174 protein-coding genes, 2 pseudogenes and 1 riboswitch (2 of these 177 cut by a window edge) are annotated in these 227,256 nt (G+C 44.2%); of the genes and pseudogenes, 24 read left to right on the top strand and 152 right to left on the bottom strand.

Going from position 1 to position 227,256, the window contains the following annotated elements:
- The 21 genes from ligA to MHB54_RS16085 all read right to left on the bottom strand — a co-directional run.
- Positions 1 to 1,076 carry the 5' portion of an NAD-dependent DNA ligase LigA gene (gene ligA, locus MHB54_RS16180; RefSeq protein ID WP_023990576.1) on the bottom strand. Its footprint begins 940 nt before the window's first position, so 1,076 of the gene's 2,016 nt are visible here — the first part of the coding sequence; its start codon is at positions 1,074 to 1,076; the stop codon falls past the left edge of the window.
- Positions 1,077 to 1,165: 89 nt separating this feature from the next.
- Complete coding sequence (pcrA, locus tag MHB54_RS16175; protein WP_023990577.1) at positions 1,166 to 3,490, bottom strand: DNA helicase PcrA; 2,325 nt, start codon at positions 3,488 to 3,490, stop codon at positions 1,166 to 1,168.
- 41 nt (positions 3,491 to 3,531) lie between these two features.
- Complete coding sequence (locus MHB54_RS16170; RefSeq protein WP_049828463.1) at positions 3,532 to 4,242, bottom strand: heptaprenylglyceryl phosphate synthase; 711 nt, start codon at positions 4,240 to 4,242, stop codon at positions 3,532 to 3,534.
- Positions 4,243 to 4,368: 126 nt separating this feature from the next.
- A complete protein-coding gene (locus tag MHB54_RS16165) occupies positions 4,369 to 5,241 on the bottom strand; it encodes a phosphatidylinositol-specific phospholipase C/glycerophosphodiester phosphodiesterase family protein (RefSeq protein WP_023990579.1) in 873 nt (290 codons plus the stop codon).
- Positions 5,242 to 5,347: 106 nt separating this feature from the next.
- Positions 5,348 to 6,748, bottom strand: a complete 1,401-nt coding sequence (locus MHB54_RS16160) for an undecaprenyl-phosphate glucose phosphotransferase (protein ID WP_023990580.1) — start codon at positions 6,746 to 6,748, stop codon at positions 5,348 to 5,350.
- Positions 6,745 to 7,653, bottom strand: coding sequence for a glycosyltransferase family 2 protein (locus MHB54_RS16155; RefSeq protein ID WP_264454479.1), 909 nt, complete (start codon positions 7,651 to 7,653; stop codon positions 6,745 to 6,747). Before MHB54_RS16155 ends, MHB54_RS16160 begins: the two co-directional genes overlap by 4 nt.
- Positions 7,654 to 8,024: 371 nt before the next feature.
- Positions 8,025 to 8,102, bottom strand: a complete 78-nt coding sequence (locus MHB54_RS28735) for a putative holin-like toxin (protein ID WP_354005523.1) — start codon at positions 8,100 to 8,102, stop codon at positions 8,025 to 8,027.
- Between the two features lie 136 nt (positions 8,103 to 8,238).
- Positions 8,239 to 9,201 (bottom strand): glycosyltransferase family 2 protein, encoded by a 963-nt coding sequence (locus MHB54_RS16150; RefSeq protein ID WP_264454478.1) that lies wholly within the window; start codon positions 9,199 to 9,201, stop codon positions 8,239 to 8,241.
- 265 nt (positions 9,202 to 9,466) lie between these two features.
- A complete protein-coding gene (gene rfbD, locus MHB54_RS16145) occupies positions 9,467 to 10,336 on the bottom strand; it encodes a dTDP-4-dehydrorhamnose reductase (RefSeq protein ID WP_264454477.1) in 870 nt (289 codons plus the stop codon).
- A 1-nt stretch (position 10,337) separates the two neighbouring features.
- Positions 10,338 to 11,357, bottom strand: a complete 1,020-nt coding sequence (rfbB, locus tag MHB54_RS16140; protein ID WP_264454476.1) for a dTDP-glucose 4,6-dehydratase — start codon at positions 11,355 to 11,357, stop codon at positions 10,338 to 10,340.
- 95 nt (positions 11,358 to 11,452) lie between these two features.
- Positions 11,453 to 12,001, bottom strand: coding sequence for a dTDP-4-dehydrorhamnose 3,5-epimerase (gene rfbC, locus MHB54_RS16135; RefSeq protein ID WP_264454475.1), 549 nt, complete (start codon positions 11,999 to 12,001; stop codon positions 11,453 to 11,455).
- Positions 12,002 to 12,038: 37 nt separating this feature from the next.
- Positions 12,039 to 12,782 carry a sugar phosphate nucleotidyltransferase gene (locus tag MHB54_RS16130; protein WP_264454474.1) on the bottom strand — a complete coding sequence of 248 codons (744 nt, stop codon included), beginning with the start codon at positions 12,780 to 12,782 and terminating at the stop codon, positions 12,039 to 12,041.
- A 221-nt stretch (positions 12,783 to 13,003) separates the two neighbouring features.
- Positions 13,004 to 15,349, bottom strand: a complete 2,346-nt coding sequence (locus tag MHB54_RS16125) for a glycosyltransferase (RefSeq protein WP_264454473.1) — start codon at positions 15,347 to 15,349, stop codon at positions 13,004 to 13,006.
- Between the two features lie 18 nt (positions 15,350 to 15,367).
- The gene (locus MHB54_RS16120) at positions 15,368 to 16,756 is read right to left on the bottom strand and encodes a glycosyltransferase family 2 protein (protein ID WP_264454472.1); all 1,389 of its coding nucleotides are present in this window, start codon (positions 16,754 to 16,756) and stop codon (positions 15,368 to 15,370) included.
- A gap of 25 nt (positions 16,757 to 16,781) precedes the next feature.
- Positions 16,782 to 18,068 carry a UDP-glucose dehydrogenase family protein gene (locus MHB54_RS16115; RefSeq protein WP_264454471.1) on the bottom strand — a complete coding sequence of 429 codons (1,287 nt, stop codon included), beginning with the start codon at positions 18,066 to 18,068 and terminating at the stop codon, positions 16,782 to 16,784.
- A gap of 60 nt (positions 18,069 to 18,128) precedes the next feature.
- A complete protein-coding gene (locus tag MHB54_RS16110; RefSeq protein WP_264454470.1) occupies positions 18,129 to 18,968 on the bottom strand; it encodes a glycosyltransferase in 840 nt (279 codons plus the stop codon).
- Positions 18,969 to 18,977: 9 nt separating this feature from the next.
- On the bottom strand, positions 18,978 to 19,715 hold the full coding sequence (locus tag MHB54_RS16105) for an ABC transporter ATP-binding protein (protein WP_190298070.1): 738 nt from the start codon (positions 19,713 to 19,715) through the stop codon (positions 18,978 to 18,980).
- A 16-nt stretch (positions 19,716 to 19,731) separates the two neighbouring features.
- Positions 19,732 to 20,520, bottom strand: a complete 789-nt coding sequence (locus tag MHB54_RS16100; RefSeq protein WP_223821960.1) for an ABC transporter permease — start codon at positions 20,518 to 20,520, stop codon at positions 19,732 to 19,734.
- 28 nt (positions 20,521 to 20,548) lie between these two features.
- A complete protein-coding gene (locus MHB54_RS16095) occupies positions 20,549 to 22,861 on the bottom strand; it encodes a glycosyltransferase (protein ID WP_264454469.1) in 2,313 nt (770 codons plus the stop codon).
- 634 nt (positions 22,862 to 23,495) lie between these two features.
- Positions 23,496 to 24,524, bottom strand: coding sequence for an acyltransferase family protein (locus tag MHB54_RS16090; protein ID WP_264454468.1), 1,029 nt, complete (start codon positions 24,522 to 24,524; stop codon positions 23,496 to 23,498).
- Positions 24,525 to 24,998: 474 nt separating this feature from the next.
- Positions 24,999 to 26,924: a hypothetical protein gene (locus MHB54_RS16085; protein ID WP_264454467.1), complete on the bottom strand. Its 1,926-nt coding sequence runs from the start codon at positions 26,922 to 26,924 to the stop codon at positions 24,999 to 25,001.
- A 231-nt stretch (positions 26,925 to 27,155) separates the two neighbouring features.
- Between MHB54_RS16085 and MHB54_RS16080 the strand changes: the two genes are divergently transcribed.
- A complete protein-coding gene (locus tag MHB54_RS16080) occupies positions 27,156 to 29,612 on the top strand; it encodes an O-antigen ligase family protein (protein WP_053326210.1) in 2,457 nt (818 codons plus the stop codon).
- Positions 29,613 to 29,695: 83 nt separating this feature from the next.
- Here MHB54_RS16080 and galU read toward each other — a convergent pair whose 3' ends face one another.
- Entirely contained in the window at positions 29,696 to 30,577 is an 882-nt protein-coding gene (gene galU / locus MHB54_RS16075; protein ID WP_028542106.1) for a UTP--glucose-1-phosphate uridylyltransferase GalU, read from the bottom strand.
- A 188-nt stretch (positions 30,578 to 30,765) separates the two neighbouring features.
- On the opposite strand from galU, the gene MHB54_RS16070 reads away from it, so the two are divergent.
- The gene (locus MHB54_RS16070; protein WP_264454466.1) at positions 30,766 to 31,803 is read left to right on the top strand and encodes a glycosyltransferase family 2 protein; all 1,038 of its coding nucleotides are present in this window, start codon (positions 30,766 to 30,768) and stop codon (positions 31,801 to 31,803) included.
- A 14-nt stretch (positions 31,804 to 31,817) separates the two neighbouring features.
- On the top strand, positions 31,818 to 32,255 hold the full coding sequence (locus tag MHB54_RS16065) for a GtrA family protein (protein WP_223821961.1): 438 nt from the start codon (positions 31,818 to 31,820) through the stop codon (positions 32,253 to 32,255).
- A gap of 136 nt (positions 32,256 to 32,391) precedes the next feature.
- Here MHB54_RS16065 and MHB54_RS16060 read toward each other — a convergent pair whose 3' ends face one another.
- From MHB54_RS16060 to MHB54_RS16050, 3 genes are all read right to left on the bottom strand, one after another.
- Positions 32,392 to 34,902 carry a U32 family peptidase gene (locus tag MHB54_RS16060; protein ID WP_013312213.1) on the bottom strand — a complete coding sequence of 837 codons (2,511 nt, stop codon included), beginning with the start codon at positions 34,900 to 34,902 and terminating at the stop codon, positions 32,392 to 32,394.
- A gap of 768 nt (positions 34,903 to 35,670) precedes the next feature.
- A complete protein-coding gene (locus tag MHB54_RS16055) occupies positions 35,671 to 37,584 on the bottom strand; it encodes a stalk domain-containing protein (protein WP_023990599.1) in 1,914 nt (637 codons plus the stop codon).
- Positions 37,585 to 37,632: 48 nt separating this feature from the next.
- Positions 37,633 to 38,877, bottom strand: coding sequence for a S1C family serine protease (locus MHB54_RS16050; protein WP_264454465.1), 1,245 nt, complete (start codon positions 38,875 to 38,877; stop codon positions 37,633 to 37,635).
- Positions 38,878 to 39,236: 359 nt separating this feature from the next.
- Between MHB54_RS16050 and MHB54_RS16045 the strand changes: the two genes are divergently transcribed.
- Complete coding sequence (locus MHB54_RS16045; protein ID WP_076156371.1) at positions 39,237 to 40,862, top strand: nitrite/sulfite reductase; 1,626 nt, start codon at positions 39,237 to 39,239, stop codon at positions 40,860 to 40,862.
- A 112-nt stretch (positions 40,863 to 40,974) separates the two neighbouring features.
- Here MHB54_RS16045 and MHB54_RS16040 read toward each other — a convergent pair whose 3' ends face one another.
- From MHB54_RS16040 to uvrB, 3 genes are all read right to left on the bottom strand, one after another.
- Entirely contained in the window at positions 40,975 to 42,186 is a 1,212-nt protein-coding gene (locus MHB54_RS16040; protein WP_076156374.1) for a hypothetical protein, read from the bottom strand.
- A gap of 412 nt (positions 42,187 to 42,598) precedes the next feature.
- On the bottom strand, positions 42,599 to 45,460 hold the full coding sequence (gene uvrA, locus MHB54_RS16035; RefSeq protein ID WP_023990603.1) for an excinuclease ABC subunit UvrA: 2,862 nt from the start codon (positions 45,458 to 45,460) through the stop codon (positions 42,599 to 42,601).
- A gap of 172 nt (positions 45,461 to 45,632) precedes the next feature.
- Positions 45,633 to 47,624 (bottom strand): excinuclease ABC subunit UvrB, encoded by a 1,992-nt coding sequence (gene uvrB / locus MHB54_RS16030; RefSeq protein ID WP_264454464.1) that lies wholly within the window; start codon positions 47,622 to 47,624, stop codon positions 45,633 to 45,635.
- A 208-nt stretch (positions 47,625 to 47,832) separates the two neighbouring features.
- Here uvrB and MHB54_RS16025 point away from each other — a divergent pair, with 208 nt between their 5' ends.
- Complete coding sequence (locus MHB54_RS16025; protein ID WP_023990605.1) at positions 47,833 to 48,660, top strand: flagellar motor protein; 828 nt, start codon at positions 47,833 to 47,835, stop codon at positions 48,658 to 48,660.
- Positions 48,644 to 49,459, top strand: coding sequence for a flagellar motor protein MotB (locus MHB54_RS16020; RefSeq protein ID WP_264454463.1), 816 nt, complete (start codon positions 48,644 to 48,646; stop codon positions 49,457 to 49,459). The genes MHB54_RS16025 and MHB54_RS16020 overlap by 17 nt, the downstream gene beginning before the upstream one ends.
- A gap of 242 nt (positions 49,460 to 49,701) precedes the next feature.
- Here the strand turns inward: MHB54_RS16020 and MHB54_RS16015 are convergent, their stop codons facing one another.
- Positions 49,702 to 49,929, bottom strand: a complete 228-nt coding sequence (locus MHB54_RS16015; protein ID WP_023990607.1) for an aspartyl-phosphate phosphatase Spo0E family protein — start codon at positions 49,927 to 49,929, stop codon at positions 49,702 to 49,704.
- A 204-nt stretch (positions 49,930 to 50,133) separates the two neighbouring features.
- Complete coding sequence (locus tag MHB54_RS16010) at positions 50,134 to 51,543, bottom strand: DNA-binding protein (RefSeq protein WP_264454462.1); 1,410 nt, start codon at positions 51,541 to 51,543, stop codon at positions 50,134 to 50,136.
- A 254-nt stretch (positions 51,544 to 51,797) separates the two neighbouring features.
- Here MHB54_RS16010 and MHB54_RS16005 point away from each other — a divergent pair, with 254 nt between their 5' ends.
- The gene (locus MHB54_RS16005; RefSeq protein ID WP_028542116.1) at positions 51,798 to 52,178 is read left to right on the top strand and encodes a helix-turn-helix domain-containing protein; all 381 of its coding nucleotides are present in this window, start codon (positions 51,798 to 51,800) and stop codon (positions 52,176 to 52,178) included.
- An 88-nt stretch (positions 52,179 to 52,266) separates the two neighbouring features.
- Here the strand turns inward: MHB54_RS16005 and MHB54_RS16000 are convergent, their stop codons facing one another.
- From MHB54_RS16000 to ftsE, 9 genes are all read right to left on the bottom strand, one after another.
- Positions 52,267 to 53,664 carry a helix-turn-helix domain-containing protein gene (locus MHB54_RS16000; protein ID WP_264454461.1) on the bottom strand — a complete coding sequence of 466 codons (1,398 nt, stop codon included), beginning with the start codon at positions 53,662 to 53,664 and terminating at the stop codon, positions 52,267 to 52,269.
- A 192-nt stretch (positions 53,665 to 53,856) separates the two neighbouring features.
- Positions 53,857 to 57,912 (bottom strand): glycosyl hydrolase, encoded by a 4,056-nt coding sequence (locus MHB54_RS15995; RefSeq protein ID WP_264454460.1) that lies wholly within the window; start codon positions 57,910 to 57,912, stop codon positions 53,857 to 53,859.
- A gap of 302 nt (positions 57,913 to 58,214) precedes the next feature.
- A complete protein-coding gene (locus MHB54_RS15990; protein WP_023990615.1) occupies positions 58,215 to 58,598 on the bottom strand; it encodes a hypothetical protein in 384 nt (127 codons plus the stop codon).
- 273 nt (positions 58,599 to 58,871) lie between these two features.
- The gene (locus MHB54_RS15985; protein ID WP_023990616.1) at positions 58,872 to 59,429 is read right to left on the bottom strand and encodes a class I SAM-dependent methyltransferase; all 558 of its coding nucleotides are present in this window, start codon (positions 59,427 to 59,429) and stop codon (positions 58,872 to 58,874) included.
- A 177-nt stretch (positions 59,430 to 59,606) separates the two neighbouring features.
- Complete coding sequence (locus MHB54_RS15980; protein ID WP_264454459.1) at positions 59,607 to 60,923, bottom strand: PDZ domain-containing protein; 1,317 nt, start codon at positions 60,921 to 60,923, stop codon at positions 59,607 to 59,609.
- Positions 60,924 to 61,088: 165 nt separating this feature from the next.
- Entirely contained in the window at positions 61,089 to 62,555 is a 1,467-nt protein-coding gene (locus MHB54_RS15975; protein ID WP_023990618.1) for a S41 family peptidase, read from the bottom strand.
- A 206-nt stretch (positions 62,556 to 62,761) separates the two neighbouring features.
- On the bottom strand, positions 62,762 to 64,045 hold the full coding sequence (locus tag MHB54_RS15970; RefSeq protein ID WP_264454458.1) for a M23 family metallopeptidase: 1,284 nt from the start codon (positions 64,043 to 64,045) through the stop codon (positions 62,762 to 62,764).
- An 86-nt stretch (positions 64,046 to 64,131) separates the two neighbouring features.
- Complete coding sequence (gene ftsX, locus MHB54_RS15965; RefSeq protein ID WP_013312238.1) at positions 64,132 to 65,049, bottom strand: permease-like cell division protein FtsX; 918 nt, start codon at positions 65,047 to 65,049, stop codon at positions 64,132 to 64,134.
- On the bottom strand, positions 65,039 to 65,725 hold the full coding sequence (gene ftsE, locus MHB54_RS15960; protein ID WP_023990620.1) for a cell division ATP-binding protein FtsE: 687 nt from the start codon (positions 65,723 to 65,725) through the stop codon (positions 65,039 to 65,041). The genes ftsX and ftsE overlap by 11 nt, the downstream gene beginning before the upstream one ends.
- Positions 65,726 to 65,949: 224 nt before the next feature.
- Here ftsE and MHB54_RS15955 point away from each other — a divergent pair, with 224 nt between their 5' ends.
- Positions 65,950 to 67,368, top strand: a complete 1,419-nt coding sequence (locus MHB54_RS15955) for a VanW family protein (RefSeq protein ID WP_254348538.1) — start codon at positions 65,950 to 65,952, stop codon at positions 67,366 to 67,368.
- 71 nt (positions 67,369 to 67,439) lie between these two features.
- Here the strand turns inward: MHB54_RS15955 and MHB54_RS15950 are convergent, their stop codons facing one another.
- Complete coding sequence (locus MHB54_RS15950) at positions 67,440 to 68,603, bottom strand: S-layer homology domain-containing protein (RefSeq protein WP_028542121.1); 1,164 nt, start codon at positions 68,601 to 68,603, stop codon at positions 67,440 to 67,442.
- Between the two features lie 266 nt (positions 68,604 to 68,869).
- Here MHB54_RS15950 and MHB54_RS15945 point away from each other — a divergent pair, with 266 nt between their 5' ends.
- On the top strand, positions 68,870 to 69,658 hold the full coding sequence (locus tag MHB54_RS15945; protein ID WP_076264489.1) for an alpha/beta hydrolase: 789 nt from the start codon (positions 68,870 to 68,872) through the stop codon (positions 69,656 to 69,658).
- A gap of 74 nt (positions 69,659 to 69,732) precedes the next feature.
- Here MHB54_RS15945 and MHB54_RS15940 read toward each other — a convergent pair whose 3' ends face one another.
- The 13 genes from MHB54_RS15940 to argC all read right to left on the bottom strand — a co-directional run bounded on the left by MHB54_RS15940 (position 69,733) and on the right by argC (position 86,153).
- Positions 69,733 to 71,367 (bottom strand): glycosyltransferase family 39 protein, encoded by a 1,635-nt coding sequence (locus tag MHB54_RS15940; protein WP_068938870.1) that lies wholly within the window; start codon positions 71,365 to 71,367, stop codon positions 69,733 to 69,735.
- Positions 71,368 to 71,470: 103 nt separating this feature from the next.
- Complete coding sequence (locus MHB54_RS15935; RefSeq protein ID WP_264454457.1) at positions 71,471 to 73,072, bottom strand: ArnT family glycosyltransferase; 1,602 nt, start codon at positions 73,070 to 73,072, stop codon at positions 71,471 to 71,473.
- Positions 73,069 to 73,488: a GtrA family protein gene (locus MHB54_RS15930; protein ID WP_023990626.1), complete on the bottom strand. Its 420-nt coding sequence runs from the start codon at positions 73,486 to 73,488 to the stop codon at positions 73,069 to 73,071. Before MHB54_RS15930 ends, MHB54_RS15935 begins: the two co-directional genes overlap by 4 nt.
- Positions 73,451 to 74,458 (bottom strand): glycosyltransferase family 2 protein, encoded by a 1,008-nt coding sequence (locus tag MHB54_RS15925; protein WP_023990627.1) that lies wholly within the window; start codon positions 74,456 to 74,458, stop codon positions 73,451 to 73,453. The genes MHB54_RS15930 and MHB54_RS15925 overlap by 38 nt, the downstream gene beginning before the upstream one ends.
- Positions 74,459 to 74,481: 23 nt before the next feature.
- Complete coding sequence (locus MHB54_RS15920) at positions 74,482 to 76,941, bottom strand: glycosyltransferase family 2 protein (protein WP_053326222.1); 2,460 nt, start codon at positions 76,939 to 76,941, stop codon at positions 74,482 to 74,484.
- On the bottom strand, positions 76,934 to 77,185 hold the full coding sequence (locus tag MHB54_RS15915) for a hypothetical protein (RefSeq protein ID WP_023990629.1): 252 nt from the start codon (positions 77,183 to 77,185) through the stop codon (positions 76,934 to 76,936). The genes MHB54_RS15920 and MHB54_RS15915 overlap by 8 nt, the downstream gene beginning before the upstream one ends.
- A gap of 514 nt (positions 77,186 to 77,699) precedes the next feature.
- The gene (gene argH / locus MHB54_RS15910; RefSeq protein ID WP_053326223.1) at positions 77,700 to 79,112 is read right to left on the bottom strand and encodes an argininosuccinate lyase; all 1,413 of its coding nucleotides are present in this window, start codon (positions 79,110 to 79,112) and stop codon (positions 77,700 to 77,702) included.
- A gap of 86 nt (positions 79,113 to 79,198) precedes the next feature.
- On the bottom strand, positions 79,199 to 80,434 hold the full coding sequence (locus tag MHB54_RS15905) for an argininosuccinate synthase (protein ID WP_023990631.1): 1,236 nt from the start codon (positions 80,432 to 80,434) through the stop codon (positions 79,199 to 79,201).
- Positions 80,435 to 80,494: 60 nt separating this feature from the next.
- The gene (argF, locus tag MHB54_RS15900) at positions 80,495 to 81,451 is read right to left on the bottom strand and encodes an ornithine carbamoyltransferase (protein WP_264454456.1); all 957 of its coding nucleotides are present in this window, start codon (positions 81,449 to 81,451) and stop codon (positions 80,495 to 80,497) included.
- A 48-nt stretch (positions 81,452 to 81,499) separates the two neighbouring features.
- The gene (locus MHB54_RS15895) at positions 81,500 to 82,762 is read right to left on the bottom strand and encodes an acetylornithine transaminase (RefSeq protein WP_023990633.1); all 1,263 of its coding nucleotides are present in this window, start codon (positions 82,760 to 82,762) and stop codon (positions 81,500 to 81,502) included.
- 53 nt (positions 82,763 to 82,815) lie between these two features.
- Positions 82,816 to 83,655, bottom strand: coding sequence for an acetylglutamate kinase (gene argB, locus MHB54_RS15890; protein WP_264454455.1), 840 nt, complete (start codon positions 83,653 to 83,655; stop codon positions 82,816 to 82,818).
- 118 nt (positions 83,656 to 83,773) lie between these two features.
- Positions 83,774 to 85,000, bottom strand: a complete 1,227-nt coding sequence (gene argJ, locus MHB54_RS15885) for a bifunctional glutamate N-acetyltransferase/amino-acid acetyltransferase ArgJ (protein WP_264454454.1) — start codon at positions 84,998 to 85,000, stop codon at positions 83,774 to 83,776.
- Positions 85,001 to 85,103: 103 nt separating this feature from the next.
- Complete coding sequence (gene argC / locus MHB54_RS15880; protein ID WP_076264494.1) at positions 85,104 to 86,153, bottom strand: N-acetyl-gamma-glutamyl-phosphate reductase; 1,050 nt, start codon at positions 86,151 to 86,153, stop codon at positions 85,104 to 85,106.
- 390 nt (positions 86,154 to 86,543) lie between these two features.
- On the opposite strand from argC, the gene MHB54_RS15875 reads away from it, so the two are divergent.
- Positions 86,544 to 87,464, top strand: a complete 921-nt coding sequence (locus tag MHB54_RS15875) for an SMP-30/gluconolactonase/LRE family protein (protein ID WP_013312255.1) — start codon at positions 86,544 to 86,546, stop codon at positions 87,462 to 87,464.
- Between the two features lie 94 nt (positions 87,465 to 87,558).
- Here the strand turns inward: MHB54_RS15875 and MHB54_RS15870 are convergent, their stop codons facing one another.
- The 4 genes from MHB54_RS15870 to hpf form a co-directional block, all read right to left on the bottom strand.
- Positions 87,559 to 88,458 carry a YitT family protein gene (locus MHB54_RS15870; RefSeq protein WP_023990638.1) on the bottom strand — a complete coding sequence of 300 codons (900 nt, stop codon included), beginning with the start codon at positions 88,456 to 88,458 and terminating at the stop codon, positions 87,559 to 87,561.
- 96 nt (positions 88,459 to 88,554) lie between these two features.
- A protein-coding gene (prfB, locus tag MHB54_RS15865) for a peptide chain release factor 2 (protein ID WP_103744773.1) occupies positions 88,555 to 89,668 on the bottom strand; the annotation gives its coding sequence in 2 pieces (ribosomal slippage) (positions 88,555 to 89,595 and positions 89,597 to 89,668; 1,113 coding nt in all).
- 445 nt (positions 89,669 to 90,113) lie between these two features.
- Positions 90,114 to 92,564, bottom strand: coding sequence for a preprotein translocase subunit SecA (secA, locus tag MHB54_RS15860; RefSeq protein ID WP_023990640.1), 2,451 nt, complete (start codon positions 92,562 to 92,564; stop codon positions 90,114 to 90,116).
- Between the two features lie 412 nt (positions 92,565 to 92,976).
- On the bottom strand, positions 92,977 to 93,537 hold the full coding sequence (gene hpf / locus MHB54_RS15855; RefSeq protein WP_023990642.1) for a ribosome hibernation-promoting factor, HPF/YfiA family: 561 nt from the start codon (positions 93,535 to 93,537) through the stop codon (positions 92,977 to 92,979).
- Between the two features lie 434 nt (positions 93,538 to 93,971).
- Here hpf and MHB54_RS15850 point away from each other — a divergent pair, with 434 nt between their 5' ends.
- Entirely contained in the window at positions 93,972 to 105,047 is an 11,076-nt protein-coding gene (locus tag MHB54_RS15850) for a DUF7507 domain-containing protein (RefSeq protein ID WP_264454453.1), read from the top strand.
- A 159-nt stretch (positions 105,048 to 105,206) separates the two neighbouring features.
- Here MHB54_RS15850 and MHB54_RS15845 read toward each other — a convergent pair whose 3' ends face one another.
- The 4 genes and pseudogenes from MHB54_RS15845 to MHB54_RS15830 form a co-directional block, all read right to left on the bottom strand.
- Positions 105,207 to 105,404 (bottom strand): cold shock domain-containing protein, encoded by a 198-nt coding sequence (locus tag MHB54_RS15845; protein WP_013312263.1) that lies wholly within the window; start codon positions 105,402 to 105,404, stop codon positions 105,207 to 105,209.
- 260 nt (positions 105,405 to 105,664) lie between these two features.
- Positions 105,665 to 106,753 (bottom strand): hypothetical protein, encoded by a 1,089-nt coding sequence (locus MHB54_RS15840; RefSeq protein ID WP_023990644.1) that lies wholly within the window; start codon positions 106,751 to 106,753, stop codon positions 105,665 to 105,667.
- Positions 106,754 to 107,129: 376 nt separating this feature from the next.
- Positions 107,130 to 107,234, bottom strand: a complete 105-nt coding sequence (locus MHB54_RS15835; protein ID WP_235322470.1) for a hypothetical protein — start codon at positions 107,232 to 107,234, stop codon at positions 107,130 to 107,132.
- A 1,385-nt stretch (positions 107,235 to 108,619) separates the two neighbouring features.
- Positions 108,620 to 109,318 (bottom strand): annotated as a pseudogene (locus MHB54_RS15830) (class I SAM-dependent methyltransferase); the annotation flags it as partial.
- 168 nt (positions 109,319 to 109,486) lie between these two features.
- Here MHB54_RS15830 and MHB54_RS28730 point away from each other — a divergent pair.
- Positions 109,487 to 109,972, top strand: a pseudogene (locus tag MHB54_RS28730) (transposase); the annotation flags it as partial.
- Positions 109,973 to 110,281: 309 nt separating this feature from the next.
- Here MHB54_RS28730 and MHB54_RS15820 read toward each other — a convergent pair.
- From MHB54_RS15820 to MHB54_RS15755, 15 genes are all read right to left on the bottom strand, one after another.
- Positions 110,282 to 111,397, bottom strand: coding sequence for an FkbM family methyltransferase (locus MHB54_RS15820; protein ID WP_023990647.1), 1,116 nt, complete (start codon positions 111,395 to 111,397; stop codon positions 110,282 to 110,284).
- A gap of 287 nt (positions 111,398 to 111,684) precedes the next feature.
- A complete protein-coding gene (locus tag MHB54_RS28725) occupies positions 111,685 to 111,804 on the bottom strand; it encodes a transposase (protein ID WP_144390597.1) in 120 nt (39 codons plus the stop codon).
- Between the two features lie 104 nt (positions 111,805 to 111,908).
- Positions 111,909 to 112,442: a GNAT family N-acetyltransferase gene (locus MHB54_RS15815; protein WP_023990649.1), complete on the bottom strand. Its 534-nt coding sequence runs from the start codon at positions 112,440 to 112,442 to the stop codon at positions 111,909 to 111,911.
- Positions 112,435 to 113,523, bottom strand: coding sequence for an N-acetylneuraminate synthase family protein (locus tag MHB54_RS15810; RefSeq protein ID WP_023990650.1), 1,089 nt, complete (start codon positions 113,521 to 113,523; stop codon positions 112,435 to 112,437). Before MHB54_RS15810 ends, MHB54_RS15815 begins: the two co-directional genes overlap by 8 nt.
- Entirely contained in the window at positions 113,520 to 114,395 is an 876-nt protein-coding gene (locus MHB54_RS15805) for a sugar nucleotide-binding protein (RefSeq protein WP_023990651.1), read from the bottom strand. Before MHB54_RS15805 ends, MHB54_RS15810 begins: the two co-directional genes overlap by 4 nt.
- A gap of 1,386 nt (positions 114,396 to 115,781) precedes the next feature.
- A complete protein-coding gene (rfbH, locus tag MHB54_RS15800; RefSeq protein WP_023990652.1) occupies positions 115,782 to 117,125 on the bottom strand; it encodes a lipopolysaccharide biosynthesis protein RfbH in 1,344 nt (447 codons plus the stop codon).
- A 1-nt stretch (position 117,126) separates the two neighbouring features.
- A complete protein-coding gene (gene rfbG / locus MHB54_RS15795) occupies positions 117,127 to 118,212 on the bottom strand; it encodes a CDP-glucose 4,6-dehydratase (RefSeq protein ID WP_200888130.1) in 1,086 nt (361 codons plus the stop codon).
- A complete protein-coding gene (gene rfbF / locus MHB54_RS15790) occupies positions 118,194 to 118,973 on the bottom strand; it encodes a glucose-1-phosphate cytidylyltransferase (protein WP_023990654.1) in 780 nt (259 codons plus the stop codon). The genes rfbG and rfbF overlap by 19 nt, the downstream gene beginning before the upstream one ends.
- A gap of 70 nt (positions 118,974 to 119,043) precedes the next feature.
- Positions 119,044 to 119,925 carry an NAD-dependent epimerase/dehydratase family protein gene (locus MHB54_RS15785; protein ID WP_023990655.1) on the bottom strand — a complete coding sequence of 294 codons (882 nt, stop codon included), beginning with the start codon at positions 119,923 to 119,925 and terminating at the stop codon, positions 119,044 to 119,046.
- Entirely contained in the window at positions 119,922 to 121,733 is a 1,812-nt protein-coding gene (locus tag MHB54_RS15780) for a thiamine pyrophosphate-binding protein (RefSeq protein WP_034095108.1), read from the bottom strand. Before MHB54_RS15780 ends, MHB54_RS15785 begins: the two co-directional genes overlap by 4 nt.
- Positions 121,734 to 121,744: 11 nt before the next feature.
- Positions 121,745 to 122,737, bottom strand: a complete 993-nt coding sequence (pseB, locus tag MHB54_RS15775) for a UDP-N-acetylglucosamine 4,6-dehydratase (inverting) (protein WP_023990657.1) — start codon at positions 122,735 to 122,737, stop codon at positions 121,745 to 121,747.
- Positions 122,738 to 122,763: 26 nt separating this feature from the next.
- Positions 122,764 to 124,887 (bottom strand): glycosyltransferase, encoded by a 2,124-nt coding sequence (locus MHB54_RS15770; protein ID WP_080751660.1) that lies wholly within the window; start codon positions 124,885 to 124,887, stop codon positions 122,764 to 122,766.
- Between the two features lie 263 nt (positions 124,888 to 125,150).
- Positions 125,151 to 126,182 (bottom strand): glycosyltransferase family 2 protein, encoded by a 1,032-nt coding sequence (locus MHB54_RS15765; protein ID WP_023990659.1) that lies wholly within the window; start codon positions 126,180 to 126,182, stop codon positions 125,151 to 125,153.
- A gap of 21 nt (positions 126,183 to 126,203) precedes the next feature.
- Entirely contained in the window at positions 126,204 to 128,279 is a 2,076-nt protein-coding gene (locus MHB54_RS15760) for a methyltransferase domain-containing protein (RefSeq protein ID WP_023990660.1), read from the bottom strand.
- 341 nt (positions 128,280 to 128,620) lie between these two features.
- Positions 128,621 to 129,709, bottom strand: coding sequence for a glycosyltransferase family 2 protein (locus MHB54_RS15755; RefSeq protein WP_048481516.1), 1,089 nt, complete (start codon positions 129,707 to 129,709; stop codon positions 128,621 to 128,623).
- Between the two features lie 208 nt (positions 129,710 to 129,917).
- On the opposite strand from MHB54_RS15755, the gene MHB54_RS15750 reads away from it, so the two are divergent.
- On the top strand, positions 129,918 to 131,411 hold the full coding sequence (locus tag MHB54_RS15750; RefSeq protein ID WP_023990662.1) for a CDP-glycerol glycerophosphotransferase family protein: 1,494 nt from the start codon (positions 129,918 to 129,920) through the stop codon (positions 131,409 to 131,411).
- A 13-nt stretch (positions 131,412 to 131,424) separates the two neighbouring features.
- Positions 131,425 to 131,817 carry a glycerol-3-phosphate cytidylyltransferase gene (tagD, locus tag MHB54_RS15745; RefSeq protein ID WP_023990663.1) on the top strand — a complete coding sequence of 131 codons (393 nt, stop codon included), beginning with the start codon at positions 131,425 to 131,427 and terminating at the stop codon, positions 131,815 to 131,817.
- Between the two features lie 69 nt (positions 131,818 to 131,886).
- On the opposite strand, the gene MHB54_RS15740 is transcribed toward tagD, so the two are convergent.
- The 20 genes from MHB54_RS15740 to MHB54_RS15645 all read right to left on the bottom strand — a co-directional run bounded on the left by MHB54_RS15740 (position 131,887) and on the right by MHB54_RS15645 (position 152,357).
- Positions 131,887 to 133,839, bottom strand: a complete 1,953-nt coding sequence (locus tag MHB54_RS15740; RefSeq protein WP_023990664.1) for a glycosyltransferase — start codon at positions 133,837 to 133,839, stop codon at positions 131,887 to 131,889.
- A 20-nt stretch (positions 133,840 to 133,859) separates the two neighbouring features.
- A complete protein-coding gene (locus tag MHB54_RS15735) occupies positions 133,860 to 134,198 on the bottom strand; it encodes a hypothetical protein (RefSeq protein WP_023990665.1) in 339 nt (112 codons plus the stop codon).
- On the bottom strand, positions 134,198 to 134,584 hold the full coding sequence (fliS, locus tag MHB54_RS15730) for a flagellar export chaperone FliS (RefSeq protein WP_023990666.1): 387 nt from the start codon (positions 134,582 to 134,584) through the stop codon (positions 134,198 to 134,200). Before fliS ends, MHB54_RS15735 begins: the two co-directional genes overlap by 1 nt.
- 34 nt (positions 134,585 to 134,618) lie before the next feature.
- Entirely contained in the window at positions 134,619 to 136,097 is a 1,479-nt protein-coding gene (fliD, locus tag MHB54_RS15725) for a flagellar filament capping protein FliD (RefSeq protein WP_023990667.1), read from the bottom strand.
- Between the two features lie 18 nt (positions 136,098 to 136,115).
- Positions 136,116 to 136,478: a flagellar protein FlaG gene (locus MHB54_RS15720; RefSeq protein ID WP_023990668.1), complete on the bottom strand. Its 363-nt coding sequence runs from the start codon at positions 136,476 to 136,478 to the stop codon at positions 136,116 to 136,118.
- Between the two features lie 148 nt (positions 136,479 to 136,626).
- Complete coding sequence (locus MHB54_RS15715) at positions 136,627 to 137,397, bottom strand: flagellin N-terminal helical domain-containing protein (RefSeq protein WP_023990669.1); 771 nt, start codon at positions 137,395 to 137,397, stop codon at positions 136,627 to 136,629.
- Between the two features lie 187 nt (positions 137,398 to 137,584).
- Complete coding sequence (gene csrA, locus MHB54_RS15710; RefSeq protein ID WP_023990670.1) at positions 137,585 to 137,821, bottom strand: carbon storage regulator CsrA; 237 nt, start codon at positions 137,819 to 137,821, stop codon at positions 137,585 to 137,587.
- Positions 137,821 to 138,264 carry a flagellar assembly protein FliW gene (locus MHB54_RS15705; RefSeq protein WP_023990671.1) on the bottom strand — a complete coding sequence of 148 codons (444 nt, stop codon included), beginning with the start codon at positions 138,262 to 138,264 and terminating at the stop codon, positions 137,821 to 137,823. Before MHB54_RS15705 ends, csrA begins: the two co-directional genes overlap by 1 nt.
- 83 nt (positions 138,265 to 138,347) lie before the next feature.
- Positions 138,348 to 139,256 (bottom strand): flagellar hook-associated protein FlgL, encoded by a 909-nt coding sequence (gene flgL, locus MHB54_RS15700; RefSeq protein WP_023990672.1) that lies wholly within the window; start codon positions 139,254 to 139,256, stop codon positions 138,348 to 138,350.
- 23 nt (positions 139,257 to 139,279) lie between these two features.
- Complete coding sequence (flgK, locus tag MHB54_RS15695) at positions 139,280 to 140,860, bottom strand: flagellar hook-associated protein FlgK (protein ID WP_023990673.1); 1,581 nt, start codon at positions 140,858 to 140,860, stop codon at positions 139,280 to 139,282.
- A 15-nt stretch (positions 140,861 to 140,875) separates the two neighbouring features.
- Positions 140,876 to 141,376 carry a flagellar protein FlgN gene (locus tag MHB54_RS15690; RefSeq protein WP_023990674.1) on the bottom strand — a complete coding sequence of 167 codons (501 nt, stop codon included), beginning with the start codon at positions 141,374 to 141,376 and terminating at the stop codon, positions 140,876 to 140,878.
- Between the two features lie 10 nt (positions 141,377 to 141,386).
- On the bottom strand, positions 141,387 to 141,662 hold the full coding sequence (gene flgM, locus MHB54_RS15685) for a flagellar biosynthesis anti-sigma factor FlgM (RefSeq protein WP_013312286.1): 276 nt from the start codon (positions 141,660 to 141,662) through the stop codon (positions 141,387 to 141,389).
- A 196-nt stretch (positions 141,663 to 141,858) separates the two neighbouring features.
- Entirely contained in the window at positions 141,859 to 142,269 is a 411-nt protein-coding gene (locus tag MHB54_RS15680; protein ID WP_023990675.1) for a TIGR03826 family flagellar region protein, read from the bottom strand.
- A 745-nt stretch (positions 142,270 to 143,014) separates the two neighbouring features.
- Entirely contained in the window at positions 143,015 to 143,482 is a 468-nt protein-coding gene (locus tag MHB54_RS15675) for a LysM peptidoglycan-binding domain-containing protein (RefSeq protein ID WP_023990676.1), read from the bottom strand.
- 382 nt (positions 143,483 to 143,864) lie between these two features.
- The gene (locus MHB54_RS15670; protein ID WP_264454451.1) at positions 143,865 to 144,731 is read right to left on the bottom strand and encodes a ComF family protein; all 867 of its coding nucleotides are present in this window, start codon (positions 144,729 to 144,731) and stop codon (positions 143,865 to 143,867) included.
- Positions 144,732 to 144,779: 48 nt separating this feature from the next.
- Positions 144,780 to 146,894 (bottom strand): helicase-related protein, encoded by a 2,115-nt coding sequence (locus tag MHB54_RS15665; protein ID WP_023990679.1) that lies wholly within the window; start codon positions 146,892 to 146,894, stop codon positions 144,780 to 144,782.
- Positions 146,895 to 147,094: 200 nt separating this feature from the next.
- Entirely contained in the window at positions 147,095 to 147,535 is a 441-nt protein-coding gene (locus tag MHB54_RS15660; protein WP_023990680.1) for a hypothetical protein, read from the bottom strand.
- A gap of 169 nt (positions 147,536 to 147,704) precedes the next feature.
- Positions 147,705 to 148,427: a response regulator gene (locus tag MHB54_RS15655; RefSeq protein WP_007432713.1), complete on the bottom strand. Its 723-nt coding sequence runs from the start codon at positions 148,425 to 148,427 to the stop codon at positions 147,705 to 147,707.
- A gap of 4 nt (positions 148,428 to 148,431) precedes the next feature.
- Positions 148,432 to 149,592, bottom strand: coding sequence for a sensor histidine kinase (locus tag MHB54_RS15650; protein ID WP_013312293.1), 1,161 nt, complete (start codon positions 149,590 to 149,592; stop codon positions 148,432 to 148,434).
- Between the two features lie 47 nt (positions 149,593 to 149,639).
- Entirely contained in the window at positions 149,640 to 152,357 is a 2,718-nt protein-coding gene (locus MHB54_RS15645; RefSeq protein WP_264454450.1) for a stalk domain-containing protein, read from the bottom strand.
- A gap of 266 nt (positions 152,358 to 152,623) precedes the next feature.
- On the opposite strand from MHB54_RS15645, the gene MHB54_RS15640 reads away from it, so the two are divergent.
- The 3 genes from MHB54_RS15640 to MHB54_RS15630 are packed head-to-tail and all read left to right on the top strand — an operon-like array spanning position 152,624 to position 158,105.
- Positions 152,624 to 154,033, top strand: a complete 1,410-nt coding sequence (locus tag MHB54_RS15640) for an efflux RND transporter periplasmic adaptor subunit (RefSeq protein WP_254326128.1) — start codon at positions 152,624 to 152,626, stop codon at positions 154,031 to 154,033.
- Complete coding sequence (locus tag MHB54_RS15635) at positions 154,030 to 157,146, top strand: efflux RND transporter permease subunit (protein WP_023990683.1); 3,117 nt, start codon at positions 154,030 to 154,032, stop codon at positions 157,144 to 157,146. Before MHB54_RS15640 ends, MHB54_RS15635 begins: the two co-directional genes overlap by 4 nt.
- A 56-nt stretch (positions 157,147 to 157,202) precedes the next feature.
- Positions 157,203 to 158,105: a TetR/AcrR family transcriptional regulator gene (locus MHB54_RS15630; protein ID WP_023990684.1), complete on the top strand. Its 903-nt coding sequence runs from the start codon at positions 157,203 to 157,205 to the stop codon at positions 158,103 to 158,105.
- A gap of 129 nt (positions 158,106 to 158,234) precedes the next feature.
- Here MHB54_RS15630 and metK read toward each other — a convergent pair whose 3' ends face one another.
- The 53 genes from metK to MHB54_RS15365 form a co-directional block, all read right to left on the bottom strand.
- Positions 158,235 to 159,437: a methionine adenosyltransferase gene (gene metK, locus MHB54_RS15625; protein ID WP_023990685.1), complete on the bottom strand. Its 1,203-nt coding sequence runs from the start codon at positions 159,435 to 159,437 to the stop codon at positions 158,235 to 158,237.
- A gap of 332 nt (positions 159,438 to 159,769) precedes the next feature.
- The gene (locus tag MHB54_RS15620) at positions 159,770 to 160,060 is read right to left on the bottom strand and encodes an alpha/beta-type small acid-soluble spore protein (RefSeq protein WP_023990686.1); all 291 of its coding nucleotides are present in this window, start codon (positions 160,058 to 160,060) and stop codon (positions 159,770 to 159,772) included.
- A 141-nt stretch (positions 160,061 to 160,201) separates the two neighbouring features.
- A complete protein-coding gene (locus MHB54_RS15615) occupies positions 160,202 to 160,780 on the bottom strand; it encodes a hypothetical protein (RefSeq protein WP_264454449.1) in 579 nt (192 codons plus the stop codon).
- A 46-nt stretch (positions 160,781 to 160,826) separates the two neighbouring features.
- On the bottom strand, positions 160,827 to 162,362 hold the full coding sequence (locus MHB54_RS15610) for a stalk domain-containing protein (RefSeq protein WP_264454448.1): 1,536 nt from the start codon (positions 162,360 to 162,362) through the stop codon (positions 160,827 to 160,829).
- A gap of 99 nt (positions 162,363 to 162,461) precedes the next feature.
- Complete coding sequence (locus MHB54_RS15605; RefSeq protein WP_023990689.1) at positions 162,462 to 164,831, bottom strand: copper amine oxidase N-terminal domain-containing protein; 2,370 nt, start codon at positions 164,829 to 164,831, stop codon at positions 162,462 to 162,464.
- A 541-nt stretch (positions 164,832 to 165,372) separates the two neighbouring features.
- Positions 165,373 to 166,719, bottom strand: a complete 1,347-nt coding sequence (locus MHB54_RS15600) for an efflux RND transporter periplasmic adaptor subunit (protein ID WP_023990690.1) — start codon at positions 166,717 to 166,719, stop codon at positions 165,373 to 165,375.
- A gap of 19 nt (positions 166,720 to 166,738) precedes the next feature.
- Positions 166,739 to 169,876 (bottom strand): efflux RND transporter permease subunit, encoded by a 3,138-nt coding sequence (locus tag MHB54_RS15595; protein WP_023990691.1) that lies wholly within the window; start codon positions 169,874 to 169,876, stop codon positions 166,739 to 166,741.
- Positions 169,877 to 170,228: 352 nt separating this feature from the next.
- Positions 170,229 to 174,248, bottom strand: a complete 4,020-nt coding sequence (locus MHB54_RS15590; protein WP_023990692.1) for an S-layer homology domain-containing protein — start codon at positions 174,246 to 174,248, stop codon at positions 170,229 to 170,231.
- 190 nt (positions 174,249 to 174,438) lie between these two features.
- Positions 174,439 to 175,569: a glycosyltransferase family 4 protein gene (locus tag MHB54_RS15585; protein ID WP_013312307.1), complete on the bottom strand. Its 1,131-nt coding sequence runs from the start codon at positions 175,567 to 175,569 to the stop codon at positions 174,439 to 174,441.
- Between the two features lie 137 nt (positions 175,570 to 175,706).
- Positions 175,707 to 176,468, bottom strand: coding sequence for a WecB/TagA/CpsF family glycosyltransferase (locus tag MHB54_RS15580; RefSeq protein WP_023990693.1), 762 nt, complete (start codon positions 176,466 to 176,468; stop codon positions 175,707 to 175,709).
- An 8-nt stretch (positions 176,469 to 176,476) separates the two neighbouring features.
- Positions 176,477 to 177,613 (bottom strand): polysaccharide pyruvyl transferase CsaB, encoded by a 1,137-nt coding sequence (gene csaB / locus MHB54_RS15575; RefSeq protein WP_071558133.1) that lies wholly within the window; start codon positions 177,611 to 177,613, stop codon positions 176,477 to 176,479.
- The gene (locus MHB54_RS15570) at positions 177,589 to 179,604 is read right to left on the bottom strand and encodes a DUF5693 family protein (RefSeq protein WP_023990695.1); all 2,016 of its coding nucleotides are present in this window, start codon (positions 179,602 to 179,604) and stop codon (positions 177,589 to 177,591) included. Before MHB54_RS15570 ends, csaB begins: the two co-directional genes overlap by 25 nt.
- 259 nt (positions 179,605 to 179,863) lie before the next feature.
- Positions 179,864 to 181,582, bottom strand: a complete 1,719-nt coding sequence (locus MHB54_RS15565) for a phospho-sugar mutase (RefSeq protein WP_023990696.1) — start codon at positions 181,580 to 181,582, stop codon at positions 179,864 to 179,866.
- A gap of 98 nt (positions 181,583 to 181,680) precedes the next feature.
- Positions 181,681 to 182,127: a 3-hydroxyacyl-ACP dehydratase FabZ gene (gene fabZ, locus MHB54_RS15560; protein ID WP_013312312.1), complete on the bottom strand. Its 447-nt coding sequence runs from the start codon at positions 182,125 to 182,127 to the stop codon at positions 181,681 to 181,683.
- Positions 182,128 to 183,032: 905 nt separating this feature from the next.
- Positions 183,033 to 183,245 (bottom strand): DNA-directed RNA polymerase subunit beta, encoded by a 213-nt coding sequence (locus MHB54_RS15555; RefSeq protein ID WP_023990700.1) that lies wholly within the window; start codon positions 183,243 to 183,245, stop codon positions 183,033 to 183,035.
- Between the two features lie 10 nt (positions 183,246 to 183,255).
- Positions 183,256 to 184,083, bottom strand: coding sequence for a flagellar hook-basal body protein (locus MHB54_RS15550; RefSeq protein WP_023990701.1), 828 nt, complete (start codon positions 184,081 to 184,083; stop codon positions 183,256 to 183,258).
- Between the two features lie 13 nt (positions 184,084 to 184,096).
- Positions 184,097 to 184,981 carry a flagellar hook-basal body protein gene (locus MHB54_RS15545; RefSeq protein ID WP_023990702.1) on the bottom strand — a complete coding sequence of 295 codons (885 nt, stop codon included), beginning with the start codon at positions 184,979 to 184,981 and terminating at the stop codon, positions 184,097 to 184,099.
- Between the two features lie 121 nt (positions 184,982 to 185,102).
- Positions 185,103 to 186,101, bottom strand: coding sequence for a rod shape-determining protein (locus MHB54_RS15540; protein ID WP_023990703.1), 999 nt, complete (start codon positions 186,099 to 186,101; stop codon positions 185,103 to 185,105).
- A gap of 171 nt (positions 186,102 to 186,272) precedes the next feature.
- Positions 186,273 to 186,560: a sporulation transcriptional regulator SpoIIID gene (gene spoIIID, locus MHB54_RS15535; RefSeq protein ID WP_007432737.1), complete on the bottom strand. Its 288-nt coding sequence runs from the start codon at positions 186,558 to 186,560 to the stop codon at positions 186,273 to 186,275.
- Between the two features lie 201 nt (positions 186,561 to 186,761).
- Positions 186,762 to 187,502: a M23 family metallopeptidase gene (locus MHB54_RS15530; RefSeq protein ID WP_264454447.1), complete on the bottom strand. Its 741-nt coding sequence runs from the start codon at positions 187,500 to 187,502 to the stop codon at positions 186,762 to 186,764.
- Positions 187,503 to 187,572: 70 nt separating this feature from the next.
- On the bottom strand, positions 187,573 to 189,012 hold the full coding sequence (gene spoIID, locus MHB54_RS15525) for a stage II sporulation protein D (RefSeq protein WP_264454446.1): 1,440 nt from the start codon (positions 189,010 to 189,012) through the stop codon (positions 187,573 to 187,575).
- Between the two features lie 226 nt (positions 189,013 to 189,238).
- Positions 189,239 to 190,594, bottom strand: a complete 1,356-nt coding sequence (gene murA, locus MHB54_RS15520) for a UDP-N-acetylglucosamine 1-carboxyvinyltransferase (RefSeq protein WP_264454445.1) — start codon at positions 190,592 to 190,594, stop codon at positions 189,239 to 189,241.
- 323 nt (positions 190,595 to 190,917) lie between these two features.
- Positions 190,918 to 191,169: a DUF1146 family protein gene (locus MHB54_RS15515; RefSeq protein WP_013312321.1), complete on the bottom strand. Its 252-nt coding sequence runs from the start codon at positions 191,167 to 191,169 to the stop codon at positions 190,918 to 190,920.
- A 346-nt stretch (positions 191,170 to 191,515) separates the two neighbouring features.
- Positions 191,516 to 191,929, bottom strand: coding sequence for a F0F1 ATP synthase subunit epsilon (locus MHB54_RS15510; RefSeq protein ID WP_013312322.1), 414 nt, complete (start codon positions 191,927 to 191,929; stop codon positions 191,516 to 191,518).
- 69 nt (positions 191,930 to 191,998) lie between these two features.
- A complete protein-coding gene (gene atpD / locus MHB54_RS15505) occupies positions 191,999 to 193,399 on the bottom strand; it encodes a F0F1 ATP synthase subunit beta (protein WP_013312323.1) in 1,401 nt (466 codons plus the stop codon).
- A gap of 121 nt (positions 193,400 to 193,520) precedes the next feature.
- Positions 193,521 to 194,387 carry an ATP synthase F1 subunit gamma gene (atpG, locus tag MHB54_RS15500; protein WP_023990707.1) on the bottom strand — a complete coding sequence of 289 codons (867 nt, stop codon included), beginning with the start codon at positions 194,385 to 194,387 and terminating at the stop codon, positions 193,521 to 193,523.
- Positions 194,388 to 194,601: 214 nt separating this feature from the next.
- Positions 194,602 to 196,116 carry a F0F1 ATP synthase subunit alpha gene (gene atpA, locus MHB54_RS15495; protein ID WP_013312325.1) on the bottom strand — a complete coding sequence of 505 codons (1,515 nt, stop codon included), beginning with the start codon at positions 196,114 to 196,116 and terminating at the stop codon, positions 194,602 to 194,604.
- A gap of 19 nt (positions 196,117 to 196,135) precedes the next feature.
- Positions 196,136 to 196,681: a F0F1 ATP synthase subunit delta gene (locus MHB54_RS15490; RefSeq protein WP_013312326.1), complete on the bottom strand. Its 546-nt coding sequence runs from the start codon at positions 196,679 to 196,681 to the stop codon at positions 196,136 to 196,138.
- Positions 196,678 to 197,166 (bottom strand): F0F1 ATP synthase subunit B, encoded by a 489-nt coding sequence (gene atpF, locus MHB54_RS15485; RefSeq protein WP_023990709.1) that lies wholly within the window; start codon positions 197,164 to 197,166, stop codon positions 196,678 to 196,680. The genes MHB54_RS15490 and atpF overlap by 4 nt, the downstream gene beginning before the upstream one ends.
- Before the next feature lie 109 nt (positions 197,167 to 197,275).
- A complete protein-coding gene (atpE, locus tag MHB54_RS15480; protein WP_007432750.1) occupies positions 197,276 to 197,500 on the bottom strand; it encodes a F0F1 ATP synthase subunit C in 225 nt (74 codons plus the stop codon).
- Between the two features lie 104 nt (positions 197,501 to 197,604).
- On the bottom strand, positions 197,605 to 198,429 hold the full coding sequence (gene atpB, locus MHB54_RS15475) for a F0F1 ATP synthase subunit A (RefSeq protein ID WP_028542178.1): 825 nt from the start codon (positions 198,427 to 198,429) through the stop codon (positions 197,605 to 197,607).
- Between the two features lie 29 nt (positions 198,430 to 198,458).
- On the bottom strand, positions 198,459 to 198,839 hold the full coding sequence (locus tag MHB54_RS15470) for an ATP synthase subunit I (RefSeq protein ID WP_013312329.1): 381 nt from the start codon (positions 198,837 to 198,839) through the stop codon (positions 198,459 to 198,461).
- Positions 198,832 to 199,086, bottom strand: coding sequence for an AtpZ/AtpI family protein (locus MHB54_RS15465; RefSeq protein WP_023990711.1), 255 nt, complete (start codon positions 199,084 to 199,086; stop codon positions 198,832 to 198,834). The genes MHB54_RS15470 and MHB54_RS15465 overlap by 8 nt, the downstream gene beginning before the upstream one ends.
- A 171-nt stretch (positions 199,087 to 199,257) precedes the next feature.
- Complete coding sequence (wecB, locus tag MHB54_RS15460) at positions 199,258 to 200,427, bottom strand: non-hydrolyzing UDP-N-acetylglucosamine 2-epimerase (protein WP_023990712.1); 1,170 nt, start codon at positions 200,425 to 200,427, stop codon at positions 199,258 to 199,260.
- Between the two features lie 109 nt (positions 200,428 to 200,536).
- Positions 200,537 to 201,166 carry a uracil phosphoribosyltransferase gene (gene upp, locus MHB54_RS15455; protein WP_013312332.1) on the bottom strand — a complete coding sequence of 210 codons (630 nt, stop codon included), beginning with the start codon at positions 201,164 to 201,166 and terminating at the stop codon, positions 200,537 to 200,539.
- Positions 201,167 to 201,522: 356 nt separating this feature from the next.
- Complete coding sequence (locus MHB54_RS15450) at positions 201,523 to 202,788, bottom strand: ABC transporter substrate-binding protein (protein WP_340981700.1); 1,266 nt, start codon at positions 202,786 to 202,788, stop codon at positions 201,523 to 201,525.
- Between the two features lie 15 nt (positions 202,789 to 202,803).
- Positions 202,804 to 203,640 (bottom strand): carbohydrate ABC transporter permease, encoded by an 837-nt coding sequence (locus MHB54_RS15445; RefSeq protein WP_264454444.1) that lies wholly within the window; start codon positions 203,638 to 203,640, stop codon positions 202,804 to 202,806.
- The gene (locus tag MHB54_RS15440) at positions 203,640 to 204,548 is read right to left on the bottom strand and encodes a carbohydrate ABC transporter permease (protein ID WP_413630610.1); all 909 of its coding nucleotides are present in this window, start codon (positions 204,546 to 204,548) and stop codon (positions 203,640 to 203,642) included. The genes MHB54_RS15445 and MHB54_RS15440 overlap by 1 nt, the downstream gene beginning before the upstream one ends.
- Positions 204,549 to 204,695: 147 nt before the next feature.
- Positions 204,696 to 205,946, bottom strand: a complete 1,251-nt coding sequence (glyA, locus tag MHB54_RS15435) for a serine hydroxymethyltransferase (protein ID WP_013312336.1) — start codon at positions 205,944 to 205,946, stop codon at positions 204,696 to 204,698.
- 120 nt (positions 205,947 to 206,066) lie between these two features.
- Positions 206,067 to 206,654: a TIGR01440 family protein gene (locus MHB54_RS15430; protein ID WP_264454442.1), complete on the bottom strand. Its 588-nt coding sequence runs from the start codon at positions 206,652 to 206,654 to the stop codon at positions 206,067 to 206,069.
- Between the two features lie 220 nt (positions 206,655 to 206,874).
- Positions 206,875 to 206,956: riboswitch (ZMP/ZTP riboswitch) on the bottom strand.
- 78 nt (positions 206,957 to 207,034) lie between these two features.
- Positions 207,035 to 207,619, bottom strand: a complete 585-nt coding sequence (locus MHB54_RS15425; RefSeq protein ID WP_023990718.1) for a low molecular weight protein arginine phosphatase — start codon at positions 207,617 to 207,619, stop codon at positions 207,035 to 207,037.
- A gap of 104 nt (positions 207,620 to 207,723) precedes the next feature.
- On the bottom strand, positions 207,724 to 208,284 hold the full coding sequence (locus tag MHB54_RS15420; protein ID WP_023990719.1) for a manganese efflux pump MntP: 561 nt from the start codon (positions 208,282 to 208,284) through the stop codon (positions 207,724 to 207,726).
- A gap of 141 nt (positions 208,285 to 208,425) precedes the next feature.
- Positions 208,426 to 209,673: an L-threonylcarbamoyladenylate synthase gene (locus tag MHB54_RS15415; RefSeq protein WP_264454441.1), complete on the bottom strand. Its 1,248-nt coding sequence runs from the start codon at positions 209,671 to 209,673 to the stop codon at positions 208,426 to 208,428.
- Positions 209,674 to 209,826: 153 nt separating this feature from the next.
- Positions 209,827 to 210,519 carry a stage II sporulation protein R gene (spoIIR, locus tag MHB54_RS15410; RefSeq protein ID WP_264454440.1) on the bottom strand — a complete coding sequence of 231 codons (693 nt, stop codon included), beginning with the start codon at positions 210,517 to 210,519 and terminating at the stop codon, positions 209,827 to 209,829.
- Between the two features lie 258 nt (positions 210,520 to 210,777).
- The gene (locus MHB54_RS15405) at positions 210,778 to 211,971 is read right to left on the bottom strand and encodes an FtsW/RodA/SpoVE family cell cycle protein (protein ID WP_028542184.1); all 1,194 of its coding nucleotides are present in this window, start codon (positions 211,969 to 211,971) and stop codon (positions 210,778 to 210,780) included.
- 75 nt (positions 211,972 to 212,046) lie between these two features.
- Positions 212,047 to 212,946: a peptide chain release factor N(5)-glutamine methyltransferase gene (gene prmC / locus MHB54_RS15400; protein ID WP_053326272.1), complete on the bottom strand. Its 900-nt coding sequence runs from the start codon at positions 212,944 to 212,946 to the stop codon at positions 212,047 to 212,049.
- A 3-nt stretch (positions 212,947 to 212,949) separates the two neighbouring features.
- On the bottom strand, positions 212,950 to 214,017 hold the full coding sequence (gene prfA, locus MHB54_RS15395; protein ID WP_023990723.1) for a peptide chain release factor 1: 1,068 nt from the start codon (positions 214,015 to 214,017) through the stop codon (positions 212,950 to 212,952).
- Between the two features lie 271 nt (positions 214,018 to 214,288).
- A complete protein-coding gene (gene ychF / locus MHB54_RS15390) occupies positions 214,289 to 215,389 on the bottom strand; it encodes a redox-regulated ATPase YchF (RefSeq protein WP_023990724.1) in 1,101 nt (366 codons plus the stop codon).
- A gap of 133 nt (positions 215,390 to 215,522) precedes the next feature.
- Complete coding sequence (locus MHB54_RS15385; protein ID WP_028542186.1) at positions 215,523 to 216,014, bottom strand: GNAT family N-acetyltransferase; 492 nt, start codon at positions 216,012 to 216,014, stop codon at positions 215,523 to 215,525.
- On the bottom strand, positions 216,011 to 217,111 hold the full coding sequence (gene fni, locus MHB54_RS15380) for a type 2 isopentenyl-diphosphate Delta-isomerase (RefSeq protein WP_023990726.1): 1,101 nt from the start codon (positions 217,109 to 217,111) through the stop codon (positions 216,011 to 216,013). The genes MHB54_RS15385 and fni overlap by 4 nt, the downstream gene beginning before the upstream one ends.
- Positions 217,112 to 217,422: 311 nt before the next feature.
- Complete coding sequence (locus MHB54_RS15375) at positions 217,423 to 217,914, bottom strand: DMT family transporter (RefSeq protein WP_023990727.1); 492 nt, start codon at positions 217,912 to 217,914, stop codon at positions 217,423 to 217,425.
- A 59-nt stretch (positions 217,915 to 217,973) separates the two neighbouring features.
- Positions 217,974 to 218,678, bottom strand: a complete 705-nt coding sequence (locus MHB54_RS15370; protein WP_025721846.1) for a Crp/Fnr family transcriptional regulator — start codon at positions 218,676 to 218,678, stop codon at positions 217,974 to 217,976.
- 59 nt (positions 218,679 to 218,737) lie between these two features.
- Positions 218,738 to 219,163 carry a DMT family transporter gene (locus MHB54_RS15365; protein ID WP_023990729.1) on the bottom strand — a complete coding sequence of 142 codons (426 nt, stop codon included), beginning with the start codon at positions 219,161 to 219,163 and terminating at the stop codon, positions 218,738 to 218,740.
- A gap of 235 nt (positions 219,164 to 219,398) precedes the next feature.
- Between MHB54_RS15365 and MHB54_RS15360 the strand changes: the two genes are divergently transcribed.
- Complete coding sequence (locus MHB54_RS15360; protein WP_264454439.1) at positions 219,399 to 220,895, top strand: phospholipase D family protein; 1,497 nt, start codon at positions 219,399 to 219,401, stop codon at positions 220,893 to 220,895.
- 33 nt (positions 220,896 to 220,928) lie between these two features.
- On the opposite strand, the gene cls is transcribed toward MHB54_RS15360, so the two are convergent.
- Entirely contained in the window at positions 220,929 to 222,440 is a 1,512-nt protein-coding gene (cls, locus tag MHB54_RS15355) for a cardiolipin synthase (RefSeq protein WP_264454438.1), read from the bottom strand.
- Between the two features lie 204 nt (positions 222,441 to 222,644).
- Here cls and MHB54_RS15350 point away from each other — a divergent pair, with 204 nt between their 5' ends.
- From MHB54_RS15350 to MHB54_RS15335, 4 genes are read left to right on the top strand one after another with little or no spacing between them, the layout of a single operon-like run.
- Positions 222,645 to 223,238, top strand: coding sequence for a TetR/AcrR family transcriptional regulator (locus tag MHB54_RS15350; RefSeq protein ID WP_023990732.1), 594 nt, complete (start codon positions 222,645 to 222,647; stop codon positions 223,236 to 223,238).
- A 44-nt stretch (positions 223,239 to 223,282) separates the two neighbouring features.
- On the top strand, positions 223,283 to 223,624 hold the full coding sequence (locus tag MHB54_RS15345) for a DMT family transporter (protein ID WP_023990733.1): 342 nt from the start codon (positions 223,283 to 223,285) through the stop codon (positions 223,622 to 223,624).
- Entirely contained in the window at positions 223,624 to 223,938 is a 315-nt protein-coding gene (locus MHB54_RS15340) for a DMT family transporter (RefSeq protein WP_013312355.1), read from the top strand. Before MHB54_RS15345 ends, MHB54_RS15340 begins: the two co-directional genes overlap by 1 nt.
- Before the next feature lie 56 nt (positions 223,939 to 223,994).
- Positions 223,995 to 224,927, top strand: a complete 933-nt coding sequence (locus MHB54_RS15335; protein ID WP_264454437.1) for a 1-phosphofructokinase family hexose kinase — start codon at positions 223,995 to 223,997, stop codon at positions 224,925 to 224,927.
- A 105-nt stretch (positions 224,928 to 225,032) separates the two neighbouring features.
- Here MHB54_RS15335 and MHB54_RS15330 read toward each other — a convergent pair whose 3' ends face one another.
- Positions 225,033 to 225,467 (bottom strand): Lrp/AsnC family transcriptional regulator, encoded by a 435-nt coding sequence (locus tag MHB54_RS15330; RefSeq protein ID WP_069081118.1) that lies wholly within the window; start codon positions 225,465 to 225,467, stop codon positions 225,033 to 225,035.
- Positions 225,468 to 225,625: 158 nt separating this feature from the next.
- Between MHB54_RS15330 and MHB54_RS15325 the strand changes: the two genes are divergently transcribed.
- Both MHB54_RS15325 and MHB54_RS15320 read left to right on the top strand, forming a co-directional pair.
- Positions 225,626 to 226,087, top strand: coding sequence for a VOC family protein (locus MHB54_RS15325; RefSeq protein ID WP_023990736.1), 462 nt, complete (start codon positions 225,626 to 225,628; stop codon positions 226,085 to 226,087).
- Between the two features lie 168 nt (positions 226,088 to 226,255).
- Positions 226,256 to 226,720 (top strand): DUF3592 domain-containing protein, encoded by a 465-nt coding sequence (locus MHB54_RS15320; protein ID WP_023990737.1) that lies wholly within the window; start codon positions 226,256 to 226,258, stop codon positions 226,718 to 226,720.
- Between the two features lie 11 nt (positions 226,721 to 226,731).
- Here the strand turns inward: MHB54_RS15320 and MHB54_RS15315 are convergent, their stop codons facing one another.
- Positions 226,732 to 227,256 carry the 3' portion of a LysE/ArgO family amino acid transporter gene (locus MHB54_RS15315; RefSeq protein WP_023990738.1) on the bottom strand. The gene runs 90 nt beyond the window's last position, so 525 of the gene's 615 nt are visible here — the last part of the coding sequence; the start codon falls outside the window, past its right edge — the gene reads right to left on this strand; its stop codon occupies positions 226,732 to 226,734.

Below are 227,256 nucleotides of genomic sequence, written 5' to 3'. Positions count from 1 at the left end.
TTCAGTGTACAATTTTGTACAGTGACTCCCGCCAGCTCTACCGGCTCTACCCTTGCAAGTGGGGTGATTTTACCGGTTCGTCCTACATTCCACTCAACCGAGTTAAGCACCGTTGTCGTTTCCTCAGCTTCGAACTTATATGCCACCGCCCAGCGTGGGAATTTATCGGTATACCCGAGAGCCTCACGTGTGCGCATATCTGTAATTTTCAATACTGCCCCATCAATGAGGTAATCCAATCCGGCACGAGATTCTTCGATCTCAATCAGCTGCTCCATTACATCTTCAAAATTATCAAAGTATGTCAGGTAAGGGTTTACCTTAAAATGATTTTCACGCAGGAAAGTCATCATTTCCTGGTGGCTGTTAAACTGGATACGGTCTGCATATCCCACATTGTAGAAAAATGCATTCAATCGCCGTTCTGCTGTCACTTTGGGATTCAAGTTACGCAATGCGCCAGCTGCGGCGTTGCGTGCATTTTTAAGAGGGTCCACGGCAGTCTCATTATATTTGGACAGTACAGAGAGATTCATTATCCCTTCTCCCTGTACTTCAATTGTTCCATTTCGAAAAGGAATTGTAAGTGGCACGGATTTAATGGTCTTCACCTGTGCCAATATTCCCTCACCCACCACGCCATTACCGCGGGTAGAAGCCTGTACCAGCTGTCCATCAGTATATGTCAGGTTCAGCGTCAGGCCATCGAATTTAAGTTCTATAGCATAGCCTGGAGATGGCAAAGGTTTCTCCGGGTTCTTGGTATTGTAATCATTGACCAGTTTAACAACACGCGCGTTCCATGCACGCAGCTGTTCCATATTCTGAGCTTTATCAAGGCTCCATAATGGGGCAAGGTGGCGATGCGGTGTGAAACCTTTGAGTAACTCCCCACCCACACGCTGTGTCGGCGAATCCGGCAGCACAAGACCGCTCGTCTGTTCAAGCGCTACCAGCTCGTCATAAAGCACATCATATTCTTTGTCGCTGATCTTGGGTTCATCCAGTGTGTAGTAATGATAGTTATATGTGTTCAGTTCAGCAACAAGCTGCTCCATCCTGTGCATTGGGTTCATGCAGGCGTATCCCTCCGGGAACTTCATCAGGGCAGAGGCCTAAGCCAAGCTGCCACTCATGAGGTTCGAGATTTAATGATGTTTGAGATTTATTCTACTTTTGTAATTGGTGCAAAGCCAGCCAGCAGTCGTTTAACCCCTACTGGAGCCGGGAAAGCAATTTGAAGCTCCATATCATTACCCGTTCCTTTTACAGCGACAATGGTTCCAATCCCCCATTTGCCATGCTGTACCTTGTCTCCAGCAGCAAAAATGGAGGGGCCTCCTGCCGAAGCAGCCGGAGTTGCTTTCGCAGATGAAGATGTCGTTACTGTTACGCGGGGTGACGCGGAAGCGGACGAACCACTGCGGCTCATCGTATCAAACGAGCGTTCTCCACCAAAGTTGCTGCCACTACCTTTATTCAGTCCGCGCCCACCATAAGATCCGCCTACATTGCCTGAACGGCGGTAGCGGTCACGTTTAATGATCGTATCCTCTTTTAACTCATCTGGAATCTCTTCGAGAAAGCGGGAAGGCGGGTTAGCTGTGGTGCGGCCAAACAAAGTGCGCATCTGTGCGCATGTAAGGAACAGTTGCTCCTCTGCACGGGTAATCCCGACATACGCCAATCTGCGCTCCTCCTCCAGCTCTTCGTTATCCAGAAAAGCACGACTATGAGGGAATACTCCCTCCTCCATACCGACAATAAATACGATAGGAAACTCCAGTCCTTTGGCGCTATGCATGGTCATCAATACAACCGCATCACTTTGCTCTTCTTCATCGTCATTCATGGAATCAATATCGGCAATCAGAGCAAGGTCGGTCAGGAAGGAGACGAGTGACTTGTCTTCCGCTCCTTTTTCAAATTCCATGGTTACCGACAGGAACTCATCAATATTCTCCAAGCGCGAGCGTGACTCAAGTGTATTCTCGTTTTGCAGCTCCAATCGATATTGGGTGGTTTCCAACATTTTTTCTGTTAACTCGGTAACCGACAGGTAGTCTACCATCCGACTTAAACCTTCGATCATATCGTAAAACTCTACCAACGCATTGCGTGTACGTCCTGCAAAGCCCAAATCGTCTACAACTTGAAGGACACGGAAAATCGAAACTCCCCGTTCCGCTGCAGCTGCCTGCAATTTACCGACGGTTGTGTCTCCGATGCTTCGTTTTGGCACATTAATGATTCGGATCAAGCTGATGTCGTCGTCAGGATTGGAGAGTAGGCGAAGATACGCCAGCAAATCCTTAATTTCTTTACGATCATAGAACTTGATACCGCCCACGATCTGGTAAGGAATATCCGATTTAATCAAAATTTCCTCGACAACCCGAGACTGAGCATTCGTACGGTATAAAATGGCATGATGGCTATAGGTTTTGCCCGCATTAATATTCTTATGAATTTCTGAGGCGATAAAGTAGCCCTCATCATGCTCGGAGTCAGCACGGTAAACTTTAATCTTGGCTCCGCCTTCTTTGTCAGTCCATAGTTTCTTCGGCTTGCGGCCTGTATTTTGACCAATAACTTCGTTGGCAGCATTGAGAATATTTGAGGTGGACCGGTAGTTCTGCTCCAGCAAAATGGTGCGCGCTTCCGGGTAGTCCTCTTCAAAATTCAAAATGTTGCTAATATCCGCCCCCCGCCACCGATAGATGGATTGGTCACTGTCACCTACTACGCAAATCCGGTGATGCTTGTCGGCCAGCATTTTGCACAGCATGTACTGCGCACGGTTCGTATCCTGATATTCATCAACATGAATGTATTGAAATTTCTTCTGGTAGAAATCCAGTACCTCAGGTACTTCTTTAAATAGCTGAATCGTTGCCATGATCAAATCATCAAAATCAAGAGAGTTGTTGTTTTTGAGCCGTTGTTGGTACTTGGTATATACCTTCGCCACAATCCCCTCAAAATAGTCACCAATCTTGCGCTCATACATTTCGGGAGTGACCAGTTCATTTTTAGCCGTACTCATCATAGACTGAACCGCTTTGGGTTCAAACTTTTTGGTGTCTATATTCAGATCCTTCATGCAGCTCCGAATGACAGACAATTGATCCGTAGAATCCAAAATGCTGAAATTGGAGGTGAAGCCAATCCGCTCGATATCCCGACGTAAAATACGCACACACATCGAGTGGAAGGTGGATACCCAAACATCTCTTCCCTGTGGGCCAATCAGCTTGGATACGCGATCTTGCATTTCACGTGCAGCCTTGTTCGTAAAGGTAATCGCCAAAATGCCCCATGGAGCCGTCTTGCGGGTCGCGATGAGGTAAGCTATTCGGTGCGTGAGCACCCGTGTTTTACCACTGCCTGCGCCAGCCATAATCAGCAGCGGACCATCTACCGCCTCCACAGCCTGACGCTGAGGCGGATTAAGGCGAGCTACCGCCTCATGTATATCTATTGATTGCATGCGTGCATGCTCCTTTCCCTGAGCTTCCATAAATTCACGTTCTATACTTCCAATTTCACAGCTATCGTCTCCAGCGCCTTCGCCAAGTCACGATAAATGATGTTACCTACTACAATGGTGTCACAAACCGCAGCCGCTTGTAACGCGGTAGATTTATCCACGATTCCTCCCCCGTATAGGACACGAGAGCGCTCCGTACTGCGATGTATTTTTTGCACCAGCTCCATATCCCCAAAAGCACCGCTATATTCCACATATACAATCGGCAGATGCATGAGCTTGTCAGCAATCTGTGCATATGAGGCGGCAGATGAAGCACCCAGCGAAGCATCTGCTCCGGTAAGCTTAGCGACCGTGGAATCACCGTTCAAAACAATATATCCTTCCGCCACAAGCAAATCCCACGGGATCACATAACCAAGCTGTTCAATCGCACGTTGGTGCTGCCCTAGAATCCAATTACTGTCAGTGGTATTCAGTACCATGGGAATCATATATAGATCAAACCCTGGCACTACAGCCTCCAGATCGGACACCTCAAGCACACACGGCACCTCATAACGCCGAACCCGTGACAGCAAATCCACCGTATTTTCATAGGTTACACCCGATGAACCTCCTACCATAATGGCGTCCGTACCAGACATACACACGGCGTCAAGTGCCTCATCATCCAGTTCCTTGTCAGGATCAAGCTTAAACACATGCTTCCATGATTGAATTGAATCTGCCAACACACATTCCTCCAGCATCCATTGCTTTTGTCATGATCCAGTCGAGCCGAATTCCAATATCCAAAAGCGTTCTATGCTAAGTCTATGACAGTGCTTAAAAGGTGTCAATGTTCGTATCAAATGGGAACACCCCGTTCAGACAGCTCATGGTCGTAGCGCATACAACCAACTGCGTTTACTAAGTTCTTTTTCCGTTAAAATATCTGTATAGAAACCTCGCACACCCATCTGTTCATACTCAGCCGCATCCTTCAACTCATTAATGGTATTTACGTAGCACACTGCCCCTGCCTGACGCAAACTTTCCACTAAAGCACCACTCACCCGATTCTCTGGTAAAGTTACTGCCGTTATATCATTTTGCTGTACAAATCGAATGATCTGGTCATCTTTATCCTCTGTGGCGTAGAGCGTATAAATAACGGATGGATAGGGATAAATACTCCGCAACGTTTGCAGCATTTCTTCATTGTAAATTTGAGGAACAATACGGGACAAAAGCTCGGGGTTTTTCTCCTGTGCCTGACGGGTCAGTTGTGCAAACAACTGTTTGATTTGGGCAGGGTCCTGTTCTTTCGTATCGGTCACAATATAAGCATCCGGGTATGTTTCCAATAGATCCAATACATCCTTCCAATCTACTGGAGTATAGGAACCGTGTATGGGTGTGTTTTTAAATTGATGATAGCTCCAAGGTTTTCCGCCCTGTTCTGTAGCAACTGCGTGTTCCTGTTGCATTTGCTCTGTAAAGGATTCTGTCCATTCATGGCGCGCCACCAAATGTCCGTCCGAAGTAAACATCAGGTCGACCTCGAATACGCGGCTGCCTTTTTTATAATTTTCCACAAACGCTTCACGCGCATTAGTATAGGCCAAACCATCAACGGCTCCCATGGCATGCGAAATCACACGGTGCGTGGTAAAGCCAGTATGTTCTTCTGTAGATTGCCCTTTGTAACCCAGTAAAAATGTGCCGGTTAATATTAAAAGAATGACCGCAGCAATTAGTCGTTTCATAGGGTGTCACATCCTTTTCGTACAGGTCAATACCCCACATACGCATACTCAAAACAACTGCCAGACGCAAAAACACCCTCCGGCTAAACCGAAGGGTGACTCTGGATTAATACGCGTTCTTGAAACCATTGCGAATCGTACGGAAAATAATTTTAATATCGAATAAGAGTGACCAGTTCTCAATATAGAAAATGTCATGCTTAATCCGTTCCTCAATAGATGTATCTCCACGCAACCCGTTGCTCTGTGCCCAGCCTGTGATTCCAGGACGAACATGATGCTTCACCATGTATTTTGGAATTTCCTCACGGAACTGATCCACATAATAGGGTCGTTCTGGGCGTGGACCAACGACACTCATATCACCCAGCAGAACGTTGAAAAATTGCGGCAACTCGTCGAGACTCGTTTTACGAATAAAAGTACCAAAACGTGTGCGTCTTGGGTCATTAGCAGTCGTCCAGCCCGTATCTTCAGTTCCAGGGGGCAGCACCTTCATCGAACGAAATTTGTACATTCGGAAGGTACGACGGTTCAAGCCTACCCGCTCCTGCTTAAAAATGATTGGCCCTCTGGATGTAATCATCACACCAATCGCCACCCCTAGCATGATCGGAGAGGTCAGGAGAATCGCGAATAAAGAGAATAAAATATCGAACAGACGCTTAAACAATCGATTCCCCGCCACATCCAGTGGAATATCCCGTACATTGATCATCGGCATACCTGCAAAGTTGTCAAAGTACGGGCGAGCCGGCAAATAATCGAAAAAGTCGGGGATTATAAGCGTGCGCACTCCAGCTTTTTCACACATGTTGATAATCTTGGGGTACTTATCATGAGCATCCAGCGGCAGCGCCAGAATGACCTCGTCAATCATCAGACGCGACAGCGTAGCCTCCAATTGATCTAAGCCTCCAAGAATCGGGCGAAAATGCGCCTCTTCCTCTTCACTCCAATGCCGCTTATCATCCAGAAAACCCACTACCTCGTATCCCAGATCAGGATACTGTCCAAGGTTATGATAAAATCGTTGGCCTAGAGTACCCGCCCCGAGAATAAGCATGAATTGCTTGTTGTATCCTTTTTGACGGAGAGCTTTAAGAACTTGCTTCAAAAAAAATCGGTAAAACAAAATAAGCAGAACGTTTCCAATCATATAGATTGCCAAATAGGACCGCGAAATGTCGATTTGCTTCACGAAGAACATCACACTCAACAGCACGAACAGGCCAACAATATGAATCTGGGTGACGCGGAATACGTCGTCTGCAAACCGTTTTTTGCGTTTGGGCGAATAGAGCGAGAATAACATCCCCAACACTACAGCAATCAGGCCGTAGATTAAGCTCCAGCCTCCATATACTTGAATAGGAAGCGGTTCTTTATAGGTGATCCATTCACTTTCAAATTTGAAAAACCAAGCGATCAGAAAGGACAACTGAATGACCGCGAAATCCGCCACAATATATAATTGGGTTAAAAAACGCTGATTTCTGCGTATCATGCTTTCACCTCAGTACGAGATTGTTCCCCGCCGTCTGGCTTGACCGGTGCGGACAACTTATTTTTTAGAAAGGCCATTCCAAATTTCACGGTAATTCCCGCATATACAGCCATATTGGTGATCCAACTGTATTGCTGTTTATAATGCTTACGATGAAATACCCACATTGCTCTATGAAACTCATAAATAATTTTCAAAGGACGACGGCGAGCGCTGCCCCCTTTGATATGAATAATATATGTGCGCGGGTAGTAGTAAATGCCCCACCCCGCTTGCTTAATCCGGTAACACCAGTCAATATCCTCACCATACATAAAAAAGGTTTCGTCCAACCCCCCGACCTGGTCAATCGTCTCCCGGCGCACCAGCATAAAAGCACCTACCAGTACATCTACAGGATACTCATCGTCCGGGCTTAGATGCCCAAGCTGATATTGATTGTACTTCGGGTTATCCGGGTAACGCTTCGACCAGCCGAAAGCGTAGTAAAAAGAAGCTGACGGCGTTGGAAATCCTCGCTTACAAGCCTTGTCTAATGATCCATCCGGCAAGATGACCTTGCAACCCGATGCCCCCATCTCCGGATGCGTATCCATAAACTGAACCATTGTATCCAGCGTGTCCGGTTGCACCAACGTATCGGAGTTCAATAACAATACATAACGCCCGCTGGCTACTTCCATCCCCTGGTTGTTCGCCTTGGCAAAACCTGTATTATTCTTATTGGCTATCAACGTAATCTCCGGGTATGCAGCACGAATAGCCTCAACAGATCCGTCACTGGAGTGATTATCAATAACAATCACTTCATATCGGTACTGCGACTTTGACGCATACACCGATTGCAAACAATCCAGCGTCAATTGACACGTATTATAGTTGACGACCAGTATGCTTACATCCATATTTAAAACGCTCCTGACAAATTCAGTAATCTATTCTACTATCGCCTATTATAGCATACCGCGCAGACCACGGGGCGCAAAAAAGCACATAACTTGTAACCTTACATAGTTAGTAGAATTTCACAAAATTCGATTCCTGTCGCTCCAAAGTGCAAATATAGACAAACGAAACCATTTCGATCTATATATTGTTCATTGGGAGTCGTTTATTAGATTTTTGTAAAATCCTCGGTTGAGGTCTAAAATTCATCGTGGTAAGATATACATGGAAAAAGGGCTGGTGCCAGCCAGCCCCTGCGCAACCAACGCTCCAAGAGCGGACGGTTTTGGAACAATCAGGCCGAAAATAGACCCTTCCTTGCGGGGGCGGTCTATTTTCGTTTGTTAAACTCTAACAGTGTGACGATTAACGCCCCGAACGTCAGCATTAAACTGAGCGCCTCAAACACTGTCACAGGCTTCACCCCCCTCCTCGGGAGAGTTAGCCGACCGCCCTTGCCAGCTCTATCGGTTGCACGTTTCAATTATACTATATTTTTCCATAAAGGAACACGCATTCGATGATGTTTTGTTGAATTCAATATTTTATTGAGCTTTTGATTTATTTTGATGATGACGAAGGGTAATCTTCTTTCTAAGTTGCCTTCTTTTCCCCCTAAGCTCGGGCAGTTCTTTGAAAAAAGTCTTCCAAGCTACAAGTACTTTTGGCTCTCTGAAAAGAAAATACAGATTACTTGCTATCTCATATGAGAGGAGAGAAATAATATTTTTCATCCATTCAGAGAAAATATCATTTTTATACATCATTTTATAACGATTAATATATGAAAGTCTTCTCACAAACAACGATTGGGATGTACGACTCGTTTCCTTCCAACCACGTTCATGGTAGGCTACTGCTCTAGCATCATAGTAAGCTTCCCAGCCGAGCAAGGCTGCTCGCCATGCAACATCTACATCTTCTTTGTATGCAAAAAAGCTTCCATCAAAAAATTCACCATTTAGACCAATGTCATTAATCATTCGCCGTGAATACAAAGCTGCTGCGCCTGAAACACCAAATACCTTTCCTGACTCTGACCACTGAACTGAAGGCTCTCCTGCTCCTCGATCAAAAGCTCTTCTGGCTGAATTCATAACAATACCCGTGCTATCTATCATCTCCCGGTTCGCTTTACGCAGCAATTGACCTGTAGCACTGCCTATATGCTGATTATGCTCCATCACTGCAACCAGTCGCTCAATGTAATCAGGTTCTATAGTAACGTCTGGGTTAAGTACTAGCACATAGTCCGTATCGTTCAACGCTATTGCTTGATTATGACCAGGGGCAAAACCGACATTTTGGACATTAGAGACAAACTTGAATTTTGAACCAAACAAATGAGCTATTTCTTTAACTTGTTCCTCTGTCTGATCCTTGGATTGATTATCTATGATAACCACTGCTTGTAGGGGGTAGCTTTGCTTGCTGACAGCCTTTAAGCACTCTTGGATATCTTTTTCACTGTTATACGTTACAATATGAACACTTACGGATTTAATCATAGATTTCATGTTCCTCGTTTATGAGATTTTGGCGTATTTACTCCAAATGTTCTTATTCCTATCATAGAGCAAACCAGTATAATTTCAAAGAGCTGTTGCAGTCTATAGATTGTTATGTACACAAAAAGACGCAGCGACATGGGGAATGTTTCAATAAAATAAAAAAAGTCGAGCATAAACCCGACTTTTCCAGAAAATTATTGAGACCAAATATATTTGAAATCAAGCCCTATTTAAGCTTTTATGAACACAATAAAATATTTCTTTATGATTGACTGCTATATTCCTGTAAAAAATCCTGCAGTCCTTCACGCCAATCGCGCAAATCATTCAACCCATTTGTTCGGATCGCAACATGCTCCATAACGGAATTATGTGGGCGTGCTGCAGGTCTAGGAAATCGCTCCGTACTACACGGCTCCAAGGTGGCCGTGACTTTAACACCTAAAAGTTCTACCGCATCCTGAAAAATTGCTTGCGTAAACTCATACCAGGTGCAGGAACCGCTATTAGAAGCATGGTATACGCCATACTTCTCCGTTTGAATCAATTCTGCCAAAAAACGTGCTAAATCCACCGTATAGGTAGGTGAACCCTTCTGATCATTCACCACCTGAAGCTGCGGTTTCTCCTGTCCAAGCTTCAGCATCGTTTTAACAAAATTGTTCCCGTACAGTCCATATACCCATGAGGTACGAACAATAAAGTACCTGGAGGAAAGTGTCTGGGTTAACACTTCTCCCGCCCGTTTGGACTTTCCGTAGATACTCTGCGGATTGGTATTATCGTACTCATGATATGGCTGCTTTGCCGTTCCATCGAACACATAATCTGTGCTGATATAAACCAGCTTGGCTCCAACCTTTTCCGCAGCCAGCGCCATATTACGTGTACCTGCCGCGTTGACTTGATAAGCCCCGTCGACATCAGTCTCCGCTGCATCCACAGCCGTATACGCTGCACAATGGATTACGGCGTCAGGTTGATATTGTCCTACAATCTTCACAGACTGCTGCAAATCCGTGATATCCAATTGTTCCCGATCGCAACCAAGAACATCATGTCCTTGCTCTTGAAAAACCTTTACTACGTCTTTACCAAGTTGACCGGATGCTCCAGTAACCAATACCTTCATTCTACGCATCCCCCAAGCGGGAACCATACTGCTTTGCATAGTATTGTTGATATTCGCCAGATTGAATGCGAGTCCACCATTCTTCGTTGTCCAAATACCAGCGAATCGTTTCTTTAATGCCGGTTTCAAAAGAGTGCTTTGGCTTCCAGCCCAACTCATTCATGGTCTTCGTTGGATCAATGCCATAACGGCGGTCATGACCTGGACGATCCTGCACATACGAAATCAGAGATTCTGGCTTGCCCAGCTCCTCCAATACCTTTTTGACGATATGCACATTTGTCCGCTCGTTATTCCCCCCGATATTGTATACTTTACCCAGTTTACCCTGATGAATGACCAGATCAATGGCGCTGCAATGATCCTCTACATACAACCAATCGCGAATGTTCAAGCCATCCCCGTATACAGGTAGCTGTTGATCGCTCAGTGCACGAGAGATCATTAGCGGGATCAATTTTTCAGGAAACTGGTATGGACCATAGTTGTTAGAACAACGTGTAATATTCACTGGTAAACCGAAGGTTTCATGATATGCACGAACTAGCAGATCGCCGCCTGCCTTGGATGCAGAATAAGGACTATTAGGCTGCAACGGAGTTTCCTCCGTGAACAATCCTGTTTCACCCAGAGAACCGTACACCTCATCTGTTGATACCTGTACAAACTTGGTCACATTATATTTCTTAGCTGCGTCCAACAGCACCTGTGTACCGAGGACGTTCGTTTTCACAAACACTTCCGGTTCCAAAATACTCCGATCGACATGCGACTCTGCCGCAAAATTCACCACCACATCGATGCCCTGCTGCATTAGTTGGTCAATCGCTTGCGCGTCGGTAATATCTGCTTTCACGAAGGTATGATTGGGATGATTTTCGATGGATTTCAAATTTTCCAGGTTACCTGCGTACGTAAGCGCATCTATATTTACAATTTCGTAATCTGAATGCTGTTTTAACATATACAATACAAAGTTACTGCCTATAAATCCGGCCCCGCCGGTGACAAGAAGTTTCATACAGACCTCCTAGCTGAGCAATGTCTAAAGATATTAGACTCCTGGACTCATTTTCTTAACTCAAAAGCATACAAAGCATTAATTTGTATTAGATTCTAATCAAAATTGATTTCCGCATCTGTCAGAACAGGCTGCTGTCTATCCTTCTCTGACAGTATCGCCTTGGAGGTAGGCCAGTCAATACTCAGTGCAGGGTCATTCCATAGTATCCCTCTGTCGTGCAAAGGAGAATAATGTTCATCAACCTTATACAACACCTGAGTATTTGGAACAAGCGTACAAAAACCATGAGCAAACCCCTTAGGTACCAGTAACTGGCGATGATTATACTCACTTAGAATGACACTCATCCATTGCCCAAACGTAGGAGAACTTTTTCGAATGTCCAAAATCACATCATAGATAGCACCTGTGAGTACCCTGATAAGTTTCGTTTGTGCCTTCGGATTTAATTGGTAATGCAACCCACGTATAACTCCTGCATCAGCAGAAAGAGATTGGTTATCCTGAACAAACGTATGAGTAATCCCCTCATTTTGCATAACCTGTTGATTATAACTTTCCATAAAAAAACCGCGTTGATCACCATGAACAATCGGCTCTATTATACTTGCACCTGTTAATCTTAAAGGTATCATCTTCATGCTATACGTCCTTCCCTCAATGCTGTGAAACTTCGCTTTACAACTTTAACTTACCAAATTCCTCACCGAATATAATGTTTTGCGCGAGTTCATTTGCTCTGGCAAGCGAAGTATGAGTTCCTGCATCCGTCCACCAACCTTGAAGAATATCATAGGTCAATGTTCCGTTAGCAATATACGCATTATTTACGTCTGTAATCTCCAATTCTCCACGTGTCGAAGGTTTTAGGGTTTTCACAATATTAAAAACATTATGATCAAACATGTAAATGCCCGTAACTGCATAATCGCTTTTAGGCATCTGAGGTTTTTCTTCTATAGATAGAATACGTTGATTTTGAATTTCTGCCACACCAAATCGCTGGGGGTCATGGACCTTTTGCAATAATAATTTAGCACCAACATTCTGTTTGCGAAAATTTTGTATAAACGGAGAGATATCATCTTCAAATACATTGTCCCCTAAAATGACAACCATCTGATCCGTACCCACAAATTGTTTTGCCAAGTATAATGCTTGGGCAATACCACCGGCTTCGTCTTGCACCTTATATGTAAAGGTTACGCCCATATCGCGTCCGCTTCCAAGCAAATTTACAACATCCCCCATATGTTCTTTACCTGTTACAATAAGAATGTCCGTAATATCGGCTTTTTTCAGCTTATATATAGAATGGAAAATCATGGGATAATTACCGACAGGAAGCAAATGCTTATTGGTCACCTTGGTTAAAGGAAAAAGGCGAGAACCAGTCCCGCCCGCCAAAATTATACCTTTCATGGAAATCTCCTTTACATGTAGTTTATTCCAATATCTAAAAATTAAATCGTTAAGAATGCCGATTAACAGTCACCCAATGATATTGACAAGAACTCTTCAATCCAATAACTCAGTGCCATAGACCTTTAAGCTGTTTAAGCTTATAGAGTTAAAGTCATACCCTTTTATTAGTAATACAAACATGCTATCTGCATCATTATTTTACTAAAAACCCAATTACTTCATTTAAATTTCAATATAAAATTTCTTAACTTACTGAGCAGTAAGCCGATTCGAGAGTTGTCCATAAAATCTTGATATTTTACAATTAATTTCCACGATCTCATATTATAAATTTTTTGTAACTCCAATAAGGAAGCAGCTTCTGTAATCGAATTATTATTTACATTATTCAGATCATTTGACCTGATATCCAAATTGTATCTATTTCTTTCATTCCATATCCACTCAAGATCAGCCTCGCGTTGTAGAAATTCACAATACAACGTAAGATAATCATCAATTAAATTAGATAACGACTTTAAATTGTGAACTTCTTCATCCTCAAATTTGTTATTTAATAAGTTCACCAATTCCACTTCTAAAGTTCTAATCATATTATTTTTATCAAACTTAGCTATAATTTTTTCTCTAGCATTTTTGCTAATAGTGTTGTATTGATCATTATTTCTTAAAAGAGATTCAATAGCCTCAACATATTGATTTATCTCATTTTGACTGTACTCTTTACTAACCTCTATATCAATAAATTTTGTCCTTTCTTGTAAAAACGGAAGTAGTCTACCTACTTTGTCATCCACAAGTTCTTTTTGTCCGCCTACATCTGAACTAATAACAGGCACTCCCATAGCTAATGACTCGTATGCAGTTAATGCAAGTCCTTCTCTTATAGAACATATCAATGTCAGATCGCTGTCCCTATAAAAGGGTTTCATATCGTTTTGCCTTCCCAAAAGATAAACATTATCTCCAAGCTTTTCATTTTCGATTTTATGCCTAATTCCCTCTAATTGAGGACCATCACCAACAACAAAGAATGCGATATTAGGGATTTTCTTTATAACTTCTTTCGCTATAGCAATCATTAAAAATGGTCTTTTTTGCTCAGCTATTCTACACGGAAATAATACGACAGGGCGTTCAGAGCTAATTCCCAGTTCTTCTTTAATTGAAAATTTGCGATATTTCGCAGGGTTATACTCATCTATGTCTACACCTATATACAAAGTTTCTACATCGCTTTGTTTCCTATTAAATGTTTGTATCATCAGTTCCCTTAGATGATCATTACATACATAAGTCTTATCAATTATATCACTAACTACAGCAGAAGTTCTTGCATAACCACCAGCTCTCCATCCCATTTCTTCCATGTGTACATAATCTATAATTTTAAGCTGCGGAAACTCTTTTTTTAACCATGGGATTAGATAGTATCCATAGTAGCTATTTGAAACCATTACAATATCTATTTTTCTCGTTTTTATAAAATAATGGATAAACGCACTCCAATCCTTAACATCAAGAAATGTAGTTAAATCAAAAATATCATTTGTATGTTCTTCAAACCTTTGCCTCCAAGTTGAATCACCGGGATTTGTAGTAATTACCGACACTTCAAACTTGTCTTTATTCAAACGAGATACAATATCCAAATTAAAAAGGTCAGCTCCACCCATAACCAGATGAGGTAAGATCATGAGCATTTTTGTTTTATTATTTAAATCAATATTATTTCTAGACCATTCCCATTTTCGAGGTTTTTCAAAATTCACCCCTCTGAATCTTGGAAACTCAATAGCCTGAACATTGGTATCAACTTTTTTTCCTAATTTTTTTATAATACTCATGGCATGTTCATGCTTATCTGCATTTCTGCTAGTATTCGCTAAACCACCTGTATCGGTCTTTCGGTACCAGAAACCATACCAACCCATGTGTACTGGATATTTACCTTTTGAAAGTAACTTAAGCCAAAGAGCCCAGTCCTCGTAGTGTAGACTTTCTGAAACGTCATATCTCCCAACTTCAAGGAAATCTTTTTTTCTGATTCCTGCTGTGCATGTAAGCAGGTTTTCAGTTTTCATTTGCTGAGCATCAAAATTTTTCTTCCAGAGATATTCTTGGTTTCCAAATCCTAAGCTGTCACTATATGTCCAACTAGCTTGAGGGTTACAATAAAGAGACCAATATACACACTCAATGTAAGTAGGATCAAGTAAATCATCAGCATCAAGAGGTATAATTATTTCAGTAGAGGATAATTCGACAGCTTTATTGCGGGCTTCAGATGGACCACCATTCTCCTGATGATGTAATACAATTCTACTATCACTGTCAGCGAGTGCAGCAAGCTTCTCAACATCTACTTTACTGGTACTTCCATCATTCACAATAATCCATTCAAAATAAGGGAAAGTTTGATTGAATAGACTAGACGCTGTCTGATCTATATGTTGTGCGCTATTATAAAACGGTGTAATAACGCTGACTAGAGGAGCTTCAGTATAACCAATTTTTTTTTTACTATTTCCTATTCCAGGTTGCTGTGCATAGTTATAATTCAATTTTCAATAACTCCTTTATCACTTATCATTAATTTGTTTCTCTAGACTCTCTTTGGCCTCTATAAGCTGCTGATTCCACATTTTCAAATCGTCTATAATAATATTTAGGTTTTCTACTTCCTTTTTATAGTTTGCAAGTTGAACTTGAAGCCAGTCTTTCCCTTTTTCAAGTTCATTAATCCAATTTTTCATATCTCCTATAACATTAATTTGCGTAGAAATACTTTCTTTACTTTCACCAAGTTGCTCTTCTAACCATTTTTTTCCTTCGATCAACTCGTTATTATATTTTTTTAAATCGATAATGATATTTTCTTTTGAGTTAAGGTCAGATTCAAGTTTTGCAAGCTGATCTTCCAGCCACTTTTTACCTTCCTCTTGTTTTACTATCCATTCATCATATTCTGAAATCAAAGGGTAAATATGGTTATATAGATCCAAAGCTTCATTATATTTTTTTTCAAAAATTAAAGCATACAACTTCTCGTTTAACTTATCTTTAGGCTTAATTTCGTTTTCAAAGCATTGTTCAAAAAACCAGTACATATTACGAATAATATCTTTTTTTTGCGAATTAGATATTAACTGACTAAAAAAAATATTTTTAATATTAAAATCCAAATATTTAGCTAAAATGATGCTAAAAAGATGTTCCTTGTTAAACTTTCCGAAAAGCTCATATGCCAATAATTGGCTTTTGTTGATTCCGTAAAAATATTTCTCATCTAAAATATAACTAATTGATTTACTTTCTTTATTTCTAATTCTATAGTTATACACAATATCATTAAAGAAATATATCCCATTAGCACTTAACATAGCATGAATATTGAATACAAAATCTTGGGAAACAATTTTCTCAGGAAATTCAATATTATTGTTTTCTACAAATGATTTTTTATAAATTTTCGTCCATATTGAAGGAGCTATTTCTAACAACTGTTGATTTTCTTCTATAGATTTCGAATCAATTTCATCAGGAAATCCCATAGGCAACACATTATCCAAAATGATACTTCCGTCTTCTGATATAGTTCTATATGAAGCAAAAGCAAAATCAATATTTTTTTCAGATATTCTCTGATAAAGTAAATCACAAGCATTATCAGTATAATAGTCATCTGGGTCTAAAAACATTATATATTCTGCACTCGCATTCTTAATACCTACATTTCGTGGTTTTCCAGCAGCTCCACTACTGCTGCTCAAATGTATAGAGATGACATTAGAATTCTCACTTGCGAATTGATCGGCGATATTCTTGCTTTCATCAGTAGAATTATCATCAACCAAGATAACCTCTATGTTATTAAATCCAATCGTCTGCCTTTTAAGAGAATCCATTGCTTCAGGGAGATATTTTTCGACATTATATATTGGTACAATTACACTGATCTTGTAATCCATATAACCAAACACCTCCAAAAAATTTTCAGGATCTTCCTATTGAATTATAATTAACTCCTGTATCAATCATATCAGATATTCTATAACAATTTCGCCCATCATAAACATTTGGTGTTTTCATATTTTTTTTAAATTGACTAGGTGAAATTTTCTTTATCTGGTCCCATTCTGTAAAGATAAAGCAAATTTCCGAATCTTGGAGTGCGCTTTCAGGTGTTTGGGCATATGTAATCTTATCAGAATATATCTTTTTTACATTATCCATTCCCACCGGATCATAAACAGTAACAATTGCGCCGTCATTCAGTAAAATATCAATATTGTTTATAGATGGTGCCTCACGCAAATCGTCAGTACCTGGTTTAAATGTTAGTCCTAGTACAGTAACCCTAATTCCATTAAATGAGGAAAATTGTTTTTTAGCTTTCTGGATCAATCTTGTTTTTTGTAATTCATTTACTTCTATAGCTGCTCTGACTGTCTTTAACTCGTAACCACGGTCTTTTGATAACCAGTGTAATGACTTAGTATCCTTGGGAAAGCATGATCCGCCGTATCCTACTCCTGCATTCAAAAATTTCGCTCCTATTCTATCATCAAAACTCATACCTTTGGTAACATCCTCAATATCTGCACCTACCAGTTCACATAAGTTAGCTATGTCATTGATGAAAGATATTTTTAGAGCTAAGAAGTCATTAGAGGCATATTTAATCATTTCTGCACTAGTTCGACTTGTTATTACAAATGGTCTATTAAAAGGCTCATAAACCTGCTTCAGTAAGTTAGCTGCTTCTTTCGAATTAGCACCAATAATAATACGGCTAGCTTCCATTGTATCTCTAATTGCTGTCCCTTGAGATAAAAATTCTGGATTAGACAGTACTTCAACGTTAACATTATTGTGTATATTTTTTTTCATAAACTCTTCAATTTCATCACTTGTTCCTACAGGAACTGTTGATTTAAGCACTATTGTACAATCATGCTGAAGGTTTTTAATTATTTCTTTTGATACTTCATATACATAAGTCAAATTTGCAGAACCATCGATATTTTCTGGTGTCTCTACTGCTATAAATATAATCTCTGCCTCTTTATAAGCAGTCTTAAAATCAGAAGTAAATTGTATGTTATGGTTCTTTTTCAATAGACCCTCTAATCCATTTTCATAAAAAGGGGGAATTCCTAATTTTAATAGTTCAATTTTCGCTTGATTTTTATCTATACAAACTACCTCATGTCCTATTTCAGCCAAACATATACCAGTAACCAATCCAACATATCCGGTTCCCGCAATTGCTATTTTCACGCAATTTCCCCCCTCAACTTCAATGATAGCCAAATACTATCATTGAAGTATTTTCGTTTTTCACTTACGATAAATGAAACTTTTAGTCAATTTAATTATCGCATTTATATAACCAAAAAGATAAACTAAAAGGCAAAAAAGAAAGGGGCCTTTCGTTACTCCTTGCTTGAGATATTCTCTTCTAATTATACGGTCATATCTAAGATGTCTAGTTAATGAAGTATTCGCATAGAAATTCCCGCTACTAATCTTAGCATCTATCCTTTTATGATAATTGGCCAAGGGTTTCGGTATAACAACAATTTTATGTTTCAGAAAAAAACGCATATTAAATTCCCAATCACCGAGCAAAGGTATATCTTTACGATATCCCTCTATCCTGTCATACGCCTCTCTTTTGTAGACAAATGAATTAGTTGTAAACAGATTGCATCTGGCTATTTCCCAACCACGAATTCTTCGTAGTCTGTTATTGAAAACATATCTTTTTAGAAAACGAATTTTGTTCGCTTCTAATGTTTCCTCAATGATAGTGGTCTGAGTTACAGCGCCATCTACTCCCTTGTTTTCATTTAATAACGAAATGCATTCATCTAAAAAGGAAGGATCCCACGTGTCATCATCATCTAAAAGTGTGACATAATATCCGGTACTCTTTGAAACTCCAAGGTTAATTAATTCATCTATATGAAGATTACTGTTTATATGAAGAAGTATAATATCATTCGAACTTTTAGATTTGAAATCATGCATGATTGACTCAATTAATTCTTTATCTTCTCCTGAATTCACAAGCACTATTTCCCAGTCTGCATAAGTTTGCGACAGGATACTATTAATTGCCCTTTTAAGGAGAAGAGGTCTGTCTTTTGTTCGTACTACAATAGAAACCTTACCCACTATAATCACCTAGGATATATTTTTGTATGTTTCTACAACCTTGGATATTTCATCAACAAGAACAAGCTCTCCTTTATTCAACAATAGAGCTCTTTGACATAACTTCTCAACTTGTTTTATAGAGTGCGAGACAAATAGAACAGTGGTACCTTTATTTATTAGCGAAGAAATATATGCTTCGCATTTTTCCTGAAACTTAAAGTCACCAACAGACAAAACTTCATCTACAATTAATATATCTGGGTCCACAATTGTAGCTATAGAGAATGCAAGTCTGGCCAGCATACCTGAAGAATAATTTTTCAAAGGTACATCTATAAATTCATGAAGCTCCGAGAAATCAACAATTCTATCAAAGCATTCACTCATAAACTTGTTAGAGTGACCGAATACCGCCCCATTTAAAAATATATTTTCTCTCCCTGTTAAATCGAGGTTGAATCCTGCACTTAATTCTATTAAAGGTGCTATGGTTCCGTTAACAACAACTGTACCAGAAGTAGGTTTTAAAACTCCTGCAATGACCTTGAGTAATGTGCTTTTACCAGCACCATTTAATCCTACCAAACCAAAAACTTCACCTTTTTTTATTTCGAATGAAATATTTTTCAGTGCATTAAACTCCTGATAAAAAAGCTGCCCTTTAATTAACTTTAAAATGTGTTCCTTTAAGTTATCTACCTTTTCCTGACTCATATTGAAGGTCATAGATACATCTTTGACCTCAATTGCCATTTCGCTATCCATGTAATATCACATCCATTTATATATATAGAATAAAATCATCTTGCTTTCTTCGGAAAACTAAAAGCCCGATTATCAAGGTTACAACTCCTATTGATGCACAAATCAAATGCTGTTGTAGAGTAGGTGTAACACCGTACATAACTACATCCCTAAACATCTGAAGAGTGTAATAGAGTGGATTTAACTCAAATACTATTTTCAAATTATCAGGTATAATGCTCATTGGAAAAAATTGAGGCGTAAAATACATCCATGCGGTAAGAAGAACCTCGTATAAATATTTCAAATCTCTAAAGAAAACAGTGTATGCTGATAGAATAAAGCTCAGTCCAACACCAAATAAAAAGGTATAAAACAAAGGAATTGGAATTAGAAAAAGGTTAGGAGTCAATTTTACTCCTCCACTCACTATCGCAACTATAACTAAAGCTATCAAAGCAAATGCAGTATTAACTAATGATGAGAAACATTTAGAAAGCGGAAAAATATACTTTGGAATATAGACTTTTTTAATTAATGAAGCATTGCCAACTACAGAATCCATCGCCATAATAGTCCCACTTGAAAATAGATCCCAAATTATTCTTCCTGTTAGTACGTATATCGCAAAATGTGGTATATTACTTTTGAATAGCGAAGCAAATACCATCGTTAAAACAATCATCATCATCAATGGTTGAAGGACACTCCAAATTACACCTAATATTGAACGACGATATTTTATTTTAATATCGTTGATTACAAGTTGTTTTAATAAATATCGGTATTTATTAAAATTCAAAAAATATTTCTGCATAATTTGCATAATTACCCCCAACTAGGTCTTAACATATTCACCTATTAATATTGATTAATTTAGTTATAAATTGGAATAATGGATTGGACTTAAAACTATATAAATAACGTTTAAAGTAATACTTGTTCTTACTAAAATAGACAATATCTTTTACCAAAGATAAAGGGTTCTTTTTGAGCATCAACACTCCTTTGATATAACTTAGAAATTGAAACACTCTATTACTCGATATTGCGGTAATTTCGTATTCAATATACAAAGATACATAATCATTAATTAGTCTGGGAAAAGCTTTAAGGTGCTCAGACATCCCCCTGTTTTTTTCCTTACTACGTTGATATTTCCATGCTGTAAATTCTTCCTCAAAGTAACGGATCATGTTCGTTTTCGTGAAGCCTTGTTCAATTCTTTCACGACATTGTTTGCTCAATTTTTCTTTATCTTCTTTTTCCATACTAAGAATATTGAAAAGAGCAGCTACATATTCATCTACTTCTTCTTGCATAAAATGACGATTATCTAAGTCGGCCTCTTCATTTTGATAAAGTGGGATCACTCTCCCCACCTCACTATTAATTAGCTCCTTTTGCCCCCCAACATCTGAGGAAACTACAGGTACTCCCATAGCTAATGATTCATAGGCTGTTAAGCTTAGTCCTTCTTTAAGTGAACAAACTAATGTGACCTGACTATCCCGGTAATAAGGCCTCATATCGTCCTTCCGTCCAACGCAATATATTGTTTGTTGTAGTTTTTCTTTCTTTATTACGGCCAGTAGTTCATCCCATTGCGAGCCATCTCCTACAACAACAACAATAACGTTAGGCACCAGTGCTTTTAGCTTTTTCACTATTTCAACCATTAAAAATGGTCTCTTTTGCGGATGAAGTCTACATGGAAACAAAATTAAAGGCTGATCCTGGTTGACATTAAGAGATGCCCTTATTTGGCCTTCCTCTATATAATCTGGATTAAATTCTTCTTCGTCAACACCTATATAAACTGTTTCTGCTTCATGATCTTTTTTATCAAAGGATTCAATCATGACATGCCTCAGATGATCATTACATACGTAGGTTTTTTCTATAAAATCACCAAGAGCTCCTGAAGTCCTTGCATAGCCTCCTGCACGCCAATACCATTCTTCCATATGGACATAATCAATGATAGATATATCGGGAAACTCTTTTCTCAACCAAGGGATTAAATAGTACCCAAAGTAGCTGTTTGAAACAAACAAGATATCTATTTTTCTAGAGGTTATATAATAATGAATGAACGAACCCCAATATTCCATATCTAAAAAAGTTGTAAGATCAAATATATCAGTAACGTGTTTCTCAAACCGTTGTCTCCATGTTGAATCTCCCGGGTTGGTTGTAATTACAGACATTTCAAACTTTTGTTTATCTATTCTTGACACTATATCTAAATTAAACAGATCCGCCCCACCCATTACCATATGAGGAAGAAGCATTAGCACCTTTATTTTATCGCTTGTATTCACCGGTGCTCTATCCCAGTTCCATTTTTGAGGATTAGGAAATCCTTTTTTCATGTTATATCTAGGAAATTCAATTGCTTTAATATTAGTAATACCTTTGCCAATCTCCTTAATTAAATAAGAAGATTTTTTCCAATCATTTTTATTGGATTTCAAATACCCTAAAACACCATTATTAGTTCGCCGATACCAAAAGCCATACCATCCCATATGAACAGGGATTTTCTTCGCATTCAACAGCTTAAGCCATAAATGCCAGTCTTCATTAAAGTAAGTTTCACTTGTTGTATATAAACCGACTTCATATAAATCTTTTTTTCGTATGCCAGCAGTACAGGTTAATAGATTCTCAATTTTCATTAGTTTCGAATTGAAAGGCTTTCTCCAAAGATACTCTTCATTCTGAAAACCTATACTATCTGTATAACTCCAGCTTGCGTCTGGATTAGTGTGTAATGACCAATAGACACATTCTAAATAAGTAGGTTCAATTAGATCATCTGCATCAAGCGGTACAATGATCTCTGCTTGCGACTGATTAATCGCATAGTTTCTTGCAGCAGATGGTCCAACATTTTCGATATGAAAGATTCGAATACGTTTTTCTAGTTTCCCCAATTCTTGTAGCAGCAAAACAGCTTCTTTGTCAACACTCCCATCATCTACAACAATCCATTCAAAATAGGGAAAGGTTTGGTTCATTACACTATTGAAAGTTTGAGAAAAATACTCCTTTGAATTATAAAAAGGGGTAATAATGCTGATTAAAGGATTTTCATCGTCACTTGTATAATTAGCTAGCTTTGCTCTACCAGGGGTTTGCTTATAGTTAAAATTAGAACTCAAAATGGTTACCTCCTGCCGTTGGCAGTTGTTTATTAAGCTTATTTGCTCGAAAATAAAAGATCATACAGATAATTAAACGTATAATCTTATGTAATCCAATCCCCATTTTATCATCTTCCCAATAAAGCTAAGTTCCACATCATAAAACTGACGTATCTAAAGAAAAGAAGACTGTCCAATTCAGTATACGGGAAACATACAAAAACGTCGACCCGTGAGCGTGAAAGGGGGACTGTTTCCTGAATGTTAATTGTTGGTATCCTTTTGTTTTTGGCTAAGCGACCTTTCATCGCTTTGTATATATTAATTAGTTTGATTTTACCGAGGACAGTACTTAAGCTGCCAACGCCCTAAGAAAAAATGAAGATGAATAATTTATACTACGAACTAAGAGATGCTCGTTGCTACACCATCCCTTAAATCATAGCAGATATGATGATTTTGAATTTTTATAACAATCGGAAAATTAATTCAAAAGATTAACAATCACAAAAATAAAACATGAAACTAGTGTTTTAAATCTGGCTCTCTGATCACATTTCTTCTAAACAAATCCGCTATCTATTAACCATTCAGACGATTTCTAATTTAAGATGTGTCCGTTTCATCTGTAATAATGGTTAGTAAAGAACATCTAATACATTTTATGATTTTTTTTTAAGGCGCGCTTCTTCAACCAATTTGCAATTAAACACTCATACAGATATGTCATTAGCATTGCGCTACATATAATAAACAAGAATCGTGCAATAAAGTATTCTGAAATTAAGGGGATATTTTGTCCGTAAAAATTTAGTGTATATATTGAGATTATATGAAGAAAGTAAAGATTTAACGATACTTTAGAATAAAAAAATACAAAACGATTGAAAATTAAATTTTGTACCCATTGTTGGTTAAAAATCAAATACAAAGCGAAACTCACAAACAATCCATAACTTATATAATAAATAGTGGGAGGGTATTTGAAATCCTGAGTAGATTTAAATTTATACAATAACATGAAAATAAGAAAAATTGATAAAAATACACCAGAAATTACCGATATTTCTTTTTTATTCATTTTATTAAATCTAATTCCTACAGCAGCGATTAAACAATATCCAAATGGCGTGAGAATATAATTTTGCAGATTTCCACCTAAATTAACAGGTAGTAATCTATTCAAACTAACCAAGTAATGGTAGATCATATAGAGAAAAATCAACAATAATAAATATTTATTATTACTTTTGATTTTCTCACTTAATTGAAGGATGAGTGGACTAAAAAGGGAAACTACAAAGAAGACATACATAACCCAAACATATCCTATGCCCCCATTGAAGGCAAAAGATAACACAATTGTTTTTATATCAAAAAATAAATTTTTGTTCGAAAAGTTAGAAATCATATAAAATAGTGCAAAGAAAGCTGTTAAAAAGATCCACGTGCTAATAATTAATCTTTTAAACCTTTTTAGTATATATGAATTATAATTAACTGAATGTTCTTTCTGACTAATATTAAAAGAAACCCCCATTAGCAGTACCATAAGTACTACATCAAAATTTCTAATTCGAAATAATAATTCATTGGGTGAAGCATGAGCTATTATAATACTTACGATAGCTATAAATCTAAGAATATCCACAGTTCGATTTCTTTCATTAAAGATACTCAAAAGCTTACCTCCCTTTCACGATCAAAGAATAAATCTATGTTTGATTTGTTAAATAGATTATGAGGGCACTAGATATATATAATTTCATTATTCACATAGCCATGTGAATAATGAAATTAGGGATTTAGCAGTTGAATTAAGAATATAAGACCTTAGCTAGCTACCAATAAATAGATATAGAATACAAACTGTTACATACAAAAGAGACTGCTAGAAATCTTCACTAACAGTCTCTTTTGTATGTTTTAATCATCAGGTTACTGGAGCAGTCGCACTGCACGAGATTCACGTATCTGGGAATTAGGACTGACTTTATTTTTATTTCACCTTAATCACTTTGACAAAAACCCTTTTTCTTAAAAAGGTCCCAAAACAGTCATTTCCCCTTTGATTCAGGTCACTCTATAGTGGATCTGTACTATTTATTAAATCCTTATGAAATTAAATAAAGAGACATTCGATCACTATCTTTTACTATTCAATTTTGAACTTAAATTTCTCTTTTAAATCAGGATACCATTCCTGAAATTTTTGTTCCAAAGCTAATACATCGATTTCTTTTAAAGCCTCTTTTTTCTCATAAACATTGACTTTTATGCCTTCAGCAATAGTGAAAGTTTTTTTCAAAAGGAAAGATTTCCCTATACCTATATTTTGTAAAAAAGGCTTGGCGAGTTCCCCAATTACTCTTTGGTCATCAGGATTTAAGTGATATTGAATTGGATCGGCAACAACTATTATTTCTGCTTGTAAGAATCCTTTGGGTAATCCATCCCTTTTATCAACATGACTGACACCTATTAGTGAAGGGACAGGATTAAGATTATCAGGCATAGATAGTTTTCTTAAAATATCATCATTAAAAATAAAGGAACTTGATATCACATAAATAGGTTTTTCATTTCGAGACAGTTCATTTAAGTATGAAGAAATTAATCTTAGCTGCTCTAAGTCAGTTCTAACTCTTGGATATGTTTGGTTAGAAGTATATATTCCATTAAAATTCTTTAATAATGGGAGTGGCTGTCTAATGAAAGAATGCGAAAAATTACCTATTAATAACATTAATATTAAGCACGCTACAATAATCTTATACCAATTTTGACCAGACAATTTAGTCAAACTGAATACACCCAAGGCAAACAATACTGTCAAACTTGGCACTAGTATATAATAATGTTGTTGCCCCATAGACTGTACTCTTACGAATAAGTAAAAAGAGATAAGCATTTGTATGACTAAACCGAATACTAAAGGCCTTAAGTTTTTATTTCTTATCCAACCCTCTAGAATTCCAATAATTGATATCAACAATGTTAACCATCCAAAATTTTGTATCAACAATTCTATATTATGAGACAATCCTCCACTCTGATAGGCGGAATAAAGATCTTGATAGTTTGTATACAAGCTTCTTGTAAAAAATTCTCTAAAGCCTACTAGCAAAATAATTAAACAACCTAGGCCAATCAAAAATAAATCCCTTAAAGATACTATTACCTTTTTTCTTTCTTCTCCTTTAGAAAATATTAGTCTGTATAAGATAATTAAACCATAAGCTATAAAGAAACCTAGAATCCAATAAGCATACCACCTACGAATAAACGCTAGACCGATTAAAAAGAAGATCATTGTAAAATAGAATGAAATAGTTCTTACTTGATTTTTTTCCCTTAAATAAACGAGTCCTGTAATAAATATACAAGCAATTAAACCAGCAGAGTCTAAATAACCAGATAATACAGGCTGCATAATTGAAGTGACCAAAGCAATAGAGGATATTATTAAGATAACAATCTTTGATGAAATCTCTTTATTATAATCAGAAATAATTCTCAAAATCATGGCACTAATCAATGAAAAAAAAGGAATAACATATGCTATATAAATGCTTAATGTGAACATTGGAAAAGATGTACCCAGTAATTTAAATAACAGTACTAATGGTACTTGAGGAACTACATTATACTCATCCTTTAAAATGCTTGCATAAATTTTAGTAATAGCATCTATTGGAGAACTAAACCACATATCCGTATAACTGATTGTGGTAGCCCAATAACCAGAAAAGTCCCAAAAATAAACAAATCTTTCTTGGGAATTAAAAGACACGATAAACAAACCAATTAAGGTATAAATCATAACAATGCTTATAATCACTTTTTTACCAAAAATCTTTTGAGTATGTTCAGGAGAGAGTAATTCCCTGATCATTCTGAAAATCAGATAATAGACAGGAAATAAAAATATAAATAAGTTAATAAAACCTATCCATAGAGGATTAATTGTAGATTTAATTAAAATCATCCCTATTAGTAAGACTACTAAATAAATCGTGATCCATTTACGATCTATTCCACTCTGAAAAAACTTTAAAGCTTTATTTGTAATACTATGCATTTTTATTTTTACCTCCAACATTTATTACAAGTTCAGGCCCTTGGGATCTTATTATGGGCGCCTTCATTATCACCTTAATACGATTCTTACTCTGACAAATGCGATTAACTAATAGGCATGTTCTTTTTACTTTTCAAACTAGCTTACTCTATTTTTAAGAGTGAAACTGGTTCCTTTTAAAAGGGTATGCTAAAATGTTGACGTATCTACAAGAAAAGGAGATTGTAAACCTTGTCGAATCCAGTATACGGGAAACAGGCCAAAACGTCGACCCGTGACGATAAAAGGCCGGCTATGTTTTGGGTGTTAATTGTTGGCATGATTCTGTTTTTAGCTTGGGCTCCCTTCCAGGCTGCACTTTTTAATGGGCAAATGCTCGATTTTGAAAAGCCTCTCTATTGGGCTGTTATCATCGCCTCGATTCTGTTGATCCTGGCAATCGTATCTTATTATAAGAAATTCAAGCTGGAAGAGCAAAGGGATTGGCTGGCTGTATTAGTACTGCTGCTTCCCCTGTCTTATGTGCTTTCACTGACTTCAGCAGCTTCGCATTACCTGGCCATGAATATGGTGGTGGTACAGTGCATATATGCCGCTCTGTTTATCATCTCAATCTATCTACTACAAGATCGCTTAGGCAATAAGATTATTCACAACCTGATTATGACTGTTGCTTATGTCATTGTAGGCTTTGGCTTTATTAACTGGTTTGGACAGTGGGTACTTGCTGGCAAGATGGTAGGCTGGTTTACCCAATATGTGTATCAATATCGTTATACCAATGCAGTTATGACAGATACAAATGGTCTCCGGCTGACATCAGTGTTTCAATATGCGAATACATATGCCGCCTTTCTAATGGCTTTCCTATTCGCTGCCGTTTTTTGTTTAATGAAATCAAAATCATGGTATGGCAAGGCTACTCATGGTTTCATGTTGGTGCCCATCCTGGTCTCGCTGTTCCTGACCTTGTCACGGGGCGGTCTGGTTATGTTGCCAGTCGTTTTCGTGCTGCTTTTGCTTTTCTTTAAACCAGCACGCCAAATTATATGGATTTTACATTGCGCCATTGCTGGTGTAGCGTCAATATCTATCTTGGCGCCAATTACAAATATGGGTTTACAACTCAACAAGACCTACAACGGCGGAGAGGCTGCGAAGGCTTGGGGGTTACTTATTGGTGTCTCCCTGGCTGTAGCTGTCGTACTGTGGCTTGTTGAACGTTATCTGGCACCGAAGTTGGAAAATGCCCTCAAAGGATGGGCCTCCCGCAAGTTATCCAACCTGTGGCTACCTGTTGGATCAGTTGTGGTGATTGGCTTGCTGGCTTTTCTGTTTATTGGAACTGGCCTGCGCAGCGTACTACCAGAAAACGTCCAGGTCCGGTTTGAAAATATCAATTTCCGGCAGCATAGTGTACTGGAACGTCTTGTATTCTATCAGGATGCTGCCAAATTGATTAAAGATCATCCTGTTATTGGCACCGGCGGCGGCGGTTGGGCTACTTTATACGAGAAATACCAAGATTATCCTTACACAAGCCGTCAGGCCCATAACTTCTTCATGCAGTATCTGGTTGAAGTTGGTATTCTCGGTTTTGTAATTTTCATGTCATTTATCTTATATATTTTCTATAAATATATCCGTAGCTATATGAGACAAGATGATGAAGAACGGGATTCTCACTTCCTGTATCTCATTTTGGCACTCTCAATCTTACTTCATAGCTTGCTAGACTTTAATCTGAGTTACGTGTTCATGGGCATACTGGTATTTGTGAGTCTCGGTGGTATGGCCGCTGCTATGGACAGCAAGCCGCTTAAACGCCTGTCCATGAGTGCTTCCGGATTCCGAATCATGTATAGTGCAGTCATCGGCATTCTAAGCATTGTGGTGCTTTTTGCAGGTCTCCGCTTCGTGCAATCGGCCAATGCTGCCACATCTGCCAAACAGATCATGGCGGTCAGCACATCTTTTGAGGAAATCCAAAGTGCCATTAATAAGGATCTTGAACTTCGTCCTACGCACCCAGATTCGGTTATAAGATTGGCTGCACTGTACAAGAATGTGTATGATCAAACGAAAAAAGAGGAATTTTATAACGCTGCAATAGAGGTACTTAATACGGGCCTGAAGGCAGAACCGTATAATAAAATCATGTATAACTCCAAAGTTAACCTTTTAAAAGCAAAAGGTGAGCATGAGCAAGCCTTCAGTATTTTGGAAAATAACATTTCCAACTTTGTCTGGGACAATGACTGGTACAATATGTTGATTACCCAAGCTTACACTATTGGTAATAAGGCACATGAGCAGAAAGACACAGCCAAGGAACAGAAATATTTCCAAGCAGGTCTCGCTGCTTATCAGAAGGTTCTGGATGGGGTAGCTCATATTAAGACGGTTCCACCTGAAATTGAGTTGACACGTACTTTTGAAGTAACTCCGGGTATTGCGCTCAGTACTGGAAAAATTGAGTTCATGTCAGGTAAGCCTGCTGAGGCTGCAAGCATCCTCAAAAACGGCTTGAAAGACGATCTGAGCGACGCTACAAATCGTGAGATTGCTCGATATTATATCGTCGCTCTGCAAAAGCAAGGGCAGGATGACAAAGCATTGTACGATAAACTAATAAAAGCTGATCCGAAGGAAAAAGAGCAAATTGCTCAGTTAAAATCGGAGAAATAGCAGAAAAAAAGAGACTATCAGATGATGTTATATCATCCGGTAGTCTCTTTTTTATTTTGATAAGGTGAGGTTAGGTGAGCTGTCTATTTTTGTTGGTCAATCTTTTCAATAACCTGTCTCATATAAGCCAGTACTTCATCCTTGATTTCGTTATGCTGCAGAGCATAATGAATAGTAGTTTCAATGAATCCCAATTTCTCGCCAACATCATGGCGATTCCCGTCAAACTCGTAGGCCAGGATCGGATTCTTTTCTCCCAGCTTGGACAATGCGTCCGTCAATTGAATCTCCCCGCCTACTCCCGCAGATTGCTGGCCCAGGATATCAAAAATATCAGGCGTCAAGATATAACGTCCCATAATCGCCAAGTTGGAGGTTGCTTCTTCCTTCTTTGGCTTTTCTACCAATCGTTCCGCCTCAGAGATTTTGGAAGTAAGTGCATGACCTTCAACTATGCCGTAACGATGTACCTCGTTCCAATCCACTTGTTTTACACCTACAACAGAACGCTGATACTCATCGAACACGTCTATCATCTGTTTGAGGCACGGATTCTCAGACTCAACGATGTCATCCCCTAAAAGGACGGCAAAAGGTTCGTCACCGATAAACTTACGTGCACACCAGATAGCGTGCCCCAACCCTTTGGGTTCCTTTTGACGAATATAGTGGATATCTGCCATCTCCGATGGTTTACGCACTTCATTGAGCAGATCCCATTTTTCCTTCGCAGTCAAATTATGCTCCAGCTCAAAGGAGTAGTCAAAATGATCCTCAATCGCCCTTTTGCCTTTACCAGTAACGATAATGATATCCTCTATACCAGATGCAACAGCCTCTTCAATAATATATTGAATTGTTGGTTTGTCTACAATGGGAAGCATCTCTTTAGGCATCGCTTTCGTAGCAGGAAGGAACCGGGTTCCTAATCCCGCAGCAGGAATAATCGCTTTACGGATTTTCATAGGTTAAAACTCCTTTTCAACAAAACTCACTAAATTATTCAATAATTCGATTAACGTTTGTAAATTGCTAATAGTTTATTATAGCACTTAGTCATTGCAATGTTATATACTTTAAGTAAACCATATTATAAACTAAAAAAGATAGAAATTTGAGTACCAGATATGCCAAAATTTGAGGAGAGAGTTCTTTGGATTCAATAATCAGTAACCCTGTTTTAACGTTAGTTATTCCCTGTTATAACGAAGAAGAAGTACTGCCTGAAACTATAAGCAGACTTACGGTCATTCTTGAGGAGTTGGCAGAGAGTCAGCTCATTTCTAAACATAGTAAAATGTTGTTTGTTGATGATGGTAGCCGTGATAAAACATGGGACATCATAGCATCATATAATCTAAAAAATCCTTTTGTCAGTGGTCTCAAATTGGCGAAAAATGCTGGCCATCAAAACGCTCTATTATCTGGGTTAATGGAAGCTAAAGAGACATCTGATTGTGTAATATCCGTTGACGCCGACCTGCAGGATGATCTCAATGCCATCCGAGAATTTATAATAAAATTCAAAGAAGGTTATGACATCGTATATGGGGTTCGAAAAAGTAGAACCACCGACACATTCTTCAAGCGTTCAACAGCCCAAGGCTTTTATCGTGTTATGAGTAAAATGGGAGTCAATATTGTATACAATCATGCGGATTACCGTTTAATGAGCAAAAGAGTTCTCCAGGAATTAAGCAACTTTAAAGAGGTCAATCTCTTTTTACGTGGTCTAGTTCCGTTAATAGGTTATAAGTCTACTGAAGTTTATTACGATCGACATGAACGCTTTGCAGGAGAATCCAAATATCCTTTAAAGAAAATGCTCGCTTTTGCTTTTGACGGAATCACTTCATTTAGTATAACCCCAATCCGGCTTATCTCAGCTGTAGGTTTTGCAATGTTTGGGATAAGCTTATTAATAGCTGTGTATACCATTATTAGTAAGCTCCTTGGAACCACTGTCTGGGGCTGGTCTTCTTTAATGTTGTCCATCTGGTTTATAGGTGGTCTACAACTTGTAGCACTGGGGCTCATTGGCGAATATATCGGTAAAATATATAAAGAGGTAAAACAAAGACCCAAATATATTATTGAGACTCTATTAGATTCCCAGAGCACCTTAGATACAGATACTGAAAACACAAAAAAAGTGAAAAATAGTGAAAGGGAAGCTGTGGCTGTCCAATAAACAGATGCGAACAGGTGACTAATTTGACTTTATTTCAGAATAGCTTTTTCCGTTTTCTTGTCGTAGGTGTCCTAAATACAATATGCGGCATGTCCGTCATGTTCTTGCTCTTTAATACTTTAGGGACTAACTACTGGTTATCGACCTTTATTGGTAATTCTGTAGGTGCTACTGTAAGCTATTTCTTAAACAAAAGATTTACTTTCAAAAACAATGCAAGCCATGGACAGACCATTTGGAAGTTTGTCTTTATCATATTGATATGCTATTTACTATCGTATTGTCTCAGCTATCTAATCAGCCACTTCCTGATCTCAAGTCTGAGTATTAAAAACAATGCAATTTTAGGCAATCTGTCCATCCTAATCGGGAATATCTTTTATACTTTAATTAATTATGTCGGGCAAAAGTTCATTGTTTTCTCCAAAAAAACGAAAGCCCAAAAAGTATAACGATACGAGATTCATAGTAGTTCAGATGAACTTATTGATAAAAATAGGGTATGTGCTCTCAACGCACATACCCTATTTTTTCTTTTTCTACGTTCAAATATCAAAATAAATAACTGTGATAACCTATAGCATCCTTTTACTTCACCAGCTGCCCACGTGTAACACCCAACTGATTCGTTGCTTTAAGCGTCTTCCATACTTGTGTTCCGCTGATTTCTCCGCGCAGGGCACGGTTATAGAGATCAATAACCTCATGCACTTGCTCCGGTGTCTCCTCCAAAAATTCCACGCGGTAACGGGACACGCCCAGCTCCAGGAAGTTGGACAGGTATTCCGCGCCGGATTGCTCAATCGCGTTGTATACCGTGTTGCGGCAGCCTTCGTCCACACGGACCGGATGTGACATACCAATACGATCACGCAGGGATGCGCGATGGTCCTCACACGGACGTCCACAGTTAGTGTAGTCGGTGCCTTCACTCATAAAGGTACAGTATACGCAATGTTCAGTATGGAACATTGGCATATGCTGCTGGATCACGATCTCCAGCTTATCGGTACGCGTACGTCTGAGCATATCAACCATTTGCTGAATGTTCAGATCGTACGAAGGCGTAACCAAGTCGCAGCCGGAATCCAGGAACAGATCAGCCGCTTTATGATTGGCTATATTCAGCGAGAAGTCACCAATCAATTGCGGGTGATGTGCGTCCGGGTTCTCCAACCGGTGTCGCAAGTAGAAATACAGTGCCCCTGGATTGCGTACCAACACAGCATCCGGCTTCAGGCGTAGGATGTTGTTGTGGTAGCCATTTTCACCCGGCATGTGAATACGCGGGGTCGCCAGCGCAATTCGGCGGCCTGCAGCATGCACAGCCTCTACGGCTGCCGGGAATTGCTTGATGAACTCGAAATCGGCGTAAATGAATTCCACGCCGGCCTCAAGCGCAGCCTCCACCTGAGGGAGGCTGCGGCACAACGCGGTCAGCTCTGCCTGACCGCGTGCCACAGACGATGCCGGAGTCGATGCATCGTCATACACCTCGACCGTCCGCTTCGTGTACACGGGCGGTTTGGGGCGCTCGCCCGCGAGCAGTTCCACTGCCTGACGGCGGATACCGTTCAGCTCGCGCATCGGCACGATGACGTCCCCATGCAGATGGACGTCCAGCTCTTCCAGCTGGAACACCGTTCCGCCCAGTCGGCCGAACTGCTCTTCGAGCAGTTCGTGCGTCATCGGACGCTTCTGGGCAATTTCGAGTTCCAGCTCAGAGTCCACGCGGACCGTTGTGCCCTTCTGCACGTCGGTCCACCACGTCGACAGCGGTTGCCCCGGGGAGCCGCTGACCCGCACATGTACCGGGAAGACACGGTACGGCTTGTCCGTGTCATATGACTGGCGCAGACGCTTGTCCAGCGCCGGGTCGTTGGTCTTCCAAATGCGGTCGCCCACGTGTACACGGCGCAGATCCACATCGTTGCGTCCCGCTACGATGTCAATGATCCAGCCTTCTCCGGCTTCGCCTTCAATCTTCACGCCCTTGCGACGGATATCGTATACGCGTCCGCCTTCTTCTTTTTGCGTGGGATCTCCCGCATCGAATACAATACCATCGCCACGCTTGAGCGGTGCATCAATACGGCAAACTACGCCATCACGAAGGATTTGTTCCACTCGCCCAAGATACACACCCCGGCTTTTCGGGAACGTACCGTCAACCAGCTTCTTGTTATTGGTTCCTTCGAGAAAACCGTGCGTAAAGCCGCGTGAAAAGCTCTGCTGCAGCTCGCGGATATCTTCTTTGCTGGTCTTGGACGTATCGCCATCAAAATACTTATCAATGGCCTTGCGGTACTTGCTGACCACATTCGCCACATATTCAGGTGTTTTCAGTCGCCCTTCAATTTTAAAAGAAACAACACCCGCGTCGATCAGTTCAGGCATCAAATCGATCGCTGCTAGATCCTTAGGTGAAAGCAGATACGTCACATCTGCCATTGGTTTCTGCTCTCCATCCACCATCAGATCGTAAGGCAAACGACATGCCTGTGCACATTCACCGCGGTTAGCAGAGCGGCCGCCCCACATTTCTGAAGTCAGGCATTGGCCAGAATAAGATACGCATAACGCTCCATGTACGAATACCTCCATTGGAAGTCTCGCCTGATCGCCTATTTTTTGGATCTGTTTCAGGTTGTTTTCGCGTCCAAGCACGACCCGTTCCATATTGTACGGCTTTGTAAACTCTACCGCTTCCGGCGAGGTAATCGTCATTTGGGTAGAACCATGGATCGGAAAATCCGGTGAAATGTCGCGGATCATTTTCACCAAGCCCATATCCTGGACAATTAAGGCATCGACTCCAGCATCAATACAGGCATCGACCAGCTCCTTAGCGTCCTCCAACTCGTTTTCAAATACCAATATATTGAATGTTAAAAAACCTTTAACCCCATAGCTATGCAAAAACGCCATAATTTCAGGCAGTTCCTCCATGCGGAAATTATTTGCCCGTGCCCGTGCGTTGAACTTTTCCACCCCGAAAAAGATCGCATCAGCCCCGTTTGCCACCGCCGCACGCATACAATCCCAGTCACCGGCTGGTGCCAGAAGCTCAACATCTTCTCTTCGTACTACTGATTTCATCTTTGTCCTCCCTATATGGAGAAATAACTGATTAACCTTGAGCTAAACGTTATTTTCCAGAGCAGCGATGCTGCTTATTTTATAGCCCTATGAATTATCATCCTATCCGATCATCCCCACTCTGAACCACTAGCTCGAGGGATAAATGGCATCCAACTCAAAAAATCCGCATCACGAACATTTGCGGCATAATCATTCTTATCTTGTAACTAATCTAGTGTACCAGACTGCGCCCCAAGCTTCTACACTTTCCAAGCGATTCCTCGTAAAAATCTCTTACTAAAACATAAAAAACACCCCCATTCCCGTCAAACGGTACTTTGGAGGTGAGGAATCATATAAAACAAGAGGAACAACGTAGTAAACAGTGCTATCCAGCAGGAAGCCAAATGGAGATGAAGACTAGGCAACTTAGACGTGCTAGTAGGCCTAAGCCTTTTAGAAAAAGGCATCCTTGTGCGGTACCAGCGTACTCGACAATGAATCCGAAAAAAGGCGTTCGCGTTCGCAGGTCTAAGTACCGTAAATAGCTGCCTTCGCTCCCCCCTGCTTACCTCAATCTTTAAAAAGATTGGAAATCTTATGGCGGGCGCCAGCGAAGCGGGCCATTTGAATCCGAAGAAGCGTCAGCGTTCGCCTTTGACCTGGGATTCTTACATATTAAATCACTTATACAATCCAAGAATCCCGGGTCAACAGCGATCGTAGGATCAAATGGCACGCGTAGCCTCTTCCCACCATACCTCGCCAATCTTTTACTTACACCTTCTACTTCACAAAATTAAACGAATTTAACGTCGAATCCAGTGCATTAGACTGTACAGCCGTGTTGTTCGCATCATTCAATGTCGTTGTCACAGTATACGTTTTTCCGTCACGTTCCAAAACCAATTGGTGGCCTGTGTAGCCAATGCCTTCCTCTATACGATGGAATGTAAAGGAAACTGCCGGAACACCAGCAAACGTTACGTCCTTAACCTCCTCGACTTTGAGGTTTTTGTAGTTCTTTGCTTGCTTATCGTAGAAGTCCTTGAGCTGGGATACCGTTAGTTCAAATGATTGGTCGTTGTCGATTTTGACGGAAAAACGTCCTCCAGTAAACTGGTACTCTACATCGCCCAATTCAAATTGATCGCTAATCGCGGTCCAATATCGTGGGATATTCACCGTATATTCATAGGCTTTTGACGTCTTTTTGACCGTTTTCGTTTTATCCGTCAAATAGTCGTCTTCTTCCAACTGTCCAAAGTTACTCGCTACGGTTTGAAAATCGATTTGAAGCGAGGAAATGAGCGCGTTGAACTGATCATTTCCTTTGCTTACTTTTTCAGGCACTGCGTATTCAGCCAAATAGCGGTATCCATTTTGCTGAATCAGCACGTTGTACTCCTTGACCCATCCATCGCCAAAATTATAACGGTACTCCTGTACTAACCCTTGAACGCCTGCAACCTCCAGCGGATACGTCTTCTGTGCCTCATAAGCCGTGGACACAAAGGAATCGCTCAGCCATTTTTGCAGCTGCTGGCCCCAGTTCTCCAACTTTCCATCCGCTGGAGCTGAGGTTATTTTCACGCGGAAGCTCGATCCATCATTACTTTCATATTGCATCCGTTGATCGTCCATTTTCCAGCCTGCGGGTATGCTGAGTGACACACCGTAGTCTGGATTTCCGGCCTCGCGTGTGCCTCCTACGACAGTGGACAAGTCTTTAATACTTTTATCCTGCGCATTAAAAGAGGTCTTGAAGGAATTTAAAAGTCCTGCATACTGGGCCAGATCTTTATAATTCGTTGCTTTAGCATCGGAAAAATAAACTACATACAATCGTCCGTTGTCATAGTACTGACGATTTTCCCACAATACGCCGTCCCCATCCTTCGTAATGACACGAGCATAAGGTACCTTCGCTTTCGGGAAGGATTTTCGATCGATCACAGTTTCTCCCGTTTCCTTGGCTGCCTGCACTAATTGTTGCAACAGATCGTCCGCATTCAGTGGAACCGGCTGTGACGCTGTGTGCACCTCCATATAGTAGGCACTGTTCTCATCCATAAAAGTGGAGATACTCTCATCTCCACCTCCCTGACCGATGACGAGCCCTGTTGGATAGTTCATAGACCAGTCATAGTAACTGTTCCCGATCTGCGTCTTGCCCTCATCATTATCAATGTTCGGTGTCTCTTCAGCTACCGTGCCCGCCTCTTCTTGTGCTTCCATCCGAATAATGATTCCGGCACCATTCTTCTCCAACTTACCGCCAAGCCCTTCTGCTACTTGACGCAGAGGCACCATGAGGATACCTGATGACATTTCCGGTGGAGCTGGAAGTGTTACCTTGTGACCTCTCACCCATGCTGTACGGCTACCAATGGTTAGCGAAACAACATGAGTTCCGCTGGTGATTTTAACCACATTATCTTCAGCCAATCGGATTTTGCTGTTAAATGCCTTTTTAAACACACCAGCCGGAACCATCAGTGCACCACTTTTGGAATAGGGCTTCGTGATATTTGCATTTTGGCCGTTTACGACGGCTGTATTGCTGCCGCTTTGCAGACGCAATTCCAGCATGTTTTTATCTTGATCTGCTGCAACTGCTGGCAAAGCAGAAAGCAGAAGGGACAATGCGACAGCGCCGACCCCCAGCTTACGCATCATTTTTCTTTGAATATGCTTCACAGTAAATCTCCCTTTAGCTTTATTTTATAGATTCAAGAGCCGTTATTGTCACTTTCCAGTAGTTGCCCCTTGAGCTGGCTCCGATGCTTCCTTAGAAGGCGCTACACCACCATCTTCAGCGGCTTCCGAACCGTTCGAATCTTCACCATCTTCTCCAGACTGAATGGACTCATAGATTTCACCATTATCCTGTGTCAGTACCAGCTTGCGCTTCACAATATCACCGTCCGACTGCATAAGCACATTCACCGTTTGACCCGGTTGATAGTTTTTAAGTAGCTCATTGACGTCAATGGCCGAAGCTACACGCTTACCGTTAATACTATACAGCTCATCGCCTTCCTTGATTTTGGCCTGAACGGCATTGGCTGAAGTAATTTTCGTAACTTTCAAAGGATCCTCGGTAGGTAATCCGACGATAGCTGACCAGCTCTCTTCCAGCCCTAGACCAAGACTGGCGCGCCGAACCTCTCCGTATTTGAAAAATTGGCCGATGACATATTTCACTGTATCCGACGGAATCGAAAAGCCCATATTTTCAATACCGACCGCCGAGAATTTCATCGTATTGATCCCGATAACCTCACCCTTGAGATTGACCAGTGGACCGCCGCTGTTACCAGGATTGATCGCGGTATCGCTTTGGATCAAACGATAAGCAGCATTGACACCGCGGTTCAGCCCGCTAACAACACCCGAGGTTGCCGAATTGCGAAGTGAAAAGGATATAGGCGTACCAATAGCCACTACCTGCTCACCTACCTGTAGACTGTTCGTTGAAGCTGCCAAGGTAGCGGGTTTGAGGCCGCTTGCCTTGATTTTGACTAATGCCAAATCACTGATCGGATCGCTGTAGCTGTCGGTGATTCCGTAAGATTTTCCGTCCGAGGTTACAACCACGGCATCACCTAATCCTTCGATAACATGCGCATTCGTCACAATCCATCCATCTGTACGAATGATGACACCCGTGCCGTGAGCCAGATTGTAGCGATCTCCTCCCGCTACGGTCTCTCCCGTGGCTGAACGGCCAATGATACCGACCACAGAAGGAGATACATTTTTAACAACCTGCGGCACACGATCGGCCGATAACGTATATGTACCAGTTGCGCTGTTATATGCGCCGCTGGTTCCTAATGCTTTATTCATATCGCTTACGTTAACATAGACCCCACCATTAATGACTTTGGCCTTTAACGCAGTTCCACTGCTAGCTGCACCTGCCGTTCCAGAAACACATAGAGCGCTGCCCAAAGCCAGAACAACTGCCCTTTTCCCCATCTTACGCATATACTCACCATTTCCTCTCTTACATGACCCTGTTCTATCAGTTAGTCCAAATCTACCATAGAGGGGACACGTATACAATCGCTTTAAGCCCTATCTTTTTCTAAAAGGCTCCGTTTGCTACATCCCTGTCCTCTCATGCTATTTATATTATAAATTTTCCAAATCCTTATATCAAAAAAATAAGCAAAAACGATAAATAATCGTTATACCAATTAGGTCATTCCTTCGTTTACGAGCATAACCAACTATGATACCATCACATTATATCTTAGTTTTATTGTCGGAAATAAAGAATAAAATCATGAGTCCTCTATCCAAAACACTAAAGTATAAATAAACACTTGAAGGAGGTTAAAAGAATGGCCTACGAACCAATCTGGAACGCTCATCCCGATAAGCTTAACAAATTCGAGTTGGTCAAACTGGAAAAGGACGGTCTCGACGTTATCCGTACCATTATCGAAAACTATGCCAACGAAGGCTATGACTCGATCTCTGCGGACGATATGGACCGTTTCAAATGGGCTGGGGTATATCAGCAAAAGCCCAAAGATGGTCATTTCATGATGCGGGTCCGCATCAACACAGGGATCATGACTTCAGCACAGGCACATGCATTGGCGGACATATCCGCGCTATACGGACGCGGTCTTGTGGATGTCACCACTCGCCAAGCGATTCAATTTCACTGGTTGACGGTCGAAAGCTTGCCCGATATTTTCGAAAGGCTGGAAAAAGTCAATTTGTATTCCTTTGAAGCCTGTGGAGACTGCCCGCGTACCATTGTCGGTAATCCGCTGGCTGGCATCGATCCCAATGAATTGGTGGATACCCAGGAGATTGTAGATGAAGTAAATCGTTTTTTCTTATTAAACCGAGACTTCTCCAATCTGCCGCGTAAGTACAAAATGTCTATCTCCGGTAATACGTACAACAATGCACAGGCTGAAATTAACGACCTGTCCTTCACTCCGGCCACCAAGATCCTCGATGGAAAAGAAGTGGTCGGCTTCCATGTGATGGTTGGTGGAGGTTTGTCCGCCAAGCCGCATATGGCACAGTCTCTGGATTTGTTTGTTCGTCCTGAGGAAGTTCTAAAGGTTGCTATTGCTGTCACCACCATTTTCCGTGATTACGGCTATCGGGAAAAACGGCATCATGCCCGCTTGAAGTTCCTGGTTGCCGATTGGGGCCCGGACAAATTTCTGGCTAAGCTCACCGAGCACATCGGTGAAATGCCCGGACGAGGCGAGGACAAAACGATTGGCTGGCAAGCCGCCTATTTTGACGGTGTGCATCCTCAAGCTCAAAAAGGTCTGAACTATGTCGGTCTGAACGTGCCTGTCGGTCGCCTTAGTGCTGACGAGTTGCATGAACTGGCCGAACTGGCTGACCGCTATGGCGATGGGCAGATTCGTACCACGATGTCGCAAAATATTTTGCTGAGCGGCGTGCCGAATGAGCAAGTGGATGAACTACTGGAAGCCCCCGTGCTGCAACGCCTGACACCACAGCCCAAGCATTTTATGAGCCGTACGGTATCGTGCACAGGAAATGAGTTTTGCAATCTGGCGATTGTGGAAACCAAAAAACGGGCGGTTGACGTCGCCGAGTATTTGGATCAGCACGTGCAATTGGATGAAAAGGTGCGCATTCATTTTATCGGTTGCCCGAATTCCTGCGGTCAAAAGCATATTGCGGACATTGGTCTGCAAGGCTCGCTCATAAAGACACCGGAAGGCTTGGTCGACGCGTTCGACATCGCTGTCGGCGGAGCGCTTGGAGCAGGCGCCCAGTTTAACAAAGCGCTCAAAGGTCGCGTACGCGGGGATCAGGTTGGACCTGTACTGGCAGAGCTCATTCTGTTCTACAAAGAAAACAGGAGCGCTGGCGAAAGCTTTTACGCATATGTACAGCGTGTAGGGATTCCGACTTTTCAGGAAAAGCTGTCTGCTATTTTACAGTCCAGCCACGTTGCATCCTAAATATAGAGTCTATTAACAGCCTGCTTGTATGACATATACAAGCAGGCTGTTTCTTATCCTCATGGAGCCCCGCAATATTGTTTCCCTCACTTTCATAAAAAAAGACACCGGATTACTCCGGTATCAATATTTTCGCAAAATCGAGTACTGTTGGCTTATGAGCGCCTGTTGTAGATGTCACCACCGCGTAGCCTGAAGGTATCTTATATATCAATCCCGTATCATACCGGATGCCGAAGGAATTATCCTCCTTATAATGAGTCCTCGTTTCCCACACCTTCGTACCGTTTCCTTTCAAGCCTGTAATGGTGATGCCATGCATCTTCGTGGTTTTACCCAGTGGATCATATTGATCACTGAACTGGACATACAACTGCTCCTCAGGCAGATACACCCGATCAGCCGCATAGTCCTCTGTATTACTAAATAATTGCAGACCATTACTTAGCACCTGTGTACGCTTGCTGTTTCCTTTAAGCCCTGTTACAGCAATATGACCACTCGGCAACTCACGTACTGCGGCAATTTCTTTACCTGATCCTAAGTCCAGATGGATGTCACGGATATCGCGACCATATACATCTGCTTGTACCCCAACGGGACCATCTGAGCTGTTCAAAAGCGCATAATATCCATTGTGACTGCCGACGAGCCAACCCGAGGTCACTCCGGCCGTCGTTCGATTCCATTGTATATCGCCAGTTTCAGTGTATTTGAGTACAGTGAAGGACTGCTCCGCAAGGTTTAGATAGGAGACCAGGAAACTGCCATCCTCCAGTGGCTCCAAACCAACCTGAGAATCCTGTCCATGAGATATCAAGCCATCTGTGGGTAATGTTTTGGACCACAAGGTGTTTCCATCCTCGTCCAATCGTGAAGCCTGCACATCTCGTATTCCGTTCGGTTTTGTATAATCAATCAGAAACAGCAATCCCCCATCCGGCGTCTCCCGCTGGACTCCACTGCTGCTTGTTCCGGGTTGTACGTTCAGATCCTGTTGATGTTTCCATACAGCCTCCACAGAACTGTCCAGCTTGCCATATGTGACGTGTACTACACTTGCTTCTGTATCGTCCTCGACGTTCAGCATAAAGAACCCACCATTCGCTGCGGGTTGAATGTAATTGTGAGCGTTTCCTAAATCCTTAATACTACCAATTGCCGCACTTGTTTCGATTTCGGCTTGTTTGGGCGCAAACGCCTCGGACACCTCGGAGGCATAGGACGGTGCAGCACTATATCCCATCAAACATGCCGCCAAAGCAGCTCCTGCTGCCCATGTATACACACGTGTACGTAAAACTCTACTTTGCTTAACCTTCAAGCGTTCCAGCTCCCTTCATGACTTCCTCAGAGATGTTGTATGAACCTCTTAGATGTGATAAAACTACAGACGGTTTCGCTTCAACTTGTAATGGTTGTCACGCGGGCACGGAACTTCGTATGATGCTATATAATCATGAGTTATATATTTACCTCTTCAAGCCCGAGCCTAAACATCCAAAACTCCAAAATTTAGAGACCACTCAGAGACTTTCTGTCGATGAATATACGTATATACTTATTATTCCAGCGCTTGGTAAACTATGTGTCACATGCTTTAACGCAGGAATTTGATAAAAGTTTTCTTTTTTTACAAAAAAAATAAAACCCTGCCAAGACGAAGGCATCAATACACTAGTTCGTATTCTGCCTTCCTGCCTGTGCAGGGCTTTTAAAACTATGCTAAACGGTATCTATAGATCGACTGTCTGAAGCGCTTGACTACGCTCTGTATCCCGTTCAAGGATCGGCTTTAAGTATCGACCTGTATAGGATTCTTCGACTTTCACGAGCTGCTCCGGTGTCCCGGTAGCCAAGATCGTTCCACCGCCACTTCCGCCTTCCGGTCCCAAATCAATTAGATAATCGGCTGTTTTAATCACATCCAGATTATGCTCAATGACCAGCACCGTCTCTCCTGAATCAACCAAACGATGCAGCACCGTCAATAATCGGTCAATATCGTGAACATGCAGGCCGGTTGTCGGCTCGTCCAAAATATAAATGGTTTTGCCCGTACTGCGACGATACAATTCGGAGGCTAGCTTCACACGCTGTGCTTCACCGCCAGACAAGGTAGTCGCAGGCTGACCCAGCTTGATATAACCCAAACCTACATCCATCAGTGTCTGGATCTTGCGATGAATCTTCGGAATATTTACAAAAAACTCCGTTGCATCCTCTACCGTCATCTCCAGCACATCGGCAATACTTTTCCCTTTGTATTTAACCTCTAGGGTCTCCCGGTTATAACGCTTGCCTTTACACACTTCGCATGGAACATACACATCCGGCAGAAAATGCATCTCAATCTTGATGATGCCATCGCCTCTACAAGCTTCACAACGACCTCCCTTAACGTTAAAGCTAAAGCGGCCTTTCTTGTAGCCTCGTACTTTGGCCTCGTTCGTCTGCGAGAATAAGTCACGGATATCATCAAATACACCAGTATACGTTGCAGGATTGGAACGCGGTGTACGACCAATTGGCGATTGATCGATCTCAACAACCTTTTCGATATGTTCTAGTCCGCGAATTTCTTTATGCTGCCCTGGACGTACTCTCGCACGGTTCAGATCACGCGCCAACGTTTTGTACAAAATTTCATTGACCAGCGTCGATTTTCCAGAACCAGATACACCAGTAACAGCTGAGAAAACACCCAATGGAATTTTGACATTCACATTTTTGAGATTGTTCTCCTTGGCTCCGCGAATCTCCAGCCATTTATCAGCAGGCTTGCGCCGCTCGGTATTGACCGGAATGAACTTGCGTCCGCTCAAATACTGCCCGGTTAAGGAATTCGGGTCTTCCATGACTTCCTGCGGAGTCCCCTGCGACATGATCATCCCACCATGGATTCCAGCTCCTGGCCCGATATCAATGATATAGTCCGCCGCCATCATCGTATCTTCGTCATGCTCCACCACAATCAACGTATTGCCAAGATTACGCATATGCTCCAAAGCACTAATCAGACGGTCATTATCTCGCTGATGCAATCCTATACTAGGCTCGTCCAAAATATAAAGCACACCCATCAGACTGGACCCGATCTGTGTCGCCAGTCGGATACGCTGTGCCTCACCGCCTGACAACGTGCCTGCCGCACGGCTTAAAGTCAGGTATTCCAGACCAACGTTAACGAGGAATCCCAGGCGGCTGTTAATTTCTTTTAAAATGAGATTGGCAATCGACTTCTCCTTCTCACTCAGCTCCAGTGTATGGAAAAAGTTTGAGGCTTCACCGATAGACAAAGCTGTCACAAAAGCTATATTACGCTCTTGAATGGTTACCGACAGGCTTTCTTTTTTCAGTCGGTGTCCCTTACAAGTGTTACATGGCTTTGCACTCATAAAGCCTTCAATAAATTCACGTATACCCTCAGAAGCCGTATCACGATAACGACGCTCCAGATTGGGGATAATCCCCTCAAAGGTCACATAGGCTTCCTTACGTTGACCAAAATCATTCTCATAGCGGAAACGGATCTTCTGCTCACCCGTTCCATGTAAAATGAGGTTCATTTGTTCTGTCGTCAATTGACTAACAGGAATGTCCTGTGGAATACCGTAGTGCTCGCATACTGACTGTAAAAATTGAGGATAATAAGTGGAAGTTCCACCACTCCAAGCCTGAAAAGCCCCATCCTCGACACTTTTTTCAGGATCGGGAATGAGCAAATCAGGGTCAACCACCATTTTAACTCCTAACCCATCACAATCCGGACAAGCGCCGAACGGACTATTAAAGGAAAACATTCTTGGAGACAGTTCATCTATGCTGAATCCACAAATAGGGCATGCAAAGTTGGAGCTGAACCGCAACTCCTCTTGCCCCATAATGTCTACAAGCAACTGCCCACCTGAAAGATTTAGTGCCGTCTCAATAGAGTCGGATAGACGCGCACGCACATCTTCCTTGACTACGATGCGGTCTACGACCACTTCAATCGAGTGCTTCTTATTCTTTTCCAGCTCAATCTTCTCAGACAATTCACGTAGTTCTCCATTCACACGTACCCGTACAAAGCCCTGCTTGGCTATATCCGTGAACAGTGTTTTATGCTCACCTTTGCGGCCGGATACCAATGGAGCCAGAATCTGCAGTCTTGTCTTTTCAGGATACTGCAAAATGCGGTCCACCATCTGTTCAACGGTCTGTGAAGTGATTTCAATGCCATGTTCAGGACAATGAGGATGACCCACCCGGGCAAACAACAACCGCAGGTAGTCATAGATTTCGGTAACCGTTCCGACGGTAGAACGCGGATTCCGACTTGTCGTTTTTTGGTCAATGGAAATGGCAGGAGACAGACCGTCAATCGAATCAACGTCTGGTTTCTCCATTTGCCCGAGGAATTGACGGGCATACGCAGATAAAGATTCCACATACCGCCGTTGCCCTTCCGCATAGATCGTATCGAAAGCCAGTGACGATTTACCTGAGCCGCTAAGCCCTGTCAGGACGACGAACTTGTCCCGTGGAATCGTCACGTCAATATTTTTGAGATTATGCGCGCGTGCGCCTTTGATGATGATGCTTTCATTCGCCAAATGTTTCATCTCCTTAGCCGTAGTTCACGTCATGCTATATCGCATTGGATTATCCCATGGAAGTGATATATCGCAAAGAGAACGACCACATAGGCCGCCCTCACTATTTTTAAAAGCAAAGCAATCAAACATTTTATTTTCATATGTTTTGCTTCTAGCTTATTCTCAATGTTTAATCAGCTCGCAACTCCAGCAAAGCGTCACGCAGCTCGGCTGCCCGCTCGAACTGTAGGTTCTTGGCGGCGTCTTTCATCTCTGCTTCCAGACGCTGAATGAGTGATTGACGCTCCTTCTTGGAAAGTTTACCCGTCTCATTAGGAAGGTAATCATTCTTTGACTCTGCCACCTTGGTTGCTTCAATAACATCACGAATCTTTTTACGGATGGTTTGCGGGGTAATCCCATGTTCTTCATTATACTGAATTTGAATCGCACGACGACGTTCCGTTTCCTTTAGCGCTTTATCCATAGAATCGGTAATTTTATCGCCGTACATAATAACACGACCGTCACTGTTCCGTGCTGCCCGTCCGATCGTCTGAATCAGAGAGCGCTCAGAACGCAGGAAGCCTTCTTTGTCCGCATCCAAAATTGCAACTAGCGATACTTCTGGCAAATCAAGACCTTCCCGCAACAGGTTGATCCCAATTAGCACGTCGAAGGTCCCTAGACGAAGATCCCGCAAAATAGCCATCCGCTCCAACGTCTTAATCTCGGAGTGCATATACCGAACCTTGATGCCTACTTCTTTTAAATAGTCAGTCAAATCTTCAGACATCTTCTTCGTAAGTGTGGTCACCAGTACCCGTTCCTCACGTTCCATGCGAAGCCGTATTTCATTAATGAGATCATCAATCTGTCCCTTGCTCGGACGCACCTCAATAATCGGATCAAGAAGCCCGGTAGGACGAATAATCTGCTGTACCATCGTTTCGCACTTCTCCATCTCATAGGGTCCTGGAGTAGCCGATACATAGACGATTTGACTTACCTTGTCCTCAAACTCTTCAAACTTCAACGGACGATTATCCAATGCAGATGGCAAACGAAAGCCATGTTCTACCAGTACATTCTTACGTGCTTGGTCACCGTTATACATGGCACGAATCTGCGGCAACGTAACATGGGACTCGTCGATAACGATCAGCATATCATCCGGGAAATAATCCATCAGCGTATATGGTGTTGCTCCTCGCTCACGGAATGTCAGTGGACCTGAATAATTCTCGACGCCGGAACAAAAGCCAACCTCTTTCATCATCTCGATATCATAGCGGGTACGTTGTTCCAAACGTTGCGCCTCTAACAGCTTCCCTTGCTCCTTCAACTCCGCTAACCGCTCTTCAAGCTCACGTTCAATGTTGACCAATGCTACCTTCATCGTATCCTCATGAGTAACGAAGTGAGATGCCGGGAAAATGGCAATATGATCACGTTCACCGATCAATTCACCCGTAAGCACATTAATCTCGGTAATTCGTTCAATTTCATCCCCGAACAGCTCTACACGTATAGCGTGTTCCCCTTGGGAAGCCGGGAATATCTCGACAACATCCCCCCGTACACGGAAAGTACCCCGCACGAAGTTGATATCGTTCCGCTGATATTGAATATCGACCAAGCGGGACAAAATCTGATTGCGGGGTTTCTCCATGCCGACTCTAAGCGAAAGCAGCAAGCTTGAATATTCTTTCGGGGAACCCAAACCATAAATGCAGGAGACACTCGCTACAATAATAACGTCACGACGCTCAAACAGAGAGCTTGTCGCTGAGTGGCGAAGTTTATCAATCTCCTCATTGATGCTGGAATCCTTCTCAATATACGTATCGGAAGACGGGATGTATGCTTCCGGTTGATAGTAATCATAGTAGCTGACAAAATAATCGACTGAGTTATTCGGAAAAAACTCTTTAAACTCACTCGCCAGTTGAGCAGCCAAAGTCTTATTATGTGCAATAACCAGCGTAGGTCGATTCAACTTGGCAATGGTCTGTGCGATGGTAAACGTCTTACCTGTTCCCGTAGCACCCAATAGCGTTTGATGCTTCTTTCCTTCTACAATTCCCTCTACCAATTCAAAAATGGCCTGAGGTTGATCGCCTTGAGGTTGGAATTCCGACTGAATTTCAAAAGTCTTATCGCTAACAACGATATCACTCATTGCCCTGCATCACCCTTATCGTCTAAAATGGAAACATCATGATTTTACACCAGTCGAGCTTTAACGTCTTTACCTGTAACTCTATGTCGATATTTCCCGAGCAATGATACTTGGGAAATATGGTTGGATAAGAATGTTTGTTCCCGTATTATACCTCTTTCTTACCGTGGATGCAAACGATAAGTCTTGAATAGGAGTGAATTAAATTTTGGATATCACCATCGTATTGGGCATCATCGCCGGAATCATAGCATTAATCGGTGGCTTCTTATGGGAAGGCGGCGAATTTACAGGGCTGCTTCAAGGTACATCGGCTCTAATTGTATTTGGGGGAACTTTCGCCGCAGTTGTGATCAGCTACCCAGCTTCCAAGCTGAAGACGATCCCCACCGCTCTACGGATGGCATTTAGCCGTGAGGACAATCCTACGAAGCAATATATAGAAGATTTGGTTTCCATGGCGGCCACCTCACGCCGATCCGGTGTGCTTGCGCTAGAGCGTACTTCATCAGAGCATCCGAATGCATTTTTGCGTGAAGGTCTTCAGTTGGTCATCGACGGCACCGAGCAGGAGCAGATCAAACAGATTTTAGAGCTTGAGTTAGATGCCATTGAACACAAACATGAAGGGTACGCCAAAATATTTGAATCCGCAGGCGGTTATGCCCCTACGATGGGGATTATCGGTACTGTCATGGGCCTGATCCATGTACTGGGCAGCCTGACCGAGCCTACTGCGCTTGGTCCGTCTATTGCTGTTGCTTTTATCGCAACACTATACGGCGTTGCTAGCGCCAACCTGATCTTCCTGCCCATCGCATCCAAAATAAGAGCAGCCAGTGAGAGTGAAATTATCACTATGGATTTGCTGCTGCAAGGTATTCTGGCTATTCAAAACGGAGAGAATCCAAAGCTTGTACGCAAAAAGTTGGAGTTCTTTATCCGCTCAGAGCAAAATATAGATCGCAAACCGCCTCGTCGCTCGCTCACAGAGGACGCTTCTCCAAAGGAGGACTTCCATGAGAGCGCGCGGTAAGCGCCGTGGGGGTCAAGGAGGCGGCGGAGACCATCGTGACCGCTGGATGATTACCTATGCCGATCTGATCACCCTGCTGCTCATATTTTTCGTTGTGATGTATGCCATGAGTAGTCTGGATGCTAAAAAATACGATGTCGTTGTTCAATCCCTCCAGGATACGTTCCACAAAGGAGATTCTATTTTGGAGCAAGGCTCGGGCATTACAGGTACTGCCGATCGTTACACCAGCAAGAATCCACCCACGACCAAGCAATCGGCAGCCGATAAAAAGGAGGCTGGATCGACTAAGCTCACCGAACGTGAACAAGCATTTCGCACGCAGGAAAAAGAGCTGCAAAATTTAATGGGTGTCATTCAAGAATATATTACGGACAACAAACTGGAAAACCAGATTTTTGTGTCAGATCAGCCGCGTGGTATTGTCATTACGCTGAATGACCGCTTTTTATTCGATCAAGGTAGAGCTGCACTCAAACAAGGCTCTGCCAACACGCTATCCAAGTTGGCCAGTCTGTTTCGAGATTTGAAAACACCAATTAGCATTGAGGGCCATACGGACAACATTCCGTTTACGCGCTCCTCAAACTCATCGACGTATAAGGACAACTGGGAGCTTTCCGGCGCACGGGCACTATCTGTACTCCGATTCTTTCTCGACAGAGAGCAACTTTCACCCTCAGGATTTCAGTATGCGGGTTATGCAGATACCCGGCCGGTTGGTGACAATAGCACCGAAGCTGGACGACAAAAAAACCGCCGTGTCGAAATCACCGTACTACGCCAGCTTCAACAGTAAAACCCAAAAACCTCCTGAGTCACGCAATAACGTGAATCGGGAGGTTTTTTATACCATATTCATCATTCATCATTAATACATGGCTTCCGCTCTGATGTAGACGCAGAACAATAAACCGTACGAACAACATGTATAAGAGCGGCGTACGAGATGCAATAGAGATTATTTTGTTTATTCTATATCCCACTATGTATTAGAAGCCCTGGTGAAGTTAGGTTTTATCTTGTCATGATACTTGAAGATTAATAAGATAGGACAAGCTCGTGTTGCTTCTCTTGTATTTGTGAACTTTGGGGTATGCTCTGTTGTCTGCGATAGCTATATTTCCAGTCACTGTATTTATTAAGGAGTCGATCCAACTCCATGGACTTGATTAACACCCGCCGATCCTTCAATCCCACCTCATTCGCCAAATCATTTAGTTCCTTCCGCTTTTCTTCGATGCATTCCTCCAATTGTTTCCATTTCACATCAATAAACCTCCTGTTCGGTGTGGTATTTACATTAGTTTACAAGCTGATACCTTCCCTACAGGTTAAAAATATAATAAAACCCAATTCATCCCTTTAACGGGATGAATCAAAAAAACAGCCTTACCGAGGCTGTTTTTTGATAACTATTAACCGCCCATCCCATGGCCAAACAAAACAATGTTATGAGAGTATTCTAAAAAGCTAAAAAGCCCTATAATTAGAATGAACCTCAGGTATTTTATTCGCACTTATCAAGACCTCCTCCATGATACTTTCATATTCTGATATTTGGTCTTTTGTTGCCTGCGCTCTAAATTTCCCAAATATTGCTGTGCAGATCATAAACTTTTCTTTGTTATTGATTTGAAGACATTTTCTCAAGCATTTTAAAACATAATAAATACCATTTTCATAGGAATGGCTATTAAACATATATATTGTTAGTTGATAACAAAAATCAGCATACGTATGATAACTAAATGATGGTTCATAATAACTGGTTTCCATAGATAATTCATCATTAAATGAGTTTAATTCGCGGGAAAACTGTTGGAGGATATTTTCAATTAAAAAACCATGCTTGTTAGCCGACTCTACTATCGTTAATAACCCTAATAAAATTTCTGGTGGGTTATTTTTTAAAAATTGAATATATATTGGCAAACTACCTGTATCGCCCATAAGAATTTTCAAGTTAAGTTGATTAGCATTTGCCCAAAGGGTGAACTTTTGTACTTCTTTTTGTCCAATCTCTCCTAAATTCTCAAACCAACTCAAATCGGCATAGCCAGAAATATACTTCATTGCTTCCTCATACTTCTCTTGTTTTTCCAGAGCATTACCCTTTATTAAGTAACCTTGACCATAGTAGACCACTAAATGTCTCTCAGTTTTCAATGTAACATTCTTTTTATTAGTTTCTCTGCTCTTACAAACAATAGTTGCAAGCGCTCTTAATTCATCTGCATAACGCTCTGTTTCTTTCCATTGATGCAAGTTGAAATAAAGATTTGACAGTTTAAGCAGACCATCTAAATGATATTCTAAGGGTACCCGATTTCTAAAGGGTACAAATCTTAGTGCGGCCTCCAAATTTCTTTCCATACTTTCACTAACAGAGATTGAAAAAATTCTATAATGACTGATTGCCAATCTCTCAGAATGTTGGTACTTTTCATTTTCAATAACACATTCATAGAAAGGAATAGCTTCCTTTAGCTTTCCTTCCTCATACAACTCTTCTGCTAAAGTGAAAATTGTAGGAATATGATTAAGATCCTCCATTAATCGAGATAGTACTTTCTCCACACACCTCAGATTCCCTACTTCAACACAACGAATCAGGAACGGCTTGACCCTTTTCCAATGAGGTCTTCCATCATAAAAACATTCATCCACATACAGGTCATACAACCAGCCTTCTGGATAATTAAATGCTTTGGTAATCAAGTCCATTTGTCTTACCGAGATAGGTTTAGGCGGATTGCCATTAAGCATAGCACTAAATATGCCCCGGTTAAGCCCCGTAGCTTGTCCAAAACTATTAAAAGTGTAGCCACCAAGTTTTAGTTCTTTCTCAATTTCCGAACGGATCGTGGTTGCATTTTCCAATAAAAACACCCCCGGCGTATTCAGATGATTTTAAAAATCACCCTCCTCGACAATCAATTACAATATACTAGAAATTATATGAATAAATTGGATGGTGGTCAACCCCTTTTCTACACTGTTTTATTATATTATGGAATTTGATGTTTATTAAATAGTTCTCACAAGAACTAAATATATAACAATTTAGGCAATTCAATTACCTCCACGCCTGATCTGGCTTTGTCTACACTCATACTATAGGAGTGTGGAGGTCTATGGAAACGACGAAACTTATAGGAACGAAAATTCGCCAATTTCGAAAATTGCGTGGTATTACACAAGAACAGTTAGCAGAAGCATCCGATTCAACAGGTTCCTATATCGGCAAGTTGGAGCGCGGTGAGGTCAATGTGCAGATCAAAACACTGGAGAAAATAGCAGAGGCGCTGAACACGAACGTATTTGCATTTTTTGACTATAATCCATATGAAGAACTCAAAAGCCAGCCCTGGATTTGGGAATGCATTCATATACTTTCCCAGCAGAATGAAGCAGGGCAAAATAAAGCTTATCGCATATTGAAGGAACTGTTCTCTTCTTCACAAAGCGAGCTTTTGGAGAGTAGCTCCGACACCCCTGATACACATGAGGAATAGTAAATTTCACTCAATTAACATGCACGAAAAATTAAAAGAGCTATGTGATCTTCTACTCTAGGTAGAGAAACATAGCCCTTTTTTTGCTCTAAGAGGTCATTTGCCTCATACTAATTTCCACTGCTTGTATCACTTTTTTATATTCTGTTCGTTGTTCTTCGGTCGAGTGATCCTTATATTTCTCAAATAATAGCGTGATGGACTTGATATAGTAATTCTTATCGTTTAACTCTGAGGAGGCTTTTAAACTAATCAGCATACTGTCTATTGCCTCGGTATAGCTTCCTTTACTGAAATAGTATCGACTAAGCTCAAGAAAAAAACGAGAATATGTCAGCAGATCATTATTTGTATGATAATACGAAATATTTGTACGTAGCTCCCTAAATTCATTAATATTCTCAGCAAAAAGAACCAGAGTTTCGTCTACTGAGTAACGGTAATGATTGGCCGATTCTATAATAGTCAATAGCCCAAGTAATATTTCCTGAGGATTATTTCTAATAAGTTCAACATAGGCAGGCAAACTAGCCGTATCCCCCATCAGAATTTCTAAATTCAAACGGTTTGCTATTCCCCATATTTCGAATTTCTGTGCCTCTATCATTCCAATCCCATCCAGACCTTCAAATCCAGTTAGATTTTCATAGTAAGGTATGAACTTCATAGCTGCTTCATATAGCCCTTGTTTTTCGAAGGAGTTTCCCTGCATTAAATAGGCTTGACCATAATAAACGATTAGATGTCTTTCTGTATTTAAACGTATAACTTCGCGATTCTTCGCCCTCGCTTGAGCTTGATGCCAATAAATGCTTGTGACTAGTACCTCAAGTTCCTTCGCATAGTGTATAGCCGCCTCATAATCATAAAATTGGAAATATGCATTAGTCAATTTTAACAACGCGTCTAATTGGTAATTCTCGGGAAGATTCCTCCGAAACGGTGCAAACTTTATAGTTGCTTGACGATTATTATCCAAGTCAGTATTCAGAGAATAACAAAACAAACGATACTGGCAGATTGCCAACCGCTCCGAGTGGTAATATTTTTCATTTTCAATTACACACTCATAAAAGGGAGTAGACTCCTTTTTCTTTCCTGCTTCGTGTAGTTCTTCTGCAAGCTCAAATATCGTCGGTACATAGGACAAGTCCTCGGTTAGTCTTGACAGTACCTTTTGAATACAGTCTTCCCTCCCTAACTCTACACAACGTAATAAAAAAGGCTTAATCCGTTTCCAGTGTCCTTTTCCCTCATAAAAGCATTCATCTATGTATAACTCATACAGCCAGCCTTCGGGATATCCCAATGCCTTGGTAATCAGGTCCATCTGCCGAACAGAGATTGGCTTGGGTGGGTTACTGTTCAACATGGTGCTAAATGTACCACGGTTAATTCCAGATATTTTACTGAAACTGCTAAATGTATATCCCCTTTGCTTTAGTTCTGTCTCTATCTTCGAGCGAATCGTAGGTGTATGTTCCATGCTAATCCCTCTCTTTAGCTTGAAAAATTATATTTTTCATCTCTTCTAACGTTATAAGGTAATTTTGGTTCGTGATTCCTTAAACCTGAATATAATAATCAAACATATCTCTTGGAGTATTTTTGTACAAAAAAATGAGCAGGTAGGATACTAAATCCCCCTGCTCATTTCAGCGATGGTATTTATATCATTTTAATTAGCTGTCGGTTCGGTTCCCCAAACAAGTACGCCATTGTGATACAACGTAGCTTTCGTATGATCGTCGAATGAAGTCTGCGTACCTTTATACGAGTAATCGTCACTTTCGTTATAGTTCGACCAGTCTGCTTTATGAATACGAGTTTGAATTCCGCCCGTGCTTCCTCCAGAGGCTAACACGCCTGCATCCGAGTTGAAGCTGACTTCCAAATAATAATCAGCACCGGTTGCAGCTTTATCCATTTTAACCAGCTTACCATTCAGCTTCGAGCAGCTCAGCACCGCATAGTCGCAGTTGAATGTCTGCTCACGGTCACCGTCGATCGTGTAGTAGTAGCGAATTTTCAACTCGTTGATCGGTACGGAGATTGTACCTTTATTTAAAATTTGGAAATGCGGGTTCAAGTGATTGTCGTTCACATTTGTATCCGCTGTGCGATACTGGAGCACCAATCCCGTTGTCGGCTGCTGAGTATCCGCTTTCGGCGCTGCGCTAGCCGTGTTCGAAACCGTTTGACCTGCATCGTTCTTCGCTACGACTTGGTAATAGTACGTCGTGTCTGCTGTTACGGCTGTGTCGGTGTAGCTGCTTCCGTATACATCGCTCGCTACTGTGGCGAACGCGCCGTTTTCAACCGTCGAACGCTTCACTTCATAGCTTGCTGCATTCGCTGATGCTGTCCAGCTCAGCTTTACTTTCGCCGTTTCGCCCGCTGCGTTCAGCGTGAAGCTGCCCGGTACTGACGGTTGCTCGGTAATGCCATACGTTTTTAAGTTAGTCGGGAGCTTTTCAAGCGTAATGACGTTCGGATGATTATACACTTTTTTCAGATGCTCAAGACTGTTTTGTTTGCCGTCTCTCAAGAAATCCCCATACCATGTAGCGAACCAGCTCCAATGGGCTTGATACGCCTTCATCAGATCAGGGTCCGGGATAGGTCCGTTTTCGCTCATGGCAACTAGCTTTTTGTCCTTGCCCAATGTAACAAGGTCTTCATATTTTGCAATTTGCGGGCTGTAGTCGCCTGCTTGCGGATAAGAGTCGAAGCTCAAAATATCCACATACTCATCTCCCGGATACCAGTCGGGAGCAACAGAGTTCCAGACCCAGATCAGATTGTTCAATTTGTGCACATTAGTCAAACGATCGTGCATCAAAATATACAATTTTTTAACAGGCTCAGGACCTTTAGCGCCCCACCAGAACCATTTGCCCTCCGCTTCGTGCAAAGGACGGAACAGGACAGGAACTTTCGCATCCTGCAACTTCTTCAATTGCCCTGCAATCACATCGATGTCGCGAATAAGCAATTTATAATCTTCGGACTCTGGATGATTCATCGCATATTCTATATCGAATGTAGTCGAATCGGCATAGAAGCCTCTCCACCATTCTTTTCCCTGCGTATCGATCAGACCTTTCGGCGCGTTCCAGTGCCATGCAAAGGTAACAATGCCCCCTTGCTTATCCCATTCAATCGCCTTTTCCGTCTCTGTGGAACTAAGACCGTGTTCCGCTCTGCTTGGGGAATAGTCAATCAGGTCAAGTGCCGCAATAGCCGGCTTTTTACCTACATTCGCTTGAAGCCAATCAATTTCGGGCATATCCTCTTGACCGGAAAGCATATTCTTCCCGTATTGATCAACCAGGTAGTTCATCAATGCTTTTGCTTCTACTGTCGCATTCGGATTGATGAGCGTTTTCGTTACCGCATGCGGTGGACGGTCAGCAGCTGGCTCCAGCTTGACGTAGTCGATATCATACCAGCCCCAGCCTGTTTCAAAACCGATCGTATTCGCCCCTGCATTCAACAGAACCTTACCACCGGACGTTTCTTTAAAATCAGCCGTTTTCCAAAGTACCAGCTCTCCAGACGCTTTGCCATTTAAAGAGAAATTCGTGCGTTTGTCATCATGAGGAGAACGGTATCCGATTGTAAGATTGTACAAGCCTGCCGTGGGAGCCTGGATCGTCATCGTCAGGGAATCCCCTGCATTGTGGAAATTAGTTACATAACCAGTACCGGAGAAGCCGGTCCCACTGGATTCCACAACGGTCCCCTTCAGCGTGCCATCTTCCGCTTCATAGCGATCCGGACCGTCTACAGGCGCCCGCGGAACCGCTTTCAAGACATTGGATGCGCTCGTTCCCGTCTTTGTTTTTGCGGTTATTTTATAATAATAAGAAGTGCCGTTCGTTACGTTCGTATCCGTATAAGACGTTTCGACCAAGTTGGATGCTACAGCAGCAAAAGGACCGTTTTCATACGTTGCCCGCTGTACGCTGTAACCTACAACTCCGCTGGAAGCGTCCCAGGATAAATCGACTTTCCCATCGCCAGCCTCAGCCCTCAGCGCAAAGCTTTCAGGATTTTCTACAGGTGTATCATTGCCGGCAGTCAACACGATGTGATAAGCCGTCAAAGGCGGTACTGTATAGGTAAAGCGGTTGCCTGAAATTTGCGTGATTGGCGCTGCTTCCTTAATTTGCGAGCTATTTTTGTCGAAACCCCATACTTTACCGGAACCGTAAGTCGTCTCGCCGGAAAGATCAAATTGGGCGTCGAATGCACTGTCCATGCTTTTATTCATGACAACGAGGTGCAGTTCTTTGTAGGATGCATCCGTTACGGAAGCATGCACCGAGCTATTAACAATATCCGACGTTTGCGCATGAACGCTGATATCACCGAAAGTAGAGCTTTTTCCGTCATAATTGCGGTAAAGCTTGTAAGCGGCACTAACGTAGTTGTTGGCACCATCCTTTAACTTCCAGTAGTTTGCCATATAAACGTCGTTTTTGCCCAAGATGCCCAGCACATCGGCCATAGCGATACCGCCGGAAATATCATTTTCGCCACCATAGCTATACTCAGTCAAAGCCAGCTTGGTTCCCGGGTAATACTTATCCACCGACTGCTTTAATCGAGGCAGTAAAGGCAAGAATTCACTGTTCCATTGAGCGATCCAGCTATCTTCCTTGTAGGTCGGATCCCACAAAGTACGAGGCGCTTGCATTCTGGCTTTCTTCGTTTCGTCGTTGCCTACCTCATTTGTAATTCGTATGCCTCCGCCCATCGCTTCAGGATACCAGTGTACATCGAAGACATCCAGCAATCTCTTGCCTTCGGCTTGCGAGCTGAGGCGCATTTGATCGAGGTAATAGTCCACGAACCAGCTGTAGTTGCCTTTTACAGAGTTCCAATCAGGTGCAGTTTGAAGATCTTTATAGGCGCCAAAACCGTAAAGAACGGGCCCAAAAATTTCCGCACCCGCGTCAACCGCCTTAGCGGCTTTGGATAAACTTACCGACCGGTCTACCAACTCTTTCGCTCCGACCTTTTCACCATGAATGCGCGGATGCGTATGCGACCAGAGAGCGGGTTCATTGTCGAGCGAGTATCCTTTCACGCCCGTTTTTGTTGAAGCAACGCCGTACTTTTTCACTAAAAAGTTGACGAATTCATCCGCATAAACCTGATTGTCTTTCAGATCAGGCTGCAATTGAAACGGCGCATTTTTAGCGTTTACGACCTCATTCCACCGAGCGGAAGGAGCCTTTTCGCTTTCCTGCACACTTCCGTTTCCATCCTTGGCCACATAACCGGCCATCGGCAGTGTGACTAAAGAATATGTGCCCTGCTTCAGCGATTGATCGTGAAACGAGGTTGCCACCGCACCTGGCTTTTCACATTCGGCTTTTGTCAATCCGGCGTTGTCGCATAAATAGCTATCGCTGGACTGCATCCAGTCGCTTCCTGCATTGGACATATTGTTTTCCCAGTTATATCCGGTCATTCGATTGCCACCAAGTCGTCTGGCAGTCAGATTCTCATCGCCTGCCAACTCCTGATTCGTACCGTAAATATAAGGGCTAATAGGCTTACGATCCTTGGATGTATCGACTTTAATGGTAACAGTCTTTGCCGTTTGACCGTGAACTACAGTTGGAGTCGGTAGAGCACCCCCTACTATAATCGTGCATGCCATGACGACAGGCAGCCATTTGGAACGTTTGGACCAAATACTACTACTATTTTTCGCCTTCATGCCGCTTCCTCCCTTCAATTTAAAAAGAGCGGCACCCATACGAATGCCCCTCCTTGAGGCTTTAAGGCCCCTTCCCTGTCCCCAAACGAGCTTATCGTTCCGTTGCAGCGTCATATCCGTGCTTGAAATGTTCCAGCCGAAAACAACACCCTCTTTCTTTGAAACTGGATTTATAATATTACCTTAACACAAAGGTATATTGACATTTTTAACTATTGTTTTAATTAGCTAGTATTAATTTCTTAAATAACCATATAGCTTGAGGTATCACAATAGCTCTTGCTCATCCACACTCGTCTTCCCTAGCGCACTTTATCCTTTTGAATAAGCTTATAATAGATGCGTGCAGGCTCTGATTCTCCAGTGGATAAAATGTATTCTGCCAAAGGTGCGCACAGTTTTTGGAGATAAAAGGAGTATAGCAGCTCGGCCGTGTCAAAATGAATTTTCAACACTTGCTTCATCAAGCCTTCGAATTTGGAGTAATCCAGTTCTTCCGGGGTAATATCAAACGGGTACTCAGGAAAGGTTTTTTTCTGAATTTCAACAAACTGCTCCCTAAGCTTCGGTTGATTGCCTGAACGGGCAGCCGAGAAATTCATCATAAAAAAAGATACAAAATCCGTCTCACGGTCACTTAACTCATAGTACTCACACCAACGCATGAATATCAGCGGTTTTACCATATATAAATCTCCTTTAACAAAAGTTCAGATTTATCATGAATCTTACAAAAATCTAGCGGGTTCCATCTTATGTAATATATAGGTTAAGCCCCATTTTAAAATATGATTCCTTAAATGAATTTTGCTTTTTAACATATCCCCTTCTTATATATCCATAAAAGTGCACAACAAAAAAAGACTGTTTCAGCATTTTAATGACGCTGACCAAGTCTTCTCATAATTATCCGTATATTCACATTCGTATTTATTCTAATCCTCTACATAGCTGCAAGGTTACAGGCTGCAAGTGAACACATAAGCGGGAGGGACATTGCAGTTTACCTTTTTAATCTGAATGTCAGCAAAAAAGGTGCGAAAAAAATTGTGTTTGACCTTGCTGTACTGGAACGTAATAAATTTGCCTTCCTGGCCCAAAACCTCAGCCGTTTGTCCCAAAATGAGGCTGGATAATGCAGCGGGCAAGCTGGTGAAAGGGAGCCCTGACACGACATAATCCACTTTTGGGACCTCATACTGTCGTATATACTGCGCTACATGCTCAGCCGATCCATGAATAATGTGTACCCTCTCCAGGTGTCCGTACTTGCTTTGTAGCGTTTTGTAAAACGATTCATTAGCTTCAATCACTAAAAGTAGCGTTTCTGGACGCTTGTTCAAAATAAGCTCTTGCGTAAACACACCGGTTCCTGCACCATATTCAATAATGCACGATGCTTTGTCAAAGTAAATCGGTGTGGCAATTTGTTTGGCCAACTGTCTTGAGCTGGGTATAACAGCGCCTACGCTACGTGGATGCCTGATGTACTCTCGAATAAAGTGAATCGCGTTCATCTTTTTCTCTCCCTGCTTGACACACATGATAGGCATTCGGTTCATCAACACTTCTTATTACATATTCATTGTATACCGATCAGAATATTGATTTCAAGCAGGCTACTGTCGGCATATAAAAAGAGCGTAGCCTTATTCGACTCTAATCAAATAATGACTACCCTCTTGTTGTAACATCTATTTGTCCATGGTATCCAAATGTGCACCCTCTGCCTGCGATGCCTGTCCAGCTTTACGTCGTCGTGCGCCTATGTGCATGGCAACAATCCGATAGATGGAGGCTGGCTGTATGGATACGGCCCAGCTCGCGTCTGCATCCGGTGCAAGCACGACCCCTAGCTGGTGATGATCGCCATCGTACATGCCTCGCTGCACAAACTTGCTCTCGCCCTGCAGATTGCGTACCTCCAGCTTACAAAAAGCAGAGTTGATTCGCAAGGCCTGGTGTAACTCGGCACGGGTATTCACAACAACCCCATTCACGCGGTAAATGGCCTCGCCCGGCAGTATGCCCATGGCTGTCGCTGGACTGTCTGGCAGCACAGCGAGAACACGCATCCCTTGCTCCGGATGGACAAACATCGGGCTAAGACGATTTTCCTCTATATTACCATACCAGATCAGCGCCTCATGAGCCAGAAAGGAGAATAATGCTGCGAGCAATATCAGCGGACTCCACCATGCAGCCAGCAAGCTCAGCAGAAGTAAAGCCACACTATACAGGAGCAAACGGTTCGAAGTAAGTACCGCCTTCTGTCGTGGTAGCTGGCCTAGCGTCACGCTGCTGAAGCCCATCAGGACTGGCAAGGCTGCCAGCATATACCCGGTTCCGGCATCGCCGCCGAACAAAGGTGTCCAGGGAAGCGTAAATCCCCCCTGAGTCGGTACCAACAACAACAACGGAATGGGCCAGAGGTCTTCCATACGATAACCGCCAACCAATCTTCCCCGTTTGCCCTCGACAAACAGCGGAGTGGCCGCCTTCCCCCCTTGCCAGCGAACTAACAGCGCCTCAGCCACATGCAGCACGGCGACCAACACCAACAGTGCTGGAATATCCAATCCGCGGATGGCTGCTACTGATGTTCCAAGCGCTCCCCCAGGTTGCCAGCCACTGACCACGTTTAAGAAAAACTGAACCACACCTAGCAGACCTACCGAATAAGCGAGACACAGGTAACGGACGCGTACCAGCATGAGCAGTAATGTCGCTACCCACAGGCACACGATGGAAGCCGAGTTCAGATGCACACTGACGAACATTCCCAGAGCAGATAGCGCCATTCCAGCAAGCAAACCACTCCATACGACACGCCAGGTCTCTGCAGCCCAGCTATGCATTTTGGTATGAAATAGCTTGCGCTCCAGCAGCATTTGCCGACGATAACCAAGTGCTACAATGAGTATTGAGATATAATAAAACGGCTGCAAAAGCAGGTACAAGCAAGCATTCAAGACGCTCCATCCCCATTGTAATGCCCATTCCAAGTCCATTCACACTCCTTATGCCCCTGGCCCGCTGTATAGCGGATCACGTACATTTCATATCCATTTATTCTATATGAAATTGCCAACGTAGGGAAGACAAACCGACAGACTGCAAATAAATCCCAATATAAAAGGAGGCTGTTTCCAGCCCCCCTTGTTGTAGCCTCACTATTATTTCGCTGCGCTTGTCTTCATTTCCTTCCGAATCTCTTCAATCCCCTGCTTGAGTTGATTATCATTTTTCGGATCACGAATTTTCTCAATCAGCTTGGCTTCCATCGCTGCTGCTGTCTTCGCATCAATGATGCCGCTAGCCGTCAGCTTCGCTTGTTTTTGGAAAGCAATAACAGAGCTTTCAGTTACTTTGTCAAAATAGCCATCCTCGCGACCTGGTTTGTAACCCAAGCCTTGCAGAATGATTTGTGCATTTTTCACATCACTGCTATTCATATTGTATTTCAAGGACTTTTCCTTGTTCAACGGTGCTGCTGTGAAGTATTCAGGCTGTTCCACCGCGATATTCGGCTTAATCCCTTTTTTATGAATCCACGTTCCATTTGGCGTTAACCATTTGGCAATCGTGATTTTGAGCAGGCTACCGTCACCCATTTGCTTGTCATAGCTGGTTTGTACAGTACCTTTACCAAAGGAATTTTCCCCGATCAACACAGCACCTGCTGATTGCTGGAGAGCACCTGCCAGAATTTCGGACGCACTTGCGCTGCCTTTATTCATTAGCAAAGTCACTGGATAGTTCTTACGTGATCCTTTGGATTTCTCTTCTTCACGCTTCTGATTCTTGTCTTCCACTTGTACAATCGTTTTGCCAGAAGGTACAAATTGCTGTGCAATATCAATGACCACGGAAAGCACGCCGCCCGGGTTATTACGCACGTCAATGACGAGCCCTTTAAGCCCTTGTTTTTCGAGCTTCGCTAACTCTTCCTTGAAACGTTCTGCTGTATTCAAGGAGAACTGGGTGATCGTGATGACGCCTACACCGTCGCTTTCCATATGAGCCGTTACAGTTTCCATATCAATGTTGTCACGGGTAATCGTGTATTCGAGCGGATCTGGAGAGCCACTGCGCTGAATTTTGACTTTCGCCTGACTGCCTTTAGGCCCACGGATTTTGGAAACGGCCTTGTTTAGATCCAATCCGTCCAGTGTTTCACCATTAACAGACAAAATAATATCCTTAGAGCGTAACCCTGCCTTCTCTGCCGGGGAGCCTTTAATTGGCGTGACTACAACTACTTTCCCGTTTTCGGCAGCTACTTCGGCTCCGATCCCAGTAAAAGAACCTTCAATGGATTGCTCGAATTGTTGGGCAGTTTCTTTACCCATATAAGAGGAATACGGGTCGCCGAGCGACTCCATCATACCATTGATGGCGCCATCCACCAGCTTGGTACGATCCACATCCTGATAATATTGTCCCTGAATCAGGTCCATCGCCGTCTCAATTTTGCGGATATCACTTCTGGAGGTAGAACTGCTACCTGTCACACTCGCCAGCAGTCCTTCGCCCAGAGCGCTGTTCCCTACTGTAGTCGTTCCAGTATAGGCAAAAGTGAGCAGACTGCCGCCAAGCAGCCCGATCACCATCAAGAGTATCGCTGTACTTTTTTTCAACATCTAATCGTCCACCGCCTTCTCATTATCTTGTATCCTATTGCCTTACAACGCATATCCATCCACGAAGTATACGTCTAGCTTGTACGGAATATGTTAATTGTATCCTACTCCGTGTCTCAATGCACATGTTCTTCATCGGATATTAACCATTACAGCAAAGCCCTATCTACAACCGTAATGGCTATAAATAGGGCTTACCTTATCTACTATAAATAGTTCATCGGATTTACAGGTTTGTTATTTTCGCGCACCTCAAAATGACAGTGAGGTCCTGTGGAATTGCCCGTCGAACCAACTTCTGCAATTTTTTGACCACGTTTCACAGTCTGCCCGGTATGAACCACCGTACCGCCATTGCGAATGTGTCCGTATAGGGTCCATAGCCCGTCTCCATGGTCAATCACAACCGTATTTCCATAGCCACTCCACCATTCGGCAACAATGACAACACCATCTTCGGCTGCATGAATATCGGTTCCCTGAGGAGCCGCCATATCAACACCTGTGTGGCCTTTAAGCTTGCCGGTAATCGGATGTACCCGCATGCCAAAAGTAGATGAAAGTCGGTAATGGGATACAGGCGAAGCCAATGTGCCCGTTCCGCCTGTATACGTGCTGGCTGCCGCATGGCTGGAATTCGAGGCGGCGCCTGAGGATGAAGATGCATATCGTTTGGCCTCAGCCGCACGTGCAGCCGCTCTAGCGCGTGCTGCTTTGGCAGCCTGCTCCGCTCTAAGCTTGTTCTTCTCCTGCACCAGACCCACACGCTTGTTAGCGAGTGCTACCAGCATGTCATTTTGCTCTTCACTGATTTCATCTGACTCAGCAATATCATGATCGTAATTGGAAATCAGTCTTTGTTTCTCTTTTTCCTTCGAATTCAGTTCTGCTTTGGCGTCCTGCTTGAGCGCATAGAGCTTCTTGGCATTTTTATATTCCGTGTCCAGCTGTTTCTTCTTGCTTACGACCAATGCCTTGTCCTTTTTATGCTCGTCCAACAGGATTTGATCCTGCTCCACGATCGTTTTCAAGGAATCTACCCGGCTGAGAAAGTCACTAAAACTGGACGAAGACATAAGCACGTCCATATATGAGACGGTTCCATCCGTATACATCAAACGCACACGAGTTTCCAGCATTTTTTCCCGTGACTGGATACGATCAATTGCCTCAGCTAAATCTTTTTTAGTCGCACGCAGATTATCTTCCGTTTGATCAATCTGAACCGCAACACGAGTCAGCTGATCACTGACGCTGTTAATCTGATCAAGCACAATTTTCAGGTTTTGCACGGTTTTATTTTTGTAATGTTGGGCATACTGTTTATCTTGAGCAGCCTTTTCCTGTTGTTGCTTGGCAGATTGGGCCTGCTTTTCCAATTGGTTCAGCTGCGAATTGATATCACTCATGCTTTTGGCATATCCGTCAGAAGGCTGGATTAGCAATGCGGCTACCAAGGTAGCGGCCAACACAGATCCTGTTTTTTTCAACTTGCACTCCCCATCCTTTATCGCAAAATAACACCGGGCTTCCCCGTTCTAATTGATACCGACCACGACGTCCAGCCAACGCTTCTTTATACTTTTAAGAACTTGCGCATGGACAGGGTACTGCCAACAATTCCGACCAACATACCCAAAATAATCAGCAATGCACTCAACTGAATCCAAATGCCTTCAAGTGGCATAAGCTTCAACATATTCAGAGCTATATCGCCCTGAACGGCGGTCAGCAAACGCTGATAGCCAGTAAATAAAATACCTACAGTAATAAGGGAACCAATAAGACCAATAAGCGCGCCTTCAATAAAAAACGGCCAGCGTATAAAAAAGTTGGTCGCACCGACCAGCTTCATAATGCCAATCTCTCTGCGTCGTGCCAATATGGTCACGCGAATCGTATTCGAGATAAGGAACATGGACATGATCGCCAGTCCGGCGACGAATATAAAGCCTACATTACGTATGAGCTTCGTAATCGTAAAGAGCGTCTCTACGGTGCCTTTTCCATAACGAACCTTTAAAATCGGTTTCTCTGGATGCAACGTATTCAGCTTCTCAATCTTTTCAGCCACAAATGGAACCGTTGTTGGTTCAATAACCTCTACCACAATTTTGTCCGGGAGTGGATTGCTGTCCTTGTCAAAACCCTCCAGCAGCTCCTTGCCGCTGTCTCCCAAATCTTTGCGCAGCTCCTCCAAACCTTGAGCTTTAGTCACAAAGGTCGTTTTGCTGATTTCCGGCATCGCCGCGATTTCCTTTTGCAGTGTTTCGCGCATGTTCTGCTCTACATTTAGCTCCAGAAATACGTTAACCTCTACCTGACTATCTGCCTGATCAGCCAGGGAATTGACGTTGAGCACCAGCATGATAAATACGCCCAATATAAGTAATGACACAATAATCGAGGTGACGGATGCCACGGACATCCAGCCATTGCGGAATATGTTTTTGAAACCTTCCCGCACATGACGTAAGAAGGTATTAAAAGTCATATCCGTACTCCCCTCTTACCTGATCCCTTACGATGTTGCCATTCTCAATAGCAATTACGCGTTTACGCATGGAGTTCACGATGTCCTTATTGTGGGTCGCCATCACAATGGTCGTACCCCTAAAATTAATTTCGTCCAGCAACTGCATGATCTCCCACGATGTCTCGGGGTCCAGATTTCCCGTAGGTTCATCGGCAATGATCACGGAAGGATTGTTTACGATGGCCCGTGCAATCGCTACACGCTGTTGCTCCCCACCGGAAAGCTGGGCAGGCTCACGATTCATTTTTGTTTTCAAGCCAACCAGTTCAAGCACTTCTGGTACCCGTTTGCGAATCAGCTTCTTGGGAGCTTCAATAACTTCCATAGCAAAAGCCACATTCTCATAAGCCGTCAAACGCGGCAAAAGGCGGAAATCCTGAAAAATGACTCCGATGTTACGACGAACGTAGGGAATTTTACGCTGCTTGAGCTTCCCGATATTAAAACCATTGACTGAAATTTGCCCCTTGGTAGGTACTTCTTCTCTATAAATAAGCTTCATAAAAGTCGATTTCCCCGCTCCAGACGGGCCGACTACGTATACAAATTCATTACGGTCAATTCTGACCGATACTCCTTGAAGTGCGTGGGTTCCGTTAGTATAGGTCTTCCACACATCCTGCATTTCAATCACTCGATCACTTCCCGCTGCTTAATCATATTACGTATAACCTAATATCCATTCGACATATTCCATGCATTTCCTTTAAAAACTTCTCTATTTCATCATACCGTTTATCATTGTAACAAATTTGTTACCTAAATAGTACCGAAAGTTTTCTGCTTTTGGCACATATATATGAATAATATGGCACACGAGTACGCTATCAAGCTTATCAGACAGGAGACATCTGCATTATGAAAAAAATTCATTTATCTGTCATTTGGATATGGGCTGGTGTTCTGGCGCTGGCCATGTTGTGGGGGGGACTTCATCTGTACGCCGACAGACAAACGCTGCCGGAGGGAGTGAGGGTCGGAGGAGTCAACGTAGGAAGCATGGATTACACATCCGCTCTCCGGCTGGTGGATAAAAAGCTGGATGCATTAAAGCAACGCCCACTGCTTCTGACGGACAGTGACAGCAGTGCACAGGATATAAAACTTACACTCGGGGAAGCAGGGATTCGTTATAAAGCGGAGGCATTTCGGAATACCGTTAAGGCGCTCAGCTCGGAGCATCTATGGACTCGTGTGCAGACACGTTTTAGCTTCGAAAAGGAATGGTCTATCGCATCTTTCCGACAGAAGGAGATATTGAAAGCCCAATTCGGAGCCGATTGGGAGGAGCAACGATATGGCATGCCTTTCAATGCTGTGCGTCAGATTGACGGGAATGATCAGGTTCGTTATATTCCGGGGCGCTCTGCGCGACGTCTGGATTGGCCCAAACTGGACGCCGCACTGGATAAGGCGCTGCCCAAGGATTTTACCGCTTCTGAGGAGCCGATACGAGTGGAATTACCGTTCCTTCAGCTGGAGCCGAAAATTTCGGTGGACAGCCTGCGTAACGAAGGGATTGAGCGTAAAATCGTCCAGTTCTCCACCAGTCTCGGCAGCAGCTCGGAAGGACGTGTGTATAACGTCAATTCAGCGGCAAGCACCGTTGATGGTTTAATTCTCAAGCCAGGCGACATATTCGACTACGGTCAATTGATTGCCAAGGCTGAGCGCACTCATGGCTTTCGTGAAGCTCCAGTGATCGTGAACGGTCAGTTGGAGTCCGGCATAGGCGGCGGGATTTGTCAGGTATCCAGCACGGTGTATAATGCAGCACTGCGAGTCGGTTTGGACATTGTTGAGCGCCGCAACCATTCCTTGCCGGTCAGCTACCTGCCCAAAGGTCAGGATGCGACTTTTGCTACAGGGTCCATTAATTTTCGTTTTAGAAACAATACAGGAAAACATTTACTACTTCGTGCGGCTGTCCAAAACCGAACGCTTACTGTTAAATTTTTTGGTACATTTCCGTCCAATGTTTCGTATGAACTGGAATCCCATACGGTTCGCATACTTCCCATACCGGAGAAGAGACTCCGTAATGACTCCCTTTCCCCCGGCTTCTATCAAGTACTTCGGCAGGGCAAAGAAGGGTATGTGGTAGAAACATTCCGGGTAAAAAAGGTGGACGGAAAAACCGTAAATCGCACCCGAATCAGCCGCGATACGTATCGAGCGCAGCAACGCATTATAGCTAGTTATGGCGGTGGCACATCGTCTGAGCCACAAACACGTGAACCCGAGAAGTCTATTGTCGAGGACGGTATAAGCGAATAAACGAAAAATCCCCCTTCCACTGTCGGCTGGACTTGTTCCAGACAGAGTGAAAGGGGGATTTTAGCTATAAATTACTCGCTGCGTTTACCCAAAACAGAAATTTCTACAGGCTCACTTTCGTTACCGTCTGCATCTTCAGCTTTGATTACCAGCCTAACCGTTGCTTTTTGAGCAAGCACACTGATACTAAATGTGCCATCATCTTTGGCTACTGCACTACCGATAGGCAGTTCGTTGGAATAGGCGGTTACTGTGGAACCTGCTTTAGCTGTCCCCGTAATTGTACCTTCTCCGTCATACACATCGTTGACTTTCAGTGCTTTCGTAGTTGCAACCGCGTCAGCAGCTGTGTCTGTAGTGCTATCTGTAGTCGTATCCGTAGTTGTGTCAGTATCTGTGTTGGTATCTATGGTTGTAGAGTTGTCCGTAGTCGTGCTATCTGTGCTGGTACTTGTGCTGCTATCTTCTGTTTCACTGCCAGAAGTAGTCGACGTGTTACCATAAGTGGAATCTGTCACATTGCCGTATGTGGAATCCGTCACCGTTCCACCAGGAGTCGTCGTCAGATTATCAACAGGGCTCAGGTTGTAACCGGAAGCAGCGTCCAGAATAGCAATCGCCTCTGCACGAGTCAGCGACTTCAGTGGCTGGAATTTACCATCCGGATAACCGTTGATGATTTTTTGCTCCGCAGCTGCCGCTACACTTTTCTTCGCCCAAGCTCCAATTTTGTCGGAGTCAATGAATTTAGTAACATCTGCTGCGTTACCGGCAGTGAGTCCAATAGCTTTGCCTACGATAGCCGCAGCTTCTTGACGTGTTACCTTACCATTTGGTTTGAGCTTGTTATCTGCATAGCCGCTTATGTAACCTGCATTCACGGCACTTGTCAGCTCGTTGTATGCCCAGTGAGAGGCTGGTACATCTGTGAACGTTCTGCTTCCATTACCGTTTACTTTTACACTGTCCGCATACGTTACGTCAGTCACTGCTGGAGTATCCTGCGTGAACGTACCCAAGCTGCGATTCAGAAGAACAATAAATTCTGCACGTGTGATTGCCGCATCTGGTTTCACCGCGCCGTCCAATTGTCCTGTGGCTGACCAGCGTTGCACCTGATCTCCTGCCCAATGACCACTTGTAGTTTGAGGAGCAGCTGCCGCTGCGCTGAATGCGCTAAGAATAAGACCTGTACTCAATACACCTGTAACTGTGTTTCTTAACTTTTTTCCCATGCTATAAATTCCTCCTCTGATTGGATTCATCATTCTTTTTTAAACACTTTACCAGAAATCAAACCCAAATAACCCCCAAATTAAAAAAATCGTCCCATATAACCATACCCCCTCCTAATGTAGGATAAATAAGAAACGGGACTTAATACCTAGTCATTCACTTGGATATGTATATTTAGACAGGCTAAGGTATACTGAATGAATACTCGGTCATATGCTGGAACACCGCAATGAGGTCACAAAACCCTAAGAAAAGAGGTCTTCTTATGGCTCTTATTCAATGTCAGTTTTATTCTGAAGTTCTTGGTCTGAGCACATCCATGAATGTTATTCTTCCTCAGGCAACCCGTTCGCAGATTGGACTGGAAGGCAAGCAAGGAACCGGGCCACATCCGGCGCTGTATTTGCTGCATGGCCTATCGGACGATGATTCAACCTGGTTACGTCGAACCTCCATTGAACGCTATGTCGCCTCATTGGGCCTAGCTGTCGTCATGCCCCAGGTACATCGGAGTTTCTATACGAATATGGAGCAAGGCGCGGCTTATTGGACCTTTATCAGCGAAGAATTGCCGGCTTTGGCACGTTCATTCTTTCCTCTGTCCGACAAGCGTGAAGATAATTTTGTAGCCGGGCTTTCTATGGGTGGATATGGTGCTTTCAAACTGGCGCTCCAGCATCCAGAGCGTTTTGCAGCCGCTGCCAGCCTTTCGGGAGTCATGGATTTACACGCATCACGCACCGATCCTATGCAAAATGCGATGAGTCCAGCGGAATGGCTTAACATTTTTGGTCCAGATGAAATACGTGGAACGGATCACGATTTGCTGGAACTGTTACAACGTCATGCTGCTTTGGGGACCTCACTTCCCCGGCTCTACCAATGCTGCGGCACGGAGGATTTCCTATATAAGGGAAATCAGGCTTTTCGTGAAACATGTAATACTGCCGGAGTTCCGCTGACCTACGAAGAAGGTCCTGGAGCTCATGAATGGGGATACTGGGACGCGAAAATTCAGGATGTACTGGCGTGGCTACCGCTCAAAGAGCACTAAACAGGTTAAAAAATCCCCGCAGCTTCCCTCATCGCACCATAGCGAAAGGATAGGCTCGGGGATTTTTATGCACATTAGGGATTTGTCGTGGTCTCCGTCGATGGAGATCCTTTAGTTAGTGACTTGGGTAGCACCTTGTACAAGCGCCACTCACCATTAAACTCACGTTCAAGCTGGACCCAAGGAGCGCCTTTTTCATATAAATTCGGATATACCATATTGATTTTACTCAGTGGCATGCCTGACATGATCTTAGGTACAAGGATATAATCCACATGGCTATCCTGCGGATAACTTAATGCCTTATTGAACAAATAATCACTGGTAATCAGGAAGCGTTTTGGATACTGGCTGTAGACAATCATGGTGTAGGCTGAAGCCGAATCGGTCATAATGGTAGACTTCGGCAGATGCTCATCCAACCAGACGGCAATCTTACGATCTGACTCCTGTCTCACATAGTTCACATTCCCCGTTCGTGTGAGAAAGCTGTTCTCATCCGGTGCAATATCCGGGCGAGTCAATGCATAGGAAAGTAATCCAGCGGTAAGCAGCAGACTGACGGACACCAGGCCAAAGGCTGCCCTCCGCCATCGTCCCTGAAGCTGGCTCAGCTCATAGGGCAACCAGGCTACGGTAATTGGGAACACGTACATAAAATAACGAAACCATCCGTACGAAGATTGCTTCATCATGAGTAAAAATTGCAACCCTGGCACTGACAGGAACAGCAGCAAAATAATCAATGTTCCCCATCGGAACAAGCGTCCACTCAACAGACGAATGAACAGAATAGCAAACAACGGTACCGAATACCAGAGTGTTTTGGAAGCAATAAATTTCAAGGCCACCAGCGGATTGGAGAAAATCTCTACAAACTTATCATCATTCAGCAGCTCTGCCGATTGGGCCGTGTTCGAATACTCCGAATTCAGGAAATAAAAAGCATTCCCCATAATGAGATAGTTAAAGAAAATCCACAACAGCCCGGAAAAGACCACGGGGAGCAGAAGCAGTAACCAAGTTGCCTCTACCTTGTGCAGTTTTTCTCGCAAGGCCAGTTCACGTCTGCCCATGTTTCGATGTAGAAACATGATCGCCAATACCACTCCACCCGCCATTGCCACGCCCAGAGGAACCGCTTCATAGCGAGTCCAGAACGCCATGGCAAGCGCTAATCCAGAAACAATCAGACTTGCCGTCATGCGATCCTTGAGCCACAATGCAAACTCAATCACCGTCATCATAATGAAGTATATGTATAGCGAATCGCTCAGCCCATTGGCACCAAACAGTAAAATAAACGGATTCAGTGCATACAACAGTGCCAGCATGATGCTCATCCCTGAGCTAAGCCCTGTTCTGACCCCCGCCCGATACAGCAACATAGCGGTCAAAGCGGCAAAGGTAGCACTAAGAATGACAGCAGCCAATCCATAGGTGGCTAATGCCGGAAAGATTGGATACAGCAGTAGAATCACCATTTCCAGAAGACTGGGTAGTGGATTCCAGATAAATCCGATTGCGCCCAGATGCGGGTCACGGCTGTACAGCACATAAAATGCATTAGCTACGCGACTGAGCGCGTCTGTGTGCATATATCCCAGAACATAGCTGAAATAGATGCCCGCAGACAGTTCCAATGCAAGTATAAATACAAACAGACCTATAGCCATCCATCTGCTTGCAGACCATTTGCGAAAGGACATTCCTCTCGTTCCCCCTCAAACTTCTTGCGGTGATACAGCTGTAGCCTAATCACACCCTACAGCTGTATGCTTCCCTCCGCTACGATGCACTAAAATATCATAATTATTTCGATTCTTCATGCTCTATTTTGTACAGTCGCCACTGCCCGTCAAAGTCATGTACCAACGAGGCCCACGGCGCTCCCTTTTCGAACAAATCAGGATAGTTCCGGTTCACCTGATCCATCGGTACCCCATCCACCAAGCGCGTGACCAAGACATAATCCACCTTGGAAGCAGGCAGATCCATTAAAGATTCCCCAAAGTCAAAATCACTCGTAATCATAAATTTCTTTGGAATTTTACTACTCAAAATAATCGGATAGGCGGCATAGGAATCTGTCAAAATGAGGGATGAACCATAATGCTCATCCAGCCACGGCGCTATTTTCCGCTCAATAATTTGCCGTTCGTAGCTTTCATTGCCACTATGCGTCAAATAGCTGTGTTCATCCGCTGCAATCGCGGGGTTCGTCAGTGCGTAGGATAACAAACCTGCTGTTACCAACATCCCAACTGTTACCAGAGAGATTCCAATTCCCCTCATTTTTCCCTTTAATAAACTTAGCTCATACGGCAACCAGGCAACCGTAATCGGGAATACATACATAAAATATCGGAACCAGCCAAAAGAAGACTGCTTGAGCATCAGCAAAAGCTGAAGTCCAGGCACCGATAAAAAGATTGCTAATAGCGTAAGCGTGCTCCAACTCAACAGACGTTTGTCCAATAGTCGTATGAGCAAAATGGCAATCAACGGAGCAGCATACCATAAGGTTCGTTGCCCGATAAACTTTAGCATCAGCACAGGGTGGGCAAACATGGCCACAAAGCGTTGATCCTCCAACAAAGCCGCTGATTGTGTGGAATTGGAATACTGCGAGCGTAAAAAGTAAAGTGGGTCGCCCATGATAATCCAGTTAAAAAAGAGCCAAAGCAGGCCGGAAAAGACAAGTGGCAACAATAATAGAAGCCATGTCGCCTCCACCTTGTACAGTCGCTCTTTTAAAGACAATTCCGTTCTAACCCTCTCTCTGTTTGTACGCCACCGGTGCAGAAAAAAGATCGTCAGCAATACACCCACAGCCATCGCAACGCCGAGCGGGACCGCTTCATAGCGTACCCAAAATGCCAATGCAAGCGCAAAACCGGATACGATCAAATTCGCCGCCTTGCGATCCTTCAACCACATACAAAATCGACTCACTGTCAACAGGATGAAAAAGATATATGGCGAGTCACTCAAGCCGTTGAAGCCAAACAGAAACATAAATGGATTCAGTGAAAATAATAGCGCAATCAGCAAGCTGGTTGCACCGTGAAGCCCCAACTGTTTGCCCGTCGCATACAATAATGCCGCGCTCGCCCCTGCAAACAGGCTACTCACAATCACTGCCGCCAGCCCGTGGGAAGCGAGTACCGGAAATAAAGGATAAAACAACAGCACTATCAGTTCCATCAAACTGGGCAGCGGATTCCATACAAACCCGATAGCACCCAAGTGTGGGTCACGACTGTACAGCACATAAAATGCATTAGCCACTCGACTGAGCGCATCGGTATGCATATAGCCAAGATGCCATGCAAAATACACACCCACGGCCAGTTCAAGAGTAGTAATACAAGCAAACAATGATAGCAATTTTTCGTGTTTTCTTAAAATCATGAAACCTCTTTCTGACGCTGTTGCGGAACGGAGAAGATCCAGTAACGGTTCCAGATATAATTATGAACAGGCACGATGATGGTAGTTAGTACTTCACCGATCAGATACGACCAACCGATCCAGTGAATGGTCACGTACATCAGAGCGGCATTTAAGAGCAAGCCACAGGTACAGACCAATAAATATTTAAGAAACTGGGTGCGGCTTCCCTCGCCGGTAGGCTCGAACGTCCAGTTTCGGTTCAGCACATACGAAACGAGCAATGTAACCACGAATCCGATTGTAGTAGCCGTTACTGCTGGTACCGTAAACAACTCCACCAGCAACACAAGCACACCAACATGGATACCTGTACCCAGCAGCCCCACAATACCGTATTTAATGATTGGATACTTTAGATATGAACGTCTGATCATGTTGATTAAACTCCCTGTCCACCCACAATCGGTCAGCATTCGCCCGTTTATCTGCTATCAGATAGCGAGGCCTAGCTTTGACTTCGTGATATATGGCGGCAATATATTCTCCTACCACACCAATTGACAGCATGAGTACACTGCCAATAATCAAGAGCAGCAAAATCACAGTGGTAAAACCGGTCACAGCGTCACCCGTTAATTTGCGCATTAAGGTCTGAATCCCCAATACGACTGAAATCAGCATGAAAATGAGGCCCATCAGACTCACTACCCGCAACGGTACTGTCGAAAACGAAACGATCGCTTCTGCTGCCAGTCGAGTCAGCCCTAGCGGACTCCAGCGGCTTGGCCCCTCTTCGCGTGGAGCCACCCGGAATGAAATCTGGGTTTTGCGGAAACCTAGCCAGGCCGTCATTCCGCGGAAAAACGGCATCCGTTCTGGCATCGCCATCCAGGCATCCACCACTCGTCGATCCAGTAGCTTATAATCGGAGGCATCCTTGAGATTAAAGCCCGTCAAGCGGTTCAGGGTCGCGTAGAACAAAGAAGCTCCGAGCTTTTTGCCCACCGACTCTTCTCCCCGAAATTCTTTCACACATTCGACCAAATCATAACCTTCATTTTGCCATAAACGTACCATTTCACCAATCATTTCAGGAGGATGCTGCAAATCACCGTCCATGACAATGATTGCATCGCCAGAGGCATTTTCCAAACCTGCACACAACGCCAGTTCCTTACCGAAGTTCCGACTCAGTCGGAGCGCGAGCAAAGAGGGCATACGACGGGACAATTCGGACAGCTTGAGCCACGTATCGTCTTTGGAACCATCATCTACTATGATGAGCTCATAGCGTGAGGTGACAACAGACAATACCCCATCAATTACCTTAAGTGAACGCTCGAGATGCGAGCTTTCATTATACATGGGAATGACGACGGATAAAAAAGGTGTTTTTGTCTCCATTCTTGCTCCTTCTTTCTTCATATTCAGGAGGACTGTGCCGGGGTATCATCCAAGTCGTGCATATCGGTCAGACCATGTGTCGTCTTCTCCCAATAGAACGGCTTGGTAATGAGCTGCCAAGCGGCTTTCACCGCAGCTATACTCATAAGTACCCAATATAACGGCGAGAGTAGCCCATATTTGACCATCGCGTATGAAAATGTTCGTTCACCGCGCTCTTCCAGTTCCCCGATGACCCAATACATTCCGGCCACGTTACTGAATACGAACAGAAAGTTACCGATATAAAATTCCGCGCTGGCCAGGTAATACACATACCCCGGGAACAGCTTGGGAATAAAGGATAATTCCCAGCCAAACCATAAAATAAGCAAGCCCCAAAAAATCGGATTCAGCAACGGCAACATCGGAGTTGCCAAAATCATCACCTGAAAGCCGAAAAAGCCCTTCCAGCCCACTTCGCGCACCAGCTTAACCGGATTGCGCATATGAACCAGCCATGTCTGCATATACCCCTTGATCCAGCGTGACCGCTGACGAATCCAGTTGCCCACGCGGCTGTTAGCTTCCTCCCATGTGCGGGAATCGACAATAGCAGTTTTGTAGCCGCCTTTATACAGACGTATGCCCAGATCGGCATCCTCGGTTACATTGTAGGGGTCCCACGCATTAATATCTTTCAATACAGATACCCGAAAATGATTGGATGTGCCGCCTAAAGGAATTGGGGTATCTAACTGCATAATACCCGGCAGCAGTAACTCGAACCACATACTGTATTCTTGAGTGAACCAGCGGGTCAGCAAATTTTGTGTACTATTAAAGTAGTTGAGCTTCGCTTGAATACATGCATAATGCTCAGGGAGTGAATCGAACGCTGCAATGACCTTTTTAAGCTGATCAGCGTCGGGACGATCCTCAGCATCGTAAATCACGACAAACTCGCCACGTGCCCGAATAAGTCCATAATTACATGCCTTCGGCTTGGTTTTCGGCAAACCGTCTGGAACGACCAGTGTCGTGTAATAGGCCGGCAGCTTCATTTCACGAAGTAGCTCGATCGTCTCAATGTCATCCTCTTCAATCAGCAGCCGCACGTCCAGCTTGGACTTTGGATAATCCAGCTGCTCCAAATTCCGCAACAACATCGGAAGCACGCCCGCCTCCTTATACATAGGTACAAGAATGGTATAGATCGGCAGTTTCTTTTCATCCATGGCGTCAACCTCTTCCTTCGTAAAACGAAGCTGCGCCCCACGCCGGGAACCGAGATAAATAATGCCAAATTTAAATAGCGTCATCGCAAAATAAAACAGCTGAATCATCATATTGATGATCAACACCGTTTTCCAACTGTTCCACAAGAGACCGAGCAGTGTAATCATACCCATAGCTGCGAACACCCAAAGTTGTCCCTTTGTAAAAGTCGTCCGCGCCGAATTGTGCGGTTCTTTTTCCAATAGCCCAGTCGTGCTCTCCTGCATCATTTCTTCACCGTAGATTTTACCCCAGAGCTGCTCCATCTCTTCCTTCGTAGCAAGCACCTGCTCTACCGGCATACCCAGGATTTCCTCCAGCTTCAAGCGTCGCTCTTCTGGCAACGGATCGCTAACCGCCACAATATATCGGTTCATATACTGATGGATGACGACCACGCCATAAGCCATTGCCACTTGCTCGGGTAGTTTGTACGCCGCATCCAGCGCCAGCTCCTCACCAATGCGCCCGATTCGGTTCTGTGTAGCAATCGCGCGGTACAAATCCGCAGGTTCCAGCATTTGCAATGACAGCAAGATGTCGCCGAGCAGCCCGCCGCTCTTCGCCTGGAACTCCAGTGCGCGCTCCAGTTGTTCCGGTAATATATAGCCGGAACGAACCAGCATATCGCCTAGGCGCTCCTTGGACTCGTCGCCGTCAACCTGCTCTTGGAGCTGCTCGGCTGTAATGAAGCCCATCTCTACAAGAATATCACCCAACCTGCCACCGTAACGCTTCTGGTTACGGATGGCATCTGTCAGCTGATCGCGGGTGATCATCCCGTTCTCCACCAGTTGATCCCCCAGACGGGCCTTGCCGTTTCGTCCACTCTGCGTTCCTGTTGCCGCCTCTTCGCCTTCCGTACCAGGGATACTGGAACCAGCGCCCATAGCAGCTCCTGCTGCTGTCTGTTCCTGCCCAGAGGCATATTGGACTTGAGCCTCCTGCACCTGTCCATCCTGTATCCCTTCATCCAGCAATTGTTCCACAGCTGCTGCTGTATCATTGGCGTTCTGTATCGCCTGGATACGAAGTTCTGTATCCTGAAGTCGCCGTTCTAACTCTTCAATATGAAAATCAAGCTTGTACAGCACCGGGGCCTGCTCTAACCGCTGAGCCTCTAGCTGTTGTTGCAGTTGTTCGATTCGCTGACGCTCTTCTTTTATTCTTCTCTTGGTTTGGCGAATTGAAACTCCTCCAACCTGCCACCTAAGCTTGTCACCCATGAATTCCCGCCCTTTCAATCCAGCGCCGCTCTTCCGCAAGCGCATCCGCAAGCAGCTGCTTTAACTCCGCATCCCGCTGCTTTTTCCGTTCCAGCGCCGCGTGGAAAAGTTCCCGCTCCTCACGCAGTAACTCCTCCGCTTGCACCCGTTCCTCATGCAATGAAGATATCAGTTGATCGGCTTCAGAAGCGCGATAACCGAACCAAGCGCTCTTTAACTGACGCGCCGTCCTTTTAGTTCTCATAATACCTCCCTAGATCATCCCGACTCTGCCTTCAGCTACATCGACTTTAGAGCTTTTACTTGCCGTTCTCCCGAAACCAGGACATACCTATGTTCTCATTCAAGCCCTTCATTTACACATTTATGAAATTGTCCTAATCAAAAGTGCCTCTAGTAACTTGACATTTATTTATTGAATATAGTTCTTGTCCTATTGAATTGGTAATTCAATGAAAAACTTAGTGCTATTCTACCATAATCATCGTAGGCGTAGTATACAAAAATGTAAATTCTAGAAACTTTCACACTAGCGTATTAGTAGGTATTTAGAACTATAAATTAAATGCTATGAAAAATACCTTCCAGGAAATCTATGCATTTCATGATCATTGGGATCATGAATAAAACAAATACCTCAAAAAGCACAAAAGACACCGCGAACGGTGCCTTTGAAACCTAGATTGCTAATTCCTTAAAATCTGATTTTACACAGCATCCCGCTACTATTGCAAGACAATAATATCTTTCTTTACTGATTAATTTTTCGGCTTGTGCCCTTCAAACCATGTTGATGTATTCGCCAGGAGCTGTTCACTGCGCCCAATGGCTGCCTGTACCTGCCCAGTAGCGGTTCCGCCATATACATTCCGTGCATTAACTACCGCTTCTGGTTGAAGCACCTCATAAATACGATCGTCGAACAGATCCGAAAACTGCTGAAATTCGTCCAGTGTCAGATCAAGCAAATATTTTCCATGCTGGATGCAATACAGCACGGTTTTGCCAATGACCTCATGCGCCTGACGGAACGGAAGCCCTTTGCCGACCAAAAAGTCCGCAATATCAGTTGCATTGGAGAAATCCTGGTTGACCGCTTGACGCATGCGATCCTTGTTCACCTTCATCGTGGCGATCATCGGTGCGAACAGTTGCAAGGCTCCTTCCAGCGTGGCAACGGTATCGAACATCCCTTCCTTGTCCTCCTGCATGTCCTTGTTGTATGCCAGCGGCAAGGATTTCAGTACAGTCAACAAGCCCATGAGGTTTCCATAGACACGTCCGGTTTTACCACGTACCAGCTCGGGCACGTCCGGGTTTTTCTTCTGCGGCATAATGCTGCTGCCTGTGCAAAAAGCATCATCCAGCTCGATAAAACCAAACTCCGTGCTGCTCCATAGCACCAATTCTTCGCTCAGACGAGACAAATGCGTCATAATCAGCGAGGCGCCAGCCAGGAACTCTACGATAAAATCCCGGTCGCTGACGGCATCGAGGCTATTTTCATATACGCCATCAAATCCCAGTTGCTCGGCTACAAAATGACGGTCGATCGGAAAAGTGGTCCCGGCCAAAGCGCCAGCACCGAGCGGCAACACGTTAATCCGCTTGTAGCTGTCTTTGAGTCGGTCAATATCACGCTCCAGCATAGACACATACGCCAGCAGATGATGTGCAAATAAAATAGGCTGCGCACGCTGCAAGTGTGTGTATCCAGGTACAATCGTGTCCAGATTATCCTTTGCCTGCCCGATTAATGCAGCTTGTACATCATGCAGCATACCCACCAGCGATACCACACGTCCGCGCAAATACAAGTGCATATCCGTTGCTACCTGATCGTTACGACTACGCCCAGTGTGCAGCTTACCCCCGACCGGACCAATGGCCTCGATTAGATTTTTTTCGATATTCATGTGAATATCCTCATCCGAAACAGAAAATTCAATTTCCCCACGGCGGATACGCTCTAGGACCGTGTGTAGTCCTCCCTTGATCGTGTCTGCATCCTCCTGCGGAATAATTCCACATTTCCCCAGCATGGCCACATGAGCCAAACTGCCTTGAATATCTTCTTCCGCCAACGTCTGATCAAACCCGATAGAAGCCGTATATTCCTCTACCAGCTTGTTCGTTTGCTTCGTAAACCGTCCGCCCCATAGCTTACTCATTGCATGATCCCCTCTCTGCAATACAAGCCGCCCTCGTCGTTTGGACAAGAACGGCCCGCATCCCGTACATTTTTTAGGTTACATCATTATTTATGATTTTGTGTTACGCCCGCGTTGACCTTCAAACGCAGAGCATTCAAGCGGATAAAGCCTGTTGCATCGCCTTGATCGTAGGCTTGTGTCGGATCGGCTTCCATGGTCGCAATGTCCGGGTTGTACAAGCTAACTGGACTTTTAACGCCTGCACCGATAACGTTGCCTTTGTACAGCTTCACGCGCACGGTACCACTGACATTTTTCTGACTCTCATGAACCAGAGCCTGCAAAGCGACACGTTCCGGTGCGAACCAGAAACCGTTGTAAACCAAGGTAGCATAACGGGTAATCAGACTATCACGCAGATTCATAACCTCGCGATCCATCGTGATAGATTCCATTTTACGGTGAGCTGTGAACAGGATCGTACCGCCCGGCGTCTCATAGACTCCCCGACTCTTCATACCAACAAAACGGTTCTCCACCATATCCACACGTCCGATACCATGTTTGCCGCCCAGTTCATTCAGTTTTTCCATCACTTGCAGTGGATTTAGCTGTTCTCCGTTCAAAGCGACGCAGTTACCTGCTTCAAATTCCAACTCCAAATATTCTGCTTCATCAGGAGCGTCCTCAGGCGCGTTGCTGAGCAAGAACATTTCTTTATTTTCAGGAGCACTTGGATCAAACCAAGGGTCCTCCAGCACGCCGCTTTCATAGCTGATATGCAGCAGATTACGGTCCATGGAGTATGGCTTGGCTGCAGAAGCAGTTACCGGAATGTCGTGTTTTTCCGCATAGGCAATCATTTCTGCACGGCCCGGGAACTGATTGCGGAACTCTTCCAGCCGCCAAGGTGCGATCACCTTGATATCCGGCGTCAACGCCGCCGCGTTCAGCTCGAAGCGCACCTGATCGTTACCTTTGCCTGTTGCCCCGTGAGCAATGGCTGTTGCTCCCTCGGCAATCGCAATATCGACCATCCGCTTAGCGATCAATGGACGTGCAATACTCGTTCCGAGCAAATATTGTCCTTCATATAAAGCACCCGCCTGGAACATCGGATAGATAAAATCCTTGGCGAATTCATCACGCAGATCATCAATGTACACTTTGGAGGCCCCCGTAGCGAGTGCTTTTTCCTCCAAACCGTCCAGTTCTTCCTTTTGACCGATATCTGCGGTGAATGCGATGATTTCAGCATCATAAGTTTCTTTGAGCCATTTCAGAATGACCGACGTATCCAGACCGCCGGAATATGCGAGTACGATTTTTTCTTTTGCCATTGTTGAAGTCCTCCCCGATTGCTTACCTTTATCTTCTTTACCTATCAATACCTATCAATCTTATGCCATTAAAGCAACTAACAGTGCTTTTTGCGCATGCAGACGATTCTCCGCTTCATCAAAAATGACCGAATTCGGACCATCGATTACGCCTGCGCTCACTTCTTCCCCACGATGCGCAGGGAGACAGTGCAGGAATAAATAATCCGGCTTCGCCAGCTTGACCAGCTCCTCATTCACCTGGAAGTCGGCAAAAGCAAGCTCCCGCTCCTTCTGCTCTTCCTCAAAGCCCATGCTCGCCCACACATCTGTGTAGATCGCATCCGCATCTCGTACTGCTTCCTGCGGACTTTGGGTTATAACGATCTCACTACCTGTCTGTTTGGCAATTTCACGGGAAGCTGCGACCACACTCGGGTCAGGCTCGTATCCAGCTGGACTTGCGATGGACACATGCACTCCAAGCTTCGCTCCCCCAATCAAGAGGGAATGAGCCATATTGTTACCGTCTCCGATGTAAGCCAATTTGAGCCCTTTTAGCTTACCCTTTTGCTCATACAAGGTTTGATAATCAGCTAGCACTTGGCACGGATGAGCTAAATCACTCAATCCATTGATCACAGGAACGGACGCATAACGTGCCAACTCTACAACATTATCGTGCCCAAAGGTACGAATCATAATGCCATCTAGATAACGTGACATGACTTGAGCCATGTCGCTAATCGGTTCGCCGCGTCCCAGTTGAATGTCATTTTTGCTGAGGAAAAGAGCATGCCCACCCAATTGATACATACCGACTTCGAAAGATACCCGTGTACGTGTAGAGGATTTTTCGAAAATCAGTCCGAGCGTTTTCCCTTTTAGCGGCTGATAGGTTTCTCCGTTTTTGTGCTTACGCTTAATTTCAATGGCGAGATCAATTAAATACTGGATTTCCTCTGAAGAGTAATCGTCCAGTTCCAGGAAGTCCCGCCCCTTCAAATTCATCTGCTGCAGTGCGCCGCCCTGGCTCATGCTATCGTCTCCTTTTGTACTCTAGTCTAGGATGATTTGGCCTTTACACTAAGCCACATGCTCCCGAATCAATTCAGCAATCAATGTTACAGCCTGATCTATTTCGTCTTTCGTTACATACAAGTTAGGCAACAGACGAATCACGTTCGGTCCTGCTGTAATGAACAGAATCCCCTTCTTCTGTCCTGCCAAAACAAGCTCCGCTACCGGTTCTGCACACTCAATACCGACCATCAGACCTTTTCCACGGATATCCTTTACAAAAGGACTATCTCCAAGCTGCTTTTGCAGACTATGGAAAAGGTAATCTCCCATCTCAGCTGCACGTTCTGGTAGCTTGTCATCAATAATCGTTTCAATAGTAGCTTGAACCGCTGCCATAGCAAGTGGCGTACCTCCAAAGGTAGAACCATGACTGCCCGCTGTGAACGCTTCACGCAAATATCCTTTGCCTAGCATCGCACCCACAGAGAAACCACTGCCCAGTCCTTTCGCCAATGTAAAGATATCCGGCTCTATACCATAATGCTCAAAGGAAAACAGTTTGCCCGTCCGTCCCATACCTGTTTGTACCTCGTCAATGATCAGCAGCAAACCATGCTCGCGGCACAGCTTTGTGATCACATCTACGAAAGCAGGGTCTACCGGATACATGCCACCTTCGGCCTGCACCATTTCCAGCATAATTGCCGCCGTATGCTCACTGATGGCTGCTTCAAGCGCCGTCTGATCATGAAGCGGAACACTTTTGAACCCAGCAGGAAGCGGTAAAAAACCCTCTTTAACTTTGTCCTGACCCGTAGCAGTCAAGGTTGCCAGCGTCCGTCCGTGAAAGGATTGCGTGAACGTAATGATTTCGTAGCGACCAGTCTGCTTTACCTTCTGGTGGTAACGACGCGCCAGCTTAATTGCAGCTTCGTTCGCTTCGGCCCCGCTGTTGCAGAAAAACACAGCATCCGCGCTGCTATTGGCTGTCAGCAAGGCAGCGGCTCGTTCTTGCCCCGGAATATGAAACAGATTGGATACATGCCACAGTTCATCGATCTGTTTTTTCAATCGCTCAGCTACTGCTTGAGGCGCATGGCCGAGATTGGTAACGGCAATGCCTGACATGAAATCCAGATAACGCTTGCCCTGATCATCCCACAGCCAGCTTCCTTGTCCTTTTACCAGTGTAAGCGGGTATCTTGCGTAGGTTGGAAAAAGAGAGCTTTCTGTCTGCGCTTTTGCCGACACCTTTTCCGTTTGCACTCCGCTTCCATCCGTACTTGGCATTTCCTCGCTCACCAGCGTATTCGGTTCCTTACTCATTATGTTCACGCTCCTTTATCGTTTGGTTATATAGGTCGAGCTATATATTGTAATTACTGCATACGCACGATGCGTGTTCCAATCGATTCTCCGCCCAGCACACGGCTTAGTACCTGCGGTTGGCTACCGTTCACAATGACGACTTCCTTCACTTTGCCGTGGATACAGGCAATAGCCGCTCTCACTTTCGGGATCATACCACCGTATATTTCACCTGTGCTGATCATATCCTCAATCTCCTGTACAGTGATAGAGTCCAGCACTCTCTTTTCTCCGCCATACTTCTTCAATATGCCTGGTACATCTGTAACGACGATCATCCGACTGACCCCCAGATGAGAGGCTACCGCACCCGCCGCTGTATCCGCATTAATGTTGTAACGCTGACCCGATCGATCAATCCCGATGGGTGCAATAACAGGCATATAGTCCATATCCAGTACACCTGTAATAATCGAGGCTTGAACGGATGTTACCTCTCCGACCCAACCGACCTCAGCGGCATTCGACACAGGCTTGGCTTCGATTAAATAGCCATCACTGCCTGACAACCCCAACGCTCGGCCCCCATGCATCCCTATTCTACGTACAATCTGCTTGTTAATGCTGCCTGCCAGTACCATTTCCACGACATCCAACACAGGTTCGGTCGTTTTGCGTAATCCATGAATAAACTCCGTTTCGATCCCCAGCTTCGCCAAGTTGTCGGAAATCGCAGGGCCACCGCCATGTACAATGACAGGTTGAAGACCTTCCGACTGCAAACGCGCCAAATCTTCAAAAAAGGAATCAGGTAACGCAGCCAGCGTACTTCCTCCGCATTTCATCACAAAATTACGACGTGCCACTCCCGCATGATTCGCTTGATCCGCGTGTTCCACTGCCGATTGCATATCATCTCTCCTTTTCTTCTCTGCATATCCGTGCCATTTTCAAATGATACTGGACTTCCATCCGCTCGTTGCTTCTAACAACTACTATCCTTATTCAATCCGTATTTTATTCTGGTACCTATGTCCGATAAGCTGCGTTAATCCGCACATAATCATAGGTTAGGTCACAGCCCCATGCTGTAGCGGTTCCGTTCCCGTGATGCAAATCAACAATAATCTGCACCGTATCTCCCCGCAAATAGGCTAGCGCCTCTTCTTCGCCAAAAGCGACCGGACTCGATTGGCTTAGCACAACAATATCACCCAAGCGAATATCTACCGTATCTGGATTAACAGGTTCTCCGGCACGCCCTACGGCCGCAATAATCCGTCCCCAATTCGCATCTGCTCCGAAAACGGCCGACTTGACCAGACTGGACCCAACCACTGTCTTGGCTATCGCTTGGGCGGACGCATCGCTTACCGCTCCGCTTACAGACACCTCTACCAGCTTCGTAGCACCCTCTCCATCGCGAGCAATTGCCTTCGCCAGCTCTCGGCAGATATAGGTGAACGCCTCGGCAAAAGCGTCCCAATCGGGATGCCCTACGTGCAGCTCACGGTTGCCAGCCAGTCCGCTCGCCATGGCGATTAGCATATCGTTCGTGCTCGTATCCCCATCCACCGTAATCATATTAAAGCTGGTATCCGTTGCCTGCTTTAATAGTTGATGAAGCGCCGTCTGTCCGATCACTGCATCACAGGTCATAAAAGCGAGCATCGTTGCCATATTCGGATGTATCATGCCCGATCCCTTGGCCGCCCCGGCGATGTGTACGGTCACACCGTCCACCTCAACCGCCACACATGCTTCCTTTTTAACCAAATCCGTTGTCAGAATGGCTTGGGTAAATTGCTCCGCTCCATCGTTTGCCCCGTTCATACGGTCAGGTAAGGAGGATATTCCGCCAAGCACACGATCCATTTTCAAATGCTCGCCGATCACGCCCGTCGAGGCGACGGCTACATTGCTCTCAGCAACACCCAGTTCACGAGCCGCAGCCGAACGCATAGCGTAGGCATCCTGCTCCCCTTGCTGTCCCGTGCAGGCATTGGCGTTCCCGCTGTTCACCACTACTGCCTGCAATCGACCATCTGCCAAGCTCTCGCGGGTCACCTTCAGCGGTGCAGCCTGAAACACATTGGTGGTGTACACCGCAGCAGCTGTCGCCTCTACCTCGCAACGAATCGCGCCCATATCGTTGCGGTTCGTATTTTTTAGTCCGCAGTGTAATCCCCCGGCTGTAAAGCCACGCGGAGTTACGATGTTCCCCCCGTTTACTACTGTAAACTCTACTTTGCCCATAATTATGTGCCCTCGTTCGCAACATATTCGATGAATGACAGCTGCCTGTATTCGAAATTCCGCTCGCTGACGTTTCCTGCATCTTGTTGCGGTTACTTGCTACTTACGGATATACCGGTATGAAGCCCAGCCCGAGGTTCTCCTCCCATCCCATCATCAAATTTAAATTCTGAATCGCCTGTCCAGCGGCACCCTTCACAACATTATCAATGACAGAAATAATCGTAAGACGCCCGGTTCGGGCATCTGCTGCAAAACCGATGTCGCAGTAATTCGAACCCAATACTTCCTTCGTTGCTGGCCATATACCTTCGCCACGTACCCGGACAAAAGGATGCCCTTTATAATAATCCCGGTATAACCCGATAAGATCCTGATCTGTATGGTCACCCTTTAGCGTGACATAAATTGTACTCATAATTCCTCGGGTCATGGGAACAAGTTGTGTCGTAAACGTAATCGTAACGTCCTCGCCCGCAACATCACCTAGTACCTGTTCGATCTCAGGGATGTGCTGGTGCTTATTCACCTTATAAGCCTTGAAATTCTCGTTCATTTCCGCATAATGCGAAACAAGACTTGTTCCCCTACCCGAGCCGGATACACCGGATTTGGCATCCACAATCAGCGACCGATGGTCAATCCAATCCGCTTTCAGCGCAGGAATAATCCCCAGCAATGTTGCGGTCGGATAACAGCCTGGATTTGAAATAAAAGAAACGCCCGCCAGCTTTTCTGCATACACCTCACTGAGTCCGTATACCGCTTGCTTGAGATACTCGGGTGAAGCCGCAGGCTTTTTATACCATGCTTCATACGTTTCCCCGCTTCGAAGCCTGAAGTCCCCGGAAAGGTCAATGACTTTCAGTCCTGCATCAAGAAGCTGCGGCACTAACTTGGTACTAACGCCCGATGGCGTAGCAGTGAAAACCAGATCGGCCTTGGCAGCAATTTCGTGGACTTCGACACCGTCCAAATCCTGCACCACAATGTCCGTTAGATGTGGAAACCCGTCACTGATTGGGACACCCGCGCTGGACGAAGAAATAACAGATACAATCTCTACTTGCGGATGATGAACCAAAAAACGAATCAGCTCCACCCCGCCATACCCGGTGGAACCGACAATTGCCACTTTTAACTTGCTGCTCACAGACCTTCCTCCATTCCGTTCCTATGAAATATGTATTATTATACGACTCTATTCATATAAATACAACACCTCATGTCATGTTATTCCTCCAAATTTAAAATATGCGCTCTTGTCTATTCTTTTGACGGACAAGCTGTACGAGCTATAATAAAGGAAATAAAAAATAGACAGAGAGTCTCTTGAATACAGTCTGCCGTTTTGCATAAAGAAAAGGGGGGGATATTCCCTTTAAATTATCTCATATATTGGTATTCATCTCGATTGGCTGTTTGCTGCACTTTATGAACTTGTTGAACATGAAGGGAGTCACATGGGCTGCATCTAGTGAATCTGCGCAGAGGAGCCGCTGAAGCGGATAATTGGGGTCGAAAATAAACTTAAACGTTAGGGGTGCTACACATCGAAACATATACAGCGAATATCGTTATAGATGCAAAGGCAAAGTTAGGCGAGGGTCCCAGCTGGGATCAGCGGTTTCAGCGTTTATTTTGGGTCGATATTGAAGGTTTTCAATTGCATATCTATGATCCTTCTACGTGCACAGATCGTACAATAGAGGTTGGTGAACATATTGGTGCAGTTGTACCTTATCTCAAAAATAAAGTGATCGTAGCGCTGATTAGCGGTCTATATTGTTTGGATATTGAGACAGGGGCCAAAGTATTGATCCATGATCCTGAGGAAGGTAAACTAGGTAATCGTTTTAATGATGGAAAATGCGATCCTACAGGACGTTTTTTAGCAGGAACAATGAGCCTAAATGGCGAACACGCGCAAGGAGCATTGTATAGTCTGAGCACAAAAGGCAATGTCTCCTTACTGGTTGATAAAGCTTCCATATCTAATGGATTAGCCTGGAGCGCAGATCATCGTACAATGTATTACATTGATACTCCAACATTGGAGGTCGTCTCCTTCGATTACGATGTGGCACAAGGCACGATTAGGAATAAGCAACTGGTGGCTAGATTGGATGAAAGTGAAGGGTATCCAGATGGCATGACAATCGATGCAGAGGGCATGTTGTGGGTCGCGCGATGGGGTGGTAAACGTGTCTCCCGTATCCATCCTGCTCATGGAGAAGTGATTGCTGAGGTGTCACTCCCCGTCAATTGTGTGACTTCGTGTGCTTTTGGCGGTGAACATCTGGATGAGTTATATATTACGACTGCTCAAGATAATGATAGTGCCGATCAACCATTAGCAGGCGGTCTATTTATGGTCAAAACAGGGGTAAGAGGAACGCTAACCTCGTATTTCAATCAAGGACAACCGGCAAATTGGCTTGAACGATTAGTAAAAAGAATCTAGTAAAGCTATTCTAAAAGAGAGAGGAGCCTACTACATTAGTGGGCTCTCCTGCATTGATTCAGTTAAGAGCAAGTCTCAGACAGGCCCCTTTGTTTTAGCTTTCCTTCTTAAACCCTTCACCCAATACCTCACGAGTATTACTAATAATCACAAAAGCTTCCGGGTCTACCAAGCGGACGAGCGTCTTGAGGCGAGTTACCTCGTTTTGTCCGACTACAACCATAAGAACAGGACGTTCTTCGTTCGTGTAACCACCCCGCCCTGCCAGCTCTGTCAATCCTCGGTCCAAATCCTGCAAAATAGCCTGCGTGATCGTTTCTTTCTGATTGGATATGATGTAAGCTACTTTGGAGTAGCTCAGTCCCATTTCCACAGCATCAATGACCTTACCAGTTACAAACAAGCCAATCAACGCATACAGCGCACGTTCCGGCGAGAGGGCGAAACCAGCCAGTGTAATCACCGTGCCATCCATCAACATGACACAGAGAGAAAGACTAAAGCCCGTATACTTTTGAATAATCTGCGCCAAAATAGCCAGTCCACCCGTCGAGCCCCTGCCCCGAAATACAGTCCCCAAACCCAACCCTACTCCGATTCCACCATATAGCGAAGCCAGCAACGGATTTGTTGTCGGAACTGCCCAGTCCTTCGTGACATAAACGAATAGCGGCAGCATAATACTTCCCAGTAAAGAACGCAAACCGTATTTTTTCCCTAACAGCAGGACCCCTGCTATAAATAACGGAATATTCATTCCCCACTGCGTATAGGCTGGTTCCAGGCCAAACAGGTCCTCACCCAAGATAGACAAGCCCGATACACCCCCGGATGCAATCCGGTTTGGAAGCAAGAACATGTTAAAGGTCAGCGCTGTAATGAAAGAGCCGAGTATAATCAGCAAAATGTCGGTCACGTTGCGTGCGGGTCCGCTGGCGGCAATCAGAGGCTTACGGCGTCTTCGGCGGGCAGCGGGGGGATTCAATTGAGACATCATTCGTGTTCTCCTTTAGTTAAAAATACCGTTACACAAAAATTCCTACAGTCCGCAGGCACATGGTCTGCAGACTGTAGGAAAACGTACAGGCTATTATTCTGCGTCCAGCTTAATTTGGCTGCGCAGGTAACCATCGATGAACGGATCGAGATCGCCATCCATGACAGCTCCTACGTTGCCAGTTTCCACGCTAGTACGATGATCCTTAACCATGCTGTATGGATGGAACACGTAGGAGCGAATTTGACTGCCCCATGCAATATCGGACTGTTCTCCGCGGATTTCGTCCAATTGCTGACGCTGCTCTTCGATCTTACGCTCGTAGAGCTTGGAACGGAGCATCGTCATTGCCTGCTCACGGTTCTTGATCTGGGAGCGCTCATTTTGACAAGTTACCACAATGCCGGAAGGAAGATGCGTAATTCGAACGGCTGAGTCGGTCGTATTAATATGCTGACCACCTGCACCGCTGGCCCGGTACGTATCAATTTTAAGATCCTCTGTCCGGATCTCAACGTCCACATCATCCGCAATTTCCGGTACGACATCGCAGGATACGAACGACGTATGCCGACGACCCGAGGAATCAAATGGAGAAATGCGAACGAGACGATGCACGCCTTTTTCTGCTTTGAGGTAGCCATAAGCATTATAGCCCTTGATCAGCAGCGTTACACTTTTGATCCCTGCTTCATCACCCGCAAGGTAATCCAGCGTTTCTACCTTAAAACCGCGTTTTTCTGCCCAGCGTGTATACATCCGTAGCAGCATTTGACCCCAGTCCTGCGACTCGGTTCCACCCGCCCCCGGATGCAACTCCAAAATGGCATTAAGCTTGTCATATGGCTGATTCAAAAGCAATTGGAGTTCAAACTCTTGAAGCTTGCTCAGCAAAGATCTGATACTATTTTCAATTTCTCCAGCCAGTGTTTCGTCGCCTTCCTCATCAGCTAGCTCAGCCATCATCCCCGCATCCTCATATTCCTGACGGAGCTGTTCATAGCTGTCTACAGAAGACTTAACCGCGTTCATTTCCGCGATCACGGCTTGAGCTTTATCGTTATCATCCCAAAAATCAGGCGCAGCCATCTTTTCCTCAAAGTTTGAGATCATTTCCTGTTTGAGATCTAAGTCAAAGAGACCCCCTAAGGTTTGTTAGTTTCTTGCCTATTTCTCTTAAATCATGTTTTACATTTGGATCAATCATGATGACATTCTCCTTTTAATATAGGGTTAGGGGAGTAAAAGCGTTGTGAGTTACGGCTGATGGGTAGGCGCTGCGCGAATGATTTGATCTTACGATCGCTGGCGCTTCTCCAGATTCAAATCCTCCGCTTCGCTGCCGACCGCCGTAGAGTCAAACGACTTTTAAATTATCGGCTCTGGTATATGAGCCGAGTCAAGAACTGAATTAACTGACAAACAAGCAGAGACCAGCTTGCTTGTCATAATTGTTTAAAAAGAATTGAGATCAAGCTAGCCATTCATCAATGTTCAAACTGATCCTCCAACAGAGACCTATAAGTTGAAAACATCAGTCTCACCCCTGTATGGCACAAAATGGCCGACGGTCAGTGGTTGAACTGCCGCCTGCCATTATATGCACTGCAGGGAATAGTGTATCTCAAGATCTCTCCCTTAATTTCAATCCGTTATTTTCTACGCGGACGCGAAGGAGCGGATTTCTTTTTAGGAGCCGCAGGTTCACCACTCGTCGAGATTTTGTCTTCGTCGATGACAGCCTGACGCTCTTGATTGGATTCGATTTGTGCTTTCATGATGTATGTGGCTACTTCCTCTTGGATGCTAGCAATCATAGCATGGAACATCTCGAAGCCTTCAAATTGATATTCGCGCAGCGGATCGGTACCGCCGTAAGCACGCAAGTGAATACCTTGACGCAATTGATCCATAGCATCAATATGGTCCATCCATTTGCTATCGACTGCACGCAATACGATAACCTTCTCGAACTCGCGTACCATATCTTCGCCAATCATTTCTTCACGGCTGTGGTATCTGTTGGTAACTTTCTCGAAGATCATATCCACGATCTCCTCTTTTTCCTTGCCCCACAGGTCGTCACGCGTAAGTGTATTTTCCTCAAGCAGGTTGTTGTTCACATACTCTGCTACTTCTTCAAGCTCCCAGTTTTCAGGAATGTCATCGCCGCAATGAGCTTCCACTACGCGCTCAATGACAGGCTTGATCATATCGAACACAATTTCCTTGATGTTCTCTGATTCCAGCACCTCACGGCGTTGCTTGTAAATAATAGCACGCTGCTGGTTCATTACATCATCATACTGGAGAACAACTTTACGCTGATCAAAGTTGTTGCCTTCGACACGTTTTTGAGCTGATTCGATAGCACGTGTAATCATACGGCTCTCGATAGGTTGGTCTTCCTCGAAGCCCAAACGCTCCATCATACTCAGCACGTTGTCCGCACCAAAACGCTTCATTAACTCATCGCCCAGCGATAAGTAAAACTGTGTGGAGCCCGGATCACCCTGACGTCCTGCACGTCCGCGAAGCTGATTATCAATACGACGGGATTCATGACGTTCTGTACCGATGATGTGCAAACCACCGAGTTCTGATACGCCTTCGCCCAGTACGATGTCAGTACCGCGTCCAGCCATGTTGGTAGCGATGGTAACTGCGCCAGCTTCACCTGCACGGGAAATAATCTCAGCTTCCTCAGCATGATACTTGGCGTTAAGCACTTTGTGACGAACGCCTTTGCGTTTCAGCATTTCAGAAAGAAGCTCCGAGTTTTCAATAGAAACCGTACCTACCAATATCGGTTGGTTCTTTTTGTTGCGCTCCAGGATTTCATCCACCACTGCATGGAATTTGCCTTTTACGCTCTTGTATACAACGTCAGGCATATCTACACGCTGGTTAGGCCGATTCGTTGGAATTTGGAGTACTTCCAGACCATATATTTTTTTGAATTCTTCTTCTTCTGTTTTCGCTGTACCCGTCATCCCCGCCAATTTGCGGTACATACGGAAATAGTTTTGGAATGTAATCGTCGCTAGCGTCATGCTTTCATTTTGTACAATGATGTTTTCCTTCGCTTCAATGGCTTGATGCAGACCATCACTGTAACGGCGTCCAGCCATCAGACGACCTGTAAACTCATCGACAATCAGGACCTCACCGTCAGCTACGACATAGTCCACATCCAAACGCATAATAGCATTAGCCTTCAATGCCTGTACAATGTGGTGATTGATTGTAACACTTTCCTGATCGTACAAGTTTTCAAGACCAAAGAAATTCTCGGCCTTGGATACGCCGTTTTCGGTCAAAGCAACCGACTTCACCTTAATATCCAGCGTGTAATCTTCTTCAACACTCAGGCTCTTCACAAAACGGTCAGCCGCGAAATACAGCTCTGTCGATTTCTGAGCTTGTCCTGAAATAATCAATGGCGTACGGGCTTCATCGACGAGAATAGAATCGACTTCATCAATGATACAGAAGTACAACGGACGTTGTACCATCTGCTCTTTGTAAAGCACCATATTATCACGCAGATAATCGAACCCGAACTCGTTGTTTGTACCGTACGTGATGTCACAAGCATAGGCTGCCTGCTTGGCGGCATGATCCATATTGGCCAAATTCAGCCCTACGGACATTCCCAGGAAGTTATAAATCTGTCCCATTTCTCCGCTGTCACGTTGCGCCAAATAGTCATTGACCGTAACCACGTGCACGCCTTTGCCCAACAGAGCATTCAAATAAACCGGCAGTGTTCCTACCAGTGTTTTACCTTCACCGGTTTTCATCTCGGCAATTTTACCTTCATGCAGCGCAATACCGCCGAGCATCTGTACGTCATAATGACGTTTACCCAGCACCCGCTTGGACGCTTCGCGAACCGTTGCAAAAGCTTCCGGCAAAATTTCTTCAGCCGTAGTCCCTTGTTCGACCCGAGCTTTAAATTCTGCCGTCTTCGCTTGCAACTCCTCATCCGAGAGCTTTTCGAAATCCGGCTCTATCTTATTGATCAGTTCAACCGTCTTCATTAAACGCTTGACGTCACGTTCATTGGTATCTCCGAAGATTTTCTTAACAATTCCTAGCATGGTTTACCCCTTTCGCGCAAAACAATTAATAGAATCAATTTCACAATAAGAAAGGGTCCATGATGAAATTGATTCCCGATATGTTTGACAGGCCCGGCTGTACCAGCCCATCGTGCGATGTTCTTTGCATAAATTGTAACAGTTTGTAGGACATGCCGCAACACAAGCAGCCTCCAGATTTGCATCCGGTTAAAGATACCAAAACAATTGACGCACGAAATACACAACTTCGTTACGCTTATCCAAGTTAAAATTTCCTTACATTTACAAAAAAACATATAAAAGAGCCCTATCCCGCCAGGTTCGCAAGGATAAGGCTCGTGTTGTTTTCATTTTCCTAATATCCATGAAGCATGCTTCAATCGAAATCGTTCTATTCATTTTAAAATGTGAAAAGTTCCTACTTCACAGGCTATTCTCGTTCGATCAGACCGTATTTACCATCATTGCGCTTGTAAACTACGTTAACTTCTTCGTTGTCAATATTGGAAAACACAAAGAAATTATGTCCAACCATGTTCATTTGAAGAATAGCTTCTTCCACATCCATAGGTTTCAATAAGAAACGCTTGGTGCGGACGACTTCCAGCTCATCCAGTTCTACATCCTCATCTTCAGCAACAGCCACGCCACCTGCCGGATCTTCCACAAAAAGGGTTTTCAAACTGCCTTCCTGACGGAATTTACGGTTTAGCTTGGTTTTGTGCTTGCGAATTTGCCGTTCAAGCTTGTCTACCACGGCATCAATGGATGAATACATGTCATCGCTCTCGTCTTCGGCACGGAGTACAAGCCCCGGCAAAGGAATGGTTACTTCTACAGTGTGCAAATCTCTGGTTGTGCTTAACGTTACACTTCCATCAGACGTCGGGGGTGCATCGAAATACTTTTCAAGTCTGCTGAATTTCTTATCAACGTAGTCCTTCAAAGCGTCGGTAACCTCGATCTGTTGACCTCGTACTGTTAAGTTCATAGGGCACGCCTCCTTTGCTCCTTCAGTATAGCACATATGTTAACGCCAAGTAAAAAAAGAGACCAACATTTCGAAGCTATTTTACAAAATTCTTCTTTTTTCGCTAAAACGCTTCCGATAACGTCATTCTTTGAAAACAGGTATGTTTAAAATTGACTTGCATACATATGTGAATAATGAGTGCATATATAAATATTGCCCCGCTGACGTCACGACAAACAACTATTTTGGGCTTCATGCTAAGCTATTTTATCGAAAAAGGGGGTGGCCTTTTCCCGCTGGATTAGGTACATGGGCTTGTGCGATATGCAAGGCCTGGTTATAACGCAGGCAATTTATACGAAAGGATTATTACACCCAGCCTAGCTGGCTCTTCCTATACGAAAATCCTAAGATAACGGATTTGGAAGAGATGGAAAGTAGGAAGCTAATCCATGGCTTTTATTCAGCGTTACGTAACGAACCAGACGGGGGCTGTCACCTTTATAGGGAATACACTTGGGCTGGCACGCTCTAATTCGGTAGGAGTGCCGGGAACAGCGACCAGCATTGGCGCGTTCATCACAACTAATACAGCCTCTCGCTTCGGTACGTATCCATTTGGCACGACTTCTACCTTTACCAGTAACTCATCGACAGCATTCCTTGTGCTCCCTGCGGGCAGTACGGTGCTGTATGCTGAGCTTATTTGGGGAGGAAGTTATGCCAACGGCAGTACCAATGTATTGTCCAGCACCAGCAACCCTGTCACATTTCAGACACCTGCTTTATCTACTACGGTCAGTCCTGAATCTGCAACATCGGTCAACGTCACTAGTCTCAGTACCTATGTGAGAACAGCGAATGTCACAAATCTGGTCATTCAAGGTGGCGCTGGTGCGTATACGGTCGGAAATGTGACGGGCACCATCACGGTTCCCGATTCCACCAACACCAACCATGCCGGCTGGACGCTGGCTGTGGTGTACAATAACCCGTCTCTGCCCTTCCGCAACCTGTCGCTACGTGTTGGTGGTGAAGGGGTCAGTACCGCTACAGGCTCGGTCAATGTAGTGGTGAGCGGCTTTGCCACACCTGTGCAGGGGACTTTGCGTGGTAGGGCGCTGATTAGCGCCCAAGAGGGTGACGTGGACATTACGGGTGACCGTGCGTTGTTTGGACCTACCACATCGAGTTTGACTGCGCTGTCTGGGCCTAATAATTTTTCGACTAATTTTTTCGCTTCCCAAATTAACGGTGACGACGGTACATTGGTCACGACGGGGACCTTCGGTACAACTAATGCCGTGAATGGAGCACCTGGAACGCAGGTCACGGGTGGACGGCAAGGTTGGGACATTACCAATGTCGATATTTCCTCCACGCTGCTCAATAGCCAAACCACAGGTGTCCTCCAGCTGACAACAAATGGTGACATTTACACTGTAAATGCCAATGCCATTCAAATTGATATCAATGCTCCACTGGTGACCCTGACCAAAACTGCCAGCTCTACAGGCTTGGTTATTGGCGATACTGTGACCTATACGGTTAACATTTCGAATACGGGGCTCGTCAGTGCTTCCAACACAGTACTTACCGATACCATACCAGCTGGGGCTACCTTCGTACCCGGCAGTGTTGTTGTCGCGGGCACAGCCCAGCCAACAGCCAATCCCGCTACAGGTATCACAGTGGGCAGTGTAGCTCCTGCTTCCACGGTGACCATTACATTCCGTGCAACCGTCACTTCATTGCCAGCAAACACCCAGCTGGGCAATCAAGCATCGGCATCCTTTTCCTTCCAAACCGTGCCTGGAGGACCTGTCATTTCTGGCAACGTTCCGTCCAACACTGCCAGTACACCAATCTACCAACCTGTTATTGGAATTGTTAAAAGTGCCAATACAACGGCTGCTACAGTTGGAGATACGATTACGTACACGTTTCAGATATCCAACACGGGCAGCATTGCTGCAAATCTCAGCTTTTCGGAGAGCATTCCCGCCGGATCATCCTTCATACCGGGCAGTGTGACCATTGGTGGTTCTTCCGTGCCTGCTGCCAATCCCGCTACTGGTTTTTCAGTAGGAACGATTAATACAGGTGCTACTGTACCCGTGACCTTCCAGGCCCTCGTCAACGCGGTTCCCGCCTCTGGTAATTTGACCGATCAGGCGGCTTACACGTATACCTTCACACCGCCTGACGGACGTATATTGAACGGAAGCGGGACGTCCAACACGCTCACCATTCCCGTATCCTCACCAAATGTGACCGTGACAAAAGCCTCTTCCCTGGCGGCAGCCGCAGTCGGAGAGACTGTTCAATTTACCATAACCGCCACAAACAACGGAATCGCCAATGTGACCAATGTAGTCGTTACCGATCCGCTGCCAAGCGGAGTTGCCTTTGTACCTGGTAGCGTCACCGTGAACGGAACTGCTTCTGCGACTGCTACACCTGTGAACGGTATTCCGATCGGCACTTTAGCTCCAGGCGCATCGGTTACGGTTGTATTTCGGGCAGCCATTAATTCTCTACCTTCTCCTGCACAAATCAACAATCGTGCAACTGTCAGCTTCACTTCCGGGGCCTTTACCGGATCATCTTTGTCCAATCTTGTAACCATACCTGTCGTTATTGCAGCGCCGACGATTACCAAAAGCGCCAGCTCCAACCGTGCCAGCGTTGGCGGGACGATTACTTATTCATTTCTCATCGCTAATACCGGAACAGCCGTATTAAACACGACCTTGACGGAAACTGTACCGACAGGCTCCACCTTTATTCCCGGAAGCGTCATTGTTGGCGGGTCCTCAGTGCCAGGCGCCAATCCTAATACGGGAATTTCAGTAGGCACCGTAAACCCTGGTGCACAAATTACAGTCTCATTCCGGACGACAGTGGATTCGCTACCACCCGGGGGTGGATTAAACGATCAGGGCCTGCTCCAATATTCATATCAGTTGCAAGACGGAAGAACCCTGTCGGGCTCGCTTCTCTCCAATATTGTTTCCGTATCGATTTCTCTTCCCAACGTAGCAGTAACCAAGTCTGCGGGATTCACATCCGTTAGTGTTGGCGAAACGCTGACCTACAGCGTGAACGCCGTTAATAACGGAATTGACCCCATCACAAACACCGTAATTACCGATCCACTCCCCGGCAGCGTGTCATTTGTACCCGGAAGCGTAACCGTCGGTGGTTCACCTGTGAGCACAGCCGACCCAAGAAGTGGCATTCCAGTCGGCACCATTGGCGCAGGCGCATCCGTGCAGGTGTCCTATGCTGTGCTGGTCAATGCCGTTCCATCCGTGCAGCCGCTGCAAAACACAGCCAGTGTCAGCTTCACCAGTGGTGCTTTTACCGGAACATCCCAGACAAATACCGTCTCTGTGCCGGTTTATCAGCCTCGTATCAGTGTGGTCAAATCTGCAAATACAACAGCAGCTACGATAGGCGACACGATTCTGTACACATTGTTAGTCACGAACAGCGGCAACTATAATGCTTCTGTAACGCTGACAGATGCTATTCCTGCCGGGTCCACATTTATGGAGAACAGCGTGGTAATCAATGGCGTTAGTCAGCCTGGAGCCAGTCCAGCAGCAGGTATTTTCATCGGAACCGTGTCGCCGCAAAGCCCTATCACACTGACATTCCAAACTGTAGTGGCTACCCTTCCAACACCATCCCAACTGACAGACCAGGCCACCGCCGCCATTTCCTTTACGTTGCCCGATGGGCGAGTGCGAACAGATAGCACATCGTCCAACGTGTTATCCATTCCCGTGTCTGCGCCGAATGTGTCCATTTTGAAGACTGCAGACCGTTCCACCGCCATTCCGGGTGATTCGGTGTTATACACCCTGACCGTACTCAACAACGGAATCCAGACCGTGAGCAATGTGGTCGTTTCCGATCCTATCCCGGCCGGCTCTCAATTCACTGCCGGTAGCGTAACGCTGAATGGCTCCACAATAGCCAGTGGAGATCCGTCTTTAGGTATCGTAATTGGGAGCATTGCCGCTGGAGGGGGAGCTACAATCACTTTCAGGGTAACGGTATCCTCTCCATTACCAAGTCCGCCGCAGCTCACCAATCAATCGCGTGCCAGCTATACCAGCGGTGCTTTTTCAGGCGTATCAGTATCTAACCCAGTGACAGTGGCTTTGAACGCTCCGGTATTAAGCGTAAGCAAAACCGCAGAACCTATATCAACCACAGTCGGGAACATCGTAACGTACTCCGTGGCAGTAACCAACAGCGGTAATATTGCAGCTGCTGCCACATTGACAGACAATATCCCCGCAGGCTCAGCACTGGTACCGAACAGTGTGGTCGTCAACGGTGTTCCTGTTCCCGGTGCCAGTCCCGAAGCAGGTCTGTCTATTGGCTCCATTGCACCTGGAGCCGCGACTCAAACAACTTTTCAGGTGGTGATTACTTCCGTGCCTTTACCTCCCCAACTCACCGACCAGGCGAATATCAGCTTTTCCTTTCAACCGCCGGATGGCCGGATTGTTAACGGCAATGTTTCGTCCAATATTGTCACAATTCCTGTATCGTCACCCAATGTGCAAGTAAGCAAAAGCGCTTCGGTAGCTGACGCCGTTCCTGGGGATACGATAACCTATACCATTACAGCTACCAATAGCGGAGTCCAAACCGTGACGGATGTTCGGGTAAACGATACGATACCGTCGGGCTCCACTTTTATTCCTGGCTCGGTTATTGTAAATGGAACGACATTGCCGTCAGCCAGCCCCTTAACGGGGATTCCAATCGGTTCCATCGCTGCTGGTGCGTCAACAACCGTCACCTTTTCCGTGTCTGTCAACAGCCTGCCTGACCCACCTCAGCTGAGTGATCAGGCTACAGTTTCTTTTACCAGCGGTACACTGAATTTCACATCACTCTCCAACACAGTTGTCGTCCCTGTTTACCAGCCTATTGTCAGTCTTGTTAAAACTGCAAATACGAGTCAAGCAACGGTAGGCGACACCGTAGTCTATACACTCACTGCTCAAAATACAGGTAATCTAGCAGCGACCGCCACCTTCACCGATGCCATTCCATCTGGTTCCTCCTTTATACCGAATAGCGTCACCGTGAACGGTCAGCCTGTTGCTGGAGCCAATCCCCAATCAGGGGTATTGGTCGGAAACATTGCAGCGGGGGCTTCTGTCGCCCTTACCTTTCAAGTGGTCATTAACGCTGTCCCTGCTGGCCTGGGTCTGTTAAATCAAGGTTCGGCCACATTCACCTTCCAGCCACCTGACGGTCGCACATTAAATGGAAGCGCACAATCGAATCCGGTGTTCATTCCCGTATCCAATCCGAATGTCACCGTGACCAAAACGGTCAATCAGACCTCTGTAGCCTTCGGCGATACCATTACGTATACCATTAACGCAGTAAATAGCGGTATTACACCCGTAACGGGAACTGTCTTTATCGACCCGATTGCTGATGGCACTACTTTTATACCTAACTCCGTACAAGTCAATGGTGTCACTATACCGGGAGCCAACATCGCCACAGGCGTATCCGTAGGCACTATCCCTACTGCCAGCTCAGTAACGGTCACCTTCCAGGCAACGGTAACATCCTTGCCAGCGTCAGGTTTGTCAACGGATCAGGCAACGGTCTCCTTTAATTCCGGGGCTTTCGCAGGTCAATCCGCCTCGAATCAGGTCAGCCTGCCTGTATTTCAGCCAATCTTGAATGTGACCAATACCCTCAGTGCAGATCGTGCAACCGTAGGGAATACACTTGGCTTTTTCATCACTGTAACCAATACCGGCAACGCGCCCGCAGAAACGGTCGTGCTTGATCTGTTGTCCAGCTCGCTTAGTCTGAATCAAAATAGCGTACTGGTCAACGGTTCGCCCATTCCCGGAGCAGACCCGATTACAGGCATTAATATCGGTTCGGTCGCCCCAGGTGCGACGGTAACCGTCTCGTTTAGCGCCGTGGTCATATCAGTACCACCTGGCTCCATACTAACCAACCAGGCCACTGTGAGCTACACGTTCCAATTGCCCGATGGACGAACGCTGAGCGGAAGCGGAGCGGCCCTGCCTGTATCCATTCCGATCTCGTCACCGAATGTAACAGTCACGAAGGCAGCTGATGTGGCTGTCGCTGTCGTGGGTGATTCTGTCCCCTATGTCATAACTGCGTTCAATAACGGACTCGATCCTGTTACTAGCGTAATCGTCACGGATACCATTCCTTTTGGAACCGCCTTTGTCCCGGGCAGCGTTACAATTAATGGTACGCCTGTTGTTACAGCCAACCCACAAAACGGTATTCCTGTCGGAACGCTTGGAGCTGGTGGCGGAGCTACCATTCGCTTTTTGCTTAACGTACAATCTCTGCCGTCGCCAGCGTCCATTACCAATGAGGCGACCGTAAGCTTTACTTCAGGTGCATTTAATGGATTTTCGGTATCCAATCCCGTTACCATCCCTGTGTATCAACCGATCGTCACTGTAACTAAAAGCGCGGGAACGGGAAGAGCTACGGTTGGAGATACGGTAACCTATACATTCTCCGTTACAAACTCTGGAAACATCGGTGCAGATACCGTCCTTAGTGATCCCATCCCGGCAGGGGCTGCCTTTATCCCTAATAGTGTAGTGATCAATGGCACCGCCGCACCTGGCTCAGATCCAAGTGTTGGGATTCCATTAGGTATCATAGGTGCAGCTACGACTGTCACTCTGACCTTTCAGGCAGTCATTACCTCACTGCCCGCATCAGGTACATTGGTCAATCAGGCGACCGCAGCTTACAGCTATCAACCTCCAGATGGTCGTGTCCTGACTGGAAGTGCAGTATCTCCGTCCGTGACCGTCTCGGTCTCTTCGCCAGATGTGGACGTTATCAAAACAGCATCCGCTACAGATGCCGTAGTCGGAGATACCATTACGTATACTGTGATTGCTACGAATAACGGAATCAGTCAAGTCGTCAATGCCGTTGTATCTGATCAGCTGCCGCCCGGCACCAGCTTTGTTCCGGGTAGCGTAACCGTAAATGGAACTTCTGTACCTGCTGCGTCACCAAGCTCCGGTATCCCTGTAGGCACCATTGCAGTAGGTGGTTCGGCAGCAGTTACATTCCAGGTCTCCGTCGTTAGTCTGCCGCAGCCGCCGCAAATAACCAATCAAGCGACCGTTAGCTTTACTTCAGGCGCGTTGACCACGTCTTCGCAATCCGATCCGGTTACCTTGCCTGTTTATCAGCCGATCATCGGCCTGACCAAAACCGTCAATACCGTCAACACACAGATCGGATCAACATTGGTCTATACCCTGACGCTAACTAATACCGGAAATATTGCTGTTATACCTGTGCTGTCAGATAACATCCCCGCAGGTTCTGAACTACTGCCTAACAGCGTAGTCGTTAACGGCATCCTTGTCCCGGGAGCTTCGCCAGTTACAGGCATAACGCTCGGATCACTGGCCCCTTCAGGCAGTATTACAGTGAGTTTCCAAACCATCGTCTCGTCTCTGCCAACTCCGCCTATATTGACCGACCAAGGGCAAGCGGACTTTACCTACTCACCACCTGACGGTAGAGTACTGAGCGGTTCTGTCACATCGAATACAGTCAACGTTGCTGTGTCTGCACCTAATATTCAGGTGATTAAAACATCCAGCCTGGCAGCCGCTGTAGTCGGAGATACGATCAGATATACACTGAGCATCACGAATAGTGGCGTGGATTCAGTCACAGATACTGTTGTAACCGATACAATTCCTGCAGGTACCTCCTTCGTTCCGGGCAGTGTCCTAATCGACGGAGTAGCCTTCCCTAATGCCTCTCCGGTTGCTGGAATTGCCATCGGAAACGTCGCACCTGGAAATACATTCGTCGTCAGTTTCCAGACAACTGTCCAGTCTTTGCCGCAGCCACCACTGCTCTCAGATATTGCAGCCGTCACGTTTACTAGCGGAACGTTCACTGGCACTGCCTTTTCCGATCCACTCATCGTACCTGTGTTCCAACCGTTAATTGCAATTACTAAAGCATCCAGCACTCTTAACGCCTCCGTCGGCGATACACTGACCTACACGATTACAGCCGTGAATAGCGGCAATATTGCAGCAGCGCTTACCATCAGTGATAACATCCCGGCCGGATCGACTTTCCTTGCCAACAGTGTCAGCATTGCTGGCAGTCCGCAACCTGGATTGTCCATCGAAACTGGCGTTCCAGTTGGATCCGTGTTGCCAGGCGGAACGGTATCCGTAACGTTCCAAACCATTATCAATACACTGCCTAATCCACAGGTACTGGTCGATCAGGCATCAGGCTCATTCACTTTCCAACCACCAGATGGCAGAACTGTATCCGGATCTGCGGTATCCAATTCAGTTAGTATCTCTGTATCCTCACCAGACGTTAGCATTGTCAAAGGAACGGCGGCTACCGACGCCATTATTGGCGATATCATCACCTACACACTGGCTGTCTCCAACAATGGGATCAGTACAGCCAATAATATAGTGGTTTCAGATATGATTGCGGCGGGAAGCTCCTTTGTAAATGGCAGTGTTACCATAAACGGAACTTCCTTCCCTGATGGAAATCCTGGATTTGGTATTGCCATCGGTACACTCGCTCCAGGAGCTGTTACTACTGTTACGTTCCAGGTTCGAGTCGATTTCTTGCCCACACCGGCACAATTAAACAATCAGGCATCCGTTAGCTTTACCAGCGGGGCATTTACTGGTAGCTCAACATCTAATGTAATAACCATTCCGGTCTTCCAGCCGATCCTGACAGCAGTCAAAACAAGCAATACCAATAATGCCACAGTCGGAGACATCATCACTTACACGATTGTCGTATCCAACACGGGTAACATTGCAGCCTCAACTACTGTAAGTGACAATATTCCGGACGGCTCTGTATTCCTTCCGAACACAGTCTCGATTAACGGCATTGCAGCTCCCGGTGCAAGCCCAGTTTCCGGCATCCCGACTCCAGCCATACCACCAGGACAATCGGCAACCGTCACTTTCCAAGTGCTGGTATCTTCCATCCCTGCAACCGTATTACTGGTCGATCAGGCTGAGGTAGACTATCGCTTTAATGCACCAGATGGGCGAGAGGCAGGCGGTTTCCATTTATCCAACATTGTTGAGGTTGCCGTGTCACCGCTAGACATCACATTAAGTAAAAGCGTAAGCTCACCTTTCGCCACTACTGGCGATACCTTGACGTATGAACTCGTGATCCTCAACGAGGATACGAATACCGTGCAAGATGCCCGTTTGCTGGATACTTTGCCAGAGGACATCGAGTTTATTACAGGTTCAGTTCAGATTAATGGATCTACGGTGGTAGAAAGCGATCCCGGCACTGGCATATCTTTGCCACCGTTAGAAGCGAATACCAAGACTGTCATATCCTTTGATGTCCGTATCACAGCGACAGAACAGCCAGGACCACGTACGAACCAGGCGCGTTTGTTACTCTCAAATGGTGAAGAAGCGAGTGCCGTTTTGTCCAATGCTGTCACCATTGCCTTACTTCAGCCTGTGGTGAAACTGACGAAAATAGCCAGCACGGAGAGCGTACAGCCAGGCCAAAGCATCACCTATTCCATCGTCGCAGAAAATACGGGAAATATCGGTGCGTTTGGCTTGTTAACGGACTCATTGCCATCGGAGCTTTCTTTTGTTCCCGGCTCTGTTTCGGTTAATGGAATCCCTCAATATGGGGTCAGTCCAGGGCAAGGCATTGCCCTAGGTACCATCGCACCAGGAGAAAAAACGACTTCCGTCTTCTCCGCGCTTGTCGTTCGTGCCTCCGAGTCTGGCACACTGGTGAATCAAGCTTCACTGGCTTACTCCTACCAGCTGCCGGACGGACGAAGCACGAATCTGGTAACTGCTTCACCTTCTATCTCGGTTAAAGTAGCCCCTACTGCTAAAGGAGCCTTGTCAGCTGTGCTACGCACAACAGTATCTACTGTCGCATTAGGCGATGCTGTGCCTTATCAGCTGACTCTTGTTAATGATGCAGGCTCAGTCATTACCGATGTAGTGTTAGCCGATTACGTACCGAATGGAACCATCATAAACCCGGACAGCTTGAAAATTAACGGTTCTCCACCTGCTTCTAGCAAGCCAGGTGAACCATTATTTATCGGCAGCTTACAGGCGGGACAGACAATGGATGTATCCTACAGCGTGAACGTTCAGTCTCTGCCTCTCGGAGGACGTCTAAACAATAGCGTACGGCTCCATTATGCTGGCAATGAGGGTGCGAGCGAGGTTACCAGCAACACCGTGACTATAACTGTTTTTGATCCACAGCTTGCCGCAAGTATCTCTACGGAAAATACGGAGGCCATCGCAGGAGAAAGCCTTACTTATACGGTACTGCTCAACAACTTTGGCAACGTAACATCCGAAGTTACACTGCAAAATTTCATTCCTGCCGGGACTCTATTGATTCCTGACAGCATACAGTTGAACGGTCAATCACTGTTGGGAACCGATCCTGCTGTCGGTGTTAGTCTGGGGTCTGTGGAACCTGGACAGTCATTGACACTGACTTATCAAGTGACCGTATCGGAGACGCCTCCATCTGGCTACATCGTAAATCAAGCTGCCTTTGCCTACTCGTTTACGTTACCTGGAGGAAGAGTCGTATCAGGGACATTGACTACGAATACCGTTACCATCCCAGTTGTATTCCCACTGCTCGAATTAGTTAAAAAAGTGAATACCACGGATGCCTCTGTAGGAGACATACTCACCTTCACCATTCAGATTACAAACAAAGGAGGAATTCCAGCACAGTATCCGCTGTTCACAGACCCGTTGCCGCATGGACTCATTTATTTACCCAACAGCCTAACTATCCAAGAAAAAGCACAGCCAGGCGCTAATCCCGCCGCAGGTATCACGCTTCCGGATATTGCACCAGGGGAGACGCTCACCCTTACGCTCCAGGCACAAATTCGTGAAGCACCAACAGAGGGAACATTCAGCAACCAAGCCACCATCGAATATACCTCACGTCGTAGTGGAGGAGAGACCATCCAGGAAACAACCCAAACCAACACCGTCGGCGTGACCGTTATTGCAGCCATCCCTAAACTTACACTTAGCTCCAGCGCTTTGCGTGTCGGGCAAGAAGATACCCTGTCCTTCACCGTCCATGTGGAAAACATTGGCAATACTCCGCTGGAAGAACTCTTGCTCACTGCACCATTTGCAGCCGAAGATTTCATTTTGTTGCGAACTGTCACCGTGAATTCTGTGCCGCTTCCGCATCCTAACCTGCTCCAAGGTATTCCGTTAGGTCGGCTTGACCCAGACCACAAAGCCGTTATCGTCTTTTCTTTCGACATCGAATCTGCGCTCCGCGCGTATCTGATCGCCCAGGTCATCCTGCGCTATCAATTCCGCTATCCAGACGGAAGCGTAGAGAAACAATCTGCCTCCTCCAATACCATTTTTGTGGAGATGGCTGACTTTGATGGTTCTCTAGAGTAAATGTTCTATTGTGTCGAGCTCCTTACCACTGGGTAAGGGGCTTTTTTATGTAATTAGAAAACATAAAAAAGCCCTGGAATATTTTCCAGGGCAGTTGCTAGCGCGTTATCCATTGCTAACCATCTTACCAATTATGTAGGTCGGCTATGCCGGGGATGATTATAATTTGGTTACGTTAGCGGCTTGTGGTCCACGTGCGCCTTCGACAATGTCGAACTCCACGTCTTGTCCTTCTTCAAGTGTTTTGAAGCCTTCTGTTTGAATTGCGGAAAAATGTACAAATACGTCGCCGCCGTCAGACGTTTCAATGAAACCATAACCTTTTTCTGCGTTAAACCATTTTACTTTACCTTGCATGCACTAACATTCCCTTCGTCATCAAATGAAGTGAAGCTCTCGCCCACATTTCCGACTATACCACCCAAAGTTATCCATTGTCAATTGGAATTGATAATGTTTTCATTCATAGTTATTCCAATTTTACAAAGCAATCTATTTCTATAGATTGAAATGGTATATTAAGCAAAGAGTTTACTATACAAGTATAGTAAACTCTTTGTGAATGTTTGAAACTCCTAGGGAAAAAACATTGAAAATTTTTGTTATTTCTTTTTTACTTAATTATAGTAAACTACCGTTGGCTGGGGCTCAATTCCTTTTGCATAGTAGTAATTCAAGTTACTTACAAAATCAATTACTTTCTTTGTATCCAGATCATACACAAGAATGTCTGGATCTCCAGCCATATCAATAAAATCCAGGCGTCTCGGCGTAGTTCTGCCACTGGTGTCAACAAAAGAGGAACTGTGATACGGTGGATTGCCAGAACTATATGCAGATTCAAAATAGGTAAAAAGCGTATCTGCATTTAGAACAATCAAAACAGCATTATCAGAGCTTGCATAATTTGAGGTATACTTCACAGGCGTAGTGATACTTTTAACCCGAACATCTGATACATTATGACTCCTTGAAGAATAACTGCCACCACTGGAAAAGTTGAATTCTCTTGACCATTCCAAATTCGGGTTTGTCACCGTTGTATTGGCAATTTGGGTCCCATTCACCTTAATATCTCCGTTTGGATACTCAATGACCGTATATAACAAATTGTTAGAGTAGGATGTTAGCTTGGCCGCCTTACCATTAATCGGTGTATCCGCTGGCGAGGCCGCATTCATGCGGATACTATAGCTTTCACCTACCGTTCCTGTGGAGGTAACACGAAGTCCCCAGTCCCCTGCTTTTAAGTCTGTAGCAAACTTCAATTCAGAGGCCTTTCCTCCAAAACCCGTCAAACTTGCTGTCCCCGTGCTCCAATCAATCGAGTACAAGTCAAATCTATAATTGGGATTACTGGATTTGATCTGAGCCAGAATGCTTCTATCCGTAGGTACGTTAAAGAACCAAAAATCTGTTGGATCAGCTGTCGTTAAAGAATCAGTGAAACTCATGAGGTCACCGTTCACATTGAAATTAGACATTAATGTAACCCGATGATTGTTCACTTTAAGAGTCTCGCCATATACAGCCTCAGTCGTGCTAGTAGGTTCCAGCGCTTGAGTCGTATTAAGCGAAAGTGACGTATCAGTATCCTTCGCCGTTGAACTTGATGAGCTGGCCTCAACTGAGGCTGGAGCTATTGACATACTGCTTAAAACTAAAATGGCTAATAAAATTCCAGAAAGGTATTTTCCCCACTTCATAAACATCATCCCTTCTCAGAATATTTAAAATTATTAATAGATTGAAAATAATTCCTATGGATGATGTACTAATTATATAACATACTTAATTATCCTTTATTCTAAGATTTCGTCTTAGACGATCTTACATTGAATCTATGAACGAGCATTGATCAGCACCCTCGTCCAATAATACCAACTTTCCAATTTTTGAATTGGCGAGTGGTCAAGCCTTTTTAGCCCCTAACACACTACAGCTCTGTATATTTCAGAAACATTCAAAGGTGGCTTTCGGGTACTAGCTGGCGATGAACTGTAACCCTATATGAGGATAAAAAGGGACCCTCTAAATTAAGCTGCAATGAGATTACTTCTGAATACATCAGGGTTATCTTTTTTAATGTCCATTGATAAAGCTCCGAGTTGTAGTAAGCAATGTATACACGAACGCACGAAGTTCTTCTAGGGTTTGGCAGTCTTGGTAATCGAGTTCATCTTTCATATGACCAAAGAAGCTCTCCATAAAGGCATTATCCAAACAGTTCCCCTTTCGGGACATGATTGCTGGAACCCAGCATTCGCAAGAAGCATATGTGGTCTCGGATGGGTGTAGTGCATGCCCTGGTCCGAATGGAAGATGGCTTCGGGATGACTCTGGTGATCCCGTCGCTCCAACAGGCACTTGTATCGTCCTTTCCACAATCGGCAGTTCTAAACTATTCGACAAGTCATGCGCCAGAATCTGCTTGATTGCTCCGTCTTTGACACAGGACAGATAAGCCCGTTGAACGGTACCATAACGCAAATAGGTGATGTCAGTGAAGAGGACTTTTTCCGGCTCTCCCGTGTTAAACTGGTGCTTTAACAGATTGGGATAAGTCCAATGCTCCTGTATAGCTTTTGGAGCTGACGGTAAAGATTGGCTTGACGAATAGTAGCAACTAACTTGAACTTACTCATAGTCGCCGGATCTTTTTGTGGTTCATGAGGATACCGCTGAGCCGCTCTAGACGCACTTTAACCCTGCTCGTCCATTTAGGGCTTCGAAGTGCTTTTAAATGAGCAAATAGTTATGTTCATCCGAAACTCTCCTGCGCTGCCGGCTTGCTTCATCTCGGCGTCAACGGTAATAACCGCCAAGACAGATCTCAGCCACCGATGCATTCTTTAGCGGTATCATCCTCAGCATGATTTCATGCTTGAGTTCTGTACTATATCTAGCCATGGTCGCTCCACTGAACTAACATACGTGTTATTGTGGGGTACGACAACTATTATGACACAGGAGAGGATATCTCAGTAACCTTTCTTTATAACTCTGTTAGTTTTATCACTTTTATAGTTCCATTAAAAAGCAGGATAATAGAGTAAGGCTATCTTTCATATGACATTCACACAAAAGATAGCCTTATTATTAGATACTTTGATTTTGAGTGACTTACTGCAATAGGTCGTCGTGTTTAAAATCTCGCTCTTCCATTAAATTAAGATACATTAATACTTGGTCATCAGCTCATGTACATAAATACTGAATATTTATACAGTGTATCGCTATGCTTATTCATAAAAGAATAATACATTATATAAACCAATCATGATAAAATTATGAGCCAGTACGTTTAACATTAGTTGATGATCAATATCAAATCAACTAATGTCATCATCCACAAACGATGAAAATGTTAAAGATGGAAAACAGACCAGTGATCCTTAACAGTATCATTGTCGAACTTAGCTTGATACTCCACCTCGCACCAAAATCTCTTCTCCTTCAAAATAAACTATGGTATTCGTATAACCATATTTATTACATAAAGTATCAGTAATTTCTTTATTGTATGCTGCAGCAAAAATTATAATTAAATTACTCTCGTTAATTATACTTTGTTAAACTTTTTCAACTTGCAAATCAATACCACTTATATAAAGACCGACTTTATCATCAGATGAATCTACAAGGTGTTTAATAGCACTTGTATTATCTATCAGTTTTGAATACACTTCGCTTTTTGCCCCAGCGCCCCAAATGGTAATATTTTCATGTTTATACATTATTTCTCGCAACACTTTTCTTTGATCTTCTTTGGCATTATTAAAACCTGTGTGTTTTTTAGATTTTCTAACATATATGTCTAACTCTATTGTGTTAGCAACATTTTCAATTTCAATAATATCGAATTTCGCTTTTCTAACCATTGTTGCCAAGCTGAATGGCGTAAAATAATTCACATGCTCACAAATAATCTGATGGTATAACGACCGCTCAACAATGCTCTGCCCGTTTGGTACATTGATCAGGCCTACTCCACCTGGTTCGAGTATCTCATAAGCATGCTCCAAAATAGAATAAAAATCAAGGAGATGTTCAAAAACTTGAAAGTTCATAAAAGCTGAGTAGCCTTCCCCAATATCAAGTTGCTTATCGAAATAGGCATGAACAACATTAAGACCGGCTTCTTTGGCCAAGTCTGAATGTAATTTAGATGGTTCAACACCTATGCAGCTTTCAAAGTATTGACCGGCTGCTTTAAGTCCTTTTCCAGTTCCGCATCCGATTTCAAAAGGTTTCTCATTGCTGAAAGCATATTTATTTAGTTTGGATAGCTTACTATCTCAACTTTAGCAGAACGAGAATTGGTTTGGTTTCAATCCAGGCCTGAATTAAAGGCCATACAAGTCGTGGTCTTACCAGCACAGAAAAACACCGCTTCCTTTGGTAGAGTGAAAGTGTCCAGCAATCACAAACCACCTTCCATGATAAAACAAAAAGCTTCCTTTGAGCAACTACCCGCTGAACTTAAACCTGCCTTTCAAGAACTTGGTGTGCTTAAGCATTTACGAGAAGCTTGGTTTCGGAGTCCTTCAGCTACGCTTGCTCGCAATTGTTCCAACTTGACTTTGTCCTGCTTTTCATTAGAAGAACTGGTTTCGTGAAAGTGCAGAAGGTGAAGACTTTCAGAGCAAGAATGCCGTATATCGGTTTATGAATCATAGCGGCTTTGCTTGGCTTCGCTTTTTGACTTCGCTTAACAGTGATGCGGTGTAGCGAGTCGAGACCTTGACTTCCGTCACTCGAACTTTCGTATTCATTGTGGACGATTCCATGTTTGAGCGCAATCGGAGCAAAGTGGTAGAGCTTCTCACTCGTTTCAAAGATCACGCCATAGGTGTTTATATAAAGGGTTTCGCATGCTGATCTTGGGCTGGTCGGACGGTCATACGTTTCTTCCGTTGGACTGGATGGTGGCTTTACAAACAACTGGTGGAATTGATGAATGAAATCACCAATCAAGTCGGCAAGAAAACTATCCGCCATGATTAAATGTCTACTCCAGCACTGATTCTCCGCTCTGCCCATCTACATCAAGGCTTATCTGCCAATTTCAAGCTGCGAAAGTTGAGTAAGTAACTCCATAATTATTTTCACGAAGTAGAAATTATCCCCTCTTTTTCCCATTCATGCCTCATGATAGAGATACTTCATGTAACGCAATCCTATCTAGAAAAAAACAGGTCTTAATTATGTCATAATTAAGACCTATCTCCTAATTATATGCTAGCATAAAGAATGGTTTCTCCTATATGAACATCGCCTGACTCTTTAAAACCAACCTCATAAGGTCGTATCCATAGTTTATATTCGGGTACTATTGAAAGAATATACTCTGGAATCATAGGGATGTCTTCAGGTTTATGATACAAACAAATTGCCAACTTCGGTTTGTTTGTTTTAATGATTCTTTCAGCCCCTTTTAAGGCCGGAAGTTCTGCCCCTTCAATATCCATCTTGATAAATGTCACCGCTTCATCAGTAAGAACATCATCTATAGTTTTAACCTCAACTTCTATATCACCTTCATTTGATATATGCGCAGCTCCATCTACTCCACTTGAAAAACAAATAACCCCTTTACGGTCGAATACACCAATATTCATAAGTTCAACTCTAGCAATGCCCTCATTTTCTATGAAATTACGGGAACGAGTATAACAAGCCGGTTCAGGTTCAAAGGCAACTATTTTGTTATATTTTCCATTTACTTTGTCGGAAAATTGTTTGATTGTTGCGCCATCACTTACTCCGCAATCCAGATAAGTTTCATTTTCACTAAAACAAAATTCCGGAAATCCGAAATACATTTGTTCAGGAAAAAACTGAGAGTAGTAAACTTGTTCTCTGGGAAATCCCGACTGTGTTAAATATGACAACATACTAGCCGCATGATCAAAACTTGCAGTTATTACCAATGCATCACCATAATGTTTTACCAACTGTTCAGGTGAAATAACTTGAATGCTGTTATGAAGTTTTCCGTGAAAAATAGGATTTTTGTCACAGTATAAGTTTGCATCTAAACCGTAATATCTTAAAACATGAAGTGGCATCTTAGAGGCTCCGCCACATCCATATAACACAATAGCCTTGCCCTCATGCTGTCCACTTTTATATGAACGAATAAGGTCAAAAATGGATTTTTCAGGTTCATTTTGAATATTTTTTCTTCGAAAATCCTTATCTAGAGGTTCAATAATCTCAAACATTTTCCATAAATGTCTTCTGTCCCGATCATTAAAGTACTTTAACCGCTGGTCAACAATAACCTTTGAAACTTGATCTTGAAGGGCATGATACAACTTTTCATACTGTTTTTCCATATTAATCATACAAAAACTCCTTTGTAAACTAATTTTTACTAAAAAATATTATCATATACTTTACAGTCAAACTAACTGTATAGTAAGTAACTCAACTTTCGTAGAGCGAGAATTGGTTTAGTTTCAATCCAAGGCTGAATTAAAGGTCGTATAAGTCGTGGTCTTGCCAGCATAGAAAAACACCGCTTCCTTTGATAGAGTGAAAGTGTCCAGCAATCACAAACCACAGAAGAGATGTACCTTCCATGATAAAACAAAAAGCTTACTTTGAGCAACTACCCGCTGAACTGAATAAATCAATTCTCCGCCCGGATCGCCAATGGCCCTTTCAGCACTTTATATCGATATTTCCTCATCCAAATCACATGATATTTGATTTCATATACCGCATGGCTATTCTTTTGGTACCCTTTCATACTCTCACCTTTTTAGTGAAAGTATTTCCAGTTCGCTGAAGGCTAAAGCGGATACCGTCTGAAGACGGTGGAGTTAGACCCCGCTCTTGGAAATTAAAATTGTATTACGAAGGAATCGGATCACTACTTAAAAGACTATAAAATAAAGAATCGCTCCATTTCCCATGTGACCAATGTGTTTGTCGATGGCGACCATCTAGTTGAAAACCGACTCGCTCTAGCATTTCCTTTTTCTTGAAATCAAACTCATATATTTCACACCATAATCGATGAAGGTTTAATTCTGAAAATGCGTAATTGATCAACATTTTGGCTGCATCTAAAGCGTAATGCTTATCAATATATAAGTCTTGAAATCCAATATAAATGGAGAAATCGGCATTTCTATTAATCCAATCAATATAGCATATACCACAAGCTCCTAATAGTTTCTGAACTTTATAGTCCTCAATGGCAAACATGATTGTATTTATATCATTAACTACCTTGGTTTCAAACCACTTTTCCTGATTATATTGATTCAGTTCACGGTATTCACGAAAATACTGCCTAAGTTCAGCATTATTTCTCCATTCTAGCAGTTGCGCAAGATCCACACGTTCAATCGCCCGCAACGCAACTTTATCCCCTTTAAGCATCTTGATACACCAAATCTTGCATAAACAATGCATCACCTTTTCTTTTCACTATCTTTAAACGTTTACCTATAACTTCATTTTTTCGGTAAGGTTCAATTCCATCCCGCGGGGCGGGACGCAATACTTCGAGATCTTCTTCCCGTATGATATGACCGATCTGAAGATTATCTTTTACTCGCAGACATCTTCGTTGAACAACTACTGTATCCTGTTCGTTATTCTCTACACGTTTAATCCCATCGCCCAAGGCTATTTCTAGCTCCCTGCTCCTATCAACCATTTCTTTCCACGTTGTCGGATTCATAGAAAATATATGATCAGGCCCAATTCTGTTGTTATCATCCGTAAAATGCTTTTCAATCACTTTGGCACCAAGTGCAATCGCTCCTAGAACTGTTGCATGGCCAAAGGTATGGTCAGACAATCCAAGTATCATTTGCGGGTATTTTAATCCGTAAGACTGCAAAACGTTGAGATTAATATGTTTAAAATTCTCAAGATCACCAGTATAATTAGTATTGCATTGCAGAAGTACAAATTTACGAGTGTGTTGTAGAGCCGACTCGACAGACCTCTCGACATCTTCCATAGATGAAGCCCCTGTTGCCAAAATTACTGGTTTTCCCATTTTAGATATTTCTTCGATAAACTCCACCCATGTAATATCACCCGATCCAATTTTATATGCCGGTATGTATTGATCCAGCAAATGAATCGCCTCATAATCATACGGAGTAGTCATGAAATCAATTTGTGCTTTTTTCGCAGTAAGTGCAAGTTCCTCATTCCAGTCTCGATTACATTCATATTCCTTGTAAGTGTCAAATACACTTTTTTTCCAATCGGATTGATGACTCAAAGCACTTTTAAGATTGCGGAACCCAAAATCACTCACGATTTTTTCCGCCTTAAAGTGCTGAAATTTAGCGGCATCTGCCCCAGCTTCTTTAGCCATCCAAATTAACTCCTTAGCGCGGGAAAGATCACCATCGTGATTCGCAGCTATGTCAGCGATGAAATAAGCAGGCGATTCTGCATCAATAATTCTATTATTAATTTGAATTGAAGTATCATATCTCAAGATTGTTCCCCCTCAAAGTAATCTACATAGAGACGATCTATTACTTGTTCCAGATCTGGCATTGTATACCCCAATAAACGTTCAGCCTTCCCTACATTTAAGCCCATGCTTAATGACCTTTGAACTCCAGTTCCATTCACATAACTTGCCACGTCTACATTCCCTGTGTTAAGTTCAAATTTGCGAGCCAAACGTAGCACAAAATCTTTTTTGCTAACCGATTCAGCTGAGGCAATATTTAAAATTCCTTTTGCTTTTCGCAAAATAAGATCATACATAATCTCTGCAAATTGAGATACGGCAATGCTAGAAGCGTACACATTTTCAAAGAGTTTCATATTTTCTTGGTTATGCAGTGAGCGAAGTACCCATTCAACAAACGTAGGTCTCGCTTCCAAATTTCTGAATCCGATAATATTTGTTCGAATAACTAGACTATTCGGGGCCGTAAGAGCAAAACATTCTGCTGCATATTTTGTTCTCGCATACTCGTTCAACAATGTAATTGGAGCTTTTTCATCGTGTAATATATTTTTCTGATCCGCATAAAAATGGTCTGTCGAAATTTGAATAAGATACTTATTTCGAGAAGATGCATAATCTGCTAAAAACGAGACTGGTCTGGCATTTATTAAATAGGCACTGCTAGGGTTAGCTTCGCATAATTGCAAATTTACGTTTGCTAATGCATTAATAATGATATCCGGTTCCAGTTCATTCAAATGTTTTGTCAGAAGTTCTGCATGAACAACATCTAAATTGATATCGGCATTTGTCCGGGACAATGTGTACAACTCAACACCATGCTTGGAAAATTCCTTAACCACTGCTTTACCAAGCATGCCCGTAGAACCACAGAGAAGGACTCTCAACTGTGAACCCTCCCACTATATATTAATGTTTTCTCTCATTTGCTCCCTTTTTCTTAAGTTTTCAACTTCGACTTCCTTAAGAGTCGGGCAAATCACGCTCGAGTGACATATTTTCTTAAGATGCCGGTGACAGGAATAGAGCTTGGAGCTCATTTTCCATTCTGTGGATGTTACTTATGATCGCGCCTTGGATATCCACATCATTCCTTTGACGGTTTACCCTCCCAGCCACACGGGGTCTTAGCTCTCATATTCCTTCGTTCTACCTCTCAAGGGGGGGGCGCTTCTTGCTCCTTTACTTGGTCGTGCCGTTATGGTCTAAGAATCTGCGGCTCTCCGTACTTCAGTTGTTGTTAAACCTTAGACTTGAATGATACAAATGGTTTAAATTGGTTTAAAATAGTTTAAGTAGCCAGTTGAAGTCGGAATCGGCGTACCGCTCCTAAAATACCAGCTGCATGATAACAAATACGTTTTGTTCCTAAAGTGTACAGCACACGTATAAGCTTTCCACATAACGCCACGATCGATTGTTTCTTTTTGAACGGATTGTGATTGCGCTTCATGGATTAGGGATGTAGCGCTTTAAACACAGCATTCTTTGCCAGCATGGGCAGTATTGCACGGAATGACAGCGCCCTCAGCCTTCATCGTTCACGCTTGGTGATGGTGGACTTGCCCCTTCTTCTTTCCAGGGCTGTTCTCCTTCAGATTAAACCCTGCAAGCCGAATAACTAACTTGAAAATAGTAAAAAAGACCATCTTTTCTGTAAAATCGTTTGTACCACCAAGCGATTTAAGAAAGAGACGATCTCACGAAAAATACCATCACGATTACGCCAATCCTTCAATCCGTACTGACTTCAGAAGAAGTCGAAACGGTTGCTCAACTGATCGGGTACGAAGATCATGCTCGAAAGTTCACATTATAACATTTAGCGCAATACTGGTGCTTGGATGCGTACGAACAAGAAGGTAGATATCGCTCAGGGGTTGACTGTGCGATATCCAGTGGCTTGCCCGTGGTTCATTATTCTCGGTTTTCCACCAAAGCAGCGGAAGTTCCGTTTACGGTTTTTAACGAACTCTTTGAACTGCTCGTCTGTAAATCGAATCGGGAAACTCGTCGGAAACTGGACTCCCCCTAGGAACTGCTTCTCATCGATTCCACAACGATCACTGTAGGTAAAACCCGCTTGTTTAGGCAGTACTTCTTAGCCTTTACTTCTAATAAAATCGATCATATTACCCTAGTGGTCTCTACACTACAGACAATATCACTTCATGTTTTCTTAAACGGAGTTGTCCAGCCAGAGTGAGACATCTCATTATATGGCCAGTACCCATAAGAAGAGAGGCACACGCTCGTATTACAACTCTCATGGTCTATACAACATCCACAGGATGCTCATGTAAAAATTGTTTTATTTTGTTTGCCATGTAGTCTATCATCTTATTGGTCATGCCCGGATAGACGCCAATCCAGAAGGTGTTGTCCATGATTCGGTTGGTTTGCGTAAGGTGGCCTACCACACGGTAGCCCTTGCCTTCTTTTCTCATCTCATCAAAACAAGGGTGTTTCAATAAGTTTCCTGCGAACAACATACGAGTTTGAATCCCTTGCTCCTCGAGATAACGAACAAGTTCGTTCCTGCTTATTCCTTCTCTCACCGTAATCAAAAATCCAAACCAGCTTGGTTTTGAATTTTCCACAGGTTCGGGCAAAATGATTTTGTCTTGACAATCTAAAAGCAGTGAGTGCAGATACTCCCAATTCTTTCTTCTCGACTCCACGAATGCCGGGAGTTTTTTCAACTGAGTGCAGCCAATAGCCGCCTGCATATCGGTTACCTTCAGATTGTATCCAAAATGGGAATACACATATTTATGGTCATACCCACAGGGAAGCTCCCCATATTGTCCACTAAAACGACGCCCACAAGTATTGTCTACTCCCGGGTCACACCAGCAATCACGACCCCAATCGCGAAATGACCGAATTATTTTATGCAGTAAACCACTCTTCGTGTATACTGCACCACCTTCCCCCATTGTAATATGATGAGGAGGGTAGAAGCTGGATGTAGCAATATCACCAAAAGAGCCTGTCTTTCTCCACTGCCCGTCCATTTCATATTCAGTTCCCAAAGCATCACAGTTATCTTCAATGAGCCATAGCTTATGTTTATCGCAAAATTTTCGAATTTCTGAAACATTAAAAGGATTTCCAAGTGTATGTGCAATCATTACAGCTTTCGTTCTATCCGATAACGCAGCCTCCAACTGGCTACAATCAATGTTATACTGCGGTATGTTCACATCCACAAAAACGGGTACTGCCCCAAATTGAATAATTGGAGATACTGTAGTGGGAAAACCAGCAGCAACTGTAATAACTTCATCCCCACGACGAATGGCCCGATCTCCCAGCCTTGGCGAGGTAAGTGCCATAAAAGCTACTAGGTTAGCTGAGGAACCTGAGTTGACAAGCGAGCAAAACCGTACACCCACATAGCTTGCAAGGCTCTCCTCAAACTCATCGGTATATCTGCCAGCGGTCAGCCAAAAATCAAGTGAAGAGTCAACAAGATTCATCATATCTTCCTGATCGAAAACGCGTCCCGCGTAAGGAATACGATCTCCAGGAGTATATGAATCTTTAGGTTTGTGATGCTCATTATAATAATCACTAACCAAAGCTAATATTTGATTCCTCAAGTCATCTGCCATTTTAAGTTACACTCCTGTAAAAGTCCGATATTTGGGTATCCGTGAAGACTGTAATAGTATTCCTTTCATTGAGGAAATGTCTGTACCAGCTTACAGTTTGGTCAACTGCCTCTGAGATTACCCACTTTTGCCTCCAATTAAGGATGGTTCTCGCCTTCGTGCTGTCAATTTTCAAGTACGTAGCCTCATGATGCTCACTGTTACTCCGCGTGAACCAAGTCAGATTATCCCCCCAATAATGGCAGAACTGACCAACTAACTCGCCCGTAGTCAAGCAATTATCGTCAGAAGGCCCAAAATTGTAGCTTCCCTCGAATCGTTCTTTATCTTCATATTGTTTTTTTGCAAGTAGTAAGTATCCACTAAGACAGTCTAAGACATGCTGATAAGGTCTTATCGAATGAGGGGAACGTACGACCACAGGCTTCCCCTCACTAGCTGCACGAAAACAATCAGGGATAATACGATCATTGGCAAAATCGCCACCTCCAATGACATTCCCCGAACGCGCCGTGGATAGGGCACTACTGTCATTGGCACAAAAGAACGAATTTTGGTAACTGAAAGTAACTAGCTCACTACAAGACTTACTATTAGAATAGGGATCAAGCCCGCAGAGGTTTTCATTTTCACGATAGGCCCATAAAAATTCTTTGTTTTCATATACCTTATCTGTGGTGATATTAACCGTGGAACGTACAGAATCACAGTGTCGAACTGCCTCTAATATGTTTACAGTCCCCATAATATTAGTGTGGAATGTCCCAACAGGATCAAGATAAGACTGTAGAACAAGCGGTTGAGCTGCTAAATGGAAAACGATATCGGGCCGAATCTTTGATACCGTATTACCAAGTAACTCGATATCTTGAATATCCCCTATATAGCTTTCTACTTTTTCAGACAACTGTAACAAGTTATACAAACCTTTATCTTCAGGCTCTAACGAATATCCAATAACGGTAGCCCCTGCATTAAGCAAGATACGACATAACCAGCTCCCCTTAAATCCTGTGTGGCCCGTTACGAATACTTTTTTACCACGATAGAACTCAAACACTTCCAGATTCATATCCAAATCTTCCATGGAGGATGCTCCTCTTTCCACAAATCTTCTAAGGCAAACTTATCTCTCTGCGTATCCATACACTGCCAAAATCCATGATGCTTATACGCATGGAGTTGACTATCATGGGCCAAGTTATTCAGTGGCTCTTTCTCAAAAACTTCCTTGTCGTCTTCACTTATATAATCAAACACCTGGGGCTCCAGCACCATAAACCCACCATTAATCCATGCGGTATTCTCGATAGCTTTCTCCTGAAAGTTATCGACCGTATTATCCTCACTAATCTCCAGCAATCCAAATCTACCCGCAGGTTTAACAGTTGTTAGGGTTGCGATCTTCCCAGACTTTTCATGTTCTTCAAGCAACAAATTTAGGTTAATGTCACTTACACCATCACCGTAGGTAAGAAAGAACCTTTCTCCCTGCACATACTTTTGTATCTTTTTGATTCTACCAGCAGTTTGAGTCTCAAATCCGGTATCGACTAATGTTACTCTCCAGGGCTCTACATTATTATTATGAATAGTCATGCTATTATTATTAGAGAAGTCGAACGTAACATCTGACATATGGAGATAATAGTTAGAGAAGAATTCTTTGATCACATAACCTTTATATCCAAGACAAATTACAAAATCATTGAAACCAAACCCAGAATAAATCTTCATAATATGCCATAGGATGGGTTTCCCGCCGATCTCTATCATCGGTTTTGGCTTCAAATGAGATTCTTCACTGATTCTTGTGCCTAGGCCTCCGGCCAATAATACAACCTTCATTCAGCCACCCCTTCTCGATTCATTGTCCTCAGCAAGCTATGCTGCAATGGATTGTATCCCTGCAAAGAATCTATTTTGTCTGAGCAAGTACATTGTAATCAATGAATTCACGATTCTGAAGGTACCAGTTATACAGCAATTCAATACCACTTTGCAGACTGCGAGAAGAGAAATTCGACATTTGCTCTCGAAGTCTTTTATTCGCACCGGTATACGTCAGATTTCGGCCTTCATTCAAGACAACTACGGGTAGGTCTTTACCTGAAGCATCCAAGACCATCCTTGCGATTTCAGAGAGATCGTATGGAGCAGATGTACACACGTTATAGTCATGAAAATCAGGTGAATGCTCCAGGAACCAATCTACTACTGAAAATAAATCTTCAATATACAGAAAATCAAATGAGCAATCCTGTCGGATAGAAAGTGGCAAATTGAACATAGCTTTACAACATAAATTTGAGATAAATGTTGTTCTCCAATTTTCATACTTACCATACACACCGAAAAGCCTTAAATTATATATATTCTTGGACGTTTGGGCAGCATGATTCATAATATATTTACCAAATCCATATGCATTAACAGGAATACTACGTCCTATCTCATCCTCTGTAATCAAATTTATATCGTAACGCTTATCATATTCAGCTCCAGAGCCAAAATAAATAATTTTATCCAATTGATCATGACAGAACTGGAGGTTATAAAACATTTTTAAATTCGCATCCAGTTCAGCTTCTGGGGCAAAGGATCGCTTAGTAAATGTCGCCGCGTGAACAACGCATTCGATTTGGTTTTTATCAATAAATCGTCTGACTTGATCCAGATCACACAAATCCAATTCTGTACTTGACGTTATGAAAACCTGTTTACTTTGCTCCAAATGCTCCTTCAAATTCCGCCCTATGAAACCGTTTGGGCCTGCCCCTGTAATCCAGACTCGCTTCATTTTTCATTTACTACAAATCTCATATTTTCGCGAACCTCATCAGGGGAAAGAAAAGGATACAGATCCTCAAGAGAAGAAGATATTAAGGACCCATCTTCATTAACTTTAGTCATCGCTTTAGGAATTTCATCAAATTCGATGCTTCCCATCACCTCGCATAAAACAGGGCGATCGTCCTTCATCACTTGGTCAAGAATCTCGTCCAATCTATCGTTGGTATCAATTCGGTAGTAATCCAAACCGTACAAATCAGCTATTTTGTCAGCAGCAGGGAACTCAAGCAATGTCTCTGGCGTGCAGGCTGAGTAATTAGACTTAAAATGGTTTCGTTGCATAATATAAATAGAGGCGTAACCACCATTGTTCAATACAAATAGCTTAATCGGAAGTTCATAGGTGGATATGAGCTGAAGCTCTTGAAGGTTGTGCTGCAAGCTTCCGTCCCCTTCTAAAGCAATTGTCCTTTTCTTACCTCCGGCAATGGAAGAGGCAATTGCAGAAGGTAAAGTAAAGCCCATTGAACCCAAACCCATTGAAGTAATAAATTTCTGCCCTTTTTGAACATTAAAAGACATATGAGAAATACCACAAGTGCGTCCCGATGAAGATCCGACTATAATATCATCTTGTGAACAACGCCGGCTAATCTCGTAACCGAGTCTATATCCATCTACATATCTATCGCCTTTAGAGGGTTGAGCTTCTTCTAGCAGCTGATATTTCTCACGCATTTCATAACAATAAGAGAGCCAAGTGGTTAGATCGGGCTTATCGTAAAGCTGAATTTGACTATGCATTGCACGTACAAAAGAAGAGGCATCCACCGATAAAGTCTCTGAAAGTGGAATTGATAGCCGATTAATTTCGTGTTCATCAATATCAACAACCACTTTTTTAGCATTAGGCGCAAAGTTTTTAAGGTTGTAAGCAGTCATGGCGGCATTCAAACGTGCTCCTATTACAATCAAAACATCAGTATTTTGTAAGATGTAATTGGAATAACGAGTTCCGGGCGAACCTGGATGGCCAAAATATAAGGAGTCGGAATCGGAAAATACCCCTTTCGCCCTCCATGATGCGAGGACTGGGATTCCTAGACTACGAACGAGTTCTTCAAATTCATCGGCAATACCCGAAGCGACCAAGCCATGTCCAATCAAAAAAGCTGGTCGCTTAGCTGTGTTCAACAAATCGAAAATTCTAGAAATTTGCATCCCATCGGTGGTATTAAATCTGCTGTTATAACCCTCTTCTTCAGGGTTAAATCCATACAGTGTGGTCTCATCTATTAAGGCCCCCTGTATATCTAGAGGAATATCAATCCATACAGGGCCGCGACGCCCATTAGTTGCTAAAAAGAGCGCCTTCTCTAAATGATAGCGTATACTTTGCTTGTCTAATACAATTTCAGCATACTTTGTTATCGGTTTGGCAATGGAAACAACATCCACTTCCTGAGCGCCCACCTGACGCACACCTGTATCCCCTACTAAATCAGTTGATTTTGCCTGTCCGGAGATGACTAGTACTGGGTTGGAGTCAAGATACGAGGCTGTTACACCTGTTACAGCATTGGTTCCCCCAGGCCCAGTTGTTAAGAGACATACTCCTAAATTATTTGTATATTGGGAATAGCTGTCTGCGCAGATGGACGTAGCTTGTTCATTCAAATTACAAATAATGTTTAAAGACGCGGATCGTTCGGCCGAGTCTAGCAAATGCATCATTCCTCCACCGGAAATGAGGAAAATATCCTTCACTCCGGTGTTTTCAATGAATTGAATTACATAATCAGAAAGCTTTATCATGAAAATTCTCCTTAATCCATCCGTGCTACCAGCTCGGATAATTGTTTTACTGTAAGCCACTCAGTGTTGGTACCAGAATTGTATTCGAACCCCGGGGAAACTTTTCTTCCACCAGGAATATAGTTACTCTCGTCATAGATCCACCAATCCATGTTTGGATATATAACGAAAAATTCGTCATATTCATAGGTATGAGCGGAATCTTCAGAGGTAATCATTACTTCGTGCATTTTCTCCCCTTCACGAATCCCTACCTGTTGCAATTCATGAGTCGGAGCCATGGCTTTGGCCAAGTCAGTAATTTTAAAAGAGGGGATTTTAGAAACATAAGTTTCCCCACCGCGAGAATTCTCCAAAGCAGTCATTACAAGCTCTACCCCGCGTTCTAGACTTATCCAGAACCTGGTCATTTGAAAATCTGTAATTGGAAGAGTGAAAGTGCCATTACTCAAAAGCTCTTCGAAAAATGGAATGACTGATCCACGGCTTCCTGCAACATTGCCATAACGTACTACCGAAAACGAACTTCTTGTCCCGCCTGTGTAGGCATTAGCAGAAATGAACAGCTTATCAGACACCAATTTTGTGCCGCCATACAAGTTTATTGGGTTAACTGCTTTATCAGTCGAGAGAGCTACGACCTTCTTTACATTGCGATCCAAAGCCGCATCAATAACATTCGTTGCACCGTTAATGTTTGTTTTAATAGCTTCAATTGGGTTGTACTCACAAGCAGGAACTTGTTTCATGGCAGCTGCATGAATAACATAGTCCACTCCGTCAAATGCTCGCATTAGCCGATCTACGTCACGGACATCACCAATAAAAAATCTTAGAATATCTGTATATTCTTTAAACTTACTCTTCATTAAGAATTGCTTGTACTCATCCCGAGAAAAAATAATAATTTTTTTTGGTTTATAGTTATTCAATAGAAATTCAGTAAAATATTGTCCAAAAGTACCTGTCCCTCCGGTTATCAATACTACTTTATCATTCAGCATTTGTATCATCCTAACTGTATCGATTATTAAATAGAGAATAGTTTATAAAATAATTGGCAGGCAGCGTGCACATTTTCAACTTCGAAAAGGGATGCGTCCAAGACTAACGAACCGCTTTTTTGAACTCCTCGATAATATTCCTTTCCTGTCTCATTTAGGTAAAATTTTCCTTTAAAGTCGGCATTCTCAGAATAGGTTTCTTTGAACCATTTTGTGAACTCTTCGTCTTCAAGAGTTGCTGCCGAAACTTCGTATTCAATAAGTCTTTCTTTAAAACTAGGATCTGTTGCCGATAGAGAATCAACACATGAAGAATATGCCAATTTCCAATCCAACCGTTGTAAATTAAACTTTGGACTTATCTTTTTGTGGCATATTTTAGCGAATTGATTAAACAATAACCATTTATCAGAGAACCCTAGAAGAGGAAACACTTTTGTATTATAAATCCTATTGGTAGCAAATTGTTTGTTTTTTTCCTTATAATCTTTTATTGCATCGCTAGACTGAAGCATTTTTGTGGTTTGGAAACCAGTGCTATTGGAGGACATCCCAGCAATTGTTATCGGGTGCTGAATATAAAGCAATTGATCGTTTAACGCATAGTTTATTAATCCCATATAAATGTCTTGTGAATCTCCATCAAGAAATTTTCCAGTCTTCTCTATTAATCTTTGCAAATAACTTCGTCGAAACCCAGAATTAATGTAGAACATTGGAAGCAAGTACATGGATATATCCAAATCTAGGGTAGCTTGAAGATAAGCATTACTATCAATGTATCCATACCTAACATCATCCGCCCTATAGGAAGTAGTCGGAATAAATAACTGATCTTCTCTGCCCCGATCTCCACCAGGCCAAAAATATAACAGTCGATCCCACATGATTACCTCTTCATCTGGAAACTCTTTTAGTATCTTTCGCAATGTGGCCAATCCGCTCTGTAACACAGCGTCATCTGATCCAATTGAGAATATAAATTCCCCCTGAGCTTGACAATATGCATATTCGAAATTTTCTTTAAGTTGCAATTCTCGCTCAGGACGGAAGTACTTGATACGCGGATCATTCAATCTCTGAACAAGTTGCAGCGTATCATCGTTACCCGGCGAACTGTTATCACTAATAACAATCTCAAAATCGTCGCCTTGATCGTAAAGGCATGTTTTCAGCGTATATTCTAATGTTTCTGAATTGTTCCGAGTTGGAACCACAATGCTGATTAGTAAAGAAGAGGCTACCCAATCTTTAGAAACATTAACATTATAGAGCCTGTTTAAAGTATTGTAGAAGTCCCCAAATAATCCGTAAGATAATACACCTACCATTTTATGGTCATATGGAGAGAAAATGATTTCAAACCGATTACCTATGCCATCAACACTGTCAGCATCCTCAATACTATCTAGTACTTGGGAACGACAAATAACATCACAATGCCGATTAAGACTAAATTCATCCGTTATTTTCTGAATAACATACGGAGTAGTATCCAACTTATTAGTTTCGGATTGAAGTATTACTGGTCGAATGAGATGAATTCCATCTTTATTCTCTATATTATCGAAGACAACTCTCATAACATCACTTATTTCGGGAAACCCCTGGACATTAACTTCAACTGATTCAACAAGGTAAAAAATTCGGTTCCCCCACTTACCCAAGATGAAAATCAACAACAAAAATGTCATATCTTCCTCAAATGGCTTTTCAGTAATAAAAATAAAATCTCGGTTTTCAGCTGATCTGAAACTGTTGAATACAACATAAAGTTTCGAAATCCGCTTCATCTTATCCTCAATTATTTTCACTCTTTCATTAGTGTCTTTTGAGGAGTTTATTGCAAAACGACAATATGCAGCAAAGCAAAGTGCACTTTCAACAAAAAGCTCACAATCAAAATAAACACAACCCAAATTGTAGTATAGTTCCCCACACTCTTGATGCTTGGATATACCATCTATCAAGGCATCTTCCGCCTCTTTCGGCTGTCCCATAGCTAAGAATAGTATAGCTTTGGCATTAATAAATTCTGGGTCAGAGAACATCCCTTCATCAAGAGAACTCATAATTTCTAATGCGTCCCCTAAATTTCCAGCCTCTATAAACCCTTTCATTTTCGCCACAGCATTTTCTGAATCCATCATTTTAGCTCCATCCAATCTAAGATTAGGAGATACATACTATTATTATAAAAATTTAAATAGTATCCAGTACTTGTCATATATTACCCCGCCACATGCTACTACAGTTACTATCGGCATTAATCATTACAATTTTTACTACATATCAGATTTGCAAAACAAGTGAAACTGTCCCTTCGGCTGAGATGTATCTGGAAATCCTGAAAACAACCCAAAAGCCAGAGTTCTTTAATAATACATCCATAACCCATGACCTACATTAATCTTCATTTTATAAGTTGATGACATAGCTTAACAGACTTTTCATCCAAAACCGTAGATATTTGCAATATTTTGTATTTTAAAACATCAAAATCACTCGCGTTTGATTTTTTCCAGTAATGCTCGATGCTATTGAACCACTGCAAATATAATTCAATTGTATTGTGTCTGATAGCTAATTTTGTAGATAAGAGTCCATGACTAATAACAGTCCATATGTTCCAGTGAATAACTCTTGTAAGATACACACTAAATAGTTCATTTCTTTTTTCGTAATTTTGTATTTTTGTACTGAATACAAATTTAAGTCTCTCTAGCACTTCAATGAGGTACTTCATATTTTTCACTGGATCTTTATATACTGACTGAGATAGGGACTCCGTCTCTAAATCTCTTATTCTGTAATTATAAACTGCACCAGGTAAGTTATATATCCTATCAGCAGATAACAGAGCACTTAATGTAAATACATGATCCTCACAATAGTTTAAGTCCTCCCCATATCTAATTTGCTCTAAAATTTCTCTTTTGTATAGCTTGCCGCAGCTATAAACCGAACAAAGCAACTGAGGTTGATCATAGATGGATTTGTATCCTTCTTCTAACAAATCAGGGAATTGATTAAAAATATTCGAAACACTCTCACTCTTACTATCAAATCGTTTATATATACCTGTAATAATATCGACTTTTTTCTCTTGAGCGGCTTGGTACATTATCTCTAATGTGTTATTAGAGATAGTATCGTCGGAATCTAAAAAGAAAATATACTGCCCTTTTGACTGTTCTAAGCCTAGATTTCTGGCAGCTGACACACCTCTGTTATATTCCTGCCTTACCAACGTAAACTGAGGATATTGTTGTTCATAACTCTCAGCTATTGTATAAGTTTTGTCGGTGGAGCAATCATCAATTAACAAGATTTCAATATTTCTAAACATTGTCTGATTCATCAAGGATTCTAGTGTATATTCCAAAAACTCTTCTGCATTATACATTGGTACAATAACCGTTATTAGAATATCTGATGTTTGCATTATATCCCCCGTTCTTAAAATCTACTCCTGTTTTAATGTAGTAATTTTATCTCGTAAATTCCTAACCTGCTCGTTCTCTTGTTCTACATTTCCTAAAGCATTAAGCGATTTCTCCCAATCTCCTAATGTATAATACAGTGATGCGATAAGATAATTGGTGTAATCTTTGTCTTCGTTAAACAACAATGAAAGATTTAATAGATGGATGGTAGCCTCATAATGGCCTTGTTCAAAGAAGTAATTGACAAAAATAGCAGTCGTATTAGATTTATCAAATACGTTGTTCTGAATAACATCTCCAACCTCTTCAATTGTAATAGTACTTGTAAAAAGCTTTGTTATCTCCTGAAGAGCTTCACTTCTTTGAACATTGTGTTCTACTCTTAAAATTAAGAATTTTAACCATTTGTGCCTATCGGCCTTTAGTGATACGATTTCTTGAAGTTCCTCAATCCAACCCTTAATCTGCTCATTCTTCTCCTGAATTCTTTCGAGCCAATATAGTGCTTTTTCATCATCCCCAGCGCCATAATATACGGTCCCCAGGTTAAGAAGGGTAGTTGGATCTTCTGGAGCAAGCTCGTGAGCCCTAGACAATAGTGGGAATACTTGCTTCATCCCGTTCCGCTCATAATATGAGATTGCAAGATAATTCAACAACGGAACAATAGGTCCATCATACGTATTAATTGCCTTCAAGATTGTGCTTGAGGAACTTTGCAATATCTCTTCAACAAGCTCTTCATCTGGGCTTTGAAATAACCGATTGAATCGCTCATGTAGAATTGCAGAATCAGGCGCTTTCTTCGCCGAAATCAGGAAGCGGCGTACCTCAATATGTTTTGACAATTCCCCTGAACTGATGCGTTTTAAGCCATTTATAAAAGCCTGTTCTTCAGGAGGTGTTTGATCTTTGACAACTTCAGTAGTGCTTATTTCAAAACCTGCACTATCTAACAGCACAGTAAGACTATCAACACTCCAGTCAGTGAGTTGATGCTGCCCAAGCTCTACACCGTTCATCAGGCTGGCTATAGTCGAGTAATGATAAACGTTTGGAAGATTCACAAGCAGTCCGCCGCTTGGTTTCAACAAACGATGGCAATGCTCTAATGTTTCCTGTATATTGCAGGTTGTGTTCAGGAAAATGTAATCGAAAGACTCTTGCTCAGATTTATAGTCTTGCAGTGTACTTGATATAGTGATTGAATCAGGGAACATTCCTTGACTTATCTCTCTCGCTGTCGAGTTCAATTCCACTCCATGTATCTCTGCTTCAGGAAGAGAGTGATACAAGCTAAGCAATGTTCCTCCATAACCGCATTCAACTACCAGAATGCGAACAACGCCGGAAACGTCAACTGGCAAAACAGCTCTGAATTCCGGAATAGATTGCACTTCTTGTGCGCTAATGCCCCATTTTGCTTTAAATGTTCTGCTGGAATGCGGTTCGCTGTTTTTCTCAACTCTATAATGATGAACAAATACATTAGTACAAACCATTAATCTGTAGTTTGCTTGTGCAATTCTCAGACAGTAATCCACAGTCAACTCATGACCTTGAAGCTGCTCATGAAACGGACCAATGGAGCTTATAACATCCTTTTTTAAAAACAGGCAGAATCCTGCTAATGTAAGCTGCTGCTTCAAACCGAAGCTCCGATTACAGTTACGTCCGAATTGGAGCATACCTTCCTTGGAGTCATAGGTAACCTCTAAGGCTTGATCACCTGCAGCATGATTGGACATAGGTCCTACACCTGCTATATCATCATTCTGGTATAAGGATGGGATCATATAATCCAACCAATATTCCGTCACCAGTGTGTCACTATGTAATAGCAAAACACTATTGCCAGAGGCTATCTCAATACCTCTGTTCCATGCTTGGCCTTCGGTTAAGAGACTATCGTGAAACAAAGTGATGATATCAGTCTGATCTGCGAGCCACTCTTTTATCTTGAAAGAACCTCCATGCTCGACGACAATTAGTTCATAGGTTCCTCGTTCGGTAAATTTGCGTATATTATCTATTGAAGCAGCTAGATAATCTTGATCATAGGGTGCTGCGTTAAGTATTACACTAGTCTTTTGCATGGAGGACTCCTTCATACTCGTTAATATCTTAATCATCGGTTTTTCTTTGCTTTTTCGACATAATTTCGACAAAATACTCTTTTAGATACATCATGGTTTAATTATTCGGTAGCGTCAAGAAATTTGTGTAACTATCTTTAAGGGATTGTAGGATATCCGATGGGAATGAATAGTTTTTTAAGGGACAGAGCCCCCCTGCTCCCCCCTATCATATTCAGTTTTTCCTGCCGTCGGTTCTATTGTTATATATCTTTGGCTGAGAGATACTTTTCTTGGTGAATTCGCAATCCCAAGGTTGCCTACTTTTTGTCAGTTACTAGACTCCCCGTTCCTTTCACATACTATTTCACGCCATCTAAACTCCTAAACTCTCTCAATCGTGCTATAGAAGGCTCATAACCATAAGCTGATGCCTTCATATATTGCACTCTAGCTTTTGCCAAATTACCTATGACTTCATAGAACACGCCTAGATTATGGTGAGCTGCAAAACTTCCAGTGCCCAGTACACTTCCTTCATTCCCTGTCTCCCCAATTTCCAACGCTTTCTTATAAAATTGCTCTATTGAAGAGATTAATCCGCTATACTCCTCGGGACTACTTAAAATAAGCTCAAGAAGATACAAAGCAGATACAAAATAAAAATCCGCATTATTGGACAAAAAATCCTGATGGTTCTGAACTAATGGCAGTCCCTCTTCCAAATGACCTGTTGCAATCATGGCATACAAAAGATTAACAATAATGTTAGGGGCATATCCCTCAACCCCGGTCATGGACATATAGGCTCGCTTTAGATGAATAAGGGCTTGATGATGATCCTCTAATCCACGATATTCTTTAGCAATGTGGAAATGATAATAAGGATCATTCGGATTTTCTTCGATAGCTAATTTTAAGATAGGTATATTTCGGTCACTTTTTGTCTGTTGAAAATAACCATCATGTTGGATTTCTATTTCCAGTTGTATTCGCGGAAGATTAGATTCAATTTGCTCATGAATTTTCCCCTTATACCTGCAATGAGCAGGGAATATCCTTGATATGTATATTTGTTCATAATTAACTCCATCTGTCCCCATAAACTTGTCAGTTCTTTTTACTTTTCCTATTAAAAGTTGATTTTGATTAATAAAGTTCTGAATGACTTCATGGCAATCATTAGCTATATATTCGTCGGCATCTAATATTAAATTCCAGTCTCCCGAGGAATGTTCCAGGGCAAAATTCCTTGCATCTGCAAAGTCATTCTTCCATACATAGTCTATAATTCTAGCGTCGAATTCTTGAGCGATATGTTTAGTATTGTCCATAGACCCAGTATCAACAATAACAATTTCATTCACATATTTCACTGCGCTCTCCAAACAACGTTTTAAAGTTCTAGCCTCATTTTTGACAATCATGACTAAAGAAATAGTAGGTTTCATATGTGATCCTCTTTAACTTTATAATGTAAAAACCAAATTTGCTCGTATAAACTTATTATCGGTTTTCACTTCATATCTTAAGAGTCTTCTTAACAAATATGTAGAATGAATGTTTTTCCAATATATAATAGCTTTATGCGCACCACTTTCTAACCGATAAATAATATAAAGGTCTAAAAATCGCCATAAGAAGGGACCCAATATTTATATGGATAAAATTAAAATTACTATGTTTCACCTGTCATCCTCAGGTTCTAATAACTATTATCTTTATCATGCCGCTACAAAAGAACTGCTTGCCAAATATGAAATTGAACTTTTAACAGATAGACAGGCATTATATAACCGATATATTGACCATAGTGACGTGTATATTACAACACATGGTGAGTATTCTTCAAATTACGATAAGATCAACATAGACATGTGGCATGGATTTCCACTAAAGGGTATGGCTAAAATGGACAAACAAGAAGAAATTTCAGACACACATATTCATGAGCATTGGGCCAAAATGGACATGATTATGTCCTACTCTTCTCTCTATAATACAGCCATGAACGCTTGTAATGGAGGGAACATCAGCCAATATCGAATCACGGGACTACCTAGAAATGACGCCTTGTTCTCCCCCCACTCTAAAAAAAATTTAGAAAATCTTTTCCCTAAAATCAATATGGACACAGGTTCTGTCATATTTTTCATGCCGACATTTCGCAAATCCTTTGTGACTCCTGATAAACTCGAAGGGGGGAAAAATTTCAGTAATATTTTTGGTTTTTCTGAGATGCATCAACAAAATTTTATAGAGTTTTTAGAAGAAAACGATATAACACTTGTTGTAAAGCTGCATCCTTTTGAGGAAAAATATTTTACAGAAGAATTAAATGCTCTGTCATCTGAGCATATCATTATTTTGAATGACAACCTGCTATCACAAAATGGTATGGACCTCTATGATATTCTAGGCTCTGCCGATATACTCATTACTGATTATTCTTCTGTCTATATTGATTATCTCTTGCTGGAGCGTCCGATTTTGTTCTTACCAACCGATTTGGAGGAATACAAAGGAAATCGAGGTTTCCTATTTGAACCTTACGATTTTTGGACTCCAGGGCCAAAAGCAACTACCCAGCATGAATTACAGGATACTATAAGTCGTTTCCTGGTCGAACCAGACTGGTACAAGCAAGAAAGAAGCACCATCTTGACATTGTGCCACAAATACCAAGATCATCATTCGGCATCACGTATATGGGAGCTCGTTGATCAATATATTGAGGAGCATCGTGAGGTCATTCAACAAAACAGAGAAATCTTTTATAAACATAAACAGTTACAGAGTCAAATTAAAGCCAAAATTAACGAAATGATTGAACTTGGAGAAATTGCACAAGCCAATCAAGCTATACAGCAGTATCTCGAAGACAATGCTGCAGACTCAGAAATCTATGCGATGAATGGTATGCTCCACTTGTTAAATAACAACCCACAAGAGGCAATAGAAACTTTCGAGATAGGACATCGGGCGTTTCCATGGGACGAGGATCTGATTTATAATATGGGATATGTATATGAGTGGATAGGAGATAAGACTTCTGCTCTAATTCATTATCAAAAGGCATTAGATCAAAGTACTCAACCCAAGTTGACTTCATTACTTCTTGAGAAACTTTCGACACTATCTTCTGGTTCATAAAGGGGGGGTAACCTTGAAAAAAGTAATCACATATGGAACGTTCGATCTACTTCACTATGGTCACATTCTTTTATTTCAAAGAGCCCGCGCCCTTGGTGATCACCTCACTGTAGCCCTTTCTACAGATGAATTTAATACAATTAAAGGAAAGGCAGCTTATTTTCCTTATCACAAACGAAAAATGATGCTTGAAGCTATCAAGTATGTAGATGCTGTTATCCCGGAACACTGTTGGGAGCAAAAAGCATCTGATATTTCAAACCTTCATATCCATACTTTTGTAATGGGCGATGATTGGAAGGGAAAATTTGATGATTTAAAAGCTTATTGCGAAGTTATTTATTTAGCACGTACACCCGATATTTCTACGACTTCAATCAAAGACAGTCTGCAAAACTCCATTTAGTATCAGTTCACTCTTTAAACAGACAGCGCGTACCTATGAAGAATAGGTACGCGCTGTCTGTTTAATTTCTTAATTTATGAATTCTCTAACAAAAGAAATGCTCGAAAAGTCAGGAAATTCTGAGATAAATTTATCAATATACAACTTCTTCTCGTGCTGTCCTGCGCTACGAATCAAGAAGTAGTACAGATGTCTAGCTTTAGGTTGCAATTCTACAAGCTCTTCAAGAAATTCTTTGGCTTCATCATAATGACCATGATTGAGATGATAAAAAGCCAAATTTTCCAAGCTTGTGGCATCTAATTGTCGTTCCACTAATAGGACTGAGTAATAGTTCATAGCCATTTCAATCAAATTTAAACCATAAAAATAATTAGCCAACATATTGATAAGCTCTGCGCTTTTTACAGCCTGTACAAAGTTATCAAAAAGTTCATAATTCTTTATGAGAAAGAGCTGTTTGGCTACCAAAAATAACGAGCCCGAATATTCTATTAGCATTTGTGAATCATCAATTTGCTCTCCCTTAATAATCTGAGAAATCAATACATTCACACTCTGGATATCTTCATCCTCACCAAAATAGTTACTATTTAGGAATCTAATATCACTCCATATTAAGGAACCAAGTACAGTTTGTATCCATAATTGTTGCTTATCTCCCTCAGTTACCTTTTTCACAGCAGAGCAGGCTTCTTCCCAGCTTTCTTTATTCTGCTTCATCACAGCGATTCGTATGTGATCTGAATTGGTTAGGGAGTCATCGTCTTTCAAAAAACTAAGATAGTACGATGCCATTTGGTCCTGTCCTAATGCCAGCGAAACTTTGTAGATTAGTGTAATATCTGATTTTTTTTCTACATTGAAGTGCTGATTAAGAAATTCAATGATGGTGTTCTCACTTTCATTTTGACAAAGCCATTCGATTAAACGCAATAGAACCCTAGGATGTTTATTATTTTTATTCAAAAGTATGGAAAGCCAGTAGATTGCCTGCTGATTATCATTTAAACGGAAATATAAAGATATCAACTGCTGAACTGGGGTTTCAAAACTATACATTGGATCCACCAACCAAAACTCTTTTTGGTTAGCAGCTCTTTCTTCAGCTATACTTATCGCCTTTAAATAACAGGAGATCGCTTGTTCAAAAAAACCTAAGGTTTCATAATGGATTCCTTTAATTGCATAGTACTCCGAATAGTCCTCGAATAAGGATAACTTATCTTCAGTCCATTTCCACGATAAATGGAGCCTATCCTGTTTATAATACAAACTTATAAGCCCAATTAAACAATGCGGATACCAAGCTACTTTAGAACTAGTTCCTTTAAGAGCACGCTCGTAGCAATCCGTAGCTTCAACTTCATTTTTAGCGTAACGATATTGGTTTCCCAATGTAAACCAGTCATATTCACTCATGTTTTGGTGCTTCTTCATTTCATTAAAAATGGACATATTACGTTCATGTTTATTCTTTTCAACAACTCGTTGTTCCTGATAGCCTGTATGATATATATTTAATTCCAACTTTTTATGAAATAACTCTTTTGATGAGCCCCTAGTCAACTGCTCGTGGATCGGCCTTTCAAAAAATATGCCTTTATAATTAGGAAACAACCGTGTTACGGGGGAGGTCGTTATTTCATCCTGAAACTCTTTTTCCCCCGTAAAATTGATAATAGGCAGCGTATATGCCAAATTTTCCACAGGTATCTCTCTATCAAGAAAATGATTCCATTCATTATAGTCATCTAACGACAGATATTCATCCGCGTCCATCACTAAAATCCATTTCCCAGTGGCATGCCGGATGGATTCATTCCGTGCTGCAGCAAAATCATTGGACCATTTATAATCAAAGATTAGATGAGTATATTCTTGTGCAACCTTTTTTGTTCTGTCTGTAGAGCCTGTATCGACGATGACAATCTCATCAGCAATAGACTTTATACTATCTAAACAACGTGCCAGCAAGACCTCTTCATCCTTAACAATCATACATACACTAAGTCTCTTCATTACTCTACCAACCTTATTTGTTAATTCTTACGATCAAAAAACAAGCTGTCCGGCGTATAACTTGCATTGTATGCTGATTTCTGTTCTTGAATAGTCCCTTGCTTAAGAAGCCATTGGCTTGCTTCTACTTTCAGTCGGTTCATTTTCTTTAGAATACCTGCATCAAACTTGCCTAATTCCCTTAACTTTTCTTTTTCTTCCTGGGTAAGAACATTTTTGAACTTCATAATATTCTCAATCAATCTTTCTCTTTTATCAGTAAAAGCAACCAACTCTTCATATTGTACCTGATCAATTTTATCCACTATTTCTAAAACACTAGATTCTAATTCTTGTATTTCGCGATGAATAGTGTTCATTAAGCCTGCTCCATGCCAAGATTAAGTGATTTACCAGCTTCTTCCCAAGCCCCTCTTAACTCTAACAAATAAGACAAAACTTCGTTGGCTGGCGCCTTATCCTTCTTTAAATTGGCGTTAATCAATCGGTGTAGCATGTATTCATACACCTGAAAAAGTGTCTTAGCAATTTGATAATCATAGTTAAGAGCAGCAATCAGTTCATTAATAACAGCTTGTGCTTTACACAAATTTATATTTGATTTTTCGTAATTCGATTCCTCAATACCAGATATCCCCATACGCACAAAACGAATAGCACCATCATAAAGCATCAATAGTAGTTGAGCCGGAGAAGCCGTTTGCAATTGAGTTTGTTGATATTTTTGATAAGGTGAATTAATCAAAGCTTGATCTCTCCTTTAAATAAGAATTAATTCATTAAGATAACATACTTGAAAGACTTGACGAGGTACTATTGTATTTATTCATGGCCGTCTCCATAGCTGTGAACTGTTGATAATAGCGATTTTCAATCATCGTCAATCTGTCTTGTAAGGCATCAATTCGCTTTTCATAAGCTGTTAATTGATCGCCCATTTCACTTTTTGGTTGAAACGCAGCAGACAGATCGCTGCTAATTTTGGATGTTCCCGCTTTATCTGCCAAGCTTTGCAGAGATACTTGATCCGTTTTCTTTAACCGACTGAAAATGCCGTCTGTTGACGTATAATTTTTGGTAGAAGACGCATCAACTTGTCCAAATAATGCGGTCACTTTATCTGGCGTAGTTTCAAGAGCTGTGCGTAGCTTTTTCTCATCCACATACAGCTTCCCTTTCTCACTATATCCACCAGTTGTAATACCAAACTGAGCTAAATTCACCTTTTCTCCGTTTGGAAGAATCACATCTGATATGATCGCCGATCTCATATCACTAATTGTTTTATCTACAATGGAATCATTTTTTAACATTCCGCTTTGGGCTTTACTTTCCCAGAGCTTCACTTCATCATCGCTCATATCTTTCTTTTGATCTGTGGTTAACGGTAAAAATTTACGATACCGCTCTTCACTTGTCTTTTGATTAAGTGTAGACAAAGTATCATTATAGGCCTCCACAAAAGACTTAATCGTATTCACAAGCGTGTCAACATCCTGTGAAACCTCAATTTGTGTCGACTGGCCTGTCGGAGTAGTCCCATTCAAACTGATCTCGACACCATTAACTGTGAAACGGTTTGATGTCTGCTCTGTTGCTAGTCCGTTAATTTCAACAACTGCATTTTTACCTTTCACTACGTTAGCCGACTTCAAACCAAAGCTTTGTTCAAGCAGTTCTCCTCCTAATATAATGTCTTTATTTCCAGTTTCTTTGTTGGTCAAGGAAATTTTCCCCGAGGAAGCATCATATACAGCTGTAACTCCCGCTTTTGTACTTTTATTAATTTTGGACACCAACGAATCAATAGTGTCATCAGATGTAAAACTTATGGTATCAGACCCAACGATAATACTGGTCTCTGCACCCGTGTATATATCTGATAACTTTGTTGAACCTGGAGTGGCACTTACCGTCCCTCCAGAAGATACAACATTAGATGCAGATGCTAAATTTGTTACCTTAACATTTAATACAGAGTTTGCAGATGCACCTGTAGCTGTTGCAGTTAGAACATTAGAAGCACCTGTAACAGTAGCTTTCTTTGAATCAATAGCGCTGCTTAAGCTGAAATTTGTTAATTTTTCATTAAAACTCACTAACTTTGTGCTTACTTGACGATATCCGTCACGCTTCCACTCTGTCTGTTGCTTTTGCTGATTCAACTTATTTAATGGAATATTTTCTGTAGTCATTAACTTTTTGACCATTGAATCAATATCCATACCAGAAGCCAAGCCGCCAATTCTTAATGTCATACTAATCCTCCTAAGTTATTAAGCTTTTTTATCAATAATAAGTCCGTTCATTTCCATGAAGTTCGCTGCTACATCAAGAAGCTTTTCACGTGGGACTTCTCGAATTAGATCGCCTGTCTGTTTGTCGAATACTTTAATCATAATTGCGTGAGTCTCCTTGTGAATGGAAATCTCAAACTTCTTTTCCGGCCCCTGCACAGCTCTAATCGCCTTTTCTAACTGCTGGAGAGCTTTTTCCTCTTCTCCAGACAGTCTTTCAATTGATTGGTTGACGTTTTGCTGATTTATGGCTGTAATTGATGATTCATCAGAGCTAACCTTGGGCGAAATAAATTTCGCTTGTTCTGGAACTGGACCAAAACCCGAAATACTATTATCCACAATTTACCCTCCCTACGTGCTGAAACATCATCAAGAGCATTTTATAGTTTCTTATACTGTTTATATCGGAAATTAAGAGTTATTTATGAAGGGAATAACAAAAAAGAGACCTTGGAAATCAAGGTCTCTTCTAATGAAAAAGTATAGATTAACGAAGTACAGACAAAATACCTTGTGGAGCAGAGTTTGCTTGTGCCAGCATCGATTGGGAAGCTTGCAGCAAGATGTTGTTTTTGGACAAAGCAACCATTTCTTTAGCCATATCTGTATCACGGATACGGGATTCAGCAGCAGTCAGGTTTTCTACAGTAGTACCAATGTTATTGGATGTGTACTCCAGACGGTTTTGGACAGCACCCAATTTAGCGCGCTCGGAGGAAACATTTTTAATAGCAGTTTCAACTTGAGCGAGTGTTGTGTTGGAACCAAGCGTACTGAATCCAGTAGTACTGATGCTTCCGATAGCAATTGTACTTGTAGCTTTGTCATTCACAGTAATATTTGCACCTTTAGTGATGCTAATACCGTTAAATGTTGTTTTAGTCATAATTTCATCGATTTGGTCACCCAATTGCTCCAGCTCTTGGTTGATGTTTGTTTTGTCAGCGGAGCTGTAAGTACCACTCGATTTTTGAACATTCAGTTCTTTCATACGAGTCAGCATGGAGGATACTTCGTTCATTGCACCCTCAGCAGTTTGTACGAAGGAGATACCATCTTGAGCGTTACGTTGAGCTTGCTCCAGACCACGGATTTGACCGCGCATGGATTCGGAGATGGACAAGCCAGCAGCGTCATCAGCAGCACGGTTAATGCGCAGACCGGAAGACAGTTTCTCCATATTTTTACTTGTTGCACTTGTGTTTAGACCCATGTTGCGGTGTGTATTCAATGCCGGAATATTGTGGTTGATAATCATTGTAAATTTCCTCCCTGAAATGGTTTAATGCCCACATCCTTGTGGTATGAACGTCTTCACAGGTCGGCCGCCCTGAAGAATTACCGTTCTATATTATATATCGACCTTTCCCACAGAATTGTTTATAGCATTCTAAAAATTTTCTTTAGTATTCTTCCAATATCAGCAGCCCATATTCATTTCTTAACTAAGTATTGCTTCCCTCTCCCATTTCCAACATGGCATTCTTAAGAGCTTCAAGGTCCATAACTGCGTTTTGATTGTTATCCTGGATTGCATCAAAAATCTCTTTGCGATAAATATCTATATCTTTGGGTGCTGATATACCTATCTTTACATTATCTCCTTCAACGGAAAGCACGGTTATTACAATATCATTATGGATAACAACAGACTCACCTTTTTTTCGAGATAAAACAAGCATCAGGATTCACCACCCTGCTCTTTATGTCTTAACTTCTGCCACAACGCACTTCTTGTAGTATAATCGGTATTTTGTAAAACAATCTGTTTGCCAATAGACTTCTCCACATTGAAAATTAAAGGTGCTAGCAAATTGACTGTTATCTTCTCCTTATTACTATGCCAAGTCACAATACAGCGAACTGCAATCTGCTCTCGATCTATTACACCAATATCTGCAAGCGCATCACTGGATAGTTCAAACTCATAATCAGGTACAAAATCAAATGGATTGACCGTAATAAAGGTGACTGTTGCCTCTTCCACAGCGCTCAAAATACTAAATAGCTCATTATGCTCTTGTAGCCTATATTCACGTAAATGCTCAAAACCAGGTAATCCCTTAGGAAAAGCAAAAACCAATTCTTCATTAAGCCATCTTTTTTCATCTAATTTCAGGGTCATTGTTTATCCTCCTTAAAAATCAACAAAAGAGCTACGGATTTTTATCCATAGCTCTACAATACAAATGTCAAAGATTCAAAAGATTAACGCATAAAATCCATTAAAGAAGGCTGCATAATCTGAGCGGATGATTTCAAGGCTGCCTCATAAATAGTTTGGGCAGAGGTTGCCTGAATCATCAAGCTGGCAATATCGGCATCCTCAGTTTTGGATTGCAAGGTCGTCAAATTCAGATTTCGGTCGTCAAGACGGGATTGAACCAGTTCTACACGGTTTGTGCGTGCCCCAACCTCAGACTGACTAGCCTGCATTTTTATGAAACGAGATTCAACATTTGCGGACTGAGCTGCAATAGCACTATAACTGCCACTAGACAAGGCTGCGCTCAAGTTATCCATAATTTTAAAAACGTTATCTGTATCCGTTGACGCTCCAAAAAACTCACTTCCAGAAGTATTCACCCGAAATGTAGATTGATCTCCAATTGCATAATTCACAGCTCCTTGATCCGCATCAATTTGATCATAACTTGTCACAGTACCGGACAGCTCGTAAGGGGCCTGGTCATATTTTTGACCGTTAAAGATATATTTGCCACGAATTTGGCTATTTCCGATATTGGTCATTTGTTCCTTAAGCTGATCCACTTCCAACTTAATTGCATCCAATCCGGATTGGGGGACAGTTTCACTTGAAGCTTGAACCGTCAGCTCTTTTAACCGCTTCATGACATCTCCAGCCTGCTGCATAGTAGAGTCTGTAAAATCTAACCAGCTTACGGCCGCATCAGCATTACTGGAATACTGCTCATTAGAAGCCAACTCAGCTCTGTAGCGAAGGGCATAAGTCACACCCACTGGATCATCTGAGGGTTTATTGAGTTTGCGACCAGTTGTAATCTGATTTTCCATTTTACTCATATTGTTATAATTACGATTCAGGTTACTGAGCGTCTGCATACTCATCATCCCCGAGGTTACTCGAATCGCCATACACTACCTCCTACTAATCTAAATTAGAGCCCTACACGGCCTGTACTATTAATCAGCTTGTCCAGCAATTGATCGAATGTCGTCATAAAACGAGAAGCCGCACTATAAGCATGCTGAAACTTGATCATGCTGGACATCTCTTCATCCAGGGACACCCCGCTGACAGACTGTCTACTTAAATCCACCTGTTCTGTCAAAAGTTGTGCGTTCTGTGACTGACGTTCCGCCTCCTGAGTCTGTACTCCAAGTTGTCCAACAATAGAGCTAAAATAATCATCCACCGACGTCGGAGTTGATAGAGCAGTCCCAAAATCGAATTTCACATTTTTCAAGTTAGCCATAGCCATAGCTAACGCATTATTACCGAGCACTACTTTCTCATCTGTGGTTCCTGTTCCATCTACCCGTAATGAGGTCGCAATTTTATTAGGATCACTTTGTATATCAGGATTTAATGTAATATTACCAGCTGTAATCGCGGCACCGTCTTTAGAGGTAAAAAAGGCATCACCTTTGGTAGGAGTTGTCCCACTAATTGTATAGCCCAACTGATGAAGTCCATTGATACCTTGGACAGTAACTTTCAAATCGTTTGTTAAAGTCCGGTTATTATTAGCATTAGAGTAGGTAACCGCTGTATTATTCGGTCCCGTATTCAATACCGTTCCTTCTGGAAGCACAGTTCCTTTAGGAAGCGTAACTTCAATATTTCCGTTGGCCAATGTGTTTGCCAATTGGTTTATCTGATTTTTATAATCCGTAACATATCTGTCACGTGATAATACCATTCCGTAAACTTCACCGCCAGTCAAGGTGCCACCTGCGAAAGCAGCCTGAAGACCATCTGCGGTTAATGGTGTAACCGCGGTACCAGTTACAGCTATTTGTCCCGCTACTGTTACCTGATATCCCTCATCCAGTTGAGTAACCTGCACATTAGCCAGTTTAGACAATTTATCAATCGCATAATCTCGCTGATCTCTCAAGTCATTTGGATTATCTCCCAATGATTCCAACTTGGTAATGTTCCCGTTTAAATCAGCTACAGATTGTAAGAGCGAATTTATTTCTGTTGTTTTCAATGTAATATTATTGGTTAAATCGGAATCTAGCGCGTCAAGCTGCTTACTTGTCTGGTTCAACGCATCCGTCAAAGCCAACGTAGTCTCTTTTACAATTTTACGGTTAGTTACGTCCTGAGGATCCTGACTCAAATCCGACCAAGCATTCCAGAAATTATCCATTACTTTGCGCATACCTGTGTCAGAAGGCTCATTCATAATCGTTTCGAGCTTATTCAAAGTGTCGTAGCGGATACTCCATCCACCTAAAGAGGAGTTCTCATTACGATACTGATCGTCCAGAAACGTCTGACGGACGCGCTCAATAGCAGTGAATTCAACCCCTGTACCCATTTGACCTCGTACAACGGAACGATTCAAACCGTAGGCTTCCATAGAATCCGAGGCCTTCATACTAACCACTTGTCTGGAGTAACCCGCTGTGTTGGCATTTGAGATATTGTGTCCGGTTGTATTAAGTGCTGCCGTTTGTGTGTTTAAGCTTCTTTTCGCTGTTTCTATACCATGAAATGTTGAGACCATATTTTCCTCCTTCAATTAGGCGCGTGTATCAAATAGTCCCGCTCGTACAGTAGAGGTGCTTTTGTCAGCTGGACGCTGATAAACCGCTTCAGATTCCGCATAATATGACATACTCTCAATGGAAAAATCAATATAGGAAAGCGCCTGTTGTATAAGCTGTTGATTCAACTCATTTAATCTTTTCAATTCTACAAGCGTATCCGCTAGATTTTTTTGAATGTGAAGGAGGGACTGCTTGTCTTCTACATCAAACACAAGACGAGATAACTCCGTAATATTAAGATTCAACTTGGACTTAATACCACGTTCCTGCAAAAATTCATATGCTGCCTGCAGGCGTCGCTCATCCAGCTGTTCAATGTGTCTGGATATCTTCGATTCCTGGTTCATGACTAGAATGAGCTGATCTACCTTATTTGATATCAGTGCTTCTTTTTTTTGATTTCCTAATGCAATCAACTGCTCGTGAGCCTCTCTAAGCTGCTCCAGCACATCAATCAATCGCTCTAAAGGCATATTCCTTCACCTAGCTTTCAGAAGACTGCTTGAAGTACGGCAACAGCTTCTCTGCAATTTTATCGGCATCCACACGATAGGTACCAGAAGCTACTTGCTGCTTAAGCTCCTGAATTTTCTTAACGCGGTCTGCATCACTGCTGCGGTTCAGCATTTCCATTGCTTCCGGAGAAATCGAAACCTCGTCCTTGCGGCGGGATTTCTTTTGCTCCTCTTGACGTCCTGTTTCAATATTTCGCTGATATGGATTAATAGCTCCGATGCGGTTGGTCTCGTTAATTTTCATAACTTCCACCTTCCTTAGTTATTTGATATGGTCAGAATGTATCAGACGACATAGCGTCGAACATGGTTCGTATTATGCCTCACTTCTTTATTTTGTGCATGGTTGCTAAAAATAAAAAAACCGATAAGCTCTATAAAGATTATCGGCGGTATTTGAAACTTTTTGAATAGCTGAATGCGTTTTTAATTCCCCTGTACTACTTTCCACGAAGTTTATCAATCGCGCTGTAGGTACCTGAGCCCATATTATTACTTTGATCCTGATTACTACTTTCGCGTACAGCCTGATGCAGGTCTTTAGTCAGACGTGTTCGACAAGAATCGCACATATGCCCTTCACGAATCGGTATCCCGCATACCTCGCAAGGATACGTCATATTGGGCGCATTAGCAATGGAAATACGTCCCTCACGTATAAATGTCGTGATTTGTTTTACGGATACCTCAGTAGCCTCTGAAAGCTCATGCATATGAATGCCCTTATTTTCACGTATATGTTTGACACAGCGTTCGTATTCAAATTCAATTTCCTTAATACAGTTCTGACAGATTCCCCTGACGTTCTTAATAAACAGCTTTCCACAGCGAGGACAGTTATCCAAATTCATCCTCTGTAGCGCCCCTTTCCAATTTCCGATCTTTAATTACTTTTATCCTTACATTAACTTATAATGAAGAGCCTCGTCTAGCAAATATTTCAAAAAAGATTTTCAGATTTTACACAATTGCACATCTTATAAGCTATCATATAAAAAGTATAAGAGAGAATGATCCATCAGTAAAAGTTTGTCTACATCTATATGCATCAATATGCAATGACATAAAATAAAGAAAGCTCATGGAAGCTAATAGTTCAGCCTATTGCATGTGTTTATTTATCGTCAAACATTGCTCCATACTTTAGATAGAAATAAAATAAGCGCCATTCCAGTTATTTTCGGGAATAGCGCTTCATTATACAATTAAAATAGCTATATATGAATATGAGTAAATGTAGAAATTAAATATCAAGATGAGGGAAAAACCGGGCGAAACAATCCTCAGAAGAATTCATGTTCACCTGTGCCCCGAATGACATCAAGAAAGCCCTGTAAATCCGGGGGAACGGCGCCCATACGAATGCTCCGCACATGGAGTGTGGGTATTCATAAATCTCATGGACCTAACATCATCTCAACTTATAACCTATCTGAAATCAAGCTAGATGCACCAATGGAAATTTGCAGCCCAAAAAAACAAGCTATTTCACAAATAATTATTCAAAAAAGCATTGTTTTAATAGAGGCCTTCCCGTATACTATAGTCAAACGCTTGGTTTAAAAAACACACTTCATTATACATTTATAATGATAATTATTTATTTGTGTTTGTTTGCGGTACTTGCAGTTCTTGGCCTACTTTAACCAGGTTGTTGATTTTAACCAGTTCTTCAACAGTTACACCGTATTTTTCAGCAATAGAAGCCAGTGTGTCGCCCTCTTGAACATTTACTGTGATTGTATTTACAGTTGCTGGTGTTTCAGTTGTAGTCGTTGCTGGTTTTGTAGTTGTTGCTTGATTGTTGTTCTCAGTAGCTGGTTGAGCTGGTGTTGTAGTTGCTGCATTTTCAGTCGTTTCAGTTCCAAAAAGTTTTGCTTCAAGTGCTTTTTGAGCTTCTTCTTGTTGTTTAATGATCAGTTGTTCTTCAACATGATCCCTGTTGTTATCTGCGTTGGATTTCGCCATTACTTGACCTGTTGCAAGTGGACTCAACAAAGATACTGCACCTAAACTAACTGCCAACATGCTAGATACTGCTACTTTTTTCATTACGTTTTTCATGATTTGTTCTCTCCTCTTTTTAGCTTTAAATTTTAATTAACTGCTTTACTACTGAGCGAGACACTCCCAATGTCCGCTCTTTAGTCATTAGCTAATCACTTATTACCAATCATGTTAGCTATCAACAGATAGAAATTGTACTCCTCTTTTCCAAAAAAATCAACCTCTAAATTGAAATATTCTGTTTTCATCCCTCACTTCCTTACTTTTTGTTTGTCTCTATATTTTTATTATATACCTCTCTCTAGCTCGTTGTCAAATCCTGCTGATTGTACGGCTTAAAAGACTTTTGTTCTATCAATTAATCCTTCTTTCAAGAGATTTATAACCTCTTTTTCATAGTTTCAAGCAAAATTTAATGGAAAATACTAGAGATTTAGACTTATGATCTTGCTAAGGTCAGGCAAAAAATTGCCAAATGTATTCCTTGCTCTAATGCCTTTTCTCTCAAAACACGTGCACACGCCTGTAATGTGCTCCCCGTTGTATAAATATCATCTACAAGCAAAACGGTAACGGAAAGCTTGTTCTCCGTAACACATTGAGATTCAGCTTTTAAAATAAAAGAATTCAGCAAATTTGTCATATTGGGATGGACAGAAAACGCATTATTCATGGTGTTTATGCGTTCCTTTTTGGATTTAAAGCTTTGTTTGCCTGTATCTTGTGGACGAGCAAGTAAAGATAGGAAGGGGAGCTTATTCCGCCTAGCAATCTCTTCTGCCAAGATCTGAGCCTGATTGAAGCCTCGCTCTGTAAGCCTCTTCTCACTTACCGGGACACAGGTCACTACATCCACACTCCACAAAGAACTCTTGAAACGAGAATGTTTAAGACTTGCAAACTCATACCTCATCGCCTGATAGGCTCGATTCATGATCTCACCCAGCAGGGAACCATACTTTTCATTCCCGCGATATTTGAACTGTCCAATCCATTCTCTCATCATCGGCGTATAGCTGGTTGCACTCCGATTGCATACAAAGTAACGTACTAATCGGTCAAATTTTACGCAATCCGGGCAAAACGTCGGACGTCCGCAATGAACACAACGAATGTTGTAAACCCAAGGAATTTGAAGCGAACAAGAAGTACATATCCCAGAGAATTCAGAAAAACGTCCTGTGAAAGTACCGCAAGCGATACATGTTTGGGACTGACGTTGGAATAACCAATTCAAAAATAGACGGGTTCTTGGAATCATCCCCATACCAGAATGCACCTTTCTTGGTAGTTTACGTACTGACATTGTTTCAGGTTTCACATTTCCAAAAAAACTTTTTTTTATTTAATACATTTAGTGCTTCAACTCCTTCAGGTATCCTTTTTTCCGAGCCAGTGCATTCATTCGTTTAATCTGTCTAATCGCTCTTTTTTGACCTCGAGTCCATTGAGGGGATGTAAAAATAACACCTCCACATGGATCATCCTTGGATCTCCCCGCGCGACCAGCCATTTGGACAAGAGAGGCTTCATCAAAAAGACTGCTATCCGCGTCTAATACATACACATCACTCCGTGGGACAGTCACCCCTCGCTCCAAAATAGTCGTGGTGACCAGAACACGTATTTCAGTAGCTCGAAATAAGCGCACTTTAGCGGTTCTTTCCTCATCCTGTGAGGAGGTGCCCGCAATAGGTACATCAGGCAATTGTTTAATCAGCAGCTCCACAAGTGTCTGAATATGTGAGATTCGTGTCACAAACAGGAAAACCTGTGCTCCACGTTGTATGGATACGCGTAGGCGTTGAATAAAGGATGCGGGAAGCCGACCTTTTTGCAGCCAATGTTGCACTGAAGCAGTCCCCAGGCGAAATGGGACAGGTAGGGGATGACGATGAAAACGAACGGGAACCTTGGCGTGTGGCAGTAGACCGCGTGCAGCCTCTTTCTGCAAAGCATGCGGTGGTGTAGCAGACAAATAGATAAACTTCCCCTTCGGCTTACATACTGCTCGTGCAGCAAAGGCAAGCATAGGATCATTGTGATAAGGGAACGCGTCAATCTCGTCAATCACAACCAGATCAAAGGCTTGACGATAACGCAATAGCTGATGTGTCGTTGCCAATGTCAGCTGTCCCCTTTGCCAACGTTCTGCGCTCCCCCCATAGAGCGTCACCATGCTCACATCGGGAAAAGCAATGGCCAAACGAGGGGCTAACTCGAGTACCACATCGCGGCGTGGTGTTGCCACAAGTGCCGTTCCTCCGTGGTCCAGCACATATTGCAAGAGCGGAAACATCATTTCCGTCTTGCCTGCGCCCGTTACGGCCCAGAGCAGAAAACGTTCTACCGTAGTACTGGGCACCTGCCGATCAGCGCTATATCTTACACCTTCGCCAGTTTTTGGCGAAGAATGCCTGCTACGGGCAAGGTTGCTGCCCTGCGAAGAGGCAGCATCTGATCCCCGGCACGCAACCATGACGCGCCGGAACAACGCCCGGAGCCCACGGCCTTCCGGGTGGAAACGCCCCCGCACTTCGCCGTGCGGTGCGGCCAAAAAGCGCAGCGCCGCTTCCGCTGCGGCACGCTGTGCAGGGCTCAGCCCCCAGCGGTCGAGTTCCGTCGCCGGGGCTGTGCCTGCTGTGTGTGGCAGGGCGGGTTTCGCTGCACCGCGCAGCAGCAGCGAGCATTCACGGCTGCGCCCCAGCGCGAGACATGTCTCGCAGTAAGCGCACGCCTTACGTCCGCACGACGCACAGCTCGTGCGGTGCACTATCCCGCTGCCACAACGGTTGCAGCGGAGTTCATGCGTACGCGCGGCAGACCATCGCGTACGTGGTGCTGGAGCGAGGCCAGCAGCAAAGCTGAGTCGGCCTTGCAGATATGCAAGCTGTGCAGCGGATCGCCAAGTACGCTCCAAACCTGACGCTGCCTCTGCCAGTAGCGCTTCGGCTTCCGGAACGAGTAACTGGCGTCCTGACAACAAATTAACCAGCTCATTCGCTTGTCGTGTTAAACACTCCCTATCCAATCCATCAATTCCCGTGACAAGGCTCCTTTTTTGAATAGAACGTAAACCTCCGTTTGTTTCTCGTCCCTCATTCCTACTTTCTGTGCGAGAAGTCCACTCTTGTCCACCATCCCAAATGCATATATTTTCTACTCCTCCAGATAAAATCCGTTCTCCGTTGAAAGGCTCAGGAGCCAGTTCACTTTTTAGCTGTGCGAGAATATAAGCCCACCACTGCCGTTTTCCCCATCGCTCCATATCTGCTAATTCCTTAAATGTTTCGCACAGCTTTGTCCCCCAGGACAAGGGAAGCTCATCTCCTAATAACACCCATCTTTCGACAACATTCTCTTGTCCCTCATCTTGATTCATCCACCATGTCATATCTACTCGAATATCCATAGATAATCGGAGAGTCCAATTCCCTTTATACTTCACTGCATATACTGCAATTTTCACCTTCCCCTTCTCCTCCCATTCATGATTCTTGCGGTTCTTGTCACCCCAGAGAACAGCAAAAAAGCACACTCCTATGGCTAATAGCCTGAAGTGTGCTTCACATCAAGTAGATCTCAATGAGATCCCTGTCGTCTTGCCTATGCAACTGTTTATAAACATTTATATCCGATTTTGACCACGATGTCCACAATCCCCTGTCGCTAAGGAACAAGTGGGGCGTCCGCCAACGACTTGACCGTTCTAAGATCAATAACAACCTGCTTTTCACCGCCTGACTTCGGTAAGACCGGGTTCCCCGGTGAAAAACGACTTGAAATGACTGAAACATCCATATGACTATAGTGCACTAACCGTGTCAGAATCGGTAGCGTATCGTCCATAGATTCATCATCCAGTACTGTCACATGTAGCGGCCTCCGGTGTAGCCAGGCAAGCATGTTCAGCGAACGCATCACCCATTCCACACGATCTCCGTCATTGGACGTAATCACAATATAGCGAGTCGCACGATGACCCGGAGATATTGCGCGTGAATCTTCACCATTGTGATAAGCCTGAACCGCCTGTCGTATATACATAAGATGAACGACTGCGGCTCCCACACCGTATATAAGCAATATCCAAACCAAGTGAGCCGTCACGAGGGTTCCACCTCCTCCTATAGCGACAATATATGCCGTATAACAGGAAGAGGTGTCACGGTTATGTACTGGGTTTCCGTATGAGCGGACATATCGCTCCAAAAGAAAGGCGGTACAGCATTCATATCTATTAGCAGCTACATCGTCTAATGCATGGAAAAACTACACTTTACAGCGTAACCCATCCATATTTGATTGAGTTAATAACTGCTTGTGTACGGTCATCAACCTCCATTTTTTGCAGAATGCTGCTGACATGGTTTTTGACCGTTTTCTCACTAATGAATAAATATTCACCGATCATCTTGTTGCTCTTACCTTCAGCCATCAGACGCAGCACTTCAGCTTCACGACGGGTCAATGGATTATTTTCACCTGCGACAAACTTCACGCCGGCTTCCTTGGTGTGACCTTCAGCCATAGCCCCTGTTTCGTTCAAGTAGGTCATCCGGCGAAGCTGCTGAATGAGTTTACCCGTTACCTTCGGATGGATAAACGCATATCCTTCATGAACCGAACGAATTGCATTAATGAGGGACTCGGCCTCCATATCTTTTAACAAATAACCATTGGCTCCCTTGCGCAACGTCTCGAATACATAGCTTTCATCATCATGAATGGATAAAATGATAACTTTGACATCCGGGAACATCTCACGCAGTTTTTCGGTTGCCTCTACACCATTTTCAATTGGCATATTAATGTCCATCAGAACAATATCCGGTTTCTCTACGTTACAGAATTCCAACACTTGAATACCGTCGCCACATTCTCCGATGACCTCAATGTCGTCCTCCATATTCAAAATACGTTTAAGTCCTTCACGGAACAACTGATGATCGTCCGCTAAGAGAACTTTAATGGGTGCATTGCTAATTTCCTGATTTTCCATGTTGTTACTCCTTTCCCTTTTCCACGTTGGTTGGGATATGAATCACTATCTTGGTGCCTTGATTCTCAGCTGATTCGATCTCCATTCTCCCCTCGAGCAGTTCAACCCTTTCCCGCATACCAATCAGACCAAAATGCCCATGATCTTTGCTTTTTTGCTGAAAAAGCTCTGGCTTGAAGCCCAAACCATTATCCTGCACCACGATTTTTACAAGCTGCGCCTGATAGGTAATCTCAACAAGCACATAGGTAGGATAAGCATGCTTGGCAGCGTTGGTCAAAGCTTCCTGGATCAGACGGTAAATGGCTGCTTCCATCGCGGAAGAGAGACGGTGTTCCTTGCCCCTTGTTTCAAAAAGCGATCTAATCTTCGTTTTTTCTTCAAAATCCTGCACATATTTCCGGAGCGTCGGAATAAGTCCCAGATCATCCAGGGCCATAGGACGCAAATTGAAAATGACCTTTCGCATTTCCTCAAGACTGGAGCGAACCTGTTTCTTCAAGTCTACTATTTCGTCCTGAACCATCTTAAATTCCTGCTTAGCGATCATTCTTTCCACAATTTCCGTCCTAAGCACTAGATGCGCAAGGAGCTGCGCAGGTCCATCGTGAATTTCACGGGATATGCGTTTGCGCTCCTCTTCCTGAGCCAAAATAATTTTCAGACCAATAAACTGCCGGTTTTTGGCCGATTCGATGATCCGCGTCACTTGTCCCAATTCGCCCGACAAATATTCCAGCACGACCCCCATCTGCGAACCGATGGTTTCGGCACGCTCGACAGAAGCCTCGACACTTTTGGCTCGCTTTTGAAGATCATCTCTTCTGGCTTTGAGATACATTTCCTTCTCACGGAAAATCATCACATCGAGTTGAAGCTGTGTTGCCTTCTCATAAGCCTGCTTGATATCCTCTTCCGAATAGCGAACGAAGTCACGGCTGACCTCAGTCAACCGAATGCGGGACCGCCGATAGTTCATTTCCAGCTGGTCCACCTTTTCGATCGTTTCTGCCGTTTCTTTCAAGACGCTCTGGAGCTCCTGATTTAACGTGACCAGCTCGGTCCGGGCCGTGTCCAATATTTCGAACATCTGATATTTGCTGTTCTCCATCACCTGGATGGCATTTTTAATGACTCGGTCTATGATATCGGCTTGAAAGTCCACAAATGTTCTACTCCAATCCTAGCATTTCAAGTATATATCATACCATATCATGACTGAAGGGTGATGGTCTTCGTTTCTTGTTCCCATTTTACAGTCATTCCTAACTGCTCAGATACGAGTCTCAATGGGACTAAAGTCCTACCTCCTAGCACAACGGGTGCAACATCAGTGCTTTGCCGCTTCCCGTTCAGAACAACTTCTTTTTTCCCTACGGTCAAATCCATCAGTACACCGCCGCGCATAATGGTGATCCGCTGATCGCCCGCATTCCATTTGGCTTGTCCGCCAAATGCGTCCAGCACATACTTGATCGGAACATACGTTGAACCATCGCGAGTCATCGGAGCGGCATCAATCGTGGTCGGCGTTCCGTTCACCGTCATTGATTTTTGCCCGATCGTCATTTGAGCTGTTCCTTTTTTGAGTCCTTCTGTACCGACCGTTCCCGGTGTATTAAAAGAAATATTATCAAAAGCAACATTGCCTGTTTTAGCGCGCTCGTCCTGACCCTCTGCCACATTAACCACATAAAGACGCTTCAGCTTCGCCGGATACGAAATATTCAAACCGCTCATATCTGCGTTAATGGTTTTCCAGCCGTTCCAGTCGATCACTTTAGCGAGATCAATATATGCTGTTTTGCCTTGAGCATCCTCTAGCTCTGCACGCAGCCAGTTCAGACTCTTATCCCCTCTGACATCAATCGAGATGGAAGTAGCCGCCTGTTCAAGCGTTTTCCCGGATGTGCCGTTCAATTGAGCGTAAGCATACATTTTACCACTGCCGTTCGTCATATCGTAGTTCAGCTCTAGCACTTTGGAATTGGCATGGTCGCCATCTCCTTGTACAACAGCCGCTGTGCCAGTAACACCTTCCACATTCGAAGTAAAATCAACCGGATACGAAACATTTTCGAAGTTCTCCCAGTTGTTTGTACTTGCTCCACCAGCAGACAGGAAGACGACAGCGCTGAAACCATCATAGCGACCGATGGCATAGCCCGTTTTCACGCCTGCATCCACCGTATTTACTGTAAGCTGATTGTCCTTGACACTTCCCTTAAAGCCGATGAACTCCCATTTGAGCGCATCTGACGTAATGCTGACACTCTGTCCATCTTTTGTCTTTGCCGTTACCGGTACAGCAATTTTAGCTCCAGCGGTAAGCGAGCCAGTTCCAGTGCCTGCGGTAAGTGATGAAATTTCATCTGCTCCAAGCACCGTGACCTTGGTTGTAGCGCTGGCTGAGCCACTGGATGCCGTTAAAGTAGCCGTTCCTGGTTTGGCTCCCTTTATAACGCCGCCGCTCACTGATACAACAGCCGGATTGCTAGATTTCCACGTCACTTGTACTTTCGAGGTATCAAATGGATTGTAGTAGTTGTCATACCCTTTGAAGGAATAGCTTCCGGTCTGTCCAATCAGCAGCGTTTTATTGCCCTTGATGGTGAAGCCTTTGAGCGTTCCTTTAGGAGCATTGGTATATACCCCTACTCCATTTACAATACTACGTTGCTCTGTACCATATTCTGTATTGAACGTAAGCCCCGCTGTCGTATCTCCCAAATCACGTGTCACCATAGTGGTAGAGCCGCCCCCGTCAAGGTTCATCCCCTTCCAGACGCCAATATCCTTCATCAGCGTTTGCAGCTCGCTCAGGGATACACCAACGCTGTTCCCATTCTTCTCAACAGCAATGACATAAGCGTAACGCTTGTCACGAGAATATCCCAGAGCTGTACGCGCACGTGTCCCGCCTATGCTTGTTGTGCTCCGGGAAAAAGAGGTTTTCTGGCCGTCATTTACTAATATGGTATGTCCACCAATCATCATTTGAAGGTTAGAAGGATCTACTTCACTCCCTGTCGATTTAACACGAAGATGATAACTCGTTTCTACCGTCTGTCCCACGGTCAGATGCGCTTTGGCATAATCAGCGGCTTTACCATGAGTACGTAAAATATAGCCATCCTGCGGAACGGTCATATTCAACGTAGCATTGTCGGAGACTTGTGTAACTACACCATTTTGTACCAATATCTCGGTGGGCGTTGTCGAACTGTTTTTGGGGCGCTCAATTGCTTTCCAAGCAGATGTATAAATATACATAGCATTAGAGTGACTATAGTTGCCCCCACTCGTCTCAGGGGAATACGAAGCCTTGTTCATCCCCGCCAAAGAGAAGGACGACCCATCTCCAGCTTTCACTGTACCTTCAAAAGTAAACTGCTCCACCATCGGAGAACCATCCTTGGTTACAGCAAAGGCATACATACCCGTTAAATCAGACGGAGTAGACATCAACACACCCTTGGATACTTGTCCACCGATCGGCGCTCCCTCGCTGGAAGTATTAAAATAATCCCCGTTTACACCAGCAACCGCCCCGGTCTCTTTTGCCATGCCACCTGTGCTCTGACGGGTCGTAAACTGTCCATTCTTCCCCGTCATGACATCCAGCTTAACGTACGGATTTTGCAAGTCCACTCGAATGATATCAGCCAGCGCTGTTCCTTTGGAACCTTTAAAACGATATTTCAATAATGTTGCACCCGAAGTAATGATCTCTTCGCCCAATTTTACAGTTGAACCAGAGGCTGCACTTGCGATTGGAGCAGACATCCAACCATTCAAGGGGATTAGAGCCCCAGTTCCAGCAACCGGACCGATCCATAATACCCCTGCCAGTGTTAACACGGCCCATCTTTTAGCGATTCCTCTGCCATTAACTTTCACTTCACTCTGTTTCTTATTACTTAAAAACATTTGGATAATAGCTCCCATCTTCAATGTATTCAAACGGTTTTGTTCCGCGCGTGTACTCTATCAATAAACAAAAAAATCCTCTTATGTTAATAGACTTATTATATAGGCAAAAGTTACGAAAATCCCGTCAACTAATTCATAAAATCTAAAACGATGAATTGACGAATGCAATATCGGCGCACTATAATACATTTGAACTTATTAGTTCAAATAATACTGGTTAGTTCACAACTCCAATTATGACCCTATCGGAAGGATTGATAATCATGAATAAACAACGGGCCATCATCATATTCACTTTATCCCTGAGCATCGCAATGACCGGATGTTCTACAGAAAAAAAAGATGCCGCTCTAGGTTCATCTGCACAGCCAACCGTTGTGCGCACCGCAATCGTCAAATCCACGCCACTTCATACGGCCTATAACTTGTCAGGCACTCTTCAGGCTTATGAGGAGAACACACTGGCTTTCCAAAATGGAGGCACTGTAGCCAGTGCATATCTCACTGTCGGTACTGCTGTACAGAAGGGCGCCGTTATTGCTAGTCTGGATGACGCTGACTACAAGCTTCAGGTGGCACAGGCGACAGCCTCCATCTTGGAGGCACAGGCTGGTATTGATAACGCACAGGCTAATTTACAGGCTGCTACCTCCGCGATTCAATCCGCCGATGCCGGCATTACAGGAGCTCGCGCGAATGTTAACAAGGTCAATAAAGGCGCACGTGCTCAAGAGAAACAACAAGCGCAAGCTACTGTAGATAAGGCACAAAGCGCTTATAACAAGGCCAAGACGGATAGCGAGCGTACACAGAAGCTGTTTGAGGCAGGCGCTGCTACCGCATCAGATAATGAAAATGCTCGCCTGAATGCTACCGCAGCCCTGAAAGACCTGGAACAAGCCAAGGAATCCCTGTCCCTTTTGCTGGAAGGAGCCACAGCCGAAGATCATCAATCCGCCCAAGCTTCCTTTCAAGATGCGCTTGCAGGTAAAAGCAAAGCCCTTGCGGCCAGTGAACAGGCTGCAGCTTCCCAAAAACAAGCCCATGCCAACTACGAAAAAGCCCTTGTTGCCAAGGGGCAGGCAGAACTGGCACTTTCACGCACACGTCTAATCTCTCCTGTGAACGGTGTAATCTTAGACAAAATCGTGAATACAGGTGATTTGGTCGCGTCAGGGCAAGCCGTCTATCGCATAGGGTCCATCGACCGCCTCAAAGTGCTGCTTCCTGTACCAGACAGTGAAATTAAGGATTGGAAAAAGGGTCAACAAGTAGAAGTGGCGCTCTATGAAGAGACTCGTCAAGGTACGGTGTCTAACGTCTATCCTTCGACCAGCACCGACACGGGAAGGGTTAACGTAGAGATTGTTATAAACAATCCACAGCGAGACTGGTTACCTGGTCAGGTCATTAAAGCTGCTCAACAGGTGACCGACAAGAATGGGATTCTCGTTCCTGCCGAAGCAGTCATTAACACGGGAAGCAAGCCTTTTATTTTCAAAGACATTCAAGGAAAAGCTGTTAAAACCCCTGTGGAGCTTGGTAATCAGGTTGTAGATAATCAGTTGCAAATCGTATCGGGACTTCGTGAAGGCGAACGTATTATCGTTAAAGGGGCAGAAAACCTATTTGATGGAAATGCGATTCAGTCGGAAGAAGGCGGGCGCCCATGATTGAGTACATCGTAAAAAAACGAAAAATTACATTGCTGTTTTTTGTCATGCTGATTTTGGTCGGAATCTTCGGCTTTTTCCAGTTACCACAGCAGGAAATGCCGGATGTCACCATACAGAATGCTATGGTAACAACAGTCTACCCTGGTGCTTCACCACAAAAAGTAGAACAAACCGTAACTAAAGAGCTGGAGAAACGCATTAAGGAAGTTGAAGGTGTTAAAACGATTAGTTCGACTTCTGGTAACGGATTCTCCTCAATTTTAATCGAATCCAAAAACGGAGTTGATCCTCAAACGGTTTGGGATGATATGCGTAAAAAAGTGCAAGATGCACAAGCTGATCTTCCTCAAGGCGCTGAAGTGCCTGTTGTAAATGACAAACTAACCAGCTCTTTTATTGGCTCCTATGCCCTAACAGCTGACTCTTCCGCACCACTCTATAAACTAAATGATTTAACAACAACTTGGAAAGACCAGCTTAATACCATTTCTGGCGTATCTAGCGTCAAATTCAATGGTCTCCCTGATCAAGAAGTACGTGTCCATATTGACAATCAGAAGCTTCAGCAATATCAGCTGTCATGGGGACAAGTAGCTCAAGCGATCCAGTCTCAAATTGATCGGGTTCCTACCGGTAATATTGAATACAACGGACGTACCTATCAACTTATTGTTCGCGAGTCCGAAAAAGCTGATGAATTGAATCAGGTCCTTTTGACACGCACCAAAGAAGGTAATCCTGTATATTTGAGAGATGTCGGCACAACGGAGCTGGCACATCCTAATACAGAATACTTTGCCTATGTAGAGGGTAAACCGGCCATTACGCTAAGTATTGGAGCAGAAACAGGCACAGACATCCCTTCTATGAGTGAAAAGGTCAATACCAAGCTCAAAGAGCTGGAGAAAACACTCCCCGCAGGTGTCCACTTTCAAACTCTTTTTGCACAAAAGGATCAGGTAAGCCATATCTTTGACGACTTAAAGCGTGAAACGATTCTTGCGATTGCAGCCGTTATTCTCGTTTGTATGTTGGGGCTGAATTTGCTCACCTCTGCATTTGTTGCACTGGCCATTCCTATTTCGGTTTCGATTGCCATTATCTTTTTGCCTATGTTCGGCATCACTCTAAATCAGATTTCCGTTGTCGGTCTGATCATCGTACTCGGCATACTCGTGGATGATGCCGTAGTTGTAAATGATAATATTGAGCGTAGACTTACGGAATTAGGAGAATCACCCTCAGTCGCAGCTGTAAAAGGTACCAAAGAGGTCATGCTTTCTATTTTGGTTGCAACTCTGGCCACCATCTCAGCTTTCGCGCCATTGTTGTTTCTTCCTGGAAATGTAGGTGCCTTTATTAAACCCATTCCTGCTATTGTCTCCCTGACCATGCTTGCCTCTATGATTATGTCGCTCACCATCATCCCTATTTTTCGAGAATGGTATGAGAAGCGCAGACAGGCTCGTCACCCTCAGGGTAAGTCTAAACCAGCAGGCTTGCTCGGCCAGCAGATTCATTCTTTAAATAAGCTCTATTCACAAAAACTGATGCCTAAGGTCATTCAGCGTCCCTTGTTGACAGCCATGGTCGGACTCATGCTTGGAACAGCCGCCTATGGATTAGTTCCCTTTACCTCAGTTGAACTTTTTCCTGAGTCGGAAGATCCTCATGTTGCACTAAATGTAAAAATGCCTGTAGGCACTTCAATTGCGGAAACCGACCAGGTCGTTAAAGACCTTGCAGGCTGGGTGAAAAAGCAACCTGAAACTTCCAAGGTCGTCTACAGCGCTGGAGGGACTGCCCCACAACTGTTTAGTGACATTAATAGTATGGGTGGAAATATTAGTTATAACGAAACGGTGGGGCAGATTGCTGTCGTCGGCAAAGAAAACGTATTCGATCTCAATACGACAGTTGATGCTTGGGAACAACATGTTAAGAAATCCTACCCTGGAGTTACAGTTACGATGTATGTTCCTCGTCTCGGGATTCCAGTGGGCAAGCCCGTTTCCATTCGTATCTCAGGTCAGAACCTGAATGAACTGCAAATCCTTGCCCAAAAAGCAAAGGAGCAGATCGCGACAGTAGAGGGCACAACAGGCATCGTGGATGATATAGGAATTGAACGATATGCACTGGAGCTTGAGGTCAACAAACAAACGATGGATCAGTACCTGGTAAGCTACACAGATTTGACTCGCACCCTGCTTCTATTAAAAGAAGGAGCCCAAGTCAGCCAATTTGATACTGGAAACAGTCTGGTAGATATTAAAATGTATTTGAATCACAGTGACGAGGAGCCAAGTAAGCTTTTCCAACAATTAAGTGTAGTTAATGCAGCTGGTAAGCAAATTCCATTAAACCAGCTCGTCCAGATTAAGCCGTCATTTGCTATTCAGCAAATCAAGCATTACAATATGGAGCGGACGATTACGGTGGAAGCCGATTTGAACGGACGAACTGCAAGCGAAGCGATGGTTGATGTTGAAAGTAAGCTGGCGCAAATGAAGTTCCCAGAAGGCTACAAATGGGAGGTTGGTGGGGAAACCTCTGACCAATCGACCATATTCAAGGACTTAGGACAGCTGGCGATCGTTGTAGTCTTGCTCATTTTACTCTTGATTACTATGCAATTTTATTCTCTCTCCATTCCTATTATTATTATGACGACCGTGTACCTGGCAGCAGCCGGCGGGATTATTGGTATTTTCTTGACCGGTATGCCTATCGGTTTTATGAGCATCATGGGAATTATTGCACTCGCGGGCATTGTTGTGCGGAATGGGATTGTGTTAATTGAATTTATCGAGGATGCACGACATGAAGGAATGGAATTAAAGGAAGCCGTAATACAGGCGGCCGCTGCTCGCTTCAGACCGATTTTATTGACATCTTTGGCAGCTATTGTAGGTATGATTCCATTAGCACTATTGGGAAGCCTGCTCTTTAAGCCACTGGCGTTTACCGTCATTTTCGGTTTGTTATTCTCAACCTTGTTAACCTTGTTTGTCGTGCCGTCCTTGTATATGATCATGGCCAAGCACAAGATGCGCCGTCAACTCAAAAAACAGCAGCACACAGTTATCACACGTGACCAACCTTTGTGATGTATGAAGTGAATTCTTATGCTGTCGAGTTGGTCGGTCCCTAGGGGGAAGTATGTATGGAAAGTAAAAAAAATGATATTTTACAGGCGGCCATTCGGCTGTTCTCCAGAAAAGGCTATTATTCAACATCTGTTGAAGAAATAGCCAAAGAAAGTGGGATGGCGAAAGCATCCTTCTATAAATATTTTCAAGGAAAAGAAGAACTTCCTCTAGAAATGTGTATCATTCTGGAAAATAACATTGAACAAGACATCCGGGCTCTCTACAGTAAACCTGATCTTTCTAAGCACGATAGACTACATGGTTTTATTGTACTTTACTTGAAAAATCTCGTTGAAAACAAAGTGTATCTCATGATGGATCTTCCTGAGCCTTCCATGCTTATTTTTCAGAATGAACATCTCAATTACGCGTTCGAGAATCATGAATACAAATTGTACAAATGGGTTCGCGACTGCCTGATTGATATTTTTGGACCGAGCATTGAAGATCATGCATGGGATATGACCTTTGTACTTAAAAGCATTGTGTTTGAATATATTCGCTTCTTTGCCGATCGGATGAATGATGAAACGATTGAACATCTAACGCAGTTTATCATCTTCTTATCCAGTTCCTTGGCAACCAGCCTGAACAATGCTGATTCAGCTCCACATTTGTTCTGGAGCAAGCAAGGCTGGTTGCCTGAAAGTGCTCTAAGTAATCCCTTTGACCAAGGCCGTCAAATTAACAGCCTTCTCCACTCCTTGGAAGACAGTATACTGCTGTCTTCGTGGAGTTCAGAGGAGAAACAGGAGTGTCAGCAAATCTACGCTCATTTAAAGGAAGAGGCTCTGAAATCGAACCCTCAGAAAGGCCTCCTGAAAGCCCTTTTTGCGTATTTGGAGCAGTACAAGGAACTGCAAAAGGTTTGTCGTTTACTTAAAAATTTATTGGACCATGCACCGATATCCGAGTAGTCACTCAGCATTCGGTACATCCCAGCAAATTCATACTTAACAGTGAAACACATCAAAAAAAGACTGTTCATGCAAAGCATGAAACAGTCTTTTTGGGTTATTACTTTTATTTTGATAACATACGAGGAGTTACAGCCCCGCTTGTTCTTTTAGAATTTCAGCTTTATCTACGCTCTCCCATGGTACATCCAAATCTGTACGGCCAAAGTGACCGTAGGCAGCAGTTTGCTTATAAATTGGACGACGCAGATCCAACATGCGAATAATGCCTGTTGGGCGCAGATCAAAGTTATTTCGGATCAATTCAACCAGCTTCTCATCACTCACTTTACCCGTACCGTATGTATCGACGTTAATCGAAACAGGCGTAGCTACACCGATGGCATAAGCAAGCTGAATTTCCACTTTGTCTGCCAATCCTGCTGCTACGAGGTTTTTCGCTACATAACGAGCAGCGTAAGCAGCGGAACGGTCCACTTTGGTCGGATCTTTACCGGAGAATGCTCCCCCGCCATGACGTGCATAACCACCATACGTATCCACAATAATTTTACGGCCTGTCAGACCTGCATCTCCTTGAGGGCCACCGATAACAAAGCGTCCTGTCGGATTAATGTAATACTTGGTTTGCTCATCCAATAATTCGGCAGGGACAATTGGCAAAATAACCTTTTCTTTGATGTCTGCTTGAATTTGCTCCAAAGTAGTATCCTCTGCATGCTGCGTAGAAACCACAATAGCATCAATACGAACAGGTTTACCATTTTCATACTCTACCGTTACTTGGGTTTTACCGTCTGGACGAAGGTAATTCAGTGTTCCATCCTTACGTACTTCAGACAAGCGTCGTGCAATACGGTGAGACATAGCGATAGGCAAAGGCATCAACTCAGGTGTCTCGTTCGTAGCAAAACCAAACATCAAGCCTTGATCCCCAGCCCCAATGTTTTCCGTTTCTTTATCTACTTCAGCAGGATCACGGCTTTCCAAGGCAGCATTAACCCCTTGAGCAATGTCCGGCGACTGTTCATTCAAAGAAGTCAATACAGCGCAAGTATTATAGTCGAAACCGTATTTCGCACGTGTATAGCCAATTTCCTTAATCGTATTACGTACAATGGATGGAATATCCACGTATTCCGATTTGGAGCTGATTTCACCAATGACGAGAACGAGACCAGTAGCTACCGATACTTCACATGCTACCCGTGCATTAGGGTCATTAGCCAGAAAGGCATCCAAAACAGCATCGGATATCTGATCACAGATTTTATCCGGATGGCCTTCTGTTACAGACTCGGACGTGAACAAATGACGGCCTTTTACAGACATGAATTTCAACCTCCCACAATTAAAATACATGAGGATTTATAAAAAAATCCTGACATGGCAATGGTATTATTCAGATACCTTCAAGCCAACAAATGGCGGGAGATATCTTGTTACACCTGATTAATAAAAAATGAACCTTTTCCGGTAGGAAAAGGTTGCGTACAAGCCTCAAATGCCATGATATCCTATTTAAAACAAGGTGTCAATTAATACAGCCCAATTACAACTTTCGAAATTGAGGTAAGTTTACATGCAAACATTTTCGATTCACATGTAAATAACCCCAGTTTATACGCTACTATATAATCAAAAACTGTAAAAATTATTGCAATTTACAATGTACCATATTCAGATAAGCTACGTTCAGCAGATTGTATCAATCGCTTAGTAATTTCACCACCAACTGAACCGTTCTGTCTTGAAGTTAAATCACGCCATGCTACATTTTCGCTCCCCGCAAACTCCCCCAATTCTGCAGCAAATTCACTGTCAGCCTTAGGTTGTATATGTGCATATTGGGGATTATAAACAGGCAGCCCAAATTCAGCAGCGATCTCATACTTCAAATCATCTAACCTGGCACGGCTTTCAGGAATTAATCGTCTTTGACCTCTTGATGCCATCGTATACACCCTCCACTAAAAGTATTGTCTTTCATGGGGGTAGTGTGCAGCGATTAGGTTCAACTTAGCCAAGAACAATTTGCTATCCCAAGCAGTATTTAAGAAAAAGAGCCACCGAAAGCAACTTATATACAAAACAGTTTACTGAACAGTATAACCGCCTCGTACCATAACGACCAGACCAAACTTCTGACCTTCTTTTACTTGAATACCTCTTCCTTCTCTAGGAAACGATAATAAATGATTTTTCTCGACAGCCTGATTATGAACAATTTCCGTTCCAGAAGTAATATCAATAGCACCACTGGCATCCATACTATACACAACGGCATAACCATTACGTAAAATAAATTCCGAGCCTGCTTTGGCAATCAGTTTTTGACCAGGCTTTACATCAACAACCTTTAAAGCCTCTGTCTGCTCTGGTGTGAAAGTTTTTCCTGCACTAGAAGTTCCTGACGCCGTTGTGTTAGAAGTAGTGTTTGTTGCTGGAGCATTCGAACTAGTCGTTTTACTACTCGTGTTACTTGCTGGTACTCCACCTTTAATTGCCTGAGCAATTTTTTGGTCAACATAGCTTTTGGTTACGACTGGATCATCAGCTGTACCAGGTTGTCCAGAACTGGAGGCACCATTAACTGAATTGTTCATTAAGGAACCAGCAACAATTCCTCCTCCAAGTAAAACAGCAGCCAACGATACTTTATAGCGTGATTTCATGAAGTCCTCCTACAGCAGGTTATAGCAAGTATAGGTTAAGCTTTAATTATTGTGCGCTAGCTCCAGAAGAACCCTGCATAGCCCAAGGCTTATCAAAAGCCAACTTCAAAGTATCAATATTTGTAACTATATCTTCGGCCTGTTGCTCAGCAGTAGTGACTTTCAAATTAGCTTCATAAACCTGAAGCTCTGTAGCCAACCCAACATCAAATTGCTTCTTAGCCATATCAGCCGCACTTCTAGCACTCACCAAACCAGCTTGAATCTGTGAGTACTGGCTTTCTAATGCTTTGATGTTATTATAAATTGTTCTTACTGCTTCTTCGAGTTGTCTCTTTGTGCCTTCTGTAGCATACTGAGCTTTCTCGACATTAAGTTGCTCAGCTTCGTAAGGTGTGTTTCCTGGCGTACTAAAATTGTAGAGCTTCAGGCTCAATTCAGCTAAATCCACTTTTTGCTCGCTCAGCCAAATGGCCGTGCTGCTAGTAAGTACTTGGCTTACTTTAGTTTCTACATTATCTTTAAACTCAGAATATACAGGTTTATCCTTCAATTCGTAACGTTGCTCAGGTTTGTAACCAATCACTTGGTTCAAAGAAACATATGCACTATCTAGATCTTTTTTTGCCTTCTCTAAAGCAGCTTGATTTTGAGTCACCTGATTAGTTGCTTGCGTAACCTCATAGTCACTCGACATCTGATTATCTCGTTTAATTTGTGCTACTTTCAGTTTGCGCTCGGCATCTTCAATATTCAAAGCAGCCAGCTTAACGGCATTTTGCTTTTGAAGAAGCTTATTGTAAAGATCCTTCACATTGTACTCAATACCTTCTTTAGTCATATTCAGGTTTTTTTTAGCAGCCTCATAATTAAGATTCGTTTGAGCATAGCCTTTGAAAGCTTTATCTTGACCTTCATCACCTGCTTCTGCTGGAACAAAGTCAATATTCTTGCCTGCTTCTTTCATGATTTTGCCTGCTTGATCGATATTCGTTGCTGCTGTTTTAACTGTAGTGCTATCAGCTATAGCCAGTTTAACGGCATCATCATAGGCCAACGAATCATTATAGTAGGTATCATAGGTAACCTTTGTCACAGGAGCTGTGAGAGGCTTACTGGACAAGCTATTGGCTTCGCCAGTTGTACTTCCATCTGCTTGGTTTGAAATAGTAATTGTACGTGTACTTTGATCCCAATTTACTTTGGCGCCTAATGATTGGCTCACAAAACGTAAAGGAACAAGTACTTGACCCTTTTGAATTTGAGTTGCCGCATCGAGTTGTACAGGAGCACTATTCTTATAAGCAAGCTTGGAACCAACATTCAAAGCCAATGTATCTTCATTTTTAGAAGCAGTTACTTTTTTAGCTTTGCTGTCCCAATCGACTTTCGCACCCAAGCTTTCAAAAACACCACGGAGAGGCACCAAGGTTGTATTTTGACTAACAACCGGGGACTGGGTATATTGCTGAGTTACACCGTTAATAATAACCTTTATATCACCTGCTTGAGCTCCTGCAAAATTGGCAAATGCAGAAGAAAGAACCAATGTAGAAAGTGCTGCCACTCCAAAACGTTTCATAATTTCTCTCCTTTGTCAATAAGACTAATAAAAGAAAAGGGCTCCAAAAGGAACCCTCTTCTAATCTAATTCAGTTAACTCAAAAGAGTTGCCCTTAAATTAGTTGTTGTTTTCAACAGTTACTGTTTTAGCAGTTGCATCATAGTTGATGGATGCATCCAACGCTCTGCTCACCCAGAAGATAGGCAGTACAGTACGGTTTTTGTTAGTTACAGCTTTAACGTCCATACGAATCACAGAACCGTTAACAGTCAACAGGTTAGTGTTCAGTTTGATTTGAGCAACGCGGTCACCTTTAATCAGGGTAACTGTGGAAGTTGCTTTGTCAAACAGGATGTTTTGTGGGGATACACCCAAAGCTTCAGCTGCATAACGTACTGGCAAGTAAGTGCGTCCGTTTTCAGCATAAGCAGCTACATCAGAAGTTTTACTTTCGCCGTTCACAGTGTAGGAAGTGCTTCCCAGTGTGAAGACAGCTTTAGTTTTAGTAGCACCTGGAGCTGGAGTTCCAACAGTTGCGATTGCTACTTCAGCAGCTGCAGTGTTGTTGTCTTTCCAGTTTTGAGTGTTGTCAGTTGCGCCTTTGTAAGCAGTGTAAGAAACTGCGCTACCTTTCAGCTTAGCAACGATGTCGCCTTGAGCTACAGTACGGTCAACAGTCAGCTTAGGAGCCGAGATTGTGATTGTACTTGGAGTAGCACTTTCGCTGTCGATGTAGAAGCTCAGACGGCCTTTGTTGCTTTCGCCGTAAGTATCAGTAGATACGCTCTTCACTTTAACGTCACCAGCTGTAACTTTTACTTCTGGAGTAGAAGCAAAACGTACGCCTGTTGGCAATTCCAAGATTACTTCACGGCTACCGTCTTTCTTAACGAAAGCTTCTTTAGCAGCTTCAGTGATTGTGATATCGCCAACTTGTTGATCGCCCAGACCGATTGTCAGGGTTGGTTTGGAAGCAGCAGCCAAAGTAACTGCTTGTTTCACAGTTGCAACCTTAACAGTACCGCTCAGACCTTGGCTACCAGCAACATCAACGTTCAGATCGCCAGTGAAACCTGGTTGTGTTGCAACTTCAACGTTTTTCAGTTTCAAAGTACCAGCGTCAGTTGTGCTGTTAGGATTGTTGAAAGTCAGTTTCAAAGTGCGTTTGTCAGAGTCAGTGTAAGATACCTCTGCTCCACCCAATCCATTACTGTTCTCCATAGAACCGGAGAAGCTGCTTCCAGGGTTGTTGCTGTCAAAAGTAGACTGCCAACGAGCACCTTCAGGCAGGCGCAATGTTACAGTACGTCCTTTTACAAAAGATTTAGCAACAGTTTCCTTAATTGTAACATCACCAATTTTTTGCTCATCATGACCAGCAAGAATTGTTGTTGGAGTAGCTACGGAAACGCCACCACCGATTTGACCATAGCTACCAACTACGAGGGAGCTAACGTCAGTTGTTGCATTACCAGAGATGCTAACTGTAACGTCGCCTTCTTTAGCGCTAGTTTCATCATCAACGTAGAATCCTACAGGCAATTGGAAAGATGTTTGCTCAGAACTAACTTTATCCAAAGACAAAGTCAAAGTATCGCCATCAGTAGAATATTTTACATTTTCCGGTTTGATAGCAGTTCCAATCAGGATAGTAGCTTTATCTTTAGGAGCAGAATCCCATTTGAATCCGCTAGGCAATTTCAACTTAATGTTGTTATTACCCAAAGAACCAGCTGTTTCTTCTTTAACTTTCAAAGTTGCAGTAAAGTTATCTTCACTGGAAACAGTATCATTTGCGGACAAGGACACTTGACCGGAAGATACTACGTTTGCAATTGTTACTTCACCGCTTGTCACACCACTTGCGGAAGCAGCATCAATAGAAACTTTTACAGGTCCATTGCTAGGTCCAGTAACATTGATACTCGCAAAGTTCATGAAGACTTCTGCACTGTCTAAAGAGTTATCAAAATTAAAAGTTACTTTAGCAGAGTTGGAAGTCAATTGTTCAACCTTCAAAGGTTGGTCAGGGAAACCAGCAGCGTCTTTGTTGTCACCAGCGTCAACATAAATACCCAAACCATAAGTAGCTTCACTAGCGGAAGTTGTAGCACCAACTGCGCCTTTCAGAGCTGCGCCATTAGCATCCGTAGAAGAGAAGGAAAAACCTTTAGGCAATGTAATAGTGAAAGTAGCGCCTTTAGCAACAGAAGCTTGGCTAACACTCATTTTAGCCTTACCCAAAGTAGCATTATCTTGTTGGTTGGAGCTGATGCTAGGAGTATTCACAGCAACATAGCTAGAAGCTGCATGGATTGCAGTTGGTGCAGTCAATGCTGCGATTGGAGCTGCAACACCAGCAACCAATGTTGCTGTTGCCAGCACGTTGATCATTTTTTTATTAAACTTTGTCATAACCTTTTTTTCTCCTCCTTGAATATAACCAGAAATATTATTTTTGTCTTTTTGTCGGATCTTGTCACTCATCAGTCGTTACACCTCCTTTCCGAGCTTTATGAGAACCCTTATAAAATGATATCTGTGACAATATCACAGAAGCTTGGAATCTAGTTGAAAGAAAGCGTCCATTTATGACGTACTCCAGTATTATACAATGTGATAACAATGCAGTAAAGATTTTTTTTAGCGAATTTTGTCTTTACGCTTTTGTACCCCTTTGTTTCATACTCACCCAATTAGACGTAGCATGGGTTCAAAAAGTTGCGTCTGTTTCAAAAAAAATTTTATTTTTTTTGATTATGTATTCCGCTTCCCACAGTCATAATTATACTATTAAACCTGTTCCTCCGTCATCCTACAACTTTTACCTTATCAACCTTAAATGTACAAGGGTTATTTTCGTACATTTAAGTCGGCCTTTAATGGAGTATATTCGCTAAGAATTATCCATAGAATATATAAAGCACATAAAGTCTATAGATTCCCTTGAAATCTAATACTCTAATACACTTTAAGTAGTAGGAATGACGGAGTAACAGTGATTTACGGTAAATATAACCGAGACAAATTACTTCACTACATTAATCTTCGCGCCATCCGTAAGCAGACTAACGCCCTTAACGACAACATTTTGTCCTTCAGCAAGCCCCTTGGTTACCTCAATCTGTTTGGCACTTTCCTGGCCTGTCTGCACTTCTACCCGCTTAGCAACAGTTCCTTCCACTACATAAGCATACTTTTTCCCTGCCTGCTCCGTAATGGCATCCTGCGATACCAAAATGTTTTTAGAAGCTTCTGATTTCATGTATACAGTTACAACCATCCCTGATTTTAATTCACCAGAACCATTAGGAACTGAAATCTCGACAGGATATGCCTTGAGATCATTATCCATTACCGGATTGACGGCCGATACTCTGGCCTCAATTCGCTTATCTAAGGAGTCCACACCTACAGTCACAGATGAACCCACCTGCAACTTAAGAAGCTCAGATTCAGAAACGTTAACTTTAGCAATAATAGGATTGGTATTCGCTATTGTAGCAACCGCGGATTGTGCACTAACCATTTGCCCCTGGGTTCCTGTTACTACCGATATCGTGCCGGAAATCGGAGCTTTGACTACAGCATCCACCAGTTGACTACGTGCTGTGTCTAAACTGGACTTAGCTTGATTGACAGAAGCACGAGCTACGTCAATGCCGGTTTTCTGTTGTGCAAGACGTAATGATTTTTGAGCATTGCTATATGTTGTTTGTGCACTTTCCTTGGACGTTTGTGCATTGTGAAGTGTGATCTGTGCATTCTCCACCGCAGTCAAAGCTCTTCTATGCGCTATTTGAGACTGCTCTAACTCGGATTGAGATAGAGCGCCCGCACTAAACAACTGTTGGTTGCGATTGAGCGTATTTTGAGCATCACGCACGGAACTCTGAGCATCGACCAGACTGGTCTGAGCTTGGGTGATAGTGTTGTCTTGCTGTACAAGCGCACTTTTCGCTTGATCCACGCTGGACTCTGCCTGTTGCACCGATTGCGCTGCGCCAGACTCAGCCTGCTTTAAATTGGCCAGGGCAACCTGGTACGATTCCTGGGATTGCTTAATCGAGTCCCGCAAGTCCTTTTGGTCTATAGTAAACAATGTGTCGCCCTTATTTACTTTTTGCCCCACTGTAAGGTTAATGCTTTGAATTTTGCCACTAATTTTCGGAGACACCTGAGCCGTCTCTTTGGGAGCAAAGCTTCCAATAATACCTGTTGAATCGCTAATACTACCTTTGGTCACTTTGGCCACTTGGACCGGAATGGCCTGCTGCGCCGCAGTTGGAGCGGCGGGGGCCTCCCCCCCACCGCAACCCGCTAATGCAACTGATAAAAGCAAAATTGTAGCAATCAGAGCACTTTTTTTATTCATTATGTTTCTCCACCTCACCTTATATATGAACACTTTTTTGTAGTTTCGCTTCTTTTTTTAATTCTCTCTTCGCTTGTCTTTTTAATTTCCGATTCTTACGTTTTTCTATCATATTATCCATGATGACGTAGACTACCGGAATAAGAATCAATGTTATAACAGCTGCGAAGGATAACCCGAACACAACAACAACTGCCATCGGTGCTTGTGTCTCGTTACCACTGCCTGTAGCAAATGCCATTGGGAGCAAAGCTAGTACAGTAGCCAGCGTGGTCATCAAAATCGGACGCAACCGCTCAGACGCTCCATGAATAATAGCTTCATCCCGATCTTGGCCGTCTTTTCGGAGCTGAATTATAAAGTCAATCATAACAATGGCATTGTTGACGACCAAACCAACGAGCATGATATAACCGGTCAAAGCTGAAACGCTGAGACTCGCCCCGGTTACAGCTAAACCGATAAGCACACCAATTACCGTAGGTGGAACGGAAAACATAATAACAAACGGTGTGAGCAACGATTCGAACTGTCCTGCCATAACCATATAAATGAGCACGACAGATAGCAAAATAGCTATCGCTAAGTTCATGAAAGACTCCATCATTTGTTCATTTTGGCCGCCACCCGTATCTGCACTGTAGCCCTCTGGGAAGTGAGTAGTCTTCAATAGAGCATCTATTTTTTGATTAATAGTAAGAATATCCCCTGTTCCATCAATATCAGCTGTAATCTGCACTTGACGCGTTTGGTCTTCACGAGTAACAGTATCGGGTACAGTCCGTTTATCAATACTTACTACGGAAGACAAAGGTACATCAATACCTTGCGAAGTGGTGATCCGTAAGGCTTTTAGATTTGACAAATCATGGCGGTTTTTCTCTGGCAACGATATCTTCACATCAATCTGATCTTCACCTGTACGATAGCTTGTGGCGACTGATCCATTAAAAGAAGTATTCACTGCAGATAAGATTTGGGTCGCTGATAAGCCATATCGACTTGCAAGTTCACGATTAACGGTAATCTCATATTCTTCGCGAACAGCACTCAAGGTACTTTTCACATTGACCGTACCCGGTATGTTTTTTACGTCCGCAACGAGATTGTCCGAGAGTTCTCTCAGGACGTCAATATCGTCACCTTTTAAGTTAATATTAACAGCCGCTCCGCTTGAAAGGCCTGTTGTAGACGCCATTGTAATCTCTGCATCTGGAATGCTATCAAATTTTTTACGAAGGCCATCAACTATAACATCTGTTGCCTGATGTCCATCCTTCAGTGTTACACTTAGATCTGCTGAGTTGGTTGGAGCTGCCCCTGAATAACCAGAATTGCCACCAGAACCAACAGTCACTGTCATTTTATCTAGATCCGGAACTTTCAAAATTTCTTTTTCTATATCTTGAACAACCTTTTCCGTTTCTTCCAAGACCGTTCCATTAGGAAGTTTCACATTAATTGTGAATTCCCCAGTATCGGATGCTGGGATAAATTCAGCCTTAACGAAAGGAACTAGAGCCCCAGCTGCCACAAACATTAATAAAGTAATAATTAACACAGATTTTCTATGGTTAATTCCCCACTTCAGTATACGGCGATACCCACTCTTAAATTTCTCGAAACCAATATTAAACCACACAATAGGGTTAACACCCTTATAAGTACCTGAAGAATAAATGGATTCATCTGGCACGGTAGGTAGCCAACGTGATCCCAGCATCGGCACAATCATAAGGGATACAAGCAAGGCTGCAATGTGAGAGAAAATAACTGTTAACGCCAACGGTTTAAATAGAACTCCCGCAATTCCGTCAACAAAAACAACTGGTAAAAATACTACGATCTGCGCAAGTGCAGATGCCATAACGGCATTACCCACCTGCTTGGAGCCATCAATAGCCCCTTGTAGCATGCTTTTCCCTTCATGTCGCTGTCTAAAAATATTCTCAATAATAACAACCGCAAAATCGACAAAGGATCCTAACCCCAGAAGCAAACCGCTCAGTGAAATAATATTAATGGTTTGTCCGGTGAAATACATCATCATAAACGTAGCTACGAAGGAAATTGGAATAACGATAGTAGCAATAATGGTAGAACGTATACTATTCAAAAATAACAGCAACACAATAGCTGCGATAATAAGTCCCAATATAGCATGCTCTACTAGTGAGTGTACGGAGTCGCTAATCGGTTTGGATGCATCTGTTACCATCTCCAATTGAGTTCCCGGAGGCAATTCCTTCCGTATCGAATCTAAACTATCCTTTACAGAATCGGCGATTGAAAGGGTATTCCCCCCTGTGGCTTTAGTAACAGAAATATTGATACTTGGCTTTCCGTTATAGGTAGAAATGGTTGTAACATCATCCAAGGAATCTTCAACTGTCGCGATGTCCTTTAGCTTAATGCTTCCCTTCCCTACTGGAATTGGCGTTTCACCCATTTCTGAAACAGCTTTGTATTCACCTTGAACCCGAAGTTGGATTTCTGTATTACCTCGGTACACCGAACCAGCAGAACCCGCTACGTTATTAGACGATAGCGCTTGGCTGATTTGATCTAGCGTAATGCCATAGCTTTGAAGTTTGGCTTGGTCTACAGTAATCTTCACAAGCCGAGCTTGCCCACCTGACATGTTGGCTGCAGCTACTCCCGCAATTCTTTCAAGCCGCGGCTCAATAATATCTTCAGCAATAGGCTTCAACTTGTTAATATCCTGGTCTCCTGTAAGAGAGAGCGTAATAACCGGCGTTGCGTTGAGATCCACCTTAAGGACACGCGGCGAATTAGCCGCCTTGGGAAGAGACCCTTTAACCCCATCAACTTTATCTCGCATGTCGAGGGTTGCTTGATTGATATCTACTCCCCAGTTAAATTGAATCATGACCATAGATGTTCCTTCTGAAGACTCGGACATGATTGTGTCCACGTTCTCAATAGAAGCCAGACTTTTCTCAATAGGTTTAGTAACCAATTCCTCAACTTCTGTAGGCGTTGCATTTGGAATACTAGTCACCACTGCAGCGAATGGCAGCTTCATATCCGGCATTTGCTCTACAGGAAGTCTTAACGCAAAAATACCGCCCCCGATTAACAAAGCAATAATTAACATAAATACTGTTACAGGACGGCGTATTGAAAACTGAGACATCTCATCACTCCCCACTCACTTCTCTATGTAATATTAAAACACACACATCCTCTACTACGATGAAATAGGCGTAAAGTTTCAGATAAATGTGCAAAAAAAACATATAGAAAAATAATAAACACATTTTGAGATAAATACTTAAAAAAAAGCAATTAATTACAGACGTTTAAGCCAAATCCAAAACCAAAACCATTGTAAGGCTAATCCACAATTTTTACCTCATTGATATTATGGCATAGGCCCTTAATCCCAGTCAAATAGCTGATTTATAAAAAACATCCCTCTCATGTATATGAAAGGGAATTACCATTTCGCATGGAGGGATGTTTAATAATTTCAGGTGTTTTGTTGATTAGATTTTAGGAAGCAGCTTTTTATCAGCCATAACTTTAGCTACAATAATCGCTGCATCTCCGCGCAAGGTCAAGGAAGTAGGATTAAACATATATCCCTTTTTCAGATCGCTTGCATCCACAGGTGACCCTGTGATAAAGCCTTTTTTGGCAATAGCCAATATAGATGCTTGCGCATAGTAATCAATCTTGTCCGCATCTTTAAAGGTCTTAGACAGGTTCTTCATGATCTTGTCATGATCTGTTTCCAGCTTCAAATTCAATGCCTTGGCAATAATGACTGCTGCATCTTGGCGTGTGATTACATCTTCCGGCATAAAGATTCTTGGTTGCGAACCTTTGACAATACCGGCGCGTGCAGCTGTTTCAATATAACGATAATCATAGAGCGCATCTGCTGATATCGTATTTGGAATAGACACGTCGTCGAAATGCTTCGCTCCGCTGAAATTAAGCGGAATTTGCAGACCTTTGACGATCATAGACGTAAATTCGCCTCTTTTAATGTAGCTGTCTGGTCCAAAGCTATTAATCGGATCCATTGGGTTCATAACACCTTTAGCCAAGATGGCTTCGATGTAATCTCTGGCGTATTTATGCTTAATGACATCACTATACGTTTCTCCAACTTTAGCAACTACATAGTAACCGAAACGATCAAACGGTACCTTAATGGTATGTTTTTTCGGATCCACCACACCACCAATGTTCTGCCAATCTTTAAGATCAGAATCAAAATAGAACACCGTCATTTGTTTCCCTGCATCCTGAGCGATACTGTTATCATACGTCAAAGTTAATGTTGCACGCTTGGATGGTACTAATTCATTAGAAGGATCACGCCAGTAGAAGTTTTTAATCTTGCTACTGTCATTTTGCGACTTGTTAGCCAATTGATAAGGATCGGCACCATAAGTTACCGGATCGTAATCATCTGTTTTAATGTCATCTGCTGTACCTGGGTCAATCCAGAATACTGGACTTGACTTGGTAAAACGATTTGGGAATTCTCTGTTAAAGTATCTACTTCCATCTGCAATCAAGCTCTGCATATCCGACAATGCTTTTTCGGTTTCAAATTCATGACGATCGACCACACCATCTTCGCTATTTGCTATTGCAAAGTACAAAGTGTGACCAGAGAAAACCTGGTTTTTGAACTGTTGCGGTTGATCGTAATCCCGACGAATCAGACTCGTTCCCTTTGCAAAAGCAAGTGTAAGATTGCCATCGAACACTTTGTGCGATGTTTTCATCGCTTCCATGTACTGCTCACCAGGAATATTAGTAGGCACATATTTAACAGTAATGGTCTGTTTCAATTTTTCTTTGCCTACAGTAACCACTACGTCAATTTTATTATCTTTGTTGGCTTTTAGACCTGTAACGATGGCTTTGTAAGTAGATGGATAATCAATGGTACCATCATAATCAGAGTCGAATCCCTCTTGAACTGCTGTTTCTTTACCTACCGTAACACTATCTGCATTACCTGCGTTTACAACAACTTGCACAAAGTTTTGATTCACGATTCTCTTTTCAGGGAGCGGACGCAAAATATCAAAAGATGTGGATTGACCGGATACTTGCAGTCGGAAAGTAGCAAATGGTCCGCTCTTGCCGCTATTGTACAAGGTAATGTTATAAGCTACTGGTGTTCCATCTTGCGAAATAGTTTGGTTTTTCAACACAAAGCTGAAATACTTTTTGTCCGGATGGTAGTACACAAGCAGGTCTTTTAAATCTTTATTTGTAAATTTATCTGTAGTAGAACCGGAATTGTATGTTGTCTTAGCATCTTCTGCTGAGAAAAACTCGTTACTCAGCGTCCAGTTGACTTCACTGTCATCCGATCCCTTAATCTCCAAAATATATTGATCTTTATTAGCAATATCACTTAACGAACCATTTACCTGATCTGCTTTACCCAAATCAGCAATACTGAAAGTACCAAATACATTGATATTTTTCAGGGATGTATTGTAGTTGGTGTCATCCACTTTGGTGAAATTAGCATCTTTTGATTTCGGAGCAATTTCGCTGTATTTCGGCGTATTGCTCAAGCCGCTAACTGGTGTAAAAGGGATGATTCCTTGTGTGTTTGGAACAGGAATTACTGGAATATTCGTCTGTGTAAAGTTTACTTTTACCGTATTGCTATACTCAATACCTGGCTTGTATACAAACTTGATTTCATTATTCCCGTTCGCCAAGGCATTGGCTGCGGCTGTCTCTGAGGAAGCAGCAAGCTTGAAGTCCGCTCCTGAACCATCCAGATCAACCAATACATTATTAACATACAGGAATACATTTCGGTTACTTCCAGTGTAATGAATATCTGCTGCGTTGCTCACATCAAGCAATTTACCTTTAAAGTAGCCCAGCTGAGTCAATTTATAGGTATTCAAGTTTGAGCTGGATGTATTCAACGGAATTTGTTGCCCATCATAAATCGTGTCGTATTTCATGAACGGACCCTGCAACAGATTCACCGTTGCTTTAATTAACTTTGTAGAGTCACCATTCAGATAAAAATTCAGTACATTTTGTCCTTCTTTAGGCAAAGTGTCTACATAAGCAACAATTTTCTTCACTTGCGTTGACTTACCATTGATTGTACGAATTACATCTTGAGGAGACCCTACAGTATGAACCGATACTCCGGAAAGCTCACTAATTGAAGAAGGTGCGCCATTAACAACGATAAACTCCATACCTACAGGTACAGATGCAGCATCTGTAGTCTTGTTCTTCATAGAGCTACCTGTTAATTTCATAGCTTCATCTAGAGCAGCTGCCTGATCAGACCCGCTTCCATTAATTCTGTTCAACAATTGAGTATTAAAATCAGGAAGATAGTTAACATCATCAATATACGGCTGAGTGCTACTGCGCAATGTAAATTGGACAGCCGATGGAGCTGGAGGTGTACTGCTATCCGTATAAGTTATGCCCAGGGATGCCCTGGTCAAATGATCAAGTACAGCTTCCGAAGGTACAGTCACCTGAAATGGATATACTTTATAGCCATTTGATGTAACTATATTTGCAGTATCAATTGTGGCATCAACCCCAGTCGCACTACCCACAGCACTACCATTGTTACTCACATCGGTAAAACGTGCATTGATTGTGGCTACTCCTGGATCGGTCGCACCAGCTGGTACCAAAACGTTACCTTTTAAAACCACACCACTTGTAGACGATACAGTAAAGTCAGGCGAAGTGGTCAGATCGGCAGAAACATTCCCATCCTTGTTCAAGGTCAAATCAGAGAATTCCGGTTTACCCGTATAAATCGTAATTTCACGTGTAACTGTGAGGGCCTGAGTTCCGTTGCCCACTTTAATAGTCACTATATTTTTACCTGGACTGAGTACCACACTACCTGTTAATTTATATGCGGTATAAGAGTTAACTGTGTACGTATTACTGCTTTTTGCAGACGTGAGCGTTACACTGTCAGCATTAGGAGCCGTACCTTGAATGACTACTTTTACATCATCCGTACCGCTATTGCGTGCGTCTGTCAGCACCGCTGTCTGATTCTCTAGCAACTGCTCGGTTGCACCATTCAGCGTAGCAGATAGATCATAAAGCTTAGGTCCATCCTGATACTCAATGTAAATGGAGTCCTTCATATCAGCCGAATTTTGGCTACTTTGAAATGTAATCCGGTTCAAACCAGGAAACAGTTTAATGTCTGTAACTTTAAGCGTAGAGCCACTGACCGTAATTCCGCCTTTTTGACTCTCGTTCTTATTAACTACGTTAAGGTTTGTTCCATTTTTAGAGAGTTGGAATACACTATAAGATATAGTACTTCCGTTCACTCCGTTAATCGTACCGTTAACTGTAACTCGGTCAGTGTTTACCATTCTAGCCGAATCCACATCATATTTTTCACTTGGAAAAATAAAATAAGTTCCCGTCGCAGCATGAGCCGTACCTACCAGGGCCGCCGGCACCAAGCCAATGATGAGACCAACCGTCAGCAACATGGATAGCAATCGTTTCAAATCATTGTCCTCCTTTGATTCTGTCGCACCTTGGGGTACGTAATCATTCAATACTTTTTTTATCGGTAGTAAACATACAAAAAATTAGTAAATTCTCAAAAAAGGAGGGAGTTTTTTTACAGCAAACATCAAAAAAGCCTTCAAACCCGCGGTATACCGCCAAGCTTGAAGGCTTACTTTTAAATTAAAATTATAATTTCGAACGTGTTTGGGAATCTGGCTTAGCCAGCAACCGAATCAGTGTGTTAATAACTGGGCGTTTGGTCTTGCCAACAAGACCAATAACCTCTGCACCGATCTGTAGGAAGAACATCATAATACAAATCACGACAAAGGTGACCCAGTTCGCTTCATTAAGCGCAGCAGACGATTGAATCACGGCCAATACACCGAAAAATGCAGCAATACCGTAGATAATCAACACCGTCTGTCTGTGACTGAAACCTAGTTCGCGTAAGCAGTGATGCAAATGACCTTTATCCGGAGAGAAAATCGGTTTTTTCTGCAACTTGCGACGAATGATAGCAAAGAATGTATCTGACAAAGGTACACCGATAATAATCAATGGCGTAATAAAAGATACGATAGCAATTTGCTTGAAACCAAGCATGGATAGCATGGCCAGACAGAAACCTAAAAATAATGACCCTGTATCACCCATGAATATTTTCGCAGGATGAAAGTTGAAAAATAAAAATCCGATAATGCTGCCCAGCAGCACAAGACAAAGCATAGCTACCATGTAATTGCCCATCAATACCGACATCACAAAGATAGTTCCAATCGCAATTCCTGAGACACCTGCAGCCAGTCCATCCAGACCGTCAATCAAATTGATGGCATTCGTTACACCTACGATCCAGAAAATCGTAAGCGGAATGGAAATCCAGCTTTCCAAAGATGAGTATGCATCCTGAAAAGGTACATTTACAAAATCTACACGAATATCAAAAGCAAACACGACCATACACGCAACGGCAATTTGAGCCAAAAATTTCAATTTTGCATTGAGATCAAAACGATCATCGAGAGCACCAATCAGTGTAATCAGCGTACCGCCAATCAGAAAGGCTGCAATAAAGTTAATATCCCGAGAGGACAGCATTCCGTCAGGCACAAAAGGTAACACCGCCAATAAGGACAACAGAAATGCCAAGAAAATCCCCAGTCCGCCAAGACGCGGCATAATTCGGGTATGTACTTTTCGGGCATTCGGTACATCGACGGCTCCAACCTTCACAGCGAATTTCTTGACGAGCGGTGTCAGTAACAGCGCAAGTCCCAGTGCCATGATGAACCCAATAATATAGATCAATAACATTTGATCATTCGACCCCCAATTTTAAAGCAATCCCTTTTCAGATGTAACCGCATTGAATTATACTCTGATCAAAAATAAATACCAAGCTTCATATTCTGGCAAATTAGCGGGTTTTGTAGGCAGATTCAAGCTATTTATCACACTTTTGTGACGTTTTCTTTTTCGCGCATCACTTTCGCGGCGAATTTCGGCAGCGCAAGCATTCTTTTGTAACGGCTTGGCTCTTTGAGGAGTCTATATAACCATTCAGCCCGTAGCTTTTGAAACAATTTAGGTGCGCGTTTGGTTCTGCCTGATATAACATCGAAGCTACCGCCAACCCCCATCATCACCGGTACACCCAGCTGTTCCTTATATTTACCAATCCAGGGTTCCTGCGTGTCCGCTCCACGTGCTACAAACAACAAATCAGGATTTGCTTCACGAATGGCTGCAATCACGGCTTCATCCTCTTTAGGTCCAAAAAAACCATCACGCTTGCCACAAACCGTAATTGCGGGATAAAGCTCATGTACCCGCTTTGCGGTCGCTTGAATCACCTCAGATGTTGATCCCAGTAAATAAACCTTCCAATGATAGTTTTCTCCAGCTGCAAGTAATTCATGTAACAAGTCAAAGCCCGCTACCCGCTCAGGTACAGGATGTCCTACATAGTTTGCAGCCCAGACCACGCCAGTCCCATCCGGAACAATCAACTCTGCCTGTTTCATCACGTTCATGTACACTGGATCTTCCAATGCAGCCATTACCATAATCGGATTGGCAGTGATCACTTGATGGGGCTGGCGAGACTCCACTGCTTGAATTAATATATTTAATGTATCTTTCATATTAAGCCTTGATACCGGAACACCGAAAATCGGGACGGTAGGCACATTCGTAACCTTATCAACTGTCACTGTATCCATCATCCTTTGCGACACAAGTAATTAACGATATGCTGTGCCGGTAAGCGAGCCTCACTTTTTAACAAAGCAATGGCCGCTTCCTGGCTCTCGATCCATTGACTTCGCTGATCTAGCAACCGCATAGACTCATTAGCCAGTTTTTGTCCATCCAGTGCCTCTGTAGTGCCTACAGGCTGGCTACCGACACGGCTGAGGAAATGGTCAATTTTAGGATCGTAGGATATCCCCAACGGAGGCACCTGGTGGGATGCTGCATAGATCAAGCTGTGTAATCGCATCCCGATCATCAAACTGCAACGGCTGACTTCCAAAAGCATCTGTTGAGGATCGGTGACTTGATCACACATGCTGACAAGGCTCCCCGTCCCCCTAATATCCCCCAACAAATCCATTACCATCCTTGAAGCCTGCTCGTCATCAGGCAGATGGAAAGGTAAAAAGCGTAAGTGTACACGGCGCTCAGCAGCTAATCTTTTTAAGCCGTCCGCAATAGCCGTTAAATCGCGACGTTCTTTATCCCAGTAACGTACAGATACGCCAACGATTGGAATTTTATCCATATCAGTCTCAAATGCTGCTTTATGCAGCTCGGAACCCGCGGGCAATGGAAGCCCCATTACCGGATCAGGAACAACTTTGACAACCGGGCGCTTCAGTTTCATAGTACCCAGCAGTGCGGCAGACTGCTCATCTCTTACAGAAACATATTCACAGCGCTGAAACACAGAACGGATCATAGGATAAAATATCTTCCGTTGTACCGGACCAATGCCCTGAGCATATACAAACGTCGGCTTTCCAGCCCATTGGGCCAGTTTCAGAATTGCTAGATAATACGGAATGCTTTTAGGGCTTGTTGCATCCTGGAGCAAACTCCCGCCGCCACTTATTAGCCCATCGCTGTTTTTAATCGCTCTACGAACTTCCCCCAGACTCATCCGCGGTACAGCTTCTACTCCGTACATTTTCTGTGTCCAAGCGGGGTCAGAAGACAGAACAACAGGCTTGATTGTAATCCCCGCCTGACGACTCTCCTCCTCTAAAGCTGTCAAAATCGACTTAAGCACGGCCTCATCTCCACTATTGTGAGAGCCGTAATAACCCGAGATGATTATCGTTTGAGCTGTGGTGACCATTTCTTCCAACACCCTTCCAGCACTTGCCACACGACAATTGCGATGATTCCCAGCACCAGACCGAAGCCCAATCCTAACAGCCCGCGACTAAGCGACAGTGCCGCTGGAGAGTGAATGTGAGCAAAGGTATCCACCATAGAGGCTTGGCCAATAGCAGCTATAATCAGTAAATAGATTGCTTTGCGATATTTCAAAGCCAGGAACGCCCCTGCAATAAACAGTGGGTGAGCCATCAAAAATTCCTTATTGCGCGGACGTACACCAAACGCATTTTCAAGGAAGTTCCGGAAAACCAGCTCCGTGTTCGACACCGTACCCGCATTTCCGGTACGAGTCAAATAGTAATAGCCTGCGGCTGCGATAACAGCCAGTGCGATCACCCACAATACAGTAATCGGCGTACGTAGCAGCTTGGAAATTTCCTCCCGTATAGAAACACCACGATAAAAGAAAATATATATCGCTGCTAAGAAGATCGGCAGAATGTGAAGCAAGCTTACACCTCTAAATTGGTTCAGCACAAGGCTGTAAGCAATACTATTCAACAGAGCAATAACAAAAGGCACTGCAGCCAGCGACAAAATCGCTGTCTGTACGTACAGTATAAGCGTTTGAATCAAACGCTTACCTACAGAAAGTTCGGACCCCTGTTCACGTTTAATTCTAATCGTACGCACGGCGATAATCATTGCAACCGTAGGTCCGCTAATCGCCGCGAGTAGGGCTAGACCTTGCTCCATCAAGCTGGAGTTCAAAACATAAAGTCCTGCTGAACCTACCAAACCGAGTGAAAATGCCAGCAAAGTCAATGCCGGGACGAAATAGGACACCATAATGGAGAAGAATGCCAGTGCACCCAGTACGACAATCATTTTCAGATAGCGCTGAATGGACGAATCGACGACTTGGAACGGTTCAGCCTGTCCAAGTTCAAACCCCTTTTTCTCCATCCGTTGTACAGCGTTACCCGGCTTGTCCAAGCTGTGGATTAGGTTATCTACCGAATCCTTCACCTTGGCTTCAGCAATACTACGGCTAGGCGCGGTATTCAGATACAACATGCGAATATTACGATCCTTGGTAGCCAATGCAAAACGATCGGCCAACGTTTCCACATCGAGCGTTGAATCTTTATCGCTCAATGAGTATAAACGCACAACGTTATAGTGGATATCGTAAGCGAGCTTATTGAAGCCTGCTTGCGGTTTTTTTAAGTTTTCGATAGCAGCTAGGCCAATATCGTATTTGTTCAGCAATTTAGCAAATGCTGCTAAGCTATGCTCTTTCTCGTTATCAGTGAAGCCTTTGACTGAATCACCTTCAAACAAAATGCGTTTTACACCATTCTGCTGAAAGGAAGCAAGCATCTCTTCCGTCAACTCCTGGTTGTAAGGAAGACTGTCGCTCATCCGTGGAACAATAAAAAATCCTTTGCTCCGAAGCTGCTTCATCGCAATCGGGTCAGGCTGCATGGGCTTGAGATACGCATCCTCTGGAGATGTTTCCACAACTAACCCTTCCTGTCCCTGATAAGTCCAAGGTTTTACATTGATGTCCAGGCTTGTAAACGTACGTAAAATTAACGGCTTTAATACCTCGGCATTTTCTTTATCAGCGAAAACAATATACGTAAAATTCTCATTTGCAGGTGAAAGCCGTTTTTCCATATCGGCAACGTTCTGAGTCGTATAGGTTACGACGCGACCCGCTTTACGGAAATCATCCAACGTACTTTCATACATAGCCATGCTGTTCACACCCGCTTGCTGTAAGCGGTCAAGTTGCTCATTCAGATAGTCCTGCGGGTGAGCCTGATACGAGGCTGCCTCCGTCAAATCCCGATAATCGAATACAATCTCTACTTTTTTACTCGAGGATTCTGTCTTCACACGATCGGCGATGACCGGAATGGAAGCCAGCAAGCCGACAGCCACCAAAATCCATAACCATTTTCGAGAAGCCGTATTCCAATACTGCCATTTCTGATACACCAAAGAACCTCCTTAATATTCGGGATTTTGCAAAATTCAATGCTGCCCACCTTGCCGTACTCAGCCTTTTGGTAGGTCACTCATTGAATTTTGCAAAATCCTCCGTTGCCGGAATAAGCCTATTTTCCCAAAGCCTCTTCCAGGTTATTCTGCAATACAGAAATGACCTCCACGGCGTACTGCCCTTTGCCGTGAGAGGTCACCGATTACTAAATCTTATCCAATTACCTTAACCTATTCTATTATAAAGGGATTTTTCTCAAGCGTCTACGCGAGCCATAACAGCATCGACCAGGTGGCTAATTCTTTGCTCCGCGTCTGACAGCGAGGAACCGCGTACCGCAAAGTATACTTTGATTTTTGGCTCCGTTCCCGAAGGGCGCAGGCAAAACCACGAACCGTCCTCCAGTAAAAATTTGAGTACATTTTCCTGTGGAAGTCCGTCCAGACCTTGTGAGTAGTCCAGTACCTTGTCTACCTTCACGCCTGCAATCTCTTGAGGCGCGTTGCTACGCCAATCGGTCATTTTGCCCTGAATTTGTGCCACTCCATCCTTACCCTTAAGGGTACGAGACTCCAGCTTCTCAAGGAAGTAGCCAAACTGCTCATACAGCTCTTGTAAAACATCATAGAGCGTCTTACCTTGTGTGCTGTAATAAGCAGCAGCTTCAGCGATCAGCATAGCCGCCAAGACAGCATCCTTATCGCGAGCATAATTCCCTGCCAAATAACCATAGCTCTCTTCATAGCCAAACAGGTAGGTGTACTCGCCAGTTTCGTCAAACTGGTTCATTTTCTCGCCAATATACTTGAAGCCAGTTAGCGTGTTAAACACAGTTGCTCCAAAATGTTCGGCAATGACTGCGCCCATTTCGCTGGTTACGATGGTTTTGATAACCGCCCCATTATTCGGAAGCTTGCCTGTTTCTTTCAGCTGATTCAACAAGTAGTAAACCATGATCGCGCCAGACTGATTACCGGACAATACCACATATTCGCCATCACGGTTTTTCACAACTGCACCCATACGGTCAGCATCAGGGTCTGTTCCGATCAACAGATCCGCACCAATTTTCTCACCCAGCGCGATTGCCAGTTTAAACGCATCACGTTCTTCCGGGTTTGGCGACTTGACAGTCGAAAACTCAGCATCTGGCAGCTCTTGCTCAGGCACTATATGCACCTGTTCAAAACCGATCTTCTTCAGCACACGACGAACCGGTTCATTTCCAGTACCATGGAGAGGTGTAAACACAACTTTGAAGTTTTTGCCAGGTCCGGCTGCAATCAGCTCACGGTTCACACTCACACTGGCTACCGTATCTACAAACGCTTCATCTTCCTCTTCTCCAAGCCAAACCAACAATCCCTGTGCCTCAGCTTCTTCACGTGTCAGACTGCGAATGTCGGCAAAAGAAGGAACCTCACGGATATAACCAATTACCTGTTCAGCCTGATCAGGAACAAGCTGACCCCCTTCATCGTTGTATACCTTGTATCCATTGTACTCAGGAGGATTGTGACTCGCTGTCACAACAATCCCTCCACTGGCTCCCAAATGACGTACACTAAACGAAAGCTGTGGCGTTGGACGCAAGGAAGGGAACAACTTAGCCACGATACCATTGCCTGCCAGCACCAAAGCTGCATCCAGAGCAAATTCTGGTGAAAAATGACGCGAATCATGTGCAATGACAACCGAAGGTTTGCCTTCTTTACCAGCATGCTGTTCTAAAATATAGCGAGCCAGCCCTTGAGTCGCACGTCCAATGACGTAACGGTTCATCCGGTTACTTCCTGCCCCGATCACTCCACGCAGACCGCCTGTACCAAATTCCAGCTCTTTGTAAAAGCGATCCTCCAGTTCCTGCTCGTTGCCTTCCAATGCGCGCAACTCCTGTTTGGTCTCTTCATCAATATAAGGGTCTTGCAGCCAGCTCTCAATGCCTTCTAATGCTTTTTTACTCAACTGCGTCATACGGAATTTCCCCTCTCCATTTTTGGGTTGTCAAAACAGGATTTCTATGTACACATGCACTCAGTTCAGACGTCGTGCTTATGTCGGCAGAGCTTTATTTATTGGGGAGGGTCAGATAAAGCAAACATAATTTCGCCCTCAGCTACTACCGTATCGCCTACTTTAGCCGTAGCTTTCCCTTTGCCAAATGCGCCTTTGGAACGAGTGATTTCCACTTCAAGCGTAAGCGTATCCCCAGGAACCACCTGTCCACGGAAACGGAAACCATCCAACCCTGCCAAGAACCCGATTTTGCCACGATTGCTCTCTAGATGCAGTAATGCGACAGCCCCAACTTGAGCCAGTGCTTCGGTGATCAACACACCAGGCATAACGGGATACCCCGGAAAATGTCCAATGAAATGAGGCTCATTCATCGTTACATTTTTAATGCCCACTGCTCTTTTCCCTTCCTCCAGCTCAATAATACGATCCACCAATAAAAATGGCGCTCGATGTGGGATAATCTCCTGAATTTGATTAACATCCAATTGCAATTTGTCCATTTACCTTAATAACTCCTCCCGCTTGCAGGTTTGACTCTGTATCAGTCATGAGTTACTGCAAGCATAATATTACCCCGCCTGCGCTGCATAAAAACAGCTCTTGGCGGCAACAATGTTAGATATCCTTCACCTACTGCAGAAGTGGAGGTTGAGATAAGGGGCTTTTTCCGCCGGTTATGCAACCTGAGGCGCGAAGAAGCCCTTTTGCCCGTGCTTGGTTTTACCCCGCAGTGTTATAAACTTCCCCATCATTATACAGTTATCAGATACAAAAAGAAAATTACGCGGAAGTACCATATTGGGTGCTCCTATTATGGGGGTGAAGCGAAGTTTCATTTGAGCCAAGGGGGGGAAGGGCTACGTGATTTATTTGATCTTCCGATCGCTGTTGCCCCTAAATTTTTTCATTTTATAATACCTGCAAGGTTAAAATTTAGGGGCAAAGGCGAACGCTATCGCTTCTCCAGATTCAAATAAACCCCTCCGCCGAGTTACTTTTGGCTCAAAAGGAAAGCCTCGCTTCAATAATACTCGCTTGCCGTGAAGGGCAGTGAAACAACCGAAGGCCTCTGCGATTGTGTCCAATGGCTGCAAGCTGCCCGTCACTGCATTTGAAGGCTCCTGCCTGAAGGCATAACAAAACCCTGCGCCACTGGCACAGGGTTTTGTTATTCTATACTCCCCACACAAATTGCGGGGGGGGGTTATTTTAATAAAAGTGGCCCTGATGGCGGGTAGCAGCGGAGCGAAGGATTTGAATCTGGAGAAGCGCGAGCGTTCGCCTTTGCAACGGGATTTTTACATCTGAATAATTTATAAAATAAGAAAATCCCGCTGCAACAGCGATCGTATGATCAAATCATTCGCGGAGCGACCTTTTCCCGCCCCCACTCATTTAAAGTAAACTAAGGCGCAAATATAAGATCAATCACATGCTGCCAGGTTTTCCATTCGAATACACCTGACAACCCTTGCTTACCTACAATTACATATCCTGCAATTAAGCCGCCTAACAGCGAGAACAGGAGCAGCAACGGAACTACGAAATAACGAGCAGTACGCCAGCGGAACTTCGTCTTTTCAGGCACCGGACGGGAATCAGATTGTTCTTCTTTCATCACCAAATCCTTAAGCCCTCAGATTGTTGGCCAGGTTCATCATCGTATCACTAGAAGTTAATGCCCGTGCCGCCATTTGATACATCCGCTGAACTTGCATCATATCCGTCATTTCGCCCGCTAAATCCACATTAGATTCCTCAAGATAACCGGAACGCACAGATACGTCCGCTGGAACAGCACCTGCCACACCTGCAGCTCCGAATACATTTGCCTCTGTTATACCATTCAACAACACGAACAGGTTATCATCCCGCTGTTCCAGTCCTTCTGGACGCTGTACATCCATTAGCTTGATTCTCTGACCAACTGTCGGAGCCCCAGTTCCATTAGCACGAATCAGCAATTCGCCATCCGAGTTAATAGCCACCTTGGAACCCGCTGGAGCAGTCACAGGAACATCATTGTTATCCAGCACGGAATAACCTTCAGCAGTGGTCAACATCATCGTCGCACTATCATTCGGATCAGGAACAAAATGAAAGCTACCGTCACGGGTCCAAGCTTTTTGCCCATTTCCCTGAACTTCAAACATGGCATTACCTTGAATCGCCAGATCGGTAGGAAGTCCCGTCTCCTTGAGCGGACCTTGCTCCATATTTTTCATGATTGCGGCCGTTTTAACTCCGTAGCCCAAATTATAGCCGAGCGGCATGGCCCGTCCATTTTGGAGATACGTTGAAGGCTGTTGCTGCACATTGGCCAATACATCTTCAAAGGAACCCTGTTTACTCTTATAACCCACTGTATTGATATTAGCAATATTATCGGCAATTAAATCCAAACGCTGCTGCACACTGGCCATAGATACCATTGCGCCAATCATGGAGTTGTTCATCACTTACCCCCTGTTATACACGGCCTACTTCATTAACGGCCTTGTCCAAGCTTTTATCATAAAATTGAATTACCTTCTGATTCGCCTCATAAGCTCTTAACGCAGCCATCATATCCACCATGGACTGTGAAGCATCTACATTAGATACCTCCAGATAACCTTGACGAACGGATACAGCATCGTTAGCAGTCATCATTCTAGCTGTAGCACCGTCAGTATCATTCAGGCGAAAATTCCCATTGCCCTCACGAACGAGCTGGTACGGACGATCAATGACACTAATACCGAGCGTCGTCCCCAATGTCTGGTTGGACTGGCTATCTACCAATTCGCCCCGCTCATTTACTTTAAGCTCTGAGACAGCCCCCGTCAATTGAATCGGGTTTCCATTCGTATCCAGCACCGCTGAGCCAGTCGATGAAAGCAATGCTCCCGCTCCATTTACTTGAAAATGTCCATCACGTGTATAACGAACGTTACCATTACTGTCCCGCACCGTAAAAAACGCTTCTGGACGGTAGGTGACTTCACCGTTAGCATTGATGAATTTCCCTGCCTGATCAAAAGCCATAGGTTGACCAGTAGCTGGGTCGTTCACATTAATATTGGACTGTATCGCAAAATCCGTCGCTTGTCCACTGTCCTTTAATGCTCCCTGAATGTAAGGGGAGAGGCTTTCCTCAGCAAAAACGCCAGTATTGAGCTTGCCGACCGTACGGTCCGGGTTATCAGGGTTACCACCCGTCATGGAAATAAGCATTTCGGGGAAAGAACGCTGAACACTGTTCTCCTGTTTGTATCCCGTCGTATTCATATTAGCAATATTTTGCGTCACGGTGTCATGGCGTCGTTGTTGTGTCATCAATCCGGCGGCCGCAGTATATAAACCTCTCAACATGTATCGTGCACCCCAATCCTATACTCTGCTAAAATCACATGCTCGCGCGGAGGCACGAAAGCCAAAATGCTAGGCAACCTGTCTGACCGCACACGAGTCTCTTATAGTCACTATCGGCAGATTAGAACTTTTTCTTAACCACATGATCCAAATTATCCAGCATGATTCCTGTACCTTTAACAACACAATGCATCGGATCTTCGGCAACCAGTACTGGAACACGCAGTTCTTCAGCAAGCAGCTCGTCCAATCCGCTAAGCAAGGCACCGCCACCAGTCAAAATAACACCACGGTCAATAATATCAGCTGACAGTTCCGGTGGGGTCTGCTCCAATACAAACTTGGCCGCAGCAACAATCGCCGATACAGGATCTCTAAGCGCATCCTGCACTTCATCCGCAGAAATACTTAACGTTTTAGGCAATCCGGATACCATATCCCGTCCACGGATGTCCATCTCTGCACGACGCCCGCTCGGATGCACGGTTCCGATAGCAATCTTGATATCCTCAGCCGTACGTTCGCCGATCAGAAGCTTGTACTTCGTTTTTACATATTTCATGATGGCTGTATCAAATTTGTCCCCTGCCATTTTAATGGAAGAAGCTGTTACGACATCCCCCATAGAGAGGACTGCAACGTCAGTCGTTCCGCCACCAATATCCACTACCATGTTGCCGCTAGGCTCAAAAATATCCATTCCTGCTCCGATGGCAGCCGCTTTTGGCTCTTCCTCCAAAAATACTTCCTTGGCCCCGCTACGCTCCGCCGCTTCACGAATCGCTTTTTGCTCCACTGAGGTAATGTTCGTCGGCGCACAAATTAGAATACGAGGGTGGCTGTACCAGCTTTTTCCCCCTACCCGATTGATAAAATATTTTAACATCGCTTCTGTTACTTCAAAATCAGCGATGACACCATCACGTAATGGACGGATGGCTATGATATTACCAGGAGTACGTCCCACCATACGGCGCGCTTCCTCTCCGACAGCCAGAACTCTTTTTGTATCGCTTTCTATCGCGACAACGGAAGGTTCGTCAAGAACAACCCCCTTCCCTTTGACGTGGATAAGCACGTTGGCCGTACCGAGGTCGATACCGATATCATTACTGAACATATTAAAAAGGCCCCCAAAGTGATATTTTAAAAAGCTAAGATTCGACAAGAAGCGGCAAATATATGTATAAACCTACGGTTACATGTCATTTTTCGTCTTGTACCATCTTTTAACATATCATACTTCAGGGGGTTGATTCAATGGCTTTGCCAGCCAATTCACTATATATTTTTAGGACTTGCCAGAAACGAGAATCTCCCTTCGTTTGCCACTCGTTTTTTTGTACTTAATTTTCGTCGCTTCTCCTCCCCGCAGATGGCGGATGGATTTATGGTATTCGAGAATGTGCTTCACCTGATCGGCAAGATCCGGGTTGATTTCAGGCAGCCGTTCGGTCAGATCTTTATGCACCGTGCTCTTGGAGACACCAAATTCCTTGGCAATCGTACGGACCGTATTCCTTGTTTCCACGATACAGCGACCGATTTTGATGGTCCGTTCCTTGATGTAATCGTGCACGCTCCCGCCTCCCTACTGTGGATAGTTTGGTACATTATATGAGGAGCGTGCCTATATATTCGCGGTTTGGCGGGAAGACATACTTCGGAAGGCCTATTTATTTGGCAAAAGCAGCTTATGTTTACCTTATGCACAAAAACTACACAAGAAAAAAGCAGGGAATGTGGATTCCCCGCTTTGCATGCAAAGCCATGACCAAATTTATTTTTTAGGAAGCAGACCTGCTGGATTCACCGGCTTGTCATCCTGAAACACTTCAAAATGCAGATGTGTTTTCAAATCCTTTTCAAGCTCGTTACGACCCGCTGAAGCAATCACATCGTTTTGTTTCACTTGATCGCCTTCTTTTACTTTCAGATCACTCAAGCTTTGATACACCGTTTTGAGATTATTATCATGCGTGATTTCTACGACACTACCTACCAGCGGATGTTGTTCCACACGAGATACTTTGCCACTCAGGGCGGCTCTCACTTCAAACGCCTGATCGTCGGCCCGGGAAAGATCAATCCCAGTGTTAGCGGTAAATGTTTTATCGTACTCTACCATAGCTGCCGCCTGCTCATCAGCGGTCGCGTTCTCATCAAAGAACGGCTTTACGACCTGTACTGCGCCAGCATCTGCTACTGGCCATGCGATATTTTCCGACTGGGCAACTACTTCCACGCTTTCTGGCTGTTGTCCGTTAACATCGGTGTTCACTGCACTTGTGCTTTGTACCGATGGACTAGCTGGGTCAGGTTTGAAAGACTTCTGGCTGGCATCCTGATAGACCCACACTAAGGTTAGTATAATGGCTGCTGCGGCAATGTAGGCTGCCGGGTATGCCCACCTTTTGGACAACAGCTTTTTCCACGAAGACGGCCGTGAAGCTCTTCCACCCTGAAAGGTTTTGGGTGTTTCTTCATGGTTTTGGTTCTGGTTTTTATTTTGTTCATTCATTTGCTCATCACCTCAGTAACCAGTGTTACCGGGTGCAACTCTTTTATACTTCAAAGTTTCGAAATATTTACTAACTTAGAATACGAGAGGCTTGCGCAAAAGAAATGCCAGTATAATAGTGAAGGAGAATTTGAGTGGCAGTATGACCTTCCTTGGCCATTCCATTGGCTCCCCACTGACTCATACCAACACCATGACCATAACCATAGGTTGTTATAGCAATCCGGTCCCCTTCAGCCTTCCACGTAAACTCAGCCGAACGCAGCCCCAGTTTGTTACGGATTTCCGGCCCTGTAAAGATTGAACCACCAACCTCAATCTTCTTGATGCGATGTCCTTCTGTCTTAGAGAGTATACGAATCTCTGGCATTCTCCCTCCTCCAGTAGAAGCAGCTATCGCAGTACGACTCAACCCCAATCTATCGAACACACTCTGACGACTCAGTGTGACGGTTTCTGTATAACGCGGGGCCAACTGCTTGTCCCATGGACTTGACACACTTCGTAAATAGGGCACTGCCTTCGCCCATACATCCTCTGAATTTTCGGTGTAGCCATTGCTAGTAGAAAAAAAAGAGGCCGTAATGGGCTTGCCTTCATATACCATGATCGTATCCTTGGTGTCTCGTACGGCCTGCTGAATTTTAGCCAGCTCTGCGGATTTACCAGAGTGCCCCCATTCTCTAGTAAGTTTAGCTTTAGAGATATAAGCCTGATGTTTAACAGTATCCGTCACATCTGCCCCCGCCGGGGCACCGCTGGTGTCATCAGCCAGCAAACGCCGGGCAATGAAGGTACGCGCGGCAATGGCCTGCGCTTTCAGTGCCTCGCCCTCGAAGCTGGGCGGCATTTCGGCGGCTACTACGCCGACAATGTATTGCTCCAGCGGTAACGTCTCCGTGCGACCGGTAGACGTGACGTACACACGCACGTACGGCTCTGCCGCCACCGGCACGCTGCGCGTTGGAGCAGCGGGCACCGCCGGTATCGGCGGGACACCCGACAGGCGCGTGACGGACGTCCCGCCCTTTGCCGTTACGCTAGGCGCAGCCGGTGCTGCCGTGCGACTGCTCGGCGGCACCGGCTGCCCCGTCTGGCGAGGCCACGCCATTAGCGCGGGCACAGCCATGGCAAGCACCAGCACCCCTGCCATGGCGGCGAATGGCAGCCATGGGCGGCGGCTGCCCCAGCGCGGGGCACGCCCGGCGGAAGGACGCAGGTGCGGTAGCGGCACCTGCAGCGGGCTTGCAGCGCGTGTGTCATGGACCGCTGCTCCAGCAATAGGCAAAGCCGTATCAACGGAGTTCACAGCGGAAGGCACGGCTGTTGTACGCCGATTGGGCTTGACGCCAATCGGCAATGTACCTCTTGTGTCCGGCTGCTGTTGCATAAGCTTATTTTTTTGTAACGAAGTAGCTATAGAGCCAGAACCTTCCTCCGCAAGTGAAGCCTGGCGATGTTCCTTAGGATGATGAATGGGTATACGGATGCGAACCTGTGAATCTTTCATAGGCTGAAACCTCCATCAAAGGGCTAAGTGTCCGGCTGAAAGTACAGATATACTCCAGCAGATATTTTCAATCATATGAAGTCGTCCACTTTGATAGAACCGTTTTAAGAGAACTGAAAGAATGAAAAAACTGGTTGCAAACAACAAAAAAACCAAGCCCTTTCGGACTTGGTTCCTTATTGTTCAAGAATATACTTATGCAACATGAAGCGACATACGTTAAAGCTTAGGCGAGGGAAGGCTGGATCTTCTTAAACAGATTTCCCGACGTCTCTTCTGGCATTACGCGCTCTATACTGGGCGAATGATTCAGTTTGGACTCTTCCACGGTCACTCTGTAAATGTCCGCTCCCAATCCAGTCAGCTTCTCAGCCAAATGAACGTAACCGCGATCGATGTGATGTACGCCGGATACCTCCGTTGTACCTTCCGCAATGAGTCCGGTCAGAATTAACGCAGCACCTGCACGCAAATCTGTAGAGGTTACTTTCGCACCTGTCAACTTAGCATTACCAGTTACAATGGCGGAACGACCTTCGACCTTAATTTCCGCATTCATGAGATGAAATTCATCCACATGCATGAAACGATTTTCAAACACGGTTTCCGTAATAATGCTCGTTCCTTCAGCGGCAAGTTGAAGTGCCATCATCTGAGACTGCATATCGGTAGGGAAACCAGGATAAGGCAACGTCTTAACATCAACGGCCTTTAACGGCTTATCTGCAATGACACGAATTCCGTTCTCATCAGGTTGAATGGTTACACCCATTTCTTCCATCTTGGAAATAACCGGTCCTAAATGACCGGATATTGCGCCTTCTACATATACGTTCCCGCCTGTGATCGCAGCAGCAACCATATAAGTACCTGCTTCTACCCGGTCGGGAATGACCGTATGTTTTACACCATGCAGCTTCTCAACGCCTTCAATACGAATAACGCCCGTGCCCGCACCGCGTACTTTGGCACCCATTCCATTCAGGAAATTTGCGAGATCAACAATCTCAGGTTCCTTAGCAGCATTCTCGATGGTAGTTACGCCCTCAGCAAGAGTAGCGGCCATCATAATATTCTCGGTTGCTCCTACGCTGGCTACATCCAAATAAACTTTAGCTCCACGCAGACGCCCGTTACTTTTAGCTTCAATAAAACCTTGGCCCAGGCTAATCTCCGCGCCCAATGCCTCAAAACCCTTCAAATGCTGATCAATTGGTCGCGTTCCGATTGCGCATCCGCCTGGAAGCGAGATCCTTGTACGTCCCAAACGTGTAAGCAGCGGCCCCATAACCAAGAATGATGCGCGCATTTTCCTAACCCACTCGTAAGGGGCTTCACAGGAAATTATCTTCCGCGCGTCAACACGAATGACCTCATCTTGGTATGTAACGCCTGCTCCTAAGGACTCCAGCACTTTGTTAATGGTCATCACATCGTCTAGAGGAGGTGCATCAATAATAACACTTTCTCCTTCTTCTCCTAGCAGAGAAGCGGCGATGATCGGCAGAACTGAGTTTTTGGCTCCGCTGACTTTGACACTCCCGGTCAATCTGTTGCCACCGCGGACGATAAATTTGCTCATCTATGGTTCCCTCCGCGCGTCATTTCCCTTTTCCATTCTGGAAAAAAAGAACATATTCCGCTATTTTCATGCCTTGCTTTTTCATTACATAAAAAAACAAGATTTTACTAATACCCTAACTGCCATCATACCACTGATTAAAACAAGTATACAAGCGTTTTTTGTACTTGACGACCATTGTACTCTGACTGATTCAGCCAGCTATACATGTATGGTTCTTTTGTTTACCATTGTTAACAATATGACGCGATGTTATTCGACAATTCCCGCAGAGACACAGTCATAAGGTCATATAACCCGCCCACTTCATGTTAAAACAAATTCTAGAGCATCTGACTCCAAGAAATGTAGCTCAACAGGAACCCAGAAACCAACTGTCCCAAAATTATAGCAAGAAACAAGTGTAGCAATCTGCCTTGCGGTCCTTTGGGTTGCCGGATTAACAAATCCAGCTTAAAACTCTGTAAAGCCCACCAAGCTAACGCTATACAGATGAGCGACACGATCATGGAGATCAGCGCGGTCATACTCGCCGATTGACTTAGCTGTTCAGCCAATTGCTGTTTCCCGTTCAACCATAATTCCTCCCATCTGCGTCACAGACTTCTTTATAATACTCGGCGAACGCCTAATATGCCAGTGCTATTTCTGTTTTCAGGACATTTATTTCGACAAAATGTGATTAATCACTTCTGTTTCGTGAATTTAAAAGGTACTAAATACCTAGCAGCCGGGCAAGAAATAGGACTGTATATTTGGTAATAACAGCTAAAAAAGGGCCCGATCACAGTGATCGAAGGAAGCAAGGTTCTCCCTCACCTTCTACCGGACATTCTTTGGCAGAAATTATGAAGTGGTCTCCTTGTCGTTCCATCCGTATACTATGCCGAACCCTTTTAAAATTCCACTTAAAATCCAATATTAATTCTTATTGGTTCTGATGCTTGTAGCATTTAAACGGTTAAGCGCCCGTTGCAGAGCTACTTCCGCCCGATGATGATCTATCTGTTCCTGCTTGCTCTGGAGCCGCAGTTCTGCCCGCTCCCTTGCCGCACGGGCACGCTCCACATCAATTTCTTCGGAACGTTCCGCACTCTCAGCCAAAATGACCACTTTATCCTTGCGGACTTCAAGAAAGCCCCCATTGACCGCGATCACTTCGGTTTGACCACCGATTTTAATGCGTATCGGTGCAATCTTCAAGGGAGTGACCAAGGGAAGGTGTCCAGGTAAAATCCCAAGATCGCCTTCCGAGCCGCGAACACTGATGCTGTTTACCTGTTCTGTATAAACCAGGCGCTCCGGCGTCACAATCTCTAGTAAATACGTGCTCACTTGAATCCCTCCTGGAAGCTGTCCGCAGACAGCTCACTTCGTAAGGCTCGGCTATTCTTTGCCTGTTGTTTACAACGTTTTAGCTTTTTCAACTGCTTCTTCGATGGCTCCTACAAAAAGGAAAGCCGCTTCTGGAAGATGGTCATACTTGCCTTCCAAAATTTCTTTGAAGCTTCGTACAGTTTCTTTAACCGGCACATATTTACCTGGGAAGCCGTTAAATGCTTCGGCAACGTGGAAAGGTTGAGAAAGGAAACGCTGGATTTTACGTGCACGTGCCACCAACATTTTATCTTCTTCACTCAGCTCGTCCATACCCAGGATGGCAATGATATCCTGAAGCTCATTGTAGCGGGCCAAAATTTGTTTTACCCCTTGTGCTACATTGTAATGCTCTTCACCCACAACGTCTGGAGCCAAAATACGGGAGCTTGATGCGAGTGGATCAACCGCCGGGTAAATACCCATTTCGGAAATTTTACGTTCCAGATTCGTTGTAGCATCCAAATGGGCAAACGTTGTAGCAGGAGCCGGGTCAGTGTAGTCATCCGCAGGCACATAGATCGCCTGAATGGAAGTAACAGAACCTTTTTTAGTAGAAGTAATCCGTTCTTGCAATTGACCCATCTCAGTAGCCAGCGTAGGCTGGTAACCTACTGCTGAAGGCATACGTCCCAACAGGGCCGAAACCTCAGAACCTGCTTGAGTAAAGCGGAAAATGTTATCAATAAAGAGCAACACGTCACGGCCTTCTTGGTCACGGAAGTATTCCGCCATCGTCAGACCTGTGAGAGCTACACGCAAACGTGCACCCGGAGGCTCGTTCATTTGTCCGAACACCATCGCTGTTTTGTTGATAACGCCGGAATCTCTCATTTCATGGTACAAGTCATTTCCTTCACGTGTGCGTTCACCTACACCCGCAAATACAGAAATACCACCATGCTCCTGAGCGATATTGTTAATCAATTCTTGAATGGTTACGGTTTTACCTACACCAGCACCACCAAACAATCCGACTTTACCACCCTTAGCATAAGGAGCCAGCAAGTCGATAACTTTAATACCGGTTTCGAGCATCTCTGCTTGAGTTGTCAGCTCATCGAAAGAAGGAGCTTGACGGTGAATCGGATTTCTAGCCGTTTCACTCATATCAGCACCATTATCAATTGGCGTTCCAAGCACGTTAAATACGCGTCCAAGAGTAGCTTCGCCGACAGGTACTGAAATAGGTGCTCCCAGATCTATGGCTTCAGCCCCACGAACCAAACCATCTGTGGAAGACATGGCAATACAACGCACACGGTTGTCACCTAGATGTTTTGAAGCTTCGAGCGTCAGATCAATTTTGACTCCGCTCTCCAGCACAGTCCCAATATGAATGGCATTCAGGATTTCTGGAAGTTGTCCACGTTCGAACTCAACGTCGACAACCGGACCCATGATGCTCACTACGCGTCCTTTGTTCATCTTTTGGTTTCCCTCCTACAAGCTTGCACAGCCGCAAATCCGAACCACTCTGATTTGTTTTGCGCCCGCAATTTATCATAATAGTGTAGACCCTGCTATAAAACAGTCGCAACAAGCCTGATTAAGACTGAGCGCTTGCCCCTGCAACGATTTCCGTAATTTCCTGGGTAATAGCCGCTTGACGAGCACGGTTATAGGTCAAGGAAAGCTCACCAATTAACTTGGAAGCATTCTTCGTAGCAGATCCCATCGCCGTCATCTTCGCTCCCAGTTCACTAGCTTTACCATCCAGCAAAGCGCCGTAAATGAGCGTTTCCGCGTAACGCGGCAGCAATACTTCCAGCACTCCTTCTGGTGAAGGCTCATACTCATAGTTAATTGAGGATGAAGCTGTAGCTGAATCCGGTGTTGCCATTGGTAACAGACGGTCAACTGTTGGAATTTGAGTCAATGCGTTGACAAAGCGGTTATAGCATAGATAAAGCTCATCAAATTCTTTAAGTTCAAAGCCTTGTACAGCCTTGCTTGCAATTGTTTTGATATCTGCAAAAGCAGGTGTATCCGACAGATCTGTTACCGATTCAGCGATAGGAAATTCACGACGTCTGAAATAATCCCGTCCTTTTCGTCCAATGATGAAAATCACAAATTCATCCTGTGAACGGTGACGTTCAGAAATCGTCTGCGTAACCTGTCGTAAAATATTGGCGTTATAACCACCAGCCAGACCACGATCAGATGTAATGATGAGATAAGCAGTCTTTTTAACCGGACGCGTTTCCAGCATTGGATGCTTGATGTTATTCGCTCCAGAAGCAATACTACTCACAACTTCCTTAAGCTTTTCCGAGTAAGGACGAGCCGACTCCGCTTTCTCCTGAGCTTTTCTCAGCTTGGATGCAGCGACCATTTCCATCGCTTTCGTGATCTGCTTCGTACTCTGCACACTTTTAATCTGACGTTTAATCTCGCGCATACCTTTTGCCATGATTTCACCACCTTTAAGCTCCAGCAAAGCCAAAGCTAACTTCGTAAGCAATCCCTTAGCTTGGGCCAAGTCCAAGCACTTCGTAAGATTCAAATCCAGCCGGACATATGTTAAAGGGCCTGTTATTGAGGGTAAAACATGCCAAGGAAGCCAAAACCCGGAGGGCACGCTTCCTTAGTACATCTTTCATCATAAACAGGCAAATTCCAATGTATTAAACCGACGTGGCGAATGATTTTTTGAATTTCTCGATAGCCGCCTTCAAAGCCGCTTCGTTATCAGCAACCAGGTCTTTCGTGTCGCGGATAGATTGAAGCACGTCTTGATGGTCAGACACCATGAAAGACAGGAAGTCTTTTTCAAAACGTTTTACATCCGCTACAGGGATATCATCAAGGAAGCCTTTTACAGCAGTATACAAGCTCACTACTTGTTGCTCTACAGCAAGCGGTTGGTTAACACCTTGTTTCAAAATTTCCATCATGCGTGCGCCGCGATCCAGACGGGCTTTTGTGGATTTATCCAAGTCGGACCCGAATTGGGAGAACGCTTGAAGCTCTCGATATTGAGCAAGATCCAGACGCAGGGAACCTGCTACCTTTTTCATCGCTTTAATCTGAGCTGAACCACCTACACGGGATACAGAAATACCTACGTTGATCGCCGGACGTTGCCCTGCATAGAACAAGTCAGCTTCCAAGAAGATCTGTCCATCCGTGATGGAAATAACGTTGGTTGGAATATATGCAGAAACGTCGGAAGCCTGTGTCTCGATGAACGGCAATGCGGTAAGTGATCCGCCGCCCAACTCATCATTTAGCTTCGCTGCACGTTCCAGCAAACGAGAGTGAAGATAGAAAACGTCACCCGGATATGCTTCACGACCCGGTGGACGACGCAGCAACAGGGACAGTTCCCGGTAAGCTGACGCTTGTTTAGTCAAGTCATCATAAACTACAAGGACATGCTCGCCTTTGTACATGAAATACTCACCCATGGCGCAGCCAGAGTAAGGAGCAATGTACAGCAATGGTGATGGTTCGGAAGCAGATGCCGTAACGACAATCGTGTATTCCAGAGCACCGTGACGACGCAATGTTTCAACAACTTGAGCTACCGTGGATTGTTTTTGACCAATAGCGACATAAATACATTTCATGCCGTTACCTTTTTGGTTCAAAATTGCATCGATTGCAATAGATGTTTTACCTGTTTGACGGTCACCGATGATCAACTCACGTTGACCACGACCAATCGGAACCATCGCATCAATAGCTTTAATCCCCGTCTGCATAGGCTCATGTACCGATTTACGGGCCATAACGCCTGGAGCCTGACTTTCAACCGGACGGAATTCTGTTGTAGCAATCGGTCCTTTACCGTCTACTGGTTGTCCCAGTGGGTTAACTACACGTCCGATCAATGCTTCCCCTACAGGGACCTGCATGATCTGACCTGTACGTTTTACTTGACCGCCTTCACGAATGTCGGAGAATTGACCCAAAATAACAACACCGACATTGCTTTCTTCCACGTTGAGCGCCAAGCCCAATACGCCAGTGTCGAATTCAACCAATTCACCGGCCATAACTTTTTCCAGTCCGTAGACGCGGGCAATACCGTCGCCGACTTCAACAACAGTGCCGACTTCAACGACCTCGATATCATTTTTATATTGTTCAATCTGACTTTTAATCAATGAACTGATTTCCTCAGGTTTGATACTCAAGTGTGTTCACCCCTATCTTCTATACTCGTCTGTTAAAGGATTTCTCGAGACGATCCAGCTTGCCGGCCAGACTGCCGTCGTACAGTGTATCGCCGATAACCACTTTCAATCCGCCCAGTAGACTCGGGTCCACTATATTTTCCACACGGATTGTTTTATGTTCACGGGCTCCGAATTCCTCGGCTACCGCTGTTTTTTCCTGATCACTTAAAGCATAAGTCGAATACACCTTTGCATGAGCAATTCCCAGCTTGTATTCCTGAATATCGAGGTATCCGGCAAGGAGAGATTCGAACAAATCTGCTCTACTACGCTGAATCAACAGCTTGATCGTGTTAATTAGCGAGGCAGAAAGCTTGCCTTCAAAACTGTTAGCCAGAACTTGAAGCTTGACCGCTTCCGTAATGTTAGGAGAATTAATGAATTTACGGATTTCAGCATCCCCCGATACAGCCTCTACAAAAGCACGTAGCTCCTGCTCGGTTTCCATAATGGTCTGTTCCTGCTCTGCCACTTCAAACAAAGCTTTCGCATACCGTTTGGCTACTACCGTATCCCGGCTCATGCTTTGCCTCCTACCTCTTTAAGGTATTGGTCGACAAGCTCTCCCTGGACTTGGTCTTCCTTGATTTCCTTTTGAATCAGTTTGGAAGCAATTTGTACCGAAGCTTTACCCACTTCGCTGCGCAGTTCGGCAACCGCCTTATTACGCTCGCTTGTGATTTCACGAACAGCTTCGTCTTTCAGGCGGACAGCTTCGTCTTTAGCCTGAACAATAATTTGCTCCGCTTGTTTGTTACCTGTTTGTTTTGACTGCTCAATAATGTCGTACGCTTCCTTACGTGCCTGCTGGAGAGCCTGCTTTTGCTCCTCAACATAAGCAGCAGCCTGTTCACGCGTCTGTGCCGCTTCATTCATTTGCTGTAATACAAGCTGACGGCGCTTCTCCATAACGGAAAAGAGAGGTCCGAATGCATAACGCGTCAGTAACCAGTACAAGATCAAAAATGCAATGATTGTGAAAACGATACTTGTCCAATTTAAACTCAATTGAAGTCACTCCTTTCCGGTGAACGTCGGTTCTGGATCTTTCATGTTCAAACGAACAAAGAAGGCGCGGATGGCTGTGCCTTCCCCGCCAAACCTTGCTTCCATTCAATTAAGCACCTGCGTAGAAAATGAATGCCAGAACGACCCCGATGATTGGCAGGGCTTCGACCAGACCTACACCGATAAACATTACCGTTTGCAACGTTGCTTTTGCTTCAGGCTGACGAGCGATACCTTCAACTGTTTTACTTACGATCAGACCGTTACCAATACCTGCGCCCAAAGCGCCCAAACCTACTGCGATTGCAGCTGCGATATATGCCCAAACTCCCATTTTAAAAATCCTCCTTAGTGATGTGTATTTATATTGTACATGTATTTGCAGTTAAGAGCGAAGCGTACTCCTGAACTTAACTAAAAACCGGAAAACGAGCTTGTCTAATGCTCTTCTTCATGCGTGTCAATGGACTGCGAAATGTATACAAACGTCAGAATCGTGAAGACGAACGCTTGAATACTGCCGACAAAGATACTAAATCCTTGCCAAACAACGAGTCCCAATACGGAAGCAATCCAGCCTCCTACACCAAGTGCTGTCAATTTCAGCAGAACACTGATCAAAACTTCGCCAGCAAAAATATTACCGAATAGACGCATACCATGTGTCAATAGTTTTGAGAACTGCTCAATCAAGTTAATTGGCAAAAAGAATGGAAATGGCTGAACGTAATGCTTGAAGTAAGCTTTGGTATTGCGGAAGATTCCCAGGAAATGAACCAGGACAAAGATCATTAAAGCGAGTCCAATAGATACCCCTGCATCTGCAGTAGGTGATTTCCACCAGCTGATGCCTACATGGGCAGCTTCGCCTGGGTGAGACGCCTGTGCTTGTTCTAATGCTTCTTTGACTGGAATGATTTCATGTCCAAATACTTGGGCACTTTGCGCATTATCGAATTCGGTCACAATCCCGAACGGTAAGCCCAGCATATTCCCCACGAAAATGAACATGATCAGCGTCATCCCCAAGGAGAGGAATGGCTTCCCTTTTTTCAAATCCATCGTGCTGGTAATCAGTCCTTGAACGAATTCTACGACCCATTCCATAAAATTTTGCAACTTGCTTGGATTGTCCACAGACAAATTGCGCGTTGCAGCAAATGCCAGTCCAAATACAATCGCACAAGTCACAATAAGCATAATAATGACGGACAAGTCAATGTTAAACCCGCCCAATTGGATAATCGGTGATTCATGCAACATGTTTTCTCACCCCTTTCTCAGTTGAGCCATCATTTTTCCTGAAGCGCGAATATGATGCCTATAATTAACAGAAGAAATTGCCCAGTCACCAGGCTTGCCATTACAGCGATCTCATGGAAATAGGCCGGAAATTCTATCGCCAGCACCACTGCCAAAATTGAGGTCCCTAATCGAACGCCAAAGCCAATACCAAACACTCTCTTCTTTCTTTCACCGGCGGCCGCACTCGCAACCTGTCGAATTTTGTAGGCCATATACAGCACATTTAGACAGCTTACTCCCGTTCCCAGAATGATTCCGTGAGCAATGTCACGATGTTGGGGCATGAAGGCGGAGACCAGGAAACACAGAGCCATAATACCAAGCGCTACGATCCATAACATTTTTTGCATACGGGTCATCTCATTCATGGTTATCCCTCAGTACCTTTCCGATCACAAGGGCAATACTTAATGCGCCTACAACCAAGCCTGCGAGAACGCTTACGCCAATCCAAATTCCGGAGCCACCAAGTTTGGCATCAAGCCATTTTCCTGCATAGAAACCACCCAGTGTGCATATCGCCAAATCAATGCCGATCGCGCTCACCAGTCCTATAGCCTTAAAGGCATTTCCGGTGTTATTTCGGTTGTTGTTTTGCTTGGAAGGTTTGACCACTTTTCCATGTCACCCCTGCAATTCCAGTCCATTTTACTTAAATATAAGATACTTTGTCAATTGAGATATTTTAGTGCCCTAAAGTATAAAATCAAACGACAAAGCATCTTAAATTGCTGTATCCCTTGGTAACCGTACAGTTTAACTGTATGCTTGCCTTGTAAAGAATAATTATATCGGACGAACACCTTTTGTGAACATTGTGTGAAATTCTTCAGGGCGTTCGGATTGAACACCATAATGGTGCAAAATCGCATTGACAATTCTTACTGATGCTTGTCCATCGCCGTAAGGATTCGCTGCTTGGCTCATAGATTCGTACAACGCGGAATCTGTCAAAAGTGCCTTGGTCCGATTGTACACGTTCTCTTCACTCGTACCCACCAGTTCCAAGGTGCCCGCTTCAATTCCTTCCGGTCTTTCAGTCGTATCACGCAGCACCAGAACAGGTACTCCGAACGAAGGCGCTTCTTCCTGAAGCCCACCGGAATCCGTAAGGATCAGATGTGTATGTGGGTAAAAATTGTGCAGATCCACAACATCCAGCGGATCAATCAGCTTAATACGCGGATGGTTGCCTAAAATCTCAAATGCAGGTTCCTTCACAGCCGGACTCGGATGAACCGGGTAAACAATAGCGATATCCTCAAACTCATCCGCAATTCGCTTAACCGCATTAAAAATCTGACGATGCGGTTCCCCTTGGGATTCCCGGCGATGTGCTGTCATAAGAATCAGGCGTTTGCCCTGAGCCCAGTCCAGTACGGGGTGCTCGTAATCCTGGCGAACCGTATACTGAAATACGTCAGTTACTGTATTGCCTGTAACATATATTCGCGATTCAGGCTTATTTTCCTTCCGCAAATTTCCAGCCGATAAAGAAGTAGGCGAGAAATGCAGATCAGACAGCACGCCTGTGAGCTGACGGTTCATTTCTTCAGGATATGGAGAAAGCTTGTTCCACGTCCGCAAGCCTGCTTCCACATGCCCTACTTCAATCTGCTGCATAAAGGCTGCATAGCTGGCGAGGAAAGTGGTCAGCGTATCGCCGTGAACCAACACGATATCGGGCTTGGCCTCACGCAATACAGGTTCCAGACCTTGAAGTACCCGCATGGAGATTTCATTAAGTGTCTGGCGATCCTTCATTACGTCCAGATCATAGTCAGGGTGAATATTGAAAACTTCCAGAACCTGATCAAGCATCTGGCGATGTTGAGCCGTAACGCATACCACGGACTCGATATGCTCCGGGTGACGCTGAAGCTCCAAAATAAGAGGAGCCATCTTAATCGCTTCCGGACGCACACCAAAAATTGTCATCACTTTGATTTTGGACATTTTCTGTTGAACCCCTTTTCATAATAAATGTCCGCTTCACAGATCTTCCTTATTCAGAAAAACGACCTGTCATAACGTCCATAGATTTTGCCGAACCGCCAAAGGCAGTCTACTTGGTTCCGTACAAGCGGTCTCCCGCGTCACCAAGACCTGGAATGATGTATCCATGATCATCCAGACGCTCGTCCAATGCAGCGACGTAGATGTCTACATCAGGATGCGCATCCTGCACAGCTTTGACTCCTTCAGGAGCAGCAATCAGATTCATCATTTTAATTTGAGTGCAACCTCTCTTTTTCAACACATCAATCGCCGCAATTGCCGAGCCCCCCGTTGCAAGCATCGGATCAATCACGATCAATTCACGCTCAGTTACATCTGTAGGCAGCTTCGTATAGTATTCTACGGGTTGCAGCGTCTCAGGATCGCGGAACAGTCCCACATGGCCTACCTTTGCTGCAGGCAGCAACTTTACTACGCCATCCAGCATACCCAAGCCTGCACGCAGAATCGGAATAAGACCCAGCATACGTCCTGAAATCACTTTACCTTCTGTCTCAGCAACCGGTGTCTGCACCGTAATGCTTTCCAGCGGGATATCCCGTGTAATTTCATAAGCCATCAATGTTGCTACTTCATCCACCAGCTCGCGGAAATCCTTGGTGTTTGTCCGCACATCGCGGATAAATGTAAGTTTGTGTTGGATCAAAGGGTGATCGCAAACCACCAGTTTCGCCATAATATATTCCCTCCGGTATTATCGTCACGTTCTTTCGCGCCAGCATATCGAACTATCCTGAGTCGAAAGGATCTATGTAACCTATTTGTACAAACCAAATAAGCACAGATGCAATGCGTGCCTGTAAATCCTGTTTATTATAACATTCCCTTGATTGATTTAACACCTGCCACCGCAACCTTTTGTCAAGGGAAAGATATGACATGTAAAATACTTATTAAGACCACTTCACGTGTGACTTTCGTCACATAAAAACATATCAAAAAGGCCCTGACGGCACTTGACCGTCAAAGCCTGTGGACTTTAAGCTTCCTGCCCGACCTATCCCCTTTGCATCCTCATGCAGCGCTATTCTTTTATCTATACTTCAAATTGTCCCATGCTCCCTGAAATTGCTGAAGCATTTCATCCTTCGTGATAACCCCTGCAATATAGGCTTGCATACTACTGCTTAAATCCTGATTCAGCCCCTTCGGGAAGCGTTGGAAGTTCCAGCTCCATATCTTGCCTTCCCTCACATGCCGAGATATTTCTGCACCTAGATCACCTGTCATCTCGTCACTGGACGTGATACTTTTGAAGGCGGGAACAAACTTAAACTCCTTGGTGATATAGTGCTTGCCTGTTTCTGATGTGACCAACCAATTGAGGAATTCTTTTGCCTCCTGCTTCACAGGCGAATTTTTGTTGACCACCCAGTTCGAAGCCACTCCGACAGCCAGTCTACCTCCTGTGGAGGGATCATTGTCTATAGGAGCAGGCAGAATACCCAAATTCAAGTTAGGATTAATTCCATCCATTTGCGGTTGCGTCCAGTTCCCCTGGTGCATCATAGCAGCCTTACCTGTCGAAAACAGTGTCACTTGTGTATTGTAATCCGTAGTGAGCGGATTGCGGTTTCCATATTTTATAGTTAGGTCAAGCAACTTCACCCACTGATCGAACACGGGGTTACCGGGGATGCGAGCCGTTCCTTTGTTTAAATCCGCAACATAACTTTCCGGGTTCGGCTGTCTGGCAAACGGGATATTGATAAAATGGTTCCCCAGAACCCACCATTCCGCATACCCGTTAGCAAAAGGTATAATCCCTGCCGCTTTCAGTCGCTTAGCTGCTTCCTCGAGTTCATCTATCGTCTGAGGCAGTTTGGTTATGCCCGCTTTTTTGAACAAATCCTTGTTATAAACTAAACCAAATCCTTCTAGGTTCATAGGCTGTCCATAAATCTTACCGTTAACCGTCATCGGCTTACGAGCAAAATCGTCCAGATCCTTCACCCATGGCTGATCCGACAAATCCTCCAAGTACTCCAGCCACGTATCGCGGTCCTGGTAGCCCTCATTTGTAAAAATGTCCGGCTGATCGCCTGATGCGAATTTAGCCTTCAACGAAGCACCGTAGTCCGTACCACCACCGACAGATTGGATATCCAGCTTGATGCCCGGGTGCGTTTTTTCATATTCTGCCTTCAGCTTATTTAGCGGTTCCGAAATCTCTACTTTGAATTGATAAATGTGTATCGTTTTCGTCTCACTCTGTTGAGCCTTCGTATTTCCACAACCTGCAAGTGTACATGCGAGCAGCACCATCAAGGAGATGACAAGTAACGCTGTTTTTTTCATCGGTTATCCCTCCCATCAGCCTTTGACCGCACCGGCTGCAATGCCAGAAACGATGTATTTTTGCATCACCAGAAAAAACACAACAACTGGCGCGATCCCCAATACCAGTGCTGGCAGCGCCAAGTCCCATTGCTTGGTGTACTGACCAAACAACATATAGGTTGCAATCGGAATGGTGCGCAGCTCAGGATCATTCAAAACGAGTGAAGGCAACAGATAGTCATTCCAGATCCATAAGGTGTTCAAAATAAGTACGGTTACGAACATAGGCAGCAGCAGTGGACAAACGATGCGAAAGAACACCCCGTACCGGGATGAACCGTCCACCCTTGCCGCCTGCTCGATCTCAATAGGTACCGTTTTAATAAAGCCATGAAAAAGAAAAACGGACAAAGGCGCTCCAAAACCCAGATAACATAAGATCAGTCCCGGTATACTGTTGTTCAAGCTCAATACGTTGGACACTTCCATAAGCGGCAACATAATTGATTGAAAAGGGACTACCATCGCAGCCACAAGCAAACCGAATAGGAAACGATTAAAAAGAGTATCATGCCGAACCATCTGGTAAGCGGCCATTGAGCTGATTAGCAGCAAAAGCGCATTACTGACGATCGTGACAATCAGTGAATTCCCCAGTGCTGTGGGAAAGTTTATTTTATTCCAGGCGTTAGCATAGTTTTCAAAACGGAAGGTTGTCGGCCACGAAGCGGAATGGGCCAAAATGTCGCCAAAGGATTTAACGGAGTTTACGAGCAAAAAATAGAACGGAACCAGAAAGATTAACCCGATCACAATAAGCAATAATTCAGCAGCCCATGTGCCCAAACGATAGTTTGACGTTTTTCCCATTACATTTCGACCTCCTTTTTCTTCGTGAGACGCACCTGAATGCTGGTAATGATCGCAACGACCACAAAGAAAATCATAGCTTTGGCAGTCCCTAATCCAAGTCGATCATTTGTAAACGCTTCATTATATATGTCCAACGCTACAGACTCTGTCGACTTGAAAGGTCCCCCCTTCGTGAGAGCCAAATTCAACTCAAATACTTTAAAGGACCAGGATATCGCCAAGAACAAGCAGACGGTCACCGCTGGCATAATAAGTGGCACTACAATATGACGCAAAATCTGTCTTCGGCTCGCACCGTCGATTTGGGCCGATTCAATAAGGGCATGCGGGACATTATTTAACGAGGATATGTAAATAACCATAAGATAACCTGCATATTGCCATACAAACACAATGACAGTTCCCCAAAAAGCAGTTGGCCCATCACCCAGCCACGGCAGTTTAAAAAAGGAAAGCCCTGTCGCCTCTCCTACCGCAGAAAAGCCGCGTACAAATATAAACTGCCAGATAAAACCGAGCAGCAAGCCCCCAATCATATTGGGCATAAAAAATACAGTTCGCAGTGCATTACGGGTACGCAGCGGTTTGGTAAGTGCATAGGCTAGGAAAAAGCCAATCAGGTTTGTCAGAATGACACCACATACGGTAAATCGGACCGTAAACCAGAACGCATTACGGAAATCTGGATCATCCCTAAAAATATGAACGTAATTCCCTAGTCCGAGCCATCGGATATTTTCAGATACTCCATCCCAGTTCGTCATGGAGTAATACAGGCCCAGCAGGAACGGAATGACCATAATCAAGACGAAAAACAACGCCATCGGTCCTACAAATACGAGTTGCTGCAATAATTGCGCGGATTTTCTTTGACTCAATGCAATCACTCCTTTGTCGTAGATCATGAAGGAAAGCGCGCATAAACCCTTACTGTAATCGCTTATTACCCAAAAATGTAAGTTCCGAGTCGTTCGGAAGCAAAAAAAGGCTGTTCTCCTCCGGCTTACGGAAGGAAAACAGCCTATAACATAAAGATTATGAATGTTGATGAATTAGTATTGAGTTCCTGGATAGATCGGGAACTTGTCTGTCAACTCGCCAACCGCTTGGCTTGCCTTGGACAATACAGTATCATCTTTCGGGTTTTTAAGGGTTTCAGCAATGATTTTACCGATTTTGACCATAGCCTCTTCATCCATACCACGAGATGTTGCAGCAGGTGTACCAATACGAATTCCGCTTGTTACGAATGGACTGGTCGGGTCAAAAGGAATCGCATTTTTATTGACCGTGATGCCCACGGAATCCAATACATGCTCCGCTTCTTTACCTGTGATATTCAAATTGCGCGTATCCAACAGCATCAGATGGTTATCCGTACCACCGGATACAATGTTAATCCCCTCAGCCAGCAGTGTTTCAGCCAGCACCTGTGCGTTGCGGACTACGTTTTGCGCATAGGTTTTGAACGATGGCTGGAGCGCTTCACCCAAAGCAACCGCTTTGGACGCGATCACATGCATCAGTGGCCCCCCTTGAGTACCAGGGAAAATAGCTTTATCAATCGCTTGCGCCCATGCTTTGCGAGTCAGAATCAGACCCCCACGCGGACCACGCAGCGTTTTGTGTGTCGTTGTTGTTACAAATTGGGCATGCGGAACTGGACTTGGGTGAATTCCCGCTGCCACAAGACCTGCGATATGTGCCATATCCACCATGAACAAAGCACCTACATCATTGGCAATGGAAGCAAAAGCTTCAAAATCAATAGTACGCGGATATGCACTCGCGCCAGCTACAATCAGACGAGGACGGTGCTTGAAGGCTGCCTTGCGCACTTCATCGTAGTCGATGCGGAAGTTGTCTTCGCGTACACCATAGGCAGCAAAGTTATACAACAAGCCGGAAGCGTTAACCGGACTTCCGTGTGTTAAGTGGCCACCATGCGCCAGATTCATACCCAGTACAGTATCTCCAGGTTTGAGAGCTGCCAGATACACCGCCATGTTGGCTTGTGCTCCAGAGTGAGGCTGCACGTTAGCATGCTCGGCGCCGAACAGTTCTTTCGCGCGGTCACGTGCGATGTCTTCAACGATATCTACATGCTCACAGCCACCATAGTAGCGTTTGTTCGGATAACCTTCAGCATATTTATTCGTCAGCACGGAGCCCATAGCTTCCATTACTGCTTCACTGACAATGTTCTCGGATGCGATTAGCTCGATATTGTGGCGTTGTCGTTTCAGTTCAAGTCCCATTGCTTCCATCACTGCCGGGTCACTTTTACGCAGGTGTTCCATCATGATTGATTACTCCCTCTCCATAGTCAATTGTTGGGTATACAAGCAAACGCCTGCTCCTCTGTTGGGTACCTCATCATCAATGCAAAAAAGATTAGTACAAACATGCCGCCATGCCAAATGCTAATCGCAGTTTCCGCCGACTTCTTGCTCCAGACTGTACACCGCCCGTTGTCCGCCAATAAGTGGAGGACGGGTGAACGCTGCTGTCACACGTGCTTCGCCAATCCAGCGAAGGCTTGGGCGAAACGGAACAGCAATGGGTCGCAGATGCATGCCAATCAGCGTTTCGCCGATGTCTATCCCGGCATGAGCCTGCACGTTCGCCGCCAAACACGCGTCGCTCATAGAACGATAGGCGACGGTAGCCATAGAGCCTCCTGCTGTACGAACAGGAATAGCTGCAACCTCCATCAGTCTCAGTCGCTCCAGCACAGCCCGTTCAACGACCAGCGCTCGGTTCAAATGCTCACAGCATTGAAACGCCACATCAAAGCCATACTGCCTGCGAACGGACTCTACTCCAGACAACAGTTGCTGAGCCACATCGAGCGCCCCCGCCGTACCAATCCGACTTCCAGCCACTTCACTTGTGCTAACGCCAATAACAAGTAGGCGACCAGCCTTGAGACTGGCTGCTTCTGCGATTTCCCGCACGACAGAAGTGGTCTGTGCTTCCAGCGGAATCTCATGATCTAATTGTTCCACCATTGGAACCTCCTTTGGTTGAACAGCCTCTCAGAGACTAGGCACGGTCTCATGCCCCAAGTTCAACACACTCTCTCCTGATCACAATCTGACTATATTATAGCCGATGTTTCAGATTTCGAGCAGAAAAAATGGAAGAATCTTTAATGGAATCAACTCTCAGCTAAAAATCTGGCATAACTTGTATATGAAAAAAAGAGCAGTCCACACCTATGTGGAATTGCTCTTTTGCCCAGGCGACCGGCCGTATATCCGATGCTCCATCGTGGTTAATCCCACTTTTGTCGCCAGTTACATCGGATTCTCATTTTTCCACCTTATCTTAACGGATTAACCGCCGAAAATCAACAGATTCCGTACAAAACAGATGAGTAATACCAATTTTATTCGGAAGATGCCTTTAGCTTGTCCAGCAGCTTATGCAGTGCCGTACGGATTTCCGCAGCTGTGACATCGTAATCTTCTCGCGAACCGCCAAACGGATCAGAAATATCAAAGCCCGGAATCCGTTGGTGTAATTCAATCATTCGTTCACGCTCCTGCGCCGATAGCTCTTGTCCGAGTGAAGCCATCAACTGCTGTGAAGCATATAAACTATCCAACTCCTGTACATCATTCAACACCGCATCCCGGTTCTCCACATATTCCTTAAGCGTAAATACTTTGCCCGCCGTTTGGGGAAAGCGCTGAATTACGTGCTGTTTATGTCCTTGCGTCAAGGTTAAGATCAGATGCGCCCACCCGGCAAGCCCGTCGCTCAAAGAGGTTGAAGTGATCTGATCGGATATATCATGATCACGTAGAACCGCCTCTGCATGTCGGGATATCGGCGTGCCTTCCATCGCGGCTACTCCCGCAGAACGCACTTCCAGTTCTAGCCCATGCTCAGCAGCCAACTTACGCAGCATCCCTTCAGCCATTGGACTGCGACAGGTATTCCCTGTGCATACGAATAAGATATTCTTCAACGTTTTCACCCCCCGTATGTTAAAAAAATATATAAACAGAGGATTACTATAATTCTAATCCCTTACTATAATCCTGCATTTATTTTACACTGTCTACGCTAAAATCAAAACATAAACATAAAGCCGAATGCCAGCAAAATGGCACCGCCCACTGCTTCTCCATAATCTCCTAGATTGCGGCTGACCTTGCGACCCAACAGCAGGCCCAACATCGCCATTGCTCCCCCGCAAAAACCAAACGCCAGAACGGACAGCACCAGATCACTTTGGAACATACCTAGTGACACTCCTACAGAAAATGAGTCAACGCTCACCCCAAGTGCAAACAGCAAAAGGCCTAAAGGCGAACGATGATCCAATACCTGTACGCCGTCCCCTTTAAAGGAATTATACACCATATGCCCGCCCAAAAGGATGAGTAACCCCCCTGCGAAGTAGGCCGTCACATGACCTAATAAAGAACTCATATAATGGCCTGTGAACATTCCCAGCAATGGCATCAGAATGTGAAAAAAGCCAATAACAGTACTGATGCGCAGCACGTCTCGCAGGCGTATCCCCTTCATGCCGATCCCTACGCCCAGCGATAACGCATCCATTCCTAGCGCTACCGCCATGATCAGAATCGTTACAACCTGCCCGGCATGGGCAGAGGCTGCCAGCATACTCCATCCCTCCATTATCCGTCTGTTCTTGTACACGTTATGCGGACAAGGGGCAAATCAGTACAAGCATACACTGAAAGTGCCCAATACCAAGACGAGGAGAGGAGAAATTTAATATAAGAGGCTCTGATTCGACAGAAGCTACAAGCGGACGATTCGGTGACCTGCCGCTTTAAGCAGGCGGTTCATGACGGCGTCTCCCAATCCTTTCGGCGGACAGGATTCCGACAAAATGTAGGTGACGCCGTCCTCGTCGCAGCGGCGCAGCACGCCGTACAGGCGCTGCGCTGCCTCATGGAGCGCGTCCAGCTTGCCTAGCGTGTAGACGCGCTCTCCGGCGTAGCCGGCGGCATGCTCGTCAAACGCGAGCACTGCCGTGCGCTCCCCGCGCGCGGAAGCCTCCGCCAGCGCGGCGCGAATCCAGCCCGTCACCTCAACGGACGACGGGCCTTGTACCACGCTCAAGCGGCCTCGCGGCGCGTAGTGCGTGTACTTCATGCCCGGCGAGCGCGGCGCTGGGCTGTCCGCGTCTTCCCCGGGCGTAGCGGCCAACGCCGGGTCCAGCACGACGGCGCGAGCAACCGCAGCGAGCTGCTCGGCCGTCACGCCGCCGGGGCGCAGGATGGTGACGGTTCCGTCGTCACCCGCCTGCACTACCGTGGACTCCAGTCCCACCCCCGTGGGACCTCCGTCCAAAATGCCGCCGATGCGGCCCTCCAGATCCTCCCGCACATGCTGTGCAAGGGTGGGACTGGGTCTTCCCGACCGGTTGGCGCTTGGCGCAGCCAGTGGACAACCCGCTTCAGCGATCAAACGAAGCGCTATCGGATGATCCGGCATGCGCACACCAACCGTGTCCAGCCCGGCTGTCACACGCGATGACAGTGCCTGCGGCACTACCGGCAATACGAGAGTCAGTGGTCCCGGCCAGAACATATTCATCAGCGCTCGGGCTGTATCGTTTATTTCTGCTACCATACCCTCTAATTGATCAGCATCAGAAATATGTACAATGAGCGGGTTATCGGAAGGGCGTCCTTTGGCAGCAAATACCGCCTCCACCGCTTTTGTACTACGCGCATCGGCCCCCAGGCCGTACACGGTCTCCGTAGGAAAGGCTACCGTCTCTCCAGCTTGGAGGAGTAAGGCGGCCTCGCGTATGCCCTTTTCCGCCGCGATCCGAGTCTGTTCATCCCAAATTTCGTCAGAAACATCCCCGTCAGTGTTGCTCACAGGAACCAAACATCTTACATCCCACCATTGTGTATGGGAAGACTTCAATGCCTGCTTCAGCTCGCGAATTCCCTGTTCATCTAGCTTTTGCTCAGGTTTTTCCTTTTGCACAAATTCTCCGCGCAAGTCTTGCATTTGATTCGATTTATCGCTCATATCAGATCATCCCATATCTTATTGTCATACAAGCCAGTGATTTCGCCTGATCCTATAAGGCTACTTTGTAAGATCAGTTCATTTGGCTCTGCCATGTGTATATCTATCGTAAGCTCCATTATAGCATATGGGGAAACTTACACTCCTCAACGTTTAGGCAAACAAACCACTCACCCAGTTACACAGTCCCGTAAGTGCATCCCACAGAAAAAAACGTACTTCTGGCTCCTTGTCAGTAGCATTCGTCCGACTATCTCCGTGATTCGTTTTTGCTGATACCGTTTGTGCCGTTGCTTCCCCACTGCCTGCATCAATAAAACATAGCGGAGGAAACAGCACGCACCACCAATTTTGACCTTTTCCTTGCCCCAGCGTAACCCGAAGTGCCTCATAATTCCCTGCCGGGTAGACCAGACCACCGTACATTTTCGTTGGGAAAGGTACGCTCGCCAGTTCCACCTGATGATCATACGCAATGCCGCGACGAGCCAGTTCCATACCTACCAAACGGTCAATTTCAGGTAAATGAGCATCAATCAATGATCTCGCTTGGTCTAAGCTTTGCGGGTTTTCCAGCTCACCCACCCAGGCATTCATCTGCTGTACAATAGCGTCCCGTATTTCGCGTTTAACCAGCTGATCCTCCGGACGATCCGAATTGGCCAAAATACGCAGTCGAATGGAATCATGTGGAATCACTTTCAGCCCTGTTGTAGCTACTCCTGATGCTAAGGTTCCTCTTGTTCCAGTGGTCATAGCAGCATCCGTCTTTTGACCTTCCCAAGACATCATTAATATCGAAATACAAAATAGTATCATTGCAGCTTGCTTGATCCAATTTCTCATCTTCGTCTCCCCCAAACCCAAACTCTATCATGTCTATCAGTCTGTCCGGTTTGGGAGAGTCTAAACCTATGATTCTTGTAAAAGATTCAGGACCACTTTACAGATTTTTTTCAATAATACCCTCAAATCATGCTACACCAAGCTTCTGACCCTCACCGAGGAATATGAAAAAGCCCAGATTTCACAATCTGGACTCTCTCGTTGCACCGTTTCAACTCACACAAATACCAATCATTATCTAGCCACATTCCACCTGTGCTAGGCTTTTTTCGCCTTCGTCAAGCTTAGTCTGGAAGGCTGTGGCAGATCATCCTCCAGCTCTTGGCCGTGCACCTTAATACTCATAACCAAGCCGATACTAGCCATGTTAATAAGCAACGAGGTACCACCATAACTTATGAACGGGAGCGTAATCCCCGTAAGCGGCATAATGCCCAGAAACGCACCAATATTCTCAAAAATCTGGTACAGCAACATGGACACAATCCCGACAATAATATACGGTCCGGCGCGATCCCGGCATTCCAGCGAAATCAGGATCATGCGGTGAATCAAAATAAAATATAACAATAGCAGCACTGAAGAGCCTACAAAGCCAAATTCCTCCGCTACGACCACAAAAATAGAATCCGCGTACGTATAAGGAACACGCCCGGACTGTACCGAGGTTCCTTGCAAAAAGCCCTTGCCCATCATCCCGCCAGAGGCTATCGCCAGCTTGGCATTTTTGGTATGATAAGACGCCTTCGCGGTTGCCTCTTCCGGTACCAACCAAGGGTCCAAACGCTCAACCCAGTGACTACGGCCAATCCCCTTCATAAAGGAATCAATCTCATCGTGAAACGAAATATAAGCTTTAATCCCGCCGCCAACAGCGACTGCAAATACGATAAATCCGATTAACGCATGGGATGCCTTCACATTACCAATCCATAGCATACCGATGACGATGACAATGTAACCGAGCGCATTACCCAAGTCATTTTGTGCCATAACCATGGCAAACGGGACAAAGCTCACCAGAGCGACTGGAAGAACATCCTGAATAAAATACAGCTTGCTCTTGCGCTTCTTGATCAGCATATAAGTCAGAAAAACGATAAGGACCAGCTTGAATACCTCAGCAGGCTGAAGGTTCAAGCCACCAATTTTCAAAAAGCCCTGAGAGTTGTTAACCGTCCCGCCAAAAAATCCGAGACCCAACAAGAATATTCCGCCTCCATATACGTACAGGGCTTTTTTAATGAATATCCGAAAATCGACCATCGCTAAACCCAAGATCGCCACAAAACCCAATATATAATACCCGATCATCTTCTGGTAGTCATTGCCGTGCTCTGCCAAGTTCGTAGGGCCCCTACCTGCGCTATATACCGTTATGATACTAATCGCCATGAGCAAAACCAGAATAAAGATAACCGGACCGTCAATTTTTTTCAATTTCTGAAGCATGATTTCCCCCTGAGCCGTTTCTCGGTCATACCCCTCTTATTCTAAAGGAAAGACTCGCAAAAAGAAAATGCAGCACTACTCCGAGACACCTAGGACATGTCGCTCGATCCCTGCAAGGTCAGGAACGATTATAATGTTCTTCCAATGACCTGCCTGTGCCAGCAGACCAGCCACGTCTCTGGCCTGTCCCATCCCCAGCTCAAACCCGATTAGCCGCGGCGGAGCCTGAAGGAGTCCGAGCTGCTCCAGCATTGCCCGATACGGGCCGAGCCCGTCAGGACCACCATCCAACGCCATCCGCGGCTCATGGTCGCGTACCTCTGGCTGTAAACCAGCGATGTCAGCAGCCGGGATGTACGGCGGGTTGGACACGAGAATGTCCACCGCCGTTCCCACGAACGGCGCCAGCAGATCGCCCTCGCGGAATTCTACGGCTGCGCCGTTCGCAGCAGCATTATGAGTCGCTACTTTTAACGCGGCAGCCGAAATATCCCCTGCCGCCACGCGCCAGCTCGGTCGCTCAGCCGCCAGCGTCACGGCAATCGCACCGCTGCCTGCGCCGATGTCGAGCGCCTGCGGAGCGCCGCTTGGCCACAGCCGATCGCCGTGCTGGAGTATCGCCTCGACGAGCAGTTCTGTCTCGGGGCGCGGAATCAGCACCGACGGCGAAACCGCGAACGGGCGGCCATAAAATTCCTGCCGTCCGATAATATACTGCGCCGGTTCACCCGCAGCTTTGCGGGCTATAATCCGTTCCCACTCCTCCCTGACGGAGGAAGGGAACGAATCACCCAGAGCAGCGTAAAACGCCGTGCCTTCCAACCCGAGCACATGCTCCAGCAGTAAGCGGGCATTGTGCTGCGGCTCCAGAACACCACAGCTTCCTAAAAAAGAAGAAGCCTCAACTAAGGCTTCTCTGACACTCATGTTCCGTTCCGGCGACATCCGATACACACAATCGCGTTCGTTCCCCAAAACTTAAACCTCTTGTTCCATCAAATCAGCCTGCTCTGCAATCGTGAGCGCTGATACGATTTCTTCGATCTCCCCGTTCATCACCTGGTCCAGCTTATGCATAGTTAGTCCAATACGATGATCCGTTACACGGCTTTGCGGGAAGTTGTAGGTCCGGATACGCTCACTGCGGTCTCCAGTACCTACTTTGCTCTTACGCTCGCCTGCATATTTGGCTTCCTCTTCCTGACGCAGCATATCCGAAATACGGGCACGCAAAACTTGCAACGCCTTCTCCTTATTGGAGTTCTGGGATTTGCCGTCCTGACAGGTTGCCATAATACCTGTAGGCATATGTGTCACACGCACCGCCGACTTGGTCGTATTAACGGACTGCCCACCTGCACCGCTGGAACAGAACGTATCCACGCGAATATCCTTGTCGGAAATTTCAATATCCACTTCTTCTGCCTCAGGCATAACGGATACTGTAGATGTCGACGTATGAATACGTCCACCTGATTCCGTCGTCGGAATCCGCTGTACGCGGTGTGCTCCGCTTTCGAATTTCATTTTGCTGTATGCACCACGGCCGTTAATCATGAAAATAACCTCTTTAAAGCCCCCGAGATCATTCATGTTCGCGTCCATCAGCTCTACACGCCAGCCTTGGGTATCGGCATAACGAGTATACATCCGATACAAGTCGGCTGCGAACAGTGCCGCTTCGTCACCACCCGCTGCACCACGAATCTCGATAATAACGTTTTTATCATCATTCGGGTCCTTCGGCAGCAGCAAAATACGGATTTTTTCATCCAGCTCCCGCTTGCGAACACTAAGTTCATCAATCTCCATTTTGACCATTTCACGCATCTCGTCGTCCAGCTTTTCACCCTGCATGGTTTTTGCAGCTTCCAGCTCTTCAACGACATTTTTATATTCGGTATATGCTTCATAAGCAGGCTGTAAATCAGACTGTTCTTTGGAATAATCTCTAAGTTTTTTGCTATCGTTCGCTACATCCGGATCGCAGAGCAGTTCGCTCAGTTTATCGTAGCGGTCCGCCAATGATTGCAATCGGTCCAACAAGCGATTCACCTCTTCAGTTAAATTAATATGAAACCAGCTTCAATTTCACTGGCTACAGCTCTTTATTATACCAACTAATTCATGAATTAGCTACAAGAAATACTGACTAATTTAGGATTTTGCAAAAATCCACACAACATGCAATACAATAAAAAGTCGCCGCCCTAATATAGGCAGCGACCACATAATCTAGCACATTTCAGAACACAAATACATTGAGTTATCGTCTTTTATATATCCGAATCGAGTATTGTACTCTGGAAATTATATATTAAACATTAAAACGGAAATGCATAACGTCTCCGTCCTGCACTACATATTCCTTACCTTCCAGACGAAGCTGACCACGTTCCTTAGCCCCGTTCATCGAACCAGCAGCGACCAAATCGTTGTAGGATACAACCTCGGCACGGATAAATCCGCGTTCAAAATCCGTATGAATTACGCCCGCAGCACCCGGTGCTTTCGTTCCTTTGTGAATAGTCCAAGCGCGTACTTCCTGCACACCTGCTGTGAAATACGTATACAGGCCCAGCAAGCGATAAGCTGCTTTAATCAGACGATTCAATCCGGATTCAGCTAATCCCAGCTCCTCAAGGAACATCGCCTTGTCTTCGCCTTCCAGCTCAGCAATTTCAGATTCTACCTTGGCGCTGATCGGCACCACTTCTGCATTTTCATCTATGGCAAAATCGCGTACCTTTTGCACATATGGATTGCTGTCAGCTTCCGTTACGCCATCTTCGCTGACATTAGCTGCGTACAATACAGGCTTCATCGTAAGCAAATGAAGATCGCGTACAATCAACCGTTCTTCATCCGACAATTCTAAGCTACGCGCCGGTTTATCAGCATACAGCGATTCCTTGATCCGCTCCAGCACTTCAACCTCTTGGGTGTACTGCTTGTTGCCACCCTTCATGTTTTTGCGGGAACGTTCAATACGCTTGTCTACGCTTTCGATATCCGCCAGAATCAGTTCCAGATTAATGGTCTGAATGTCGCTGATCGGGTCAATTTTGCCGTCCACATGGGTAATGTTCTCATCTTCAAAGCAACGTACCACATGTACAATCGCATCCACTTCACGAATATGAGCCAGAAACTTGTTACCCAGACCCTCGCCCTTGCTCGCACCGCGCACAAGTCCTGCAATATCAACAAATTCAAATGCCGTTGGCACCGTTTTATTCGGTACAACCAGTTCAGTCAGCTTATCCAGCCGCTCATCCGGTACTTCAACGACACCCACATTCGGGTCAATCGTACAAAATGGATAGTTTGCGGATTCCGCACCCGCCTGCGTTATTGCGTTAAACAGTGTTGATTTGCCCACGTTCGGCAGACCCACAATCCCCGCTTTTAAAGCCATAATCAGAACAACTCCCGTTTATATAAAATATGCGTTATGCCATCCGTTAGTTTACCAACCCACATTATATATGAGAACCTATACACGCGGCAAGCATACGGTTATGAAATTCAGGATTTTGCTATATCCCTATTTAGATTTCTTTGCTCATCTGGATATCCGTAACCCGATAGCCCGATTTGCGATATACATGCAAAGCTCGCTCATTATGCCCAAATACATGCAAACCGATGCGGACAGCTCCCAGTCTGCGAGCCTCCTTTTCCAAAGCCTCCATCGCCAGCGTACCTAGACCTCTCCCCTGGTATGAATCGTATACAAGAATATCCAGTAGAAAAGCTTCTTTTCCTTGCGCGCCGTCCGTAATATTGAACCAGATATAGCCAGCTTCCTCCTGACTCTGCCCCCCGGCATCGGAAAACATCAACATATACAGGTGAGCATGAGGTGTGTCTAGCCTCTGTGGCAGGTATCGAGCAAAACTTTCTGCCGCACGTTCTGGTGCTTCTTCTACCGTCCATGTACCTGCTTGGATTTTCTCATCCGCATAGTCGGCAAGCGAGCGTTGTTCAAATCGATCATATTGCTCCGCATTCATCTGAACCAATGTAATAAGTCCGCTCATCCATTTACCTTCTTTCTTAGTCGAGTCGTGTCTTTAAGCCCTTCTATTCCATCTACCCCAATCCCAAACATGACCGTTCGGAGTTCCAGCTCCACCTGCTCCAGGCGTGCTTCCAGCGCTTCGCTGGAGTCAACCGCCGAACCGAGCAAAGAACGCCCGAAGCCTGCCATGTCAGCCCCCAGAGCGAGCGCCTTCGCTGCATCGACACCGTCTCTCAGTCCACCGCTACCGATCAGAGCACCATGTGGCTGAGCAGCTCTAACTTCCACGATACAATCAGCGGTTGAATTTCCCCAATCCGCAAACGCCTCCGCCGCGGCACGACGCACAGGGTCAGGATTACGAAATTTCTCCACTTGGCTCCAGCTTGTCCCACCTGCGCCAGCGACATCAATAAAGGCAGCACCCGCATCATACAGTCTCGATGCCGTCTCGCCATCTATGCCCCAGCCTACTTCCTTCACTCCTACAGGCACTGAAAGCTGACGACACAACTCCTCGATGCGCTGAAGCAGGCCGCTAAAATCCAAATTCCCTTCGGGTTGAAAAATCTCCTGCAATCCGTTCAAATGCAGCACCAACATATCTGCTCCGGCAATTTCCACTGCACGGCGACAATCGTCCACGCCAAATCCGTAGTTCAGCTGCACCGCACCCAGATTGGCAAGGACCGGGATGCTGGGTGCTAGACGGCGAACCGCAAAGGTTGAAGCTAATTCTTCCCTTTCCACCGCAGCCCGTACCGAACCGACGCCCAGCGCCCAGCCGCGTCTCTCCGCTGTCTCTGCTAATCGCTCATTAATCGCTCCTGTCTCGGCGCTGCCGCCTGTCATGGAGCTAATAAGTAGCGGTGTTCGTACAGCCTGTCCTAAAAAGGTAGTATCCAGACGAACCTCGTCAAAATGCAACTCCGGCAGAGCGCAGTGCTTAAAGGCATATCGCTCTAGCCCGCTGGTGATGCCTTGTCCGGCCACATCTTCTTGCAAACAAAGGCGGACGTGCTCAATCTTCCGTTCGCCTGTCCGTGCGGCAGGTAACAAAGAGCCGGATCTATTAAAACCGTCAGGTGCTCCTTTTTCATTTTCTGTACTACTCATCTATGTTCCACCTCATCCAAAGTCACTCTGTTTATTGTATCAAGTTCAAGAAGCACAAATAAGACCGTTCCCGAACACGGTAACCGATCTATTTATCGTCTCTTATATCAAATATCGTAGCCCTTAATATGGCTATTTTAAGATACTTTCATTGTATCATGGATGGAAAAATATATACACGATCGTGAACATTTTTTCTTTCGGAAACTCTACAGAAAAGCCGCTCCTAATTGAGCTGCCGCTTTTCTGCAAAATGCCTATTCGAAAGGACAATCCCTATCCCAGCAAGATAAAGGTCTTTACAATCTCCTTTATCCCTTCATCGAATCAGGTACAGATGAAATGCTTTCTGCTTGCTCCTTCGTACGCCCATGTCCAAATTTGAATACGAGAATACCACCGATAATGACCAATACACCGATCAACTTATTAAAGGTAAACGGAATCTTTTCTAATCCGAGCCATCCTAACGAATCCCACAACAGGGCGGTACCTAACTGCGCCGTCAATACAATGGAGATCGCATAGGTCGGGCCAAGTCGCTTCATTCCTTGTACCAGACAGAACACAACACCGACACCAATCATGCCACTGAACCAGTACCACGGCTGCATATGCTGTAAAGCAAATGTATTTTTCCCTTCAAAAATAAGACTCCCGAGTAAGGAAGCCAAGAACCCTGTTCCCAGCACCAATGTTGTTGTGGCCCACGATCCTGTCCGTTCATTCACCTTATTATTGAATATCGTTTGCAGACTGACCAAGGCACCTGCGATAATCGCCAATACAATTCCTAATAACATATTTTAACTCTCCCTTGATGATCCCTGATATTCTTCTGCCTTTATCCTAAATGCTCCTATTACAATGATTCATAAATATTATGTCCTGCCAGTTCACTCAAACCTTTTCTGTCCCGAATGACAATGTAACCTTTGGTCCGTTCAACCCATCCATCTTCAATCATTTTGCGAATGACACGGTTGAGATGTCTATAGCTGGTTCCGATCAAATTCGCCACATCTACCAGACTAGATGCACGTAATTCCTCATGAAAAGCCGTATTCGATTCGTCAAAAGAAACCGATAGCAGGTAGCTCGCCAGCCTGACTTCCACCGGATACATGAGATTGAAACTGGAAAAGTCGGAGTCCAGGCAAAACTTTCGCGTGACAATATCCAATAGAAATTGCAGCAAAGGAGCATAGTCTCTGCCGTATTTGTTCATCCATTGGTGGTGAATACCGATCACATAGATCGGAGACACTGCCTCTACTGTGTTGATAACGTGACTACTCCGAATATATTCAACATCTCCTATGACCTCGATCGGTGTTTTGAAGCAAAGGATCAGGGTTTTCCCTTCTGTAGAACTGGTATAAATCTTGACCTTGCCCTGCACCAGTATATATAGATGTTCGATGGAGTCTCCCTGTGAACAGAGCTTTTCCCCTTGCTCCAAACGATGCAACGACAAATAAGGATGTAGTGGCTCGTAGAGTATGGATTCCAACTCATGCAGCTGCAAAAAATATTTTAGCTGCTCTTGATCCTGAATTTCTCTCATTCCTAAGCTCACCTTCAATTTCTACATACTAAGCTTTCTTTACAAGTTAAAATTCTATTTTAGAGCTTCAGAATAATTACACCCGCGATCATCATACCAATACCTATAAATTGTGGCAGCTTCATCTTTTGCTTCACTATACCGAACCATCCCTTGATATCTACCAAGAAGGTTAAACACAACTGCGCAATCAACAACGCCGAGATCGTGAACGTAACCCCAATATGTTGGATTGCCGTGACTTCACTAAATATAATAATAGCTGCAAAGGCACCGCCCCAAAGATACATCGGCTTTACCTGTTTCATTTCAGCTACATTGCCATCCCTTGTAAACATCCAGACTAATGCTGCCAAAATAAAGCCTATTAGCTGAGTAACAGTGGCCGCCGGCCATGTACCGATATCCTGACTAATCCGTGTATTCGCTACCCCCTGTAGCGTAATACACGCTCCTCCCAGAAAAGCAAACAAGATTCCTCTCATAAATCGTTATTCTCCCCATGTAAATGACTTTTCTATATATTAAAGTATAGGGCAGACTCTCTATAAAGGACATATGTCCTCAATGAATAGTAAAACATACTCCATTTCATTCCATTCAGTATCCGCGTCAATCCTGCACACTTGCGTTAATAACTTGACAGTATCCCATCATAAAACTGCATGTTCCGGCACGATAAAATGGAATGCAGTATTCAATTGAGGAGTTGATCGTCATATGACTACACGTGATCCGCTGCATTCTGTGCCGGAATATCAAAGAAAAACCGGGAAAAAGGGCCGTACTCTTAAAATCGCTATTCTGGTACTTATTCTCTGGCTGATTACCGTCATGCTGTATCAGACCCATAAACCATTGCCTCCGTTCGTCTCCTATGAAAGTCAGGAATATTCAACCCATGAGGTAAACTTCTGGACGGATTTGACCTATCCCACCGGGGATGGAAGCACTGCACAGCATGAAGGACAAATTTTGAATCGTATGCTCGGGATCATTGATGAAGCCCAACAATTTATTGTCATCGACCTGTTTCTGTTCAATGACTATAAGCATAAAGGTCAACGCTTCCCCCAAGTCAGCGCACAAATGACCGATCATCTTATTGCCAAAAAGAAAGCTCATCCGGATATGCCTATCTTTTTCATTACAGATGAAGTCAATACCAACTACAATTCTGCCCCCAATCCTTTGTTGGAGAATATGAAGCGAGCAGGGATTCAAGTCGTGCAGACCGATGTAGACCCGTTGCGGGACTCCACCCCCATATATTCGGCAGTGTGGCGTACCTTTTTCCAATGGTTCGGGCAGCAGGGCACAGGCTGGATTCCCAACCTGATGGCCAGTGACGGACCTGATGTAACGGCTCGCTCCTATCTTAAGCTGTTAAACGTCAAGGCCAATCACCGAAAATTGGTTGCCAACGAACAGACAGCGCTCATTTCTACAGGCAACGTGCACGACGCGAGCGCCTATCACTCCAATGTAGCGCTGGAGGTGAAGGGGCCTATCATCGGAGACATTTTACAAACAGAGCAGGCGGTGTTGGACTTTTCGGGTGGTGGGCAGCTTCCTGCCTATACACCACAGGCCGAACCCAAAGTTCCATCGAATAAGGACAGCTATCGGATCAAATATCTAACTGAGGGCAAGGTGTATACCTCGGTTCTGGATGGCATCGGGCAGACGAAGAAAGGTGACAGCATTCATATGGGCATGTTTTATTTGGCTGACCGCAAAGTATTGAACAGCCTGCTGGATGCCTCTGCGCGCGGTGTAAACATCCAATTGCTGCTGGACCCCAATGAAAACGCGTTTGGTCAGGAAAAAATCGGCATCCCCAATCGTCCGGTTGCCCAGGAGTTGTCCGATAAATCGGGCGGGAACATTCAAATTCGCTGGTATCATACCACCCATGAGCAGTTCCATACCAAACTGATTTATATCGCCAAGGCACAAGGAGAGCATATCATTTGGGGTGGCTCTACCAATCTGACCCCCCGTAATCTGGATGATTTGAATCTGGAAAATGAATTGTGGGTGGCCGCTCCGGCGGACAGCAAGCTGACCCGACAGGTTGCGGCCTATTTTGATAAGCTATGGAATAATCAGGGGGCTGAATACAGTTTGGATCTAACAGCTTACGAGGATCATTCAACATTTTGGAAAGATATTATATACCGTCTACAGGATATTTTAGGCTTTACTACATTTTAACTACGGGATACTGCTGTAGCGAATTCGTTTATGTTATAGCAGCGGTGAAAGCAGCCGCGCGAGTGATTCCATCAAACGTTTGAACAGACGTTTTTTCATGAATTCTTCGCGTACGATCAGACTGGCAGAGTGCAAATCTCGTTCGTAGTCTGTTACCATCTGCTGCACACTGTGCGTTTGAATTAACAGAGCGTTAACTTCAAAATTCAAATGAAAGCTACGCATATCCATATTGGCTGTCCCGATGGTCGCAACTTCCCCGTCAATGATGAGGAGCTTGGAGTGGAGGAACCCTTTTTCATATTCATATACCTTGACTCCAACCTCCAGCAACGACTGGAAGTACGAATGAGACGCGAGAAACGGTAGCCATTTGTCCGGTTTTGCGGGAAACAGAATACGCACGTCCAACCCGGACAAGGCAGCCATCCGTAAGGCAGTCAGGATATCTTCATCCGGGATAAAATAAGGAGTGGCAATCCAGACTGATTTTCGGGCGGACGTAATCATGGAGAAAAAGAGATTTTTAAGTACTCTCCGCTCATTATCCGGGCCGCTGGCAATAATCTGCACGCCTCCGTCCGTAATGGGTTCAATATCGGGAGACAGATATTCGCTATCGAGCACCGACTCACCCGTCATGTGAAGCCAATCCTGTAAAAATATAAGCTGCAACGTCCGCACAGCTTCGCCCTTCACAATCATATGCGTATCACGCCAAAAGCCGTAGGCTTTGTTGCGGCTGAGATACTCATCCCCTACATTTAGTCCACCAATTAATCCGATATTACCGTCGATAACTACAATTTTACGGTGATTACGATAGTTTACCCGGCTGGAGAAAAACAAGATCCGAGCACCACCGTATGCAACGACCTCTACTCCTGCATCTCTCATTTCCTTCAAAAATGACTTCGACAACTGAATACTGCCCACCGCGTCGTACATAAACCGAACCTTAACACCCGCTTTGGCCTTTTCGATCAAAATCTTCTGAATGCTGGTACCGATATCATCCGACCGGAAAATGTAATATTCCATATGGATATGATGCTGCGCCTTGCGCAGTTCTTCCAGCAAAGTGGAGAAGGTTTCATCTCCATTGTTCAGAATTTGAGTTTCTGTCGCAAAATAAATCGGGGAGCGGGCCAGTCTGCGGGCCAAACGCATCAACTGCTGCTGCTCATCTGTAAAGCAGGTCAGATCCCGTTTGACTCGCAAAGCATCCTTTTCAATGCGGTCGTAAGCCTGTTGGTCACGCAATGCCTTTTTGTCATACTTGCGACGCTTGAATACATTTTGCCCAAACAAAAAATAAAGAGGAAGTCCAACGACTGGCAGCAATGCCAGCAGCAAAATCCAGGACATCGTGGTGGAGGGATTACGATTCTCCGTAAAAATAATCAGACTGATGGAGATCACTGTCAGAGTGGAAAAAATACTGATGACAGTTCCTTCATTTTTGCCGATGTAATTAAACAAGCCAAAATAATAAATAATAAACACCATAGCCGCGATCAATACGGCCAGTAAGCTTCGCCTCATAACTAACCTCACTTCCAGTGGACTGCATTTGACAGGTATTCTTCATTATATTGTACATGAGCCCCTTATTTCTTCCCACTTTTTTATTAAAATGTTGATAAAAAAATCCAAAGAAAAGCTTTATACAAAACGCAATGATGCTGGGTTGACACTTACTTTTTTTCGTGTAAAAATAAACTAACGAACGTTAGGTAGGTGAAAATAATGGGGATGGAAGAGATTCGAAAGGCCGCTCTTTTTCAGTTTGCCACCAATGGGTATGAGGGAGCCTCCTTGAGCAGTATTGCCGCTGAGGTCGGTATCCGAAAACCGTCTATATACGCGCACTTCCAAGGCAAGGAGGATCTGTTTCTACAGGTGGCGAGGTACGCTTTTCAAGAGCAGAATTTACGTATTTTCGAATACTTTACGGAACGTAAAGATCAGCCGCTTAAGCATACCCTGCATGACTTCTTGTTTTGGATGGGACAGGAATATGAGAGCAACGACTCAGCCAAGTTTATGCTTCGCTTTTCCTTCTTTCCGCCTGTATCGTTGTATCACGAGGTGCTGGATATTGTTAATCCTTTTCTGGATAAAATGGAGCGAAAATTAACTCGCCGCCTCCGGAATACACGGGATCGGGAACCCTTTGGGCATATGGAGCCAGTGGATGTGGCTTTAGCCTTCATGACACTGGTGGACGGAATCATGGTGGAGCTACTGTACAGTGGAAGCATCAACTACCACCGAAGACTGAACGCTGCATGGCCTATTTTTTGGCGTGGGATTACGTTAACCTCACCTCATGAAGCGTGAAGCCGTCGAACTTATAAAATCTATTTTTGAGGAGAACATTCATCATGAATCGCAGTTGGATTTACGTTTTTGTTGGCGGCCTGATTGAGGTCGTATGGGTATCGGGTTTGAAGCATGCGGATTCTGCACTCGCCTGGGCTGTAACCGTGCTGGCTGTGGTAGCCAGCTTTTATTTGATCATGAAGGCTGCGAAGCGTTTGCCTGTAGGCACGGTATATGCTGTATTCACCGGACTGGGGACAGGGGGAACGGTCGTAGGCGAAATGCTGCTATTCGGGGAACCGTTTCAATGGTCCAAAACGCTGTTAATTGCCCTTTTGCTGGCAGGTGTGGTCGGCTTGAAGTTAGTTACCGACCGTGATGTTCAGGAAGGGAGTGGTGCATAATGGCTTGGATTGCATTGGTTATCGCGGGATGCTCGGAAGTGTTAGGAGTCATCGGTATGAAGGGCGTTACGGTGGGCAAAGGCTGGAAGTCCTTAGTGCTTATGGTCTTATCCTTTGTTCTTAGCTTCTCTCTACTCAGCTATGCCATGAAAAGTTTGCCTATGGGAACTTCCTATGCGGTATGGACAGGCATCGGAACGGTTGGCAGCACGATTACAGGCATGTTCTTGTACGGTGAACAAAAAAGCGTACTGCGTGTTTTATTCATCGCCATGATTCTTGCCGCAGCATTGGGATTAAAGCTGATATCTTAGCATGAGCGAATGGCATCAAATGTTGCAAATTGCTGATCTTAAAGGAGTGATGCCTTGTGATTACCACCGTAACGCTTAACGCGGCTGTGGATAAAGTCTACACGGTTGCAGGCTTCGGTTTGAATGCCGTCCACCGCATTAAAGGCGGCCTGACGGTACCGGGCGGCAAGGGCGTGAATGCCGCTCGCGTCATTCGCACGCTAGGCGAGCCTGTACGAGCGACCGGGTTTGCTGCCGGACACACCGGACGGCTACTCATTGACGGGTTGAGCGCAGAAGGCGTAAGCGCCGATTTCATTGAAACGGCACATGGGGAGACCCGTCTCGCCATTACCGTGCTCGACCCGTCCGCACGCACGCAGACCGAGCTGATTGAGAGCGGACCGACCATTGGGCCGCTTGAATTAGCCGCACTGCGGCGCAAAATCGAGACCCTTGCCGAGGATTCGGCTTGGGTCGTATTCTCCGGCAGCCTGCCACCCGGCTGCCCGCCCGATCTGTACGCCGAGCTGTGCACGCTGGCGAAGGCACGCGGCGCGCGGGTGGCGCTGGACGCGAGCGGGGAGGCGCTGCGCTTGGGGCTGCGCGGAAAGCCCGACCTCGTGAAGCCTAACGAGGACGAGGCCGCCCACTTTGCGGGAATCGACGCAGCGCGCCCGGATGCCGCTGAAGCGGCGGCAGCAAAGCTGCTGGAAGCCGGAGCGCAGCTGGCCGTCATCTCGCTCGGCGCGCGCGGGGCGCTGGCGGTAACGAGCGATGCGCGCTACCGCGTAAGCCTGCCAGACGCGGACATTGTCAGCGCGCTCGGCAGCGGTGACGCCATGGTCGCCGGACTGGTCACCGGCGCGGCGACAGGGCTGGATCTCCCTGCCATGCTACGGCAGGGAGCGGCCTGCGGCACAGCGGCAGCTCTGCACGCCATGGCCGGGAAGATCGAGCTCCAGGACGTGAAACGTCTGGAGCAAGGCATTACGGTGACGCTGTTGTAATTCAGCGTCACTTTTTTTATTTCATCTAAATATTCGCTTATTTTCATTTCACAAAGCAGTTATTCCGAATGCTCTATATTCCAAATATGAGCTTTTCCGAGTTGCTTACAGCAGAACCCTGTTTTCCAGTATATTTTTCATACAAATATGCGACTTCGAAGGACCCAGCTTGACTAGTGAATCCTGAAGCTCTGCAATTTCCTCTACCGACGCGGTTTGTACCTTAATGAGATAATTAAATTCCCCACTAATGCGAAATAAATCGGTGACTTCCTTCGCCTCTCTACAAAATTCAACCAGCTCTTGGCAATGTTCTGTCTTTATTAGAATAAATGTAGTCGTCCCTCGATTCATTTCCCGTAAATTAAATACGGTGCTATATCCAGAAATAATCCCTCGTTCTTCAAGCTTGGTTATCCTTTCTTTAACAGACGGCTGTGACATCGAGATTTCTTTACTGATTTGGGAAATAGTTATCCGAGCGTCATGCTGTAGCAATTTCATGATTTTGTAATCTATATCGTCAATGTGATGCTGCATATCGAGCCCTCCTAACCTGAATTTAAAAAAATAATATTTTTCACCCAAATTAACTTTTATTTAATAATTAATGTAGTATAAAAACCTTACTTTAAATATATAAGCACCCCATAATTATTCATATAATAAGGTTCACTTACATATAAGGAGGATCTGAAATGAGCGTAAAGGGACTAGCGCATGTTGCCATACAAGCCCGTGACTATCAAGCGACCATTGCATTTTATACCAAGGTATTGGGATTTAAAAGAGGACATCACTGGAGTCTTCCGTCTTTTCGAATTCAAGAGGCTTCCATGCTGATCTCACCCGATCAGAGAACCTGTCTCGAAATTTTTGATAATGATGCTGTCATTCCTGCCCAAGGAAAAAAAGCTTCATCCGAGCAAGAGATTGCTCACGGGGCTTTATTACACTTGGCATTTTACGTAGACAATGTAGATGAAATATATCAAAAAGCCCTTGCCCACGGAGCAAGAACCTTTGTGGAACCCAATCAACTTACACTTGGGGAACCTCCTCTGATTGTAACAAATGCATTAGTCCACAGCCCTAATGGTGAGGTTATCGAATTTATCAAGGATGTTGATTTTGATATGTCCCTATCGAGCAAAAAGTAATCCTCGCAGCTATTAAAAAGATCCACTTCCCGGTGAAGTAGGATCTTTTTATATTCCATACAGCTCTGCCGTTATCTCTATGGAAGAATTAAACTGTTCCTAAAAACGTCCGATATATTGATTATCGCTTATTTAAAGGAGTAGATTATCATCTCAATTGATTTCAATGTGTATTGGTTTCATTTTAGCTCCGATCTGCTGATGCCATTGTTCAGCTTGATTGGACTGCTACTCATCTATTTGGGATTCAGAACGATCCGTCGTCATCGTTATCGTAAACGCCACTGGGTCCGTACCAAGGGGCAAATCGTTGATGCGCATATCGAAGTAGATATTGATGTCGTTCCCTTTGACCGAGATGATCCGGTAGATACTAGCTACACCCGCCGATTAAAGGTACGCTTCTATACAGCTTCAGGTGAAGCCGTAGAATTCTGGAATCCTTATAGCACCAACCTAAGCCTCAACCGGGTTGGCAGCAAAATTAAGGTATTATACAATCCATCCAACCCTCGGGACGCCCGAATTGCAGGCGGTATAAATGGTGCTGGCTGTCTGGCCTTTATGCTGTTTTTGATCGGTGTTCCCTTTGCTTTGAGCGGGGTATTCGCTGTTTTGAAGTTTTTCCTCTAACCAGGCTTGGATCACATACTGGTAATAAAATTTATCGCCATATACATCGCCAGGCCTAAAATAATCAGTGCCGATATTTTGTTGAGCACAGTCCCAAACTTCCCTTCTGAATCCATACGTCCCACGAGACGCCCCGCCGTTGCCAGACCGATAAACCATATCCAAGATACGGACACGGCAGCCAGACCAAAGGCCCAGCGTTCCCCGCCGTCATATTGAAGGGAGCTGGTTCCAATTACCCCAACAGTGTCGAGTATGGCATGTGGATTCAATAGCGAAACCGAAGCAGCAAAAATCATCTGTCGTTTCGGGCGCATCGCCTGACTTTCTCCTGAGGAAGCTGCCTTCGACCTCCATAGAGTCCAGGCCATATATAGCAGAAACAAACAGCCCGCTGCATAGAGTACGTTCGTGAGCCATAGAAATTGCTGCAAAATAAGAGACACGCCCCCAACCGCAAGCGTGATCAGGATTGTATCACAGATACCCGCTGTAATGACAGCAGGCAGTGCATTGCGAAACCGCGACTGGGACGC

This window comes from Paenibacillus sp. FSL M7-0802 (assembly GCF_038004945.1).
Lineage (GTDB): Bacteria > Bacillota > Bacilli > Paenibacillales > Paenibacillaceae > Paenibacillus > Paenibacillus polymyxa_B.
The sequence above is the reverse complement of the archived record's forward strand: the minus strand, read 5'-3'. Positions and strand labels throughout refer to the sequence as shown.

Bases quoted from the DNA above. Each gene is read 5' to 3' on its own strand.
- atpD (WP_013312323.1), bottom strand. From the start codon at position 193,399: ATGAACAAAGGACGCGTAGTGAGCATCATGGGTCCGGTTGTCGACGTT.
- MHB54_RS15770 (WP_080751660.1), bottom strand. From the start codon at position 124,887: ATGATGGATTCAGAAAATGCTGTGGCGAAAATGAAAGGGTTTATAGAG.
- flgM (WP_013312286.1), bottom strand. From the start codon at position 141,662: ATGAAAATTAACGAGACCAACCGCATCGGAGCTATTAATCCATATCAG.
- MHB54_RS15850 (WP_264454453.1), top strand. From the start codon at position 93,972: ATGGCTTTTATTCAGCGTTACGTAACGAACCAGACGGGGGCTGTCACC.
- MHB54_RS15340 (WP_013312355.1), top strand. From the start codon at position 223,624: ATGGCTTGGATTGCATTGGTTATCGCGGGATGCTCGGAAGTGTTAGGA.
- MHB54_RS15655 (WP_007432713.1), bottom strand. From the start codon at position 148,427: ATGGAAAATCAGGAAATTAGCAATGCACCCATTAAAGTTCTCTTAGCG.
- MHB54_RS15935 (WP_264454457.1), bottom strand. From the start codon at position 73,072: ATGATTTTAAGAAAACACGAAAAATTGCTATCATTGTTTGCTTGTATT.
- MHB54_RS15980 (WP_264454459.1), bottom strand. From the start codon at position 60,923: ATGGACTTGGAATGGGCATTACAATGGGGATGGAGCGTCTTGAATGCT.
- atpE (WP_007432750.1), bottom strand. From the start codon at position 197,500: ATGGGAGTTTGGGCATATATCGCAGCTGCAATCGCAGTAGGTTTGGGC.
- MHB54_RS16005 (WP_028542116.1), top strand. From the start codon at position 51,798: ATGGAAACGACGAAACTTATAGGAACGAAAATTCGCCAATTTCGAAAA.
- MHB54_RS15385 (WP_028542186.1), bottom strand. From the start codon at position 216,014: ATGAGCGGACTTATTACATTGGTTCAGATGAATGCGGAGCAATATGAT.
- rfbH (WP_023990652.1), bottom strand. From the start codon at position 117,125: ATGGCAGATGACTTGAGGAATCAAATATTAGCTTTGGTTAGTGATTAT.
- MHB54_RS15415 (WP_264454441.1), bottom strand. From the start codon at position 209,673: ATGAGCGATAAATCGAATCAAATGCAAGACTTGCGCGGAGAATTTGTG.
- MHB54_RS15760 (WP_023990660.1), bottom strand. From the start codon at position 128,279: ATGCAAAAGACTAGTGTAATACTTAACGCAGCACCCTATGATCAAGAT.
- MHB54_RS16060 (WP_013312213.1), bottom strand. From the start codon at position 34,902: ATGAAATCAGTAGTACGAAGAGAAGATGTTGAGCTTCTGGCACCAGCC.
- argB (WP_264454455.1), bottom strand. From the start codon at position 83,655: ATGCAATCGGCAGTGGAACACGCGGATCAAGCGAATCATGCGGGAGTG.
- MHB54_RS15470 (WP_013312329.1), bottom strand. From the start codon at position 198,839: ATGAATGAGATGACCCGTATGCAAAAAATGTTATGGATCGTAGCGCTT.
- MHB54_RS15950 (WP_028542121.1), bottom strand. From the start codon at position 68,603: ATGGGAAAAAAGTTAAGAAACACAGTTACAGGTGTATTGAGTACAGGT.
- MHB54_RS15420 (WP_023990719.1), bottom strand. From the start codon at position 208,284: ATGCTGGCAGCCTCTGCCCATGCCGGGCAGGTTGTAACGATTCTGATC.
- MHB54_RS15490 (WP_013312326.1), bottom strand. From the start codon at position 196,681: ATGAGCCGGGATACGGTAGTAGCCAAACGGTATGCGAAAGCTTTGTTT.
- upp (WP_013312332.1), bottom strand. From the start codon at position 201,166: ATGGCGAAACTGGTGGTTTGCGATCACCCTTTGATCCAACACAAACTT.
- csrA (WP_023990670.1), bottom strand. From the start codon at position 137,821: ATGCTTGTTTTATCTCGAAAAAAAGGTGAGTCTGTTGTTATCCATAAT.
- galU (WP_028542106.1), bottom strand. From the start codon at position 30,577: ATGAAAATCCGTAAAGCGATTATTCCTGCTGCGGGATTAGGAACCCGG.
- MHB54_RS15675 (WP_023990676.1), bottom strand. From the start codon at position 143,482: ATGAAAAACGTAATGAAAAAAGTAGCAGTATCTAGCATGTTGGCAGTT.
- MHB54_RS15985 (WP_023990616.1), bottom strand. From the start codon at position 59,429: ATGAACGCGATTCACTTTATTCGAGAGTACATCAGGCATCCACGTAGC.
- MHB54_RS15375 (WP_023990727.1), bottom strand. From the start codon at position 217,914: ATGTTATTAGGAATTGTATTGGCGATTATCGCAGGTGCCTTGGTCAGT.
- MHB54_RS16155 (WP_264454479.1), bottom strand. From the start codon at position 7,653: ATGGATGTAAGCATACTGGTCGTCAACTATAATACGTGTCAATTGACG.
- MHB54_RS16085 (WP_264454467.1), bottom strand. From the start codon at position 26,924: ATGCATAGTATTACAAATAAAGCTTTAAAGTTTTTTCAGAGTGGAATA.
- MHB54_RS15540 (WP_023990703.1), bottom strand. From the start codon at position 186,101: ATGTTCAGTAATGATATCGGTATCGACCTCGGTACGGCCAACGTGCTT.
- MHB54_RS15750 (WP_023990662.1), top strand. From the start codon at position 129,918: ATGGATAAAATTAAAATTACTATGTTTCACCTGTCATCCTCAGGTTCT.
- MHB54_RS15915 (WP_023990629.1), bottom strand. From the start codon at position 77,185: ATGAGAACTAAAAGGACGGCGCGTCAGTTAAAGAGCGCTTGGTTCGGT.
- MHB54_RS15755 (WP_048481516.1), bottom strand. From the start codon at position 129,709: ATGAAACCTACTATTTCTTTAGTCATGATTGTCAAAAATGAGGCTAGA.
- glyA (WP_013312336.1), bottom strand. From the start codon at position 205,946: ATGATGGAACACCTGCGTAAAAGTGACCCGGCAGTGATGGAAGCAATG.
- cls (WP_264454438.1), bottom strand. From the start codon at position 222,440: ATGAGGCGAAGCTTACTGGCCGTATTGATCGCGGCTATGGTGTTTATT.
- MHB54_RS16165 (WP_023990579.1), bottom strand. From the start codon at position 5,241: ATGAAACGACTAATTGCTGCGGTCATTCTTTTAATATTAACCGGCACA.
- MHB54_RS15715 (WP_023990669.1), bottom strand. From the start codon at position 137,397: ATGATTATCAACCACAATATTCCGGCATTGAATACACACCGCAACATG.
- MHB54_RS15925 (WP_023990627.1), bottom strand. From the start codon at position 74,458: ATGGAGACAAAAACACCTTTTTTATCCGTCGTCATTCCCATGTATAAT.
- wecB (WP_023990712.1), bottom strand. From the start codon at position 200,427: ATGTCCAAAATCAAAGTGATGACAATTTTTGGTGTGCGTCCGGAAGCG.
- MHB54_RS16120 (WP_264454472.1), bottom strand. From the start codon at position 16,756: ATGGATTACAAGATCAGTGTAATTGTACCAATATATAATGTCGAAAAA.
- MHB54_RS16170 (WP_049828463.1), bottom strand. From the start codon at position 4,242: ATGCTGGAGGAATGTGTGTTGGCAGATTCAATTCAATCATGGAAGCAT.
- MHB54_RS15530 (WP_264454447.1), bottom strand. From the start codon at position 187,502: ATGAATGAACAAAATAAAAACCAGAACCAAAACCATGAAGAAACACCC.
- MHB54_RS15330 (WP_069081118.1), bottom strand. From the start codon at position 225,467: ATGCAGCATCACATTGACGATATAGATTACAAAATCATGAAATTGCTA.
- MHB54_RS16000 (WP_264454461.1), bottom strand. From the start codon at position 53,664: ATGGAACATACACCTACGATTCGCTCGAAGATAGAGACAGAACTAAAG.
- MHB54_RS15845 (WP_013312263.1), bottom strand. From the start codon at position 105,404: ATGCAAGGTAAAGTAAAATGGTTTAACGCAGAAAAAGGTTATGGTTTC.
- MHB54_RS15780 (WP_034095108.1), bottom strand. From the start codon at position 121,733: ATGATAAAGCTTTCTGATTATGTAATTCAATTCATTGAAAACACCGGA.
- MHB54_RS16050 (WP_264454465.1), bottom strand. From the start codon at position 38,877: ATGCGTAAGATGGGGAAAAGGGCAGTTGTTCTGGCTTTGGGCAGCGCT.
- murA (WP_264454445.1), bottom strand. From the start codon at position 190,594: ATGAGCAAATTTATCGTCCGCGGTGGCAACAGATTGACCGGGAGTGTC.
- spoIIR (WP_264454440.1), bottom strand. From the start codon at position 210,519: ATGAGAAATTGGATCAAGCAAGCTGCAATGATACTATTTTGTATTTCG.
- MHB54_RS15705 (WP_023990671.1), bottom strand. From the start codon at position 138,264: ATGACCCTGAAATTAGATGAAAAAAGATGGCTTAATGAAGAATTGGTT.
- secA (WP_023990640.1), bottom strand. From the start codon at position 92,564: ATGCTAGGAATTGTTAAGAAAATCTTCGGAGATACCAATGAACGTGAC.
- MHB54_RS15605 (WP_023990689.1), bottom strand. From the start codon at position 164,831: ATGAGTGACAAGATCCGACAAAAAGACAAAAATAATATTTCTGGTTAT.
- MHB54_RS15635 (WP_023990683.1), top strand. From the start codon at position 154,030: ATGATTGAGTACATCGTAAAAAAACGAAAAATTACATTGCTGTTTTTT.
- MHB54_RS15370 (WP_025721846.1), bottom strand. From the start codon at position 218,678: ATGAGAGAAATTCAGGATCAAGAGCAGCTAAAATATTTTTTGCAGCTG.
- atpB (WP_028542178.1), bottom strand. From the start codon at position 198,429: ATGTTGCATGAATCACCGATTATCCAATTGGGCGGGTTTAACATTGAC.
- uvrB (WP_264454464.1), bottom strand. From the start codon at position 47,624: ATGAGTGATATCGTTGTTAGCGATAAGACTTTTGAAATTCAGTCGGAA.
- ychF (WP_023990724.1), bottom strand. From the start codon at position 215,389: ATGGCTTTAAAAGCGGGGATTGTGGGTCTGCCGAACGTGGGCAAATCA.
- MHB54_RS15870 (WP_023990638.1), bottom strand. From the start codon at position 88,458: ATGTCTCAATTGAATCCCCCCGCTGCCCGCCGAAGACGCCGTAAGCCT.
- MHB54_RS15920 (WP_053326222.1), bottom strand. From the start codon at position 76,941: ATGGGTGACAAGCTTAGGTGGCAGGTTGGAGGAGTTTCAATTCGCCAA.
- MHB54_RS15740 (WP_023990664.1), bottom strand. From the start codon at position 133,839: ATGAAGAGACTTAGTGTATGTATGATTGTTAAGGATGAAGAGGTCTTG.
- MHB54_RS15905 (WP_023990631.1), bottom strand. From the start codon at position 80,434: ATGGCAAAAGAAAAAATCGTACTCGCATATTCCGGCGGTCTGGATACG.
- MHB54_RS15835 (WP_235322470.1), bottom strand. From the start codon at position 107,234: ATGAAAGATGAACTCGATTACCAAGACTGCCAAACCCTAGAAGAACTT.
- MHB54_RS16150 (WP_264454478.1), bottom strand. From the start codon at position 9,201: ATGATTAAATCCGTAAGTGTTCATATTGTAACGTATAACAGTGAAAAA.
- MHB54_RS16100 (WP_223821960.1), bottom strand. From the start codon at position 20,520: ATGCAAATTATGCAGAAATATTTTTTGAATTTTAATAAATACCGATAT.
- MHB54_RS16045 (WP_076156371.1), top strand. From the start codon at position 39,237: ATGGCCTACGAACCAATCTGGAACGCTCATCCCGATAAGCTTAACAAA.
- MHB54_RS15670 (WP_264454451.1), bottom strand. From the start codon at position 144,731: ATGTCAGTACGTAAACTACCAAGAAAGGTGCATTCTGGTATGGGGATG.
- MHB54_RS15630 (WP_023990684.1), top strand. From the start codon at position 157,203: ATGGAAAGTAAAAAAAATGATATTTTACAGGCGGCCATTCGGCTGTTC.
- rfbB (WP_264454476.1), bottom strand. From the start codon at position 11,357: ATGAAACTTCTTGTCACCGGCGGGGCCGGATTTATAGGCAGTAACTTT.
- MHB54_RS15895 (WP_023990633.1), bottom strand. From the start codon at position 82,762: ATGAGTAAGGAACCGAATACGCTGGTGAGCGAGGAAATGCCAAGTACG.
- MHB54_RS15640 (WP_254326128.1), top strand. From the start codon at position 152,624: ATGAATAAACAACGGGCCATCATCATATTCACTTTATCCCTGAGCATC.
- MHB54_RS15450 (WP_340981700.1), bottom strand. From the start codon at position 202,788: ATGAAAAAAACAGCGTTACTTGTCATCTCCTTGATGGTGCTGCTCGCA.
- MHB54_RS15995 (WP_264454460.1), bottom strand. From the start codon at position 57,912: ATGAAGGCGAAAAATAGTAGTAGTATTTGGTCCAAACGTTCCAAATGG.
- MHB54_RS15545 (WP_023990702.1), bottom strand. From the start codon at position 184,981: ATGTTGAGAGGTTTATATACTGCGGCCGCCGGATTGATGACACAACAA.
- argH (WP_053326223.1), bottom strand. From the start codon at position 79,112: ATGAGTAAGCTATGGGGCGGACGGTTTACGAAGCAAACGAACAAGCTG.
- MHB54_RS15595 (WP_023990691.1), bottom strand. From the start codon at position 169,876: ATGTCTCAGTTTTCAATACGCCGTCCTGTAACAGTATTTATGTTAATT.
- MHB54_RS15360 (WP_264454439.1), top strand. From the start codon at position 219,399: ATGACTACACGTGATCCGCTGCATTCTGTGCCGGAATATCAAAGAAAA.
- MHB54_RS15430 (WP_264454442.1), bottom strand. From the start codon at position 206,654: ATGGTGGAACAATTAGATCATGAGATTCCGCTGGAAGCACAGACCACT.
- MHB54_RS16130 (WP_264454474.1), bottom strand. From the start codon at position 12,782: ATGAAAGGTATAATTTTGGCGGGCGGGACTGGTTCTCGCCTTTTTCCT.
- rfbG (WP_200888130.1), bottom strand. From the start codon at position 118,212: ATGGAAGATTTGGATATGAATCTGGAAGTGTTTGAGTTCTATCGTGGT.
- csaB (WP_071558133.1), bottom strand. From the start codon at position 177,613: ATGGTCACCACAGCTCAAACGATAATCATCTCGGGTTATTACGGCTCT.
- MHB54_RS16105 (WP_190298070.1), bottom strand. From the start codon at position 19,715: ATGGATAGCGAAATGGCAATTGAGGTCAAAGATGTATCTATGACCTTC.
- MHB54_RS15955 (WP_254348538.1), top strand. From the start codon at position 65,950: ATGAAAAAAATTCATTTATCTGTCATTTGGATATGGGCTGGTGTTCTG.
- fabZ (WP_013312312.1), bottom strand. From the start codon at position 182,127: ATGGACAAATTGCAATTGGATGTTAATCAAATTCAGGAGATTATCCCA.
- ftsX (WP_013312238.1), bottom strand. From the start codon at position 65,049: ATGACTTTTAATACCTTCTTACGTCATGTGCGGGAAGGTTTCAAAAAC.
- MHB54_RS15735 (WP_023990665.1), bottom strand. From the start codon at position 134,198: ATGAACACTATTCATCGCGAAATACAAGAATTAGAATCTAGTGTTTTA.
- MHB54_RS15325 (WP_023990736.1), top strand. From the start codon at position 225,626: ATGAGCGTAAAGGGACTAGCGCATGTTGCCATACAAGCCCGTGACTAT.
- MHB54_RS15840 (WP_023990644.1), bottom strand. From the start codon at position 106,753: ATGAAGTGGGGAAAATACCTTTCTGGAATTTTATTAGCCATTTTAGTT.
- argJ (WP_264454454.1), bottom strand. From the start codon at position 85,000: ATGGGCAAAGTAGAGTTTACAGTAGTAAACGGGGGGAACATCGTAACT.
- MHB54_RS15445 (WP_264454444.1), bottom strand. From the start codon at position 203,640: ATGGGAAAAACGTCAAACTATCGTTTGGGCACATGGGCTGCTGAATTA.
- rfbD (WP_264454477.1), bottom strand. From the start codon at position 10,336: ATGAAGGTATTGGTTACTGGAGCATCCGGTCAACTTGGTAAAGACGTA.
- MHB54_RS15350 (WP_023990732.1), top strand. From the start codon at position 222,645: ATGGGGATGGAAGAGATTCGAAAGGCCGCTCTTTTTCAGTTTGCCACC.
- pcrA (WP_023990577.1), bottom strand. From the start codon at position 3,490: ATGCAATCAATAGATATACATGAGGCGGTAGCTCGCCTTAATCCGCCT.
- MHB54_RS15645 (WP_264454450.1), bottom strand. From the start codon at position 152,357: ATGTTTTTAAGTAATAAGAAACAGAGTGAAGTGAAAGTTAATGGCAGA.
- hpf (WP_023990642.1), bottom strand. From the start codon at position 93,537: ATGAACTTAACAGTACGAGGTCAACAGATCGAGGTTACCGACGCTTTG.
- MHB54_RS15565 (WP_023990696.1), bottom strand. From the start codon at position 181,582: ATGACGCAGTTGAGTAAAAAAGCATTAGAAGGCATTGAGAGCTGGCTG.
- MHB54_RS15610 (WP_264454448.1), bottom strand. From the start codon at position 162,362: ATGAAACGTTTTGGAGTGGCAGCACTTTCTACATTGGTTCTTTCTTCT.
- argF (WP_264454456.1), bottom strand. From the start codon at position 81,451: ATGAGCCAGGGCGGCGCACTGCAGCAGATGAATTTGAAGGGGCGGGAC.
- MHB54_RS15555 (WP_023990700.1), bottom strand. From the start codon at position 183,245: ATGAAAGAAGAACAATCTGATTCCCGTCCGGTGCCTGAAAAGACGAAG.
- MHB54_RS15585 (WP_013312307.1), bottom strand. From the start codon at position 175,569: ATGTTATTGATCTATATTATTGGGTTCATCATGGCACTGGGACTTGCG.
- flgL (WP_023990672.1), bottom strand. From the start codon at position 139,256: ATGGCGATTCGAGTAACCTCGGGGATGATGAGTATGCAGACGCTCAGT.
- MHB54_RS15550 (WP_023990701.1), bottom strand. From the start codon at position 184,083: ATGAACAACTCCATGATTGGCGCAATGGTATCTATGGCCAGTGTGCAG.
- flgK (WP_023990673.1), bottom strand. From the start codon at position 140,860: ATGGTCTCAACATTTCATGGTATAGAAACAGCGAAAAGAAGCTTAAAC.
- MHB54_RS15765 (WP_023990659.1), bottom strand. From the start codon at position 126,182: ATGCAAACATCAGATATTCTAATAACGGTTATTGTACCAATGTATAAT.
- spoIID (WP_264454446.1), bottom strand. From the start codon at position 189,012: ATGAAAGATTCACAGGTTCGCATCCGTATACCCATTCATCATCCTAAG.
- fni (WP_023990726.1), bottom strand. From the start codon at position 217,111: ATGAGTAGTACAGAAAATGAAAAAGGAGCACCTGACGGTTTTAATAGA.
- MHB54_RS15615 (WP_264454449.1), bottom strand. From the start codon at position 160,780: ATGAAATCACGCTATAAAGTATCGTTGGCTGCTGTTTTACTTGGAGGA.
- MHB54_RS15785 (WP_023990655.1), bottom strand. From the start codon at position 119,925: ATGAAGCGAGTCTGGATTACAGGGGCAGGCCCAAACGGTTTCATAGGG.
- MHB54_RS15945 (WP_076264489.1), top strand. From the start codon at position 68,870: ATGGCTCTTATTCAATGTCAGTTTTATTCTGAAGTTCTTGGTCTGAGC.
- rfbF (WP_023990654.1), bottom strand. From the start codon at position 118,973: ATGAAGGTTGTATTATTGGCCGGAGGCCTAGGCACAAGAATCAGTGAA.
- MHB54_RS16020 (WP_264454463.1), top strand. From the start codon at position 48,644: ATGAGAGCGCGCGGTAAGCGCCGTGGGGGTCAAGGAGGCGGCGGAGAC.
- MHB54_RS15405 (WP_028542184.1), bottom strand. From the start codon at position 211,971: ATGCTTCAGAAATTGAAAAAAATTGACGGTCCGGTTATCTTTATTCTG.
- MHB54_RS15990 (WP_023990615.1), bottom strand. From the start codon at position 58,598: ATGGTAAAACCGCTGATATTCATGCGTTGGTGTGAGTACTATGAGTTA.
- fliD (WP_023990667.1), bottom strand. From the start codon at position 136,097: ATGACATTAAGAATTGGCGGCTTGGCTTCTGGTATGGATATTGATTCA.
- MHB54_RS16160 (WP_023990580.1), bottom strand. From the start codon at position 6,748: ATGATACGCAGAAATCAGCGTTTTTTAACCCAATTATATATTGTGGCG.
- MHB54_RS15690 (WP_023990674.1), bottom strand. From the start codon at position 141,376: ATGCCTTTAGAGCGATTGATTGATGTGCTGGAGCAGCTTAGAGAGGCT.
- MHB54_RS15940 (WP_068938870.1), bottom strand. From the start codon at position 71,367: ATGTCCTTTCGCAAATGGTCTGCAAGCAGATGGATGGCTATAGGTCTG.
- MHB54_RS15345 (WP_023990733.1), top strand. From the start codon at position 223,283: ATGAATCGCAGTTGGATTTACGTTTTTGTTGGCGGCCTGATTGAGGTC.
- pseB (WP_023990657.1), bottom strand. From the start codon at position 122,737: ATGCTGAATGATAAAGTAGTATTGATAACCGGAGGGACAGGTACTTTT.
- MHB54_RS15440 (WP_413630610.1), bottom strand. From the start codon at position 204,548: ATGATCTACGACAAAGGAGTGATTGCATTGAGTCAAAGAAAATCCGCG.
- MHB54_RS15680 (WP_023990675.1), bottom strand. From the start codon at position 142,269: ATGAATTTGGATAACTGTCCTCGCTGTGGAAAGCTGTTTATTAAGAAC.
- rfbC (WP_264454475.1), bottom strand. From the start codon at position 12,001: ATGAAGATGATACCTTTAAGATTAACAGGTGCAAGTATAATAGAGCCG.
- MHB54_RS15620 (WP_023990686.1), bottom strand. From the start codon at position 160,060: ATGGCATCAAGAGGTCAAAGACGATTAATTCCTGAAAGCCGTGCCAGG.
- atpG (WP_023990707.1), bottom strand. From the start codon at position 194,387: ATGGCAAAAGGTATGCGCGAGATTAAACGTCAGATTAAAAGTGTGCAG.
- MHB54_RS15820 (WP_023990647.1), bottom strand. From the start codon at position 111,397: ATGATTAATATGGAAAAACAGTATGAAAAGTTGTATCATGCCCTTCAA.
- MHB54_RS15600 (WP_023990690.1), bottom strand. From the start codon at position 166,719: ATGAATAAAAAAAGTGCTCTGATTGCTACAATTTTGCTTTTATCAGTT.
- MHB54_RS15975 (WP_023990618.1), bottom strand. From the start codon at position 62,555: ATGTTGAAAAAAAGTACAGCGATACTCTTGATGGTGATCGGGCTGCTT.
- MHB54_RS15815 (WP_023990649.1), bottom strand. From the start codon at position 112,442: ATGCTTAAAGGGGATAAAGTTGCGTTGCGGGCGATTGAACGTGTGGAT.
- MHB54_RS28725 (WP_144390597.1), bottom strand. From the start codon at position 111,804: ATGAAAGGGTACCAAAAGAATAGCCATGCGGTATATGAAATCAAATAT.
- MHB54_RS15365 (WP_023990729.1), bottom strand. From the start codon at position 219,163: ATGAGAGGAATCTTGTTTGCTTTTCTGGGAGGAGCGTGTATTACGCTA.
- metK (WP_023990685.1), bottom strand. From the start codon at position 159,437: ATGTCTGTAAAAGGCCGTCATTTGTTCACGTCCGAGTCTGTAACAGAA.
- MHB54_RS15930 (WP_023990626.1), bottom strand. From the start codon at position 73,488: ATGATCAGACGTTCATATCTAAAGTATCCAATCATTAAATACGGTATT.